Here is a 225,998-nt window from a genome sequence, read left to right as displayed (position 1 = left end):
GACGGCATCTTCACCGACAACCCCGACACCGGCGTGCTCACCCGGGAGCTGTTCCTCACCGGCGACGTCGCCGCCTGACCCCGCGGCCGGGGTGCGGTGGCGCAGGTCCCCTGCGGCTCCGCACCCCGGTCAGCGGTCGTGGCCCAGCGGTCGTGGCTCAGCGGTCGGTGGCTCAGCGGTCGGTGGCTCAGCGGTCGGTGTCGAGGTGGCGCAGCAGCGTCTCGCCGACGTCGCGCATCGCCGCGACCTGCTCGGGGCTCAGCTGGTCGAACAGGTGGGTGCGCACGCTCTCGACGTGCACCGGCGCCGCGGCCTCCAGGGCGGCGAAGCCCTCGTCGGTGAGCACCGCGAGCTGGCCGCGGCCGTCCTCGGCGCAGGTCTGCCGGCGCACCCAGCCGCGCTCCTCCAGCCGCGACACCGCGTGCGAGAGCCGGCTGCGGGAGGACAGGCAGCGGTCGGCCAGCTCGCTCATCCGCAGCGCCCGGCCCTCGGTCTCCGACAGCTGGACGAGGATCTCGTAGTAGGCGTTGGAGATGCCGGTCTGCCGGGTCAGCTCACGCTCGAGCCGCTCGGCGAGGAGCATGTGGCTGTAGAGCCACGCCCGCCAGGCGACCTGCTCCTCGGTGTCGAGCCACCTGGTCTCGACGGCCGGGCACGCGGGGAGGCCGTCCGCCGGGCGGACGTCGTCCGCCGGGACGCTGGGGGACACCTGTGCGCTCACACCCTGAGGGTACTGGCGGAATGCTCAAGCCTTCAACTACGCTGTGGGGTAACGAAGTCAAACGCTCAACCACTTGGAGACAGCATGACCACCACGCAGATCCCCGGTTACGTCGTCGGCACCTGGGACATCGACGCCAGCCACTCGACCGTGGGCTTCTCCGTCCGCCACATGATGGTCAGCAAGGTCCGCGGCTACTTCACCGAGTTCTCCGGCGAGATCGTCACCGCCGAGGACCCGGCCGCCTCGACCGTGACCGCGACCATCGACATGGACTCGATCGACACGCGCCAGGAGCAGCGTGACGCGCACATCAAGTCCGCCGACTTCTTCGACGTCGGCAACCACACCGTCATGAGCTTCCGCTCGACCGGGGTGCGCGCCAAGGGCGAGGACTGGTTCGTCGAGGGCGACCTGACCATCAAGGGCATCACCAAGCCGGTCACCCTGGAGCTGGAGCTCAACGGCTTCGGCCCGGACGCCTACGGCGGCACGCGCGCCGGCTTCTCCGGCAAGACCTCGATCTCCCGCAAGGAGTTCGGTGTCGACATCGACATGCCGATGGACGGCGGCGGCGTCGTCGTCGGCGACAAGATCGACGTCGAGCTCGAGATCGAGGGCGTGCTCCGCACCGCCTGATCCACCCGCGGCCCCGACCGGCCGCAGCAGACCACCACGGAGGCCCCGGGCAGCTGCCCGGGGCCTCCGTCGCGTCCGGGGTCAGCCGGGAGGGGCCGGCAGGCAGGGCACGCCGGTCCGGCTCCGGCCCGCCAGCAGCAGCGGGGTGAGCTCGGCGGCGGTCAGCGGGCGGGACAGGTGGAACCCCTGCGCGTGCGTGCAGCCCACCCGGCGGGCGGCCGCCAGCTGGGCCGGTGTCTCGACGCCCTCCGCCAGCACGTCCATGCCCAGCGCGGTGCCGAGCGCGGCGACCGCGCCGAGCACCGCCTGCGGCACGGTGCGGTCCTCCGGCAGGCCCGAGACCAGCGAGCGGTCCACCTTGAGCGTGTCGACCGGCAGCGCGGCCACCGTCGCCAGCGAGCTGTAGCCGGTGCCGAAGTCGTCGATGGCCACCCGGACGCCGTGCCGCCGCAGCTCGCCCAGCTGGGCCGCGGCCTGCTCCGGGTCGCTGGTCAGGCTGGTCTCGGTCAGCTCCACCACGAGCCGCCGCGGCGCCAGCCGGCCGGCGCCGAGCGCACCCAGGACGTCGTCGACCAGCGTGCCCGACGCCAGGTGCAACGCGCTGACGTTGACCCCCACGGCCAGCGGCAGCCCGGCGCGCTCCCACGCCGCGCCCTGCTCGACGGCCGTGCGCAGCAGCCACCGGGTGATCGCCTCGATCAGCCCCTTCTCCTCAGCGACCGGCACGAACTCGGCCGGGGGCACCCGCCCGCGCTCCGGGTGCTCCCAGCGCAGCAGCGCCTCGCACCCCACCACCGCGTCGGTGGCCAGGTCGACCACCGGCTGCCAGTGCAGGGTGAACTGCTCCAGCAGCACCGCCTCCCGCAGCCCGCTGGCCACCTGCCACCGCTCCTCGAGCTCGGTGCGCAGGGCCGGGGTGAACAGCAGGTGCCGGTCCGGCCCGCGCGACTTCGCCGCGTACATCGCCGTGTCGGCGTCCCGCAGCAGGTCCTCCGGCCGCGTGGTCCCGGGCCCGGAGCTCGCGATGCCGATGCTGACGGTCACCGGCAGCCGGCTGCCGGCCAGCTCGAACGGCTCGTCGAACACCGCGCGGAACCGCTCGGCCAGGTGCAGCCCGCCCGCGGCCGGGCAGTCGCGCGCCACCACCACGAACTCGTCGCCGCCGAGCCGGCCCACCACGTCCGTGGGGCGGGTGCGGTGCGCCAGCCGCGAGGCCAGCTCCCGCAGCAGCAGGTCCCCGGCCTCGTGACCGAGGGTGTCGTTGACCTGCTTGAAGCCGTCGACGTCCATGAACAGCACGGTGACCGCACCGCCGGGCTCCTCCGCGAGCGCGGCGCTGATCGCCTCGTGCAGCCCGGCCCGGTTGGGCAGCGCCGTCAGGTGGTCGTGCCGGGCCTGCCACGCCTGCCGCTGCTCGGCGGACACCCGGTCGGTGATGTCGGTGTGCGTGACGACGACGCGGGGCCCGTCGTCCACCGGGAACGCCTGCATGTGCCACCAGGTCTCCCCGCCGGACTGCCGTGCGCCGGGCCAGGCGTGGTCCAGGGAGAACGACCGGGTCCGCCCGGCGAGCAGCGCCTCGAGGCCGTCGGCCATCGCCTGCGCGCCGCGGTGGCCGGCCCGGCCGGCGGCCCGGCAGAGGGCCACGTAGTCGTCGCCCCGATCGCCGGAGACCTGGCCGGCGGGTGGGCGGCGCTCCTGCCAGGCGGTGTTGGTGGTGAGGATCGTCCCGTCGGCGTCGAGGATCGCGGTGCGGGCGGGCAGCGCGTTGAGCACCGCCCGCAGGAGGCTGGACTCGGCCGCGCGCTCGTCGTCCAGTGCCCGGCGCTCGTGCACGTCGCGGAAGAACACCGCGACGTCGTCCTCGACCGGCAGGACGCGCACCTCGAACCAGCGGTCCAGCGTCGGGGCGAACATCTCGAGGTGCTGGACGGTGCCGGTGCGCCGTGCCTCGCGGTTGGCCGTCACCGCCGCGTGCGAGCGGCCCAGCTCGGGGAACTCCGCCCACACCGCCCGGCCGACCAGCGTCCCGGCCGGGCGTTCCAGCAACCGCTCCGCGGCGCTGTTGAGCCACGTGAGCCGATCCTCGGCGTCGAGGAAGCAGATCGCCTCGCTGACCATCTCCAGCGCGTCCGTGACCCGGTCCCGCCAGGCGGGGCCGGACCCCGCGGAGGGCCCGGACGCCGGTCGCGGCCGCTCGGCAGCACCGCTCATCGCCACCTCCTCCGCCGTCCGGAAGCCCGGACCCCGGCGGAGGGGAAACGGTACCGACCGGAGCCGCTGCGTGCGCGTCCCCGCAGCGCCACGCCACGACGCCTGCCAGCGAACTCACAGGCGGCGTCCGGGAACCAGGTCCGCTGCTGGGGCGACCTTGGAGACGTGGAGCAACCGATCCGGCGCGCGGCGCCCTGGCTGGCCACCGCCGCCCGGCTGCTGCTGGGTGGGGTCTTCCTGGTCGCCGGCGCGCTCAAGCTGCCCGACCCGGCCGCCGCCGCCCGGGCCGTGCGGGCCTACCAGCTGCTGCCCGAGTCGCTGGTCGACGTCACCGCGTTCGGGCTGCCGGTCATCGAGATCGCCGTGGGCCTGGCGCTGCTCGCCGGTGTCTTCGTGCGCACCGCGGCGGTGCTCAGCGCGGTGATGCTGGCCGGTTACGTCGCGGCGATCGCCGCCGCGTGGGCCCGCGGCCTGCAGATCGACTGCGGCTGCTTCGGCGGGGGCGGCACGGTCGCCGCCGGGCAGACCGCCTACCGGGGGGAGATCGCCCGCGACGCGGCGCTGCTGCTGGTCGCGCTGGCCCTGGCCCGCTGGCCCGCCTCCCGGTTCAGCCTCGGTGGAGCCGACCCGGCTCCCGGACGAACGGAGTACCGCAGTGCCCAGTAGCGCCAAGCGCGAGGCCGCCCGGCAGCGGATCGCCGCCCAGCGGGCGGCCGAGGCCGCGGCCCGGGCGAAGGCCCAGCGCCGCCGGCGGACGGTCGTCGGCGGCGTCGTCGCCGCGGTCGTGCTCGTCGTCGCGCTGGTCGTGGTCGTCGTCGTGCAGAGCAACCGCACCTCGACGTCCGCGTCGGCCGCCGTCCCGGCCAACACCAGCGACGGCGGGTACGCCTTCACCGTCGGCGACGCCGACGCGAAGGTGACGCTGGACCTCTACGAGGACTTCCAGTGCCCCAACTGCAAGGCGCTGGAGGACAGCGCGGGGCAGACCGTCGACCAGCTCGTGCAGGCCGGCACCGCCAAGGTCCGCTACCACGGCATGGCGTTCCTCGACACGAGCAGGAACGACCAGTACTCGACCCGGGCGCTGAACGCCGCGGCCGCCGTCGCGAGCACCGCGGGCACCGAGGCCTACTCGCGCTTCCACGACCTGCTGTTCGCCCACCAGCCCGAGGAGGGTGGCACCGGGCTGACCGACGACCAGCTCGTCACCTACGCCCAGCAGGCCGGCGCCTCCGGCGCCACGGTGGAGCAGGCGATCCGGGACGGCGAGTACGAGGACTGGACGAAGAAGGCCACCGAGCAGGCCAGCAAGGACGGCGTCACCGGCACCCCCGCGGTGTTCGTCGACGGCAAGCAGCTGACCGCGGCCGACCAGCTCACCGCCGCGGGGATCTCCGCCGCCGTGCAGGCCGCCGCGGGCTGACCGTGGCCGTCGTCACGGGCGGGCGCACAGCCGCGCGGGGGAGACTCGGGGGCATGACCACCTCGACGCTGGCCCGCACGCGCACCCGCTTCCCGTCCGCCGTCCTCGCCGCGGTCGGGCTGGCGGCCGGGTTCGCGGTCGCGCAGGAGACCGGCGTCCGGGCGCTGGGCGGCCTGGTGCTCGCCGCGTGCGGCATCGGGGCCGGCGTCCTCTGGTACCGGCGGCGCGGCCTGGCCGTCGCCGTCGGGCTCGCCGTCGCCTACCTGGTGCTGTTCGCGCTGGCGCACGTGTTCGCCCTGGGCCTGGGCTGGCCGGCCTGGCTGGCGGTGGGCCTGGTCACGGTCGCCGCCGCCGCCCTCTCCTACGGGGTGGCCGACCGCGGCTGAGCGACCCGGGACACAGCGGGAGTCCTTTACCATGGGAAGGCCGCGGCCGCTCGTGCCGTTGCACCAGATGCGCGACGCCGCGTGGACGGCCGCGATCCCAGACTTTCTCTGACACCCGAGGTGCCCTTCCGCATGCCCACCCGCAACGACCTGCGCAACGTGGCGATCGTCGCCCACGTCGACCACGGCAAGACCACCCTGGTCGACGCCCTGCTCCGCCAGGCCGGCGCTCTGCACCGCGCCAAGGGCGAGGGCACCGACGCCGACACCACGCAGGACCGGGTCATGGACTCGATGGACCTCGAGCGCGAGCGCGGGATCACCATCCTGGCCAAGAACACCGCCATCCGGCTGGCCGACCCCGACGGCAACCCCGTCGTGGTCAACATCGTCGACACCCCGGGTCACGCCGACTTCGGTGGTGAGGTCGAGCGCGGCCTGTCGATGGTCGACGGCGTCGTCCTGCTCGTCGACGCCTCCGAGGGCCCGCTGCCGCAGACCCGCTTCGTCCTGCGCAAGGCGCTGAGCAAGGGGATGCCGGTCATCCTCGCGGTCAACAAGACCGACCGCTCCGACGCCCGCATCGACGAGGTCGTCGACGAGTGCTACGAGCTGTTCATGGAGCTGCTCGAGGACGCCGGCCTGGACTCCTCGGCGCTCGAGTTCCCGATCGTCTACTGCAACGGCCGGACCGGCCAGGCCTCGCTCAACCGGCCCGCCGACGGCACCGTGCCGGACAGCCCGGACCTCGCGCCGCTGGTGACGACGCTGCTGGACACCATCCCGGCACCCAGCTACGACGCCGAGGAGCCGCTGCGCGCGCAGGTCACCAACCTCGACGCCTCGCCGTTCCTCGGCCGGCTCGCGCTGCTGCGCATCCACTCCGGTGAGATGAAGCGCGGCCAGCAGGTGGCTTGGTGCAAGGTCGACGGCACCATCCAGCGGGTCAAGATCACCGAGCTGCTGATGACCGAGGGCCTGGACCGCACCCCGGCCGACAGCGCCGGCCCCGGCGACCTGGTCGCCATCGCCGGCATCGAGGACATCATGATCGGCGACACCCTCGCCGACCCGAACGACCCGCGCCCGCTGCCGCCGCTCACGGTCGACGAGCCCTCGATCTCGATCACCATCGGCATCAACACCTCGCCGATCTCGGGCAAGAGCGGCAAGAAGCTCACCGCGCGGCTGATCAAGAACCGCCTCGACCAGGAGCTGGTCGGCAACGTCTCGGTGCGCATGCTGCCCACCGAGCGCCCCGACACCTGGGAGATGCAGGGCCGCGGCGAGCTGGCCCTGGCGATCCTGGTCGAGCAGCTGCGCCGCGAGGAGTTCGAGCTCACCGTCGGCCGGCCGCAGGTCGTGACCAAGGAGATCGACGGCAAGCTGCACGAGCCGGTCGAGCGGGTCACCATCGACACCCCCGGCGAGTACGTCGGCACGCTGACCCAGGCGCTGGCCACCCGGCGCGGCCGGCTGGAGAACCTGGTGCACCACGACACCGGGTGGGCGCGGATGGAGTACATCGTCCCGTCCCGCGGCCTCATCGGGTTCCGCACCGAGTTCCTCACCGAGACCCGCGGCACCGGCGTCCTCAACCACAACCTCGAGGGCTACGAGCCGTGGCTGGGCGACATGCGCGCCCGCCCGACCGGCTCGCTGGTCGCCGACCGCTCCGGCGTGGCGACCACCTACTCGATGTTCTCGCTGCAGGAGCGCGGCCAGATGATGGTCGAGCCCGGCGCCGAGGTCTACGAGGGCATGATCGTCGGTGAGAACTCCCGTCCGGACGACATGGACGTGAACATCACCAAGGAGAAGAAGCTCACCAACATGCGCAAGTCCACCTCCGAGGAGCTGGAGCGGCTGATCCCGCCGCGGCTGCTCAACCTGGAGCAGGCGCTGGAGTTCTGCGCCGAGGACGAGTGCGTCGAGGTCACCCCGGGCGCCGTCCGGGTGCGGAAGGTCGAGCTCGACCAGACCGTCCGCGGCCGGCAGCGCAACCGCAAGCCCAAGCCGGAGTGAGCCCCACCCCGCCCGCACCGCGGGCGGGGTGACCCGGCAGCAGAGGCCCCTTCCCCGACCCGGGGGAGGGGCCTCCGCCGTCTGCGGGGTCGGGCGCGCCGCGGTGGGCGGGACGGCGTGTCCCACCGAAGCGGGTGTGACCGGTGTGGCAGGAGTCGTCGACCGATCACGATCGGTGAGGACCTGCCGGGCGGCCGCGATCCCGCGCCGGCGGACCCGAGTGGCGTCCCGGGGTGTCGCCGCGCCGCCCGTAGCTTCCGGTCGTGCGGTGGCACCGGCGGTGGGAAGACCGCCGGGGAGCCGGGGGGAACGGGACGAAGGGCGGTCCGAGAGCCGATGACCAACGTGCGCGATGCGGGCTTCCGCAACGGGATCGACGTCCGGGTGCGGCTGCGCCGGCGCGACGCGAGCACCGATGCGCCGTTCGACGGTGCCTGGTGGCCGCGCAGCCGTGACCTGTCGGTCGAGGTGCCGGAGCTGATCGCCGCGCTGGACACCATGGGCGTCCGCGTGGAGCGCTTCACCTACCCGGTGGAGCCGTGGCAGCCGGTCGACCGCAAGGTGGTGGTCTACGGCCGCACGGTGCGCACCGGCGGCTTCCGCAGCATGGACCCCCAGCTCGTCTCGCTGACCCTGGCCGAGGGCTCCCGCCGGCTGGACCTGCTCGTCGTGCCGCCGGAGGCGGACGCCCTCACCGGTGTCCGCGCCCTCCGGATGAGTGGGCTGCGGGACGAGCGCAGCTCGCCGCAGCGGGTGCTGGCGGACGCCGGTTCGCGACCCCTGCCCCAGGTCGCGCCGCTCCCGTCGGTCCGCGTCGCCGGCTGACCCCGGCGCCGGTCACCCCGGCCGTCGTCCCCCGCCCTGCCCCGCGGGAGACGGCGGTCACCCCGCGACCCCGGCCGCCCGAGGTCACACCCGGGACAGGAACAGCGGGGTCCCGCCGCGGCGCTCCTCCCTGAGTGCGTCGGGGAGCGGGAGGGGCCGGATGACCGGGCAGTTGCGGGAAGTGGCGCGGCACGTGGTCGCCGTGCGCCCGGTGCCGGCGGACCCCGGGGTCGCGCTGCGCGCCGGGATCAGCGTGCTGGTGCCGCTGCTCACCGTCCTCGCGCTCGACCACCCCGCGTGGGCGCTCTACGCCGCGTTCGGCGCGTTCACCTCGCTCTACGGCCGCACCCGGGTGCACCTGTCCCGCCTGGCGATGCAGGCGAGCGCCGGCACCGCGCTGACCGCGAGCGTCGTCGCCGGCGCGCTGGTCGGCGTCCTCGACGCCCGGGCCTGGGTCGCGGTCGGGGTGGCCGCGCTGATCGCCGCCGGCGGTTCGGCGCTGGCCACCACGCAGGACTGGCACCCGCCGGGCCCGCTGTTCCTCGTCTTCGCCTTCGGCGCCGCCTCCTCGGTGCCGCACCAGCTGTCCGACGTCCCCGTGGCCGCCGCGGTCGCCGCGGCCAGCGCCGTGTTCGCCCTGGTGGTCGGCAACACCGTCGGCCTCGTCCGGGCCGAGCCGACCCGCCCCACCGCGCCCCGCCCCGTGCCGCGCTGGCAGCCGGTGCGCGCCGCCGTCGCCGTGGTCGTGGCCGGGCTGACCGCCACCGCCGTCGGCATCGGCCACCCGTACTGGGCGATGGTCGCCGCGGTCGCGCCGCTGTCGGCCCCCGGGGTCACCCACCAGGTGGCGCGCGCCGGGCAGCGCGTCATCGGCACCCTGGCCGGGCTGCTGACCGCTGCCGTGCTGCTCGCCCCGGGCTTCTCCGCGGTCACCACCGTGCTCGTGGTGGTCGTCCTGCAGGTGGTCACCGAGCTGCTGATCGGCCGCAACTACGCGATCGCGCTGCTGTTCATCACCCCGATGGCGTTGCTCATGGGCCAGGTCGCCGCACCCCGGCCGATGGGGCCGCTGCTGTTCGACCGGGGTGTCGAGACGGTGATCGGGGCCGCGCTCGGGCTGCTGGTGATCTGGGTCGGCACCGTGCTCCGCCGCCGCGGCCAGCAGCCGGCCTGAGCCCCGCGTCCCGCGACGCCGGGCTCAGTCGCGCGGGGCGGCCGGCCGGCCGGCGGGGACGCGGTCGGCGGCGGTGGTCCCCGGGGTGTCCGCAGCAGTGGTCTCCTGGGCCTGGGCCGCCAGCGCGTCCGCCGACTCCTGCGCCCGGTCCTTGCGGTACTCGCGGAACGACCAGGCCACCGCGGCGGCCCAGACCAGGTAGACGACCGCGTAGACCGCGTACCGGGTGGCGTCGCCGGCGTCGAACCAGTCGCTCTTGAGCAGGGTGCGGGCGTTGGTCAGCACGATGATCCCGCCGACGCCGGACCCCAGCAGCCGCGGCGGCACGTGGCGCACCAGCCAGGCCGCGATCGGGGCGGCGATCAGCCCGCCGACGAGCAGCCCGATCACCCAGCTGACCTTGATGCCCTGCGAGCCGAGGGCGAACAGGAAGCCGAGGCTCGCGGCGAGGGACACCAGGAACTCGGAGGTGTCGATCGAGCCGATCACCTTGCGCGGCTCCATCCGGCCGCTGGCCAGGATCGCCGGGGTGCCGACCGGGCCCCAGCCACCGCCACCGGTGGCGTCGACGAAGCCGGCGACCAGGCCCAGCGGGCCGAGGAACCGCTTGCGCATCGGCTTGCCCAGGTGGCGCTTGTCGATGCCGCGCAGGGTGAACCGGACCAGCAGGTAGATGCCGAGCGCCAGCAGGATGAGGCACATCAGCGGCTCGGCGACCTCCGTGGAGACCGTCGACAGCACGGTCGCGCCGGCGAAGGCGCCCACCGCCCCGGGGACGCCGATCTTCCCGACGACCTTCCAGTCGACGTTGCCGAACCGCCAGTGCGACAGGCCCGACGCCAGGTTGGTGCCGATCTCGGCCAGGTGCGTCGTCGCCGACGCGGCCGCGGGGTTGGTGCCGAGCGCCAGCAGCAGGGTCGTGGAGGTGACGCCGTAGCCCATGCCGAGGCTGCCGTCCACGAGCTGGGCGCCGAGGCCGGCGAGGGCGAGCACGATGAGGGTCTTCACGAGGAGGGTCCTTCGCGGGGATCCGGCCGGGCGCGGACAGCGCGCAGCGCGGGTGCTGACAGGGCGGGCGCCAGGAGGCGCGGGAGGTCAGCGGGTGCGACAGCAGGCGGTGCTGACGCGGAGCAGGTCGACGTGCAGGCGGCTCACGAGGAGCTCGCCCGGGAGTGCCGTCGTCCCCGTCACGGCGACATTCCTACCACGTTGATGGGATTTGGCGAGAGGGGGCGCCCAGCCAGTGGGACGCGCGAGGTCAGGCGCGCAGCACGTCGTCGCGGACGGTCAGCCAGGCGACCACCCCGCCGGCGGCCATCAGCGCTGCGCACACCGCCGTCGCCGTCTCGAAGCCGGCGGTGAACACGGCCGCGGAGGGCAGCTCACCGGACGGCAGCCCCACCGCCACCGGCAGCGCCGCGACCGCCAGGAGCCCGGCCGCCCGGGCGACGGCGTTGTTCACCCCGCTGGCGACCCCGGCCAGCGCGTCGGGCGCGGCGGCCAGCACGGTGGCCGTCAGCGGCGCCACCAGCGTGGCCATACCCAGCCCGACCAGCGCCGAGCCGGGCAGCACGTCGGCCCAGTAGGACGCCCCGGCGTCGACCCGGACCATCAGCAGCATCCCGGCGCCGGCGACCAGCGGCCCGACCGCCATCGGCCGGCGCGGCCCGATCCGCTGGGCCAGCGCCCCCGCGCGGGCGGAGAGCAGGATCAGCAGCACCGTCGGCGGCAGCATGGCCGCGCCGGCCTGCAGGGCGTCGTACCCGAGCACGTTCTGCAGCTCGAGCACAAGGAAGAACGACCAGCCGCCCAGCGCGCCGTACACCGCCAGGGTGGTGAGGTTGGCGCCGGTGAACCGGCGGTCGCGGAACAGCGACGGCGGGAGCACCGGGTGGGCGGTGCGGCGCTCCCGGACGACGAAGCCGGCGGCCGCCGCGACGCCCACCGCGGCCGCCGTCCACACCTGGACGCCGCCCGGGTCGTCGCCGGCGGCGATCAGCGCGTCCGTCGTCCCGGCGAGGGCGACGACGCCGAGCAGCGCGCCCAGCACGTCGAAGCGGCCGGTGGCCCCCGGGTCGCGGGACTCCGGCAGGTGCCGGGCGGCGAGCAGCGCGACCGCGGCGATCGGCACGTTGATGCCGAACACCCAGCGCCAGCCGGCCGTGTCGACGAGGAAGCCGCCGAGGAACGGCCCGACGAGCCCGGCCACCCCGCCCAGCGCCGACCACAGCCCGATCGCCCGCGCCCGGTCGCCGGGCACGAACGACGCCTGGATCAGCGCCAGGCTGCCGGGGGTCAGCAGCGCCCCGCCGACGCCCTGCAGCACCCGCGCGCCGATCAGCTGGCCGCTGCTCTGGGCCAGCCCGCACAGCAGCGAGGCGGCGGCGAACCAGGCGACGCCGACGACGAACACCCGCCGCCGGCCGTACCGGTCGCCCAGCGCCCCACCGAGCAGGATCAGCGACGCCAGCGCCAGCGTGTAGCCGTTGACCACCCACTGCAGCCCGGCCAGCGACGCGTCGAGGTCACGGCCGATCGCCGGCAGCGCCACGTTGACCGCGCTCGAGTCGAGGAAGGCCATCGCCGAGGCGAGCACGGTGGCCAGCACCACCCACCAGCCCTGCGCCGTGCCCAGCCGGACCCGCGCCGCCCCCGTGGGCGGGGCGGTGCCCGGTGGGGGAGCGGCGGGGTCCGGCGGCAGGCCCGCCGCGGCGGGCGGGTCCGCGGTCACGCCGTCCTTCCTAGCCCACCACCGCGTGGGTGACGACGTAGGCGAGCGCGGCGACCAGACCCGCGGCCGGCAGCGTGAGCACCCAGGCGACGGCGATGTTGCCGGCCACGCCCCAGCGGACGGCCGACAGCCGCCGGGTCGCGCCCACGCCCATGATCGAGGCGGTGGTGATGTGCGTGGTCGACACCGGGACGGCGAACACCGTGGCGGTGGCGATCATGACGCCCGAGGCGACCGTCTGGGCGGCGAAGCCGCCGGCGGGGGTCAGCTGGATGACCCGGCGGCCCAGGGTGCGGATGATCCGGAAGCCACCGGAGTAGGTGCCCGCGCTGATCGCCAGGGCGGACGCGAAGATCACCCACAGCGGGACGTCGAAGGTGTCGATCTCGCCGGAGGTGACCAGGGCGAGGGTGATGATGCCCATGGTCTTCTGCGCGTCCTGGGTGCCGTGGCCGAACGCCATGGCCGCGGAGCTGGCGATCTGGGCGTAGCGGAACCCGCGCTCGGTCTTGTGCGCGTTGCGCCGCCGGAACGTCCACAGGATGGCGAGCATGAACAGGTAGCCGAGGCCGAAGCCGATGACCGGCGACAGGACCATCGGGATGATGACCTTGTCGATGATGCCGGACCACTTCACCGACTCGGCCGACGCGAGCGCAGCGCCCACCAGGCCGCCGATGAGGGCGTGCGAGGACGACGAGGGCAGCCCGAAGTACCAGGTGATCAGGTTCCAGGCGATGGCGCCGATCAGCGCGGCGAAGACCACCTGCAGCCCGTCGTCGCCCGAGGGTGGGTCGATGATCCCGCTGCCGACGGTGGCGGCCACCTCGGTGGAGATGAGCGCGCCGACCAGGTTCATGACCGCGGCGAGCGCCAGCGCGATGCGCGGCGTCAGCGCCTTGGTGGAGACCGCGACGGCGATCGCGTTGGCGGCGTCGTGGAAGCCGTTGGTGTAGTCGAACGCCAGCGCGACGACGACGATGACCAGCAGCGCGAGGAAGGCCCCGTCCATCCCTGGGTCAGGACTCCTTGACGGCGATCGTCTCGACGACGTTGGCCACGTGCTCGAAGGCGTCGGCCGCCTCCTCGAGCTGGTCGGCCACCTCCTTGAGCTTGAGGATCTCCAGCGCGTCGAACTCACCCGAGTAGAGCCGGGACAGCAGCCGCCGGTACAGCTTGTCGGCCTCGTTCTCCAGCCGGTTGACCTCGATCCAGTACTCGGCGAGGTCCTTCATCGACCGCAGCCGGGGCATCGACTCGGCCGTCGTCTGGGCGCAGCGCTGCAGCAGCGCGACCTGCTGGCCCATCTCGGCCGGCAGGGTGCCCAGCCCGGTGAGGATGACCAGGTCGGCGGCGGCCTCGACGTAGTCCATGACGTCGTCCAGGTCGCTGGCGAGGTTGTAGATGTCCTCGCGGTCGAACGGCGTCACGAAGCTGGAGTTGACCTGCCGGAAGATCGCGTGCGTCTGCTGGTCGCCGATGTGCTCCAGGTCGCGCAGCCGGACGGCGAGCTCGTCGCGGCGGGCATGCTCGTGGACGAACTCGCTGAGGACGTCGGTGGCCGTCACGAGGTTCTCCGCCGAGGCGGTGAACATGTCGTAGAAGCTCGAGTCCTTGGGCGTGAGTCGGAAGGGCACGCGGGGCTCCCTCGGAGGACAGGACGACGGGGTGGGCGTCCTCCCTGGCTGGGACGAGCGACCCGGACGAGCATAGGTGCCCCGTTCGGTCACCCTCCGTTCACCTGCCGTCGGTGTCCCGCGACACTGGGAACCCGGCGGCGCCGCGCGACGACTACCCCACCGTGCGAGAGAACGACCGGCCCGGGCAGGCCCCCGCGTGAGGAGACCGCCCACCGCTGTCCTGCTGCTGGCCGCACTGCTCGGGACGCTGCTGCTGCAGGGCGTCCTGACCGCCTCCCCGGCGGCCGCGCACGCCGGCCTCGTCGGCGCCACCCCGGCGCAGGGCGCCCGGCTGGACACCGCGCCGGACGAGGTGCGGCTGCGGTTCACCGAGGACGTCTCGATCGGTGCCGGCTACCTGCGGGTGCTCGCGCCCGGCGGCGGCCGCGTCGACACCGGCTCGCCGGAGGTCAGCGACACCACCGTGTCGGTGGGCCTGCGCAGCGGGCTGCCCGACGCGAGCTACGTCGTCACCTACCGGGTGGTCTCGGCCGACTCGCACCCGGTCTCGGGTGCCTTCTCCTTCGTGGTCGGCGACGGCGAGCTGCTGCCGGCCAGCGCGGCCGCCGGCGGGGGCGACGACGTCGACCCGGTCGTGGGCGCCGCGCTGCCGGTCACCCGCTGGGTCACCTACGCCGGCCTGGTCCTCGGGCTGGGGGTGCCGGCGTTCCTGCTCCTGCTGTGGCCCGGCGGCTGGGGGTCGCCGCTGCTGCGCCGGCTGTCCGGCGCCGGGCTCGCCGCGGTCGCCGCCGGCACGGTCGGGGCGTTGCTGCTGCAGGGCCCCTACGCCGCCGGGGAGGGGATCGGGTCGCTGCTGGACCCGCAGCTGCTGTCGACCACCGCCGGCTCCACCTACGGCCGCACGCTGCTGGTGCGGCTGGTGCTCACCCTCGTCGCCGCGCTGGTGCTGCTGCCCTGGTGGCGCGCCCGCCGCGGCCCCGGTACGGGCGGCGCCGTCGCCGTGACCGTCGCGGCGGTCGCCGTGGTGCTCACCGTCGCCGGTGTCGGCCACCCGGTGGCCGGCCGGCTCGCGGCGCTGGAGGTGCTGGTCACCGCGGTGCACGTGGCCGCGATGACCGTCTGGCTCGGTGGGCTGGTCGTGCTGTTCGCCGTGGTGCTGCGCCGGGGCACCTCGGCCACCGACCTGGTGTCGGTGCTGCCGCGCTGGTCGCAGGTGGCGTCGGTGGTGGTGGTCGCGCTGGTGCTCAGCGGGGTCGTGCAGTCGGTGCGGCAGGTCGGGTCGCCCACCGCGCTGGTGCACACCGCGTACGGCTGGGTGCTGATCAGCAAGGTCGCCGTCGTCCTGGTCGTGCTCGCGCTGGCCGCGCTCAGCCGCGACTGGGTGCAGCAGCAGCTCGGCGCCGGCCCGCGGTCGGGGCGGCGCCGGCCCCGCCGCCCGGTGGTCGCCCAGGCGTTCGCGGCCGGCCCGGCCGCCCCGGACCCCGCCGCGCTGCCCGACCCCGACGACGCCGCGGAGCCGGCCGAGCAGCCCGCGACGCTGGGCGCGCTGCGCCGCTGGGTGCTCGTCGAGGGGATCGGCGCGGTCGTCGTCCTCGCGCTGTCGGCGGTGCTGGTCGGGCTGCCGCCGGCGCAGGCGGCCGTCGCCCAGCCCGTCGAGGTCACCCTCCCGCTGCGCTCGGCGGGCGGCACCGCCGGCAACGGCACCGTGCAGGTCGAGCTGGAGCCCGCCCGCCCCGGCCCGAACACCGGGCACGTCTACCTGTTCGACGCCGACGGCGAGCTGACCCAGCCGCGGGAGATCGGCGTCACCCTCACCGAGCGCGCGCAGCAGATCGGCCCGCTGCCCGCGACGCTCGCCCCCGCCGGCCCCGGCCACTACACGTTCGACCCAGACCTGCCCACCTCCGGCAGCTGGACGCTCACCGTGACCGTCCGGCTCGACGAGTTCACCGCCGTCACCGCCAGCACCGACTTCCTGGTCCGCTGACCACCGTCCTCACCACCCACCCGACCCGCCCTGCCCGCTGTCCAGAAGGAGCTTCGTTGTCCCTGCACCTGCCCCGTCCCGTCCGCCGATCGGGCGTCGTGGTCGCCGCGCTCGCCGCCCTGGTCGTCGCCGGGGCGGGCACCGCCTCCGCGCACGTCACGGTGTCCTCGCCCGACGCCGCGCCCGGCGGGTACGGCAAGTTCACCTTCCGGGTGCCCAACGAGAGCGACTCGGCCAGCACCGTCGGGCTGCGCATCCAGCTGCCCACCGACCACCCGATCACCTCGATGCGGGCCGAGCCGGTGCCCGGCTGGACGGTCACCCTGACCACCGGCAACCTGCCCGAGCCCGTGAAGACCGACGACGGCGACGAGATCACCACCGCCGTCACCGTGGTCGAGTACCGCGCCGACGCCGGCGGCGGCATCGCGCCCGGCCAGTTCCAGGAGTTCTCGCTGTCCGGCGGGCCGGTCCCCGATGTGGACTCGCTCACCTTCAACGCCGTCCAGACCTACAGCGACGGCACCGAGTCCGCGTGGATCGAGCCGACGGTCGAGGGCCAGGGCGAGCCGGAGCACCCGGCACCGACGCTGCGGCTGACCGGTGACACCGCCGGTGGGCAGGGGACGACGACCGCCGCCGCCCCCGCCACGGACGACGACGGGGGCAACGGGACGGCGGTCGCCGCGCTGGTCGTCGGCATCGCCGGCCTGCTCGCCGGGCTGGCCGGGCTGTTCCTGGGCCTCACCGCGCGCCGACGTACCGTGAAGCCGTGACCTCGCAGACCCCCCGCCGGGCGCTGGCCGCGCTGCTGCTGTCCTCGGGCCTGCTGCTCGCCGCCTGCTCCGGGGACGACTCCGGGGACGCGGCCGCGGCCTCGTCGTCCGGGCACCAGCACGGCGCCCCGGCCGAGGCCGAGGGCGGCGGCTCCGGGCCGTACGAGGGCACCAACCTCGGCACGCCCTACCAGAAGCCGGAGTTCACCCTCACCGACGTGTCCGGTGCCGGCTACGACTTCGCCCAGCGCACCGGCAGCAACCCGACGCTGCTCTTCTTCGGGTACACCAACTGCCCCGACGTCTGCCCGACCACGATGGCCGACATCGCGGTCGCGCTGCGCCAGGTCGACCCGGCGGTCGCGCAGAAGACCAACGTCGTGTTCGTGACCACCGACCCGGCCCGGGACACCCCCCAGGCGCTGGGCACGTGGCTGGGCCGGTTCGACGGCGACCTGCCGACGAAGTTCGTCGGGCTCACCGGTGACCAGCAGCAGCTCGACCAGGCCCAGCTCGCCGCCGGCGTCCCGCTGGCCGAGGACGGCGGGCAGACGCACTCAGCGCTGGTGCTGCTCTACGGTGCCGACGGCAAGGCGCACGTGGCCTTCAACGCCGCCGACACGCCCAAGGACATGGCCCACGACCTCGAGCTGGTCGCCAAGGGCTGACCCGGTCCTGCTCCGCCTTCGGCGCCGGAAGCGGACCCGCTCCCGGCGCCGAGGGCGGGTTCAGAGCAGGTCGGAGGAGATCCGGGGGAGGACGCTCCAGCCGCTCAGCGAGGAGTTCGCGCGGGACAGGTCGGCCTCGAAGTCGACCTCCACGGCGGAGAACCGGGAGATGTCGACCGGCCGGAAGCGCAGGCCCTCCTCGGCGATCGCCGTCTCGATGCCGCGCTCGAAGTAGTCCTGGTCGGCGCAGGCGGCCAGGTGCCGGATGAGCACCGGCTTGTCGGCGGCGGACACGTAGTTGATGCCCACCGCCTCGCCCAGCCCGCCGACGACCGTCTTGGACAGCTCGGCGATGAAGCCGTCGTCGTCCAGGGTGTACTTGACCTCCTCGTCGGCGACCGCCGAGGTGTCGACGCAGACGAAGCTCTGGTCGGCGCGCACCAGCTCGGTGGTCTCGTCGAGCACCGCCGGCTCGAACACCACGTCGCCGTTCACCCAGAGCACGCCGCCGGGGCGGGTGGTGCGCAGGGCGCGCAGCAGGCTCTTGGAGGTGTTGGTCGACCGGTAGTCGGGGTTGAAGGCGAAGAGCAGGTCGGGGACCGCCGCCATGATCTTCTTCTTCTTGAACCCGACGATCGCGGTCACCGAGGTGTCCGGGCCGAAGACGGCGCGGATGCCGTCCAGCTGCTGCTGCATGATCGTCCGGCCGTCGACCAGGGGGGTCAGCGGCTTGGGGTGCGGGCGGCCCAGCCGGGTGCCCATGCCTGCGGCCAGGATGACCACCTGGACCGACGACTCGACGGACCGCAGCGAGGGCAGATCGGTCATGGGGCCGACCTCGTGGGCCCGGCCGGAGCTGAGCTGGTCAGCGGAGCGCATGCTCGTGTCCTCCCTCGGTGGTGGTGCCCTCCAGGGCAGCGGGGGTGCTGCCGGAGGAGATGACGTCGACCACCCGGTCGGTGGCGTGGCCGTCCTCGAGCGACGTGAACGTCTGCCGGAACGCGGCGTACGCGTCGGCGTGCGCGGCCGCGACGTCCTCGACGTCCCGGATCGCGGTCAGCACCTCGTCGCTGGTGGCGAGCATCGGCCCGGGGGCGACGTCCTCCAGGTCGAAGTAGAAGCCGCGCAGCGTGTTGCGGTAGTGGTCGAGATCGTAGGTGAAGAACAGCAGCGGCTTGCCGGTCACCGCGAAGTCGAACATCGTCGACGAGTAGTCGGTGACCATCAGGTCGGCCGCCAGGTACAGGTCGCTCACCTCCGGGTGCCCGGAGACGTCGACCACCGGCGCGCCCTCGGGCAGCTCCAGCCGGTCGAGCACCATCGAGTGCAGCCGCAGCAGCAGCACGTGGTCCTCGCCCAGCCGGCGGGCGAACTCCGCGACGTCCAGCGCCAGCGAGTGGTCGGGCAGGCCCTCGCCGAAGACCGTGTCGTCGCGCCAGGTCGGCGTGTAGAGCACGGCGGTGACCCCGTCGGCCACGCCCAGCTGCTCTCTGACGGCGGCCCGGCGGGCGTCCCGGTCCGGCGCGTTGAGGACGTCGTTGCGCGGGTAGCCGGTCTCGTGCACGGGGCGGTCGGTGTAGCCGAACGCCCGGCGCAGCCGCGGCGTGCTGACGGCGTTGGGGGAGAGCAGGTGGTCCCAGCGGGCGATGTCCAGCTCCAGCCGGTCCAGCCGCCCCTCCGGCGCCCACATCACGTCGCGGTGGATGCGCTTGAGCGGGGTGCCGTGCCAGGTCTGCAGGTACAGCGTGCCGGCCGGCTTCTCCCAGACCACGTCGAGGTGGTCGTTGGAGACGACCACGTCCGCGGACTCCAGCGCCGCCCGGCCCTCCGGCGTGCCGTAGCCGGCCTTCTCCACGTCAGCGGGGAAGACGCCCTCCCAGCGCGGCGCGGTGAGCCAGACGTGCTCGACGTCCGGGCGCCCGCGCAGCCGCTCGTAGACGGCCCGGGGGCTGTCGGAGAACTGGCCGCGCAGCGAGTGGTAGACGACCCTCATCGGGCGACCACCCCGGCCAGCACCGGGCGGACCAGCTCGGCCAGCTCGGTCCACGACGAGACGACGGCGACGACGCCCGCGTCGCGCAGCTGCGCCTCCCGCTCGGCCCGCTCGGCGGGCTGCACGAACCGCAGGTTGCCCACCGTGGGGCAGCCGGCGCGGACCGCGGACAGCGCACCGGGCAGCGAGTCCTCGACCGCCAGGCCCTGCTCGGGGGCGATGCCCAGCTCCGCGCAGGCGTGCAGGTAGACAGCCGGGTCGGGCTTGCTGGTGGGGGTGGGCAGCGAGTCCTCGGCGCTGAACCGCCGCTCGGCGGGCAGCAGCCCGGCGAGACCGGCGGCCCGGAAGCAGGCGTCCAGCCGGGTGAGCGCGCTGGAGCTGACCGCGGCCAGGGTCAGCTCGCGCCCCAGCTCGGTGAGGGTGCCGACGACCTCCGCGTCGGGGGTGAGCACCCGGCCGAGGTGCTCGCTGACCGCGCGCTTCTCCTCGGCCACCCACTCCTCGAGGTCGGTCACCGCGACACCGGCGTCCGCGGCCAGGTCGGTGGCCGTCGTCCGGAAGTTCTTGCCCGTGGACGTCCGGCGCAGCTCCTCGGCGGTGTACCGCCGGCCCACACCGTGCGCGGCCAGGAAGCGGTTGGTCACCTCCGCCGAGGCCTCGAAGGCGGGCTCCTCCGACGGGAACAGGTTCCCGTCGGCGTCGCAGAGGAGGGCGTGCAGGCCCGCGGGGAGCGCGGGGAGCGCAGTCATCGCTGCGTCCTCCTGTCGGGGGTCAGGACGGGTCGGGCCGGCCGCGGGCGCAGGGCGGGGGCGCGGTCGCCCGGACGGGCGGCCGTGTGCGGATGATCCCGGACGGCACCGGTCGGTTGTCCAGCCAGGGTGGGGGACAGGCGTGCGGTGACGTTCGGCGCGAGCTCCGCGGTGAGGTGCGCGGCCAGCGTCGCGGCGACGCCGTCCCGGTCGAGCTGCTCGAGGTCCTCGGTCAGCGCGGCCACGAACCCGGCGTCGTCGGCCAGGTCGCCGAACAGCCCCGGCGCGGCCAGCAGCGGGCGCGGGTCGGTGCCGCCGGCGCGAGCCAGCGCACCGAGCTCGGCGGCCCGGGCGTCCGGCAGCTGCAGCGGGCGTCCGGCCAGGTCGGTGCCGCGCAGGTAGCGCACCCAGCCGGCCACCGCGAGGGTGAGCAGCTCGCTGGGCCGGCCCGCCCGCCGCGCCGCGCGCAGCGACGGCAGGAGGTTGCCGGGGATCTTCGTCGAGCTCCGCCGGCACAGCCGGTCGAGCCCGTCGGCGATCGCCGGGTTGGCGAACCGGCCGAGCAGCACCTGCTGGTACTCGTCGAGGTCGATCCCCGGCGGTGGCGGCAGCAGCGGCCCGACCTCCTCGGCCATCAGCCGGCGGATGAACCCGCGGAACAGCTCGTCGGCCATCAGCTGGTCGATCCGCTGGTGGCCGGCCAGCACGCCCAGGTGGCCGAGCGCCGAGTGGCCGGCGTTGAGCAGCCGGGTCTTCATCAGCGCGTACGGGGCGACGTCGGGCACGAACCGGACGCCGACGCCGTCCAGCGGCGGGCGCCCGGCGCTGAACGAGTCCTCGATGAACCACTGCGTGAACGGCTCGGTGACCACCGGCCAGCGGTCGTCGACGCCGAACCGCTCGGCGATCGCGGCCCGCTCCTCGGGGCTGGTGGCGGGCGTGATCCGGTCGACCATGCTGCTGGGGAAGGCGACGGTGTCGGCGATCCAGCGGGCCAGCACCTCGTCGACCCGCTGGGCGTGGCCGACGACCGCGGCCCGGGTGACCGCGCCGTTGGCGGGCACGTTGTCGCAGGAGAGCACGGTGAACGGCGGCAGCCCCGCCGTCCGCCGCCGGGCCAGCGCCTCGACCAGGTGGCCGAACACCGAGCGGGGCTGGTGCGGGGTGGCCAGGTCGCGCAGCGCCTCGGCGTCCGGCCGGTACTCGCCGGTGCGCCGGTCGACCAGGTACGCGGCGTCGGTGATGGTCATGGTGACCAGCCGGGTGCGCGGGTCGGCGAGCACCGACAGCACCCGCTCGGGGTCGTCGGGGGCGTAGACGTAGTCGACCATCGCGCCGACCACCCGGGCCCGCTCGACCCCGGCGTCGCGCTCGACGAGCGTGTAGAGGGTGTCCTGGGGGGCCAGCGCGTCGCGCATGGTCGGGCTGTGCAGCCCGACGCCGACGACGCCCCAGCCGGTGTCACCGGACTCGGCGAGCTCGTCGAAGTAGACGAGCTGGTGGGCTCGGGAGAAGCCGCCGACGCTGAGGTGCACCACAGCAGGGGTCAGGGCGGACCGGTCGTAGCCCGGCACGTGCAGCCGTTCGGCGTGCCGGAGGAGCGTCCCCGCGTTCAGCGGGTGGACCGGTGCGACGGCGGCCGGGGTGGCCTGCTCGTCGGGACGCGCGATCCCTGCTGTCATTCGCTCACCTCGCCTCGAGGCCATCTCCCGGCTCGAGGCGAGACACGCCGAGGACGCGGCCGACAGGTCCAGGCGCGCGTGCACGCGGGTTCTACCGCGAACGCTCTGCTGGAGGACGACCAGCTCGCCCCCCGGGTTCCCCTCCCGTGGGTCGTGCGTCCCCGGGCGCGCCGTGATCCGCGGTTGCGGGGTCGCGACGGCCGGGTGGCGCCCGTGGTTGGACGCCGGTGGCTCATCTTGCCCTGGCGTGTCGTCGCTCAAACAATCCGCAGGTCAACGGCGGGGTGATGGGCGTCTCCCGGGACACGCCCGGTGAGTTCGAGTCGACACGCCGAGTAACCGGTCACGGAATGACAACGCTGTGTTTAAGTGACGCGGCGATCCGCCGTGGGGGAACGGTGGGTGCGGGCGGAAGGCAGTGGATGGCAGCGCGGCACACCGGGGCGACCGAGACGACCCGGGACGACGGTCACCGGTTCCGCCGTCGCCGTCCCGCAGCGCTGCTGGCCGCGCTGGTCACCGGTGGCCTGGCCGCCGCGCTGCTGGGCAGCCAGGCGCTGCCGCGGTCCGCCGACGGTGACCAGACCCCGGTCTCCTCGCTGCTCGCCGCGGACGCCCAGACCCAGGCCGACGAGACCGAGCTGACGCCGCAGATGGCGATCACCGAGGTCGAGGCGCAGGCCCGGCTGCAGGAGGTCGCCGCCAACCGCGCCAAGCGCGCCGCCGAGGCCGCGGCCGCCGCCGAGGCCGCCAAGCCGGACTTCGTGCTGCCGGTGCACGGCTACCGGATGACCACCTGCTTCTGCATGCGCTGGGGCGTCATGCACTGGGGCGTCGACCTGGCCGCCCCGATGCTCACCCCGGAGTACGCGGCCGGCGACGGCGTCGTGCTGCGTGCCGGTGCCGCCAGCGGCTTCGGCCTGGCCGTCTACGTGCTGCACGAGAACGGCGACGTGACCGTCTACGGCCACATGGAGAAGATCCTGGTCAAGGCCGGTCAGGTGGTCGAGGCCGGCCAGCAGATCGCGCTGCTGGGCAGCCGCGGCCAGTCGACCGGCCCGCACCTGCACTTCGAGGTGCACCAGGGCGGCATCAACGGCAAGCGCATCGACCCCGTCGCGTGGCTCGCCGCCCGCGGCGTGGACGTGTAGTCCTGCTCTCTCGCGAGAAGGCGGGTCAGGGTGTGAAGCGGTAGCCCATGCCGGGTTCGGTGTGCAGGTACCGCGGGTGGGCCGGGTTCGGCTCGAGCTTGCGGCGCAGCTGCGCCAGGTAGACCCGCAGGTAGTTGGTCTCCCGCTCGTAGGCCGGCCCCCACACCGCCTGCAGCAGCTCCCGCTGGCCGACCAGCCGGCCGGGTGCCCGCACCAGCTCCGACAGCAACGCCCACTCGGTGGGGGTGAGCCGCACCGGCGCACCGTCGACGGTCACCTGCTTCGCGGCGAGGTCGACGGTGAAGTGGTCGGTGACCACGCTGGCCTCGCCGGTCTCCCCGGGGCCGCGCCGCAGCACCGCGCGCAGCCGGGCCAGCAGCTCGGCCATGTCGAACGGCTTGGTCACGTAGTCGTCGGCGCCGGCGTCGAGCGCCTCCACCTTGTCGGTGCTGTCCGCCCGCGCCGAGAGCACCAGCACCGGGCCGGTGAACCACGGCCGCAGCCCGGCGAGCACCTCGGTGCCGTCGAGGTCGGGCAGCCCGAGGTCCAGGACGACGACGTCCGGGTGCACCTCGGCCGCGTCGCGCAGCGCGGACGTGCCGTCGGGTGCGGTGACCACCTCGTGGCCGGCCGCGCGCAGGCTGATCCGCAGCGCCCGCAGCAGGTGCGGGTCGTCGTCGACGACGAGCACCCGGCTCATGCCATCGCCGCGGGGGCCGGGGCGTCCGCGAGCGCCAGCGACAGCACCATGGTCAGCCCGCCCCCGGGGGTGTCCTCGGCGGTCAGCGTGCCGCCCATCGCCTCGGTCAGGCCGCGGGCGACCGCCAGCCCGAGCCCGACCCCCTGCCCGGCGGGCGCGTCGCCCAGCCGCTGGAAGGGCGCGAACACCCGCTCCCGGTCGGCCCGCGGCACGCCCGGCCCGCGGTCGACGACGCGCAGCTCGACCCGCCCGGCGGCGACCCCGGCGCGGACGTCGACCGGGCCGGTGGGCGCGTGCTGCGTCGCGTTGCCGACCAGGTTGGCGACCACCCGTTCCAGCAGCCCGGCGTCGGCGCGGGCGGCCGGCAGGTCGTCCGGGGCGTCGAGCGCGACCCGGGCCTGCTGGGCGTCGTCCAGCCATGACAGCGCCGCGTGCACCACCGCGGGCAGGTCGACCGGCGACACGGTGGGGCTGATGACGCCGGACTGCAGGCGGCTCATGTCCAGCAGGTTGTCGACCAGGCCGGTGAGCCGGTCGGCGGACTCGTCGACGGTGTCGACCAGCTCGGCGCGGTCGTCGTCGGTGAGGGCGAGGTCGGCCGACCGCAGCGCGGACGACGCGGCCTTGATCCCGGCCAGCGGCGTGCGCAGGTCGTGGCTGACGGCGGCCAGCAGCGCGGTGCGCATGCTGTTGCCGGCCGCCAGCCGGTCGGCCTCCGCGGCCTGGGCGGACAGCCGGCCCTGGCGCAGGGCCACGGCGGCCTGCTCGGCGAAGGCGACCAGCACCCGGCGCTCGCCGGCGTCCAGCGTCCGGCCGCACAGCCGCAGCAGCAGGGTGTCGGTGACCGGCACCTCGTCGGGGTGCGCGCCGGGGGTGCCGCCGCACTCGCCCACGATCCGCTCGCCGTCCTCGCCGTTGCGCTCGACCATGCTCACCGCGTTCAGCCCGAAGGCCTCGCGGATCTGCTCGAGCATGCTGGTGATGCCGCGGTCGCCGGCCAGCACCGAGCGCGACAGCGAGGCGAGCATCGCCGTCTCCGCCGAGGAGCGCGCGGCCTCGGTGGCCCGCCGCGCCGACCGGTCGACGACGGTGGCGACCGCGACCGCGACCACCAGGTAGCCGGCCAGCGCGACCACGTCGTCCACCCGGTTGACGGTGAACCGGTGCGTGGGCGGGGTGAAGAACCAGTTCTCGGCCAGACCGCCGATGACCGCGGCGACGATCGCCGGGCCGAGGCCGCCGACCAGCGCCACGGCGACGACCAGCAGCAGGAACACCAGCAGCACGCTGGCCAGCGACAGCACCGAACCGGCGGAGAGGCACAGCGCGGTCACCAGCGGCACACCGACCAGCGCCAGGGCCAGCGCCAGCCAGCGGCGGCGCCAGGTGACCGCGGTGGTCGGCCGGGGCAGCCGCCAGCCGCGGGACCCGGCGGCGGCGTGGGTGACCATGTGGACGTCGATCTCGCCGGAGCGGGCGATGACCTCGCCGCCGATGCCGCGCCGGACCGCGCGGGCCCAGCGGGAGCGGCGGCTGGTGCCCACCACCAGCTGGGTCGCGTCGACGCTGCGGGCGAACTCGAGCAGCGCCGAGGCCACGTCGTCACCGACCACCTGGTGGTGGGTGCCGCCGAGGCTCTCCACCAGCGCCCGCTGCCGCTCGAGGGTGTCCGGCGAGGCCCCGGCCAGCCCGTCGGCGCGCAGCACGTGGACGGCGAGCAGCACCCCGTCGCCGTTGCGGCGGGCGACCCGGGCGGCGCGGCGGATGAGCGTCTCGCCCTCGGGGCCGCCGGTGATGGCCACGACGACCCGCTCGCGGGCCTCCCACACGTGGTCGATGTCGTGCTCGGACTTGTAGCGGCGCAGGCCCTCGTCGACCCGGTCGGCCAGCCAGAGCAGCGCCAGCTCGCGCAGCGCGGTCAGGTTGCCGACCCGGAAGAAGTTGCCCATCGCCGCGTCGACCCGCTCGGCGGGGTAGACGTTGCCGTGCGCCATGCGGCGGCGCAGCGACTCCGGCGACATGTCGACCAGCTCGACCTGGTCGGCCCGCCGCACGACCTCGTCGGGCAGGGTCTCCTGCTGGGTGATGCCGGTGATCTGCTCGACGACGTCGGTGAGGCTCTCCAGGTGCTGCACGTTCACCGTGGTGATCACGCTGGTCCCGGCGGCGAGCAGCTCCTCGACGTCCTGCCAGCGCTTGGCGTTGCGCGAGCCCGGCGTGTTGGTGTGCGCGAGCTCGTCGACGACGACCACCTCGGGGGCCCGGGCGAGCACCCCGGCGACGTCCAGCTCGCGCAGCGTCACGCCGCGGTGGGTGACCTCCGCCCGGGGCAGCACCTCGAGGCCCTCGAGCTGCTCGGCGGTGCGCGGCCGGCCGTGGGTCTCGACCACCGCGACGACGACGTCCTGACCGCGCTCGGCGCGCCGGCGGGCCTCGCCGAGGGCGGCGAACGTCTTCCCGACGCCGGGCGCGGCGCCCAGGTAGATGCGCAGCGTGCCGCGGGCCATGCCGACCATGATCCGCCTCCGTCCGTGCAGGTGAGGGCGCCGACGCGTCAAGACCCCGTCAAGACACCCGGACGGGTGCCGGGCGCTGCCATGATCGGCGCCGTGAGCGCGGCGAGCGAGGACTCCAACCGGCGGATGCTCCGTGCCCGCGACGCGATGGACCGCCGCTACGCCGAGCCGCTCGACGTCCCGACCCTGGCCCGGATCGCGCACGTGTCGGAGGCGCACTTCATCCGCACCTTCCGCGCCGCGTTCGGCGAGACCCCGCACCGCTACCTCCAGCGGCGCCGGGTGGAGCGGGCGATGTGGCTGCTGCGGTGCACCGACCGCACGGTCACCGACATCTGCATGGACGTCGGGTTCAGCAGCCTGGGCACGTTCAGCCGGGTGTTCCGCGAGGTGGTGGGGGAGCCGCCGTCCGTGCACCGGCGCCGCGGGCCGCTGCCGCCGGCGCCCAGCTGCTTCGCGATGGCCTGGCTGCGGCCGGCCGGCGATGCAGCAGTTTCGGAGAAGCCGGCGGGGGCGCCGCGTCCCTAGCGTCTGGGCCATGTTGACCCGGATCGCCATCACCCAGATCTTCGTGCCCGACCAGGACGCCGCGCTGGACTTCTACGTCGGCAAGCTCGGCTTCGAGGTGCGCACCGACCAGGCCTTCGGCCCGATGCGCTTCCTGACCGTCGCGCTGCCCGACGACCCCGGCCACGAGGTGCTGCTGGAGAAGCCCGGCCCGCCCGGGTACAGCGAGGAGGTCGCCGCCCAGGTGCGGGACCTGATCAGCAAGGGCGCCGCCGGCGGCCACCTGTTCTTCGCCACCGACGACGCGCACAAGACCCACGCCGAGTTCAGGCAGCGGGGGGTGGAGATCACCGAGGAGCCGGTCGACCGCGGCTACGGCATCGACTTCGGCTTCCGCGACCCGTTCGGCAACCACGTCCGCGTCTCCCAGATGAAGCAGCCCTGACCGGCTTTCGGCGCCGAAGGTGACAGCACTTTCGGCGCCGAAAGTGGGACGGCGGGCGGCAGCGGGGTCCTTCGTCAGCCGACGTGGACGTGCGGACGGCGGCGGCGGTCGGGCTCGGCCTCGCGCAGCACCTCACGGGTGACCGGCGCGATCTCGCCGACGCCGAAGAGCAGGAACCGCAGGAAGTTGGCGGCCGGGTTGCCCTCGGTCCACTCGAAGTAGATGTGCGGCGTGACGCCGGTCGTGTCGCGGGCGGCCAGCAGCACGGCGGCCAGCGCGTTGGGCACCGAGGAGCTCTCCAGGGTGAGCACCCGGTACTGGCCGTGGCAGATCTCGCCGTGCACCCGGATCGCGCTCTCGAACTCCGAGGGGTCGCGGACGGTGACCTCGATGAAGACGACGTCCTCGTCGGGCAGGTCGTGCTCCTTGGTGATCTGCGCGAGCTTGGCCCGGTACTGCTCGGCGTCGCGCGCCTGCGGCTCGTTGGCGACCAGCCGGACGCGTCGGCGCGAGCAGTCCCGGAGGAACATCTGCGCCAGCTCGTCGAACTCGACGTCGGTGGTGCGCAGCTCGAACGACCGGGACAGCCGGGAGACGAACGAGACGAGCACGATGGTCGCGATGAAGATCAGGCCGATCTTCAGGCCGTCGGGCCGCTCGACGATGTTGGCCACGGTCGTGTACGCGAAGATCGCCGCGACCACGCCGAAGCCGAAGACCTTGCGCCGCTCGCCGGCCCGCCGGGCGGCCAGCGTCACCGCCACCGAGGCCGAGGTGATGAGCACCAGCACGCCGGTCGCGTAGGCCCCGCCCTGGGCGTCGACGTCGGCGTCGAAGACCCAGGTGATCAGGAACGCCGCGCCGGTGAGCACCAGCACCAGCGGCCGGGTGGCCCGGGCCCACCGCGGGGCCATGCCGTAGCGCGGCAGGTACCGGGGGATCAGGTTGAGCATCCCGGCCATCGCGGAGGCACCCGCGAACCACAGGATGCAGATCGTCGAGACGTCGTAGACCGAGCCGAACGCGCTGCCCAGGTACTCGTGCGCCAGGTAGGCCAGCGCCCGGCCGTTGGCCTGGCCGCCGGGTTCGAACTCGTCCTGCGGGATGAGCAGCGTGGTGGCGAAGCTGCTGGTCACCAGGAAGCAGCTCATGATCACCGCGGCGGTCAGCAGCAGCTTCTTGGTGCCCCGGACGCGGCCCGCCGGGTTCGCCTCGGTGTCGGCCGGGTCGCCGTCGACGTGGGGCATGACGGCCACGCCGGTCTCGAAGCCCGACAACCCCAGCGCCAGCTTCGGGAAGACGATCAGCGCCACCGCGATGACGGCGAGCGGGCTGGAGTGCTCGGCCCGGACCGCCGACGTCCAGTCGCCCACCAGGTCCGCGGCGGTGACGACGTGCCACAGCGCGACGGCGATGACGACGAGGTTGAGCGCCAGGTAGGCGGCGACCAGGTAGACCGCGACGCCGATCGCCTCGCCGAACCCGCGCAGGAAGACCGCGCCGAGCAGCGCCAGCAGGAACAGCGTGATGAGCACCCGGTGGTCGCCGAAGGACTCCGGGACGTGCGGGTTCTCCGCGATGTGCGCGGTGGCGTCGGCCGCCGAGAGGGTCATCGTGATGATGAAGTCGGTGGCGGCGAAGCCGAGCAGCGCGAGGACGAACAGCTTGCCCTTCCAGAAGGTGAGCAGCCGCTCGAGCATCGCGATCGACCCCTCGCCGCGCGGGCTCTCGCGGGCCACCCGCCGGTAGACGGGCAGCGCGCCGAGGAGGGTGAGCGCGACGAGCACCAGGGTGGCGATGGGGGAGATGACGCCGGCGGCGAGCGCGGCGATGCCGGGCTGGTAGCCGAGGGTGGAGAAGTAGTCGACGCCGGTGAGGCACATGACCTTCCACCACGGACGGCGCTGCTCCTCGTGCGCCGGCTCGCCGTGCGGGCCCTGGTGGCTCGCACCCTGCTGGGCCGACTCGTCGTCCAGCAGCCAGCTGCGCACCGGGTGGCGCCGGACCGGCGTCGAGGTGGCCACGTTCTCTCCCGTCGGGGCCGCCCGGACCCTCCGGTGTCCCGGGACCCGACGGTACGAGTGGTCGCGGCGACCCGCGGGCCGAAGTCGTCAAGAATCCGTCAAGGTCGCGTCAGGGACACCCGTCGGTCACCCGCGGCGGTGGTGCGGGAGCCGCCGGGCCGCCAGCACCAGCAGCAGCGCGGCCAGGACGGCGGCCGCCGCCCACTGCGCGTGGTCGACCACCCGGGGCCCCAGCGCCCGGCTGAGCGTCACGACTGTGGTGGCCCAGCCGGCGCCGGAGACGACGATGGCCGGGACGGCGACGCGAGGGGGCACCCCGGCGGCGCCGGCCAGCCGGGGGAGCAGGGTGCGCACCTCGGCGATCCAGTGCCCGGCCGGCAGGAGCAGCCACGCGCCGGGGCCGTTGTGCTCGGCCAGCCACCCGCGCGCCCGCATGGTGCTCCGCTCGACCCGCTCGCGCACCGGCCGCGGCAGCCAGCGCACCGGCGCCGGGTGGCGGCCCCGCCACAGCCCGTGCAGCGCGCCGCCCACGGTGGCCGCGGCGGCGACGGCGCAGACCAGCGCGAGCGACGTGCCGGACGCCGACGCCCAGAGCCCCAGCGCGACCAGCGTGGTGGCGCCGGGCAGCAGCAGCCCGAGCAGCGTGCCGCTCTCGGCGAGCAGCAGCGCACCGGCGGCGGCCAGCACCGCGGCGGCGGGCCAGCCGGCGACGGCGTCCAGCAGCGTCCTCAGCACGGCTCCCCCCTCACCTGCTGATCATCGCGGACGCCGCTGACACCCCTCTGACGTCAACAGCGCGTCAAGGACGCCGCTGCGGCCGTCAAGAGCCCGTCAAGACGCCGCTCGCCGCGCTCCACCGCTCCTAGCGTCGCCGCCCGTGGAGGGACGACGACGGGTCGTCCACCCGACCGACAAGAGGGTGTGTACGACGTGACCGACGTGGTCTACGTGCTGCTGACGCTGGCGCTCTTCGGGCTGCTGGTCCTGGCCGTGAAGGGCGTGGAGCGGCTGTGAGCGGTGTCGAGCAGTGGACCGGTCTGGGGGTGGCCGCGGCGCTGGTGCTCTACTTGCTGGCGGCGCTGCTGTTCCCGGAGCGGTTCTGATGAGCGCGACGGCAGCCGGCTGGCTGCAGGTGGCGCTGCTGGTCGCGGCGCTGGCCGTCGTCCACAAGCCGCTGGGTGACTGGATGGCCCGGGTGTTCACCTCCACCCGGCACGGCCGGGTGGAGCAGCTGGTCCACCGCGCGGTCGGGGTGGACGCCGACGCCGAGCAGCGGTGGCCGGTCTACCTGCGCAGCGTGCTGGCGTTCTCGGTGGTCTCGGTGCTGTTCCTCTACCTGCTCCAGCGGGTGCAGCAGTGGCTCCCGCTGGACAACGGCATGCCGGCCGTCGGGTCCGGCTCGGCGTGGAACACCGCGGTCAGCTTCGTGACCAACACGAACTGGCAGGGCTACAGCGGTGAGTCGACGATGGGCCACCTCGTGCAGATGGCCGGGCTGGCGGTGCAGAACTTCGTCTCCGCGGCGGTCGGCCTCGCGGTGGCGGTCGCGCTGGTGCGCGGGTTCGCCCGCACCCGCACCGACCGGCTGGGCAACTTCTGGGTCGACATGACCCGCGCGGTCACCCGCATCCTGCTGCCGCTGGCCGTCGTGGGCGCGGTCGTGCTGGTGCTCGGCGGCGTGGTGCAGAACCTCTCCGCCGGCACCGACGCGCACACCCTGGCCGGCGCGACGCAGTTCCTGCCCGGTGGCCCGGTCGCCTCGCAGGAGGCCATCAAGGAGCTGGGCACCAACGGCGGCGGGTTCTACAACGCCAACTCGGCGCACCCGTTCGAGGGGCCGTCGGCGTGGATCTCGCTGTTCCAGGTCTTCCTGATCCTGGTGATCCCGTTCTCGCTGCCGCGCACCTTCGGCCGGATGGTCGGCGACCGCAGGCAGGGGTACGCGGTCCTCGGCGTGATGGGCGGGCTGGCCGCGGCGTCGGTGGCGCTGACCAGCTGGGCGCAGGCCCGGGCCGGGGGTGCCGCGCTGCAGCTGGCGGGTGCGGCGGCCGAGGGCCAGGAGGTGCGCTTCGGCGGGCCGCTGTCGGCGCTGTTCGGCTCGGCGACGACGCTCACCTCGACCGGCGCGGTCAACTCGATGCACGACAGCTTCACGCCCGCCGGCGGCCTGCTGACGCTGGTGGACATGATGCTGGGCGAGGTCGCGCCCGGCGGCGTCGGCTCCGGCCTCTACGGCATGCTGGTGCTCGCCGTCATCGCGGTGTTCGTCGCCGGGCTCATGGTCGGCCGCACGCCGGAGTACCTGGGCAAGAAGCTCGGACGGCGGGAGATGACGCTGGCCTCGCTGTACGTGCTGGCCACCCCCGCGGTGGTGCTGATCGGCACCGCGGTCGCGATGTCGGTCGACGCCGGGCGCAGCTCGATGCTCAACGACGGGCCGCACGGGTTGTCCGAGGTGCTGTACGCGTTCACCTCGGCGGCCAACAACAACGGTTCCGCGTTCGCGGGGCTGAGCGCGAACACCGACTTCTACGACGTGGCCCTGGGCCTGGCGATGGCGTTCGGCCGGTTCCTGCCGATCGTCGTCGTCCTCGCCCTGGCCGGCCGGCTCGCCGCGCAGGGCCGGACGCCGGCCACCGCCGGCACCCTGCCCACCCACCAGCCGCTGTTCGTCGGCCTGCTGAGTGCGGTGGTGCTGGTCGTCGTGGGTCTCACGTACTTCCCCGTCCTGTCTCTCGGCCCCCTCGCAGAAGGACTGTCATGAACCCCGCACTGGACGACAGGGCGCTCGACCGCCCCGTCTCCACCCCTCCGGAGCGCCGGCCGCAGCAGCGGCCGACGATCGAGTGGGGGCCGGCGCTGGCCGGCGCCGTCCGCAAGCTCGACCCACGCGGCCTGGTCCGCCAGCCGGTGGTCTTCGTCGTCTGGGTCGGCTCGGTGTTCTCCACCGTGCTCGCCGTCGTCCACCCGTCGGTGTTCAGCTGGCTGATCACCGCCTGGCTGTGGCTGACCGTGCTGTTCGCCAACGTCGCCGAGGCCGTGGCCGAGGGGCGGGGCAAGGCGCAGGCCGACACGCTCCGCCGGGCGCGGCAGACCACCGTCGCGGTGCTGCTCGACGGTTCCGAGAAGGCCGCGGCCGACCTGCGCCCCGGCGACCGGGTCGTGGTCGTCGCCGGCCAGGTGGTCCCGGGGGACGGCGACGTCGTCGAGGGCATCGCCAGCGTCGACGAGTCGGCGATCACCGGGGAGTCGGCGCCGGTGATCCGGGAGTCCGGCGGCGACCGCTCGGCGGTCACCGGCGGCACGACGGTGCTCAGCGACCGGATCGTCGTGCAGATCACCAGCAAGCCGGGAGAGACGTTCGTCGACCGGATGATCGCGCTGGTCGAGGGCGCCGCACGGCAGCGGACGCCGAACGAGATCGCGCTGAACATCCTGCTCAGCTCGCTGACGATCGTGTTCCTGCTGGCGGTCGTGACGCTGCAGCCGCTGGCGGTGTACTCGGGTGCCGAGCAGTCGGTGACCGTGCTGATCGCGCTGGTCGTCTGCCTGATCCCGACCACGATCGGGGCGCTGCTGTCGGCCATCGGCATCGCCGGCATGGACCGGCTGGTGCAGCGCAACGTGCTGGCGATGAGCGGCCGCGCGGTCGAGGCCGCCGGCGACGTCAACACGCTGCTGCTGGACAAGACCGGCACGGTCACGCTCGGCAACCGGCAGGCCGCGGAGTTCATCGCCGTCGGCGGGCTGCCGGACGCCGAGGTCGCCGACGCCGCGCAGCTGGCCTCGCTGGCCGACGAGACGCCGGAGGGGCGCAGCGTCGTCGTCCTGGCCAAGGAGCGGTACGGGCTGCGCGGCCGGGAGCTCGAGTCGGCGGTGTTCGTGCCGTTCACGGCGCAGACCCGGATGAGCGGCGTCGACCTGCCCGGCGGGCGCCAGCTGCGCAAGGGCGCCGCGGGTGCGGTGCTGGCGTGGGTGCGGTCGCTGGACGGGCCGGTGCCCCCAGAGGTCGGCGACGTCGTCGACGGCATCTCCGCGTCCGGGGGAACGCCCCTGCTGCTCGCCGAGTCGGTGGGGGAGCGGGCCCGGGTGCTGGGTGTCATCCACCTCAAGGACGTCGTCAAGTCGGGCATGCGCGAGCGGTTCGAGGAGCTGCGGCGGATGGGGATCCGCACGGTGATGATCACCGGCGACAACGAGCGGACCGCCCGGGCGATCGCCGCCGAGGCCGGCATCGACGACGTGCTGGCCGAGGCGACGCCGGAGGACAAGCTGGCGCTGATCCAGCGGGAGCAGGAGGGCGGCCGGCTGGTCGCGATGACCGGGGACGGCACCAACGACGCCCCGGCGCTCGCCCAGGCCGACGTCGGCGTCGCGATGAACACCGGGACGTCGGCGGCGAAGGAGGCCGGCAACATGGTCGACCTCGACTCCGACCCGACGAAGCTGATCGAGATCGTGGAGATCGGCAAGCAGCTGCTCATCACCCGCGGGTCGCTGACGACGTTCTCCATCGCGAACGACCTGGCGAAGTACTTCGCGATCCTGCCCGCGATGTTCGCCGGGGTCTTCCCGGGTCTGGACGCGCTGAACGTGATGCGGCTGCACTCGCCGGAGTCGGCGATCCTCTCGGCCGTCGTGTTCAACGCGCTGATCATCGTGGCGCTGGTGCCGCTGGCGCTGCGCGGCGTCACGTACCGGCCGTCCTCGGCGTCGGCGATGTTGCGCCGCAACCTGCTGGTCTACGGCGTCGGCGGCGTGGTGCTGCCGTTCGTCGGGATCAAGCTCATCGACCTGCTGGTCTCCCTCCTCCCCGGGATCGCGTGATGTCCGCTCTCCGTTCCGGCCGCCAGCTGGTGGCCGCCGTCCGTGCCCTGCTCGTCGCGACCGTCGTGCTGGGTGTCGGCTACCCGTTGGCGATCACCGGTCTGGCGCAGGTCGTCGCCCCTGATCGGGCGGACGGGTCGCTGATCAGCCGGGACGGGCAGGTGGTCGGGTCGTCGCTGATCGGCCAGTCGTTCACCACCCCGGACGGCGACCCGCTGCCGCAGTGGTTCCAGTCGCGACCCTCGACGTCGTCGTACGACGGGGCGGCGTCCGGTGGCTCGAACCTGGGGCCGAACTCGCCGGAGCTGCTCGACGCGGTGCGGCAGCGGCGGCAGCAGGTGGCCGACCTCAACGGCGTGCCGCTCGCGGACGTGCCGGCCGACGCGGTGACGGCGTCGGGGTCGGGGCTGGACCCGGGGATCTCGCCGGCGTACGCGGCGCTCCAGGTGCACCGGGTGGCGGCCGAGTGGGGCCTGCCCGAGGCGGACGTCGAGCGGCTGGTGGCCGACGCGACGCACGGCCGCGACCTGGGCTTCATCGGGGCGCCGTGGGTGGACGTCGTGACGCTCAACCTGGCCCTCGACCAGCGGTTCGGCGCGGGCCGGTGACGACACGGCACCCGGTGGGGGACCCCCTCACCGGGTGCCGTCCCGGGGGATGTATTGTTCTCAACGGCTCGGACACACCAGACCGGGTCGGCACCAAGGGGCTGTGGCGCAGCTGGTAGCGCACCACACTGGCAGTGTGGGGGTCAGGGGTTCGAGTCCCCTCAGCTCCACCCCGATCGACCAGGCCGTCCTCCACCCGGAGGGCGGCCTGACTCGTTCCGAAGGGGCGGTTCAGACCGCGGCCGCCGTGAACCGCACCGTGCGGGTGGCCGGGTCGGCGACGGTCAACCGCACCCGGACCCGCTCGCCCGGGGGCAGCGCGACGTCGCAGCGCGCCTGCACGGCCAGGTCGCTGAGCACCACGGTGCACCGGTGCTCCTCCGCGTCGAGCACGACGGCGTCGAACACCTCACCGACCCGGCCGGCCAGCACGGTGGCCTCGACCAGGTCGACGACGGCGCGCTCGACGTCCCGCGTGCGCCGGTCCGACGCCGCCATCAGGCCGGGGAGGTCCGGCAGCGCGGCCCGCAGCTCCGGCGCCGGCTCCGCGCCGGCGGCGAGGGCGAGGCAGACCTCGGTGCCGAACCGGTCGACCAGCCGGCGCAGCGGCGCGGTCACGTGCGCGTACGGCGCCCCGACCCCGCCGTGCCCGGTCTCGGCGGGTGGCCGGCCGTCGAAGGCGGTGTACGCCGCGCCGCGCAGCAGCGACGCGGCTGCGTCCAGGAAGGCGGCGTGCCGGGGCTGTGCCGGGTCCAACGTGGCGATCACGTCGCCGGGGCCCGCACCGTCCGGCCAGTCCACCCCGAGGCCGGGGGCCAGCCGGCGGAGTGCGGCGACCGCGGCCGGGTCGGCCGGCGGCAGCGTGCGCAAGATCCCGACCCCACCGTCGAGCATCAGCCCGGCCGCGCACCGCCCGGTGAGCAACGAGATCTGCGCGTTCCACCCCTCGACGTCGGACTGGCCGCGGAAGACCACCGCCCACCCGCCGTCGGGCCCGGGCTCCACCTCCTGCGACGGCGTGCCCAGCTCGATCGCGCCGCGGTCACGGGCGCGGGCCTGCAGCAGCCGGCCGATCTCGGGCAGCAGCGCCAGCTCCCGCGGCACCTGCGCCCCCACCGACCCGTAGTCCAGCTGGGCGCGGCTCCGGACCCGGGCCCGGCGCAGGTCGACGGCGGTCACCTCGCCGTCGGCGTCCAGGTCGATGGTCCACAGCGCCGCCGGCCGGAGCTGGCCGGGCAGCAGGCTGGCCGCTCCCTCGGACAGCTGCGGCGGGTGCAGCGGCGTCCGCCCGTCCGGGCAGTAGACGGTCTGGCCGCGGCGGCGGGCCTCGGCGTCGATCGCGCTGCCCAGCGGCACGTAGGCGCCGACGTCGGCGATCGCGTAGGACACCTGGTAGCCGCCTGCGGTGCGCGCCAGGTGGACGGCCTGGTCCAGGTCGCGGGCGCCGGGTGGGTCGATCGTCACCAGGGGCAGGTCGGTCCGGTCCAGCTCGGGGAGCGGCGGGTCGGCGGCGACCCGGTCGGCCTCGGCGAGCACCTCCGGCGGGAACTCCTCCGGAACGCCCGCCTCCGCCCGGATCGCGGCGAAGTCGAGCGGTCCGGACACCGTCAGCACGCGAGCCACGCCGCCACCCTGGCACGACGCAGGGGGGACCGCCGGTCGGTCCGGCCCGGCCGGGCGGCTGCCGGGACGCCGTCGACACCGGCACCAGCACCGGCACCGGCACCGGCATCGGCCGCCGGACCGCTGACGCGAGCACCGCTGCGCGTGCAGTCTGGTCCGGTCCGCGCTGGCCCCCGAGATCGGAGCCGTCATGAGCTACCTGTCCGAGCAGCAGGTCACCCGCCGGCACGTCGAGGAGCTGCTGCCGCTGTTGCGCCTCACGCCGGCGCAGGAGCGGCAGCTGCTCGCGCTGCCGTTCCCGGTGCCGTTCGAGGAGGCCGCCCTGGCCTTCCAGAGGGTCGGCATCGACGTGGACCTCCTCACCGACCGCATGGGCGGCAACCCCTGATCGTGCGGGCCCCGGGCCTGGCCCGGTGCCTCAGCGGCAGTTGAGCCGGGCGGCCTGCCGGGTGAGGTGGTCGCGCTCGGCGGTGTTGGGTGCCTGGGCGGCCGCCGCGACGTAGAGCCGCGCGGCCGCGGCCAGGTCGCCGTCCTTCTCCCGCAGGTGCGCCTCGACCGCCGTGCGGCGGGGGACCGACGCGTCCACCTCCGCCAGCGCCGCCAGGCCGGCCCGCGCACCGTCGGCCTCGCCGACGGCGACCGCGCGGTTGAGCCGCACCACGGGGCTGCCGGTCAGCCGCAGCAGCTCGTCGTACCACTCGACGATCTGCACCCAGTCGGTCTCCGCGGCGGTCCGGGCGTCGGCGTGCAGCGCCGCGATCGCCGCCTGCGCCTGGAACTCGCCCAGCCGGTCGCGTGACAGCGCGCGCTGCAGGACGTCGACGCCCTCGCTGATCAGAGCGGTGTCCCACCGGGCGCGGTCCTGCTCGGCGAGCGGCACCAGGCTGCCGTCGTCCGCCGTCCGTGCCGCGCGGCGGGCGGAGTGCAGCAGCATCAGCGCCAGCAGCCCGGCCACCTCCGGGTGGTCGACGGCCGCCGCGAGCTGCCGGGTCAGCCGTACCGCCTCGGCCGCCAGGTCGACGTCGCCGGAGTACCCCTCGTTGAAGACCAGGTACAGCACCCGCAGCACGGTCGCGACGTCGCCGGGGGAGTCGAACCGGACGCCGGCGAGGGTGCGCTTGGCCCGGCTGATCCGCTGCGCCATCGTCGCCTCGGGCACCAGGTGGGCGGCCGCGATCTGCCGGGTGGTCAGCCCGCCGACCGCCCGCAGCGTGAGCGCCACCGCCGACGCCGGCGTCAACGACGGGTGCGCGCACAGGAAGTACAGGTGCAGTGTGTCGTCGGCCGACGGCGCCGGCCCGGGCGGCGGCTCCTCGTCGACCACCTCCTCGCGCCGGCGGCGGGCGGCGTCGGACCGGGTCGCGTCCAGGAACCGGCGCCACGCCACGGTCACCAGCCAGCCCTTCGGGTCCCTCGGCGGATCGGCCGGCCAGCTGCGCAGCGCCTCGACCAGGGCGTCCTGGACGGCGTCCTCGGCCGCCGCGAAGTCGGCTCCGCGGCGGACGAGGACGCCGAGCACCCCGGGCACGAGGCTGCGCACCAGGACGTCGTCCACGGGAGAGCTCACTCCGTGACGGTGGGCGGGGCGCCCATGACCTGCCGCAGCTCCAGCCACTCGCGGATCGGCCGACCGTCGGGTCCGGGCGCCGCGGACAGCTCGCCGGCCAGCTCGATCGCGCGCTCCTGGCTGTCGACGTCGACCAGCATCCAGCCGGCGATGAGGTCCTTGGTCTCGGCGAACGGACCGTCGGTGACCGGCGGCCGGCCCTCCCCGTCGAACCGGACCCACAGGCCGTCGGGGGAGAGCCCCTCGGCGCCCACGAACTCGCCGGTCCCGGTCAGCTTCGCGGCGAAGTCCTGCATGTACCGGATGTGCGCCGACACCTCCTCCGGCGTCCACTGGTCCATCGGCGCGCAGTCCAGCGACTTCTCCGTGCTGCGGTAGTGCTTGAGCATCAGGTACTTGGCCATCGTGTCGTCTCCTCGGTGGGGTGCGGCCCATCGTGGCCGCGGACACCCCAGGGACGGAACCGGCTCGCGGTTCTCGACATCGCCGGCCCGGGCCGGGCGTTCCGCCGTCCGGAATGCCGCTCGCGGCTCCCCGTCCCGGCCTCGATGATCAACGGCATGCCCGCCCGCCACGACGCAGGAGCCCGCCACATCGCGGGCCCCGTCATGGCGTGCCGGCCGGCCGCGGTACCGGTACCCGGGGCGTACGGCGCTGCCGTACGCCCGGTGGCGTCCCGCCGCTGAGTCCCCGGGTCCGCTGACGGACCCGGAGCGGAGCCCTCTCGCGGCTCCCGAGGAGCAGTGCTCCTCCCTCCCGTGCGGACCCAGGTCCGCCGTTCCCTCCCCATCGCCGGCGCGCCTGCGCCCGCGGTGCCGTCGGCACGTCCTCCCGAGGAGATCAGTCATGCGTACCCAGGTCGCGATCATCGGCGCCGGCCCCGCCGGCCTCATGCTGTCCCACCTGCTCCACCTGCGCGGCATCGACTCCGTCGTGCTCGACCTGCGCACCCGCCAGGAGATCGAGGCGACGATCAAGGCCGGCGTGCTCGAGCAGCCGACGGTCGACCTGCTCCGGCAGACCGGCCTGGGGGAACGGCTGGCCCGGGAGGGGGCGCCGCACGACCGGATCAACTTCGCGTTCGGCGGCGCGCTGCGCCAGATCGACATGGCCGAGCTCACTGGTGGCCGCACGGTGACCGTCTACGCGCAGCACGAGGTGCTCAAGGACCTCATCGCCCGACGGCTCGCCGACGGCGGGGACCTGCGCCTCGGCATCACCGGCACCACGGTCGAGGACGTCGAGAGCGACCGGCCCGTGGTCGGGTTCACCGAGGCCGGGCGCCGGGTGCGGCTGGAGTGCGACGTCGTCGTCGGCTGCGACGGCTCGCGGACGACCACCCGCTGGTGCATCCCCGAGGGCAGCGTGCGGGCCGACTACTTCCGGCAGTACCCGTTCGCCTGGTTCGGCATCCTGGCGGAGGCGCCCGCGGCGGCCGAGGGGCTGGTCTACGCGCGGTCCGAGCGCGGGTTCGCGCTCATCTCCACCCGGTCGCCGAGCGTGCAGCGGCTCTACTTCCAGTGCGACCCCACGACGTCGGTCGACGACTGGCCCGACGACCGGATCTGGGAGGAGCTGCAGGCCCGGGTCACCGAGGCGGGCATCGAGGTGCCCACCGGGCGGATCTTCCAGAAGGACGTCCTGCAGTTCCGCAGCTTCGTCTGCGAGCCGATGCAGCACGGGCGGCTGTTCCTGGCCGGGGACGCCGCGCACACCGTGCCGCCCACCGGCGCGAAGGGCCTCAACCTCGCCATGGCCGACGTCTACGTCCTCGACCGGGCGCTGGGCGCCTTCCTCATCGACCGCGACCCCCGCCTGGTCGAGTCGTACACGGCCACCGCGCTCGGGCGGGTGTGGCGGGCCCAGCACTTCTCCTGGTGGATGACCTCGATGCTGCACCGGTTCTCCGACGTCCCGGACTTCGACCTCCGCCGGCAGGCGGCCGAGCTGGAGATGGTCGTCAGCTCGCCCGCCGCGGCCCGCATGCTGGCGGAGAACTACGCAGGGCTACCGCTGGAGACGGCGTGCTGAGCCGTGGCGGCGGTTCGTCGAGTGGGCAGTTGTGGTCGCCCGTGGCGGCGCGTCTGCCCGTGTCGCCGACGGCAACTGCCCACTCGACGCTGTCTGCACGGTTTCCGCCACCACCCACTGATCGGCCTGTTGACCTGGGGATTCACCTGGTCGGGGTGGTCGTCGTCCGGTAGACTTCGCACACACGTTCGAAGCGGTCGGGAGGTGTCGTGAGCGGATTGCAGTCGGCGCTCGACGAGCTCGCGGCCGAGGACGTCGAGGCATTGACCGACGCGCAGTCCCTGGACTCGGTGGGGGAGTTGATCGCGGCGCGGAACCGGTTGGACGCGCAGATCGCCCGCCGGGTGCGCCACGCCGAGTGCATCCAGGCGCCGGAGCGGGATGGGCTGACGTCGATGCGGTCGTGGCTGGTCGGGCACCAGCGGGTGTGGGCGAACGACGCGTCGAAGGTGGTGCGGGCCGGGCGCACGCTGCCGTCCTTCCCGCTGGTCGCAGCGGGCTTTGCGGCGGGTGAGATCACGGCGGCGCAGGTGGACGTGATCGCCGAGGCGGTCGGCCCGAAGGAGATCGCCGCTGCCGCGGCGCAGGGCATCGACCTGGCCGCCTTCGACGAAGACTGGGCGCGGGTGGCTCGGGAGTCCTCCCATGACGCGCTGAAGGTCGCGGTGCAGGCGTTCGAGGCTGCGTTGGACCCGGACGGGCCGGAGCCTGATCCGACCGAGGCGCGGTCGTTGCGGATCGTCAAGCACGCCGATGGCAGCACGACCGGCCGGTGGGACCTGGACGCGGTGGCCAGCGAGAAGGTGCAGGCTGCGATCGAGTCGCAGGTGCAGGCCGACCGCCCGAAGGGTGACACCCGCACCCGCGTGCAGCAGCAGGCCGATGCGCTGGTGCAGATCGCCGACAACCAGCTCGCGTCGGGTCAGTTGCCGGTGCTGCGTGGGGAGAAGCCGCACGTCGTCGTCCAGGTGCAGTTGGAGGACCTGATCGATTCGTCGACCGGCGCCCAGACGGCGACCATGGGTTTCGGGGCGCAGGTCTCGGCAGCCCGGGCCCGCTGGCTGGCCTGCGATGCGGTGGTCTCCCGGGTGGTGATGGGCCCGGACGGCACCCCGTTGGACTACGGGCGCAAGCACCGGATCGTCCCGGCGGGCTTGCGGAGAGCCGTCGTCGCCCGGGACAAGAACTGCGTGTTCGCCGGCTGCGGGGCACCGCACTGGTGGGCCGATGTCCACCACCTCGTGCACTGGATCAACGGCGGCGAGACGTCACTGGCCAACAGCGCACTGTTGTGCGAACGGCACCACACCAAGGTCCACCACGGCTTCCGGGTCGAGCGAGATCCCGGCGGCCGATGGCACACCTACCGCCCCGACGACACCGAGATCCTCATCGGACCGCTCATCCAGTAGGTGCGCCGCCGGGCAGTGCCCGGTCGGTGGGCCCTTGCGCGAGCCATGCGTCCAGCCGCCCGTCGGCGGCAGCCATGGCCAGCCACTCCACCGCGCCGGCGTGGTCGGTGAAGGCACCGTCGTCCTGGGCGTCCAGAGCCGCGGTCATCACCGGCGCGTACTGCGGTCCGGGGGAGTGGCCGAGCGCCATGAGGTCCGTCCCGCGCAGCAGCAGCTTCCCGGGGCGCTCCGCGACCCCGACCTCCTCGGCCACCTCGGCCCAGCCGATCGTCGGGTTCGGCCCGGACCCCGCGCCCCGGCCGGCGTGGTCGCCGCCGCACACCAGCGACCACTCGCCGATCGTCGCTGGCGCCAGCCGCCGGGCGAGCCGGCGCACGACCGCGGCCCGCGGCCGCCCCTCGACCCCGGTGGCCACCATGTGCTCCCGCACGATCGGCGTGATGCGGGCGATCAGGCCCGGTGGCGCACCGATCCCGGACAGGAACTCCTCCGCCGGCGACACCCCGGCCCCGGCGTGCCCGTACGAGGTGATCCGCCCGTCCGCTCGCACCTGCGTGTGGGAGGCCTTGCCGACGTCGTGCACCAGTGCCCCGAGGACGACGACGGTGCGGTCGTCGCCGGTCATCCCTGCTGCGTCGGCGAGCCGGGCGGCGGCGTCGGCCGCCAGCCCGCTGTGGGTCAGGACGTCACCCTCGGGGTGCCAGCGCGGGTCCTGGGGAACGCCGGCCAGCCGCGCCAGCTGGGGGAAGTGGCCCAGCCACCCGGCGTCGTCCAGCGCGGCGAGCGCAGCGCCGACGTGCACCCCCTTCTCGCCGATCTTCCGCCACTCGCCCCACACCCGTTCGGTCGGGAGCTCGCGATACGCCGGCGCCAGCGACCGGCACAGCGCGGCGGTCTCCGGGGCGAACCGGAAGCCGAAGCGGGCCGCGAACTGCGCGCCGCGCAGCACCCGCAGCGGGTCCTCGGCGAACGCCGCGGTGGTGTGCCGCAGCACGCCGGCGCGCAGGTCGGCCAGCCCGCCGGAGAAGTCGAGGACCTCCTCCGCCACCGGGTCGTACATCAGCGCGTTGAGCGTGAAGTCGCGCCGCCCGGCCGCCACCCGCGGCGGCGTGGCCGGGTCGGCGACGACGGTGAAGCCGGTGTGCCCCGGCCCGCTCTTCACCTCGGTCCGCGGCAGGGAGACGTCGAAGTCCTCCCCGCCGCGACGCAGCTTGAGCACGGCGAACGCCCGGCCGACCTCGTCGACCTGACCGACCGCCGACAGCGACTCGACGAGCGGGTCGAGGGCGAGGCCGAAGACCTCGACGTCGACGTCCTTCGGCCGCCGTCCCGGGTGCAGGAGTGCGTCACGGACGCTCCCGCCGACCAGGTACGGCCGGCCACCGGCCGCCCGGACGGCGTCGAGCAGGGCGCGGGCCGTCGCGCTCAGGTCGACCAGCCCGGGCACGCGCTGCCGCACCGGGGCGCCGGTCACTCCGATGCCGCCCAGAACCGGGTGTACGACCGGTGCAGCCAGCCGTCGATCCAAGCCCGGTCCGGCTCCGGCGGCAGCGGCTCGGTGGCGGCCAGCGCCGTGAGCTGCACGTCCAGGTCGTCGTACCAGGCCAGGACGTCCGCCAGCGACCACAGCCCCTGCCGCACCTCCCGCAGCGCGGTCAGGTGCGGCTCGGGCACCGGCAGGGTGATCCGCCCGGTGGTCAGGTACTCGATGCCCTGCAGGCCCAGCCGCAGCGCGTGCATCGCGTACTTGCAGTCGTAGCCGAACTCCGCCACCAGCTCGGGGCGGTTGGTGCGCCCGCGCTCCCCGGAGATGCCCGACCGCTGCTTGGCCATGTAGCCGCGGAACCGCTGGGCGGCGTGCATCGAGGCGAACGCGGCCGCGCCGTCGCGCAGCTCCCGGCCGGCGTCGGTGACCGTCACGACCTCCGACTCCGGGACGAACAGCGGGAGCAGCACCGTCGGGTTGCCGGACGCTGCCAGCTGCGCGAACTTCCGGGCCGAGTAGACGATCACATCCAGGTCGCCGGCACCGCTGCGGTTGGCCAGGCCGCCGTCCCGCTGCCACGCGGTGTGGTACTCCCACTGCTCGAACGGCACGGTCGCGCCGCTCGCCCCGGCTGGGTTGGGTACCCGCGCGATGCCCGTGACGCACGCCGGCGGCTCCAGGCAGACGCCCATCTCGTCCCGGTCGTCGGTGCCGTTCACCGCGGTGCCGTGCACGCCGGACCCGACCTGCACGCGCAGGACCGTGCCGGCCTCGGCGATGGCCCGCGCCTGCCGCGAGGAGTGCGGGTGCGCCTCCACGTAGTCCGCGGTGGGCAGGTCGGTGGTGCTCATGTCCGGGACTCCCCAGCCAGGCGGGCACGGAGCTGCCCGGTCGTCGGGCCAGGGTGCCTGGTCGACGCTCTGCCGGCCAGCGACTTCCCGCAGGCGGTCAGCGGGCGGCGGCCAGGGGCTGCGGCCCGACACCGAGCGCGGAGTTCACCCGGCTCGGGTCGAACAGGTGCTCCAGCATGAGGTGCGCGCCACCGGTCACGCCGGCCAGCGGGCCGGTGCTCGTCACGGCGACGCGCAGGTCGTCGGTCGCCAGCGGCAGGCAGCGCTCGTACAGCACCGCGCGCAGGCTCGAGACGTAGGGCTCGGCCTGGCTCAGCCGCCCGCCCAGCACCAGCGTGTCCGGGTTGAAGAAGTTCACGACGCTGGCCAGCACCTCACCGGTGGCCCGGCCGGCGTCGCGCAGCATCCGCGCGGACACCGGCTCGGCGTCCGACGCCAGCGCCAGGACGTCGGCGGTGTCGTGCACCGGCAGCCCCGCCGCGGCCAGGTCGCGGGCCAGGGCCGAGCCGCTGGCCACGGCGTCCAGGCAACCGATGCGCCCGCACGAGCACGGCACGTCCGAGGCCCCGTGCACCGCCACGTGGCTGATGTCCCCGGCTGCGCCCCGCGCCCCGCGGTGCAGGTGGCCGTCGATCACCACCCCGCAGCCGATCCCGGAGCCCGCCTTGAGGAACACCAGGTGGCCGCCCGGGTCGGTCATCGAGGCGTGCTCGCCGACCGCCATCAGGTTCGCGTCGTTCTCCACCAGCACCGGGACGTCGGTCAGCCGGCCCAGCAGCGCCCGGACGTCGACGCCGTTCCACCCGGGCATCCGGGCCGGCGTGACCACCCGGCCGGCCTGCGCGTCGACCGGGCCGGGCACCCCCACCGTCAGCCCGCGCAGCGGCGCCGGGGACCCGAGGCCGGCGAGCATCTCCGCCAGCTGCGCGTGCACCCAGCCCAGCACCGACTCGGGCCCGTCCTGCACCCGGATCGACGCGGACCGCTCCGCGAGCAGGTGACCGCCGAGGTCGAACAGCGCGAGGGCCGCGTGCGAGGCACCCAGGTCGGCCGCGGCGACCACGCCGCCACCGGTGCGCAGCCGGATCCGGCGCGGGCGCCGGCCACCCTGCGACTCACCGTCGCCGGCCTCCTCCAGGTACCCGGAGTCCAGCAGCGCCTGCACCCGCAGCGCGGCCGTGGAGGCCGAGATGCCGGTCAGCCGTGCGATCTCCGACCGGGACGACGACTGCGCGGACCGCACCAGCTGCAGCACAGCGCCCGGTGAGTCGGGGGAGACCAGGCCGGTGAGCCCCCCGGCGGTCACGGTCGTCACAGCGCCGTTTGTACCAGCTTGGTGAACTTTCGTCGAAGATCCGTTGACATACTTCGATCCCTGGACTTACCTCTCCACTCGTCGGAGTCAGTCGACGACGAGGTCGGTCAGCAAGGGAGCTGCAGTGACGGCGATGGTCCGGGTGTCGCAGGTGAACAAGCACTACGGCGACCTGCACGTGCTGCGGGACATCGACCTGGAGATCGCGCCCCGTGAGGTCGTCGTGGTCGTCGGCCCGTCGGGCTCCGGCAAGTCCACGCTCTGCCGCTGCCTCAACCGGCTCGAGACGATCGACTCCGGCCGGATCGAGATCGACGGTCAGCCACTGCCGGAGGAGGGCAGCGAGCTCGCCCGGCTGCGGTCCGAGGTCGGCATGGTCTTCCAGTCGTTCAACCTCTTCGGCCACCGCACGGTCCTCGACAACGTGATGCTCGCGCCGGTCGCCGTCCGCAAGGTGCCCAAGCAGGCAGCCCGGTCCCGCGCCATGGAGCTGCTCGACCGGGTCGGCCTGGCCGGCAAGGCCGACGCGCTGCCGGCGCAGCTGTCCGGTGGGCAGCAGCAGCGCGCGGCGATCGCCCGCTCGCTGGCCATGGAGCCGAAGGTGATGCTCTTCGACGAGCCGACCTCCGCGCTGGACCCCGAGCTGGTCAGCGGGGTGCTCGACGTGATGGCGGGCCTGGCCGCGGACGGGATGACGATGGTCGTCGTCACCCACGAGATGGGTTTCGCCCGGCGGGTCGCCGACCGGGTGGTCTTCATGGACGCCGGCGAGATCGTCGAGCAGTCGACGCCCGCCGAGTTCTTCGACGGCGCCCGCACCGAACGGGCGCGCTCCTTCCTGTCCAAGGTCCTCGCGCACTGAACCCCGGGCGCGAGCACCTCGCGACCTCCTCCGCACCACCCCTGCACCACCGACGAGCCCGCTCCGGCGGGGAAGAAGGGACACCCATGTCGACAACCCGCTCCCGGTTGCGCCCCCGCGCACTCGTGGGTCTCACCGCCGGCGCCACCGCGCTGGCCCTGGTGCTCGCCGGGTGCGGCGGCGGCGACGACGACTCGTCGTCGTCCGCCGTGCCGGGCGGCGCCTCCAGCTCCGGCTCGGGCGCGAGCACCGACGTGCTCGCCGACGCCCCGGTCGCGGAGGCCGCGGCGATCCTCCCCGGCTCGACCATGGAGCGGATCAAGGAGCGCGGCCAGCTGGTCGTGGCCGAGGCCCTGGACGCCCCGCTGCTGTCGCAGCAGGACCCCAGCAACCCCGACCAGGTCACCGGCTTCGACGCGGAGCTCGCGAAGGCGCTCGCCACGTACATCCTCGGCAAGCCCAGCGTGAAGATCGTGCCCCCGGCGACCGAGACGCGGGAGGCGCTGCTGGCCAACGGCACCGTCGACGTCGTCTTCAACACCTACACGATCACCCCCGAGCGGGCCGAGCAGGTCGACTTCGCCGGTCCGTACTTCTCCTCCGGCCTGGCCATCGCGGTGAAGACGGGCACCAAGGACATCAAGGGCGTCGAGGACCTCGACGGCAAGAAGGTGATCGTCGGCGCCAACACCCCGGCCGTCACCGCCGTGCCGGAGAAGGCGCCGAACGCCGAGGTCATCACCTTCGGCACCGACCCGCAGGCCGTGCAGGCGCTGACCCAGGGCCGCGGCGACGCCTACGTCCAGGACATCACGCTGCTGGCCAGCGACGCGCAGAGCAACAAGGACATCACCGTCGTCGGCAACCCCTTCACCTCCGAGCCCTACGGCATCGGCCTGAAGCACGGCGACAGCCAGATGAAGCAGTTCGTCAACGACTGGCTGAAGAAGATCCAGGCCGACGGCACCTGGGCCAAGATCTGGAAGAACTCGCTGGGCACCGTCGTCCAGGGCGACGCGCCGACCCCGCCGGAGATCGGCTCGGTCCCCGGCTCCTGACCCGTCCCGGCCCCGGCCCGGTCGACCGACCGGGCCGGGGCACCGCCCTGTGCTGAGGAATCGCCCGTGGAAGCCCTGCTCGACAACCTCGGCCCGCTGCTGGACGGCCTGCTGACCACGCTGTGGATCGCCGCCGTCTCCGGCGTCGGTGCCCTCGTGCTCGGCGTGCTCGTCGCCGCAGCCCGGGTCAGCCCGGTGCCGGTGCTGCGCGGCGTCGCCTTCGGCTACGTGCAGCTGTTCCTGAACGTGCCGCTGCTGGCGCTGCTGGTGCTGTTCGTCTTCGCGCTGCCCGACGTCGGCCTGATCATGCCGCTGGCCACCACGGTCGTGGTCGTGCTGATCGTGTACGAGGCCGCCTACGTCGCCGAGGCGGTGCGCAGCGGGGTCAACACCGTGCCGCTGGGCCAGGCCGAGGCCGCCCGCGCGCTCGGCCTCACGTTCCTCCAGACCCTGCGCCTGGTCGTGCTCCCGCAGGCGCTGCGCGCCGTGGTGCAGCCGCTGGGCAACGTGCTGATCGCGCTGGTGATGAACACCGCGCTCGCCGCAGCCGTCGGCGTCGTCGAGCTCACCTCGGCGGCCAACAAGGTGAACCTCGTCGAGGCCCAGCCCATCCCGATCTTCGCCGGAGCCGGAGTCCTGTACATGCTGCTCGCCCTGGTCATCGGCCTGCTCAGCGGCGTCGTCGAGCGCCGGGTGGCGATCGTCCGATGAGCCGCCGCACCCCGACCGCGAGCGTCCTCTACGACGCCCCTGGCCCGCGCACCCGTCGCCGGATCGCGATCGCATCGGCCGTCACCGTGCTGGTCGTCGTCCTCCTGGTCGTGCTCGCGCTGCGCGAGTTCGCCTCGCACGGCCAGCTGGACGCCGACCGCTGGCGGCCGTTCACCGGCTGGCCGATCTGGCGGTACCTGCTCGTCGGCCTCCGCGGCACGCTGGAGGCGGCCGCGCTCGTCGCCGTCATCTCCGCCGTCGCCGGCGTGCTGCTGGCGCTGGGCAGGCTCAGCCGCGTCCGGCTGATCCGCTGGCCGGCCACCGCCTACATCGAGGTGGCCCGGGCGCTCCCCGTCCTGCTCCTCATCTACGTCACGCTGTTCGGCCTGCCGCGCTACGGCATCGACCTGCCGCTGCTGTGGAAGCTCGTCGTCCCGCTGAGCGTGGCCAACTCCGCCGCGTTCGCCGAGATCTTCCGGGCCGGCATCCTCAGCCTGCCCCGCGGGCAGGACGAGGCCGCCCGCAGCCTGGGCATGACCGGGATGCAGTCGATGCGCCTGGTCGTGCTGCCGCAGGCCGTCCGCCGGGTCACGCCCTCGGTGGTGACCCAGCTGGTCAGCCTGCTCAAGGACACCTCGCTGGGCTACGTCGTCGCCTTCACCGAGCTGCTCTTCCGGGCGCAGGTGCTGGCTGCCTTCAACCACCTGCTGGTGCAGACCTTCCTGGTCGTGACCCTCATCTACCTGGTCTGCAACGGCCTGCTGTCCGCGCTGGCCAGCCGCCTGCAGGACGCCAGCCGGCGCCGCACCGCGCCGGCCCCCACCGACGTGAAGCTCACCGCCGCCGAGGAGATCCATGCCTGAGTCCCCGTTCGCCGAGCTCGCCGTGCTCGAGCGCAACGGCTTCCCCGAGAGCCGCCACCTGGGCACCCTGGTCGGCCTGGCCGCCGACGGCCGGGTCGCCCTGCGCCTCGGTGACCCGGACACCGCGGTGCTGCCGCGGTCGTCGACCAAGCCGTGGCAGGCGCTCGCCGTGCGCCGGTCCGGGCTGCGGCTGCCGGTGGAGGCCACCGCGCTGTCGGCCGGCAGCCACACCGGCGAGGACCGGCACGTCGCCGTCGTCCGCGAGGTGCTCGCCGGCGCCGGGCTCGACGAGTCGGCGCTGGGCTGCCCGGTCGACTGGCCGGAGGACGAGCCGACCCGCGAGCGGCTCATCCGGGCGGGGGAGCAGCGCAGCCGGGTGCGGATGAACTGCTCCGGCAAGCACGCCGCGATGCTCGCCGCCAGCGTGCACAACGGCTGGGACGTCGAGGGCTACCTCGACCCGCAGCACCCCCTGCAGCAGCTGGTCGCCGGCACGGTGGCCGAGGCCGCCGGCGGCCCGGTCACGGCGGTCGCCGTGGACGGCTGCGGCGCCCCCCTGTTCGGCACCACGGTGGCCGGCCTGGCCCGCGCCGGCCGCAGCATGGTGACCGCGCCCGAGGGCAGCGACGCCCGGGCCGTGGCCGACGCGATGCGCGCCGCCCCGGAGTTCGTGGGTGGGGCCGGCCACGTGAACACCGAGGTCATGCGGCTGCTGCCGGGTGTGCTGGCCAAGGGCGGCGCCGAGGGCGTGCTGGTCGCCGCGGCGGCCACCGGTCAGGCGGTCGCGATGAAGGTCGTCGACGGCTCACCCCGCGCGACGACGGTGCTCGCGCTCGCGGCGCTCGCCTTCCTGGGCGTCGACACCGCGCCGGCCGCAGCGCTCACCGAGGTGCCGGTGCTGGGCGGTGGCCGCCCCGTGGGCCGGCTGCGGCTGGGGGCCGACCTCGAGGCGGCGATCGCGGACGGCGCCGCGTGACGCTGGTCGAGATCTGCGTCGACGACGTCGCCGGCGCCCGCACCGCCGAGCGCGCCGGCGCCGACCGGGTCGAGCTGTGCGCCGACCTGCTCGAGGGCGGCATCACGCCCAGCGCCGGGATGGTCGAGCGCACCCTCGCGGAGGTGCGCCGGGTGGGCGTGCAGGTGCTGGTCCGGCCGCGCGGCGGGGACTTCGTCTACGACGCGGACGAGGTCGCGGTCATGCGCGCCGACATCCGCGCCGTCCGCGCCCTCGCCGAGGGCGCCGTGGTGCCGGTCGGCTTCGTGCTCAGCGCCCTCACCGTCGAGGACCGGGTCGACCGCGAGGTGCTCGCGGCGCTGGTCGACGAGTGCCGGGGCGCGCCCACGACCTTCAGCAAGGCCTTCGACCAGGTGCCCGACCGGCGGGCGGCGCTCGCCGATCTCGCCGACCTCGGCGTGCACCGGGTGCTCACCTCCGGCGGCGCCGCCACCGCGGCCGAGGGCGCGGACGAGCTGCGGGCCCTGGCCGCCGACGGCCGGGTCGCCGTGCTCGCCGGCGGGTCGGTGCGTTCGGCCAACGTCGCCGACCTGCTGCGCCGCACCGGCGTGCCGGAGGTGCACCTGCGGGCCCCCGGCCCGGCCGGCGGTCGCCCCCGGACGTCGCCCGACGAGGTGGCCGCGGTCCTCGACGCGGTGCGCGCCCAGGACGCCGCCGCGTGAGCGGCGTCGCGGCGCTGGCCCTCGACGTCGGCGGCACGACGGTCAAGGGCGCCGTGGTCGACGGCACCGGCCGGCCGGTGCACGAGCTGACCGCCGCCACCTTCCCGGCCGACGGCGCCCCCGTCGCCGAGGTCGCCGCCCGGGTGCTCACCGGTCTGGCCGACACCGCCGGGCACGCGGGCCTGCAGGTGCTCGGCGCGGGCGTGGTCACCCCGGGCACCGTCGACGACCTCACCGGCAGGGTGGGGTTCGCGGCCAACCTGGGCTGGCGCGACTTCGACCTGCGCGGGCACCTCCAGCAGCGGCTCGACGTCCCGGTCGCGGTCGGGCACGACGTCCGCGCCGCAGGCGCCGCCGAGGCGCTGCTCGGCGCCGCCCGGGGCGCCCGGGACCTCGCCTTCGTCGCGCTGGGCACCGGCATCGCCGCGGCGCTGTTCGCGGCCGGCGCGGTCGTCCCGGGTGCGGGCTCCTCCGCCGGGGAGATCGGGCACATGCCGGTGTACCCCGGCGGGCGGCGCTGCGCCTGCGGCCAGGTCGGCTGCCTCGAGATGTACGCCTCCGGCGCCGCGGTGGCCCGGCGGTACGCCCAGCTCGGCGGCCGGCCCGGCGGCACGGCGGAGGACGTGGTCGGGGCGCTCGACAGCGACCCGGCCGCCCGCCAGGCCTGGGACGAGGCCGTGCAGGCGCTCGCGCTCGCCTGCAGCACCCTGACCATGGCCCTCGACCCGGCCTTCATCGTGTTCGGCGGCGGCCTCGGCCGGGCGGGGGAGCGGCTGCTCGCCCCGCTGCGCCGGGAGCTGGCCGGCCTGCTGGCGTGGCGGGTCCCGCCGCCGCTGGCCGTCTCCGAGCTCGGCTCGGTGGCCGGCCGCGTCGGTGCCGCGATGCTCGCCTTCCGCAGCGCCGGGCAGGGCGCACTCGTCGAGCGGTGGACCACTGCCGACGTGCTCGGCGCGCCCGCGGGGCGCGCGCCGCAGCGATGACCGGCCCGGTGCTGCGCGGCCGCCTGGTCAGCGGCGGCCGGGTGGTCGACGACGGCCTGGTCGCCGTCGCCGGCGAGCAGATCGGCTACGCCGGCCCCGCGGCCGGGTGGGACGGCGAGCTGCCGCCCGTCGCGCCGGACCGGTTGCTGCTGCCCGGTCTGGTCGACGTGCACTGCCACGGCGGCGGCGGGGCGTCGTTCCCGGACGACGACCTGGCCGGGGTGGCGACGGCGATCGCCGCGCACCGCCGCCACGGGACGACGACGCTGGTGGCGAGCCTGGTGTCCGCGCCGGTGGACGTGCTGCGCACGCGGCTGGAGCTGCTGGCCCCGCTGGTGGCGGCGCGCGAGTTGGCCGGGGTGCACCTGGAGGGACCGTTCCTGTCCCCGGACCAGCGCGGCGCGCACGACCCGGGCGCCCTGCTGCCTGCCGATCCGGACCTGCTGCGGGAGCTGCTCACCGGAGCGCCCGGCACCGTGGTGTCGATGACCCTGGCGCCGGAGCTGCCGCGGGCCGGTGAGCTGGTGGAGGTGTTGCGGGCGCACGGGGTGCTGCCCAGCTTCGGGCACACCGACGCCGACGCGGCGACGGTGACGGCGGCCGTGGCGGCGGCGGGCCGGCCGCTGTCGGCCACGCACCTGTTCAACGCGATGGCGCCGTTCGCCTCCCGCGCGCCGGGCCCGGTGGCCGCGTGCCTGGCGGCGGCGGCCCGCCGGGAGCTGGTCGTGGAGCTGATCGCCGACGGCGTGCACCTCGCGCCGGAGACCGTCGCCGCGGTCTTCGACCTGGCCGGCGCGGACCAGGTCGCGCTGGTCACCGATGCGATGGCCGCCGCGGGCATGGCCGACGGGGACTACCAGCTGGGTGCGCTGCCGGTGCGGGTCGCCGGGGGCACGGCGCGGCTGGCCGGCCCGGACGGCGGCACCGGCGCGATCGCCGGCGGGACCGCCCGGCTCGTCGACGTCGTCCGGCGGACCGTGCGGCAGGCGGGCGTGCCGCTGGCCGACGCGGTCACCGCCGCCACGCGCACCCCCGCACGCCTGCTCGGCCTGGCTCCGCAGGTGGGCGAGCTGACCCCGGCGCCCGCGCCGACGTGCTGGTGACCGACCCCGACCTGGTGCCCGTCGCCGTGCTGCGCGGCGGCGCCTGGGTCGACCGAGAGGAGAGCTGACCGTGGAGGTCGTCCTGCTGCCCACGCCCGAGGACTGCGGGCGGGTGGTCGCCGACGCCGTGCAGGCCGCGCTGGCCGACGGCCGGCGGCGCACCGGCCGGGTGAACCTCGGGCTGGCCACGGGGTCGTCCCCGTTGCTCGCCTACCGGGAGCTGATCCGGCGCCACCGGGCGGAGGCGCTGTCGTTCGCCGGCGTCCAGGCGTTCCTGCTCGACGAGTACGTCGGCCTGCCCGCCGGGCACCCGGAGAGCTACCGCGAGGTCATCCGGCGGGAGCTCACCGACGCGGTCGGCATCGACGGCGAGCTGGTGCACGGCCCGGACGGCGCGGCACCGGACCCGCTGGCCGCGGCGCTGCGGTACGAGGACCAGCTGGTGGGCGCCGGGCCCATCGCGGTGCAGCTGCTGGGCATCGGGGCCAACGGGCACGTCGGCTTCAACGAGCCCGGCTCCTCGCTGGCCAGCCGCACCCGGGTGAAGACGCTCACCGAGCAGACCCGGCGCGACAACGCCCGCTTCTTCGGCGGCGACGTCGACGCGGTCCCGCGGCACGTCCTCACCCAGGGGCTGGGCACCATCCTGCGCGCCGAGCACCTGGTCCTCGTCGCGACCGGGGAGCACAAGGCCGCCGCGGTGGCCGCTGCGGTCGAGGGGCCGGTCGCCGCCGACTGCCCGGCGTCGGTGCTGCAGCTGCACCCGCACGTGACCGTCGTCCTGGACGACGCCGCGGGCAGCCGGCTCGAACGCGCCGACCACCACCGCTACGTGCTGGCGCACAAGCTCCCCGAGCAGGGCTGGTGACCGGGCCAGGTCTCAGCGGGTGAGGTGGCGGTGCAGGAAGTCGACCAGCCACCGCTGGGCCGGGGTGCGGGAGGCCTCGGGCCGGGCGTAGAGCGCGATCTCCAGCGGTTCCAGCGGGATGGGCAGGGCGAGCAGCCGCACCGGGTGGCTGGTGGTGAACACGTGCCCGACGAACGACGGCACGACCGCCACCAGGTCCGACCCGGTGACCAGGTAGGGCAGCACCGAGAACTTCGACACCTGCAGCGCCACCCGGTCGAGCAGCTCCAGCGTCTCCAGCGCCAGCTTCGGGCCGACGTGCCCGGTCCGGCTGTCGACCAGCACGTGCCGCTCGGCCCGCAGCTCCTCGACCGAGACCTCGTCCCGGGGCAGCCGCGGGTGCCCGGCGCCGACCATCGCCACGTAGCCCTCGGCGAACAGCGGGATCCGCCGCAGCTGGGGCGAGGACATGGTCGGCGTCGCGACGAACGCGTCGAGCTGCCCCCGCACCAGCTGCTCCGGTGACAGCACCAGGTCCAGCGGGCGCACGGTCAGCGACACCGACGGCGCCTCCGCCTGCAGCGGCCCGACCAGCCGGGGGAGCAGCGACGACTCGCCCAGGTCCGACAGCGCGATGGTGAACCGGGCCGAGGCGACGGCGGGGTCGAACGCCGACCCCGGGTCGACCGCGGCCGAGATGCCGGCCAGCGCGTCGCGCAGCGGCTCGTACAGCCGGTCGGCGACCACCGTCGGCTCCAGACCGCCCCGCCCGCGCCGGAACAGCTCGTCGTCGAACCGCCGGCGCAGCTTGGCCAGGCCGTAGCTCACCGTCGGCTGGCTGACGTGCACGGCCTCGGCGGTCGCAGTGACGCTGCGCGTCTCGTAGAGCAGCACGAACACCCGCACCAGGTTCAGGTCGAAGTCGGCCACATCGACAGTGTCTATGCGGCGAGCCGAAGACCATCGATTGGACCGGTGCCGGCCGGCTCCCTAGCGTGACCGGCGACACCATCCGCGACCAAGGGGGGACCAGTGCTGATCCGCCACGTGGCCCACGAGTTCCTGCGCCGCCAGGGGCTGACGACGATCTTCGGGAACCCCGGCTCCAACGAGCTGCCGTTCCTCGCCGAGCTGCCGGAGGACTTCCGCTACGTCCTCGGCCTGCACGAGGGCGCCGTGGTCGGCATGGCCGACGGGTACGCGCAGGTCACCGGCCGGCCGGTGCTGGTCAACCTGCACGCCGCCTCCGGCTCGGGCAACGCGATGGGCGCCGTCACCAACGCCGTCTACGCGCGCACCCCGCTGGTGCTCACCGCCGGCCAGCAGGTGCGCAGCGCGATCGGCCTGGAGGCGATGCTCTCCAACGTCGACGCCCCCGCGCTGATGAAGCCGCTCGTCGGCTGGGCGGGGGAGCCGGCCACCGCCGGCGACGTCCCCCGCGCGCTCGCCCAGGCCGTCTTCGAGGCGACGCTGCGCCGCCGGCCGAGCTACCTCTCCATCCCGTACGACGACTGGACGGTCGAGGCCGACGGCAACGCCGCCGCCGGCCTCGACCGCGAGGTCCAGCGCGCCGCGTTCCCCGACCCCGCGCAGCTGGACCGGCTGGTCGCCGAGGTGCAGGCCGCCCGCAACCCCCTGCTGGTGCTCGGCGGCGACCTCGACACCGACGGCCTGTTCGACGAGGCCACCGCGCTGGCCGAGCGGCTCGGCGCCCCGGCCTGGGCCGCGCCGAGCGTCTTCCGGCTCCCGATGCCCAACCGGCACCCGCTGTTCCGGGGGGTGCTGCCCGCCGGCATCGCGCCCATCGCCAAGGCCTTCTCCGGCCACGACCTGGTGCTGGTGCTCGGCGCCCCGGTGTTCCGGTACCACCAGCACGTGCCCGGCGACTTCCTCCCGGAGGGCACCCGCGTCGTCCAGGTCACCGACGACGCCGAGGCCGCCGCCCGCGCCCCCTTCGGCCGGGCGCTGGTCACCGACCCGGGCACGGTGGTGCGCGCGCTGCTCAAGGCGCTGCCGGAGCCACCCGAGCGGACCTGGGAGTTCACCACCCCGGCCGCCCCCAAGACCGCGACGGAGCCCGGGCTGCTGCACCCGGAGCAGGTGTTCGCCGCACTCCGCGACACCCAGCCCGCCGACACCCGGTACGTCGTCGAGTCGACGTCGACCAACAGCTCCTGGTGGCGGCAGATCGACCTCCGCCACGGCGGCTCCTACCTCTTCCCGGCGTCCGGCGGGCTCGGCTACGGGCTGCCCGCCGCGGTCGGCGCGGCCCTGGGTGAGCCCGGCCGCAACGTCGTCGGCGTCATCGGCGACGGCTCGGCCAACTACGGGATCACCGGTCTCTGGACGGCGGCCCAGCACGGGCTGCCGGTCACCTTCGTGCTGCTGCGCAACGGCACCTACGGGGCGTTGCAGTGGTTCGCCGACGTGCTGGGCACCCCGGACGCGCCGGGCACCACGATCCCCGGCATGGACTTCACGAAGATCGCCGAGGGGTACGGGGTCACCGGCGTCCAGGCGACCGGCGTGGACCACCTGCGCGCGGTGCTCGCCGAGCCGGCCGACGGCCCGCGGCTGGTCCAGGTCGACACCGAGACCACCTCCCCGTCCTGACCGAGAGGAACCCCGTGCTCGAGCAACGGAGCTCGTGGCCCGCCGTCCTGTGCTGGCTCACCGTGCTGCTGGAGGGCTTCGACCTGGTGACGCTCGGCGCCACCAGCCTGGCCCTGCGCAACGCCGACACCCTGCAGATGACCCCGGAGCGGCTCACCCTGGTCGCGACGCTGTCGCTGGTCGGCGTGGCCGTCGGCGCCGCGTTCGTCGCGCCGCTGGCCGACCTGGTCGGCCGCCGCAAGGTGCTGCTCGGCTCGGTCGTCGTCTTCTCGGTGCTGACGATCGTGCAGCCGCTGTCACCCAACGTCGGGGTGTTCGCCACCCTGCGGCTGCTGGCCGGCCTCGGCCTGGGCGCGTGCATGCCGGTGGCGCTCGCGACGATGTCCGAGAGCGTGCCGGTGCAGCGGCGGGCGCGGGCGAGCACCACCACGATGACCGGCTACCACGCCGGTGCGGTCGCCGCGTCGCTGCTGGCGCTGGCGGTCGACGAGGCCTGGCACGTCCTCTACTACGTCGGCGGCGCCGCGGGCCTGGTGCTCACCGCCGTCATGTGGGCGAAGCTGCCGGAGACCTCGGACGTCGGGCGGCCCGCCCCCGCGACCGAGAAGGTCACCGTCGTCGACCTGGTCAAGCCGGGCATGCTGCGGACGACGCTCGCCGTCTGGACCAGCACGTTCATGGGCCTGCTGCTGGTGTACGGCCTCAACACGTGGCTGCCCAACCTGATGCGCGAGGCCGGCTACAGCGTCTCGACGTCGGTCACCCTGCTGCTGGTGCTCAACGCCGGCGGCATCGCCGGGATGCTGCTGGCCGGGTACATGGCCGACACCCGCGGCGTCACCCGCACCGTGCTCGCCTGGTTCGGCACGGGTGGGGTGCTGCTCGCCCTGCTGAGCATCCGGTTCGAGTCGGCGCTCCTGCTCAACGTGGTCATCTTCCTGACCGGCCTGTTCGTCTTCTCCGCGCAGGTGCTGGTCTACGCCTACGTCGCGCACACCCACCCGCAGCGGATCCGCGGCTCGGCGCTGGGCTTCACCTCCGGCGTCGGGCGGATCGGCGCGATCGTCGGCCCCACGATCACCGGGGCGTTCGTGAGCGCCGGGATCGCCCGCCCGTGGGGGTTCTGGTTCTTCGCGCTGGCCGCCTTCCTCGGCCTGGCGGCCATGGCGGTCGCGCCGCACGTCGGCCGGGTGCGCGCCGGCGACGACGCCGTCGCGACCCCGGTGGCCACCGCCCGGGGCTGAGCCAGCCGGTCCGAGAGGGCGGCTGGTCCGCGTCTGCACGGCCGTGTGCCGGGTCTGCACGACCGGCCGGCGGGGGTTTCCCGACGTGCACGCCGGCACCGAGGCTCCACCTGCCCGAACACCTCCCGAGAGGGGCAGGAGCCTCGTGACCACCACTCCCACCGTCGTCCTCGTGCACGGCGCGTTCGCCGACTCCGCCAGCTTCGCCGCCGTCGTCCCCGAGCTGCTCGACGACGGGCTGTCCGTCGTCGTCCCCGCCGTGCCCAACCGCAGCCTGGTCGGCGACGCCGCCTACATCGCGTCCGTCGTCCGGCAGATCGACGGGCCGGTCCTGCTCGTGGGCCACTCCTACGGCGGGGCGGTGATCACCGTCGCCGGCACGGAGGACAACGTCGTCGGCCTGGTCTACGTCGCCGGCTACGCGCTGGAGGAGGGGGAGAGCCTCGGCGAGCTGCAGGGCGGGTTCCCCGACTCCGACCTGGCCGCCGCCCTGGTCTACCGGCCCTTCCCGCAGCCCGGCGCCGAGGACGGCACCGACGTCTACGTCGACGTCGACAAGTTCCCGGCCGTGTTCGCCGCCGGTGTCGACCCGCAGCTGACCCGGGTGCTCGCGGTCTCCCAGCGGCCGCTCGCCGGTGCGGCGTTCGCCGAGAAGGCGCCGGCCGCAGCGTGGAGGACCAAGCCCTCGTGGGGGCTGGTCGCCGCCGCCGACCACACCATCAACCCGGACGTCGAGCGGTTCGGCTACTCCCGCGCCGGCATGACCGTGACCGAGGTCGACTCCTCCCACCTGGTGATGCTCGCCCACCCCGAGGCCGTCGCCGACCTGATCCGCGAGGCGGTGCGGGCGACCAGCTGAACCACCGGACCGGCGTCCGGCAGGCCCCGGCGGCGGGGTGACCGTGGTCGCGCCGGCTGCGGGCCCGCCGCGGGGCCGGTCGAACCGCTCCGACGTCACAGCGGGGTGAACTCGCGTGACGGACGGCGCCCGCGGTCGCCGGGCGCACCCGGTCCCGGCCCGGGCCCCCTACGCTCGGCCGCGATCTCGACCAGGGGGCCCGATGAGCGTGCTGCTCGACACCGACCTGCTGCCCGGGGCCGACCGGGCCGATGCCGTCCACGCCGCCTACGAGGGCCAGCGCCCGCGGCGCACCGTGGTGCTCGGTCCGCGGCCCGTGCGCCACCGCGTCGAACGCCTCGCCCTCGGGCCGGAGGTCCACCTGCTGCGGACCAGCGGCAACGCCCTCGACATCGTGCGCACCCCCGGGCAGGTGCGCGCGGACGCACCGGAGCACGTGGCCATCGGCTGGCACCGCCGCGGCGACGCGCTGGTGTCGACCGCCCGCGGCGACAGCGACGTCCCGGTCGGGGAGCTCACCTGCGTCGACATGACCGCGCCCTACCGGCTGAGCCACCGCACCGCCCACGACCACGACGTGCTCATCCTGAGCAACCGGCAGGTGGGGGTGCCGGTCGACGTCGTGCGCGCCGCGGTGCCCGCGCTGCGCCGCAGCCCCTTCTACGACCTGGTGCGCCGGCACCTGGCCGGACTGCACCGGGCGGTCGCCGCGTTGCCGGCCGAGCACCGGCCGCTGGCCGGGCAGGCCACCGCGGCGCTGGTGCGCGCGCTGCTCGCCACCGCGGCGGGGTCGGCGGCCGCCGTCGACGCGGTGGACGCTGCGCTCGAGGTGCGGATCACCCTGTACGTCGACGCCCACCTCGGCGACCGCGACCTCACCGTCGAGCGCATCGCCGCGGCGCACGCCGTCTCGGTGCGCCATCTCTACGACGTGTGGGCCCGTGCGGGGCACCAGCTGACGCCGGCCCAGTGGATCGCCGACCGGCGCCTGCAGCGGGCGCGGGAGCAGCTCGCCGTCGATCCGGGCGGTGTCGCCGTCGTCGCCCGCCGGTGCGGGTTCCCCGACGCGAGCCACTTCAGCCGGCGGTTCCGGCAGGCGTTCGGCGTCACCCCGACCGAGTGGCGGGCCACGGCGCCCGGTGGCTGAGCGCCGTGGCCCGGGAGGTCACCAGCCGACGGCGCCGTGCCGGTCGGTGAAGGTGCCGGTCGGGCCGTCGGCGCCGATGGTCGCCATCGCCACGATCGCGTCGGTGCCCTCGGTGAGGGTCTGCGGGCCGGAGTGGCCGTTGAAGTCGGTGGCCGTGTAGCCGGGGTCGACCGTGTTCACCCGCAGCTCGGGCAGGAACCGGGCGTACACCGACGTCAGCATGTTCACCGCCGCCTTGCTGGCCGAGTACGCGAGCGTGGGCAGCGTCGACTCGATCCGCGACTCGTCGGCGCGGACGGTGAACGAGCCCAGCCCGCTGGTGACGTTCACGACCACCGGCGCCGCCGACTCCTGCAGCAGCGGCAGGAAGGCGTGCGTCGTCCGGACGATCCCGATCGTGTTGGTGTCGAACACCGACAGCGCCGCAGGCCCGTCGAACTCCGCCACGCCGACGAACGGGCCGGAGATCCCGGCGTTGTTCACCAGCACGTCCAGGGTGCCGAACCGCTCGCGCACCTCCTCCGCCGCCGACGCCACCGACTCGTCGGACGTCACGTCGAGCTGCACCCACTCGACGCCCAGCTCCTCGGCCGCGCGCGCCCCGCGCTCCGGGTCGCGGGCGCCGATCACCACCCGGTGCCCCTGCTCCTTCAGCCGCCGGGCCGTCTCGTGGCCCAGGCTCTTGTTCCCACCGGTGATCAACGTCGTCGTCATGGCGACCACGGTGCCCCCGGCCGGGCGACGTCCGATGGGCCCCTTCGACCGTATGACCAGCAGTACCACCCAGCCGCGCCGCGGGCGCGCGATCATGGGGGCGTGACCGAGCGCGGGGAACTGGCGACGCTGCTGCGCGCATGGCGGGAGCGGCTGCCACCGGCGGCCGTCGGCTTCCCTGCGGGGCAGCGCCGCACCGCCGGTCTACGCCGCGAGGAGGTCGCCCTGCTGGCCGGCCTGTCGGTCGACTACCTGGTGCGGCTGGAGCAGGGCCGCGCGGAGCGGCCGTCGGCGCAGGTCGTCGCGTCGCTGGCCCGGGTGCTGCAGGTCGGCGAGTGCGAGCGCGACCAGCTGTTCCTCGCCGCTGGGCTGCCCGCACCCGGTCCGGGCGTGGTGCCCACGCACGTCCCGGCCAGCGTGCAGCGGCTGCTCGCCCGGCTCCCCGACGTCGCGGTCGGCGTCTGGACGGCGCACTGGACGCTGCTGTCGGTCAACGCGGCCTGGGAGGCGCTGCTCGGCCGCTTCCCGCCGGGGATGAACCTGGTGCAGGCGCAGTTCGCCGGCCGCGCCCCGCAGGTCGTCTGGACACCCCAGGAGCAGGAGCGGCACGAGCGGGCGCTGGTCTCCGACCTGCGATCGGCCGTCATCCGGTACCCCGACGACCCGTCGGTGCGGGCGCTGCTCGGGCAGCTGCAGGAGGACGAGCGGTTCGCCCGGCTGTGGGCCGAGGGCGTCGTCGCGGAGCACTCGTCGCGGCGCAAGACGTTCGACCACCCGGCCGTGGGCCCGGTGACGCTCGACTGCGACGTCTTCACCGCCTCCTGCACCGACCTGCGGATCGTCACCTACACGGCCGAGCCGGGCACCGAGGACGCGTCGCGGTTCGACCTGATCCGCACCCTCGGCGTCGGCGCGCCGGCCTGATCAGGCGGCGGCGGGCTGCTGCTCGGCCTGCCGGTCGCGGGGCATCAGCAGCACCGCGACCAGCAGCAGCACCGACACGCCCGCCGTCGCCAGGAAGACGTGGTGGACGGCGTCGGTCAGCAGGCCCGGCCCCACCCCGGCGCTCTCCAGCGACACCGCACCGAGCGTGCCGTTGACGACCGCGCCGAAGGCGGCGACGCCGACCGAGCTGCCCATCGACCGGAAGAACATGTTGGTGCCGGTGACCACGCCGCGCTGCTGCCAGCCGACCGCCGACTGGGCCGCGATCAGCGTGGGCGCGGCGGTGAGCCCCATGCCCAGGCCGATGACGAAGCAGGTCAGTCCCACCTGGACGACGCTCGAGGAGGCGTCCAGGAGCAGCAGCAGCGCGGCGCCGGCGAGCACGACGACCGCTCCGACGAGGGCGGTCGCCCGGATGCCGATGCGCAGGTACAGCCGGCCCGCCTGCGACGCGGAGACCGGCCAGCCGATGGTGAGCGCGGCGAGCGCGAACCCGGCGACCAGCGGGCCGGTGCCCAGCGCCTCCTGCACGTAGGTGGGCACGTAGGAGGTGAGCCCGAGCAGCACCGCGCCGACCGCCGCGGAGACCAGGCTGGTCGTGACGATCAGCCGGTGCCGGAAGAGGAACAGCGGGACGACCGGGTCCGCGGCCCGCCGCTCGACGAGCACGAACGCGACGAGCAGGACGACGCCGGCGGCCAGGACGGCGATGCTCTGCGGGGAGTCCCACGCCCACGCCTGGCCGCCCTCGAGCAGCCCGAGCACCAGCAGGGTCAGGCCGACGGTGAGCACCACCGCGCCGGGGTAGTCGATCCGCGGCCGGCTGCGCTCCACGCGCTCGGTGAACCGGCGGCCGATCATCGCGGCGGCGAGCAGGCAGAACGGGATGTTGACGAAGAAGATCCACCGCCAGCTGACGTACTCGCTGAACACGCCGCCCAGCGTCGGGCCGACCACCGAGCAGATGGCCCAGACGCTGGCGAGGTAGCCCTGCACGCGCGCCCGCTCGGCCAGGGAGTACAGGTCGCCGACGATCGTCATCGACATCGGCTGGACCGCGCCCGCGCCGATGCCCTGCACGGCGCGGAAGGCGATCAGCGCGCCCATGCTCCAGGCGAACCCGCAGAGCACCGAGCCGAGCAGGAACAGCCCGATGCCGAACAGCATCACCGGCTTGCGGCCGAAGACGTCGGCGAGCTTGCCGTAGACGGGCACGGTCACCGCCTGTGCGAGCAGGTAGATCGAGAACAGCCAGGGGAACTCGGCGAAGCCGCCGATGCTGTCGACGATCGAGGGCACCGCGGTGGCGATGATCGTCGAGTCGATCGCCACCAGGGCCGTGGAGAGCATGACGCCGATCAGCACCGGCCCCCGCTCGGAGCGGAAGCCGATCCCCGCTGCTGGTGTCGCCGTCGTGGTCACGCTGCTCCTCGCTCGGTGCGGCGGGGGACTGGTCCCCGCCGGGTTCGATGGTCCCCGGGCGGGCAGCGCTGTCCGACGTCGGGTGGTTCGCGCAACGAACGAGCGGGCGAGGAACTTCCCGCGCCGCTGCCGGCCCGACCGCCGCCGTTCACCGACCGTCCGCCTGCGCCGCCTTCACTCCGCGGATGACCACCACCACGACCACCGTCGGCGGCGGAGCCCCTGGCCGCGGCGGGTACCGCCGGCTGCGCCCGGGCCCGGGGGAGCCCCGGCTGGACCGGACCGACCTCGCGCCCGCGCCCCGGCACCCCGGGGAGCCGCTGCTGGGCATCGCCCACCTGTCCGACCTGCACGTGTGCGACGCCCAGTCGCCGGCCCGCGCGGAGTTCCTCGACCGCTTCGTCGACCCCGACTCCCCGGTCCGCGACCGGATCGAGGAGGTCGGCACCTACCGCGCGCAGGAACTGCTCACCGCGCAGGTGGTCGAGGCGATGGTGCGGGCGGTCAACGCGCTGGACGCCGGCCCGGTCGGCGGCCGCCCGCTCGACCTGGCGGTCGCCACCGGCGACAACACCGACAACGGCCAGGCCAACGAGCTCGCCTGGTACCTGGCGCTGCTCGACGGCGGGCCGGTGCGGCCGGACTCCGGCGACCTCACCCGGTACGAGGGCGTCGCCGACGCCACCGACGGCGACCCCCGCTACTGGCACCCCGACGCCCCCGCGGCCGACCTGCCGCGCGAGCGGTACGGCTTCCCGACGGTGCCCGGGCTGCTCGACGCCGCCCGCGCGCCGTTCGTCGCCACCGGTCTGCGGCTGCCGTGGCTCGCGGTGCACGGCAACCACGACCGGATGCTGCAGGGCACCGTGCCGGCCGCCGGGTTCCTGGCGGCGGCCGCGACCGGCGGGCGGAAGCCGGTCGGCTGGCTCGCCGAGCCGGACGACGACACGGTGGTGAAGCTCCTCGACGGGCTGGCCCGCTGCGACCCGGCCGCGATCGACGCGCTCCGCGACACCCGGCACCGCGCGGTCACCCCCGACCGCGGACGCCGGATCGTCGGCCGCGCGGAGTTCGTGGCCGCCCACCTCACCGCGGGCGCCCGGCCGCCGGGCCACGGGTTCACCCGGCCCGACCGCCCCTACCACCGGTTCGACCACCTCGCGCCGTCCGGCGCCGTCGTCACCCTGCTCACGCTCGACACCGTCGACGAGCACGGCGGCTGGCAGGGGTCGCTGGACGCACCGCAGTTCGAGTGGCTCGCCGCGGAGCTCGCGGCGGCCGACGCCAACCAGCGGCTGGTCGTGCTGGCCAGCCACCACCCGCTGCACACGCTGGTCAACGCGACGGGAGCCGACGGCGCACCCCGGCGGGTGCTGCGCGAGGAGGTGGCGGCGCTGCTCGCCCGGCACCGCTGCGTCGTCCTGTGGCTCAACGGGCACACCCACCGCAGCGCGGTCACCGCGCACGGCAGCTGGTGGGAGGTGACCGCGCCCTCGCTGATCGACTGGCCGCAGCAGGCCCGGGTCGTGGAGCTGCTCCGCGGGGACGGCGTGCTCACCATCGCCACCACGATGCTCGACCACGCCGGACCGGCCGACGCGGCCGCGGGGGAGGACCCCGTGCACCTGGCCGGGTTGTCCCGCGAGCTCGCCGCCAACGACTGGCAGGCCCGCGGCACCGCGCTCGAGAGCAACCCCCGCGCGGGCGCCGCGGCCGACCGGAACACGCTGCTGCACCTGCCCGACCCGTGGGCCTGACCAGTGCGTTGCCCTCGGAAACCGATGTGGTGCGACGTTCACCGACGCGTCGGTGCCGCGACACCGGCACGATCACTCCGCCTCGCAGGCTCTCCCCGGCCGGTCGGCGCGTGCCGCCCGGAACGACCGAAAGACGAGGTAGTGGTGCCTGATCGCACGAAGGCCCGGGCCGGCATGGCGCTGGTGGCCGGAGCCGTGCTCGCCGGCCTGGCCGCCTGTGGCGGCGGCGCGGACGCGAGCGAAGCGGCCGGCAGCGGCGGCGGCAAGGCCGTCGACTGGGCCACCGCGCAGTCGGCCGAGGCCGGCGGCGGCATGGACGCGCTCATCGCGGCCGCGAAGAAGGAGGGCACGCTCAACCTGATCGCCGTGCCCCGCACCTGGGCGAACTACGGCGAGATCATCGACGGCTTCGCGGCCAAGTACGACATCGAGATCAACAGCGAGAACCCGGACGGCTCCAGCGGCGACGAGATCAACGCGATCAAGTCGACGAAGGGCCAGTCCTCGGCGCCCGACGTGGTCGACATCGGCAACTCGTACGCGCTGTCCGGCGCCCAGGAGGGCCTGTTCGCGCCGTACAAGGTGAGCACCTGGAAGGACGTCCCCGAGGCGCAGAAGGACGCCGGCGGCCTCTGGTCCAGCGACTACGGCGGCTACGTCTCCATCGGCTGCAACATGGCGAAGGTCAGCACCTGCCCGACGACGCTCAAGGCGCTCGACGACCCGGCCTACAAGGGCATGGTGTCGCTGAACGGCGACCCGACGAGCGCGAACTCCGCGTTCAACGCCGTCTGGGCCGCAGCGCTGGCCAACGGCGGGTCGGCGAAGGACGTCCAGCCGGGCATCGACTTCTTCGGCAAGCTGAACAAGGACGGCGTCTTCAACAAGACCCAGGTGACCGACGCGACCGTGGCCTCCGGTGAGACCCCGATCGTGCTCGACTGGGACTACCTGAACGTCGGCAACGCGGCCGCGCTGAAGGCGCAGGGCGTCGACTGGAGCACCAACGTCCCGACCGACGGCCTGGTCTCCAGCTTCTACGCGCAGGCGGTCAGCACGAACGCGGCGCACCCGGCCGCGGCCCGGCTGTGGGAGGAGTACCTCTACAGCGACGAGGGGCAGAACCTCTGGCTGAAGGGCTCCGCCCGCCCGGTCCGGCTGCCGGCGATGCAGCAGGCCGGCACCGCCGACAAGGCCGCGCTCGCCGCGGTGCCGGAGGTGCAGGACGCCAAGCCGTTCAACCCCACGCAGGACCAGATCACGGCGGCCAAGGACGTCGTGACCCAGAAGTGGGCCGGCGCGGTCGCGTAGTGGTCACGGCAACCGCTCCGGGCCGGACCGCCGTCCGCCCGGTCAGCGGCGGCGCAGCCGGGGTCTCCCGGCTGCGCCGCCCGCGGCTGGGCTGGCTGGGTCTCGCGCCGTACTTCCTCTTCGTGGGCCTGTTCCTGCTGCTGCCCGTCGCGGTCATCCTGTTCAGCGCCTTCCGGCGGACGGACCGGGTGCGCGACCCGGTGACGCAGCAGTTCGTCGGCCGCACCTCGTTCACCGGTGAGAACGTCACCCGGACGTTCACCGGCATCTACCGCACGTCGCTGCTCAACAGCGTGGAGCTCTCCGCGCTCACCGCCGTGGTCGCCGGTGTGGTCGGGGTGCTGCTCGCGCACGCGGTGCTCACCAGCCGCAGCGGCGTCCTCCGGCAGGTCGTGACCGCGGCGGCCGCGGTGATGGCGAACTTCGGCGGCATCCCGCTGGCGTTCCTGTTCATCGCGACCATCGGCAACGCCGGCACGCTCACCGCGCTGCTGCAGGACCACCTCGGCGTCTCGGTGCAGGACGACCTGCACCTGCGGCTGACCACGGTCGGCGGCATCTGCGTCGTCTACCTGTACTTCCTCATCCCGCTGATGGTGCTGGTCGTGACCCCGGCGCTGGAGGGGCTGAAGCCGCAGTGGGCGGAGGCGGCCGGCAACCTGGGCGCCTCCCGCCGGCAGTACTGGCGGCTGGTCGCCGGGCCCGTGCTGCTGCCCACCTTCCTGGGCTCGCTGCTGCTGCTGTTCTGCTCGGCGTTCTCCGCCTACGCCACCGCGAACGCCCTCGTCGGCCAGTCGTTCCCGCTGGTACCGACGCAGATCGCGAACGTGCTCTCGGGCAACGTGCTCTCCGGCCAGGAGAACCTGGGCGCGGCGCTGGCGCTGGACATGGTCGTGGTCGTCGTGCCGCTGACCCTGCTGTACCTGGCGCTGCAGCGGCGGACCACGAGGTGGCTGGCGTGACCGCCGTCGTCGACGTCCCGGTGCCGGCCCCGCCGGCCGTGAACCGGTCGCGCTCGGCCCGCGGCTCGCTGCTCCGCTGGGTAGTGCTGACCGTCTGCGGCGTCTACTTCCTCGTGCCGCTCGCGTTCGCGTTCTGGTTCACCGTCCGCCGGCCCCGCGGGGGAGGGGTGAGCGGCAGCGCGTACTCGCAGCTGTTCACCACCGCGCCCAACGGGCAGTTCGGCATCGGGACGGCGCTGCTCACCTCGCTCGGCCTGGCCGCGGTGACCATCGTGATCACGCTGCTGCTGATGGTGCCCACCCAGCTGCTGCTGCACCTGCGCTACCCGCGGGTGCGGCCGGTGGTCGAGGTGCTGAGCCTGCTGCCGCTGGTGTTCCCACCGGTCGTGCTGGTCGTCGGCGTCTCCGACACCTTCACCTGGACCGGCGACCACCTGACCGGCCCGCTGGCGTCGTTGATCACCGGGCTGCGCGACCCCGGCTTCCCGGTGGTGCTCGCGCTGCTCTACGTGGTGCTCGCGCTGCCGTTCGCCTACCGGGCGCTGGACGCCGGCATCCGGTCGATCGACGCGCACACCCTGACCGAGGCCGCGCAGAACCTGGGCGCCGGCTGGCCCGCCGTCGTCTGGCGGGTGGTGCTGCCGAGCCTGCGGACCGCCGTGGTCAACGCCGCGTTCCTGTGCTTCGCCCTGGTGATGGGCGAGTACACGATCGCCTCGATCCTGCTCTACACCAAGCCGTTCCCCGTCTGGCTGGTGCAACTGCCCACCACCTCCGGTCAGGTCCAGGTGGCCGCCTCCGTGCTCAGCCTGCTGGTCGTGGAGCTGCTCCTGCTGCTGATCGGTGCACTCAACTGGCGGCGTGCCGCCCGACACGGGAGGACGTCATGACCCAGACCCTCACCCCCGCCGCCGTCGCCCCGCCCACGGCGGCGCCCGGCGCCTCGGTCGAGTTCCGCGGCGTGCACCGCCGGTTCGGCACCACCGCGGCGCTCGACGGGCTGGACCTGGCGCTGCGCCCCGGCGAGCTGCTCGCGCTGCTCGGCCCCTCGGGCTGCGGCAAGACGACGGCGCTGCGGCTGCTCGCCGGCTTCGACGAGCCGACGTCCGGGTCGATCCTGGTCGACGGCCGGGAGATGACCGGCGTGCCGGCCCGCAAGCGGGACATGGGGATGGTGTTCCAGTCCTACAGCCTGTTCCCGACGATGACCGCCGAGGACAACGTGGCGTTCGGGCTGCGGCTGCGCGGTCAGGCCGGCGGGCGGCGCCGGGCGCGGGCCCGCGAGCTGCTGGAGCTGGTCGGCCTCGCCGAGCACGTCGGCAAGTTCCCGCACCAGATGTCCGGCGGGCAGCAGCAGCGGGTCGCGCTCGCCCGGGCGCTGGCCGTCGCGCCGCGGGTGCTGCTGCTCGACGAGCCGCTGTCCGCGCTGGACGCGAAGGTCCGCGAGCAGCTGCGCGACGAGATCCGCCGCATCCAGCTGGAGCTCGGCGTCACGACGCTGTTCGTCACCCACGACCAGGAGGAGGCGCTGTCGATGGCCGACCGGGTCGGCGTGATGCGCGCCGGCCGGCTGGAGCAGTGCGCCGCGCCGGCGGTGCTCTACGACCGGCCCGCCACCCCGTTCGTCGCCGAGTTCGTGGGCACGATGAACCGGCTGCCGGGCGTCGTCGAGCTCGACGCGACGGTCCGGCTCGGGACGCAGCGGCTGCCGGTCGACCGGATCGCGGCCGTGCCACCGGCGGGGACCGCGGTGCTGGTGCTGGTGCGGCCGGAGGCGGTCGCCGCCACGGCCGACCCCGCCGGCGGGCACGAGGTCGCGGTGGCCACCTTCCGCGGGCCGACCACCCGGCTGCGGGTGCGGGCCGTCGCCGACGGCGCCGAGCTGCTCGCCGACGTCCCGTCCCACCGGGCCGCGGACCTCGCGCCCGGCACCCGGGTGGCGGTGGCGGTGCGCGAGCACGAGGTGCTGCTGGCGGAGACCACCGCCGGCTGACCCGGGTGGCCTACCTGCTGCTGGCCGGGGCGATCGCGGCGGAGGTCACCGCGACCTCGCTGCTGCCGCGCACGCACGGGTTCACCGCGCCCGGCGCCACCGCCGCCGTGGTGGCCGGGTACCTGCTGTGCCTCGCGCTGCTCGCCCAGGTGGTGCGGACCGTGCCCGTGGGGGTGGCGTACGCGATCTGGTCGGCGGTCGGCACGGTGGCCGTCGTGGTCATCGGGGCGGTGTTCCTCGGGCAGCCGCTGACCGGGTGGCAGGTCGCCGGCGTCACCCTGGTCGTGGCGGGCGTCGCGCTGCTGCACCTGGGCGGCGCGGCGCACTGAGGTTCTCGGACAGGGGGCGCGGCCGGTTCGAGTTGCGCCGGTCATCGATGCGGTCGACAGTGGCCGCGGCGCGGCTCGTGATCATGCGGGAACCGTGGGGGGACCAGCACAGACACCTGTCGTCGATGCTCGGGAAGACACCCCATGGCCGGCTACGTGCTCCGCCGCTCCGCCCTCTCGCTGTTCCTGCTCGCCGCGCTGCTGACCGCTGGTGGTGCCGTCCTGGTCGTCCTCGGCGTCCCGGTCTGGGTGCCGCTGGTGGTCTCGCTGCTGTTCCTCGCCGGGCAGTACGCGCTCGCGCCCGTCATCGTGCAGTGGCTGGTCCCGGCGACCCCGATCGCGTGGGTCGACGGTCGCTACGACACCGAGCACGAGCTCGGCGCGATCGTCGCGCGGCGCTGCGCCGAGGCCGGGGTCCGGCCGGTGCGGCTGGGCATCGTCGACGACGGGACGCCGAACGCCTTCACCTTCGGCCACCACCGGGGCGACGCCCGGATCTACGTCACCCGCGGGCTGCTGGAGCGGCTCGACGAGCGCGAGCTGGACGCCGTCGTCAGCCACGAGGTCGGCCACGTGCGGCACAACGACGTGGTCGTCATGGCGATCGCCAGCACGGTGCCCGTCGTCCTCTACTACGTCTACCTCTCGCTCCGGAGCAGCAACAACGCGAACACCGCCATCCCGGCGGTCATCGGGTACCTCGGCTACCTGCTGTCGCAGTTCGTCGTCCTCGCGCTCAGCCGGGCACGGGAGCTCGGGGCCGACCACTACAGCTGCACGGTCACCCGGGACGGCGACGCGTTGTGCTCGGCGCTGGTGTCGATCGGGTACGGCATGGGCCAGGTCGACGCCGCCCGGGTCTCGCGCGCCGCCGCTGCGGCGCAGGGCAAGGACAAGGAGGCCAAGCGGGCCGCGGCCAAGGAGGAGCGCCGCCGGCACCGGGTGCGCGCGGTCGGCGTCCTCGGCATCGCCGACCAGGCGCAGGGCGCCACCGTGCTCGCCGCCCGCGAGCGGGGGCTGGAGCCGCGCGAGGTCGTCGGCGCGCTGCGCTGGGACACCTGCAACCCGTGGGCCCGCTTCACCCAGCTGTTCAGCACCCACCCGCTGGTCGTCCGGCGGATCGCGGCGCTGGAGGGCAGCGGTCTGCCGGGCGCTCCCCGGCAGTGGAGCGCCCGCGAGGTGGCCGAGTCGTGCGCGGGCCCGGACCTCTCGCGGGCCCGACGCCGGTTCTGGCTCGAGTTGCCGGTCAACTACCTCCCGCTGGTCGCGCTGCTGGTCGGGGTGGTCGCGTGGGGCTCCCACTCCTGGCTGCTGCTCGCGCAGGCGGCGACGGTCGGTGGTGCGGCGCTCTTCGTCCGGACGTCGTTCCAGCGGCCGCTGCTGCCCAGCCGACCGCAACCGCGGGTCGCCTCGCTGCTCACCCGCCTCGACGCCAACCCGGTCACCGGCCTGCCGGTCGAGGTGCACGGGCGCGTCGTCGGCCGCGGCACCCCCGGGTACGTGCTGAGCCCGGACGTCGTGGTCCAGGACGGGTCCGGCTTCGTCCCGGTCCTCTACCGCCAGCCGTGGCCCTTCGCCCGGTCGCTGTTCGGCCTCCTCCGGGTGCCCGACCTCGTCGACCAGGACGTCGTCGTGCGCGGCTGGTACCGGCGCGGCCCGGCTCCGCTGCTGGAGCTGCGTGAGCTGGTGCCCGCGGAGGGCCGGCGCGTGCGCGGGTTCCAGTGGGTGGCGGTCTACCTGGTCTCCGCCCTGCTGGCGGTCGCTGGGGCGACGGCCTGGGTGCTGGTCGGCTTCCTCGGCTGACGTTCCGGTTCCGCGCCAGCCACCGCGGGACTGATCGGCCGGTTGACCTGGGCATTCGTCTGGTGAGGGCGGTCGTTCCCCGGTAGACTTCGTACACACGTTCGAAGTCGTCGGGAGGTGTCATGCACCCGTTGCTGGCGTTGCTCGGTGACCTCTCGCGGCAGGACCTGCACGGCTTGTCCGACGGGGAGGCCCTGGACCGGACGGCGCTGCTGGTGGCGGCGGGGAACCTGGTGGCCGCGGAGCTGACCCGCACCGCGCGGCACGCGGAGACCACGCAGGCGCCCGAGCGCGACGGGCTGAAGAGCATGCGGTCGTGGCTGGTCGGGCACCAGCGGCTGGCGAAGAAGGACGCGTCGCAGCTGCTGCGCGCCGGCCGGCTGCTGGCGCACTTCCCGCAGGTGGCGGCCGGGTTCGCTGACGGGTCGATCAGCGCGGCGCAGGTGAAGGTCATCGCTGGTGCGGTGGGCCCCAAGCAGCTCGCCCAGGCGGTGGCGCAGGACATCGACCTGACCGCGTTCGACGAGGCCTGGGCGCGGGTGGCGCGGGAGTCCTCGCACGACGCGTTGAAGATCGCTGTGGGGGCCTTCAAGGAGGCGCTGGACCCCGATGGGCCCGAGCCGGACCCGACCGAGGAACGGTCGTTGTCGATGGTCAAGCACGCCGACGGGTCGATCAGCGGCCGGTTCCACTTCGACGCCGTTGCCGGGGCGAAGGTGCAGGCCGCCCTGGAGTCCCAGGTGCAGGCCCACCGCCCCAAGGGCGACACCCGCAACCGGCGTCAGCAGCAGGGCGATGCGTTCGTGCAGATCGCGGACAACCAGCTCGCCAGCGGTCAGCTGCCGATCCTGCGGAGCGAGAAGCCGCACGTGGTCGTCCAGGTGCAGCTGGAGGACCTGATCGACCCCGCGACCGGCGCCCAGACGGCGACCATGGGGTTCGGGGCGCAGATCTCCGCCGCCCGGGCCCGGTGGCTGGCCTGCGACGCCGTCGTCTCCCGCGTGGTGATGGGTCCGGACGGGACGCCGTTGGACTACGGGCGAAGGCACCGCATCGTGCCGGCGGGCCTCCGCCGAGCAGTCGTCGCCCGGGACAGGACGTGCGTGTTCGCCGGGTGCGGGGCGCCGCACTGGTGGGCCGATGTCCACCACCTCGTGCACTGGATCAACGGCGGTGAGACCAGCCTCGAGAACTCAGCGTTGTTGTGCGAACGGCACCACACCAAGGTCCACCATGGGTTCTCAGTCGTTCGAGATCCCGGCGGCCGATGGCGCACCTACCGCCCCGACGGCACCGAGATCATCATCGGACCCCTCATCCAGTAGTGCGCTTCCGGTGTGGATCACCGGCGCGGGCAGACTGCGCCGGTGACCTCTGCTGCGCCGTCAGTGCCCCGGCCTTCCGTCTCCGCGCTGTCCCACCTGGAGTGCTCCCGCGACGGTTCGCGGCACGACGCCGACGTCGTCCAGGGCACGTCGTCGCTCGGCGCCCCGCTGCTGGCCCGCTACGACCTCGACCGCGTCGCCGGCACCGTGACCCGCGAGGAGATCGCCGGCCGCGCGCCCACGCTGTGGCGGTACGCCGAACTGCTGCCGGTGCGCGACCCGCGGCACGTGGTCAGCCTCGGCGAGGGTATGACGCCGCTGCTCGACCTGCCCACCGCGGGCGCCCGGCTCGGCGTCCCGGCCCTGCGCATGAAGGACGAGGGCCTCCTGCCGACCGGCGCGTTCAAGGCGCGCGGCGCCGCCGTCGGCGTCTCCCGAGCCCGGGAGCTCGGCGTGCAGGGCATCGCCATGCCCACCAACGGCAACGCCGGCGCGGCCTGGGCTGCGTACGCGGCCCGCGCCGGCCTCGGTGCGCTCATCGCCATGCCGGTCGACGCACCGGAGATCACCCGGCGCGAGTGCGTCGTCACCGGCGCCGAGCTGTACCTCGTCGACGGGCTGATCGGCGACGCCGGGGCGATCGTGCAGCGGGAGGTCGCAGACCGGCCCGGATGGCAGGACACCTCCACGCTGCGCGAGCCCTACCGCATCGAGGGCAAGAAGACGATGGGCTACGAGATCGCCGAGCAGCTCGGCTGGCGCTGCCCCGACGTGATCCTCTACCCGACGGGTGGCGGCGTCGGGATCATCGCGATCCACAAGGCGCTGCTCGAGCTGAAGGCCCTCGGCTGGATCATCGGTGACCTGCCGCGGCTGGTCGCCGTCCAGGCCGCCGGTTGCGCGCCGATCGTCGACGCCTTCCTGGCCGGGCGGGACGAGAGCACGGCGCCCGCCGATCCGCGCACCGTCGCCTTCGGCATCACGGTGCCCAAGCCGCTGGGTGACTTCCTGGTGCTCGACGCGGTCCGTGCCACCGGTGGCACCGCGGTCGCGGTCACCGACGACGAGCTGCTCGCCGCGCAGCACCAGCTCGCCCGCGACGAGGGCACCTGGACCTGCCCCGAGGGCGCGGCCTGCTTCGCCGCGGTCGGGCAGCTGCGCGAGGCCGGCTGGCTGGGCAGCAGCGACGAGGTCGTCGTCCTCAACACCGGCAGCGGCCTGCTCTACCCGGACACGGTGCCGGTCGACGTCCCGACGCTGGCGAGGGACGGCGTCATCCCGCGGTGACGCCCCAGTCGATGCGGTCGGCCAGCGCGCGCAGCCGGGCACCGGACACCGGGTCCACCGACGCGGCCCACGCCACCCGGCCCAGCACGTGGTCGCGGAACGTCGCCGGGTCGCGGTCGCGGACCTGCGTCGTCCACCCGTGCACGGCGCAGTTGTGCAGCAGCGCCCGCAGCGCGTCCCGCTCCGGCCGCGGGAGCGCGGGGCGCACGTTGACCACCGCCCCGAGCACCGACTGCCGCCGGGACGACGGCGCCGACCGCGTCTTCGCCGCGTTCAGCGCGAACCCCTCCTCGGTCACCACCTCACCGACCAGCCGCTCGAACCGGCCGCGGTCGAGACCGCGGTCCCCGCTGAACGTGAGGTCGTCGACGTAGCGGGTGTACGTGGCCCCGAACGACGCGGCGAGCCCGGTCAGTCGCCGGTCCAGCCGGAAGCACACCAGGTTGGCCAGCGCCGGGGACGTCGGTGCGCCCTGCGGCAGGTGCGGCACCGCGAGCCGCCGGCCCAGCCGCCGGTGCCGCTCGTCGTCCGGTGGCGCCGGGACGGCGGCCCACACCGCCCGCGGCACCACGGTGGTCACCAGCCCGGTGACCGCGTGCGCCACCGGTTCGGTCAGCCCGCCCACCGTGCGGAGCAGGCCGTGCACCCGGCCCGCCGCGACGCCCGCGAAGAACGACTCCAGGTCCAGCTGCAGCACCACCGCCGCCCCGGTGTGCGGCGCCGCCGCGGTGCGCACCGACCGACCGGGCACGCAGCCGTGCGCCGCGTCGTGCACCGGCAACGGACCCACGACGTGCCGCAGCAGCCGGCGCTGGGCCTCCTTCAGCCGTGGCTTCGGCGCGGCCAGCAACCGGACGCCGGACCGCGTCTCGCGCACCGTCCACCGGTAGTGCCGCAGCGGTTCGGCCGCCGTGCGCTCCAGCCGGTGCGCGTCGGCGAACCAGGCCAGCTCGGCGGTGTCGAGATCCAGCAGCCGGGCCACGGCGGCGAGGTCGGGCAGGTCGGCCACCCCGCGCCGGCGCGCGACCACCGCCGTCGGCGCGGGCTGCCAGCGCACCACCCGCGGTCGGGGCACCAGCACCCGGCTGCGCCGCCAGCCCTCCGTCGTCCGCACGAAGTCGGCGAGCTCCCGCGGCCGGTCGGCCGGCGGGTGCTCGTAGGCGGCCAGCACCTCGCCGACGAGCCGGCCGACCCACCGGGGCGCCCGCTCCGCTCCCAGCGCCACCGCCGTGCGGCGGACCATCTCGCGGCGCTGCCACCGGCCACCGAGCAGCGCGGTCGCGAGGCCGGCCGCGGTGACCTCGAGTCGGCGCTCGACCTTCGTCGTCACTGCCGAGGTGCGCGACGGGGAGCGCAGCCTGCCCCGGACAGGGGCGCCGGGAGGTGCGCGGAGCGCACTGGACGGCGGGTGACGCGATGCCGAGCTGGCGAGCGGCCCCCGGGGTTGCCCCGGGGAGACCGGACTGCTCCGGTCGTCCTGCTCTCCCCGTCGCGCACCGGCACACCGTAGGGGCCGTTCGCTCCCGGCGGTGCTCGTTGCGTTGCGGAACGGGATTGCGGCCGGTCGGCGGCGAGTCGCGGCGACACGCGGGCGCGCCCGTCGGGCCGGCGGCCGGCCGCGCCGATGGGCATGGCGCGGTCCGGTGCTCAGCCTTACGGTCGGGTCGGTGGCCGGGGACCGCCCCGCCACCGAGCGACCACGGCAGCGACGACGGGGACGGCGCCTTGGACTCTCCAGCGGACCCACCGACCGGACGCACTGCCCCCACGAGAGGGGCGCACCGCGCCGGGCGCACGGTCTCACCGCCCGTCCCGCCCCGCCGGATCCGCCGGTTGCGTGCCCGGGGTGTGCCGCGCGGCCCGAAGCTCGTCGCCACGGCCGGCCTCGCGGCCGCAGCCATCGCGGTCATGCCGGCGGCCAGCGCGCTGCCGGTGCTGGACGCCGCCGCCACCTCCACCCGGCCGGTCGCCCCGCTGCTCGGCCGCACCGTGCCGCTGGCCGCGGTGGGGGAGACGGTTCCGCCCGTTCCCGACACCCCGCCTCCCGGGACCGAGCCCCCGACCCGGGCCGGCGCACCGGAGCCACCGGCCGACCTCGACGTGCCCCCGCCCGACGTCGGTGTGCCGGCCCTCGACCTGGTGATCGACACCAGCGGCATCGGCTCCCGGCTGGCCGGCAACGGCATCCCCGCGACCGCGCTGGACGCCTACACCCGCGCCGCCGACCGCCGCGCCGGGTGCGGCATCAGCTGGAGCCTCGTCGCCGCCATCGGGCGGGTCGAGTCCAACCACGGCCGGTTCGCCGGCGCGGTGCTCTCGACGGCCGGGACGTCGTACCCGCGGATCATCGGTCTCCAGCTCAACGGCAGCGGGACGGCGACGATCCTCGACACCGACGGCGGGCGGCTGGACGGCGACCGCACGCACGACCGCGCCGTCGGGCCGATGCAGTTCATCCCGTCGACCTGGAGCAGGTACGCCAGCGACGGCAACGGCGACGGCACGAGCGACCCGTTCAACATCTACGACGCCGCGCTCGCCACCGCGACGTACCTCTGCGCCGCCGGCGGCGGGGACCTCGGCGGTGAGGCCGCGCAGGCCCGGGCCGTGTTCGCCTACAACCACTCCGCCGAGTACGTGGCCAGCGTGCTCGGCCTGGCAGCCACCTACGGCGGGACGCCCCCACCGGAGGTCCCGGACGACGTCGCGGCCGAGGAGCCGCTGCTGCCGCCCGCCGACCCCGCCGAGCCGCCGGCGATCAGCGTCGTCGACCCACCCGCGCCCGCGGTGCAGCCGGCCGACGCCGACCAGCCCGCCCCCGTCGCCGAGCCGCCCGTCGTCGAGGCGCCTGCCCTGCCGGTCACCGACCCGGCGGTCACGGACCCGCCCGTGCTGGCGGCGTCGGAGACCCCGCTGGTGTCCGAGACGCCGCCGGTGACCGAGACCCCGCCGTTGACCGAGACCCCGCCGGTGACCGAGACCCCGCCGGGGACCGAGACCCCGCCGGCGTCCGAGACCCCGCCGGAGCCGGGGACCGAGACGCCGGCGCCGCTGCCCGCGACGGAGGCGCCCACCCCGCCGTCGGGCTCGGAGACGCCTACGCCACTGCCTGCGTCGGAGCCGCCGGCGACGGAGACCCCGGCACCGCCCACCACGCCCAGCCCGGAACCACCGCTGAGCCCGGAGCCGTCGCCGAGCCCGGAACCGGAGCCCAGCCCGGAGCCGTCGCCGAGCCCGGAGCCGGAGCCCAGCCCGGAACCACCGCTGAGCCCGGAGCCGTCGCCGAGCCCGGAGCCGGAGCCCAGCCCGGAGCCGGCTCCGGTCCCGGAGCCCAGCCCCGAGCCGGCTCCGGTCCCGGAGCCTGACCCGGCGCCGGCCTGCCCGACCCTCACCGTCGACGTCGTCGACGGCACCGGCGACCAGGCCGCCGGCGAGGAGGTGGCCGCACACCTGCGGGGTGGCGACCTCACCGTGGGCGGCGTCGGCGCCCCGGCCGGCCCGGTGACCTCCGGCATCGAGTTCCCCGCGGACCTGCGGGCGGAGGCCGAGCAGCTCGCGGTGGCGCTCGGCGTCCCGGACCTGCTGCGGGTCGCCGACGTCCCGCACGTGACCGTCGTGCTCGGCGCCGACGACGCCGCCCCGCTGCAGCAGGCGGTCGCCGGGTTCACCGGCCTGCCCTGCGACGACGGTGCGGATGGCTGAGCCGCAGACCTTCTTCGGGTCCCGGGCCGCGGGCTGGGAGGAGCGGTTCCCCGACGACGGCCCGCGCTACGAGCAGGCGGTCGCCGAGCTCGGCGTGGGCATCGGCGACCGGGTCCTCGACGCCGGGTGCGGCACCGGCCGCGCGCTGCCGGTGCTCCGGGCGGCGGTCGGTCCGCGCGGCTCCGTGCTCGGCGTCGACGTCACGCCCGAGATGCTCGCCACCGCACGGGAGCGGGGCCGCGGCGAGCTCGCCCAGCTGGTCCGGGCCGACGTCCCGCGGCTGCCGCTCGCCGACGGACGGCTGGACGCCGTCTTCGCCGCCGGCCTGGTCTCGCACCTGGACGACCCGGTCGCCGGGCTCGCCGAGCTGGCCCGGGTCAGCCGGCCCGGCGCCCGGCTGGCGTTGTTCCACCCGGTGGGTCGCGCCGCCCTGGCCCGCCGGCACGGCCGGGAGCTCAACCCCGACGACCTGCGCGGCGAGCCCCGGATCCGCGCGGCGCTGACTGCCGCCGGGTGGACCGCGACCGCTGTCGACGACGCCGCGGACCGCTGGCTGGTGCTCGCCGTCCGCGGGTAGCCCGCGGTCAGGCGCGCCGCGCCGAGCGCACCACCAGCAGGGCGAGCCCGGCGACCGCCGCTCCGGCGGCGGCACCCAGCCCGTTGCAGACGACGTCGGCGAACGAGCTGACCCGGGTGGTCAGCGTCGCCTGCCAGCTCTCCACGGCCACCGACAGCGCCGTCGCCGCGAGCGTGGCCATGACCGGCCGGTGCAGCAGCAGCGTCAGCGCGGCGCCCAGCGGCACGAACAGCGCGACGTTCAGCGCGGCGTCCGGCGCGGAGGTCCAGGCGGCCAGGCCGGCGTCGTCGGGGCGCAGGTGGCGGGCGATGCTGTCCAGCGCGCCGGGCACGACCGACAGGTCGCCCCACCCACCGGACGGCACGACCGTCACCCCGAGCACCACTGCCAGCGTGAGCCCGGTCAGCGCGGTGGCCGCGCGGCGTCGCGGCACGACCAGCGCGGCTGCGGCGCCCAGCCCGGCGACCACCGCCATCGTCGCGAGCACCGACGGGTCGGTCGCGAAGTGCGCCACGTACCAGCCGTCGGTCACGGGAGCACCGCCGTCCGGGTGCCGGGCGCGGCCGGGGACGGCGCACCCGCGTCGGGGCGGCGGCGCCGGGAGCGCACCAGGGCCCGGTGACCGCGGTCGAGGTCGCCCTGCAGGGTGGCCGGGTCCGGCGCCGGGACCTCCAGCCAGGCGGCGGTACCGCGCAGCACCTCGTCGAGGACGGCCGCCGGCCGGGCGGGCGCCGGGGCCACCAGCAGGTCGGCCAGCTCCTCGTGCAGCCGGGCGACGCCGAGGGCGGCCTCGCGCGAGGCGGTGAGCTCCGCGCAGCCGAGCACGTCGGCGACCTGCGCGGCGGGCAGCCGCTCCACCCGGCGCAGCACGACCGCGGCGCGGGTGTGCAGCGGCAGCGTCGAGAGGGCGGTGAGCACGGCGTGCTCGAGCGGCGGCAGCACCGGGGCGGCGAGCGCCGGGAACGCGCCCCGCCGTCCGCTGCGGCGGACCGCCTCCACGAGCACCCGGACCGACTGCCCGGGCGCGCCGGTGCGGCCGGTGACCGGCCACGCCAGGTAGCCGCGGGTGAGCGCTGTGCGGACGGCGGTCTCGGCGTGCAGCGGGTCGCCGCCGCACAGCAGCGCGGCCACCCGGAGCAGCGCGGGCCGCAGGTCGGCGGCGAAGCCGAGGAAGTCGTCGTCCCGGTCCAGCCGGGTGCTCCCGAGCAGCATCAGCGTCTCCAATCGCAGGGTCGCCCCAGCGTGGACCCGCGCCCGTGTGGCCGATGTCAGGGATGTCCTTATCCCGCCTTTATGCGCAATGACCGCGGTGGCCGGAAAAAAGTTTCGACGGAATGGTCAAGGAATCCATTTCCCGCGTCGATCAACGCAGTGTCATGGAAGACGGCCCCTCGTCACCGGACCGGGTGAACCTGCACCGTTCCAGTGCCGCTGGGCCACCGAGAGACATGGAGTCTCCGATGCGCAAGTCCCGTGTTCTGCTCGCCGGTGCGGCCGTGGTGACCGCTGCTGCCGCCGCCGGCTCCGCCTTCACCGCCGGCAACGACACCAGCGCCGTCACCAACCAGGTCGCCGGTTACGGCCAGGTCCAGGTCACCGGCGTGAAGGTCACCGACATCGCCTACGTGCCGCGCACCACCGACGGCACCTACCTGGACGGCGTGGACTTCACGCTGGACGGCAACGTCACGCTCGACGACGCCGTCAACGACGCCACGCTGACCCTGAAGAGCAACGCGGACGACGTCGTCGGCTCGCCGTTCACCTGCGTGATCGTCTCCAGCTCGTCGATCACCTGCGACACGACCGCCCAGAACGTGAAGTTCGCGTCCTTCACCCACACCGGTCTCACGGTCGTCCACTGACCTGTTCCCGGACGGCCGGCCACCCGGCCGGCCGTCCGGGCCGGTGACCTCCCATGAACGCCACCCGGACGCTCCGCCGCGTCGCCGCCGCCCTGGTGCTGCTGGCCTCGGCCTGGTTCCTGCTCCCCACCACGGTCGGTGGCAGCACGACCTACCTGGCCACCCACGGCGTGAGCATGGAGCCCCGGTTCTCCACCGGGGACCTCGCCGTCCTCCGGCCGGCGGGCGAGTACCGGGTCGGCGACGTGATCGCCTACGACAGCCCCTCGCTGCACACCGTGGTCATGCACCGGATCGTGCAGACCGACGGCGGCCGCTTCGTCACCCGAGGCGATGCGAACTCCTGGCTGGATCCCGACCACCCCGCTGCCGATGAAGTCCTCGGGCGGCTGTGGTTCCGCGTCCCCTCCGGGGGTGCGGTGCTCGGCTCGCTCCGGTCACCGACCTGGATCGCCCTCGAACTCGCTGGAACGGCAGGACTCCTCATGCTCGGGACCAAGCGCCCGCGACGCGGCCGGCACCGCACCCGGCCCGCGCGCCCGGTCAGCCTGCCCGTGCAGGCCGGCGCCCGGCAGGCCGCGGCCGCGCTGGGCCTGGTCACCGTCGTCGCCGCGCTCGCCGAGGCGGGTCTGCTGCTGGCCCCGGCCACGCAGGTCGACACCAGCACGGTCCCGTTCACCCAGTCCGGCCAGTACGCCTACGCAGCGACCGCCGTCCCCGGCGCCACCTACCCGACCGGCACCATCACCACCGGCGACCCGGTCTACACCCGCCTCGCGTCCGGCCTGACCGTGACGCTCACGGAGCAGTCCGGGGCCCGCGGCCTCACCGACCTGACCGGCGACCTGTCCCTGGCGCTGTCGCTGAGCACCACCGACGGCTGGCGCGCCGACCTCGGCGCTGGCCCGGCGGTGCCGTTCACCGCTGCCGGTGAGGGCCGGACGGCGACCGCCACCGTCGGGGTCGACCCGGCCGCCGCCGCGCAGCTGATGGCCCGGCACGCCGTGGAGGTCGGCGCCGGCGGCCCCGGCGCGGCGACGATCACCGTCACCCCCGTGCTGCGCGCCACCGCCGTCGTCTCCGGCCGGCCGGTGACGCCGGCGTCCCTCGCGCCCTTCGCCTTCTCCTTCGACGGCGGCGTGCTGCGCCCCGCCGGTGCTCCGGCGGCGCTGAGCCCCACCGCCACCAGCAGCGTGGCCGTCGAGGAGACCGGCCCGCGGCAGCTCCCGCTGCCCGGCTTCCCCGTGTCGCTGCGGGTGGCCCGGCTGGTCGTCGCCCTGCTGCTGGCCGCCGCCTCCATCGGCTGGCTGGTCGCCACCCGGCTGGGCCGGGGCACCACCGGCGGCGCGGCCGGTGACGTGCTGGTCCGCTTCGCCGGCCGGCTGGTGCCGGTCAGCTCGCTGACCACCAGCGCCACCGTCGTGGACGTCGACGACGCCGACGCCCTGCACCGCATCGCCCAGCGGCTGGACTGCCTCGTGCTCCACCACGCGGGCGCAGGCGCGCACACCTTCGCCGTCCAGGACGCGGACACGACCTACCGCTACGTCGTCCCGGTCGCGGAGCAGCCGGTCCTGCAGCCGGCCTGACCCCGGGTCAGCCCTGCGGGGAGAGCACCCGGTCGGCGGCGATGCTGACGACGAGCCGCACCTGGTCCCGGCCGCCGTACCAGGGGTAGGGGCGGCCCAGGTACTTCTGCGCCAGCTGGTCGATGTGCTCGGCGCCGCCCTCGGGCGTGATGCCGACGACCCGGCCGCGCACCTCGAAGTAGCGGGACGGGTCGTCGGGATCCGCGACGTTCACCGACACCCGCGGGTCGCGCTCCATGTTCTGCACCTTCTGGAACCCGGCCACGGTGTTGACCACGACGTGCCGGCCGTCGGTGTCGACCCAGGTCTGGGTCAGCTGCGGCGAGCCGTCGGGCATCAGCGTGGCGAGGAAGCACGGGCTGGGCCGGCGCAGCAGGTCCAGCAGCGGGGGAGGGAGGTCCACGGCGCGGACGCTACGGGGAACCCGCCTGGTCCGCTCAGCGCAGCCGGACGGTGAGCCGGACGCTGACGCCCGGGTGCTCGGGGACCACGTCGACGTGGTCGCACAGCTGCCGGGCCAGCCACAGCCCCATGCCACCGCGGGAGAGGTCCTCGCCGTGCGCCGGCCCGTACCCGGCGAAGGGGTCGTCCAGCCCGTCCCCGGAGTCGGAGATCCGGCAGACGGCACGGTCACCGGTGCTCCACAGCCGCAGCGTCACCGGCGGCCCGCCGTGCCGCACGGCGTTGGAGCTCATCTCGTCGATCGCCAGCAGGAAGTCCTCGCGCAGGTCGCGGGAGCCGCCGAGGCCGGCCAGCGCGCCGGCCACCTGGTGCCGCAGCGCGACGTAGTCCTGGACGTCGTCGACGGCCAGCAGCGGGGGAGTGTCCTCCAGCGGCTCGGCCGGCACGGGCAGCCCGCGCACGTAGTCGGCCGGGGCGACGAAGTCGGGGTTGACGGTGCGGCCCGCGGCCGTGACCAGCGTCGGGTGGGTGCGCAGCCCGGACTCCAGCACCGGGTCGGGCAGCCGGTGCGGGTCGTAGACGCACAACCCCCACAGCGGCCACGCGCCCAGCGCCTCGTTGATCACCGACTCGTAGCGCTGCCACTCCAGCCAGTCGCGGGGCCCGCTGCCGAAGTCGGTCTCGCCGACGACGCGCACGTGCCGGGAGCCTGCGGCGGTGCGCTCGTCGGCCAGCTTGCGGAACGCGGTGATCGCCGACGGCGTCCGGGACCGGTAGACCCCGTGCCGCTCGATCACCACGACCCGGTCGTCGCCGCCGAGCGCGTCGGTGAGCACCGCTGCCGCCGGGGCGCTGACCGCGACGACGGCCGCGTCACCGGCGTCCAGCCCGGCCTGCAGGAAGGGGACGGCGACCTCGGCCAGCTCGTCGGGGGAGCCCGGGAAGGTGATGTCGTGCCGGTAGCGGTGATCGCCCGTGCCGAGCTGCCCCGCTCCCGATCCGTGCACCGTTGCGTTCCTCCTGCGTCCTCCGGCCGCTGCTCGGCCGGGCTCCACGGTAGGCGACGGCGGGCAAGATCGTGCTCCCCCGGCGTCCGGTGGTCCCCCGCTCACGGGACGGCCGGGTCCGGCGGCACCGAGAGCGGCACCCGGTTGGGGCCCGCCTCGCGCGGCCGCGGGCGGTCCTGCGGGTGCAGCCGCACGGCCACCAGGGCCACGTCGTCGTCCGGCTTGCCGTCGACCAGCCGCTGCAGGAGCTCGTCGCACAGCTGCTGCAGCGGCACGTCGGCGAGCTCGCCCAGGTGCCGGGTGAGCCGCTCCAGCCCGGTGTCCAGGTCGGCGTCGCGGCGCTCGATGAGCCCGTCGGTGTACAGCAGCACCGTCGTCCCCCGGTCGAGCGTGACCACCGACTCGGTGCGCTCGAACAGCGGGTCGACCCCGAGCAGCAGGTCGGCCTTCCAGTCGGCGAGCACCGTCACCGTGCCGTCCGGGTCCAGCGCCAGCGGCGGCAGGTGGCCGGCGTTCGACCAGGTCATCCGGGTCACGGCGGCCTCGCGCTCGCCGGCGGTCTGCTCGAACCGGGCGACGGTGGCGGTGGCCAGCGTGCCCACCTGCAGCACCTCCATCGAGGCGTCCAGGCCGCGCAGCACCTCGGCCGGGCCGGCGTTGCTGTAGGTGGCGATGCCGCGCAGCAGGCCGCGCAGCTGCCCCATCGCGGCGGCGGCCGCGGTGTCGTGCCCGACCACGTCGCCGATGACCAGCGTGGTCGCGCCTCCCGGTTGCAGGAACGCGTCGTACCAGTCGCCGCCCACCCGGGCCGCCTCCGCGGCGGGCAGGTAGCGCACCACGATCTCGGCGTGGTCGGGCTCGGGCGGGTCGGTGAGCAGGCTGCGCTGCAGCCCCTCGGCCAGCTGCTGCTGCTCACCGAACAGCCGCGCGTTGTCCCAGGCCAGCCCGGCGCGGTCGGCGACGTCCTGGGCGACGGAGATGTCCTCGTCGGTGGGGGAGTGGCCGGCGGAGTAGAAGAGGGTGAGCAGGCCCAGCGTGCGGCCGCGGGCGCGCAGCGGCAGCGCCACCTCCGACTCGGGGTCGAGCATGCTCAGCAGGTCGTGCGCCGGGCCGGGCAGCAGCAGGTCGAGCACCTCGGTGCCGCTGAAGCGCAGCGCCGTCCCCAGGTTGAGCGCCCGGGAGACCGGCGAGGTGATGGGCATCGACTCCAGCCGGAACTCGGCGTACCGCTCGAGCAGCGAGCGGCTGGCCGGGTCGACGTGCCAGGAGCCGACGTCCCGGGGCTGACCGTCGGGCTCGATGACCGTGAGGATGCAGTAGTCGGCCAGCGCCGGGACGACGAGCCGGGGCAGCCGCGCGGTGGCGGCGGCGACGTCCAGGGTGGTCGCCAGCTCGCTGCTGACCTGGGCGAGCAGGGCGACGCGGCGGGCGGCCCGCTCGGCGCGCTCCTGGGCCTGGCGGCGCTGGGTGACCTCCAGGAAGTAGACCGACAGCCCGTCCGGCGTCGGCCACGCGCGCAGCTCGTACCAGCCGTCCAGCGGAGCGGGGTAGTGCGCGTCGAAGGCGATCGGCTCGCCGGTCTCCAGCGCCCGCCGGAAGTTCTCGTCGAAGGCGCTGTCCAGCGCCGACGGGAAGGCCTCCCAGACGACCCGGCCGAGCAGGTCCTCGCGGCGCTGCTCGAGCAGCCGCTCGGCCTCGGCGTTGACGTGGGTGAACCGCCACTCCCGGTCCAGCGTGTAGAAGCCCGCGGGCATCGCCTCGAGGATGCGGGTCACCCGCGCCCCGGCGTCCTGCTCCGCCGTGACGTCGTAGGCCACGCCGATCACCCGGGTGGCCCGGCCGTCGCGCGGCTGCAGACCCCGGCCGCGGGCGGCGATCCAGCGGGTCTCGCCCGTGGGCAGCAGCACGCGGTAGTCGGCCTCGTAGTCGCCGGCCTCGTCGATCGCGTGCTGCAGCGCCTCGGTGACCCGCGGCAGGTCATCGGGGTGCAGCCGGGCGTTGAAGCTGTCGATGCTGCGGTCGAACGAGTCGGCGTGGTAGCCGAACATCTCGACCAGCCGCTCGTCCCAGCTGAGCACGCCGGTGGTCAGGTCCCAGTCGAAGGTGCCGATGCCGGCGGCGTCGATGGCCAGCTGAGCACGAACCCGGGTCGCGTCGTCCTGCGTCCCCCCGGGGCCGCCGACCTGCGTCGGCTCTGCCACGTACCCACCACTTCCGTCCGGGCGCGGGCCGGCTTGATCACTGCTCGTTGATGAACACGCGCCAACGAGTTATGTCACGTCGGTTGGCCGGTGGCAAGCACCGGGCCGTCCACCACCGTACGGGTCGCGGCCGGCGGGCCCGTCCGGCCGGCGAGGTGCGCCGGCCGGACGGGGGTGCTCAGTGACCGGCGGGCGCCGCGGCCCCCGGCCGGCCGGCCGGGTTGGCGCCCCAGGGCAGGACGACCAGGGTCAGCACGGCGGCGACGAGGAAGATCCCCGCCGACACCAGGAACGCCCGGGTGTCACCGGCCACCGACGCCGCGGCGATCGTGGTCGCCGAGGGCCGGCCGCCGGAGGCGTGGTCGGTCAGGTAGGACGCCGTCACGGTCGAGGCGATCGTGTTCAGCAGCGCCGTGCCCAGCGCGCCGCCGACCTGCTGGCCGGTGTTGACCAGCGCCGAGGCGACACCGGCGTCCTGGGCCTGCACGCCGGAGGTGGCCGTGTTGAAGCAGGACGCGAAGATCATGCCCATCCCGAGGCCCATGACGAACAGCGCCGGCAGGACGTGGGCGGCGTAGCTGCTGCCCAGGTGCAGCCGCCACATCACGAGCAGGCCGGCCGCGCCGAGCAGCTGACCGGTGAGGATCAGCGGCTTCGGGCCGATGCGGGGCAGCAGCCGGGTCGCGATGACCGTGGAGCTGATGATGATGCCGGCGACGAACGGCAGGAACGCGACGCCGGCCTTCAGCGGCGTGAAGCCGAGCACCTGCTGCATGTAGTAGGTGAGGAAGAGGAACACGGCGAACATGCCGATGGCGGCCAGCGCGATCGCCAGGTAGGCGCCGCCCCGACGCCGGTCGAGCACCACGCGCAGCGGCAGCAACGGGTGGCCGGTGCGGGTCTGGATCAGCACGAAGGCGACCAGCAGGACGACCGACACCGCGATGAGGCCGACCGTCCAGGGGTCGGTCCAGCCGTCGGTCTCGGCGCGGGAGAACGCGTAGACCAGGCCGGCGAGGCCCAGCACGGCGGTGACGACACCGGGGATGTCCAGCCGGACGCCGGTCGACCGCGGGACGTTGGGCAGGACGACGAACGCGCCGACCGCGGCGATGACCGCGATGGGCAGGTTCACGTAGAGGCACCAGGCCCAGCTGAGGTACTCGGTGAGCAGGCCGCCCAGCAGGAGGCCGATCGCGGCCCCGGCGCCGGCGATGGAGCCGAAGATGCCGAAGGCCTTCCCGCGCTCGACCGGGTCGGTGAAGGTGATCGTCAGCAGCGACAGCGCCGAGGGGGCCAGCAGCGCACCGAAGGCGCCCTGCAGGGCGCGGGCGATCACCAGCAGCTCGATGCCCTGCGCGGCGCCGCCGAGCGCGGAGGCGGCGGCGAAGCCGATCAGCCCGATCATCAGCGTGCGCTTGCGGCCGAACAGGTCGGCCAGCCGGCCGCCGAGCAGCAGCAGGCCACCGAAGGCCAGGGAGTAGGCGGTGACGACCCACTGCCGGTCGGCGTTGGAGAAGTCCAGCGCCTGCTGGGCGCTGGGCAGCGCGATGTTCACGATGGTCGCGTCGAGCACGACCATCAGCTGGGCCAGGCCGAGGAAGCCGAGGACGGCCCAGCGGCGGTTGTGTTGGCGGTCCTGGCCGGCGGCGGCGGTGGCCGAGCCGGACGGAGCGGCGAGGTGGGACACGGGCAGGGGCTCCCGGCTGCAGGGGGTCGGAGCGGACAGGCGCCACATCGCGCCGGGAGGCCGAACAGCGGTCCGGGCTTCCTTGTTCCCGCCAACCGGGTACGTGTGTGGGCGTGGCCCGGGCGGGGGATGTCCGGCAGGTGAACCGCGCGAGCTACGACTTCTCCGGATCCGTCGTCCTGGTCACCGGTGGGGGCTCCGGGATCGGCCGGGCGATCACCCGGGCGTTCCTCGCCGCCGGTGCCACGGTGGCCGTCGTCGGCCGCCGGATGGACCGGCTCACCGACGCGCTGGCCGGGTACCCCGACGAGCGGACCTCGGCGGTCCAGGCCGACCTGTCCGACGGCCGGCAGGTGGCGGCGGTCGTCGAGCAGGTGCGCGAGCGGTTCGGGCGGCTGGACGTCGTCGTCTCCAACGCCGCCGGCTACGAGAGCGGCCCGGTCGACCGGCTCTCCGACAGCGCGTGGGCGGTGCTGTGGGCGACCAACGTCGACGCGTTCTTCCACCTGGCCAAGACCGCGCTGCCGCACCTCGCCGAGACCCACGGCTCGCTGGTCGCGGTCTCGTCGGTGTCCGGGCTGCGCGGCGACTGGGGGCAGGCCGCCTACAACGCGACCAAGGCCGCGGTCACCAACTTCGTCCGCTCCCTGGCCCTGGACTGGGGCCCGGCCGGCGTGCGGCTCAACGCCGTGGCCCCGTCGTTCACGCTGACCGAGCTCACCGAGGGCGTCGGGCGGGACGACGAGTCGCTGGCGCCGTACGTCAACCGGGTCGCGCTCGGCCGCCCGGCCGAACCCGACGACATCGCGCCCGCCGTCCTCTTCCTGGCCAGCGACGCCGCCCGCTACGTCACCGGCGCCGTGCTCCCGGTCGACGGCGGGACGTCGGCGTCGACCGGGCAACCGCACGTGTGACCGCAGCCGCAGGCGTGGTCCCGGACGTCGGCGGTCGGTCAGTGCCGCGCAACCCTTAAGGTCGCGCGGGCTGCGACGGTCGTTCGCACCGATCGGAGGAGCAGCAGTGGCGAACACCCGGACCGCCCCGCGGGTCGACGGCACGGCCGTCGACAAGGGCCTCAAGCGGGGCGCGCTTGGCCTGTTCTCCTCCATCGTGCTCGGCGTCTCGTCGACCGCGCCGGCCTACGCGCTGGCCGCCACGCTGGGCTTCGTCGTCATCGCGGTCGGGGTCAAGGCGCCGGCGGTGATGCTGCTGGCGTTCGTGCCGATGTGGCTGGTCGCGGTGGCCTACTCGGAGCTCAACAAGCGGGAGCCCGACTGCGGCACCACCTTCACCTGGGCAGCGCGGGCGTTCGGTCCGCGCACCGGGTGGATGGGCGGCTGGGGGATCATCGCCGCCGACGTCATCGTCATGGCCAACCTGGCGCAGGTCGCCGGCGCCTACGGCTACCGGCTGGTCGGGCTGGACTCCCTGGCCGACAGCGCCCTGTGGACGACGGTCGCCGGCGTCGCGTGGATCGCGCTGATGACCTGGATCTGCTACCGGGGGATCGAACCGACCGCGCGGGTGCAGAACGTGCTGCTCGGCGTGGAGGTCGTCGTCCTGATCGCCTTCGCCGCGTACGCGCTGGTGAAGGTCTACTCCGGCGGCGCGCCCGCCGGGGCGCTGCACCCGTCGCTGTCCTGGCTCTGGCCGTCGGGGCTGTCCTGGTCCTCGCTCAACGAGGCCGTGCTGCTGGCGATCTTCATCTACTGGGGCTGGGACTCCGCGGTCGCGGTCAACGAGGAGACCGCCAACCCGACCAGGGCGCCGGGCCGGGCCGCGATCGTCTCGACGCTGCTGCTGGTGGGCATCTACACCGTGGTCTCGGTGGCGACCGTCGCGTTCGCCGGCGTCGGCGACACCGGCGTCGGGCTGGGCAACGAGGCGAACGCGGAGGACGTGTTCAACGCGCTGGGCGCCACGGTCTTCGGCGACGGCGTCTTCGGGCGGGTGTTCGAGGCGCTGCTGATCATCTCCGTGCTCACCTCGTCGGCGGCCTGCACCCAGACGACGATCCTGCCGACCGCGCGCGGCTCGCTGTCGATGGCCGCCTACCGGGCGCTGCCCGCGTCGTTCGCCCGCATCCACCCGCGCCACCTGACCCCGACGGTCTCCACCGTGTGGATGGGCATCGTCTCGGCGGCGTTCTACGTCGGTCTGACGCTGGTCAGCGAGAACGTGCTGGTCGACTCGATCACCGCCACCGGGCTGCTCATCGCCTTCTACTACGGGCTCACCGGGTTCGCCTGCGCCTGGCAGTTCCGCCGCGACCTGCACGGCCCGCGCGACCTGCTGATGCGGTTCGTGCTGCCGCTGCTCGGCGGGCTGTTCATGCTCGCCGTCTTCGTGCTGGCCTGCGTCGAGTACGCCGACCCCGAGTACGGCGAGACGGTGTTCCACGGCGTCGGCGGGGTGTTCGTCATCGGCATCGGGTCGCTGCTGCTCGGCGTCCTGCTGATGGAGGTCTACGCGCGGATCGCGCCGGCCTTCTTCCGCGGGCAGACCATGCTGCACGGCACCGGCGACCTGCTGCTGGAGGCGGACACGCCGACCGTGTCGCTGCCGGACAGCCACGAGTCGACGGTCATCGCGCCGGACCGGTCGAACCTCCCGCCCGGCCACCAGCCCTACGACCCGCGCGGCTGAGCTCAGCCCGCCCAGACCTCGCGGTCCCAGGCGTCGGTGAGGACGCCGCGGAGCACCTGCTCGATCTCGTCGAACTCCGGCTGCCCGCAGATCAGCGGCGGGGCGAGCATGACCACCGGGTCGCCGCGGTCGTCGACCCGGCAGTAGAGGCCTGCCTCGAAGAGCGCTCCGGACAGGAACCCCCGCAGCAGCCGTTCCCGCTCGGCGGCGTCGAACGTCTCCTTGCGGCCGCGGTCCTTGACCAGCTCGACGGCGTAGAAGAAGCCCTCGCCCCGGACGTCGCCGACGATCGGCAGGTCCAGCAGCTGCTCCAGGGTGCGGCGGAGGTCGTCCTCGGTCCGGCGGACGTGCCCGCCCAGGTCCTCCCGGTCGAACAGGTCGAGGTTGGCCAGCGCGACGGCGGCCGACACCGGGTGCCCGCCGAACGTGTAGCCGTGCGGGAAGGACGTCGTCCCCTGCAGGAACGGCTCCATGACCCGGTCGGAGGCGATCATCGCGCCGATGGGTGAGTAACCCGACGTCATGCCCTTGGCGCAGGTGATCAGGTCGGGCACGTAGCCGTACCGCTCGCAGCCGAACGTGGTGCCCAGCCGGCCGAACGCGCAGATCACCTCGTCGCTGACCAGCAGCACGTCGTGCCGGTCGCAGATCTCGCGCAACCGCTCGAAGTAGCCCGGCGGCGGCGGGATCGCGCCGCCGGCGTTCTGCACCGGCTCGACGAAGACCGCGGCGACGGTGTCCGCGCCCTCGAAGAGGATCGCCTGCTCGACCTGGTCGGCGGCCCAGCGGCCGAACGCCTTCGGGTCGTCGCCGAACACCGGCGCGCGGTAGAGGTTGGTGTTCGCCGCCCGGTGCGCCCCGGGCACCAGCGGCTCGAACGCCGCCTTCATCGCCGGGACGCCGGTGATCGACAGGGCTCCCTGCGTGGTGCCGTGGTAGGCGACCGCGCGGCTGACGACCTTGTGCTTCGTCGGCTTGCCGACCAGCTTGAAGTACTGCTTGGCGACCTTCCACGCGGTCTCGACCGCCTCGCTGCCGCCGGTGGTGAAGAAGACCCGGTTCAGGTCGCCGGGGGCCGCGGCGGCCAGCCGGCCGGCCAGCTCGATCGCCGCCGGGTGCGCGTAGCCCCACACCGGGAAGTAGGCGAGAGTCTCCGCCTGCCGCGCCGCGGCGGCCGCGAGCTCCTGCCGGCCGTGCCCCGCCTGGACGACGAACAGCCCGGAGAGACCGTCGAGGTAGGAGCGGCCGCGGTCGTCGACGATCCGGGCACCCTCGCCGCGCACGATCACCGGCGGCGCGGTGTCGACGTAGCTGCCCATCCGCGCGAAGTGCAGCCAGAGGTTGCGCGCTGCAGTCGGTCCGTACGGGGAGTCGGGCTCGGTGACCTGTTGCTCGGTGGCGGTCATGGCGAGCCTTTCCGTCGTCCAGGCCTGCTGCGGTGAGCCGAAGCGTAGCCCGGACGCGCCGTGGCCAACGACTTCGTCGCCGGAGTGGCCGGATACGCTGCGGCCCGTGGAGCTGGGGCTGTGGTGCGCACCGTGACCGAACGCAGTCGGACGCATGCGCTGGACGACGTGTCGCGCGCGATCATCGAGCAGCTGCGGGAGGACGGCCGCCGGTCCTACGCCCGCATCGCCAGCGCGGTGGGGCTGTCGGAGGCCGCCGTCCGCCAGCGGGTGCAGCGGCTCCTCGACGCCGGCGTCGTGCAGATCGTCGCGGTCACCGATCCGCAGCAGGTCGGGTACGCCCGGCAGGCCATGATCGGCATCAAGGCCCACGGTGACACCCGCGCCGTCGCCGACCAGCTGGCCGCGCTCGACGCGGTCACCTACGTGGTCATCTCGGCCGGCTCGCTGGACCTGCTGGCCGAGGTCGTGTGCACCGACGACGGCCAGCTGCTCGAGGTGGTCAGCCAGATGCGCGCGATCAGCGGCGTCGAGTCGACCGAGACCTTCGTGTACCTGGGGCTGCGCAAGCAGGCCCACACCTGGGGCATCCACCGCCCCGAGCCGCCCACCGGCCCGGCGGTCTGACCCCACCGGCCCGGTGGGGGCCTTCCTGTCGGGCCTGACGGGCGCCGCGCTCAGACCGCCACCGGGGTGAGCTCGTCGGGCGCGACCGGTGCGGGCTGCGGGCGGGCGGGCAGGAGGGCCAGCACCGCCAGCGTCCCGAGGGCGCAGGCCGCGGCCGCGACCCACGAGCCCGCGGCCACGCCGTCCAGGAACGACTGCTGGACGGCGGCGGTGGCCAGGTCGCCGGGCAGTCCGTCGGCGACGGCCAGGCCCGCGGTGAGCGAGTCGGCGGCGGGCCGGGCGGCGGCCGCCGGAGCGCCCGCGCCGGTGAGCGCGTCGAGCACCGCGGGGCCGTAGACGGTGCTCATCACCGAGCCGACCACGGCCACGCCCAGCGTGCCGCCGACCTCGCGCACGGTGTCGTTGACCGCGGAGCCGGCGCCGGCCTGGTCGCCGCGCAGCGCGCCCATCACCGCCTCGGTCGCAGGCCCGGTGACCAGCCCCAGCCCCGCCGCCATCAGCACCATGGCCAGCACGACCCGCCCCCAGTAGGCCGACTCCAGGGTCGACCCGGCCGCCACCGCGAACCCGGCGGCCATGGTCAGCAGCCCGGCCGCGACCACCAGCTTCGTGCCCACCGCCCGCATCGCGAGGATCGCGAGCGGGGACACCGCGCCGATCACGACCGCGAACGGCAGGGTGGCCAGCCCCGCGGTGAGGGTGTCGTAGCCGCGGACTCCCTGGAAGTACTGGGTGATCAGGAAGATGAACCCGAACAGGCTGAAGAAGGCCAGCGCGATGGCGCCGCTGCCCACCGACACCCGCCGGTCGCGGAACAGCCGGACGTCGAGCATCGGCGTCCGGGTGGTCAGCTCGCGGGCCAGGAACCCGGCCAGCGCCGCCGCCGCGCCCGCGTAGCCGGCGATCGTGGCGGGCGACGCCCAGCCGCGCCGCGGCGCCTCGATCGTCGTCCAGACCAGCAGGCCGATCGCGGCGACCGAGGCGGCGGCGCCGACCAGGTCGAACCGGCCCCGCTCCGCGCCGCGCGACTCGGTGAGCAGCAGCCGGCCGGCGACCAGTGCCAGCGCGGCCAGCGGCACGTTGACCAGGAAGACCGACCCCCACCAGAAGTGCTCGAGCAGCACCCCGCCGCTGACCGGGCCGACCGCCACCGCGAGCCCGGAGACCGCGGACCAGACGCCGATCGCGGTCGCCCGCTCGCGCCGGTCGGGGAAGGTGCTCACCAGCAGCGCCAGGGTCGCGGGGTAGATCGCCGCGGCGGCCATGCCCATCGCCACCCGGCCGGCGACCAGCTGGCCGGTCGAGCCGGCGGACGCCGCCGCGACCGAGGTGACCGCGAAGACGACCAGGCCGGCCTGCAGCACCCGGCGGCGGCCGAACCGGTCGCCGAGCGCGCCGCCGAGCAGCAGCAGCGCCGCGAACGCCAGGGTGTAGCCGTCGACGACCCACTGGAGGTCGCTGGTCGTCGCCTGCAGCTCGCGCCCCAGGGTCGGCAGCGCGACGTTGACGATCGTGTTGTCGACGCTCACCAGCAGCACCGACAGGCAGAGCACGGCGAGCACCCACCACCGGCGGGGGAGTGGATCGGACATGACGGCCTCCTTGATGGAACGTTGTGCTACAACGGTAGAACGACGTTCTACAGGGCGTCAACAGGGCAGCGCGGGAGGATGTCGGGGTGCCGACCACCGGAGCAGGGACCACGGGCGCGCGGACGCCGAGCAGGGACGTCGAGCAGGCGCTCGTGGACGCCGCCGAGCGGGTGCTCGCGCGCGACGGGCTGGCCGGGCTGACGGTGCGCGCGGTGGCGGCCGAGGCCGGCGTCGCGCCGATGGGTGTCTACAACCGCTTCGGCAGCAAGGACGGGCTGGTCGCCGCGGTGCTCGTGCGCGGGTTCGACGGCCTCCGGGCGGCCGTGCTCGAGGACGACGACCCCGACCCGCTCGCCCGGCTGGTGGCCAGCGGGCGCAACTACCGCCGGTTCGCCCTCGCCCACCCGCAGCACTACACGGCGATGTTCGGCGGGGGTGGCGGGGCCGCGGACGCGACCGCCGAGGTGGTCGAGCACGGCGCCGCGGCGTTCGGGGCGCTGGTCGGGCACGTGCGGACGGCGATGGCGGCCGGGGCGCTGCGCGAGGGGGACCCGGCGGAGACCGCGCAGCTGATCTGGAGCGCGGTGCACGGCGCGGTGAGCCTCGAGCTCGCCAACGGCCTGCTCACCCCCGACCCCGCGGCCACCTACGAGGCGCTGCTGCAGCTGATCGTCGCCGGCCTGCGGTGACCGCCGTCCTCACCCGCACGGGTGAGGTCCGGCCCGCCGCGGCGGTCGCGGGGCCGGTGACCCTTCAGCCGCCCGCCGTCCCTGCCGACGCAGAGGGGGACGGAAGGAGCCGGGACATGTTGAGCTTGGCGTGCACCGCAGTCGGACAGGCTGCACTGGTTGCCGGGACGGCGTCGATGGACGACACCGAGCCCTGGCGGTTGCTGTTCGTGTCCGGGTGGCTGACCACGGCCACCGACCTGGTCCACCAGGCGAACCTGATCGAGTCGTTCAGCGCGGAGCTCGACGTCCTGCTCTGAGCGTCACGCCGGCCCCAGGCGCGCCCGGGTGCCGCCCAGGTCGGCGGCGTCGGCCGCCTGCCGGCCGGCCGTCCAGCCGGCCGCGTCGACGGTGCGGCCGCCCCGGCGGCGCAGCTGCGGGAACAGGTCCTCGACCGCCCGGTCGACGGCCGCCTGCCGGTCGGCGAGCACCGGGGCCAGCGCGCTGCCGTACTCGGCGCGCGCCTCGGTGCGGGCCTGGTCGCGCGCCTCGGACAGCCGCTCCTCGATGCGCTGCGCGTAGGCGTAGAGGAAGCCGCGCCGGAAGGCGGTCGAGCGCGCCCGCGCCCCACCGGACCGGGTGGCCTCCCCGAGCCCCCGGCCCGCCTGCACGAGCAGCGACGTGACCAGCAGCTCCACCAGGTCGACGTCGCTGCGCATGCCGACCATCGTGACGATGCCGAACGCCGGCACCAGCACCACGCGGACGCCGTTCACCCCGGCCACCGCCTGCACCAGCGCCGCCTTCGCCTCCGAGTGCGGATCGGTGAGGTGCAGCCGCCGGGCCTCCACCTCCGCGGCCGTCCAGTCCGCGCCGCCGCCGGCGAGCATGGCCGCGTCGATGGCGTAGCGGCTCATCAGCTCCTGCGCCTTGGCGGTCAGCGACTCCGCCTCCGCCTCGAACTCCGTCGACTCGGCCTTGGCCAGCAGACCGCGGATGCGGCCCAGCGCCCGCTCGTCGGTGACCACCGCGGCGGCGTCGGCCGCCGGCCGGCTGCTCGCCGACCAGGCCGAGGGCGGGGGGAGCAACTGCTCCAGCCGCGGCAGGGTGCGCAGCACGCCGGTCACCCGCAGCACGTCCCGCCAGCCGGCCGCCGGCGCGATCCCCTCGGCCTGCCACCAGTCGCGCACGCTGCCCGGCGCGCCCCCGAGCTCGGCCAGCTGGGCGGCCCACGACGTCGGCATGCCCGCGGCCGCGGCCCGCCCACCGGTGGCGACCAGGCCGGCCGCGAGCCGGGCCGCACGCTGGGTGACCCGGCGGCCGACCACGTGCACGACGTCCGCGGGCTGCCAGCCCGCCTCCCACAGCGGGGGCAGCAGTTCCAGCAGCACGGTGTGCGCGACACCGGCGGAGTCGACGCCCGGGTCGCGCACCAGCAGCCGGTCGACGACCCGGTCCAGCTCCTGCGTCGTCACACCCGGCTGGGCCGCGAGGCGGGCGCCGGCCAGCACCAGCCGCAGCACGTCGTCGTCCACGCCAGCTCCTCCGCTCGGTCGAATGGGCCCCGCCAGGCTACGGACGCGACGGCCGTCCACAGGCGGCGCCACGTCGACCTGTGGACATGTCGACACGTCGCTACGTTGACCCCCATGACCGACCTGGCGAGCCGCGCCCGCACCCTGCTGGACCTGCACACCGCACCGGAGATCCTGGTGCTGACCAACGTGTGGGACGTGGTGTCCGCCCAGGTCGCGGCCGCCACCGAGGGCGCCCGCGCGCTGGCCACCGCCAGCCACGGGATCGCCGCCACCTTCGGCTACGAGGACGGCGAGAACATCCCGCTCGACCTGCACCTGGACATGGTCCGGCGGATCGCCGCCGCCGTGGACCTGCCGGTCAGCATGGACATGGAGGCCGGCTACGGCGACGCGGGGGAGACCGCCCGCCGGGCCATCGAGGCCGGCGTCGTCGGCGGCAACCTCGAGGACCAGATGAAGCCGCTGGACGAGGCGGTCGCCGCGGTCGAGGCCGTCGTCCGGGCCGGGCGCGACGCCGGCGTCGACTTCGTGCTCAACGCCCGCACCGACACGTTCGTCCGGGCCGCCGAGGGCGCCGACCGCGGCGAGCTGGTGGCCGAGGCGGTCCGCCGGGGGAAGGCGTACCTCGAGGCCGGTGCACCGGTGGTGTTCGTGCCGCGGCTGGTCGACCGGGAGGAGATCGCCGCCGTCGTCGAGGGGCTGGGCCGCAACCGGCTGACCCTGATCAGCGTCCCGGGCGCGTCGCTGCCCGCGCGGGAGATGCAGGAGCTCGGCGTCGCCCGGGTGTCGACCGGGCCGTTCACCCAGCGGGTCGCGCTGACCGCCTTCCAGGACGCGGCCGCCGAGATGCTGGCGGGCGGCACGCTGCCCGCCGGGACGCGCGCGCTCAACTGAGGTGACCCGGCGACCGGCCGGATGCCCGTTCGGGACCCCGACCTGACCACCCGCCAGGTGCGGGCCGCCGCCACCTCGGTGCTGCCCGGCGCCAGGGTCAGCCGGCTGGTCTCTGGCGCGACGAGCTCCTCTGGACCAAGCCGCCCACGTCGACCACCTAGCCTGCCCGGGTGCGCACCGAGCGAGGGCTGGACCGGCTGCTGACCTTCCTCGACGCGATCGTGGCCATCGCGATCACCCTGCTGGTGCTCCCGCTGGTCGACCTGCTGGCCGAGGGCCCGCACGACGACCTGGCCGGCCTGCTGGGCGACCACCTGGCCGACTTCGGCTCGTTCGCGCTGAGTTTCGTCGTCATCGCCCGGCTGTGGCTGGGGCACCACCGGATCGGGGAGTGGGTCGGCGGGTACGACACGGCGTTCCTGTGGGTGAACCTGTGGTGGGCGTTCTCCATCGTGCTGCTGCCGTTCGCCAGCGGGGTGGTGGCCGAGTACGGCACCCAGCGGCTGTCGGTGGCCCTCTACATCGGGACGATCACGGCGAGCTCGGCGGCGACGGCGACCCTGACCGTGCTGGTCCGGCGGCGCTCGGGTCTGCGCCGCGAGGAGGTGGCCGAGCCCGACGTCGACGTTGTCCCGGCGGTGGTCGCGCCCGCGCTGTTCCTGGTCGCGCTGGCGGTCGGGGTGGCGGTGCCGCAGGTCAACTTCTACGCGCTCCTGCTGCTGTTCCTGTCCGGCCCCGTCGAGCGGCTGGTCCGCCGGGCCGCCTCCCGGGGGTGAGCTGGGCCACCAGCGGTGGCCGGGGCACGGGAACCGGCGTTCCATCGGGGGAGGACGCCGACGGCGAGGTCGGCGCAGGACGGAAGGCGGACCCCTGCGATGAGCGACCTGCTCCTCGGTGACTTCTTCGGCTACCAGACCCTGCTGCCCGAGCAGGAGCAGAAGGAGCTGCTGGCCCTGCGGGAGTTCCTGGACAGCGAGGTCCGTCCGCGGGTCAACGCGGCGTGGGCCGCGGCCGAGTTCCCGATGGACCTCATCCCCAAGCTCGCCGGCGCCGACATCGTCGGCCGCTCCTACGACTGGGACGGCCGCCCCCGCGCGTCCCGGCTGTACAGCGGGTTCCAGGCGCTGGAGCTCTCCCGGGTCGACCCGTCGATCGCCACGTTCCTCGGCGTGCACAACGGCCTGGCGATGGGCTCGATCATGATCCTCGGCTCCGAGGAGCAGAAGCAGCGCTGGATCCCGGCCATGATGCGGATGGAGACGATCGGCGCGTTCGCGCTCACCGAGCCCGAGGGCGGCTCGGACGTCGCCCGCGGGCTGCGGACGACGGTGCGGCGGGACGGCGACGAGTGGGTGCTGAACGGCGCCAAGCGCTGGATCGGCAACGGCACGTTCGCCGACGTCGTCGTGGTGTTCGCCCGCGACGTCGACGACGACCAGGTGAAGACGTTCGTGGTGGAGAAGGGCACTCCCGGCTTCACCGCCACCAAGATCGAGGACAAGTTCGCGCTGCGCACCGTGCAGAACGCCGACATCACGTTCACCGACTGCCGCATCCCGGCGGACGACAAGCTCGAAGGCGGCAACAGCTTCCGCGACGTCAACAAGGTACTCAAGGAGACCCGCGGCGGCGTCGCCTGGAGTGGCGTCGGCTGCCAGGTCGGCGCGTACGAGGCGGCGGTCGCCTACGCGAAGAACCGCGAGCAGTTCGGCCGCCCGATCGGCGGGTTCCAGCTGATCCAGGACCTGCTCGCCCGCATGGTCGGCAACGTCACCGCGAGCCTCGGCATGACCGTGCGGCTGTCCCAGCTGCTCGAGGAGGGTGCGCTGCGCGACGACCAGGCGGCGCTGGCCAAGAGCTACGTCACCAGCCGCGGCCGGGAGACCGTCGCGTGGGCCCGCGAGCTGTTCGGCGGCAACGGCATCGTGCTGGACAACGACGTCGTCCGGTACTTCGCCGACGCCGAGGCGCTCTACTCCTACGAGGGCACGCGGGAGATCAACACCCTGATCGTCGGCCGTTCGATCACCGGCATGAGCGCCTTCGTCTGAGGAAGGACCCCCTCTCCCCCCACCGCTCGCAAGCTCGCGGCGGGACCCTGAGAGGGAGCCGTTCCAGCACCTCACTCTCTTGGGGGACGGCGGCCGGTGTTCGCCTCCAGCCGGCCGCCGTCCTGGACGACCACTCGATCGGACACCACAGCGGTGTCGTCAGACCGAGCGCCGAGGAGGAGTCGTGCCGGGCCAGTCCGTGCTGGTGGTCGAGGACACCGACGAGATCCGTGAGCTCGTCGTCACCGTCCTGCGCAAGGCCGGGATGGACGTGCGCGCCGTCGCCACCGGTGCCGAGTGCCTGGCCGAGGTGCGCCGCGAGGTGCCCGACGTCGTGGTGCTGGACCTGGGGCTCCCGGACGCCGACGGCACCGAGGTGTGCCGGCAGCTGCGCGCCGAGACCGACTGCTACGTCCTCATGCTCACCGCGCGCGCCGAGGAGGTCGACCTGCTGATCGGCCTGGCCGTCGGCGCCGACGGGTACATGTCCAAGCCGTTCAGCCCCCGCGAGCTGGTGGCCCGGGTGCAGACCTTCCTGCGCCGGCCGCGGGCGGTCGCCGTCCCCGCGCCGCGGGAGCCGGTCGAGGACTCCGTGCACCGGCTGGCCGAGCTCGAGGTCGACCCGGACACCCGTGAGGTGCGCGTCGACGGGAAGCCGGTCGACCTCACCCGCACCGAGTTCGACCTGCTGTCGGCGCTGGTCTCCCGGCCCGGCCGGGTGCTGCAGCGGGAGACCCTGCTGCGCGAGGTCTGGCAGACCGACTGGGAGGGCAACCTCCGGCTGGTCGAGGCCCACATGTCCAACCTGCGCCGCAAGCTGGTCGGCGCGGGCCTGCAGAACCCCGAGATCCGCACCGTCCGCGGGGTCGGCTACCGCCTCGTCGGCTGAGGCGGAGTGGACCCGTGCCGGTCACCGGCACGGATCCACTCCGCTCACGAGGACGTCAGCCGGCCGGCGACCGCGTCGACGGCGGCGACCAGGCCGCCGGTGTCCAGCCGCGCCGCGGCGGCCGCCGGCCTCCCGCGCGCCGGTTCACCCGGCCGGCGGGTCAGGTCGGTCAGCTCCGCGACCAGGTCGTGGGCCAGGACGCCGCGGCGGGCGTCGGCGGCGATCGCCTGGCACACCGTCGCGACCTCCGGGTGGCCCAGCTGACCGCTCGGGCCGGCCAGGGTGTGCGCGGCCCACGCGACCGCGACCGGGTCGCCGTCCCGCACGCTGCGGGTGATCGCCGACATCCGGTCGGGCAGCGCGTCGGCGTACATCTCCTGCAGCCGGTCCAGCAGCTCGGCGTCGAGGTCGTCGTCCAGCAGGTCCTCGACGTCCACGATCTCGGCGGGGATCCGCGCGACGACGTTCGGCTCGACCGGCTCGTCGGCGCGGCGCTCGACCAGGTCCAGCAGCAGCCGGACGTCGACCGGCTCGGCCAGGGTGGCCAGCGCGCCGGCGGCCGCGGCCTCGGCCCGCAGGGCGTCGGTCGGGTCGGCGGCGACCACCAGGAAGCGGGCGGTGCAGCCGGCGGCGCGGAACAGGCGGAGCAGCTCCGGGCCGGTGGCGCCGAGGACGGCGGAGTCGGTGACCACCAGGTCGAGGTCGTAGAGCTGGTTCTGCCAGCGGGCCTCGTCGGCGTCGGCGGCCTCGTGGACCTGCCAGCCGCCCAGCTCCAGCAGCCCGGCCACCTGCCGGCGGGCGGCGGCCTCGGTGTCGATGACGAGGGCGGTCAGCATCGGGTGGTCCTTGTCTGTGCGGACTCGGCGGGGGAGGGCGCTCACCGGGTCACCTCGGCGTCGGCGGGGGTCTCGTCGGTCTCGTCGGCCGCGGGGCGCCAGATCGACAGCAGCAGCCAGCCGGCGAGCAGGACCGGGACGCCGTAGACCAGGGTCTGGCTGACCACCGGGGCGCGCAGCCACTGGATCGCGGTGCCGACGTGCGGGACGACGCCGCGCACCTGCCATGCGGTGTCGCCGCGCAGGGTGGCCTTCCACGGGTCGGCGGACTCGTTCGCGTCGCCCTTGGTCTCGACCGTCACCGTGCCGGCGTCACCGTGCTCGACGGTGACCACGCGGTGGGTGACGAGCCGGTGGTCGTCGACGGGGATGTGGTAGCTGATGACCATGCCGGGCTGGACGTCGGCGACCGGCAGGGGCGTCACGACCGCGACGTCACCGACGTCGATCGTGCCGGTCATGCTGCCGGTGAGCATGGTCAGCGTGCGGTAGTGCAGGACGTGCGGACCGACCGCCACCAGGGCGAACAGCGCGAGCGCGCCGACGACCAGGGCCCGGACCGACCAGCGGCCCACCCAGGCGGCCACCCGCCGGCCGGAGACCGCGGGGGAGGCGGAGCTCCGGAGGCGGCGTGCGGTCGCGACGGCGTGCGGGGCCAGCAGGGCGGTGGTCATGGCGGGTCCTCCGGGTCAGCTGCGGGTGGGCGGGCGGAGCAGGGTCAGCGCGCGGTGCCGGCGGCCTGCGTGCCGCTGAAGGTCAGGCGCAGCGTGCTGCTCTTGTCCTGGAAGTTGTTGTCCGCGGAGGTCGGCAGCGAGAGGCTGAACAGCAGGTGGTCCGTGCCACCGGGCGCGAGGCTCGCGAGCTGCCCGAGCTGGGAGAAGCCGACGGCGGGGCCGGCGAAGACGGAGGCGGGCGCGGTGGAGCAGGCGTAGGTCGCGCCGGTCGCGGTCTTGGTCTCGGTCCAGGCGCTGGCGCAGGACTGCACCTTCAGCTGGAGGCCGTTGGTGCGGTCGGTGTCCAGCACGCTCGACTTCGTCGCCGCGGTGTCCAGCGTGATGCCGCTGAACGCGAGGTTGCCGGTGTTGGCGAGGTCGTAGGTGCGGCTGACCGTGTCGCCGGGGACGAAGCCGGCGGCCGACAGCGGCAGCGAGGCGGTGCTGTTGGCGGCGTTGAGGTCGATGCTCAGCGTGCCGGTGGCGACCGTGGCGTCCACCGGCGTGGTGCTGTCGGTGAAGGTGCCGAAGGTGCCCAGGCCGGCGACGGCGGCCGCGGCACCGAGGATGCCCAGCGAGCCGACGATCTTGCGGGTCGTGCGGGTCTTCGAGCCGGTCGTGGCGGTCATCGCGGATCTCCTCCTGGTCGGTGTCCGCCGGGGTGTTCCGGCGACAACGACGACTGTGGAGGTGCATCCGCAGGCCACCCGCCAGCGATCCGCAAGAAAGGCGCAAGACGCGGGCGGGCGTGCGCGGGGGAGCTACCGGGGCAGCGCGAGGGTGAACGTGGTGCCGCGGCCCTCGGCGCTGGTGACGTCCAGCGTGCCGCCGTGCGCGGTGGTGATCGCCTTGGTGATGGTCAGGCCCAGGCCCACCCCGGGGACGGCGTTGCGCCGCGCGGTCGAGGCCCGGAAGAAGCTGGTGAACAGCCGGCCCTGCTCGCCGGCCGGGATGCCGATGCCGGTGTCGGCGACCGAGAGCAGCGCGACCGGGGTGCCCGGCCCGTCGTCCTCGTGCACGGCGCCGGACTCGTCGCGCCGGCCGGGGCGCAGCCGCAGGGCGACCGAGCCGCCGTCCGGGGTGAACTTCACGGCGTTGGAGACCAGGTTGTCGCAGGCCTGGCCGAGCCGGAGCGCGTCGCCGCGCACCACGAGCCCGCCGTCGGGCACCTCGACGGCGACCGTCACGCCCCGGGCCGCGGCGGTGACGCGGGCGGTCTCCTCCGCGGCGCGCACGACGGCGGCCAGGTCGACGTCGGCGGACTGGAAGGTGAACTTCCCGGCGTCCACCTGCGCGGTGAACAGCAGGTCGCCGACCAGCCGGAGCAGCCGCTGGGCGTTGCGCTCGACGGTGGTGAGGTACTGCCGCTGCTCGTCGGTGAGCGGCTGCTCGTCGTCGTCCAGCACCAGCTCGAGGTAGCCGAGGATCGAGCTGAGCGGGGTGCGCAGCTCGTGCGAGATGAGGCTGACGAACTGGTCCTTGAGCCGTTCGGTGGCCCGCACCTCGGTCATGTCGGTGCCGACGAAGTTCCAGCCGGCCTGCTCGCCGTCGTCGTCGGTGCGCGGGGTGATCGCCACCGAGACCGTCAGCTGCCGGCCGTCGGCGGTCAGGTAGGTCCAGTCGCGGACGTCGCTGCCGTGCTCCTCGGCGTCGTGCACCAGCGTGGCGAAGCGGGCGGCGGCCGGGCCGTCGGCGGGCGGGAGCTCCTCGGGGTCGTGGAACTCGACGATGTTGCGCAGCCGGACGACGTCGGCTCGGGGGAGGCCCAGCATCCGCTCGGCACCGGGGTTCCACACCCGGACGAGCCCGTCGCGGTCGGTGCCGATGATCGACTGCTCGGTGACCGCGTCGATGACGCTGGTCATCGTCTGCGCGCGGGCGCGCATCATCCGGGTGGCGACCTCGAGCTCCTCGGCGGTCGACCGGCCCTGGGTGACCAGGTCACCGACGGTGGTCAGCTGCGCGTGCAGCCGGCGGGCCAGCTCGGCGACCGTGGCCAGCACGACGACTGCCGCGACCGCGAGCACCGGCGTCCCCGGCCGGGCGGCGAGCACGGCGACCCCGGCCAGGGCCACCCCGGCGAGCGCCGCGGGCACCGCCCGGCCGCCGGTCCGCCGTCCTGGTGCGGAGGAGAGGGGGGCGGTCACCGCTGTGCCCCGGCCAGCTCGCGCACCTGGCCGACCAGTCCGGCGACGGTGAACGGCTTGGGCAGGTAGGCGTCGGCGCCGGCGGTGAGCCCGCGGGCGACGTCGTCGGGGGAGGCCCCGGCCGAGAGCAGGAGCACCCGGCAGCCGGCGGTGGTGGGGTCGCCGCGCAGCGCGCCGCACACCTCGAGGCCGCTGAGCCCCGGCATCGAGACGTCGAGGACGACCAGGTCGGGCAGCTCGGCGCGGGCCGCGGCCAGCGCCTGCGCGCCGTCGGCCACGCTCGCGACAACGGTGCACCCGGCCTTGCGCACGGCCAGGCCGACCAGGACGCGGATGTCCTCCTCGTCGTCGGCCACCAGCACGCGGGTGGGTGCGTCCACGGCGCGGTCTCCCGTTCCTCGTCGGCGCCGTCCCGGGAGCGGGACGGAGTCCGTCGGGTCGGTCAACGGCGCGGACGCCGGTGCGCTGGAGAGGTGCGCCGTCCGCGCTCACCCGAGAAGGGGACGCGGACGCGCCGACGGCCCCGGTGCGAGGTGCACCGGGGCCGTCGGGGTCGTGCGGGGGAATCAGCTGGAGGCGTGCTCCTGGACGGTGGAGCGGGAGTCCTGGGCCTGACCCTGGACGTCCTGAGCGGCCGACTGGCCCTCCGCCTTGACCGTCTGGACACCCTCCTGCGCGGTCTCCTTGACCGACTGGACGGCGTCCTGGGCGACCGGCTTCAGGTTGTCGCCGATCTCCTGGGCGACGTTCTTCGCCTGGTCGACCAGCGGCTGCTTGTGCTCCTGGAAGGCCGACTCGGCCTGCGAGGCGAGCTGCTTCTCCTTCTCGCTGGTGGGCAGCAGGGAGGAGACGAGCCAGCCCACACCGAAGGCGATGAGGCCTGCGGCGAGCGGGTTGCCCTGGGTCTGCCGCTGGATCAGGTCCGGCGTCTGCTGGACGGCACCCGCTGCGGTGGACGCCGCCGACTGCACGCTGTCGGACGCCGAGGAGGCCGCGCCCTGGATGCTGCCGCCGGCCGAGGAGGCCATGCCGCCGACGTGCTGCCCGTGGTCGTGGGCAGAGCCGAACACCCGGTCCTTGAGCCCGGACACCCGGCTCTTCGCCGCGCCGACGCGACGGTCGACGACCCGCGTGGGGTTGACCTTCTCGTTGAGCGCGTCGACGTCGTAGCTGAGGTTGCTGCGGGTGTCCTCGATCTGCTGCCGGATCACGTCCGGGTCACTGCTGGTCATGTCGGTTCTCCGTTCCGGTCAGTTGGGCTTCAGGGCGCCGGGGACCTGCTGGAGGGTCTCCACGGTCTGCTCCGGCTTGGGGTTGACCTGCTTCAGCCGCGAGAAGTCCACGGCCTTGAGCTGCTTGCGGCCCATCACGAACAGCACCGCGGCGACGACGGCCCAGACTGCGGCCACGATCAGCGCTGCCCAGCCCGTGGGGATGGCGCTGGCCAGCGCCCACATCAGGGCCAGGCTGAGGAACAGCGCCACCATGTAGCCGCCGAACCCGGCCCCGCCGAGCATCCCGGCGCCCTTGCCGGCCTTGCCGGTCTGCGCCTTGATCTCGGTCGTCGCCTTGTTCGCCTCGGCCCGGACCTCGGCCTTGGCCAGCTCGAGCTCCTGGCGCATGAGGGTCGACAGGTCGGTGGTGACCTGGCCGATCAGCTGCCCGACCGAGGTGCCCTCGACGTCCGGGTGGCCCTCGTCGGTCATCGCGTGCTCACCCAGCGGCTCGGCCGTGTTGTGCGCGTACGCGTACTCCTCCGGCGACGGTGGCGGGGCGTAGCCGGTGCCGCCGGTCTGGGTGGTGTACCCGGCACCGGCGGAGGTCGCGCTGGTCGCCCCGCTCTGCGGGGACGTCACAGCCGGCCCTCCCCGGTGGTGCGCGCCGGGTCGTCCCAGCCGGTCGTCGTGGCCGGGGGCACCGGGGTGCCCTCGGGCGGCACGGTGCCGTACGGCGGCGGGGGCACCGTGCCGGCGGAGCCGGTCGTGGCGTAGCCCGTCGTGCCGCCGGCGTAGCCCGCGGTCGGGACCTCGGTGGCGTAGTTGGTGCCGGCGTCGTACCCGGTGGCCGGGTAGGCGGTCTCGGCGGCGTGCCGCGGGACGGCCGGGGTGGTGCCACCGCTGGAGTTGCTGTCCTTGTGCGCGGACACCACCCCACCGGTCAGCCGGCCGGCGACGACACCGGCGACGGCGGCGCCGAGCAGGAACATGCCCGGGCGGCGGCGGGCGTAGGCGCGCACCTCGTTCACCAGGTCACCGGGCTCGCGGTTCTGCAGCCAGCCGGCGACCTGCTCGACCTTGTCACCGGCCTGGCGGACCAGGTCGGCGGCCGGGCCGGACGGCGTCTGGCCGCCGCCCTCGACCATGGTGCGCAGCTGCTGGGCGATCTCGCTGAGGCCCTGGCCGGCCCTCTGCTGGCCGGTGCGCGCCTGCTCCTGGAGCTGGCTGCGGCCCTGGGCCACCAGGTCCTGGGCCTGCCGCTTGGTCTCGGTGGTGACCTGCTTGGCCTGGTCGGCGGCGGTGGAGGCCACCTGGCTCCCGGCCTGGGCGGCGGTCTGGCCGACGTTGCGGGCCTCGTCCTTCGCCACGTCGGTGGTCGACGGGGTGCCCGTGGTGCCAGCAGTGGCGCCGGAGGTCGGTGGCGACTGGGTCGGGGTGTCGATGGAGTGGGTCATCGTTTCCTCTCCTTCGTGCGTCGGGGTGTGCAGGTGCAGCTGTTCAGGGCATCCGTGCCCCAGGCGACCCCCGCCCGCACGGTGGGTACGACCCATCGCCGGCCGAGGTCGGCCGTTGGTGGAGACCGGTGTGGGGGGCGGCAGTGGGGCACGCGGTGGTGCCCAGGTCGCTCACGCTCGGGGGAGTTCCACCGGGTCTGGGTGGAACGCCGTCCGCTGGTGCAGCAACTACCCGCTGTCAGTTACGGCGTAAACGGAGAGTTCCGGATCTTCCCCGGGACGCAGGCGTAGCCTTCGCGCGAGTAAGGCAACCCTTGCCTTCGTGGAGGAGGACGCATGACCAGCGCGACGGGCGAGCGGCCGCGGCGCAAGCGGGCCCCCCGGGTCGGCGAGGTGGTGCGCACCTCGCGGGTGACGCCGCACATGATCCGGGTCGTGCTCGGTGGTGAGGGGCTGACCGGGTTCGCCGCGGGGGAGTTCACCGACCACTACGTGAAGCTGCTGTTCCCGCCGGCCGGAGCTCCGTACGCCGTCCCCTACGACGTCGAGCAGGTGCGCGAGGAGCACGGGCCCGAGCTCTGGCCGGTCACCCGGACCTACACCGTGCGGGAGTGGGACGCCGACGCCGGTGAGCTGACCGTCGACTTCGTGTACCACGGCGACGAGGGACTGGCCGGGCCGTGGGCAGCGGCCGCGCAGCCCGGCGACCGGATCCAGCTGATGGGCCCCGGCGGTGCCTACGCGCCGCACCCGGACGCCGAGTGGCACCTGCTGGTGGGCGACGAGAGCGCACTGCCGGCGATCGCGGCGTCGCTCCCGCGGCTGCCGGACGGCGTGCCCGCGCTGGTCGTCGTCGAGGTGGCCGACCGGTCGGAGGAGCAGTCCGACCTGCAGCTGCCGGCGTCCGCGGAGCTGGTGTGGGTGCACCGGAACGGCCGGCCGCCGGGCGAGGCGCTGGTCGAGGCCGTCACCGCCGCGACGCTGCCCGGTGGGCAGGGGCACCTGTTCGTGCACGGTGAGGCGGTGTTCGTGCGCGACCTGCGGCGCCACCTGCGCGCGGTGCGCGGGCTGACCCCGGAGTTCACCTCGATCTCCGGCTACTGGCGGCGTGGGGACACCGAGGACGGGTGGCAGGCCGGCAAGCGGGAGTGGAACGCGCAGATCGAGGCCGACGACGCGGCGGCGCCGGTCGGCTGAGCCGGTGCCCGGGCCGGCGAGCTGCCGGCCCGGGCCGACCGGTCACATGTCGCGGTAGCGCTTCGCCGCGGCGGTGTGGGCGCGCAGCTGCTCGGCGTCGTCCGGGGTGCCGTAGCCCGGGGTGTCGCGCTGGATCCGCCAGCCCTCGGCGAGCGGGCCGAGGTCGACCACGTCGAAGCCGATCTGGTCGATGAAGCCGGCCACCTGCGCCCGGGCGTCAGAGTCGTCCCCGGCGATCGCCAGCGCCCGCCGCTGCGGGGTGCCGGCCGGGGTGCCCTCGTCGACGATGTCCTGGGCGCCGATGTGGTTGAACGCCTTGACCACCTTGGAGGTGGGCAGGTGGCGCTGCAGGAGCTCGGCGGTGGTGGTGCTCTCGTCGTCCAGCTCGGCGATCTGGCCGTCGCGCTGCGGGTAGTAGTTGTTCGTGTCGATCACGACCTTGCCGGCGAGCGGCTCGACCGGCACCTGGTCGACCGCCTTCAGCGGGATGGTGACGACGGCGAGGTCGGCCGCCGCGGCCGCCTCCTCTGCGGTGGCCGCACGGACCGAGCCGGGTGCGCCGTCCGGACCGGCCAGCTCGGCGACCTTCTCCTGCAGGGTCTCCGGGCCGCGGCTGTTGCTGATCACCACGTCGTAGCCGGCGGTGAGCGCGGTGCGGGCGATGGCGGTGCCGATGTTGCCCGCGCCGATGAGTCCGATGGTCGTCATGGTCACGGCCAACCCGGCCGGGCCGTAACTGCTTCCCGCCCGCAACTGCCCACTCCACCCGTGGCCGCCTCAGAAATCCTCCGCCAACGACCACGGCCGACCAATTGGCCTTTGACCTGGGGATTCGCCTGGTGAGGTGTCCCGTCTTTCGTTAGACTTCGTACACACGTTCGAAGGCTTCGGGAGGTGTCGTGAGCGGATTGCAGTCGGCTCTCGACGAGCTCGTGGCTGAGGACGTCGAGGGCATGGCGGACGCCGAGACGCTGGATTCGGTGGCGGAACTGATCACGGCGCGGAACCGGTTGGACGCGCAGATCGCCCGCCGGGTCCGGCATGCCGAGTGCATCCAGGCGCCGGAGCGGGACGGGCTGAAGTCGATGCGGTCGTGGCTGATCGGGCACCAGCGGGTGTCGGCCAACGACGCGTCGAAGCTGATGCGGGCTGGTCGCACGTTGCCGCACTTCCCGCTGGTCGCAGCGGGGTTCGCGGACGGGTCGATCACCGCGGCGCAGGTGGACGTGATCGCCGACGCGGTGGGCCCGGAGGAGATCGCTGCCGCCGCCGAGCAGGGCATCGACCTGGCCGGGTTCGACGAGGCCTGGGCGCGGGTGGCGCGCGAGTCCTCGCACGACGCGATGAAGCTCGCGGTGCAGGCGTTCGCCGCGGCGCTGGACCCGGACGGGCCGGAGCCGGATCCGACCGAGGTGCGGTCATTGCGGATCGTCAAGCACGCCGATGGGTCGACCACTGGCCGGTGGGACCTCGACGCGGTGGCCAGCGAGAAGGTGCAAGCCGCGCTGGAGTCGCAGGTGCAGGCCGACCGGCCCAGGGGGGACACCCGTACCCGGGCGCAGCAGCAGGCGGATGCGTTGGTACAGATCGCCGACAACCAGCTCGCCGCCGGTCAGCTGCCGATCCTGCGCAGCGAGAAGCCGCACGTCGTGGTCCAGGTGCAGCTGGAGGACTTGATCGACCCGGCAACCGGCGCGCAGACCGCAACCATGGGGTTCGGAGCACAGATCTCCGCCGCGCGGGCCCGATGGCTGGCCTGCGATGCGGTGGTCTCCCGGGTGGTCATGGGGCCCGACGGCACCCCGTTGGACTACGGGCGCAAACACCGCATCGTCCCGGCGGGACTGCGAAGAGCAGTCGTCGCGAGAGACAAGAACTGCGTGTTCGCCGGGTGCGGGGCGCCGCACTGGTGGGCCGACGTCCACCACCTGGTCCACTGGATCAACGGCGGCGAGACATCACTCAAGAACTCAGCGTTGCTGTGCGAACGGCACCACACCAAGGTGCACCACGGATTCCGGGTCGAACGACAACCGGACGGCCGATGGCACACCTACCGGCCCGACGGCACCGAGATCCTCATCGGCCCGCTCATCAACTGACGCACGTGCCAGCCCATCCCCGGCTCGGCCGTGCCTTCGCGCCTTGGGCTCGCCGCGGTACTGAGCGCCCCCGCAGGGGCAGGCGACAGGTGTGGCATCCGCGCCCTTGCAGCCCCCGCGCTCTGCAGACCGCGGCCAGCGGGCTGTCGTTGTCCCTGATGGCGGCTTTAGGGACGCTCGCCCAACTCGTCCGCGAGCTCGGGGTCACCCACCCAGAACCAGTCTTCCGGCGGGCCGAACTCGTCCTCGAACAAGTCCTCGAAGTAAGAGGGTATCGGCCCGTCTGGCCAACGAGGATTCGGTCGTTTCGCCCGACACGCCTCGTCGGGGAGGACCAGAAAGCCGCGCTCCGTCAAGCATGAAACGACGGACGCCGGCCACCCCACCTCCTTCATCGACCCGAACCGGCTGTATCGGCGCGTGTGGGTGAGGATCACCGCCGCGTAAGGCAACACCGTCGAGATGAAGACCATCGCAGCCTCGGGGCCAGGCCCATCGACCTCGTAGATGCACGAAATGTCGCCGATGTCCTCATCAGTCGACACGGTGACTGACCCGACGTCTTCCAGGGCGCGTTGCACCGGAGCGTGGACGTTCGCCACAGCGAGGTCGTATGCCCGTCGACGGTCTTCGGCGGTGCGTAGAACCCCACCGAGGTAGTGCTCCAGCGTTGCGATCAGGCCGCTCACGTCGGTCACCCGCGGAGACGATAGGTCACCGGGCCGGTGTCCATCGCCACCGCGCCTTGACCTGTCTCATAGTGGGCCGCTCAGGGACAGGCGGGGGCGCGACGTAGGCCGCCCTCGGTGCCGTGACGCTTGCCACGTCACTGCCGGCATGTGCTGCGCTTGATCGACCACGGCCCCGTGCGCGGGAGCCTGCGCCAGCGCGTCAGCCGAGGTCGCTGGTCGCGAACGTGTCGCACTGCCGGGGGTCGCCGGTCGTGTAGCCGGTGCGGAACCACTTCTGCCGCTGCTCCGACGTGCCGTGGGTGTACGACCCCGGGTCGGCACGGCCGCTGCCCAGGTTCTCCTGGATGAAGTCGTCGCCGATCCGGCCGGCGGCGTCCAGGGCCCGGTTGATGTCGTCGTCGTTGATGTCGGCGATCAGCGGCTGCCCGGACTCGTCGGGAACGGTCTCCGCGTGGTTGGCCCAGGTGCCCGCGTAGCAGTCGGCCTGCAGCTCGAGCCGCACGCTCCCGCTGGTCGGGCCGCTGTCGCCGGGCTGCACGCGGCTGTTGGTGCCGAGCAGGTTCTGCACGTGGTGGCCGTACTCGTGCGCGAGCACGTAGGCGTCGACGAACAGGCCTCCTTCCGCACCGAACCGGTTGGTGAGCTCGTCGTAGAAGCTCAGGTCGATGTAGACCCGCTGGTCCGCCGGGCAGTAGAACGGCCCGACCCCGCTGTCGGCGGCACCGCACCCGGTCTGCACCTGGCCGGCGAAGAAGTTCGTGTCGACGCGCTGGTACCGCGAGCCCAGGACCCCGGCCCAGTAGTCCTGGATCGAGTTGATGTCGGCGACGACGGCGCACTGCACGTCGTCGTTGGCGTCGCGGCCGGTCCGGCACTGCTGCTCGAGCTGGCTGTTGTCGGCCTGCCCGCCGCTCTCGATGCCGGGGAAGCCGGCCACGTTCGACCCCGCACCCGCCCCGGAGCCGGAGCCACCCCCACCGCCGAGCACCTGGAACAGGACCAGCACGATCACGCCGACCAGGCCGAGCCCGCCGCCGCCGACGGCGATGCCCCGGCCGCCGCCGAAGCCCCCGCCGCCACTGCCGCGCAGGTCCTGCACGTCCGACGTGTCGAGATCGGCGCCCTCGTTGTACCTCACCGGACAACTCTGGCAGAGGTCGGAGATCGCGACAGCTCGACAGCTCGACGGCCGGGTTCCTCGCCGACTGCCAGGGTGGGATGGGATCGTCGTCCCCGTGGAACCGACGCGTCCGGCCGCAGGCCCCGACACCGAGCGCACCGGCACCCCGCGGCCGGCGGCGGTGCGCCGGTGACCGACCCCCGGGACCGCCCGCCCCTGCCCGGCCGGCTCGACCCGCGCGTGGGCCGCGGCTCGCCGCGCTCCGCCGGGGCGCCGCGCGACGGCGGCGAGCGGCGGACGACACGGCACCGCCGCAGCCCGGCCGTGATCGCCCGGCTCGTCGGCGGGCTGCTGAGCGTGCTGCTGCTGGCCGGCAGCGGTTGGGGCTGGTACCTGGCCCGGGTCGCGCAGGCGAGCGTCAGCCGCACCGACGCCATCCCGGCCGACGGCAACACCGACGTCAACGGCAAGGACCACGCCGGTCAGGAGATGAACCTCCTGCTCGTCGGCATGGACTCCCGCAAGGGGCTGACCGCCGAGCAGCAGGCCGAGTTCAGCACCGGTGACCCGGACGGCGTGCTCAACACCGACACGATGATCCTGGTGCACATCCCGGCCGACGGGTCCGCGGCGTCGTTCGTGTCCTTCCCGCGCGACACGTACGTCGCCATCCCCGGGCACGGCAAGGGCCGCATCAACTCCGCCTACGCCATCGGCTACAACGGCACCGACGGCAGCGACGCCCAGCGGGACGCCGCCGGCGCGCAGCTGCTCATCCGCACGGTCAGCCAGCTGTCCGGGTTGCAGATCGACCACTTCGCCGAGGTCAACCTGCTGGGCTTCATCAACCTGAGCCAGATCGTCGGCGGCGTCCAGGTGAACCTGTGCCAGGCCACGAAGGACCCGCTCTCCGGCGCCGACTTCCCGGCCGGCGTGCAGACCATCACCGGCAAGGACGCGCTGGCCTTCGTCCGGCAGCGGCACGAGCTCAAGAACGGTGACCTCGACCGCGTCGTCCGGCAGCAGGTCTACATCGCCGGGATGCTGCGCAACGTGCTGTCCTCGCACGTGCTGCTCAACCTGTCCAAGCAGAAGCAGATCGTCGAGCAGGTCGGCAGCAGCGTCACCTTCGACCGCGACCTCGACGTGTTCGACCTCGCCGCGCAGATGCAGAACGTGCAACCCGGCGACATCACCTTCCAGACCATCCCCGGGCTGACGCCGCAGCGGGTCGACGGCGCCGAGATCCTCCAGCCGCCGTCGAAGAGCGTGCTCACCTCGTTCTTCGCGGGGCTCACCGCGGACGAGAAGCCCGAGCAGCAGCCGGCGGCGCCCTCGTCGCAGGCCGCGCCGAAGACCGCCGACCCCGCCGACGTGTCGGTCCAGGTGGCCAACGGCTCGTCGATCGCCGGGGCGGCCAAGTCGGCCGCGTCCGCGCTGGCCGGGGCCGGCTTCGAGGCCGCGAGCGGCGGCAACGCGGACCGGACGGCGACGACGACGGTCCGGTACCACTCCGGCGACGAGGCCGCGGCCAACGCGGTCGCCGGGCAGGTGCCGGGTGCGGCCCTGGCCGTCGACGACTCGGTCGCCGCGGGCACCGTGCAGCTGGTGATCGGCGCCGACTACAACGGCATCGGCAAGGCGGTCACCCCGCAGGCCCCGGTTCCGGACGCCGGCGGCGGCGACCAGGCCACCCCGCGCACCGCGCAGGACACCAGCTGCATCAACTGACCGGACGCTGGTGCTCCGCTGCCTGCCGGGCAGCAGAGCACCAGCGTCAGCCCAGACCGGTCAGTGCCCGCTCGTACCGGCGCCGGTAGGCGCGCTGGGCCACCAGCAGCGCCGGGAAGGCGGGGCGCCACAGCCCGTGCCCCGGCGCGGTGAGCGAGCGGAGGGTCAGGAGCAGGTCGTCGTCCGGGGTGCGGGAGACGATGAACGCCTCCTCCCCGGACACCGGGTGGCCGGCCAGCGTGCCGTAGGCGAAGCCGGCCCGGTCCGGCCGCTCGACCACGGCGACCACCTCGACCGGCTCGCGCACGGTCACCGGACCGACGGCGGCGCGCAGCCACCAGCGGCCGCCCTGGCGCACCCGGCTGCCACCGCCGGGCGCCGGCTCGACGGTGAACCCGCTGCGGGTCTTCACGCCCCACTCCAGGACGGCCGCCGACACCGCGGCCCAGTGCGCCGGCCCCGACCCGGTGCGGACGGTGCGCTCGAACCGGCGGTACCCCGGCGCGGCGGCCGTCCAGACGGCCGCCGCGGGGGAGGTCGCCGCCGCGGCGGGGGAGGTGGGCGGCGGGTCGGCGAGCTCAGGAGGAGCGGGGCGGCGCGGGGGCACGTCGGGGATGCTGCCGCACCCGGGACCCGGCGTGGCGCCGGGCAGGCTCGTGCGCCGACGCGCGTCAGCGGCGCGGGGGCCGTCGTCCTAGGGTCGGGGCATGCCCTTGGAAGGTGAGTACGAGCCCAGTCCGGAGAAGTGGGTCCGCGACCAGGTGGAGGTGTACGAGCGCACCGGTGGTCGGGAGGCGAACACGCTGCCGAACCGGACCGAGCCGGTGGTCGTCTTCACCACCCGCGGGGCCAAGAGCGGCAAGCTGCGCAAGAACCCGTTGATGAAGGTCGAGCACGACGGCGTCTACGCCATGGTCGCCTCGGTGGGCGGCGGCCCGAAGCACCCGACCTGGTACCACAACCTCAAGGCCCACCCCGACCAGGTGACGGTCCAGGACGGCGAGACGGTCATCGACGGCGTCGCCCGCGAGATCGACGGCGACGAGTACGCGCAGTGGTGGGAGCGCGCCGTCGCCGCCTACCGCGACTACGCCGACTACCAGCAGCGCACCGAGCGGAAGATCCCGCTCTTCCTCGTCGAGCCGAAGAACTGAGCACCTCCGGCGGGCCGGTCGTCGTCGTGACCGGTGCCAGTGACGGCATCGGGGCGGCGGCCGCCCGCCGGCTGCACCGCGCCGGCGCGCAGGTGGTCGTCGTCGGCCGGTCGGCGGAGAAGACCGCCGCCGTCGCCGGCGAGCTCGGCGTGCCCGGCTGCGTCGCCGACTTCGGGCGGCTGGACGACGTCCGCCGGCTGGCCGCCGACCTGCGGGACCGGTACCCGCGCATCGACGTGCTCGCGAACAACGCCGGCGCCTCGTTCGGCGGGCCCCGCCGGCTGACCGGCGACGGGGTGGAGCGCACCTTCCAGGTCGACCACCTCGCGCCGTACCTGCTCACCCGGCTGCTCGAGGAGCCGCTGCGGGCGGTCGGCGGCCGGGTGGTGACCACCTCGTCGTTCGCGCACTGGGGCGGCGGGCCGCGTCGCGGCGGGCTCGCCGCCGCGGCCGACCCCGGGATCGCACCGGGGCTGCGCGCCTACTGCACCGCCAAGTGGGCGAACGTGCTGTTCACCCGTGAGCTTGCCCGCCGCTGGGCGCCGGACGTCACCGCCACGAGCTTCGACCCCGGCGCGGTGGCCACCTCGTTCGGCCGCTCCGGCGGGCTGATCGGGCTGGCGTTCCGCTCGCCGCTGATCGCGTTCGCCCGCACCCCGGGGCAGGCCGCCGACACCCTGGTCTGGCTCGCCACCGCGGACGACGGCTGGCGCACCGGCGGGCACCACCGGGACCGGCACCGGACCCCGGTGGCGCCCACGGCCCGGGACGACGTCCGCGCCCGGGAGCTGTGGGAGCTGTCCGCGCGGCTGGTCGGCCTGCCCGCCTGAGGTCGCGGGCAGGCCGACCGTGCTCACTGGAAGCCGACCACCCCGTGCGGCGTGTACGGCTCCTCGAGCCGGGCGATCTCCTCCGGCGTCAGGGTGAGGCCGACCGCGGCGACCGCGTCGTCCAGGTGGTGCTCCTTGGTCACCCCGACGATCGGCGCGGTGACCACCGGCTTGCTCAGCACCCAGGCCAGCGCGACCTGCGCGCGCGCCACCCCGCGCGCGTCGGCGACCTCGGCCACCCGCTCGACGATCACCCGGTCCTCGTCGTTGTAGAGCCGGCTGCCGAACTCGTCGGTCTCCGAGCGGGCGGTGGCGGTGTCCCAGTCGCGGGTCAGCCGGCCGCGGGCCAGCGGGCTCCACGGGATGACCCCGATGCCCTGGTCGGCGCAGAGCGGCAGCATCTCCCGCTCCTCCTCGCGGTTGAGCAGGTTGTAGTGGTCCTGCATCGACACGAAGCGGTGCCAGCCGTGCTCGCCGGCCAGGTGCAGCGCCTTGCTGAACTGCCAGGCCCACATGCTCGAGGCACCCAGGTAGCGCACCTTGCCCGAGCGGACGCACGCGTCCAGCGCCTCGAGGGTCTCCTCGATCGGCGTGTGCGGGTCCCAGCGGTGGATCTGGTACAGGTCGACGTAGTCGGTGCCCAGCCGGCGCAGCGACGCGTCGAGCTCGGCGACGACCGCCTTGCGGGACAGCCCGGCGCCGTTGGGGCCCGGCCGCATCCGGCCGTGCACCTTGGTGGCCAGGACGACGTTCTCGCGCTGGGCGAAGTCGGCGAGCGCGCGGCCGGTGATCTCCTCGCTGGAACCGGCCGAGTAGACGTTCGCGGTGTCGAAGAAGGTGATGCCGGACTCGAGCGCCTTCTTGATCAGGGTGCGGCTCTCCTCCTCGGGCAGCGCCCACGGGTGGCCGCCGCGCGAGGCGTCGCCGAAGCTCATCATCCCGAGGCAGATGCGTGAGACCTCGAGGCCGGTGTTTCCCAGGCGGGTGTACTCCATGGCCCGGTCCTTGCCCCCGTCAACGGCCGGGGGAACGTCAGGGGAGGGCCGCGTGCCGTGCGGTGACCGCCTCGGCGACGCCGGCGGGCAGCTCGTCGAACGGCTCGACCTCGATGGCCCGGGCCTTGGTGCGCCCGGCCCGCCAGACCGCCACGGCCTGCCCGCGGTGCACGACCGTCGCCCGGAACATGCCGTTGCCGCCGGGCACGATGCGGTCGGCGAACTCGGCCGGCACCGTGCAGCTGCGGTCGGCGTAGCCCAGCACCAGCTCGTCGAAGCCGGGCAGCAGCAGGACGTCGTCCGCCTGCTCGCGCGCCGCGGCCAGCAGCGCCGGCGTGCCCGGGTCCATCAGGTGCTCGGTGCCGTCGACGACCAGCGGCTCGAGCTGGTCGCGGACGTGCGCGAGCCCGGCCTTCACGTCGGCCACGGTGATGCCGGCCCAGCGCACCAGGTCCTTGACGGTGGCCGGGCCGTGGCCGCGGAAGTAGCGCAGCACCAGCTCGGCCAGCGCCTCCTCCCGGTCCAGCCGCCGGGGCGCGGGCACCCACTCGTCGAGCAGCACGAACAGCTGGTCGCCGTCGCGGGTGGGGCCCAGCACCAGCGTGCCGGTCTGGGAGAGCCACCAGAGCACGTGGTAGCCGCGCTGGCCGTCGGCCCGCACGCCGGCGTCGAGCAGCGTCGTCAGCAGCTCGGCGCGGGACAGCCGGCCGCCGCCGGACAGCGCCGCCACCGCCACCTCGCGGGCCTGCTCCAGGTCGGCCTCGGTCAGCCCGACGACCGCACGGCGCCTCTCCACGCCGCGCACCGCCCGCTCGGTGAGCAGGTCGAGCAGCCACGGCAGGTCCTCGGCGGCGGTGAGGTGCAGGGTGCCGCGCATCGGCCACGACCGGACGACGGTGCCGGCGTCCATCGCCGCGGTGACGTCGGCGCGGGTGCCGCCCGACCGCAGCGCCACCGACAGCAGCGCGCCGGGCAGGTCCTGCCCCTGCACGCAGGTGAGCCAGCGGACGGCGTCCACCGGCCCGGTCAGCGGGGGACCGATCAGCCGCTGGGCGGCCAGCCGCAGCAGCGGCAACTCCGACGTCATGCCGGGAGCCTGCCAGCCGGCACCGACGGAACGGGCCTGTCGCGGGCCCGGCCCCGGGCCAGTACGGTCGCCCGATGATGGACCGGGACCGTCAGCGGCTCGTCGCCGGCGTGGTCGTGCTGCTCATGGTGCTGGGCGCGGCGTCGGTGCTGCTGTCCTTCGTCTGACCGGCACCGTCCAGGGGCGGAAGTCCCTGGACGCCGGCCGGGGGGCTGGGCCACGCTGGAGCGCGATCCACCCCTCGACCAGAGGACAGCTCATGCCGCTCGCCCCGCTGACCGTGCCCGCCGACCCCGCCGTGACCTCCGCCGTGGCCCGGCTGGCGCCGGAGTACCGCCGTCGCGTCGGGACGCTCACGCTCGTGTCCGTGGTGCGCACCGCCCGCGGGCAGCTCAGCGGCGTGCCGGAGACGGCGCTGCCGGAGATGGTCGAGCGGCTGGCCCGGCACCGGCTGGACGCCGCGGGCTGACCGGAACCGGCTTGCCCCGGTCCGCGAGGATGGGCGGGTGGGTTACGTCGACGTCTCCGGGGTGCGGCACACGCTCCCCGACGGCCGGGTGCTGCTGGACGAGGTCTCCTTCCGGGTCGGTGAGGGCGCCCGCGCCGCGCTGGTCGGGGAGAACGGCGCCGGGAAGACCACCCTGCTGCGCATCATCAGCGGTGACCTGACGCCGGAGGCCGGGTCCGTGGCGCTGGTCGGCGGCCTGGGCGTCATGCGCCAGTTCATCGGCTCGGTGCGCGACGACACGACCGTCCAGCGGTTCCTCGTCGACCTCGCCCCGCCCGCCGTCCGGGCCGCCTGGGACGCCGTCGAGGCGGCCGAGCTGGCGATGATGGAGGACGACGACGAGCCCACCCAGATGGCCTACGCCACCGCGCTCGCCCAGTGGGGCGACGTCGGCGGCTACGACGTCGAGGTCACCTGGGACACCGTCACCGTCGCGGCGCTCGGCGTGCCTTATGAACGGTGCAAGTACCGGGAGCTGGACACGCTGTCGGGCGGGGAGCAGAAGCGGCTGGCGCTGGAGTGCCTGCTGCGCGGCCCGGACCAGGTGCTGCTGCTGGACGAGCCGGACAACTACCTCGACGTCCCGGGCAAGCGGTGGCTGGAGGAGCGGCTGCGGGAGACCCGCAAGACCGTGCTGTTCGTCAGCCACGACCGCGAGCTGCTGTCCCGGGTCGCCGACCGGGTGGTCACCGTCGAGGGCGGCTCGACCTGGGTGCACGGCGGGGACTGGGCCGGCTACCCCGCGGCCCGCACCGCCCGGCACGCGCGGATGGCGGAGCTGCGCAAGCGCTGGGACGAGGAGCACGAGCGGCTCGTCGAGCTGGTCCGCACCCTGCAGCAGCAGGCCAAGAACTCCCCGGCGATGACGTCGACCTACCACGCGATGCAGACCCGGCTGGCCAAGTTCGAGGCGGCCGGGGCGCCCCCCGAGCCCCCCGCGGAGCAGTCGGTGACCATGCGGCTGCGCGGCGGGCGCACCGGCGTCCGGGTGCTCGTCGCCGAGCAGCTCGAGCTCACCGGGCTGATGCAGCCGTTCGACCTCGAGGTCGACTACGGCGACCGGGTCGCGGTGCTCGGCGCGAACGGGGCCGGCAAGTCGCACTTCCTGCGGCTGCTCGCCGGCCAGGACGTCGCGCACACCGGGCAGTGGCGGCTCGGGGCGCGCGTCGTCCCCGGGTTCTTCGCCCAGACCCACGCGCACCCCGAGTGGCTCGACCGCACGCTGGTCGACCTGCTGTGGCACGGCGAGCCGGGGCGGCCGGGCGTCGACCGCGGCCGGGCGATGGCCTCGCTGCGCCGCTACGGGCTGGCCGAGCAGGGAGACCAGCTGTTCCGGTCGCTGTCCGGCGGCCAGCAGGCCCGGTTCCAGGTGCTGCTGCTGGAGCTCTCCGGCGCGACGCTGCTGCTGCTCGACGAGCCCACGGACAACCTCGACGTGCTCTCCGCCGAGTCGCTGGAGGAGGCGCTCGGGGCGTTCGACGGAACGGTGCTGGCCGTCACCCACGACCGCTGGTTCGCCCGCACCTTCGACCGGTTCGTGGTGTTCGGCGCGGACGGGCGGGTGTACGAGGCGCCCGAGCCGGTGTTCGACGAGTCCCGCGTCCAGCGCACCCGCTGACGCCTGGGCTCAGGGGCGGGTCAGCTGCAGGTAGACCATGTCCTCGGCGTCGGGCTCGGTGCTGCGCGGGGTGAAGCCCGCGGCGGCCGCGGCCCGGAGGCTCGCCAGGTTGTCCGGCTCGATGCCCAGCACGAACAGCTCGACGTCGGCGACCTCCGGCGCGCTGGTCCAGCAGCGCAGCGCCGCCCGGCCGTAGCCCTGACCCCAGCGCGCCGGGTCGACCACGTAGGCCGCGCCCATGCTGCGCCGCGGGTCCACCGCGGTCACCGTGCCCGTGGCGGCGTCCCAGGTGGTGTAGCGGTCGTAGACGTCGCCGCCGATCTGCGCGACCGGGCGGTCGTCCCCGTCGAGCACCACCCAGGTGTGCGCGCGGAGCACCCGCCGGCCGCGGAACTCCTCGTCGTCGCGGGCTGCGGCGCGCATCGCGAACTCCCGCTCCGGCCAGGCGCGGCCACCCAGCCGGCGCTGCACGTCCGGGTGGTCGAACCAGGGCAGCACCACCGGGAGCAGTGCGACGTCGAACGGCACCAGCCGGACCCTCGGCACGGCGCCACGATGCCAGTCCGGGCCCGGCCGCGTCAGCCGAAGGTGCGGGCCTCGCCGCGGTAGGTGGGCCAGGCGTCGACGACGGCGTCGCCGCTGACCACGTGCAGCTCGTCGACCCGTTCGCAGAGCTCCCCGGCCTTCGCGTGCCGGAACCACACCCGGTCACCGACGCGCAGGCCGGCCGTGCCGGGTCCGCGCAGCGGGGTCTGCACCTCACCGGCCCCCTCGCTCGGCAGCAGCCGCAGCCCCGCCGGGTGCACGGGCAGCGGCACCCGGTCGGCGCCCGGCGGACCCGAGGCGATCCAGCCGCCGCCGGCCACGGTGACCAGCCCGGGCGCGGGCCGGCGGGTCACCGGCAGCGCGAACAGCGCCGCCGGCCGGCCGCGGAAGGCGCGGTAGGCGTCGAACAGCCAGGGGGAGTACAGCCCCGACCCGGCGGCGAGCTCGGTGACGGCGCCCTCGCGGGCGGTGCGCTCCAGGCTGCCGGTGCCGCCGCCGTTGACGAACTCCAGGTCGGCGACCTCGCGCACCGCGGTCACCGCGGCGGCCCGCCGGGCGGCCAGCTCGCGGGCGGACACCCCCTGCATCCCGCGCACCGCCAGCGCCCGCAGCCGGCGGCCGGGCGGGGCGTCGCCGACCCCGGCGATCTGCGCCTCGTAGGCCATCACGCCGACCAGCGCGACGCCGGGCCGGGCGGCGACCGCGCGGGCCAGCGCGCCGGCGTCGGCCGGGTCGTGCACCGGCGAGCGGCGGACGCCGACGTGCGCGGGCCCCAGCCGCAGCGAGGCGTCGACGTCCAGGCACACCCGCACGACCGGCCGGGACGACGGCGGGGCAACCGCGTCGAGCACGTCGAGCTGCTCGGTCGAGTCGACCATCAGCGTCACCCGGGCGGCGAGCTCCTCGTCGGCGGCCAGCCGGCGCAGCGCCGCGCGGTCGACGCTCGGGTAGCCGACCACCACGTCGGTGCTCACCGGGTCGGGCCCGCCGGCCAGCCACAGCGCCTCGGGCAGCGCGTAGGCCAGCACCCCGGCGAACCCCTCGCGGGCGAGCACCCGGCGCAGCACCGCGCGGCTGCGCACCGACTTGCTGGCCACCCGGATCGGCCGGCCGGCCGCCCGGCGCGCCAGGTCGGCGGCGTTCGCGTCGAGCGCGTCGAGGTCGACCACTGCCAGCGGCGGGTCGAGGGAGGCGGTCGCGGAGTCCAGCCGCGCGCGGGCGGCGTCCTCGCCGGTCGTCATGGACCGGCAGCCTGGCCCGGCAACACGAGTGGGTCAAGTGTCCCAGTCGCTTGACCCGAGGACGTCGTCCCGGCAGGGTCGCCTCCCACCACCCGTGCGAGAGGAGCGCCGTGCCCGGCACCGACCGCTGGCGCAACTGGGCCGGCAACCAGACGGCGACCGGCGTGACCGTCGCCCACCCGGCCGGGGCCGACCAGATCGCCGCCACCCTCGCGGCCGCCGCGGCCGGGGGGCGACGGGTCCGGCCCATCGGCAGCGGCCACTCGTTCACCGGCATCGGCCGGCCCGAGGACGTGCAGCTCGTGCTGGACCGGCACACCGGCCTGCTGGACGTCGACGCCGCCGGGCTGGCCACCGTGCGGGCCGGCACCCCGCTGCACCGGCTGAACGCCGAGCTCGCCGCCCGCGGCCGCGCGCTGACCAACCTCGGCGACATCGACCGGCAGACGATCGCCGGCGCGCTGTCGACCGGCACCCACGGCACCGGGGCGGCGTTCGGCGGGCTGGCCACCCAGGTGTGCGCCCTGGAGCTGGTGCTGCCCGACGGGTCGGTGCTGCGCTGCTCGCCCGCCGAGCACCCCGACGTCTTCTCCGCCGCCCGGCTCGGCCTGGGTGCGCTCGGCGTGCTGAGCACCGTGACGCTGCAGACCGTGCCGGCGTTCGGGCTGCGCGCCGAGGAGGGCCGGGCCCGGCTGCCCGAGCTCGTCGAGGGCTTCGACGCGCTCATGACCGGCACCGACCACGTCGAGTTCTACTGGTTCCCGCACACCGACCGCTGCCTGACCAAGCGCAACACCCGGGTGCCGCTGGCCGACGGCCTCACCCCGCTGCCCCGGTGGCGGGCGCTGTGGGAGGACGAGGTGCTCAGCAACGGCGCGTTCGCCGGCGTGGTCGCGGCCGGGCGCCGGTTCCCCGGGCTGGTCCGACCGCTCGCCGGGGTGTCGGCGCGGGCGCTGGGCGAGCGGACGATGACCGACGTCGCGCACCGGGTGTTCGTCTCCCGGCGCCGGGTGCGGTTCCAGGAGATGGAGTACGCCGTCCCGCGCGCGGCGGCCCCTGCGGTGCTCACCGAGCTGCACCGGGCGGTCGAGGCGAGCGACTGGGCGGTGCCGTTCCCGGTGGAGGTGCGGGTGGCCGCCGCGGACGACGTCCCGCTGTCGACCGCGGCGGGCCGGGACACCGCCTACGTCGCGGTGCACGTGCCCGCGCGCAGCGAGCCGGGGGAGTACTTCGCCGCGTTCGAGGCGATCGCCACCGCGGCCGGCGGCCGCCCGCACTGGGGCAAGCTGCACGGCCTGGACGCCGCGGCGCTGGCCGGCCGGTACCCGCGGTACGCCGAGTTCACCGCCCTGCGCGACCGGCTCGACCCGGCGGGGGTGCTCGGCAACGCGTACCTGGACCGGGTCCTCGGGCCCGCTCCGGAACGGCGCTGACGTGCCCCGGCTGGCTGCGCGCGAGCGGCGTGCGGCGCTGGTCGAGGCGGCGCTGCGGGTGATGGTCCGGGACGGGCTGGCCGCCGGCACCACCCGGGCGATCGCCGCCGAGGCCGGGATGCCGCTGGCCAGCTTCCACTACGCCTTCGCCTCCCGCGACGAGCTGCTGGGCGAGCTGGTGCACCGGGTCGTCGGCTCGGAGCTCAGCGCCGCCGGGGCGCCGATGAGCCCGGGCACCGACCTGGCCGGCTGCCTGCGCCAGGCCGTCGCCGGTTACCTCGACCACCTGGAGCGGGAGCCGGGCCTGGAGCAGCTGATGCTCGAGCTCACCCTGCACGCGGTGCGCGACCCGGCGCTGCGCCCGGTCGCCGCCCGCCAGTACCAGGAGTACGCGGCCGCGGCCGCCCGGCTGCTGGAGGTGGCGGCGCAGCTCTCCGGCGCCCGCTGGCGGCGGCCCCCGGCCGAGCTCGCCCGGCGGCTGGTCACGCTCGTCGACGGCGCGACCACCACCTGGCTGGTCGACCGGGACACCGCGGCCACCCGCGCGGTGCTGGAGGACGCGGTCGACGAGCTGGTCGACCGGTACGCCGAGCTCGCCGCGGTGCGCACGTGAGGCCCGCCGACGCCTGGACCCACCCGGTGCCGGTCACCCCGGTCGGCCGCGGCTGGACGCTCCGGTTCGCGCTGGCCTGGCTGGGGCTGTGGGCCGCGCAGCTCGCGCCGGTCCAGCTCCTGCTGCCGGTGCAGCTCGAGGACGTCGACCCGCTGCACAAGGTGCGCGACTTCGGCCTGGTCAACGGGCTGGCCGGGGTGGCGGCGCTGATCGCCCTCCCGCTGTTCGGCGCGCTGTGCGACCGCACCCGCTCGGCGCTGGGCCGGCGCCGGGTGTGGGTGGCCGGCGGGGTGGCGGTCTACGTCGCCGGGCTGCTCGCGACCGGCGCGGCCGGCGGCTGGACGACCGTGGCGGCCGGCTGGCTGGTCGCGCAGCTCGGCATGTACGCGGCGATGGCCGGGCTGACCGCGAGCATCGCCGACCAGGTGCCGCCGGAGCAGCGGGGCACCGTCTCGGCCGCGGTCTACGGGCCGCAGGCGCTGGGCATCGTGCTCGGCCTGGGCGTGGTCACCGCCCTGGGCGCGGCCGACGACGGCGACCGCGCGCCCGGCGCGTACCTGGCGCTGGCCGTCGTGCTGGTCGCGGTGGCGCTGCCGTGGCTGGTGCGGGCCCGCGACCCGCAGCCGGCGCCGGGCGGGCGGCCGCAGTCGCTGGCGGCCGCCGTCCGGGCGACGTGGGAGGCGCCCACCCGGCACCCCGACTACGCGTGGGCGTTCGGCGGGCGGCTGCTGGTCAACCTGGGCAACGCCCTGGGCACGACCTACCTGCTGTACTTCCTCACCGACGGGCTGCGGGTGGCCGACCCGGAGGGCTCGCTGCTGGTGCTCACCGTCGTCTACCTGGTGGCCACCGTGCTCACCGCCTGGGGCGGCGGCGTGCTGTCGGACCGCACCGGGCGGCGGCGGGTCTTCGTCGCGGGCGCCGCGGTGCTGCAGGCACTGGCCTGCGCGGTGCTGGTCGCGGCGCCCAGCTGGCCGAGCGCGCTGGTCGCCGGGGTGCTGCTGGGGGCGGGGTACGGCGCGTACACCTCGGTCGACCAGGCGCTGGTCACCCAGGTGCTGCCCGACGCCCGCACGCTGGCCGGCGACCTCGGGGTGATGAACGTGGCCGCGGTCGCCCCGCAGGCGCTCGCCCCGCTGCTGGCCAGCCTGGTCATCAGCGAGCTCGGCGGCTACGGCGTGCTGTTCGGCCTGGCGGGGACGGTCACGGTGCTCGGCGCGCTGTCCGTCGCCCGCATCCGCGCCGTCCCCTGATCCCAGGCAAAGGAAGCTCTGCACCCGGTCTCGGCGCCGAAACCAGGTGCAGAGCTTCCTTTGCCTCGTGCCTCAGAGGTCGGGGTCGAGGGTGCCGTCGCCGCCGATGCGGTCCAGCTCCGCCATCTCCACCGGGCCGAGCACCCGGTAGGCGGCGGTCAGGTTCTCCTCCAGGTGCTGCACCGACTTCGTGCCGGGGATCAGCAGGATGTTGGGGGAGCGGGCCAGCAGCCAGGCCAGCGCCACCTCCATCGGCGTGGTCTCCAGGGTGCGGGCCACCGACTCGAGGGCCGCCGACTGCAGCGGCGAGAACCCGCCGAGCGGGAAGAACGGCACGTAGGCGATGCCCTCCCGCGCGGTGGCGTCGACCAGCGGGTCGTCGGCGCGGTGCACCAGGTTGTAGTGGTTCTGCACGCAGACCACCGGTGCGATCGACTGGGCCTCGGCGAGCATCTGCGGCGTCACGTTGGAGACGCCGATGTGCTTGACCAGGCCTTCCTGCTGCAGCTCGGCGAGCGCCTCCATCGGCTCGGCCAGCGAGCGCTGCACCGGCTCGGCGAACCCCGGCATGCGCAGGTTGACCACGTCCATGGCGTCGACGCCGAGGTGGTCGAGGTTGTCGTGCACCGCCTGGCGCAGCTCGTCGCGGGACAGCGCCTCGGGCCACTCGCCGTCCGGCGTCCGGCGGGCACCGATCTTGGTCACCAGGGTGAGGTGCTCCGGGTAGGGGTGCAAGGCCTCGCGGATGATCTCGTTGGTGACGTGCGGGCCGTAGTAGTCGCTGGTGTCGATGTGGTCCACGCCCAGCTCGACCGCCCGGCGCAGCACCGCGACCGCGGCCTCGCGGTCGGCCGGCGGACCCATCACGTGCGGGCCGGACAGCTGCATGGCGCCGTAGCCGAGGCGGTGGACGGTGCGGTCGCCGAGCGCGAACTGCCCGGACTTCTCAGCTGTCGGAGTCGTCATGATCGATGTCTACCCCCGGCGCGGGGGCGGTGCACACCGGTCAGCGCGGGACGACGGTGGCGAACGTCTCCTGCCAGGCGGTGACGTCCTCCGTGGCCCGGACGTCGGCAGCGGTCAGCTCCCGGTCGGTCTCGGCCCGGCCGCTGCGCAGCGCGAGCACCGCCAGGCCCGCGCCCAGCACCGCCAGCACGGCACCGACGAGCATCGGCGCCCGGTAGCCCCACCCGGCGCTGAGCGTGGCGGCGCCGAGCGCGGCGCCCAGGGCGTTGGCCAGGTTGAACGCGCCCTGGTTGGCCGCGGAGACCAGGCTGCCGCCGCGGACCCGGGCCGCGTCGATCGCCCGGTTCTGCACCGCCGGGCCGGCGGCGAAGGTGATGACGCCGAACACGACGACGAGCGCGACCGCGGCGACGGCGACCGACGCGAGCACCGCGAACAGCAGCAGCACGCCGGCGGTGACCAGCAGGCTGAGGACGACGAACCGGAAGCCGAGGCGGTCGCCGAGCCGGCCACCGAGCAGCGTGCCGATCGTTGTCCCGACGCCGAACAGCGCCAGCACCACGGTCACCCAGCTCTCCGGGATGCCGGCCAGGTCGGTGAGGATCGGGCTGACGTAGCTGTAGACGCTGAACAGCGCGCCGAAGCCGACGGTCGTCACGCCGAGGGTGAGCCAGACCTGCCGGCGGCGGAACGCGGACAGCTCGGACCGCAGGTCGGTCGGCTCGCCGGCGACCGAGGGCATCCAGGCCAGCAGGCCGGCGATGGTGACCAGGCCGATCGCGGCCGCCCCGGCGAAGACGAACCGCCAGCTCAGCTGCTGCGCGACGAACGTGCCCAGCGGCACGCCGATGACGTTCGCGAGCGTCAGCCCGACCATCATCAGCGAGATCGCCTGGGTGGCCTTGTGGGCCGGCACCAGCCGGCGGGCGGCGACCGCGCCGACGCCGAAGAACGAGCCGTGCGCCAGCGCGGTGAGCATCCGGGCGCCCATCAGGGCGGCGTAGCCGGGCGCCAGCGCCGACAGCGCGTTGCCGACGGTGAACACCACCATCAGCCCGACCAGCGTCTGACGGGGGGTGAAGCGCACGCCCAGCGCGGTCAGCGTCGGCGCGCCGATCACCACCCCGATCGCGTACCCGCTGATCAGCAGCCCGACGGCGGAGACCGACACGGAGAGGTCGTCGGCGATCTGGGGGAGCATCCCCATGATCACGAACTCGGTGGTGCCGATGCCGAAGGCACCGATCGAGAGGGCGAGCAGGGCGCGGGGCATCGGCGGTTCTCCGGAGCTGGGGGAGCAGACGGGCGGGCGGCGTCCGTCTCCCAGCCAACGTCATCCCACCCACCATCTGAACTGATTCAGACGAGAGGTTGCCCACACGCCGCGGGCCGGGCGCGGGGGAGACCCCGCACCCGGCCCGCAGGTGGTCGACCGGTCAGGGCCGGAGCAGCACCTTCACCGCGCCGTCCTGCTTCTGCCGGAACGTCTCGTAGGCCTGCGGCGCCTGCTCCAGCGGCACGTGGTGGGTGGCGAACGTGTCGACGCCCAGCGGGTCCTCGTCGGTGAGCAGCGGCAGGATGTCGGGCACCCACCGCCACACGTTCGCCTGGCCCATCCGCAGCTGGATCTGCTTGTCGAACATGCGCATCAGGGGCAGCGGGTCGGTGGCGCCGCCGTAGACGCCCGACAGCGAGATCGTGCCGCCGCGGCGCACCGCGTCGATCGCGGTGTTCAGCGCGGCCAGCCGGTCGATGCCGGCCACCTGCATGACCTTCTCCATCACCGCGTCGGGGACGATCGCGCTGGCCTTCTGCGCGAACTGGGCGACCGGCGAGCCGTGCGCCTCCATGCCGACCGCGTCGATGACCGCGTCGGCGCCGCGGCCCGCGGTCCTGTCCTGCGCCCAGGCCACGACGTCGGCCTTCTTCGTCGAGTCCAGGACGTCGATGCCGTTGGCGCGCGCCCGGGCCACCCGCTCCGGGACGTCGTCGACCGCGAGCACCTGCCCGGCACCCAGGTGCTTGGCGATCCGGGTGCACATGTCGCCGATCGGGCCCAGGCCGAGCACGAGCACCGTGCCGCCCGGGGGCACCGCGGCGTACTGCACCGCCTGCCAGGAGGTGGGCAGCACGTCGGAGAGGTAGACGAAGCGGTCGTCCGGCGGACCGTCGGGCACCGCGATCGGCAGGGTGTTGCCGAACGGCACCCGCAGGTACTGCGCCTGCCCGCCGGGCACCTGGCCGTAGAGCTTGGTGTAGCCGAACAGCGAGGCGCCGAAGCCCTGGTCGCGGTTCTGCGTGGTCTCGCACTGGCTCTGCAGGCCCTGCGAGCACATCCAGCAGGTGCCGCAGGAGATGTTGAACGGGACGACGACCCGGTCGCCGGGCTTGACCGCGGTGACCTCCGGCCCGACCTCGCGGACGACGCCCATCGGCTCGTGGCCCATGATGTCGCCGACCGTCATGAACGGCGCCATCACCTCGATCAGGTGCAGGTCCGAGCCGCAGATGCCGCTCGAGGTGACCTCCACGACGATGTCCGTGGGGTCCTTGATCGTCGGGTCGGGGACGGTGTCCACCTGGACGTCGTCCCGGCCGTGCCAGGTCACTGCGCGCATGGGGTGCTCCTCGGTCTCGGGGCGCCGGCGCGCCGCCGCGACGAGGTCTGCGGGGCGTCGGCCGGTGCGTGACGTTGATCGCCGTACCCGCGCCCGGCGTGTTCGGAACGTGACGCGCCCCCCGGGATGACGTCACCGAGGGTGGCCGGTTGGCAGGGTTTGCCGTGACCGGCGCCACGAAACCGCTTCCTCTACCCAACCCCGTAGATCACGAACCGGTCACGTCGTGTTTACATGGCTCCCGTTCTCGGAGCGCAGCGCCGCGTCTCCGGCCCCCGACGGAAGACAGGTGCATGGACCCGCGACGTCTCGCTCGCCGAACCGACAGCCGCTGGCTGGCTGATCCCGGCGACCCGGTCACGGGGTCCGCGGTGGCGCTCCTGGCGCCCGAGCCGGTCGCGGCGCTGGTCGCCGGCGACGTCGTCGGGGCGCCGCGGCTGCGGCCGGTCCGCCCGCGGGGTGCCGACGGCCGGTGGCTGTCCGACGCCGCGATCGCCGCCGGTGCGGACGCCGTCCGGCCGGGTGCCGTGTCGCCGTCCGGGAACGTCGTCGCGCTGCTGCCCCCCGAGGAGGAGGGCGCCGGGTCGGCCGCGGCCGTCGTCGCAGACATCGCGCGGGGCCGCTTCCGCCGGCTCCGCTCCGCCCGCCGGCGGCCGCTCGCCGTGGCGGCCGTGCTGGCCGGCGCCGCGGGCGTCGTGCTGACCACGACCGCGCTCGGCGGGCCGGCGTCCGGTGCCACCGACGCCGCACCGGTCAGCGTCGCCGAGGAGCTGGGGCTGGAGCAGGCGCAGCCGAGCACCGCCAGCGCCGACGAGCTCAGCTCCCGGCTCGGCCTGCTGGCGGCCGACCGCGCCGCCCGCGAGGACGCCCAGGCGCAGGCCGCCGCCGCGCAGGCCGACGCCGACGCGGCCGCCGCCGCAGCCGCGCAGGCCGCGGCCGAGGCGGCTGCCGCGAACCGCGCGGTGCTGCCCGTCGAGGGCGCCCGGCTCAGCAGCGGCTTCGGCGCCCGCTGGGGCACCCTGCACGCCGGGCTGGACTTCGCCGCCCCGCTCGGCACGCCCGAGCACGCCGCCATGGACGGCGTGGTGCTGCGCGCCGGCCCGGCCAGCGGCTTCGGCCTGGCCGTGTACGTCCAGCACGCCAACGGCGACGTCACCGTCTACGGGCACATGCAGGAGATCCTGGTCGCCGAGGGGCAGACGGTGAAGGCCGGCGACACGATCGCGCTGCTCGGCCAGCGCGGTCAGTCCACCGGGCCGCACCTGCACTTCGAGGTGCACGTGGGCGGTATCGACGGGCAGAAGATCGACCCGCTCCCGTGGCTGCGGGAGCACGGCGCCCCGCTCTGATCCCGGCGCCTCCTGGCATCCCGGCCTGACATGCGGCATCCTGCATGTGAGGCGGTGGCCTCCGCGGGAGGTCACGGCCAGGCAGGAGGACGGCGATGGGGCACGACCACGGGCACGGTCACGGGACCGTCTCCGCCGCCCACCGCGGCCGGCTGGCCGTCGTTCTCGGGCTGACCGTCACCGTGCTGGTCGTCGAGGTCGTCGGCGCGCTGCTGTCCGGGTCGCTGGCGCTGCTCGCCGACGCAGCGCACATGGCCACCGACGCGCTGGGCATCGGCCTGGCCCTCGCCGCCGTCTCGCTGGCCCAGCGGCCGGCCCGCGGGCGCCGCACCTTCGGCTGGCAGCGGGTCGAGGTGCTCGCCGCGGTCGGCAACGGGCTGCTGCTGCTCGCCGTCGGGGTCTACGTCGTCGTCGAGGCGGTGCGCCGGGTCGGGGACCCGCCGGACATCGACTCCGGGCTGATGCTCGTGGTGGCCGCGGTCGGCCTGGCGGTCAACCTCGGCTCGATGGCGGTGCTGCGCAGCGGCCAGCGCGAGTCGCTCAACACCCGCGGCGCGTACCTGGAGGTGCTCGGCGACGCGCTCGGCTCGGTCGCCGTCCTGGTCGCCGGCGTGGTCATCGCGACCACCGGCTGGACGGGGGCCGACCTGGTGGCCTCCCTGGCGATCGGCGTCCTGGTGCTGCCGCGCGCCTGGTCGCTGCTGCGCGAGGCGTTCGACGTCCTGCTGGAGGCCGCGCCCCGGGGCGTGGACCTGGCCGAGGTGCGGGCGCACGTGCTGCGCGTGCCCGACGTGCTCGAGGTGCACGACCTGCACGCCTGGACCATCACGTCCGGGCTGCCGGTGCTGTCCGCGCACGTGGTGGTCAGCGACGCCGCGCTGGCCGACGGCCACGGCGGCCGGGTGCTGGACGCGCTCACCAGCTGCCTGGGCTCCCACTTCGACCTGGCGCACTGCACGTTCCAGCTGGAGTCCCCGACGCACTCCGACCACGAGGCCCCGGTCCACGACTAGACGCGACGACGCCCGCCTCCCCGGTGGGGGAGACGGGCGTCGCGACGTGGAGCTGGATCAGCCGGCGTGCACCATCGCGGCGTCGGCGGGCAGGTCGTCCTTGGTGGCCTTGATCAGGACGGCGGCGACGACCGCGCCCACGACCAGCAGGGCGGCGGCCCAGGTGAACGCGGTCGTGTAACCGTCGACCTGGGCGGCCAGCGCCACCGACGGGTCGCCCGGGTCGGACCCGGCGGCGACCTTCGACGCGATCGCGTCGGTGATGGCGCCGACCGAGATCGTCGCCAGCAGTGCGGTGCCGATCGAGGCCCCCACCTGCTGGGTGGCGTTCAGCATCGCGCTGGCCGCACCCGCGTCGTGCTCACCGGCACCGATGAGCGCCAGGTTGGACAGCGGGACGAAGGTGAAGCCGAGCCCGAGGCCGAGCACCAGCTGGCCGGGGAAGGCCAGCGCCCAGAAGGAGCTGTCGACGTCGAGGAACGACATCAGGAACAGCCCGGCGGCGGCGAGCAGGGCGCCCAGCACCATGAGCGGCTTTGGGCCGACCTTCGGCACCAGGGTGCTGGCCGCGGCCGCCGAGACGAGCACGCCGAGCGTGGTGGGCAGCGAGGCGAACCCGGCCCGCACCGGCGCGTAGCCGAGCACCTCCTGGAAGTAGAGGCTGAGGAAGAAGAACGCCCCGATGAGCCCGGCGCCGACCAGCGTGGAGGTCAGGTAGGCGCCGCCGCGGTTGCGGTCGAGCACCAGCCGCATCGGCAGCAGCGGGTTGCGCACCTTGAGCTCGGTGACGACGAACGCCGCGATCAGCGCGAGGCCGAGGAGGATGAACGTCCAGGCGGTGCCGTTGGCCCAGGCGTTGCCGTCCGGGTCCTCCTGGGAGCCCTGCGCGACCTCGGTGAAGCCGTAGACCAGCGAGGCCAGGCCGAGCGTGATCAGCACCGCGCCGGGGATGTCGTAACGGGCGTCGCCGGGGGCCTTGCTCTCCGGGACGATCGGGATCGCGGCGACCACGGCGACGATCGCCACCGGCACGTTCACCCAGAAGCACCAGCGCCAATCGGCGTACTCGGTGAGCACCCCGCCCAGCAGCAGGCCGACGGCCGAGCCGCCGCCGGCGATCGCGCCGTAGACGGCGAAGGCCTTGGCGCGCTCCTTGGCGTCGGTGAACAGCACGGTCAGCAGCGCCAGGGACGCCGGGGCGAGCAGCGCACCGAAGGCGCCCTGCAGCGCGCGGGCGCCGAAGAGCATCGCCTCGTTCTGCGCCAGGCCACCGATGGCGGAGGCGACGGCGAAGCCGACCGCGCCGACCAGGTAGGTGCGCTTGCGGCCCCAGAAGTCGGCGATCCGCCCGCCGAGCAGCAGGAAGCCGCCGAAGGTCAGGGTGTAGGCGGTGACGATCCACTGCTGGGTTGCCGCGGTGATGTCCAGGTCGCTGGAGACCGCCGGCAGGGCGATGTTCACGATCGTCGCGTCGAGGATGACCATGAGCACGGTCACGGCGATGACGGCGAGGGCCAGCCAGCGCTTCGCGTAGGGCTCGGAGGCGGGTGTGGTCCCCACGGCGGAGGTGGGGGCGCGGTCAGTCACGGGTCGTCCTTCTCAGTCGGTCCACCGGCCGGGTCGTCGGCCGGCGAGAGGCGAAGCTATCGCCTGGGGCAGCATGGGTCGTGCCCGTTTCGCTGGTGTTCACCGCAGACACCCACGTACCGCGCCGGTCCCGTGACCTTCCCCACTCGTTGTGGTCGGCGGTCGAGTCCGCCGACCTGGTGGTCCACGCCGGCGACTGGGTGGACGTCGCCCTGCTCGACGAGCTGGAGCGGCGCGCCCGCCGGCTGGAGGGCGTGTACGGCAACAACGACCACGGCCCGCTGCGCGAGCGGCTGCCCGAGGTCGCGCGGTTCGAGGTCGAGCGGGTGCGGTTCGCCGTCGTCCACGAGACCGGCGACGCCAAGGGCCGGGAGGCGCGGTGCGCCGAGCGGTTCCCGGACGCCGACGTGCTGGTGTTCGGGCACAGCCACATCCCCTGGGACACGACGGCGGCCACCGGGCTGCGGCTGCTCAACCCGGGCTCGCCCACCGACCGCCGGCGCCAGCCGCACGCGACCTACCTGACCGCCACGGTCGACGACGGTGCGCTGCGCGACGTGACGCTGCACCGGCTGCCCACCCGCCCTGCCCGCCGGTGAACCTCCCCGCGCTCCCGCCGGCGGCGGTCGCCCTGCTGGCCTGCCCGGTCTGCGGCCGGCAGCTGGCCGACTCCGGTACCGCGCTGCGCTGCCCCGCGGGGCACTCCTACGACCGGGCCCGGCAGGGTCACGTGACGCTGCTGCCGCCGGGCGGCAGCCCGCACGCCGGTGACTCGGCGGCGATGGTGGCCGACCGCGCCGACTTCCTCGGTGCAGGCCGCTACGCCGGCATCACCGCGGCCCTGGCCGACGCGGTCGTCGCCGACGGGACGCCGGGTGCGCTGCTGGACGTCGGCGGCGGCACCGGCACCCACCTGGCCGGCGTGCTCGACCGGGCGCCGGACGCCGTCGGCGTGGTGCTGGACGTCTCCCGCTACGCCGCGCGCCGGGCCGCCCGGGTGCACCCGCGGGCAATGGCGGTGGTGGCCGACACCTGGGCCGGGTGGCCGGTGCGCGACCGCGCCGTGGACCGGGTGCTGGTCGTGTTCGCGCCCCGCAACGGCCCCGAGACCGCGCGGGTGCTGGCGCCGGACGGGCGGCTGGTGGTGGTCACCCCGGCGGCCGACCACCTGGCCGGCCTGGTCGGGGAGCTGGGGCTGCTGCACGTCGACCCGGACAAGGCCGACCGGCTGACCGTCGCGCTGGAGCCCCACCTGCGCCCCGTGCGGCGGGCCACCCACCGGGAGGTGCTGGCGCTGGACCACGCCGCGGTGCGCACGCTGGTCGGGATGGGGCCGCACGCCCGGCACCTCGCGCCCGAGGAGCTCGCCGACCGGGTCGCGCGGCTGCCGGCCCGGGTGGACGTGCCGGTCGCGGTCGACGTCAGCACCTGGGCGCCCGCCCGCTGACCCACCCGGCCCCGGACAGCACGAGGGCCCGGCCGGATCGGCCGGGCCCTCGTGGGCAGGGGTGCTGCAGGCGTCAGCGGGTGACGCGCCGCTTGTTCGTGGCGGCGACGTAGATGCCGAGCACGACGATCGCGCCGATGATCGAGCCGATGATCCCGGAGGTCCCGATCTCGAAGTCCCCGTGGAAGATCAGGCTGCCCAGCAGGTTGCCGACCAGCGAGCCGATGATCCCGAGCACGATCGTCGCCAGGATGCCCATGCTCTGCTTGCCGGGGATGACTGCCCGGGCGATGAAGCCGGCGATCAGACCGACGACGATGAGCACGATGATGTTCCAGAGCACGGTGACCTCCTCAAGCGACGGCCGAACCGTCAGCGCCGGGCCGTCCAGCGCAAGATCATCGATGCCCGGCGGATTTACGGGGTAAACCGCCGTTCGGGAACGGATCGGTCTCGGTCACCCGATCGGGTGACCCGGCTCACGGTGCGTCCGGCCGGCCGGTCGGCCAGCAGGGGATTCGCGGGGCGACCCCGGGCACGCCCGGCGCGTTGCCGCTCCCGCCGCACGGGCCGGAGCCGGGCCGGTTAAGCTCCCGACCGTGACGATCGCACCCGCCCCGATCGTGAGCCGTCCCAGCACGGCCCACGTGGCTGAGAAGGGCTCGCGGCTCCTGGGTCTGCTCCGCACCACGGACCACAAGACCATCGGCCTGATGTACCTCACGGTCTCGTTCGTGTGGTTCCTCGGCGGCGGTCTCATGGCGTTGCTGATGCGCGGCGAGCTGGCCCGGCCGGGTCTGCAGTACCTCTCGCCCGAGCAGTACAACCAGCTGGTCACGATGCACGGCACCGTCATGCTGCTGTTCTTCGCGACGCCGATGTTCTTCGCCTTCGCGAACCTGATCATGCCGCTGCAGATCGGTTCCCCCGACGTCGCCTTCCCGCGGCTGAACGCCTTCTCGTTCTGGCTGTTCTTCTTCGGTTCGGCGATCGCGGTCTCCGGGTTCCTCACTCCCGGCGGTGCGGCCGACTTCGGCTGGTACGCCTACACCCCGCTGTCGACCGCGGCGCACAGCCCGGGCGCGGGTGGCGACCTGTGGATCGCCGGCCTGGCCGTCTCCGGTCTGGGCACGATCCTCGGTGGCGTCAACTTCATCGCCACGATCATCTGCCTCCGCGCGCCGGGCATGACCATGTTCCGGATGTCGCTGTTCACCTGGGCGACGCTGGTCACCAGCATCCTGGTCCTGCTCGCCTTCCCGATCCTGACCGCGGCCCTGATGGGCCTGCTGGCGGAGCGGCACCTGGGCGCGCAGATCTACACGGCCGCCAACGGCGGGCCCATGCTGTGGCAGCACCTCTTCTGGTTCTTCGGCCATCCAGAGGTCTACATCATCGCGTTGCCGTTCTTCGGCATCATCAGCGAGGTCATCCCGGTCTTCAGCCGCAAGCCGCTGTTCGGCTACAAGGGCATGGTCTTCGCGCTGATCGCGATCACCGCGCTCTCGCTGGCGGTGTGGGCGCACCACATGTTCGCCACCGGCGCCGTGCTGCTGCCGTTCTTCAGCTTCCTGACGTACCTGATCGCCATCCCGACCGGCATCAAGTTCTTCAACTGGATCGGCACGATGTGGCGAGGGCAGTTGACGTTCGAGACGCCGATGCTGTTCTCGATCGGCTTCCTGGTCACCTTCCTCCTGGGTGGCCTGACCGGCGTGCTGCTGGCCAGCCCGCCGCTGGACTGGCACCTCAACGACAGCTACTTCGTCGTCGCCCACTTCCACTACGTGGTCTTCGGCACCGTCGTCTTCTCCGTCTACGCGGGGTTCTACTTCTGGTTCCCGAAGATGTGCGGCCGGATGATGGACGAGCGGCTGGGCAAGCTGCACTTCTGGCTGACCTTCATCGGGTTCCACGCCACGTTCCTGGTGCAGCACTGGCTGGGCAACGAGGGCATGCCCCGCCGGTACGCCGACTACCAGGTCAACGACGGCTTCACCACGCTGAACACGGTCTCGACCATCGGCTCCTTCATCCTCGGCGCCTCGGTCATCCCCTTCCTGTTCAACGTGGCCAAGAGCTGGAAGCACGGCCGGCTGGCCCTGCGCGACGACCCGTGGGGCCACGGCAACTCGCTGGAGTGGGCGACCTCGTCGCCGCCGCCGCGGCACAACTTCCTCGAGGTGCCGCGCATCCGCTCCGAGCGCCCCGCGTTCGAGCTGCACTACCCGGACATGGTCGAGCGCCTGCACCTCGAGGCGCACGCCGGCAAGGGCCACGAGCCCTACGCCAGCGAGGCGGGCCTCACCGGCGGCAGCCGGCAGGGTCCGAACGACAAGGACTTCACCTGAGCAGGTAGCAGGGAACGCCCCGTCAGCCACCGGCTGGCGGGGCGTTCGTCCGTCCGGGGCCGGTCCGGTCCGGCACCGGGCCGGTCGCGGGGGGCCGGACGGCGGCCGGGAGGCGGTCCGGCACGATGAACGCCGTGACCGACCGCGCCCCGTCGCCGCTCGACACCGCTCCGCCGACCCCGGGCGACCCGACCCCGGACCCCGCCGGGTCCGGCGCGCTGCTCACGGTCACCGGTCCGGACCGGCCCGGGGTGACCGCCGCGCTGTTCACCGCCCTCGACGCGCTGGGGGAGCCCCAGGTGCACGTCGTCGACCTGGAGCAGGTCGTGGTGCACGGGCAGCTCGTGCTCGGCGCCGTCGTGCGCGAGGAGGGCCGTGGCGGTCTGCCCGCCCGGCTGGACGGCGTGGCCGCGGAGGTCGCCGCCGCCACCGGCATGCGGGTGACCGTCGAACCGGTCAGCGGTGCGGGCGCCGCGGGCGGCCGCCGGCACCAGGTGATCGTGCTGGGCCGGCCGGTGCCGCCGGCCGCCGTCGCCGGCGCCGCCCGGGCCATCAGCGGGGTCGGCGGCAACATCGACGCGATCCGGCGGCTGTCGGACTACCCGGTGACCAGCTTCGAGCTCACCGTCTCCGGCGCCGGGTCCACCGAGCTGCGCACCGCGCTGGGCACCGTCGCGGCCGCCACCGGCACCGACATCGCCGTGGAGCAGGCCGGGCTGACCCGGCGCAGCAAGCGGCTGATCGTGCTCGACGTCGACTCCACGCTGGTCCGCGGCGAGGTGATCGACGAGCTCGCCGCCCGCGCGGGGCGGGCCGCCGAGGTCGCCCGCATCACCGCGGCGGCGATGAACGGCGAGCTGGACTTCGAGCAGTCGCTGCGCGCCCGGGTCGCGGCGCTGGCGGGGCTGCCGGCCGGCGTCCTGGACGAGGTGCGCGAGCACCTGGTGCTCACCCCCGGCGCCCGCACCCTGATCCGCACGCTGCAGCGGCTGGGGTTCCGCTGCGGCATCGTCAGCGGCGGGTTCAGCCAGATCACCGACCCGCTCGCGGAGTCCCTGGGCCTGGACTTCGCGGCGGCCAACACCCTCGAGGTCACCGACGGCCGGCTGACCGGGGGGCTGGTCGGCGAGGTGGTCGACCGGGCCGGCAAGGCGCGGGCCCTGCAGCGGTTCGCCGCCGAGCACGGCATCCCGCTGGACCAGACGGTGGCCGTCGGCGACGGCGCCAACGACCTGGACATGCTGAACGCCGCCGGCCTGGGCATCGCCTTCAACGCCAAGCCCTTCGTGCGCGAGCAGGCCGACACGGCGCTCAACCAGCCCTACCTGGACGCCGTCCTGCAGGTGCTCGGATTCACCCGCGACGAGGTGCTCGACGCCGGCTGATCACGCCGGGCTGTGCACCTGGCCCGCCAGCTCCACGCCGGCGGTGCGGAGCTGCTCGAGGGCCGCGTCGGTGGTGCCCTGCGCGACCCCGGCGGTGAGGTCGAGCAGCACCCGGGTGCGGAACCCGGCCCCCACGGCGTCCAGCGCGGTGGCGCGCACGCAGTGGTCGGTGGCGATGCCCACGACGTCGACCTCGTCGACCCCGTGGCGGGACAGCCAGTCGGCCAGGCCCACGCCGTCGCTGGTGCCCTCGAACCCGGAGTAGGCCGCGGCGTACTCGCCCTTGTCGAACACCGCCTCGATCGGGCGGCGGTCCAGGGCCGCGTGCAGCTCGACACCCGGTGTCCCGACCACGCAGTGCGCGGGCCAGGTCTCGGTGAAGTCAGGCTGCTCGGCGAAGTGCCCGTGCGGGTCGACGTGGTGGTCGCGGGTCGCGACGACGTGGTCGTAGCCCGCCTGGGCGACGTGCCGGGTGATCGCCCGGGCGACGTCGACCCCGCCGGCCACGGCGAGCGAGCCGCCCTCGACGAAGTCGTTCTGCACGTCGACGATCACCAGCGCGCGGGTCATGCCCTCATCCTGCCGCGCCCGGTGATCACGTGCAGGGCTACGCGGGGACGGTCTCCAGCACCGGCTCTCCGCGGGACAGCGACCACGCCTCGGCCGGCAGCGTCCCCCGCACCCGCTGGTGCAGGTCGGCGGCCACCTGCAGCAGCTCGGCGGGCGTGCGGTCGTCGACCACCACGCCGCCGCGCACCAGCGGCACCAGCAGGTCGCGGTCACCCGCGCCCAGCTCCAGCGGGACGGTGCTGACCACCTCGGCGGTGGCGGTGCCCTCGGCGTCGTGCCGGCGGACGGCGGACTTGCGGCCGCCCACCGAGCGCTTGTTCTCGGAGTTCTTCGCCACCGGGACGCCGTCGCGCTCGACCAGCTTGTAGACCATCCCCGCGGTCGGCGCCCCGGAACCGGTGACCAGCGACGTCCCGACCCCGTAGCCGTCGACCGGCGCGGCCGCGAGCCCGGCGATCGCGTACTCGTCGAGGTCGCTGGTGACGATCACCCTGGTCCTCGTGGCGCCCAGGGAGTCCAGCAGCTCGCGGGCGCGGGTGGCCTGCACCGCCAGGTCACCGGAGTCCAGCCGCACGCCGCCGAGCTCGGGGCCGGCCACCTCGACCGCCGTCCGGATGCCCTTCTCGGTGTCGTAGGTGTCGACCAGCAGCGTGGTGGCCGGGCCGAGGCTGTCCAGCTGCGCCCGGAAGGCGGCCGCCTCGTCGTCGTGCAGCAGCGTGAACGCGTGCGCGCTGGTGCCCGCGGTCGGGATGCCGTAGCGGGCGCCGGCCATCAGGTTCGAGGTCGTCGAGAAGCCGACCAGCGCCGCGGCGCGGGCGGCCGCGACGGCGGCCTCCTCGTGCGTGCGGCGGGAGCCCATCTCGATGCACGGCCGGCCGCAGGCCGCGCCGACCATCCGGGACGCCGCGGAGGCGATGGCGCTGTCGTGGTTGAGGACCGACAGCGCCACGGTCTCCAGCAGCACCGCCTCGGCGAACGAGGACCGCACGGTGAGGATCGGCGACCCGGGGAAGTAGAAGTCGCCCTCGGCGTAGCCGTCGACGTCCCCGGTGAAGCGGAAGCCGGCCAGCCAGCCGAGCAGCCGCTCGTCGTCGATGCCCTGGGCGCGCACCGCGGCCAGCTCCTCGGGGCCGAACCGGAAGTCGCGCAGCGCCTCCAGCAGGCGACCGGTGCCGGCGACGACGCCGTAGCGGCGACCGTGGGGCAGCCGGCGCGCGAAGACCTCGAACACGCAGTCGCGCTCGGCGGTCCCGTCGGCGAGGGCGGCGGCGAGCATGGTCAGCTCGTACCGGTCGGTGAGCAGCGCAGGGCTGAGCGGCATGCAGCGGACCCTAGATCGCGGCGGTCTGGAGCGCCCGCGGTGGTCCGTCCTACAGTGGACGGGTGGCCGGACCCCTCGCGCCCGGACTCTCCCCGGACACGACGACGGGTGAGGAGTCGGACCTCGACCGCCCCTGGGTGACCGTCGTCTGGGACGACCCGGTCAACCTGATGACCTACGTGACCTTCGTGCTGCAGGAGCTGTTCGGCTACGACGAGGCGACCGCCACCCAGCTGATGCTCCAGGTGCACCACGAGGGCAAGGCGATCGTGAGCTCCGGACCGCGCGAGCGGATGGAGCACGACACCAACCGGCTGCACGGCTACGGCCTGTGGGCGACCTACCAGAAGGACAGCTGAGTGAGCGAGCTCGCGAGCTCACCGACGGGCACAGCGGCCCGGCCGGAGGCCGCTGACGAGCGCAGCGAGGAGGTCGGATGAGGCCCTTCCGCCGCAAGGGCGACGAGTACGTCGCCCGGCTCGTGGACGCCGAGGCGAGCATCGTCGGCCTGCTGCTGGACCAGCTCGAGCAGCTGCTGGCCGCCGACGCGGCCGACACCGGCGGCGACCCGGTGCTCCGGCGGCTGCTGCCGGCCGGGCACGACGACCCGGAGGTGGCCGCGGAGTTCCGCGAGCTGACCGAGGGCGCGCTGCGCAGCGGCAAGGCCGAGGACCTCGCGACGGTCCGGGCCACCCTGCCGCCGGACGGCGGGGAGGTGCGGCTGGACCCCGAGCAGGCGCGCGCCTGGCTGCGCACCACGAACGACCTGCGGCTGGCGCTGGGCACCCGGCTGGGCGTCGACGAGGACACCGAGCCGCCGGCCGACCCCGCCGACGAGGAGGGCCAGCAGCTGGCCGTCTACTACTGGCTCACCGCGGTGCAGGGGTCGCTGGTCGACGCACTGGCCGCCGGGCGCGCGGGCCGACGGTGAGCAGCACCAGCACCCCGATGAGCAGGTCGGCGACGCAGAACACGTAGACCAGGCTCGGCACGTCGACGCCCTTGACCAGCCCGCCGATGCACGACAGCAGGGTGATCCCGGACAGGGCGAGCAGCAGGAGCAGCCCGAGCGCCCGGCCGGCGACGATCAGCCCGAACTCGGTCCGGTCGGCCCGCGTCGCGATGGGGCGACCGGTCCGGCGCAGCAGCCCGCGGGCGCCGATGACGAGGGCGGGAACGGGGACCGCGAGCACGGCGATCGTCATCAGCACCTCGAGCAGCACGGGTACTGACGTTATCGGCTGGACACCGGCGGGACACGTGGCGGCCGCCGGCGGTCACCCGATCCGGCGGCCCGGCCGGGGGTGGGGGAGCCCGCGGCGGGGCGGCGCCTAGGATGGGGGCGTGCTGCGCATCGACCGCGCGAACTACGACGCCATCGTGGCCCACGCCCGGGCAGACCACCCGGACGAGGCCTGCGGCATCGTCGCCGGCCCGTACGGCAGCGACCGCCCGGAGCGGTTCGTGCCGATGCTCAACGCCGCCCGCTCGCCGACGTTCTACGAGTTCGAGCCCACCGAGTTCATGCGGGTGACCCGGGAGATGGACGACCGCGACGAGGTCGCCGTCGTCATCTACCACTCGCACACCGCCACCGAGGCGCACCCGTCGCGGACCGACATCACCTACGCCTCCGGCCCGCTGGCCGACCCCGAGGCGCACTACGTGCTCGTCTCCACCCGCCACCACGGCGCGGAGACGGGGCTGGCCGGTGACGAGGTCGAGTTCCGCAGCTTCCGGATCGTCGACGGCCAGGCGACCGAGGAGGACGTCGAGGTCGTCGAGTCCTACCTGTTCGGCCACTCGCCGACCACCGTCGTCTACGACTGAACAAGGACCCCGCTGCCCCCACGCCCCGTGCCTCGGCGCGGGCCCCTGCAGCGGGGCCGTAGCACGGCCGACATCACAACCGTGGCCGGAATCCTCCGGCCACGCAGCGGCGTTGCCACGAGCAGCCGCAGCACCGCGCCGTCCGCGCGGTGCCTGCCCCGCACCACCCCGCCGACCCACCCCCCACGAGGAGTTCCAGAGCCATGGCCATCGAGGTCCGGATCCCGACCATCCTGCGCACCCACACCGGCGGCGCGAAGACCGTCGAGGGCAGCGGCGCCACCCTCGGCGCCCTCATCGACGACCTCGACGGCCAGCACTCGGGCCTCAAGGGCCGGCTGGTGACCGAGGAGGGCAAGCTGCACCGCTTCGTCAACGTCTACGTCAACGACGAGGACGTGCGCTTCACCGGCGCCCTGGACACCGCCGTCAAGGACGGCGACTCGGTGACGATCCTCCCCGCGGTCGCCGGCGGCTGCTGACCGGGAGCACCCGCCCCCGGCACCCGCTTCCCCCAGGAGGACCCCATGGCCCGCTTCGCCTCCCTCGTCGACTCGCTCGGCGGCACCCCGCTCGTCGGGCTGCCGCGGCTGTCGCCCACCCCGGACGTCCGGCTGTGGGCCAAGCTCGAGGACCACAACCCCACCGGCTCCATCAAGGACCGGGCCGCCATCGCGATGATCGAGGCGGCGGAGAAGGAGGGGAAGCTCAACCCGGGCGACACCATCCTGGAGCCGACCAGCGGCAACACCGGCATCTCGCTGGCCATGATCGCGCGCCAGCGCGGCTACCGGCTGATCTGCGTCATGCCGGAGAACACCTCGGTCGAGCGGCGGCAGCTGCTGGAGATGTACGGCGCGCAGATCATCAGCTCGCCGGCCGCCGGCGGCAGCAACCAGGCCGTCGCGGTGGCCAAGGGCCTGGCCGCCGAGCACGACGACTGGGTGATGCTCTACCAGTACGGCAACCCGGCCAACGCCGAGGCGCACTACACCGGCACCGCCCCGGAGATCCTCGCCGACCTGCCCTCGATCACCCACTTCGTCGCGGGCCTGGGCACCACCGGCACGCTGATGGGCTGCTCCCGCTACTTCCGCGAGCACAAGCCCGGCGTCCAGGTGATCGCCGCCGAGCCGCGCTACGGCGAGCTGGTCTACGGGCTGCGCAACATCGACGAGGGGTTCATCCCCGAGCTGTACGACCCCGAGCTGCTGGACTCCCGGTTCTCCGTCGGCCCGGACGACGCGGTGCACCGCACCCGCCAGCTGGTCGAGAAGGAGGGGATCTTCGCCGGCATCTCGACCGGCGCGATCCTGCACGCCGCGCTGGGCATCGCGGACAAGGAGGTGGCGGCCGGGCGCAAGGCCGACATCGTCTTCGTCGTCTGCGACGGCGGCTGGAAGTACCTCTCCACCGGTGCCTACGCGGGCACCCTGGAGGAGGCCACGACCTCGCTCGAGGGCCAGCTCTGGGCCTGATCGAGGACCCCGTCGCCCCCCACCGGACACCTGACGGCGGCCTGTTCCTGGAGGCGAGGGGGCTGCTGTTCGACAACGACGGCGTGCTCGTCGACTCCGAGGCGGGCGTGGTCCGCGCGTGGAGCCGCTGGGCGGTGGACGCGGGCCTCGACCCGGTCGAGGTGCTGGCGGCCGTCCCCGGCCGGCGCGCGGCCGACACCGTCGCACTGTTCCTCGAGCCCGAGGACGTCGACGCCTCCGTCGCGACCCTCACCCGCCACGAGCTGGCCGACGTCGCCGGGACGACGGCGGTGCCGGGTGCGTCCGACCTGGTCGCCCAGCTCGCCGGCGTCCCGTGGGCGCTGGTCACCTCCGGGGTGCGGGAGCTCGCGACCGCGCGGCTGGTCGCCGCCGGCGTCCGGCTGCCCCTGGTCTCCGTCACCGCGGAGGACGTCACCGCCGGCAAGCCGCACCCGGAGCCGTACGCCACCGGCGCCGCCCGGCTCGGCGTCCCGCCCGCCGACCTGCTCGTGCTCGAGGACAGCCCCAGCGGCGTCGCCGCCGGTCGCGCCGCCGGCTGCCGCGTCGTGGGCGTCGGCGCGGGCGCCCTGGGCACCCCGGCGGACGTCGTCGTCCGCGACCTGACCGGTGCCCGCTGGACCGGCGCCGGGCTGACCCTGCCCGCCGCCGCGCTGCTGCGCGGCTGAGCGTGGCGGAGGTCGCCCCCGTGGGCGGCCCGTCCCGTCGGTGCGCCCGGTTAGCCTGAGCAGGTCATGGGCGGAGCAAGCGCAGCCGACGCACCGATCGGCATCTTCGACTCGGGGGTCGGCGGCCTCACCGTCGCACGCGCCGTGCTGGACCAGCTGCCGCACGAGGCGGTCCGCTACATCGGCGACACCGCGCACGGACCCTACGGCCCGCTGCCGATCGCCGAGGTCCGCCGGCACGCGCTCGCGGTGATGGACGACCTGGTCGACGCCGGCGTGAAGATGCTGGTCATCGCCTGCAACTCGGCCAGCGCCGCCTGCCTGCACGACGCCCGCGAGCGGTACGACGTCCCCGTGGTCGAGGTCGTGCTGCCCGCCGCCCGCCGGGCCACCGCCGCCACCCGCAACGGACGGGTCGGCGTGATCGGCACCCAGGCCACGATCACCAGCGGCGCCTACGCCGACGCGTTCGCCGCCGCCCCGCAGATCTCGGTGACCAGCGCCGCCTGCCCGAGCTTCGTCGACTTCGTCGAGCGCGGGATCACCAGCGGCCGGCAGCTCGTCGGCCTGGCGCAGAGCTACCTGGACCCGCTGCTGGCCGCCGACGTCGACACCGTCGTGCTCGGCTGCACGCACTACCCGCTGCTCACCGGCGTGCTGTCGCTGGTGCTGGGCGACGAGGTGACCCTGGTGTCCAGCGCCGAGGAGACCGCCAAGGACGTCTACCGGGTGCTCACCCGGCTGGACCTGCTGCGCGACCCCGACGCCCCGCCGCCGGTGCACGCCTTCCTGGCCACCGGCGACCCCGAGCCGTTCGCCCGGCTCGGCCGGCGCTTCCTCGGCCCGGAGGTCGAGCAGGTCACCCGCGCGATGGCCGTGGGCACCCGGTGAGGCTCACCGTCGTCGGCTGCTCCGGCAGCGCCCCGGGCCCCGCGTCGCCGGCGTCCTGCTACCTGGTCGAGCACGACGGCTACTCCGTGCTGCTCGACCTCGGCAACGGCGCGTTCGGCTCGCTGCTCGCGCTGGCCGACCCGCGCTCGGTCGACGCGGTCTACCTCTCGCACCTGCACGCCGACCACTGCCTGGACGTCGCGCCGTTCATCGTGTGGCACCGGTACTCCGGGCAGTCCGACCGCCGGCCGCTGCCGCTGTACGCGCCGATGGGCGCCGACCGGCGGCTGGCGCTGGCCTACGGCGACGACGGCGACCCGATCGAGGACGTCTTCGACGCGATCCCGGTGGGCGCCGGCTCCTGGACCGTCGGCCCGTTCGAGGTGACGACCGCGCGCACCGCGCACCCGGTCGAGTGCTACGCCGTGCGGCTGTCCGCGGGCGGCCGCTCGCTGGTCTACACCGGCGACACCGGCCCCTGCGCCGCGGTCGTCGAGCTGGCCCGCGGTGCCGACGTGCTGCTCGCGGAGGCCGCGCACCCGGACGTCGAGGGGCTGCCCCCCGACCTGCACCTCACCGGCCGGCAGGCGGGCGAGGCCGCGGCCGCCGCCGGGGTGGGGCGGCTCCTGCTCACCCACATCCCCGCCTGGGTCGACGCCGAGGCGCAGCTGGCCGCCGCGCGCGCCGTGTTCGGCGGCGCCGAGCTCGCCCGGCACGCCACCGTGCACGAGGTGTAGACGCCGGGGGCTTTGATCAGGTGACCTGATCACAGCGCGTCCCCCCGTACGAACGTCGGTGCAGGAGGGCGCCCTTTGGTGCGGGACGACGGGGTTGCCGCGGTCCGCATGCCACGGCACGGTGGGCGCGTGGCAGACGTCGAGGAGCGGGACGGCGTCCGGCTGACCAGCCTGGACAGCGAGCTGGGCGACGGGCTCGGGGTGACCAAGCGCGACCTGGTCGACCACGTCGACGCGTTCGCCGACCGCCTCGTGCCGCTGCTGTCCGGGCGGCCGCTGACGGTGAAGCGGGTGCGACAGGGCTCCGCGCCGTTCATCCAGCGCGACGTGCCCAAGGGCGCCCCGGACTGGGTGCGGACGGTGCCCACCTGGAGCGACCGCGCCCGGCGCGAGGTGCACCAGGTGCTGGTCGAGGACCGGCGCACCCTGCTGTGGCTGGCCAACCAGCGGGCCGTCGAGCTGCACGTGCCGTTCTCCCGCACCGGCGACGAGCAGCCGACCGGGCTGGTGCTCGACCTCGACCCGCCGGACGGCGCGGACTTCGCCGTCGTCGTCGCGGCCGCGCGCCTCGCCCGGCGGGCGCTGGCCGACGCAGGCCTGACCGCGGCGGTGAAGACCAGCGGCTCGACCGGGCTGCACGTCGTCGTCCCGGTGCGTGGTTCCGCACCGGAGGACGTCGCTGCCGCCACCCGCGCGCTGGCCGCCCGCGCCGCCGCGCTGGACCCCGACCTCGCGACGACCGAGTACGTGGTCGCCGAGCGGGGGGACCGGGTGTTCGTCGACTCCACCCGCTCGGGCCGGGGCACCTTGGCTGTCGCCTACGGGCCGCGGGCGCGCCCCGGTCTGCCGGTCTCCACCCCCGTGGCCTGGGACGACCTGGACGACGTCCGGCCCGGCGACGTGACCGTGCGGACCGCCCGCGAGCGGATCGGCGACGGCGACCCGTGGGCGGCGGCGCTGCCCGCGCCGCAGCCGCTGCCGGCCGACCTGGTCGCCGAGGGGCACACCATCCCGGTCGCGCGGGTGCAGGCGATGCACGAGGGCAAGCGCCGGGCCCGTGCCGCCCGGGCGGATCAGCCGGGCGGCGCTGCCCCGTAGCGCTGCCGGGCGAGGTCGGCGAGGGCCCGGGCGCGGGGCGACAGGGAGACCCCGGCCGGCCAGGCGAGCACGACGGGGACGGTCGGCAGCGGCGGGTCGACCTCGCGCTCGACGATGGGCAACCCCTCGTAGCTGGACTTGTTCGTCGGCCGCTGCACCAGGATCGCGTAGGTGCGGCCGCGCGCGACGATGGAGCGGGTCAGCTCGAAGCTGTGCGTCCGGTGCCGCACGGTGGGCACCAGCCCGTGCTCCTCGAAGGCCGCCATCGCGTAGCTGGTGCTGGGCGGCTGGTCGAACAGCACCAGCGGCTCGGCGGCCAGGTCGCGCAGCGGCACCGTCGGCAGCCCGGCGAGCGGGTGGTCCGCGCCGAACAGGGCGTAGCCGCGGGCCTCGAAGAGCACCACCGAGTCCAGCTCGTCCAGGTCGCCCATGTCGTAGAGCACCGCGGCGTCGATGCGGCCGTCGAGCAACGCCTCGCGGAGCAGGTCCTGCGGGCCCTCCAGGAAGTCCAGCGCGACGCGGGGGTGCGCCTGCTCCATCGCGGTCAGCAGGCCGGGCAGCACCGTCGGCGCGAGGGTCACGAAGCAGCCGATCCCGAGCGGCCCGGTGAGCTCGGCCCCGCCGCCGCGGGCCGTGTGGCCCAGCTCTGCCGCGTCGCGGAGCAGCGTGCGCGCCCGGTCCAGCACCTGGCGGCCCAGCGGGGTCAGGGTCACCCCCTGGGCGCGCCGGCGCACGCACAGCTCGGCGCCGAGCAGGCGCTCCAGCTCGGTGATCGACCCGGACAGCGCCGAGGGGGACATGTGCAGCCGCTCGGCCGCCGCGCTGATCGTCCCGGTCTCCGCGACCGCCACGAAGTGGGTGAGCTGGCGCAGGGAGAACTCGCCGGCGTCCGCGCTGCCCATGCCGTCGTCCTCCTCGCCTGCCCGCCCGCTCGTCGGGCGCACCGCAATTCATGCACGGAAAGCCCTGATTGACCGCGCCGGTGCCGCCGTGAGCTCCTGGCTGCGCCGTCACCGCCGACGACCGCGACCCCGGAAGGACCCCCCTGTGACCTCCACGCTCAGCACCGACCGCCCCGCCGACCTGCCGCACGCGCCGGACCCGGGGCTGACCGCCGAGGACGTGCTGGCGGCCGCGGAGGAGCTGGTCCCCGTGCTGCGGGACCGCGCCGTCGAGACCGACCGCGAGCGGCGGATCGCCCCGGAGACGTACCGGTTGCTCCAGGAGGCGGGGCTGTTCCACGTGCTCAAGCCCAAGGAGCACGGCGGGCTGGAGCTCAGCGAGCACGTCCACGCGAAGCTGGTGATGACCCTCGCCCGCGGCTGCGCCTCGACCGCCTGGGTCTACTCGATCCTCAGCTCGGACAACATCGCGATCGTCGCCTACCCGGAGCAGACGCAGCAGGAGATCTGGGGCAGCAACACCTACGCGACCCTCGCCGGGGCCACCAACCTCAACAAGAAGGCCCGGGCGGAGCGGGTCAGCGGGGGGTGGCGGCTGACCGGGCAGTGGGGCTTCTGCAGCGGGTCGGACTTCTCCGAGTGGCTGATCTTCAACGCGCCCGCGGGGGAGCAGGGCGACGGCCACATGTTCCTCGTGCCGCGCGAGGACACGGTCACCATCGACGACTGGTTCCCCACCGGCCTGCGCGGGACCGGCAGCCGCACGATGGCGGTCGACGACGTGTTCGTGCCCGACCACCGGGTCCAGGCGACCCGGGACACGGTGGACAAGCTGAAGGAGCGTCGGCAGCTGCACCCGACGTTCGACGCGATGTACGCCCCGTGGCCGTCGCCCGGCAAGTTCCCCTTCGCCGCGGTCGGGGTCGGCGCGGCGCTCGGCGCGGTCGAGCACTTCGCGCAGACGGCGGCCACCGGCACCCGGGTGGCCGGCGCCCTGGGCGGCACCGTGACGCTGGCCGACCAGGAGTACGTCGCGACCGAGTTCGCCGAGGCCGCCGGGGAGGCGGAGATGGCCCGGCTCATGGTCGAGGCCGGCAGCGCCGGGTTCGCCGAGCTCGCCCGGGCCCATCGGACGCCGACCCAGCAGGAGATCGCCCGGGGCCTGCGGGACAACGCGCTGGTCACCCGGGTGGCGCTGCGCTCGGTCTCCCGGATCTTCTCTCTCGTCGGGTCCAAGGCCGGCTTCCCCGACCACCCGGTGTCGCGCGCGAAGCGGGACGTCGAGATGGTCTCCCACCACGTGACGCTGAACTGGCGGCAGAACGCGCTGCAGTACGCCGCGGCCACGATCTGAGCCGGTGCCCCGCTCAGGCGGGGGCGAGGGCCCGGGCGTCGAAGGCGACCCGGATCGCGGTGATGCGCCCGTCCGCGACGTGGGTCCAGTTCGCCGTCGGCACCGGCGGCGCGACCGAGGTGTGCAGGTCGAACCAGGTGAGCACGTCCGGGCCGTCGACGAACCGGTGGTGGACGACGACGTCGGTGACGATCTGCGACATCCCGCGCAGCCCCGCCACGCAGCTGTCCGCGTCGCTCAGCGTGGCCAGCGGCCCGTCGAAGGTCACGTCGTCGGCGAGCAGCGCGCGCAGCCCGTCGAAGTCCCGGGCCAGCCAGCAGGAGAAGTACCGCTCGGCGACCTGGGCAGGGGAGAGGGTGGTGTCGGTGTCCATGACCCCACCGTGCTGCGCCGGCGGGTCGCCGTCCAACACCGTCCGGTTCTGCCGTCCATAAGCTGCCGCGATGGAACTGCACCAGCTGCGCTACCTGGTGGCGGTGGTCGACGAGGGCAGCTTCACCGCGGCGGCCCGCCGGGAGCGCGTGGCCCAGCCGGCGGTCAGCGCCGCGGTCAAGCAGCTGGAGCGGGAGCTCGGCGTCGCGCTGCTGGAGCGCGGGCGGCACGGCGCCCGGCCGACCGGTCCCGGCGCCGCGGTCGTCGCCGAGGCCCGCGCCGCGCTGGCGGCGGTCGCCCGGGCGGAGGAGGAGGCGGCGGCGCACACCGGCCTGCTGCGCGGGCGGGCCGTGGTCGGGATGGTGGTCGGCTGCACGGCGAGCGTGCTCGCCGACGCGCTGGCCGCCTTCAGCGCGGCCCACCCGGCGGTCGAGCTCCGGCTCGTCGAGGCCGCCAGCACCGACCTGGTCGCGGGCCTGCTGAGCGGCGACCTGGACGTCGCGTGGACCGGGCGGGCCGAGCCGCCGCCGGCCGGGATCGGGACCGCGGTGCTCTACGAGGAGCAGCAGGTCGCCGTGCTGGCCGCCGGGTCACCGCTGGCCGCCGCGGGCGGTCCGCTGCCGGTGGCCGACCTCGCCGGGCACCGGCTCATCGCGCTGCCCCGCGGCACCGGCGGCCGGGCCGCGCTCGAGGCGGCGCTCGCGGCGGGTGGCCCGGTCCTGGTGGGGGCCACGCACGAGGTCAGCGGGCTGGAGATGGTGCTCCGGCTCGCCGTCCGCGGGCTGGGCGTGGGGTTCGTGCCCGCCTCCGTGGCCCAGGGGTTCGCCCGTCGGGAGGGCGGCGACAGGGTCGTCGTCCGGCCCCTCACGCCCGCCGTGACCTCCCGCATCGAGCTGGCCTGGCGGGCGGGCGGACCGTCGTCCCCGGCCGGTCGGGAGCTGCTGCGGACCGCCCGCGCGCACGTGGCGCGGGCCGCCGCGGACCTCGCGCAGCCTGGTTAGAGCGCGCGCAGCACCCCGTCGTGCCCGGGGCGGCCACGGGTGCGCAGCCAGCGGGGCAGGTCGGCCACCGGCATCGGCCGGCCGACGTACCAGCCCTGGATGAGGTCGCAGCCGGTGCCCGCGACGAGGTCCCAGGTGCTGCGCTCCTCGACGCCCTCGGCGACGACGTCCAGCCCCAGGTGCCGGCCGAGGTCGACGATGGCCCGGACGATGGCGATGTCCTCGCCGGTGTCCCGGAGCCCGGTCACGAAGCTCTGGTCGATCTTCACCTCGTGCACGGGCAGCCGCTTGAGGTAGCTCAGCGACGAGTAGCCGGTGCCGAAGTCGTCGACCGACAGCCGGCAGCCCAGGTCCCGCAGCTCGTGCAGCACCGCGATCGCCCGCGCCGGGTCGGCCATGACCGAGCCCTCGGTGATCTCCAGCGTGAGCTGCCCGGCGGGCACGCCGTGCCGGCGGAGCAGCCGGTCGACCTCGTCGACGAGGTCGGCGTCGTGCAGGCTGCGGGCGGAGAGGTTGACCGCGATCGACAGGTCGATGCCCTGCTCGTGCCAGGCGGCGACGGCGGCCAGCGACTGGTCCAGCACCGCGGTGGTGAGCGGCCCGATGAGCCCGCTGCGCTCGGCGATCGGGATGAACTCCGTCGGCGGGACGGCGCCGAGCTCGGGGTGCTGCCAGCGCACGAGCGCCTCGACCGCGACGGTCTCCCCGGTGCGGGCGCGGGTCTGCGGCTGCACGTGCACCTGCACGGTGCCTGCGGCCAGCGCCGCGCGGAGCTCGGCGACGAGGGTGAGCCGGCGGGGGTCGGCGGAGTCGAGCTCGGCGTCGTAGACCCGCAGGCCCCGGCCGGCGGCCTTGGCGTCGTACATGGCCAGGTCCGCGCGCTTGAGCAGGCCGGCGGGGTCGGTGGCGTGCTGCGGGGCGAGCGCGATGCCCAGCGAGCCGCCGACCTCCACCTCCATGCCCTGCAGCGCGACGGGCTGCTCGAGGGCGTGCAGCACGCGGCGGGCGGTGCGGACGACGGCGTCCTCGTCCGCCGTCCCGGTCAGCAGGACGGCGAACTCGTCGCCGCCGAGCCGGGCGACGAGCCCGGCCGCGCCGACCGCGGTGGTGAGGCGGGCGCCGACCTCCACGAGCAGCAGGTCGCCCTGCTCGTGGCCGAGGGTGTCGTTGACCTCCTTGAACCGGTCGAGGTCCAGCAGCAGCACCGCCGCCCCGCCCGAGGAGCCCTCGGCGACCTCGGCCAGCGCGGCGGCCGTCCGGCGCTGCAGGAACTCCCGGTTGGGCAGCCCGGTCAGGGCGTCGTGCAGGGCCTCGTGCTGGAGCTTGTCGACCAGCTCGCCGTTGCGCAGCGCGACGCTGGCGTGGTTGGCGACGGTCTCCATCAGCAGGATGTCGTCCTGGTCGAAGGTGCGGACGTCACCGAGCCGGTCGGTGACGATGAGGGCGCCCAGCACGCCGGCGCCGCCGCGCAGCGGGACCGCGACGGCCTCGCGGGCGCCGTGCCGGTCCAGCCAGGCGCGCATGTCCGGGTCGCGGGTGTTGCGGGGGAGCAGCAGCGTCCGGCCGTCCTCCACGACCTGCGCCAGCAGCCACTCGTCCTGCGGGCTCTGCGGCTTCTCGGTGCGGGTCAGCCGGTCGGTGGTGTCGAGCCGGACGGTGGCCACCGCGCCCTGCGCGGAGGCGAGGAAGGCGACCTGCGCCTGCTCGGAGTGCAGCAGCTGCTTGGCCTCGCCGAGCACGTTGCGCAGCACGCCGACGACCTCGGGGGAGCTGCTGACGGCCTGGGTGAAGCGGAAGAGCCGCTCCAGGTTCAGGTGCCGGTCGGTGAGCGCGGCGTAGGCCCGGTAGCCGAGCAGCAGGCCGGCCAGCGTGGGCACGAGCAGCCAGGCGCTCTGGGTGGAGGCGGTGAGCGCGGTGACGGCGACCAGCGCCAGGGTGATGACCACCGGGGCGGCCGGCTCGCCGCGGACCAGGTCCCGGCCGAGGTCGCGCAGGTCCAGGTCGCGCTCGTAGACCGCGATGACCAGGGCGAGCGCGACGCTGCCCACGGCGTTGGCGGCGACCGGGCCCAGGTAGGCGCCGGCCCACAGCCAGGGACCGTCGCCGGAGCCCTCGGCGACCAGCCGGAACAGCGCGACGGCGACCGCCGTCTGCAGGCTGATCAGCGCCAGGTTCCAGGTCGTCTTCAGCGGGGAGGACCGGCGGTGCAGCACGAGGATCGCGGCCGACCCGACCAGCCGGCCCAGCAGCAGGGAGGCGGGGGGAGAGAACACCAGGCCCAGCACGAGCGGCAGCTCGCTGACCGAGACGGTGCGCGCCTCCCGCTTGGTCTGCACGTGGAAGACGCAGGCCTCGGTGGCGGCGAAGCCGAGGGCCATCAGCCACCACGGCAGGGGGACCGCGGAGCTCAGCGGCCGGTCGGGGAGGAAGGGGTGCAGGACGACGGCGGCCGCGGCCGCGAGGACGGCGGCCTGCAGCAGCACGAGGCCGCTCTGCCGGTGGCGGGGCCACCAGCGCCACCGCACGCGGTGGGGGTCCTGCTCCTGCACGGTCTGCACGCCGCGTCACCTCCTCCCCTGCAGCAACGGCAGGGCGGGGTGGGCCCGAGAGCCCACCCCGCCCGCGTCTCACCCGGAGGGGGTGACCGGTCCGGTCAGCGTCCTGGTCGGCGGGGCCGCGGCATCCGGCCGCCCCAGGTCGTCGAGCGGGTCACGACCAGTCCTCGCTGCGCCACATCCGCGCCGACCAGTCGTCGCTGCGCCACATGCGGGCCGCCCAGTCCTCGTCGCGCCACATCCGGGCGCTCCACGACTCGCCGCGCCACATCCGCGCCGTCCACTGGTCGGCGGCGTAGGAGACGCCCGCCCAGTCGGGAGCGGTCCACTGCGTGGTCGGCCAGGTCCCGCCGGCCCACGTGGCGCCGGTCCAGGTGTTCCCGCGCCACTGGCCGCCCTGCCAGGCCGTCAGCGTGGTCGTCGACCACGCCCAGGACGCCCCGCGCCAGGGCTGGCCGAAGACGTCGACCTCGCCGCGCAGCTCCGACGTCCCGTCGGAGACGTGCGCCGAACCGCGCGCCGCCTCCAGCGAGCCGGTGCCGGTGCCCCAGGGGGTGAGCAGGCCCTGGACGAACGAGCCGACCGCGGACAGCCGCTGCGCCTTGCCGACGTCCACCAGCCCGGCGCCGCGCATCCTCACCGACGCCGTGCTCACGCCGCTGGCCGACCGGGTGACCAGCTGCTTGACCTGGTCGGGGGTCAGCCAGGGGTAGGCCTGCAGCAGCAGCGCCGCCTCACCGCTGACCACGGCCGCGGCCTGCGAGGTGCCCGATGCCCGGGCGAACCGGTCGCCGACCCGCGAGGTCGGGTACAGGGTGTCGGCGAGGCCGCCGGGGTCGCGCAGGCCCAGCACCGAGACGCCCGGGGCGACGACGTCGACCGCCCGCTGGTCGGTCCCGTGGGTGGACCAGGCGGGGACGGTGTCGTCGGTGCGGCTGACGGTCCCAGCGGAGTCCATGGCGCCAACGGCGATCACGTGCGGGTCGCGGGCCGGGTTCGCGAGGGTCTTGGTGGTCTCGCCGTCGTTGCCGCCGGCCGCCACGACGACGATGCCGTGCAGCCAGGCGTTCTGGACGGCGAACGCCAGCGGGTCGACCGAGCTGTCCTGGGTGGAGTCGGTGCCGTAGGAGAGGTTGATGACCCGGATGCCGAGGCCCTTGTCGTCGGCGTGCTCGACGACCCAGTCGATGGCGGCGATGACCTGGCTGACGTCGACCGAGCCGTCACCGGCGCCGACCTTGACGTTGACCAGCGTCGCGTCCGGGGCGATGCCGTTGTGGGCGGTGGCGTCGAGGTACGACCGGGGCGTCCCGGCCGTGTCACGGCCGGCGATGATGGACGCCAGGTGCGTGCCGTGCCCGAATCCGTCGACGTGCGCGCTCGCCGCGTCCTGGCTGTCGAAGGACAGGTCCGGGCCGTCGACGACGTTGCCGGTGTCGAGCCCCGGCACCTTGGTCACGCCGGTGTCGATCAGCGCGACGCCGACGCCCTTGCCGGTGATGCCGGCCGACCAGGCGGTGTGCGCGCCGACGACCTCGGCGACGTTGTAGAGCGAGCCCTTGTCGGTGAGCGCGTCGTAGCCGAGGGGAGCGGCGCTGGCTGCCGGGCCGGGCACGGGGGCGGGGGCCGGGGCCGCGTTCGCCGGGGCGGCGCCGAGGACGACGACCGCGGCGGCCGAGGAGGCCACGGCCGCGACCGCCGCGCGCCGGCCGGTGCGGCCGTGCTGTCGCCGGGTCACGGGGTGGCGCCCGCGGTCGGCACGGTGCTGGGGATCGGCACGGAGGGTCCTGTCTGCGCGCGGGGACGGCGCTGAGTCCGCTCAGCACCGGGTAGCACGTTCAGTAGTGGTCCCAGCACGCAACGTGTCAGCACACCTTGAGCCCCCTCTCACCCCGGAGGGGGAGCCGCCGCGCTGAGGACCGCCCGCCCAGGTGACCTGCCGGGACGGCACACGGGTACGTCGATCCGGGGCGCCGCCGTCCCCAGCGGGACCGCCGGCCCCAGTCCGGCGCCGGGGCGCCGCGCGCCGGGCGAGCTGGAGTGCCAGCCAGGCCCGGGCACCTGGCGGGCGTGACCGCGTGGCCCGCCCGGTTCCCCGCGGGAGCCGTCACATGCTGACCTCGCGGCCGTCCTCGCCCCACATCGTGTGGAACGCGCCTTCCCGGTCGACCCGCCGGTAGGTGTGCGCGCCGAACAGGTCGCGCAGCCCCTGGATCAGCGCGGCCGGCAGCCGTTCGGCGCGCAGCCCGTCGTAGTAGGCCAGCGCGCTGGCGAAGCCGGGCACCGGCACCCCGTGCCGGGCGGCACCGGCGACGACCTGCCGCCAGCTCTCCTGGCCCTCGCTGACCGCGCCGCGGAAGTAGTCGTTGGTCAGCAGGGTGGTGACGTCGGGCTCGTCGGTGAACACCTGCGCGATGCGGTCGAGGAAGCGCGCCCGGATGATGCAGCCGCCGCGCCAGATCCTGGCCAGCGCGGCCCGGTCGATGTCCCACCCGTACTGGTCGGCGCCCTGGGTGATCTGGTCGAAGCCCTGGGCGTACGCGACCACCTTCGACGCGTACAGCGCCCGGCGCACCGACTCGATGAAGGCGTCCCGGTCGTCGACCTGGTCGTCCCAGTCGCGGTCGGGGCCCGGCAGCACCTCCTGCGCGGCCTGCCGCTGCTCCCGGTGGCCCGACAGCGCCCGGGCGAACACCGCCTCGGCGATGCCGCTCACCGGCACGCCCAGGTCCAGCGCGGACTGGACGGTCCAGCGTCCGGTGCCCTTCTGCTCGGCCTCGTCCAGCACCACGTCGACGAACGGCCGGCCCGTCTCCGCGTCGGTGTGCCGGAGCACCTGCGCGGTGATCTCGATGAGGTAGCTCTCCAGGTCGCCCTCGTTCCAGCCGGCGAAGACGTCGCCGATCTCGGCGGGGGAGAGCCCCAGACCGTTGCGGAGCAGGTCGTAGGCCTCGGCGATCAGCTGCATGTCGGCGTACTCGATGCCGTTGTGCACCATCTTCACGAAGTGGCCCGCGCCGCCGGTGCCCACGTGCGTGCAGCAGGGCTCACCCTGGACGTGCGCGGAGATCTCCTCCAGCAGCGGGCCGACCAGGGCGTACGCCTCGTCCGAGCCGCCGGGCATGATGCTCGGCCCGTTGAGCGCCCCCTCCTCGCCGCCGCTGATCCCGGTGCCGACGAAGTGCAGCCCCTGCGCCGACAGCGCCTCGGTGCGCCGGATGGTGTCGGTGTACCGGGCGTTGCCGCCGTCCAGCACGATGTCGCCCTCGTCGAGCAGCGGCACCAGCTCGTCGATGACCGCATCGGTGGCCGCCCCGGCCTGCACCATGATGATGATCTTGCGTGGCCGCTGGAGGGCCTGGACGAACTCGGCCGTGGAGCCGGTGGGCACGAAGTCGCCCTCGCCGCCGTGCTGCTCCACCAGCGCGTCGGTGCGCGCCCTGCTCCGGTTGTGCAGCACCACCTGGTGCCCGTGCCGGGCGAAGTTGCGTGCCAGGTTCGCGCCCATCACTGCCAGTCCGGTGACGCCGATCTGATCGCTCATGCGCCCAGCCAACTCCACTCGGGGGAGCTGGAGAAGGGCTTGCCGCGGGGTGCCGTCCCGGGGGTCGGCGCCCCGCGGTCGGAGGCGCTACTCGAGACCGAGGTCTCGGCGCAGCTTCGCGACGTGGCCGGTGGCCTTCACGTTGTAGGAGGCCTTCTCCACCCGGCCCTCGGCGTCGATCACGAAGGTCGACCGGATCACCCCGACGACCTCCTTGCCGTAGAGCTTCTTCGGCCCGTAGGCGCCGTACGCGGCCAGCACGGCCTTGTCCGGGTCGGAGACCAGGGTGATGGCCAGCTGCTCCTCCTCCCGGAACCGGTGCAGCTTGGCCGGGTCGTCGGGGGAGATGCCGACGATGTCCAGCCCGGCCTCGGCGAGGTCGCCGGCCGCGGCGGTGAAGTCGACCGCCTGCGTGGTGCAGCCGGGGGTCAGCGCCGCCGGGTAGCAGTAGACGATGACCCGGCGGCCCCGGTAGGACACCAGCGAGACCGGGTTGCCGTCGGCATCGGGGAGGGTGAACTCCGGCGCCGGGTCACCGGGCGCGAGGCGGACGGGCGCTGTCTGGGTGCCGCTGTTCGTCTCGGTCATGCCCAGGATGGTGCCGTACCGGGGCGACGTTCCTCCACCGGGCCACCGTGCCCGGGGGAGCCGGGGAGCCGGTCAGCCGGGGAGGAAGCTGAACCGGACGTGCCGCGACGGGTTGTCGACGTTGGTGTCGACGAAGCAGATCCGCTGCCAGGTGCCCAGCGCGAGCCGCCCCTCCAGCACCGGCACGGTCGCGTGCGGCGGCACGAACGCCGGCAGCACGTGGTCCCGGCCGTGCCCGGAGGAGCCGTGCCGGTGCCGCCAGCGGTCGTCGCGGGGGAGCAGCACGTCGAGCTGGGCGAGCAGGTCGTCGTCGCTGCCGGCGCCGGTCTCGATGATCGCGATGCCGGCCGTGGCGTGCGGGACGAAGACCTGCAGCAGGCCGTCCCGCTCACGGCGGACGAACTCCGCGCACTCGTCGGTCAGGTCCACGACCGAGGCGACGCCCCCGGTCCGCACGGCTCGCAGCTCGGAACGCATGAGGGCAGGGTGGCACGCCGGTCACCCCGCCCCGGGCACCCGTCGCCGGTGCCCGGGGCGGCGGACGGCCCGACGGCGGCCCGGCCGCGCAACTAGGCTTCTGACACGTGACCCGCCCCGACGGCCGCAGCGCCGACCAGCTCCGCCCGGTGACCATCACCCGCAACTGGCTCGACCACGCCGAGGGCTCGGTCCTCGTCGAGTTCGGCCGCACCCGGGTGCTCTGCGCCGCCAGCGTCACCGAGGGCGTGCCCCGCTGGCGCCGTGGCTCGGGCCTGGGCTGGGTCACCGCCGAGTACTCGATGCTCCCGCGGGCCACCCACACCCGCAGCGACCGCGAGTCGGTGAAGGGCCGCATCGGCGGCCGCACCCATGAGATCAGCCGGCTGATCGGCCGCTCGCTGCGGGCCAGCATCGACCTGGCCGCGCTGGGCGAGAACAGCATCGCGATCGACTGCGACGTCCTGCAGGCCGACGGCGGCACCCGCACCGCGGCGATCACCGGCGCCTACGTGGCGCTCGCCGACGCGGTCGGCTGGCTGGGCGAGCGCAAGAAGCTGGCCAAGCCGACGGCGATCGTGGACTCGGTGGCCGCGGTCAGCGTCGGCGTCATCGACGGCGAGCCGCGGCTGGACCTCGCCTACGAGGAGGACGTGCGCGCCGGCACCGACATGAACGTCGTGTGCACCGGCGACGGCGGCTTCGTCGAGGTGCAGGGGACGGCGGAGGGGGCCGTCTTCGACCGGGCGACGCTGGACCAGCTGCTCGACCTGGCCGTCGCCGGGTGCGCCGAGCTGACCACCTTCCAGCAGCAGGCGCTGCAGGACGCGGCGGCCCGGTGAGCACCCGGCTGCTGCTGGCCACCCGCAACGCCGGCAAGCTCGTCGAGCTCCAGCGGCTGCTGACCACCGCGGTGCCGGGCGTCGAGGTGGTCGGGCTGCGCGACGTGCCCGAGTACCCCGAGGCCCCCGAGACCGGCGCCACCTTCGAGGAGAACGCGCTGCTCAAGGCGCGCGAGGCGGTCCGCTACACCGGGCTGCCGTCGGTCGCCGACGACTCCGGCCTCGCCGTCGACGCGCTGAACGGGATGCCCGGCATCCTCTCCGCCCGCTGGTCGGGCCGGCACGGCGACGACGTCGCCAACACGGCACTGCTGCTCGGGCAGCTCGCCGACGTGCCCGAGGGGCGGCGGGGCGCGGCGTTCGTGTGCGCCGCCGCGCTGGTCACCCCCGACGGCACCGAGCACGTGCTGCGCGCCGAGTGGCGCGGCCGGGTGATCGGGGAGGAGCGGGGCACCCACGGGTTCGGGTACGACCCGGTGTTCGTGCCCGACGGCCTGCAGGTCACCGCCGCCGAGCTGGAGCCCGCGGAGAAGGACACCCGCAGCCACCGCGGCCAGGCGTTCACCGCGCTGCTGCCGGTGGTCGCCGAGGTGCTCGGCGGCCGCTGACACGGCTCAGACCGCGGGCGCTCCGGCCGAGCGGGGCGCCCGCGGCGCCGGCACCGGTCCCGCGCCCGTCACCGGACCGGGAGCCGGACGCACACCGCCGGCGCCCAGCCGGAACTCCTCGGCAGCGCCCCGCGCATCGCCGAGGTCGCGCAGCAGCAGTCCCAGCGCGGAGTGGCACATGACGTCGCCGGCCGCGATGCCGCCGCGGTAGGCGGCCGCCGCCGCGACCGGGTCGTCGAAGACGTCCAGCAGCAGGTTGCCCAGGGGCAGCCAGCTCTCCCGCTCCTCCAGCGCGGTCCCGCGCTCGAGCACCCGGCGCGCCTCGTGCGTGCGCCCGGAGGCGTGCAGCAGCCGGCCCAGTGCCGCCCGGGCCGCCGGGTCGCGCTCGGCGTCGGCCCACGACCGCTCCTCGGCGGTGCGCCGGTCCGCCGCCGGCGACGGGCCGGCCGGCGGGGTGGTGGCGGCCGGCGGGGTGGTGGCCGGGGAGGTGGCGGCGGCCGCCGGCCCCTCGGTCGCCGCCCTGGTGAACGCCTCCCGTGCCTCGGCCCAGCGGCCCAGGTCCAGCAGGCAGGTGGCCAGGTCGAACAGCGCGAGCACCGATCCGCCCGCGGCCGCCCGGCGGAAGCAGGCGAGCCCCTGCTCGGGGGAGCCGTCGGCCACCAGTGCGTGCCCCTCGGCCAGCAGCGCGTCCACGGCCGAGGCGGCCACGACCTGCTGCCTGCGCTCCACCTTGGTGCTCCCGTCCGACCTCGCTCCTCCGGCGCTGCCGCCGCTCCGGCGCAGTGTGCCCCGCGGCCCCGGCCCGTCGGCCGGCGACACGGGGCGGACTTCCACAACGATCCGGTACCGACTCGGCACACAGCGTCACCGGACTGATCGTGCGGAGATCGTGCGGTTCCCTGGAGCCGGCCCTGCGTCCCGGCGGCCACGGTGGCAGGAGCCGCAGGACACCTGCGGCGCCCCGGCACACCGGGGACCGACCTCAGGGAGTGACGTGAGCGCGACGACGACCACCGCCGGCCCGGGCGGCCGCCGGACCACCGCCAGGGTCCTGGGCACCATGGCCGTGGTCGGGGCCGCCGCCGCGGTCGCCGGGCTGGGGACCTTCGGCACCTTCACCGACAGCACCACCCCGGTCGGTGCGCCGGTGCAGACCGGGGTCGTCTCGATCGGCCTGACCGCCGCGGACGGATCGGACGCCGTACCGCTGGACTTCAGCGGCATCGTCGCCGGCGGCTCGGTGACCCAGCTGGTCGACCTGGTCAACGACGGCGACACGGCGCTGTCCGACGTCGCGCTGGCGACCCGGGCGACCGCCTCCAGCCTGCTGGACACCGACCGCGTCCACGGCCTGCAGGTGACCCTGCAGTCCTGCTCCGAGGACTGGGCGGGTGGCTTCTGCCGGGGCGAGCAGCGCGAGGTGGTCGAGCTCGGGCCGGTGCTGCGCGACCTCCCGCTGACCGACCCGTTCAGCCTCGCGCCGGGCGCCACCGACCACCTCGCGGTGACCGCGGTGCTCCCCTCGTCGGCCGGTGACCAGTTCAAGGCGCAGACCAGCCGGCTCTCGCTCACCTTCACCGCCACCCAGCGGAGCGGCACCGCCCGCTGACCCCCCCGGTCGTCGTCGGCGCCCCGCCGGCCGGTGGGCCCGCGGGGGTGCCGGCGTTGCCGAACCGGCAACGATGCTTGTCGGAACGGTCAGGGTGCGCGCATCGTCGGGACACCGGTCGCCGCACGGGCGGCGACCGCCGGACGACAGGAGCCGCGATGGCACAGCGGTACGACGTGGTGGTGGTCGGCGGCGGGCCCGCCGGCCTGAGCGGTGCACTCGCCCTGGCGCGGTCGCGCCGGTCGGTGCTGGTGGTCGACGCGGGTGAACCGCGCAACGCCCCGGCGGCGCACGCCCACAACTTCCTGACCCGCGACGGGGTGCCGCCGCTGGAGCTGCTGGCCGCGGGCCGCGCCGAGGTCGCCTCCTACGGCGGCGAGCTGCGCGAGGGCCGGGCCGTGTCCGCCGAGCGCACCGACGACGGGTTCACCGTCACCCTCGCCGACGGCGGCCAGGTGTCCGCCCGCCGGCTGCTGGTGACCACCGGCCTGGTCGACGAGCTGCCCGACGTCCCGGGCCTGCGCGAGCGCTGGGGGCGCGACGTGCTGCACTGCCCGTACTGCCACGGCTGGGAGGTGCGCGACCAGGCCGTCGGCGTGCTGGCGACCAGCCCGGCGGTCGGGCACCAGGCCCAGCTGTTCCGCCAGCTCACCGCCGACGTCACGGTGTTCACCCACACCGGCCCGGAGCTGCCGGACCAGCTGTGGGAGGAGTTCGCGGCACGCGGCATCGCCGTCGTCGAGGGGGAGGTCGCCGGCCTGCAGGTCGACGGCGACGCACTCACCGGGGTGCGGCTGGCCTCCGGCCAGGTCGTCCCGGTGCAGGCGCTGGTGGTCGCGCCGCGGTTCACCGCCCGCAGCGCGCTGCTGGAGTCGCTGGGCCTGACCGCCGAGCCGGTGGAGATGGCCGGCGCCGTGATCGGCAGCGCCGTCCCGGCGGCCGAGCGCACCGGGGCGACCGCCGTCCCGGGCGTGTTCGTCGCGGGCAACGTGACCGACCTCGGCGCGCAGGTGGTCAGCTCGGCGTCCGCGGGGCTGCTCAGCGGCGCCTTCATCAACGCCGACCTCGTCGCCGAGGAGACCCGGCAGGCGGTCGCGGCGCGCGCCGTGGCGGTGGCCCGGTGACCCGGCAGGTGTTCGACCAGGAGTTCTGGGAGGAGCTCTACCGCGGGGCGCCGGAGCGCTGGTGGAGCGGGGAGCCCAACGTCGCGCTGGTCGCCGAGGTGTCCGACCTGGCGCCGGGCACCGCGCTGGACGTCGGCAGCGGCGAGGGCGGCGATGCGGTCTGGCTGGCCCGGCGGGGCTGGCGGGTCACCGGCACCGACATCTCCACCGTGGCGCTGGGCCGGGCGGCGGAGGCGGCCGCGGCAGCGGGCGTGACGGTCACCTGGCTGCACGCCGACCTCACCGCGGAGCCGGTGGGGGGCAGCTACGACCTGGTGTCCGCGCACTACCTGCACCTGCCGGAGGCGCAGCGGCGGGTCGTGCACGAGCGGCTGGCCGCGGCGGTGGCCCCCGGTGGCACGCTGCTGCTGGTCGCCCACGAGGAGCCCGCCGGGCACGAGCACGGGCACGGGCACGGCGACCCCGGCTGGGACATGACCGGCATGTTCTGGACCGCCGCCGAGGAGGCGGCCCGGCTGGACCCGGCGGAGTGGGACGTCGTCACCGCCGAGCACCGCCCGCGCACCGCCGTCCGCGACGGGCAGGAGATCGAGCGTCCGGACGTCGTCCTGCGGGCCCGCCGGCGCGGCTGACCCCTCGCCCGCCGGGCCCCGGCCCGATGGGGGACGCTGGTGGCATGGCGAACCTCATCGGGCTGGAGCGGCGGCAGGGCGACGTCCAGGACCCGGACGCCCGCCGGTGGACCGGGCCGTTGCACGCGGTCGCCCCCGGCAGCGGGGCGGCCGCCCGCGCGGCGGCGTCCCCGGTGCGCGCGCTGTGCGGGGCCGAGGTCGAGGTGGTCGACGTCCAGGACGTGCCCGACGACGCCGGTCTCTGCCGGGCCTGCCAGTACGGCGACTGACCGACCGGGCCCGGGGGGCGCGGCCGCGACCGGCAGACTGTGCGGGTGCGCATGTTCGAGTACGGGGTCATGCACCTGAGCTTCCGGCCCGAGCTCCAGCCCCACGGCTACGTCTTCGAGTGGCACTTCGGGCTGGACCGGGAGCTGGACGACGTCCCGTTCCACGTCGACCGCGACCTGCCGGTGCCGCCCGGGCAGGGCCCGCTGCGGCGGCTCGCGCACCCCGGCCTCGCGGCGGTCTACCTGGGCCGGCGCGGCTGGGAGCCGTTCCAGGTCGAGTGGGTGCAGGGGTTCCCCGGCCCGGCAGTGGAGTACCACTTCCGCCGGTCCAGCGAGGACAAGCCGGTCGGCTGACCGGGTCGGCCGGCCTCAGCCGGCGACGCTGAAGACCTGCCCGTCGTCGGCCACGGTGGTGCGGGCGAACACGGCGCGGGCGCGGTCCGCGTCGGCGTCGGTGAAGATGCCGCCCAGGTGGCTGAGCACGAGCGCGCCGACGCCCGCCTGGGCGGCGACCCGGCCGGCGCCCTCGAGGTCGGTGTGGCTGTCGGCCAGGTGCTGGACGTAGGCCTCCGGCAGGTCCTGGGCGAGGTAGTAGTCGAGGTCGATCGCCTCGTGCACCAGGACGTCGGCGTCCTGGGCCAGCCGGACCGTGTTGGGGTGCTCGGTGGTGTCCCCGGAGAGCACCACCGCGCCGTGGGCGGACTCGAACCGGAAGGCGAACGCGGGGAACACCGGGGGGTGGTCCACCAGCGTGGCCAGCACCCGGACGTGCTCGTCGCGGTACACCTCGAAGGGCTCCATCGGTGGGCACGGGTGGCGATCGGGATCGGCGTGCACGCCGCGGGGCAGGTCGATCTCGCGGGCCAGCAGCAGGTCCTCGAGCGGGGGGCGGTCCTCGTCGAAGACCCGGATGTTGACGTCGTAGGCGTAGCTGCTGAGCAGGTCGGCCACCAGCCGGCGGGTGCCGCCGGTCGCGGGCTGGACGTGGACCGCGGCGCCGCGGGGCAGCCGAGCCTGCCCGGGGCCGATGATGGGCAGCGGCTGGGTGATCCCGCTGACGGCGGGGCCCCAGTTGTAGAGCAGCAGCGCGGGCAGCTCGCTGGTGTGGTCGGAGTGCAGGTGGGTGAGGAAGATCCCGCGCAGCCGGTCCATCGTCAGGCCGGCGTTCTTGACCTGCCGGGTGACGCCGAGGCCGCAGTCGACCAGGTAGACGTCGCCGTCCACCACGACGGCGGTGGCGATCCCTGCGCGGGGGCCGCGGACAGCGGGGCCGGCGGCCGTGCCGAGCGTGACCACGTGCATCCCGGTGGCGGGGACGGTCGCCGGCCCCGCGGGGCCCGGTGCCGGCGCCGCCTGCACCGGTCCTGCGCCGGCGACCCCGGCGGCGAGGACGGCTCCGCCGGTCAGGGTGAACAGCGACCGCCGGGACAGCCGGCCATCGGTGGGCGAGGTCATGAGCGTCTCCTGGGCGTCGTTGCGTCAGGGGTGCGTGCAGAGCCTGCGGTCCTGCCAACCTAGGGGTCCGCTGTGCGGGTGGCACGCGACGCATGTCGCGGGAGAGGTCGGGGTGCTGGGTGCGGGAGGCGGGAGTCGAACCCGCACGCCCGAAGGCACCAGGACCTAAACCTGGCGTGGCTGCCGTTACACCACTCCCGCGTACGGGGGAGTCTAGGAGCGGGCTGACCTGCGCCGGTGCACCCTGGTCTGGCAGGCTGGGCGCGTGCCGCGCAGCCCCGAGCAGATCCAGCAGGAGATCGACGCCGCCCGCGAGTCGCTCGCGGCCACCTTGGACGAGCTGTCCTACCGGGGCAGCCCCAAGCGGCTGACCGAGCAGGGCAAGGCCAAGGTGCAGGAGTTCCTGCAGACCCCGGCCGGCATGGCCGTGGTCGGCGGCGTCGGTCTGCTGGTGACCTTCGTCGTCACCCGGCGGATCGTGAAGGCCGTCCGCAAGCACTGAGGTGACCGGGCTCCGCCGGGCCACCGCCCGGGACGCCGGCCCGGTCACCGCGGTCCTCCTCGCCGCGCGGGCGGTGGCCATGCCCTGGCTGCCCGACCTGCACACCGACGAGGAGACCGCCGGGTTCGTCCGCGACGTCGTCCTGCCCGGCTGCGACGTGCACGTCGCGACCGGCCCGGACGGCGCGGTGGTCGGCTTCGCCGCCCGGCGCGGCCCCGAGCTCGAGCACCTGTACGTGCACCCCGGCGCGCAGGGCCGCGGCGTCGGGTCCGCGCTGCTCCGGCAGGCGATGGCCGACAGCCCCGCCGGCCTGACCCTGTTCGTCTTCCAGGCCAACACGGCCGCCCGTGCCTTCTACGAGCGGCACGGCTTCCGGGTGCTCGACGCCGACGACACCGGCGAGCGCAACGAGGAGCACCTCCCCGACCTGCGCTACCGCTGGCCGCAGGGCGCAGACTGAGCGGCGTGCGCCACCCCGAACCCGATCCGGTCGGCCCCGGCCAGGAGTCGGTCTGGAGCTACCCCCGCCCGCCGTCGGCCACCGTGACGCCCCGCCGCGTCGAGGTGACCCTCGGCGGCCTGCTCGTCGCGGCGACCACCCGCGCGGTGCGGGTCTGCGAGACCAGCCACCCGCCGGTGTTCTACGTGCCCCGCGACGACGTGGCGGACGGCGTCCTGCAGCGCGCCGCCGGCTCGTCGTGGTGCGAGTTCAAGGGGACGGCGACCTACTGGGACGCCGTGGTCGACGGGGTGCGCCACCCCGCGGTGGCCTGGAGCTACGAGCGGCCCTCACCCGGCTACGAGCTGCTGCGCGGGGCGGTGGCGTTCTACCCGTCGAAGGTGGACGCCGCGACCGTCGACGGCGAGCGCGTGCGTCCGCAGGCCGGGGACTTCTACGGCGGCTGGATCACCGCCGAGGTGGTCGGCCCGTTCAAGGGCGAGCCCGGCACCCGGGGCTGGTGAACCGGTACCCCCTATGGGTACCGTGGGCGGCATGAACGGCTACGCCGGCAACAAGGACCAGCTGCTCGCCCGCCTCAAGCGCGTGGAGGGGCAGGTCCGCGGCATCGCACGGATGGTCGAGGACGACACCTACTGCATCGACGTCCTCACCCAGGTCTCGGCCGCCACCAAGGCGCTGCAGGCCGTCGCCCTCGGTCTGCTCGACGACCACCTGGCGCACTGCGTGCGCGAGGCCGTCGCCAGCAGCGCGGACGACGACGGCACCGCCGCCGACGCCAAGATCGCCGAGGCGTCGGCCGCGATCGCCCGCCTCGTCCGGTCCTGACCACCCTCCCGCCCGATCTCCAGGAGCACCCCGTGAGCACCCTCGACTTCACCGTCACCGGCATGACCTGCCAGCACTGCGTCGCCTCGGTCACCGAGGAGGTCACCGAGCTGCCCGGCGTCACCGAGGTGGACGTCGACCTGGCCACCGGCCGGCTGCACGTCGTCGGCGACGTGACGCCGGAGCAGGTGCAGGCCGCGGTCGCCGAGGCCGGCGACTACACCGCCCAGCCGGCATGACGGCCGGGCCGTCGGCGGCCCGGCCGGAGGCGCAGCTCCCGGACGAGGTGCGCCTCGACATCACCGGGATGACGTGCGCCAGCTGCGCCAACCGCATCGAGCGCAAGCTCAACAAGCTCGACGGCGTGCAGGCCAGCGTGAACTACGCGACCGAGGCGGCCACCGTGCGCTTCGACCCCGCGCGGGTCGGCACCGGCCGGCTGCTGGAGACCGTGGCGGCCGCCGGGTACGGCGCCACGCTGCCCGCGCCGCCGGCCGCCGACGACGCGGGGGAGCCCGCCCCGGAGCCCACCGACCCGCTGCGGCAGCGGCTGCTGGTCAGCGCTGCGCTGGCGCTGCCGGTGGTCGTGCTGTCGATGGTCCCGGCGTTGCAGTTCACCGACTGGCAGTGGCTGGCGCTCACCCTCGCCAGCCCGGTCGCGGTGTGGGGCGCCTGGCCGTTCCACCGGGCCGCCGTCGTCAACGCCCGGCACGGCGCCAGCACGATGGACACCCTGGTGTCGATCGGCATCGCCGCGGCGTACCTGTGGTCGCTGTGGGCGCTGTTCGTCGGCGACGCCGGGATGCCCGGCATGACCATGTCGTTCACCCTGCTGCCCGAGCAGGGCGGCGGCGCCGACGAGCTCTACCTCGAGGTGGCGTCCGCGGTCACCGTCTTCCTGCTGGCCGGGCGGTACGCCGAGGCCCGCGCCAAGCGCCGCTCCGGCGCCGCGCTGACCGCGCTGCTGGAGCTCGGCGCCAAGGACGCCGCGGTGCTCCGCGACGGCCGCGAGGTGCGGGTGCCCATCGCCTCGCTGGCCGTCGGTGACCGGTTCGTCGTCCGGCCGGGGGAGAAGGTGGCCACCGACGGCGTGGTCGTCTCCGGCAGCTCCGCGGTCGACCTGTCGATGCTGACCGGCGAGAGCGTGCCGGTCGAGGTGGCCGAGGGCGCCCGGGTGACCGGCGCGACCGTCAACGCGGGCGGCCGGCTGGTCGTCGAGGCCACCCGGGTCGGCAGCGACACCACCCTCGCCCAGTTGGGCCGGCTGGTCACCGCCGCGCAGAGCGGCAAGGCGCCCGTGCAGCGGCTCGCCGACCGGGTGTCGGCGGTGTTCGTGCCGGCCGTGCTGGTCGTCGCGGTCGCCACCCTGGTCACCTGGCTGCTGGTCACCGGCGATGCGACCACCGCGTTCACCGCCGCGGTCGCGGTCCTGGTCATCGCCTGCCCCTGCGCGCTGGGCCTGGCCACGCCCACGGCGCTGCTGGTGGGCACCGGCCGGGGCGCCCAGCTCGGCGTGCTGATCAAGGGCCCCGAGGTGCTCGAGGACACCCGCGCGGTCGACACGGTGCTGCTGGACAAGACCGGCACCGTCACCACCGGCCGGATGAGCGTCGTCGAGGTGCACGGCGACCCCGCGACGCTGCGGCTGGCCGCCGCCGTCGAGGCCGGGTCGGAGCACCCGATCGCCCGCGCGGTGGTCGCCGCCGCCGACGGTCCGCTGCCGCCGGTCACCGGCTTCGCCAACCGCCCCGGTCAGGGCGTGCGGGGCACGGTCGAGGGCCGCGAGGTCGTCGTGGGCGCGCACCCGGCGCTGCCGGCCGGGCTCGCCGCGGTGGTCGCCGACGCCGAGGCCGCCGGGCGCACCGCCGTCCCGGTGGGCTGGGACGGCGAGGTGCACGGCGTCGTGGTCGTCGCCGACACCGTCAAGCCGACCAGCGCCGCGGCGATCGCCCGGCTGCGCGCGCTGGGCCTGGCCCCGGTGCTGGTCACCGGGGACAACGCCGGCGCCGCCGCCGCGGTCGCCCGCCAGGTGGGCCTGGACCCCGCTGCCGGCGAGGTCGTCGCCGGGGTGCTGCCCGCGGGCAAGGTGGACGTCGTCCGCGACCTGCAGGCCCGCGGCCGGGTGGTCGCGATGATCGGCGACGGGGTCAACGACGCCCCGGCCCTGGCCCGGGCCGACCTCGGGCTGGCGATGGGCTCGGGCACCGACGTGGCGATCGAGGCCAGCGACCTGACCCTGGTGCGCGCCGACCTCGACGCCGCGGTCGACGCCATCCGGCTGTCCCGGCGCACGCTGGCGGTGATCAAGGCGAACCTGTTCTGGGCGTTCGCCTACAACGTCGCGCTGGTGCCGCTGGCCGCGCTCGGCTTCCTCAACCCGCTGCTGGCCGGGCTGGCCATGGCGGCGTCCTCGGTGCTGGTGGTCGGCAACAGCCTGCGGCTGCGCCGGTTCACCCCGTCGGCCGGCTGACCGGCCGGCGGGGTCAGTCGGTCGGGGCGGACCGGCGGATCAGCGGCAGGACGACGTCGTCGAGCACCTCGTCGGCGAACGCCTCGTCGACCGGCTGCGCGCTGAACAGCCAGCGCTGCAGGATGGGGGAGGAGGCCGAGCTGGCCACCGCCGAGCCGAGGACGTCGGGGGACACCTCGCCGCGCTCGACGGCGCGCGACCAGACCTGCGTGAAGGCCTCGCTCATCTGCCCCATCGGGCCGGAGCGGAAGGCCTCGCGCAGCTCCGGCTCGTGCGGCAGCGCCGACAGCAGCGCCAGCGTCGCCGCGCCGAGCGGGCCGTTGACGACGTGCACCAGCGCACGCAGCAGCAGCCGCAGGTCGTCCTCGAACTTGCCGGTGTCCGGGACGGCGAACTGCTGCTCGCTGAGGTCGGCGACGGCGTCGGCGACCAGGTCGGACTTGGTGCGCCAGCGCCGGTAGATCGTCGCCTTGCCCACCCCGGCGGCGGTCGCGACGGCGTCCATGGTGAGCCCGGCGTACCCGTCCTGGGCCAGGACCTCCAGGATCGCGGCCCGGATCACCTGGTCCCGGGAGGGGTCGCGGGGGCGGCCACCACGCCCGGTCCGGCTCGGCTCGGGCGCGCTCAGGTCAGGCACACCTAACACAGTACGCGTGTTGATCTTCGGCTGAGCGGGGCACCTCGCGCGCCTCCCGGAGCCGCGCCGGGCGGTCGGTCATCCTGCTCGGGTGAGCGGTCCCGACGTCGTCCGGCCCCGCTGGGAGACCCCCTACCGGGCCACCCGGCTGCTGCTGGCCAGCACCCTCGGCCACCTGCTGCCGTCGATCGCCCGCACCGCCGAGGCGCTGGACCTGCGGGTGCAGGTCGCCGGCGGGCTGCTGCACGTGGTCGACGACGGCGACGGCCGGCAGGTGTCCCTGCTGTTCCACCGGCTGGCCCACCAGCTGACCGACGCGGAGACCGAGGCCGTGCGGGTGGCCACGGACCCGCCCTCGGACGGCCCGGAGTTCGCCGCGCGGCTGCTCACCGCGCCGACGCTGGCCGTCGAGCTGGCCCGCCGCGGGGTGACCGTGGAGATCGGGCTGCTCGCCGACGCCGAGCTGTGGCCGGTCTACCAGCCGATCGTCGCACTGGACACCGGGCGGGTGGTCGCCCACGAGGCGCTGCTGCGCGGTCGCGTCGACGGCGCCGAGGTGGGCGGCGGCGACCTGTTCTTCCTCGCCGAGGCCGCCGGCTGGCTGCCGCGGCTGGACCGGGTGGCCCGCGAGGCCGCGATCGCCGGGGCGGCGGACTGGCTGGGCGCCGCGGACCTCTACGTCAACTTCTCCCCGGCCGCCGTCTTCCGGCCGGCGGTCGACCTCGCCGGGACCCAGCGGCTCGCCGACCGGGCCGGTCTCGAGCCGGGTCAGCTCGTGTTCGAGGTGGTCGCCGAGCACGCGCTGGCCGACCGGGGCCACCTGCTGTCGGTGCTGGAGCACCACCGCTCGCTGGGCTGGCGGGTCGCGCTGGACGACGTCGGCGTCGGCTGGTCGAGCCTCGCGCTGGTCAGCTCCGTGCGCCCGGACGTCGTGAAGCTCGGCCGCGAGCTGGTCACCCGGCTGGCCGAGCCGGGGCCGCAGGCGGTGGCCCGGGCGCTGACGGAGTCGGCGCACGCGCAGGGCGCCGTCGTCGTCGCCGAGGGCGTCGAGGACGAGGCGATGGCCGACCGGGCCCGGGCCCTCGGCGTCGACCTCGGGCAGGGGTGGTGGTTCGGCCGCCCGGCCCGCCCGCAGCCGGACACCGAGCCGGAGCTCAGCACCGTCTGAGGCGGCCGGGCCGGGGGTCAGGGGCAGCCGGTGTTCCAGCCGGTCAGCGCCGGCCAGTCGTGCTCGTGCCCGAGGACGCCGTAGCGCCCGGTGGCCAGCGGGAAGAGCGCGCCCTTCTCCGGCCCGAACCCCAGCCAGCGGGCGGTCAGGATGCGCAGCGAGTGCCCGTGCGCGACCAGCGCCACGTCGCCGTCGGCGAGCAGCGGGCGCACCTCGGCCAGCACCCGGTCCAGCCGCTCGGCCACCTGGGCCAGCGACTCGCCGGGGGTCTCGCCCGGGGCGGTGCCGTCCTTCCACAGCGACCACGGGTGGCCGAGGTCGCGCTGGATGTCGGGGGTGGTGCGGCCCTCGTAGGCGCCGTAGTCGACCTCGAGCAGGTCCGGCTCGATCGTCGTGGTGATGCCGCCGTCCATCAGCCCGGCGAGCTCCGCCGTCCGCCGGGCCCGCTGGAGCGGGCTGACGAAGGCGTGCGTGATGTCCCGCTCGGCGAGCACCGACCGCAGCCGGCGCGCGTCGTCCTCGCCCTCGGGGAGCAGCGGGAGGTCGGTCAGCCCGGTGTGCTGGCCGCTCTTGCTCCACTCGGTCGCCCCGTGCCGGACGACCAGGACCTCACCCACGTGCACCCCTTCCTGCCGGGACCGGTTCCGGTTCCGGGACGTCGTCGGTGGTCGCTGCCGGGCGGCCACCCGCTGATGCGGTGCCGGCCACGGCCATGACGACCACCGACCCGAGGATGACCAGGAGCGGCGCCGTCCAACCACCGGAGGCGTCGTGCACCGCACCGACCACGAGCGGCCCGGTCGCCGCGACCACGTAGCCGCCGCCCTGCACCATCGCCGACAGCCGGCGGTTCTCGGTGAGGTCGCGGGACCTGCGGACGATCGCGATGAAGACCACGGTGATGCCGCCGCCCTGCGCGGCACCGGCCAGCGCGCACCACAGCGCCCACAGCGACGGCGCGAACAGCAGGCCCAGCGGCAGGGTGGCCCAGAACGCGGTGATGGTCAGCAGCACCAGCGCCGGGCTCTTCCACCAGGCCACCAGCGCCGGGACGGAGAACGCGCCGACCACCGCCAGGACCTGGAACAGCGAGGAGCTCACCCCGGCCGCGGAGCGGGACAGCCCCTGCTCGTCGGACAGCAGCGAGGGCAGCCACGCGGTGGCGCCGTAGTAGCTGAACGCCTGCCCGGCGAAGGCGAGGGTCAGCCCCCAGGCGGCCGGCTGGCGCCAGACCGACGCGCCCGGCGGCAGCGGTGCCGGCGGGGCGTCGTCGGCGGCCTCGGCGGCGGACCCACGGGCCACCTGGCGCTTCAGCGCCGCCGTCCAGACGCCCGCGGCGACGACGACCAGCACGCCCCAGGCGGCGAGCGCGCCCCGCCAGCCCAGCGCGTCGGCCAGCGGCGCGGTGAGCGAGTTCGTCACCGCCGAGCCGACGTTCAGCGCGGCGGTGTAGGCCGCGGTGACGATGTTGGTGGCGCCGGGGAAGTCGCGGCCGATGACCACCGGGACGACGATGTTCCCGATCGTGATGCCCAGGCCGATCACCACGGTGCCGAGGACGGCGGTCGTCGCGCTGCCGGTCGAGCGCAGCAGCGTGCCGACCAGCACGCTGATCATCGACACCAGCACCGCCCGGTGCACGCCGGTGCGCGCGATGAGCAGTGAGGCGACGGGCGCGGCCAGGCCGAAGCAGAGCACCGGGATGCTGGTGAACAGGCCGACGGTGCCGGCGCTCAGGTGCAGGTCGTCGCGGACGTCGTCGACGACCGGGGCGAGGGCGACCAGCGGCCCGCGGAGGTTGAGGGCGACCAGCAGCACCCCGGCCAGCAGCAGCGCCGGCAGGGCCGCGCGGGCGCTCCGTCCGGACGTCGTTCCTCGTTGCACCTGTCCACATTGCGCCCATCGGCGTCCGGATCACGAACCGGCCCACCGGGATGTCGGGGAGGTCACACGCAGCGGGGGAACTCGTGAGCCGAGCGAACCGGTTGCCCGCAGCAGGACAGGTACCGGAGACGGCACCGCACTTCCCGAGCTCCGAGGAGAACCATGACCACCACTCCGCAGCAGACCTTCGCCCTCGGCGGCGACCTCACCGTGCACCGCCTGGGCTACGGCGCCATGCAGCTGCCCGGCGAGGGCGTCTGGGGCGAGCCGGCCGACCGGCCGGCCGCCGTCGAGGTCGTGCGCAAGGCCGTCGAGCTGGGCGTCGACTTCATCGACACCGCCGACTCCTACGGGCCGTTCGTCAGCGAGCAGATCATCGCCGACGCGCTGCACCCGTACCGCGACGGCCTCGTCGTCGCCACCAAGGCCGGGCTGACCCGGCAGGGCCCCGGCATCTGGACGCCGGTCGGCCGTCCCGCCTACCTCCGCCAGCAGGTGGAGCTGTCGCTGCGGCACCTCGAGGTGGACCGCATCGACCTCATCCAGCTGCACCGCATCGACCCGGAGGTGCCCCTGGCCGACCAGCTGGGCGTCTTCGCCGAGCTCAAGGAGGAGGGCAAGGTCCGCCACATCGGCGTCTCCGAGGTCTCCGTCGACGAGCTCAAGGCGGCGCAGGAGATCACGCCGATCGCCAGCGTGCAGAACCTCTACAACCTGACCAACCGGCAGAGCCAGGACGTGCTCGAGTACGCCACCGAGCAGGGCATCGCCTTCATCCCGTGGTTCCCGATCGCCACCGGTGACCTGGCCAAGCCGGACAGCCCGGTGGCTGCGGTGGCGAAGGAGCTCGACGCCTCGCCGTCCCAGGTGGCGCTGGCCTGGCTGCTGCACACGTCGCCGGTGATCCTGCCCATCCCGGGCACCAAGTCGATCGGCCACCTGACCGAGAACCTGGGCGCCGCCCAGCTCTCGCTCTCCGACGACGACATGGCCAAGCTGGACGCCCTCGCCTGAGCAGGATGCGGAGTGGATCCGTCGAGCTCACGACGACGGATCCACTCCGCACTCACGCGGGGGAGTGCTCCGGGCCGGTGCCGGGGTGCAGCAGCGGGCCGGTGTGGCCCTCGCCGGAGGTCAGCGCCGCGACGAACTCGCGCAGCACGTCACCGCCGCTGTGCTTGGCCCGCCACTCCAGCTGGGTGCGCGCCTTCGTGGTGTCCAGCGACGGGACACCGACGCCCAGGTCCAGCCAGCCCGCCTCGATCTGGAGCACGTGCGCAGCGAATGCGGCCTGCATCCCCGAGCGCACCACCGCCGTGGGCACCGGCACCCGGCGCACCCCCAGCGCGCGGGCCAGGCCGTCGGCGTCGAAGTTCGGCGGGGCGGCCAGGTTGAACGGCCCGTCGGCCCGTCGGTCGAGGATCCGGGCGATCGCGTCGGCGACGTCGTCGCTGTGGATGAGCGCCACGTGCAGCGAGCTCGGGATCGGCGCGGGCACCGGCAGCCTCACCGGCAGCTTCGCGACCGCGCCGGGCAGCGCGCGGGCCACCGGGAACAGGTAGGGCCCGAGGAAGTAGCGGCCGATCTCGCTGGCGGCGTCCGGCTGCAGCACCAGCGTCGGGCGGGTCACCGCGACCGTGGTGTCCGGGTGCGCCAGGTCGAACTCGGCCACCATCCGCTCGCACTCGGACTTCTGCCGGCTGTAGGTCGAGCTCGGGATGCCGGTGGTCGGCCAGTCCTCGTCCACCGGGTGCACCTGCGGGCCCGCGGCGTAGGTGCCGATCGAGGACATGTGCACCACGTGCCGCACCCCCGCCGCACCGGCTGCCGCGAGCACCCGCCGGGTGCCCTCCACGTTCACCGCCTGCAGCACGTCGGGCTGCCGGTCGGGCAGCAGCGCCCAGGCCAGGTGGACGACGGCGTCGGCGCCGGCCAGGAACTCGGCCAGCACCGGCTCGCTCGACTCCTCGCCCAGGTCGGCCTGGAACCACCGCACACCCGCGTACGGCTCGGTCTCCGGCGGCTGCCGCCGGGCGAGCCCGCGCACCTCGGTCACCCCGGCCTCGGCGAGGCGGCGCAGCAGGGCCGTCCCCACGTTGCCCGAGGCGCCGGTGACGGCGACGGTCATGCCCGGGAGGAGTCCGCTGGTCAGCTGAGCCATGCCCTGCCGCTACCCGGTGGGCTCCGGTCCTCAACCGCCGAGCTCGATCCCGCCGACCTCCGCGCCGCGGACGACGGCCAGCCGCTGCGCCTGCTCGGTCAGCGCCGCCGGGTCGAGGTCGGTCCACGGCGTGACCACCACGGTCAGCCGCCGGCCGGACTTCCGCGGCCGCCAGGTGCCGGTGACCTCGCCGTCGACGAGCACCGCACCGGGCCGGCCGAGAACCGGCCACAGCTCCTTGGCGCGGACCGGGTCGGGCACCAGCAGCGACCGGTCGCGGGTCTGCAGGAACGGGTCGAACGGGCCGAGCAGCCGGGTGGTGCGCGCCGGCCCGGCGGCCAGCCGGTCGGCGTCGGCGGCCAGCAGCCACCGGCGCTCACCGTCGACCCGCACCTCGACGGCGTCGGCGGGCCAGCGGTCCTTGACGTCGCGCACCGGGGCGTCGAGGTACGCGGCGACCTGCTGCGGCGTGGCCGGGCCGTGCAGCCGCAGGTAGCCGCGGACGACGTCCAGGGAGGCGGGCACCTCGGCGGCGGGCGCGAGGCCCGGCACCGGCCGCAGCACCGGGGGAGAGGTGTCCGGTGCCAGCTCCAGGCCGGCGCGCAGGGCGGCGAGCCGGAACGGCTGCTCGAAGACGTGCACGGCGTTGCACGGCCGGCAGGAGCGCAGGTACGGCTCGTCCAGGCGGGCGGTCAGCTGCCGGGACATCTCGCCCTTGACCGTGGGCGCGGCGACGACCTGGCGCATCTCGGCGGCGACCCGGTCCAGGGCGTCGAGCACCGGGATCCCGGCGGCCTTCAGCGGCTTGGCCGCGTCGAAGACCCGCTTGGCCGCGTCGGCCTCGGAGAACGGGGCGGTGGCCGCGGCCACGCCGGGCAGGTCGGCCCGCCGGTAGAGGTGCGGTGCCCCGCGCAGCGTCCAGACCAGCGCGAGCTCGTCCGCCGGGACGTCGGCCACGCCACGCACCGCGAGCGCCCAGCGGCCGGCGTCGGCACCGGTGTCCTGCACGCCCAGGTCGAGCACCGCGGTGCCGGCGAGCGGGCCCGACGCCCGGTCCAGCTGCTGGGCGCGCACCCGGAAGGCCAGCACGTCGTCGCGGGTCACCTGCTGCACGCGGCCACCGTAGGGCCGGGGTCCGACGTCCGGGGGCTACCGGACGCCGGGCGGCAGCCGGTTGGGGCCGGCCTCGGGCGGGCGCGGGCGGTCCTCGGGGTGGGCGCGGACGGCGACCAGCGCGACGTCGTCCGAGCGGTGGCCGGGCAGCATGCGGCGGAGCAGCTCGTCGCACAGCTGCTCCAGCGGCAGCCCGGCCAGGTCGGTCAGCGCCGCGCGCAGCCGGTCGGTGCCCTCGTCGAGGTCGCTGTCCCGCCGCTCCACCAGCCCGTCGGTGAACAGCAGCAGCGTGCTGCCGGCGGGCAGCGGCACGGTGTGGTCGGTGCGCGCGGTGCCCGGGTCGACGCCGAGCATCAGGTCGGGCCGGGTGTCGAGCACCGCGGTGCTGCCGTCGGGCGCGAGCAGGACCGGCGGCGGGTGCCCGGCGTTGGTCCAGCGCAGGGTCCGCGGCCCGGTGAGCGGGACGTCGGGCTCCCGCTCCACCCGGGCCACCACCGCGGTCGCCAGGGTCGGGACGGCGAGGCCCTGCGCGGTCCGCTCCACCCGGCGCACGGTGGCGCCCAGCGACTCGTCGTTGTCGTACACCAGCGCGCGCAGCAGCCCGCGCAGCTGGCCCATCACCGCCGCGGCCCGGCTGTCGTGCCCGACCACGTCGCCGATCACCAGCACGGTCGCGCCGTCGGGCTGGAGGAACGCGTCGTACCAGTCGCCGCCGACCTGGGCCGCGTGCGCGGCCGGCTGGTAGCGCACCGCCAGCTCCAGGTGGTCCGGCTGCGGGGGCGGTGTGAGGAGCGCCTGCTGCAGCCGGTCCGACAGCGCCCGCTCCTCGGCGGCCCGGACGGTCAGCTGCCGCAGCTGCTCGGCCTGCGCCTCGGCGGCGCGCCGCTCGGTCAGGTCGCGGAAGGAGACGACGACGCCGGTGACCACGCCGTCCTCGATCGTGGGGACGGCGCTGAGCTCGACCGGCACCGCGGTGCCGTCGGCCCGCCAGAACACCTCGTCACCGGCGACCACGGTGGTGCCGGTGCGCAGCGCCCGCCAGACCGGGCACTCCTCGACCGGGTACGCGGAGCCGTCGGGCCGGCGGGAGTGGATCAGCGCGTGCTGGTCGCGGCCGAGCTGCTCCGCGCGCGGCCGGCCGGTCACCCGGGCCGCGGCCGGGTTGATGAACTCGACCCGGCCCTCGGTGTCCAGCCCGTAGATCCCGTCGGCGGCGTTGTCGAGCACCTTCTCGGTCAGCTGCAGCGCCCGCGACAGCTCGGCCTGCACCGCCCGCAGCTCGGCGAGGGCGGCCGACTCCGCGGCCGGTCCCCCGGCAGGCTCGACCGGCGCGCCGGGACGCTCCGCCATAGGGGTGGGCCTCCTCGTGCCGTCGGTCGGTGCCGGTCCAGCGTGCCGCACGCGCGCGGCGCCGCCGCCCCCGGCCCTCAGCGCTCCGTGCGGACGTGCCCGGTGACCAGCGCGGCCACGTGGTCGGCGGCGAGCTCGGGCACCCAGTGGTTGATCGCGTCGAGCACCTCCAGCCGGTACGGGCCGGTCACGAACCGGCGGGTGGCCTCGGTGGCGGCCCGGCCCAGGAAGGCGTCGTCGGTGCCCCAGACGTGCAGCGTCGGCACGGTGACCCGCCCGACCGGGCGGCCCGGCCCCAGCGGCAGCGCCCGGTACCAGTTGAGCGCCGCGGTGAGCGCGCCCGGCTCCCGCATCCGCGCCACGTAGTGGTCGATCAGCCCCTTGGGCAGCCCGCCCTGCCGCAGCATCCGGCGCAGCACCGTGCCGTGCCCGGCCAGCAGCACCCGCTCGGGGACGGCGGGCAGCTGGAAGAAGCCGACGTAGGTCGACCGGCCGGCCTGGTCGCTGCTCACCACCGCCTGCTGCATCGCCGCAGGGTGCGGCACCGACAGCGCGGTGAGCGTGCGCACCCGCCACGGGTGCCAGGCGGCGAGCGCCCAGCCGACGATCCCGCCCCAGTCGTGCCCGACCACGTGCGCGCTCTCCAGCCCGGCGGCCTGCAGCAGCGCCAGCACGTCCTCGACGGTCTCGCGCAGCCGGTACGCGGCGCGGCCGGCGGGCCGGGCGCCGGGGGAGTAGCCGCGCTGGTCCGGGGCGATCGTGCGCAGCCCGGCGGTGTGCAGCGCGGGGGCCATCCGGTCGAACGCCGTCCGGTCCTGCGGGAAGCCGTGCAGCAGCACGACCGGTTCGCCGTCGGCCGGCCCCGAGTCGAGGACGTCGAAGACGAGGTCACCGCGGCGGAAGCTGTCCATGGGGCGTCCATGCCCCCGCGACGACCCCGGCTACCGCGGACAGCGCGCTCAGTGCGGGACGCGCACCCCCAGCCCGGCGAGGTGCGCGTGCACCAGGGTCACCGCCAGCGCCCCCTCGCCGACCGCGGACGCCACGCGCTTCACCGAGCCCGACCGCACGTCGCCGGCGGCGAACACCCCCGGGCAGCTGGTCTCCAGCAGGGCCGGCGGCCGGTCCAGCGGCCACCCCGGGCCGTCGCCGCCGTCCGCGGTCAGCGCGCTGCCGGTCAGCAGGAACCCCCACCGGTCGCGGGCCAGGCTGTCGCCCAGCCAGTCGGTGCGCGGCTCGCTGCCGATCATCACGAACAGCACGCCCTGCTCGGTGGTGGTCTCCCCGGTGTCCAGGTCGCGCAGCACCAGGCTCTCCAGGAAGTCGGTGCCACCGCCGTCGACGACCTGCACCCGGGGCCGGACCTCGACGTTGGGCAGCGCGGCCAGCTCGCGGACCAGGTAGTCCGACATCGTCTCGGCCAGCGACGCGCGGCGCACCAGCACGGTGACCCGGTCGGCGTACCGCGAGAGGTGGACCGCCGCCTGGCCGGCGGAGTTGCCGCCGCCGACGACGAACACCTGCCGGCCGTGCATCGCCGGGGCCTCGCTCACCGCTGCGCCGTAGAAGACCCCGCGGCCGGTCAGCTCCTCGAGCGCCGGCACGCCCAGCCGCCGCCAGCTCGCGCCGGTGGCCACCAGCACGGTCCGGGTGGGGACGACGCTGCCGTCGCTGAGCGCCACGTGGTGCAGGCCGTCCGCGGTGGTGAGCCCGGTGGCCCGCCGCATGAAGTGGAACGTGGTGCCGAACGCCCAGGCCTGCTGGTAGGCGTGGAAGGCCAGCCGGTTGCCGCTGATGCCGGTCGGGAAGCCGAGGTAGTTGCGGATCAGCGAGCTGGTCCCGGCCTGCCCGCCGACCGCCTCCGGCTCGACCACCAGGGTGCGCAGCCCCTCGGAGGCCGCGTACACGCCGGCGCCCAGCCCGGCCGGCCCCGCGCCGAGCACGACGACGTCGAAGGTGGTGCTGGTGTCCAGCGGCGCGAACAGCCCGAAGGCATCGGCGATCTGCAGGTCGCTGGGGTCCTGGAGCACCGGCCGGTCCGGCTGGAACCGCAGCACGACCACCGGCAGCCGGGGCTCGGGGACGCCGAGGCCGGCCAGCGCCTCCTGCCCGGCGGGGGTGTCGGTGTCGACGAAGCCCAGCGGGATCCGGTTGCGGGTGAACACGTCCCGCAGGTGCTGCGACCGGGGCGACCAGCGGGGCCCCAGCAGCCGGACCGCCTGGAACCCGCCGCCCTGCCGGGCCGACCACTCCTCGAGCACCTCGGTGACGGCGCGGTGGAACTCCTCGTCGCCGGGGACCTCGGGCGCGGTCAGCCAGCGGTCGAGCTCGCCGGTGGTCAGCGCGTCGAAGATCGGCTGCGCGGTGCTCCAGGCGCCCCAGCGCACGAGCGCGACCGACACCGCGCCCGGGTGGTCGGCGTGCAGGGCGCGCAGGTCGGCCAGCCCGTCGGGGTCCTGCTCGCCCAGCGCGGCCAGCAGCGCGGCCACCGGCAGCCCGTCGCCGGCGAGCGCCGCGACGACCTCCTCGCGGGTGCTGCACGACACCACTGCGTAGTCGGGCTCGTACCGCCGGCGCAGCTCCGCGGTCACCGGGTCGCGGACGTCGGGGTCGTGCGCGAGCACGACCAGCCCGGCGTGCGGTCCGGCGCCGGTCACCGGGGACTCCGCGTGCCGGGGGCGGCGGGGTGCCGTGCGGGCGGCCGCGGTGCGGCGCGCCACCCGGCGGCGCCGGTGACGACGACCGCGACGGCCACCGCGAGGTAGCCCCAGGTCGCCGGCCGCTCCCAGGTGACGGTGCCCGGGTAGCGGGCGACGACGACCAGCGACAGCACGCCGAAGAGGGTGTGGGCCACCGCCGCCGTGCGCAGCCGCTCCAGGTCGCCGGCCAGGGTGGCCAGCGCGGTGGCGACCCCGAAGGCCAGCAGCCAGGCGGCGGTCACCCGGGCGGTGAGCGGGGTGAGCGCCCACGGCCACAGCCCGGTGCCGGTCGAGGGCGCCACGAACAGCGCCAGCCCGACGGCGAGCAGCACGGCCGACTCCACCCCGAGCGCAGCCCGCAGCACCCCGGGCACCGGCCACCGCTGCTCCGGGTCGCTGCCGGGGGCCCGCTCCTGGGGCACCAGCACCACCGCCATCAGCACCGGCACCGCGATGTACACGGCCAGCCAGAACCAGGCGGCGGCGCGGGCCAGCAGCGGCAGCCCGGCGAACTCCGGCTGCAGGTGGAACCGGTCCAGGTGCAGCAGGGTGGCGGCCAGGGTGAGCACCGTGAACACCAGGATCGTGCAGACGGGCACCCGGCTGTGCGCCCACACCGGGTCGCGCAGCGACAGCACGACCAGCACGCAGCCGGCGGCGTACCCGCCGCCGAGGAACGCCGCGGTGAGCGGCGGGGCGATGGTCCAGGCGAACACCTCGTCGGTGCGCCCGGACAGCACGAACAGCGCGACGACCGCGAGCGCGGTCAGCACGCTGAAGGCGAGCAGCAGCGCGCGCATGGCCGGCAGCAGCTCACGGTGCCGGGCGGGCCGGTCGAGGGGGCGGGCGGCGAGCGGCGGTACGTGCTCCACGGACGTGACCTCCGGGCAGCTGGACGTCGGTGCGGCCCCCGTGCGCCGGCCATGCAAGCACCGGGGCCGCGGGGTGTCACCGGTCCTGCGCGCGCCCGGGGCGATGCCTGCCGGGCTCCGGCGCGGCCCCGCACCGTGCAGCCGGGCGACTCCGGAGCGCCAGCTCACCGGGACGCAGTGTGCCCGGCGGCCGGGACGAGGAGCCCCCGCGGGGGACGCCCCCGGGCCTACCCTTGCGCTCGGCCGAGGGCAGCGGGCAGCTCGGGAGGTGCCATGGCCGGCAGAGCCCCCACGGTCGGCGACCGGGTCCCCGACCGGCCGATCGGCACCCCCGACCGGCGGCTGCGGGTGTTCGTCTCCTCGACGCTGGAGGAGCTCGCCGCGGAGCGGGCGGCGGTCCGGGCGGCGGTCACCGCGCTGCGGCTGACCCCGGTGATGTTCGAGCTGGGTGCCCGACCGCACCCGCCGCGCGACCTCTACCGCGCCTACCTCGAGCAGAGCGACGTCTTCGTCGGCGTCTACGGGGACCGCTACGGGTGGATCGCCGAGGACATGGCGGTGTCCGGGCTGGAGGACGAGTTCGACCTGTCCGCCGGCAAGCCGCGCCTGCTGTACGTGCGGACGCCGGCGCCGGGCCGGGAACCGCGGCTGGCCGAGCTGGTGGAGCGGATGCAGCGCACCGGCGGTGCCTCGACCACCCCGTACCGCGACGCCGCCCAGCTGGCCGAGCTCGTCGCCGACGACCTGGCCGTGCTGCTCACCGAGCGGTTCACCGGGTCGGCCCCGGCCGACCGGGGGCTCGCGCCGGGCCGGCTGCCGGCCGCACCCGGGCCGCTGGTCGGCCGGCGGGCGGAGCTGGCCACGCTCACCGACCTGCTGCGCCGTCCGGAGGTGCGGCTGGTGACCCTCACCGGGCCCGGCGGCATCGGCAAGACCCGCCTGGCGCTGGCCGCGGCCGGCGCGCTCGGACCCGAGCGGGACGGCGTCTGGTTCGTCGACCTGGCCGAGCTGCGGGACGCCGCCCGGGTGCCGGAGGCGCTGGCCGCCGCGCTGGGCGTGCGCACCGAGGGCCGGCGGCCGCCGCTGGACGCCGTCGCCGACCGGCTGGGCGACCGCCGGTCGCTGCTCGTGCTGGACAACGCCGAGCAGGTGCGCGGGTCGGCGACCGCGCTGGCGGCGCTGCTGGCCCGCTGCCCGGGCCTCACCCTGCTGGTCACCAGCCGCAGCGTGCTGGGCCTGCGAGGCGAGCAGGACCTGCCGCTGCAGCCGCTGGCGACCCCGGCCCCGGGGGAGGCCACGGCCGCCGCGGTGACCGGCACCCCGGCCGGGCAGCTGTTCGAGGCGCGGGCCCGGCAGGCCGACCCGTCGTTCGCCGTCGGGCCGGCCGACGCGGCGGCGGTGGCCGAGCTGGTCCGCCGGCTGGACGGGCTGCCGCTGGCGATCGAGCTGGCGGCCGCGCGGGTGCGCACCCTGCCCCCGGCCGCCCTGCTGCGGCGGCTGGGCACCGCGCTGGACCTCGGCGGCGCGGCCGTCGACGCCCCCGACCGGCAGCGGACGCTGCGCGCGACGATCGCCTGGAGCCACGCGCTGCTGGGCCCCGACGAGCAGCTGCTGTTCGCCCGGCTGTCGGTGTGCAAGGGCTGCACGCTGGGCACCGCCGAGGAGCTCGGCGCGGTCGACGGCGACGTCGACGTGCTGGAGGCGCTGTCCGGCCTGGTCGCGCAGAGCCTGGTGTCCCCCTCCGACGCCGGCGAGGAGGAGCCCCGCTTCCGGATGCTGGGCGTGGTGCGGGAGTTCGCCGCCGAGCAGCTGCGGGCCCGCGGCGAGGAGGACGCCGCGCGGGAGCGGCTGGCCGCGCACCTGGTCCGGCTGAGCGCGGACGCCGGCGCGGGGCTGGGCGGTCCGCAGCAGCGGTTGTGGCAGGCCCGGCTGGCGGCGGAGGCCGAGGACCTGCAGGCGACGCTGGACTGGGCGGCCGCCGGCGACCGGGCCGAGCTCGTCGTCCGGCTGGCCGCGCCGCTGTACCGCTGGTGGTGGGCCCGCGGCCAGCTGGTGGCGATGGCGGAGCTGGCCGACCGCACCGCCGGGCTGCCCTCGGCGGCCCGGCTGCCGCCCCGGGACGCGGCGTCGTTGCTGTGGGCGCGGGGCAGCACCCGGATCGCGCTGGGCCGCACCGCCGAGGCCGCCCCGCTGCTGGCCGAGCTGGTCGAGGACGCCCGGGCGCTGGGCGATCCCTGGCTGCTCGGGCACGGGCTGGCCGCCTCGGCGATGACCCGCCCGCCCGGCGACCCCGACGTCCGGGCGCTGCTGGAGGAGGCGGTCGCCGGCTTCCGGTCCTGCGGCGACCTGTGGGCGGTCGCCTACGCGACCGTGCCGCTGGGCGACGTCCTGCTGCTCGGGGGCGACGCGGCCGCCGCCGCGGACCGGCACGCCGAGGGGCTGCGGCTGGCCCGGCAGGTGGGCGACGACCACCTGTCCGCGCTGCTGCTGGACCAGCTCGCCTACGACGCGCTGCTCACCGGCGACGTGCCCGGCGCCGCCGCCCGGCTCGCGGAGGCGGCCGCCCTGCACCGGGCGCTGCGCGACCTGGAAGGGCTGGCCACCTGCCTCGGCGGCTTCGCCGGGGTGGCCTTCGCCCGCGGCGACGCCCCGCGCGCCGCCCGGCTGGCCGGGGCCGCGCAGGCCGCCCGCGACCAGCTCGGCGTCGGCGTCTGGCCGCTGCTGCGCCCGCTGATCGACCAGTTCGACGCCCTCGTCGCCGGGGCGCTGCCGGCCGAGCGGGTCGCGGCGGAGCGGGCCGCGGGCGCCGCGGCCGACCCGTGGGCGGTGTTGGACGCGGAGCTCGGGGACGGACCGGCGGGGTGACGGGTGCCCGAGTGGGGGATCATGACCGCATGGCAGAAGAGCTGGTCGTCCTCGTCGCCGACGACGGGACGGCGGTCGGCACCATGCCGAAGCCGCTGGTGCACACCGGGGAGACGCCGCTGCACCGCGCGTTCTCCGCCTACCTGTTCGGCGACGACGGCCGGCTGCTGGTCACCCGGCGCGCCGACACGAAGGCCACCTTCCCCGGCATGTGGACCAACACCGTGTGCGGCCACCCCGGCCCCGGCGAGGACGACCTCGACGCGATCGCCCGCCGGGCGCGGTTCGAGCTGGGGCTGGGGGTCACCGAGCTGCGGCCCGCGCTGCCCGACTACCGCTACCGCGCGGAGTTCCGCGGCGTCGTGGAGAACGAGATCTGCCCCGTCTATCTGGGCCGGTTCACCGGCACGCCGGCGCCGGACCCCACCGAGGTCGGCGCCTGGGAGCTGGTCGAGTGGGCCGAGTTCCGCCGCCGGCAGGAGACCAGCCAGTTCGACGACTGGTCGCCGTGGTGCCGGGAGCAGGCCCGGCTGATCGAGACCGCCGGGCTCGTCGTCAACGCCTGAGCAGCCCGCTCAGGCGTTCAGGACCAGGCGCACCGTGCAGCCGGCCCCCGAGGCGTCGGCCGGGCTCGCGGTGAGGCTGTCGACCGACCGGCGGGCCAGCCACAGGCCCATCCCGCCGACGGCCATGTCGCCGTGCGCCGGTCCGTAGCCGGCCAGCGGGTCGTCGAAGCAGACGCCCCGGTCGGTGATCGCGCAGACCATCCGGTCCGGTGAGCACCACAGCTGCACGTCGACGGGCGGCACCCCGTGCTCGGTGGCGTTGGTGGTCACCTCGTCGATCGCCAGCACGAAGTCCTGGGCCGCATCGGGGTGCAGCGCGGTGCCGATGAGCGCCCGGTGCAGCGCCCGGCGCAGCGTCCGCATGTCGTCGAGGTCGACCAGCGACAGCGTCGGGACCGTCTCCTCCAGCGGGTCCGGGCCGCGGCGGCGCTGCCGCTCCCGCAGCAGCTCACCCGGCTCCCGGTAGGCGTCGTTCAGCTCCGGACCGGCGTCGGTCAGCAGCTCCGGGTGGGTGAGCCGGGCGACCTCCTCGGGACCGGGGGCGCCGGCGCCCGGGTCGGGCGGGAACAGGCACAGGTGGTCGACCGGGCGCTCCGCGAGCACGTGGTTGAGCAGCGCGTCGCTGTCCAGGCACGGCTCCCAGTCGCCGTCCGCGGGCTCGACGCAGGTGACCAGCAGCAGCCGACCGTCCGCGGGCAGCTCCCGGTCGACCAGCGCGGCGACCTCCGCGACCGTCTCCGGCGGCCGGCCCGACGGCACCGGGGCGACGGTCCGCACGTCGCCGTCCGGCAGCCCGTCGCGCAGCGCCCCGGCCAGCGGCGCCGGGCAGGCGAGCACGATCCGCTGCCCCCGCCGGGCCGCCGCGGCGACCAGGTCGCGCACCGCCCGGGGTACGGCATCGGCGTCGGGCAGCAGGTGCCCGACGTGCCGGTACTCCCTCGTCTCGCTGGTTGTCTGGCCCACCGGACCGGTCGCTCCTCAGGTCGTCTGCTCCGACGGACCCTGGGTGCCCGCCGACCGTGATCGGGACACATCCGACTCGGGGTGTCCTCGCTGACGCCCCCGGACGGGGGAGGCCGGGCATGCCGCACCCACCTCCGGTGTTGGCGCCGACGTGCACGCGGACGTCGTGGTGATCGGGGCCGGCCAGGCCGGGCTGTCGGCGGCGTACGCGCTGCGGCGGGCGGGTGCGGACTCCGCGGTGCTGGACGCCGACGCCGGGCCGGGCGGCGCGTGGCAGCACCGCTGGCCGTCGCTGCGGCTGGACAAGGCGCACCGCATCGCCCCGCTGCCCGGCCTCGACCTGCCCGACGCCGACCCGGCCACCCCGGCCAGCGAGGTCGTGTCCGGGTACTTCGCCGACTACGAGCGGCGGTTCGCGCTGCCGGTGCACCGCCCGGTCGCCGTCCGCGCGGTGCACCGCACCGACGACGGGTTCGCCCTCGACACGAGCGCGGGGGAGTGGACGGCGCGCGGGCTGGTCAACGCCACCGGCACCTGGACCCGCCCGTTCTGGCCGGCCTACCCGGGCCGGGAGCTCTTCCGCGGCCGCCAGCTGCACGCCGCCGACTACCGCGGCGCCGAGGAGTTCCGCGGCCTGCGGGTGGTCGTCGTCGGCGGCGGGACGTCGGCGGTGCAGCAGCTCGTCGAGATCAGCGAGGTCGCCGCGGCCACCACCTGGGTCACCCGCCGCGAGCCGGTCTGGCGGAGCGAGCCGTTCGACGAGGACGCCGGCCGCGCCGCGGTCGCCCTGGTCGACCAGCGGGTGCGCGCGGGGCTGCCGCCGATCAGCGTGGTGGGCGTCACCGGGCTGGTGGAGACCGACGCGGTCCGCGCGGCCCGGGCCCGCAGAGTGCTCGACCGGCTGCCGGTGTTCGACCGGCTCACCGCCGACGGCGTCGCCTGGGACTCCCCGGCCCGGTCCGTGCCCGCCGACGTGGTGCTGTGGGCCACCGGCTTCCGGGCCGCGCTGGACCACCTTGCCCCGCTGCACCTGCGCACGCCGGGCGGCGGGATCGTCATGGACGGCACCCGGGTGGTCGCCGAGCCGCGGCTGCACCTGGTCGGGTACGGGCCTTCCGCCAGCACGATCGGCGCCAACCGGGCCGGGCGCAGCGCCGTCCGGGAGCTGCTCCGCACCCTCGCCGAGGGTTCAGCAGCCGCCGGGCTCGGTACGACACCCTCATGAGCGAAGCCGACGACCTCCCCGACACCGCGATCCTCCCCGACACCGCCATGGCCACCGGCAACGACGAGGGCGACTTCGGTCCCGCTGACACCAGCCCGCTGGCCAAGGACGAGCGCCGCCTGCTGGAGAAGCTGCAGAAGCCGGGCAAGGGCGAGGCGGAGCCGGCGGTCGAGGACTCCCCGGAGGTCGCCACCGCGGTCGCCGAGGGCACCCTGCTGCCCGGCGGGACGGGCGGCGGCAACGACGACGGGCTCGACGCCCGGTTCACCGACCGCTGATCACACCTGCGGCTTGAGCCGGACGACGATGAGCGCCACGTCGTCCTCGGCGCCGCCGGGGAGCAGCCGGGACAGCAGCTGGTCGGCGATCTCGCCGACCGGCGCCCCGGCCAGCGTGCCCAGCTCGTCGCGCAGCCGGGCGATGCCCTCGTCGAACACCTGGTCGCGGCGCTCGACCAGGCCGTCGGTGTAGAGCAGCACCGTAGAGCCGCGCTGCAGCACCGCGACCCGCTCGGTCCGCCGGGCCTCCGGCTGGACGCCGAGCAGCAGCTCCGCGCGGTCGCCGGTGAGCACCTCGACGTCGCCGTCGGGGGTGAGCACCACCGGCGGCAGGTGGCCGGCGTTCGACCAGCGCAGCCGGGTGCGGCCCGCGGCCACCTCCTCGGCGGTCTGCTCCAGCCGGCCGACCAGCACGGTGGCCATGCTGCGCAGCTGCAGCCCCTCGATGGCCCGGTCCAGCCGGGAGAGCACCGCGGCCGGGCCGTCGGCGCTGTCGTAGGCGACGCCGCGGAGCAGGCCGCGCAGCTGGCCCATGCCGGCCGCGGCCTCGGTGTCGTGGCCGACGACGTCGCCGATCACCAGCATGGTCGCCCCCTCGGGCTGCTGGAAGACGTCGTACCAGTCGCCGCCGACCTGGTTGTCCCGCGCGGCCGGGGTGTACCGGACGGCGAAGTCCAGGTGGTCGGGGTCCGGCGGCTCCGACAGCAGGCTGCGCTGCAGGGTGAGGGCGGTCCGCGCGACCCGCCGGGAGCGGGCGTACAGCGCCTCGAGCAGGTTCGTGCGCAGGTCGTTGACCTCGGCGCACTCGGCGGGCCTCCACGGCTCGGAGCGGTGGCGCACCACCTCGCGCCAGCGGTCGAACGACTTGCGCGGCGACAGCCGCACGCCGTCGCCCTCGCGCAGGGCGATCGCCTTGTTGTGCGGGTCGCCGCCCCAGTCGACCGAGTGCACCTTCTCCGCGCGGGTCCACAGCACGAACTGCCCCTCGGGCAGGGGGACGGCCAGCACGCCGCAGGCGAGCTCCGCCGGGACGTCGAGCTGCGGGGCGACCAGCGGCAGCCGGTCGGTGCTGACCACGTCGCCGCCCTGCTCCACCGCCCAGCCGGCGACCGCGCTGACCACCTCGGGCGGCAGCGGCACCCCGGCCGCCCCGGTGAAGCCCTGCAGGTTGACCACGACCGAGTCCGCGGGGACGACGTCGAGTAGCCCCGGCCGGCCCAGCAGCGTCTCGCCCAGCGGGCGGTCCTCGTCCAGCGCCGCGGCGGTCAGCCAGGCCAGCGTCGACCGGACCCGCAGCGCGCGCCGGTGCTCCTCGTCCTCGGTCCGGTCGACCAGCCGCAGCGACAGCGTGGAGCCGAGGAACTCGGCGGCCGCGCGGGTGGCGTACGGCGGGGCGTGCGGGCCCGAGTAGTGGTGGCAGGCGATGAGGCCCCACAGCGCGTCGTCGCGCAGCAGCGAGATCGACATCGAGGCGCGCACGCCCATGTTGCCCAGGTACTCGCAGTGGATGGGGGAGACGCTGCGCAGCGTCGAGTAGGTGAGGTCCAGCGGCTGGCCGGTGGCCGGCAGGTCGACCGGCTCCAGCGGCGACGGCGTGTAGGCGACGTCGTTGATCAGCCGGATCCAGTTCTTCTCGTACAGCGCCCGGGCCTGCGCCGGGATGTCCGATGCGGGGTAGTGCAGGCCGAGGAACGAGTTGAGCCCGGGCACCTTGGCCTCGGCCACGACCTCGCCGTTGTAGTCCTCGTCGTAGCGGTAGACCATCACCCGGTCGAAGCCGGTGAGCGTGCGCACCGCCTCGGCGGTGATGTCGTAGAGCTGCTGCAGGCTGGTCGCCCGGTTCAGGTCGCTGATCGTGCCGCGCACCGCCTGGTAGGTGTTCGGGAAGCTGAACGGCCGCGGCCCGAAGGCCGGCTCCAGCTCGATCACCAGGGTGCTGGCCTGCGCGGGGACGGCGCCGCCGACCGACGGGCCGGGCCCGGCCGCCGCGACGTCGAAGGCGGCGTGCACGGCGCGGTGCAGGATCGCGTCGACCGGGCGGGGCGTGCCGTCGTGGTCGAGGACGAGTTCGACCGGGTTGCGCTCGCGCAGGTCGCCGAACGCGCTGGCCGAGCGGGTGATCGCCTGCGCCGCGGGGACGCCCAGCACCTCGGCCAGGGGGCGGCCCAGCGCGTCGTCCCAGGCGACGCCGACCACGTCGGCGAGGTTGCGCGACACCTGCTGCACGACCAGGTCCGGCTCGCTCACCGCGAGCAGGACGCCGCGCGGCTGGATGCTGCCGGGGACGTGGATCGGCTCCCGCTCGCAGTTGCTGAGGTCGACCGGGGTGCCCGGCGCCAGCCAGCCGGTCTGCAGCTGGTCGGTCACGCGGCTGCCCCGTCGGGTCGTGTGCCGCGGGGCCGCACCTCGCGGGCCGGTGCCGCGCCGCACCAGGCGGCGAGCGCGGTGAAGGTCTCGCGGGCGGCGCCGACCACCTCGTCGGCGTCCCCGCCGGTGGCCACCCGGTCGCGGGTGGCCTGCCGGAAGCCGTGCCACATCGCCCCGGTCCGCTCGCCGTAGGGCGAGAACGCGGCGAGGCCGCCCGCGCCGGCCAGCTGCGGCAGCGAGGCCAGGTGCCGGTCGATGAACTGCCCGCCGAGGGTCGAGCCCTCGAGCACGTAGAGCCGGCCGAGCGCGGCGTCGGTGCTCGTCACGGGCGGCAGCTGCGGGCCGTCGGACGCCGGGACGGCGCCCAGCGCCGCCAGGTCGGCGGCGTAGAGGTGGGTGCGGCGCCGGCCGGACCAGTCGACGGCGGCGGCGTCGTCCGGGTGCTCGGCGGCCCAGCCGTCCAGCCCGGCCTCGGCGGCGGCCCAGAAGCCGTGCAGCCGGGTGAGCGCGCCGACCAGCCGGTCGGGGGAGAGGTCGGGGGCGAGCAGGTCGAGGGTGTCCTCGACGGCTCGGTGCTCGGCCGCGGTCTCCGTGCGCAGCCGGCGCAGGACGTCGACGTCGTCGGCCACGCGGTTCCCGTCGTCAGAGGCGCCGGTCTCCGGGGAGGGCAGCGCGTTGCCTGGTGAGCTCATGAGCCTCCTGAGCTTAGGTCAGGATCCGGCGGTCGGGGTCCGTGGCCGGGTGAGTCGCGCGGCACGCACGCCGAGGTGCAGGAGCAGCCGGTCGGCGCCGTCGGCCGGGTCGAGGCCGGTCAGCTCGCCGATGCGGGCCAGCCGGTAGTACAGCGTCTGCCGGTGGATGCACAGCCGCGCCGCGGCGCGCTGCGGGCTGCCGGCGCAGTCCAGCCAGACGGCGGCGGTCTCGGTGAGCACCGGGTCGGCCAGCAGCGCCGCGAGCGCGGGGTCCGGGCCGGGCAGCGCGGCGACCGAGCGCCAGGCGCCGAGCTCCGTCCAGGAGGCGGCCGGCGCCAGCCGGGGGTCGACCGCGGCGACGCGGGCGGCGGTGGCCGCCTCGTGCCACTGCGCGGGCAGGTCGGCGCAGCCCCGGCGGGCGGCGGCCACCCCGGCGGTGCTGCCCGCCGGCAGCCCGGCCAGCGCGCCGGCGGCCAGCGCACCGGCCGGCCGGGCGTCGTCCGCGCCGGCCAGCGGCAGCAGCACGGCCACGGCGACGGTCCCGGGGTGCCGGTCGTCGTCCAGGACCGCCGCGACCGCGCCCGCCCCCGGCGGCCGCCAGCCCTCCGGCAGGTCGGGGGCGGCCGGGTGCAGCGCGACCAGCGTGACCGGGGTCTGCGGGCCGAGGGCGTCGGTCAGCGTGCGGGCGGCCCGCGGGGAGCCGCCGGTCAGCACGGCGCGCAGCGCGGCGGGCAGGTCCGCCGCGCCCGGCCGGCCGTCGGCCAGCAGCCGCCCGGCCTCGGCGGCCAGCGCCGTGGCCGCGGCCAGCCCGGGGGTGGCAGGGTCGCCGACGTCGGTGCGGCCGCCGTCGAGCAGCCACAGGTAGCCGTGCAGCCGGCCGTCGGCGCGCACCGGCAGGCACAGCCGGGTGAGGATGCCGGCGTCCGGGTCGGCCGGCACCCGCACCGGCCCGGTGGCGGAGGCGATGCCGTGCGCCTCGAACCAGGCCCGCACCTGCGGGGTCGAGCCCCGACCGAGGATCGACCGGGTGCGGACGGCGTCCATGGTGCTGGTGCCGCCGTCGGGGGCCTCGCTGTGCGCGCAGAAGGCGAGGAGGGTGAAGTCGCGGTCCTCCAACGTCGCCGGGGCGCCCAGCACCCGGGACACCTCGTCCACCAGGTCCTGCAGGTCGTCGCGCACGTCCACCTCCGCTGATCGTTCATACGATCGTACGAAGCGGGCGGTCGGACTCCCTACATCCGTCGCTGGTGCGGGTGGACCGGGCGTCCCTACCGTTCGGGCACGTCCACCAGGAGGTCTGCCGTGCTCGCTTCGAAGGCCCTGTCGCAGGGACTGCTCGCCGCGTCCCGCCGTCCCGCGCTGCGCCGTGTGGTCACCGGGACACCCGCCACCCGTCGCGTCGTCGACCGGTTCGTCGCCGGCGAGACGCTGCCCGACGCGCTCGAGGTGGTGCGGCAGCTGACCGGCGACGGGCTCGCCGTCACCCTCGACCACCTGGGCGAGGACGTGACCGACCGCAGCGAGGCGCAGCGCACCCGCGACGCCTACCTCCGGCTGCTCGAGGCGCTCGCGCCGCTCGGCCTGGGCCGCCGCGCCGAGGTGTCGGTGAAGCTGTCGGCGTTCGGCCAGGCGCTGCCCGTTGGCGGCGAGGACGTCGCCCGCGAGCTCGTGCGCCCCGTGGTCGAGGCCGCCACCGCGCAGGGCACCACGGTCACCCTCGACATGGAGGACTCCGCGACCGTCGACTCCACGCTGGGCGTGCTGGCCGAGCTGCGCCGCGACCACCCGGGCACCGGCGCCGTGCTGCAGGCGATGCTGCACCGCACCGAGGACGACGCCCGCGCGCTCGCCGTCCCCGGTTCGCGGGTGCGGCTGGTCAAGGGCGCCTACCGGGAGCCCGCGGCGGTGGCCCACCAGGGGAAGACCGCCGTCGACACTGCCTACGCCCGCTGCCTGGAGCTGCTGGTCCGCGGCGGCGCGTACGCCATGGCCGGCACCCACGACCCGGCGATGATCGCCCGCCTGCTCGAGCTGGTCGCCGAGGCCGGGCGGGCGGCGGACACCTACGAGGTGCAGATGCTCTACGGCATCCGGCCCACCGAGCAGGCCCGGCTGGCCGCCGACGGGCACACCGTGCGGGCCTACGTGCCCTACGGCGTCGACTGGTACGGCTACTTCATGCGCCGGCTGGCCGAGCGCCCCGCCAACCTGCAGTTCTTCCTCCGCTCCCTCGCCACTCGCGGCTGACCCGCCCGCCCGCCCGCCCCGCACCCAGGAGGAACCATGGACGCCGTCACCCAGGTCCCCGCGCCCCGCAACGAGACCGTCAAGGACTACGCGCCCGGCTCGCCCGAGCGGGCCGAGCTGCAGCAGCGGCTCACCGAGCTCGCCGCCACCCCGGTCGAGCTGACCGCCACCATCGGCGGCGAGCAGCGGATGCCGTCGGGTCAGCCCTTCGACGTCGTGCAGCCGCACCGGCACGCGCACGTGCTCGGCACCTCCGCGCACGCCACGGCGGCGGACGCCGAGGCCGCCGTCCGCGCCGCCAAGCAGGCCGCCCCGAGCTGGGCGGAGCTGTCGTTCGACGACCGCGCGGCGGTGTTCCTCAAGGCCGCCGACCTGCTCGCCGGCCCGTGGCGGCAGACGCTCAACGCCGCGACCGTGCTCGGCCAGAGCAAGACCGCCTACCAGGCCGAGATCGACGCCGCCTGCGAGCTGATCGACTTCTGGCGCTGGAACGTGCACTTCGCCCGCCAGGTGCTCGCCGAGCAGCCGGTCTCCTCGCCCGGGGTGTGGAACCGGGTCGACCACCGGCCGCTGGAGGGCGTCGTCTACGCGGTCACGCCGTTCAACTTCACCGCGATCGCCGGCAACCTGCCCACCGCGCCGGCGCTGATGGGCAACACGGTGGTCTGGAAGCCCTCGCCGACCCAGCAGCTGGCCGCGCACCTGACCATGCGGCTGCTCGAGGCGGCCGGGCTCCCGCCGGGCGTGATCAACATGCTCCCCGGCGACGGCCAGCAGGTCTCCGACGTGCTGCTCGCCGACCGCGACCTGGCCGGCATCCACTTCACCGGGTCGACCGCGGTGTTCAAGATGCTGTGGCGCCGGGTGGCCGAGAACCTCGACGGCTACCGCGGCTACCCCCGCGTCGTGGGCGAGACCGGCGGCAAGGACTTCGTCGTCGCCCACCCCTCGGCCGACCCCGACGTGCTGCGGACGGCGCTGGTCCGCGGGGCGTTCGAGTACCAGGGCCAGAAGTGCTCGGCGGCCTCCCGCGCCTACGTGCCGCGCAGCGTGTGGGCGAAGGTGCGCGACGACCTCATCGGCACCACCGAGGCGCTGCCGGTGGGCGACGTCACCGACTTCTCGAACTTCATGGGCGCGGTCATCGACCGCCGCTCGTTCGACCGGCTCGCCGGGGTGCTCGAGGCGGCCAAGGCCGACGACGCGCTGAGCATCGTGGCCGGCGGCACCGCCGACGACAGCGAGGGCTTCTTCGTCCGGCCGACGATCGTCGAGGGCACCGACCCGGGGCACGAGGTGTTCACGAAGGAGTACTTCGGCCCGGTGCTCGCGGTGCACGTCTACGACGACGGCGACTACGACACCGTGCTGACGCAGATGGAGTCGGCGGCGCCGTACGCGCTGACCGGCTCGGTGATCGCCCAGGACCGCGCGGCCATCGCGCACGCCCAGCGCTTCCTGCGCAACGCGGCCGGCAACTTCTACGTCAACGACAAGCCCACCGGCGCCGTCGTCGGGCAGCAGCCGTTCGGCGGCGGCCGCGCGTCGGGCACCAACGACAAGGCCGGCGCCGCGCAGAACCTCATGCGCTGGACGTCGACCCGGTCGGTCAAGGAGACGTTCGTCCCCGCGACCGACCACCGCTACCCGCACATGGGCTGAGTGGAGTCCCAGCGCTGCAGGAACCGAGCGCTGGGACTCCGCTCAGCGGGCGGCGGGGCGCTCGGCGCGGAGGGTGGCGAGCAGGTCGGCGACGGTGTCGGCCAGCGGGCCGTCGCCGGGGATGGCCGCGCCGGGCTCGTCGTCGCCCAGCGGCTCCAGCGTGGCGAGCTGGCTGTCCAGCAGCGTCGGCGGCATGTAGTGGCCCTGGCGGTGGGCGAGCCGGTCGGCGAGCACGTCCCGGTCGACGGTCACGTGGGCGAACCAGACCGACGGGTGCCCGTCCCCGAGCAGGTCGCGGTAGGCCCGCTTGAGCGCCGAGCAGGTGATGACCACCGACGTCCCGGCGGCCTCGTGCCCGCCGATCACCTCGGCGATCTTCCGCAGCCACGGCCAGCGGTCCTCGTCGTCCAGCGGGTGGCCGCTGGCCATCTTGTCCACGTTGGCCTTCGGGTGCAGGTCGTCGCCCTCGATGTACTCCCAGCCCAGCCGGCGGGTGAGCTCCGCGGCCACGCTGGTCTTGCCGGAGCCGGAGACGCCCATGACGACGATGGACGTGGTCGCGGGGGCAGGCGTGTCGGTCACGCCCTGACCGTAGGGGAGAGCCCGGTCAGGCGGTCGGCAGGTCCAGCAGCCGACGCCGCTCGGCGGCGTCGGGCTCGGCGAGCCGGGCCACCATCAGCACCTCGTCGCCGGCCTGCCGCAGCCACTCCCGCAGCCCGTCGACGTCGCCGCGGTTGCGGTCGCGCAGCTGGCCGAGCTGGATCTGCCGGGTGCTCGCCTGGGCGCGCATCGCCGGCGGGAGGGTGCGGCCGAGCATCCGGGCCAGCGCGGTGAAGCCGGCGCCGAGGTAGACCAGCTCGCGGGGGTCGGCCACGGCGCTGAGCAGGAACTGCGCCTCGTCGGTGCGGCCGGCCTCGGCCAGGTCCAGGTACTGCCGGGCGCGGCGGGCGCCGCGGTCGGCGGCCTCCTCGGTGGGGGTCGTCATGCCCTCCACTGTGCCCCGTCGGTCCAGGAACGCGAACAGGCCCCGCCCGGGGAGGGCGGGGCCTGTCACTGGTGCGCCATCAGGGACTCGAACCCCGAACCCGCTGATTAAGAGTCAGCTGCTCTGCCAATTGAGCTAATGGCGCGTGCCGCACCGGCTGACCGGGCAACGGAAGAGAACTGTACACGGCGCTCGGCGGTCCCTCGACGAGGGGGGTCCGTGTTGGTTCCCGCACCCGGGTCCGGAAGCGAGGACACTGGGGCCGAGTGCACGCCGTCCGGGAGGTACCCGGGCGGGAGAGGGGCAGGTCTCCGTGGGTCAGCAGGTCGTCGGTCGGCGCAGCGTGAGGGGAGCGGTGGCGGTGCTCGGCGTCGCCGCGCTCACGCTGCTCGCAGGGTGCCAGGGCTCCTCCGACGGGGGTGGCTCCGGCTCGACCCCGAAGGCCGAGTCCGCGCCGCCGGCCACCCTCCAGCTGACCCCCGCCGACGGGACGGCGGACGTCTCGCCGGCCACCGCGGTGCAGGTCGCCGTCGCCGGCGGCGACCTCGGCAAGGTGACGGTGACCGACGGCGCCGGCGCTGCCGTGCCGGGGGAGGTGGCGGCCGCGCCGGACGCGCCGGGCAGCTCGCTGTGGACGCCGACGAAGCCGCTGGCGTACGGCACCGAGTACACGCTCACCGCCACCGCCGAGAACAAGGCGGACGACGAGGCGAAGGCCACCGCCACGTTCACCACCGTCACCCCGGCCACGCTGAGCACCCCGTCGGTCGGCCCGCTGAACGACACCACCGTCGGCGTCGGCATGCCGCTGCGGGTGTTCTTCGACCAGGCGGTCGACGACGAGCACAAGCCGGCCGTCGAGCGGCAGCTGAAGGTGACCACCTCGCAGCCGACCGACGGCGTGTGGAGCTGGCTCAGCGACAAGGAGGTCCACTTCCGGCCCTCCACCTACTGGCCGGCCGACACCGACGTCACCCTGGACGCCGCGCTGTACGGGATCGACCTGGGCAACGGCGTCTGGGGCGAGAAGGACCGCAAGGTCACCTTCCACGTCGGCGCCGAGCACGTCTCGGTCGCCGACGCGGCCGCGCACACGCTGACGGTCAAGGACGGCGGCAACGTCGTCCAGACCTTCCCGATGAGCGCCGGCAGCAACGCCAACCCGACCCGCAACGGCGCGCACGTGGTGCTGCAGACCTACGACGACATCACCATGGACTCCTCGACGTTCGGCCTCGCCGTCGACGCGCCCGGCGGCTACCGGTCCGACGTGAAGTGGGCGACCCGGATCTCCAACAACGGCGAGTTCGTGCACGGTGCCCCGTGGTCGGCGGGGCAGCAGGGGCACGCGAACGTGTCGCACGGCTGCATCAACCTCACCGACGACCGCGCCGAGTGGTTCCTGCACTTCTCCCAGCCCGGCGACGTCGTCGAGGTCGTCAACTCGATCGGCCCGACGCTGTCGGCGGTCGACGGGGACATCTACGACTGGGCCGTGCCGTGGGACCAGTGGACGGCCGGCAGCGCGCTGAGCTGAGCCCTCCCGGCTGACCCCTGCTTCGATGACGGGGCCCGCACCCGCCCGGGTGCGGGCCCCGTCGCGTCCGAGGAGGTGCGCATGGCCCGCACCGGCGTGCGCGAGGTCGTCCTGCTCACCCTCGGCTGGGAGGACCTGCCGCGCAGCGTCTCGGTCGAGGGCGCCCCGCCGCACGAGCGGCTGCGGGAGCCGGTGCCCGGCGTCCTGCTGCACACCGACGGCGGCTGGGTGCTGCTGGACACCGGCTTCAACACCGCGCTGCTGCGCGACGCGGCGCTGCGGCGGCGCTTCTTCGGCGACCCGGCGTCCCGGGCGGTCCTGCCCGGGCCCGGCGAGCCGCTGGAGGAGGCGCTGGCGCACGCCGGCATCGACCTCGCCGAGGTGCACGCGGTCGGGCTGAGCCACCTGCACCTCGACCACGCCGGCGGGCTCCGCCACTTCACCGGCCGCCCGGTGCACTGCCAGCGCCGCGAGCTGGAGTTCGGGCTGTCGGCGGAGGCCGAGCAGCACGGCGTCCACCGGATCGACTTCGACGACCCGCGGCACGACTGGCGGCTGGCCGACGGCGACGTGGAGATCGCGCCCGGGGTCACCGCCGTGCTCACCGCCGGGCACACGCCCGGCCACCAGAGCTTCGTCGTCGACCTCGACGACAGCGTCGGGGGCGGCGGCTACGTGTTCGCCTTCGACGCCGCCGACCTGCGGCACGAGAACGTCGAGCAGGAGATCTCGGTGGGTGGGCGGGTGCACGCGACCCCGGAGGAGTGCGTCGAGCAGGTGCGCCGGCTCAAGGCGATCGCCGCGGAGCGCGGCTACCCGCTGCTGCCCGGGCACGACCCGGTCGTCTGGCCGGCGGCGACCCGGGAGCTGGCGGCGCGGTTCGGCCGCGCCCCGGCCCGCTGACCGGCCGGCCCGGGATGCGCAGAGGGCCCCGGTCGGTGATCCGACCGGGGCCCCGCAGGGTGAGTGACGGGACTTGAACCCGCGACATCCAGGATCACAACCTGGCGCTCTACCAGCTGAGCTACACCCACCGTCGCTCGCCGTCACCGAGGTGGCGGGCGAACCGGCACAACGATACCGGAGGGGGTCAGGCGCTCGTCGCAGGTGGGGTCGCGGCGCCCGCGGCGAGGGTCGGCGCGAAGGCCGCGACGACGTCCGCGGCCGCGGCCTGGGCCTGGTCGCCGGAGGGTCCGGGGTCGGCGACGAACAGCGTCTGCCGGTAGTAGGCGAGCTCGCGGATCGACTCGATGATGTCGGCGAGCGCCCGGTGGGCCAGGCCCTTCTGCGGCTGGGCGAAGTACACCCGGGGGAACCAGCGGCGGGCCAGCTCCTTGATCGAGGAGACGTCGATCATCCGGTAGTGCAGGTGGTCGTCGAGCTCGGGCATGTCCCGGGCCAGGAAGCCCCGGTCGGTGCCGATCGAGTTGCCGCACAGCGGCGCGGTGCGCCGCTCGGGGACGAACCGCTTCACGTAGGCCAGCACCTGCTGCTCGGCCTCGGCCAGCGTCACCGTCGAGGCGCGCACCTCGTCGGTCAGCCCCGACTTCGCGTGCATCTCGGTGACCACCTCGGCCATCCCGGCCAGCGCCGCGTCGTCCGCGTGGATGATCACGTCGAGCCCGGGGTCGAGCACGTTGAGCTGCGAGTCGGTGACGACCACGGCGACCTCGATGAGCTGGTCGCTGCCGAGGTCGAGCCCGGTCATCTCGCAGTCGATCCACACCAGGTTCTGCGCTGCACTGTCGGCCACGAGCAGCGACCCTACGCACTCCGGCACGGATCGGTCCGCCGAGCGGGGTCCGCGGCGACCACGGGCGGTCTGCCGCTGCGTCACCACGGCACCACCGGCCGTGACACGCCGGGACGCCGCTCCGTCCGGCGGCGCGCCCGTCCGGGGAACCCGGGAGGGGGGCGACGATGACGTAACGTCGGATCGGCCTGCCGCGCCGCCGGCCGCCCCTGCGCCCGCCGGCGCCCGTCCCTGGAGTGACCGTGCTGACCCTCACGCCGACGCCGCTGGAGACCGCGGCCGAGCGTGCGTTCTTCGCCGAGCTCGCCGGTTGGGACACCGGCGGGGCCGTGCGCGGCGCCGTGATGGCCTCGCTGCCCCTGGTCGAGGACGGCCCGATGCAGCGGCGGGTGGCCGATGCGGTGCTCTTCGTGCCCGAGGGCGTGGCCGTCGTCCGGGTGGTGGAGGTGGTGCGCCAGTCCGGCGTGGTCACCGCCTCGCCCGACGGCGCCTGGACCATCGGCCCCGGCGAGGGCCCGGGCGAGGTGCTGCAGCTGTCCGGTGGCGGGTCGACCCCGCTCGAGGGGCTGATGCGGGCCGGTATGGACGCGGCGATGAAGCTGCGCGGCGCCGGCCTCGCGCCGGGCCGGATCGCCCGGCTGACCGTGCTCACCGGCGCCGTCACCGGGCTGCTGCCCGGCGACGGCGACCTGGGGGAGGGCGACCAGGTCGCGCTGCTGGACCCGCGCTCGCTGCTGCTGGGCGTGGCCCGGGCCAGCCGGTACGCCGGCACCGACAACCCCCGGCTCTGGACGACGGCCGACGTCCGCGCCGCCATCGAGGCCCTGGGCGTCGCCGGCCGCAGCCCCTCGGTGGAGGAGCTGAACGTCGAGGGCTTCCCGTACTCGCCGTACGTGCTGCGCCGTCCGGACCTGCTCACCCCCGCGTCGCTGGCCGCCTCCAAGCCGGCCGTCGCGGCCGCGCCGACGTCGACGGCGGCGCCGCAGCGCACCGCCCCGGCCGGGCCGCTGGTCGACCCGGCCGCCGCGGCCCGGGTCGCCGCTGCCGCGGTCCAGGCCCAGGAGGCCGCGGAGGCGGAGGCGCAGGCGCAGCAGGACCGGGCCGTGGTCGCGGCGCCCCCCGCGCCGACCCCGCCGCCCGCCGCGCCGACCCCGCCCGCGGACGTGACCGTCCCGGCCGAGCTGCGCTCCCGCCCGCAGGACACGCTCGCGCTGCCCACCGAGGCCGCCGGTCCGCCGCGCGCCGAGGACACCGGTGGCCTGGGCGGGCTGTTCGGCGCCCCGGGCGAGGAGGGGCACCAGCCGGCGGCCCCCGTGGTCATGCCCTACCAGCTGCGGCCGGTGCGCGGCCCGCAGACGGCGCCGCACCCGGTCGCCGCGCCGGGCGCCGCCCCGGCCGGTGGTGGCCGCCGGCGGCGCACCGGGCTGGTGCTCGGCCTGGTCGCGCTGCTGGTCGTCGTGGTCGCGCTGGTCGGCGTCGTGGTGCTGCGCGGGGACGGCTCCGACGACGGCGGCCGCCCCGCCGCGTCCACGACCAGCCCCGCGGCCCCCAGCGGCCCGCGACCCGGGGACACGCAGGTGGTCGGCGGCACCACCTTCACGCTGCGGGTGACCGACACGGTCGACACCTGCCGGGGTCACGCCTACGGCGCCGTCGCCGGGTTCTTCGACAGCGCCGACTGCACCGGCCTCGGCCGGGCGCTGTGGGCCGCGGACGCCGGCGGGCAGCCGGCCGTCGTCTCCATCGCCCGGGTCACCATGCCCGACGAGAGCATCGCCACCGCGCTGCTGTCGCTGGTCAACTCCGACGGCACGGGCAACGTCAGCGACCTGCTGCGCGAGGGCCGCTCCTACCCGGGCGGCCCGTCCGAGCTGCCCGGCAACCCGCGAGAGTTCGCCAGCCGGCAGGACGGCGCGACCGTGACGATCGTCGAGACCGCCTGGGCCGGCTCGGAGAGCGGCACCGGCGCGGCGCTCGACGCACTGGCCAGCGACGCCCTCACGCTGACCCTGCCCGGGGAGTGAGGGCGGCCGCCTCGGCCATGGCGGTGAGCAGCTTTCCCATCGCCGGGCGGGGCAGCCGGCCGGCGCTGTGCGGGGTGGAGTTGATCAGACCGAACACCGCGTGCGCCCGTGCCCGGCAGGCCGCCGTCGGTGCGCCCGGGTGCAACCGGGCGAGCACCGCCACCCACTCCTCGACGTAGGCCCGCTGCAGCGACCGCACCCGGCGGGCGTCGGCCTCGGCCAGCGCGCCGAGGTCGCGGTCCTGCACGGTGATCAGCGCCGGGTTGCCGAGCGCGAAGTCGACGTGGAAGTCGATCAGCGCCCGCAGCTGGCCGGCCGGGTCGTCGCCGGCCGCGGCGATCCGCTCCCGGCCGCCGGCCAGCAGCCGCTCGCTGATCCGCACCAGCATCTCGGCGAGCATCGCGTCCTTGCTCGCGAAGTGCCGGTACAGCGCCGGGCCGCTGATGCCGACGGCGGCCCCGACGTCGTCGACGCCGACCGCCCGGGAGCCGCGCTCGGCGAACAGCTGGGCCGCCGCCCGCAGGATCTGCTCGCGGCGGGAGGGGCGCGCGGCGTCGCCGTGCAGCGCGGTGTCCGGATCCGGCGTCACACGCCCGAGGTTAACCGCTGTTCACATCCTGGCCGGTGACGTGGTTCACTCCGGTCGTGGACGCAACGGTGCTCCCCACCCGCCCGCCGGCCGACCCCGGTGCCGCGACCCGCAACGCCGGGCGGCACCGGGAGCTGGTCGGAGACCTGCACGTGCAGCTGGCCCGGGTCGCCCTCGGCGGCGGGGACCGCGCGCGCGAGCGGCACACCGCCCGCGGGAAGCTGCTGCCGCGCGAGCGGGTCGACGCGCTGCTCGACCCCGGCAGCCCCTTCCTCGAGCTGTCCCCGCTGGCCGCGCACGGCCTCTACGACGGCGAGGCGCCCGGCGCGGGCATCGTCACCGGCATCGGCCGGGTCGCCGGCCGCGAGGTCGTCGTCGTCGCCAACGACGCCACCGTCAAGGGCGGCACGTACTACCCGGTGACGGTGAAGAAGCACCTGCGGGCGCAGGAGGTGGCCCTCCAGAACCGGCTGCCGTGCGTCTACCTCGTCGACTCCGGCGGGGCGTTCCTGCCGCTGCAGGACGAGGTGTTCCCCGACCGCGAGCACTTCGGCCGGATCTTCTACAACCAGGCGACGATGTCCCGGGCCGGCATCCCGCAGATCGCCGCCGTCCTCGGGTCGTGCACCGCCGGCGGCGCGTACGTGCCGGCGATGAGCGACGAGTGCGTCATCGTCCGCGGCCAGGGCACGATCTTCCTCGGCGGCCCGCCGCTGGTGAAGGCCGCGACCGGCGAGGAGGTCACCGCCGAGGAGCTCGGCGGCGGCGAGCTGCACTCGCGGGTCAGCGGCGTCACCGACCACCTCGCCGAGGACGACGCCGACGCGCTCCGGATCGTGCGCCAGATCGTCGGCACGCTGGGCCCGCGGGAGCCGCGCCCCTGGGACGTCGAGCCGGTCGAGGAGCCGCTGCACGCGCCGGAGTCGCTGTACGACGTCGTCCCGACCGACCCGCGCACCCCCTACGACGTCCGCGAGGTGATCGCCCGCCTGGTCGACGGCAGCCGGTTCGCCGAGTTCAAGGCGCTCTACGGGCCCACGCTGGTCACCGGGTTCGCCCGGCTGCACGGCCACCCGGTGGGCATCGTGGCCAACAACGGCGTGCTGTTCGCCGAGTCCGCGCTCAAGGGCGCGCACTTCATCGAGCTGTGCGACCGGCGGAGGATCCCGCTGCTGTTCCTGCAGAACATCTCCGGCTTCATGGTCGGCCGCGACTACGAGGCCGGTGGCATCGCCAAGCACGGCGCGAAGATGGTCACCGCCGTCGCCTGCGCCCGGGTGCCCAAGCTGACCGTCGTCATCGGCGGTTCGTTCGGCGCCGGCAACTACTCGATGTGCGGCCGGGCCTACTCGCCCCGGTTCCTGTTCACCTGGCCCAACTCGCGGATCTCGGTGATGGGCGGGGAGCAGGCCGCGTCGGTGCTGGCCACCGTGCGCCGCGACCGCCTCGGCGACGCGTGGAGCGCCGCCGAGGAGGAGGCCTTCAAGGAGCCCATCCGGGCGCAGTACGAGGAGCAGGGCCACCCGTACCACGCCACGGCGCGGCTCTGGGACGACGGCGTCATCGACCCGGCCCAGACCCGCACCGTGCTCGGTCTCGCCCTGTCAGTCTGCGCCAATGCGCCGTTGGAGGAGGTCGGCTATGGCGTCTTCCGGATGTGAGACCCGCCGTGGGCCGAGGTCAGCCCGCCGCGCCGGCGACCGACGGCGCGGTCGGGTCGGCCGACTCCGGCTTCACCTCGCGCAGCACGTAGTCCTCGATCGTCTCGAGGTCGTGGGTGGACCGCTTCACGATGGCGAGCAGGTCGCTCATCTTGCTGACCTCCTCGACCTGCTCCTTGATGAACCACTGCATGAACTGGTCGGAGGCGAAGTCGTTGTGCTGCCGGGCCACCGCGGTGAGCTGGTTGATCTGCTCGGTGACCCGCTTCTCCTGCGCCAGCGCGAGCGCGACGGGGGCGACCACGTCGGCGAACTCGGTGATCGGGGCCTCGATGCCGGGGATCTTCACCGGTGCGTCGGCGTCGAGCAGGTAGCGCACCATCATCATCGCGTGGTTGCGCTCCTCGGCCGCCTGGTCGAAGAACAGCTGGGCGGTCTGCGGCATGGTCAGCTCGTCGAAGTAGATCGCGCAGGCGACGTACTGCTGGTGCGCGGCGAACTCGTGGCCGATCTGGGCGTTGAGCAGGTCGACGAAGGCGTCGGCGGCCAAGGGTCCTCCCGGGTCCGTGGGGCGTTGCGAGCACGGTATCTGCCGACACGCCGTCCGCGGTGGACCGGGGAGCAAGGCATGGCTAACCTCACCCGGTGCCCAAGGCCGAGCGCATGCCCAAGAAGAAGTGCTGCGAGGACAAGCCCCGCTGCAAGCGGTGCCCCCTCCGCGCGCTCGCGGAGGGCACCCTCCCGCCCGGGTACACGGTCAAGAAGCGCCGGCTGGTCAAGGTCGGCAAGGTCGACGCCGTCCTCGCGAAGAGCACCCGCGCCGCTGCCTGACCCCACCTCTTCCCGCCTCCTCGCGAGAAGCCGGGGGTGGTGAGGGTGTTCGACACCGTCCTCGTCGCCAACCGGGGCGAGATCGCCGTCCGGGTGGTCCGCACGCTGCGCGCGCTGGGCATCCGCTCGGTCGCCGTGTACAGCGACGCGGACGCCGGCGCGCTGCACACCCGGGTCGCAGACGTCGCCGTCCCGATCGGCCCCGCACCGGCCGGGCAGAGCTACCTGTCCATCGACCGCGTGGTCGACGCAGCGCTGCGCACCGGCGCGCAGGCGGTGCACCCCGGCTACGGCTTCCTGTCCGAGAACGTCGAGTTCGCCCGGGCCTGCGCGGAGGCGGGGATCGCCTTCATCGGCCCGCCGGTGCCGGCGATCGAGGCGATGGCCGACAAGATCCGGGCCAAGCTCACCGTCTCCGCGGCCGGCGTGCCGGTGGTGCCGGGCCGCACCGAGCCGGGCATGGACGACGACGCGGTGGCCGCCGCGGCGGTCGAGGTCGGCTTCCCGGTGCTGCTCAAGCCCAGCGCGGGCGGCGGCGGCAAGGGCATGCGGGTGGTCCGCTCGGCCGCCGAGCTGCCCGAGCAGATCGCCGGTGCCCGCCGCGAGGCCCGCGGCTCGTTCGGCGACGACACGCTGCTCGTCGAGCGGTACGTGGGCTCGGCCCGGCACATCGAGGTGCAGGTGCTCGGCGACGCGCACGGCACCGTCGTCCACCTGGGCGAGCGGGAGTGCAGCCTGCAGCGCCGGCACCAGAAGGTGGTCGAGGAGGCGCCCTCACCGCTGCTGACCCCGGTCCAGCGGGACCGGATGGGCCGGGCGGCGGTGGAGGCGGCGCGCGCGGTCGGCTACACCGGGGCGGGCACGGTCGAGTTCATCGTCGACGCCGACGACCCGGACAGCTTCTTCTTCCTGGAGATGAACACCCGGCTGCAGGTCGAGCACCCGGTCACCGAGGCGGTCACCGGCCTGGACCTGGTCGAGCTGCAGGTGCGGGTGGCGGCGGGCGAGCCGCTGCCGATCGGCCAGGACGACGTCCGGCTGACCGGGCACGCGATCGAGGCACGGCTGTACGCCGAGGACCCCGCGCGCGGCTTCCTGCCCCAGGCCGGCACCGTGCTCGGCCTGCGCGAGCCGGCCGCCCCCGGGGTGCGCACCGACTCCTCGCTGGCCGCCGGCACCGTGGTCGGCACCGACTACGACCCGATGCTGGCCAAGGTGATCGCGCACGGTCCCGACCGGGAGACCGCCCGCACCCGGCTGCTCGCGGCGCTGCGCGACACCGCGGTGCTCGGGGTGGCCACCAACGCCGGGTTCCTGCGGGCGCTGCTCGCCGACCCGGACGTCGCGGCCGGCCGGCTGGACACCGGGCTGATCGAGCGCCGGGGCGGGGCACTGCTGCCCGCCGACGTCCCCGACGCCGTGCTGGTCGCGGCCGCGCTGGCCCGCCAGCTCGCCGCCGAGCCTGCCGGGCCGGTGGTCGACCCGTGGTCGGTGCCGTCGGGCTGGCGGCTCGGGGAGCCGGCCGAGACGGTGCACCGACTGACCGCCGGCGGGCGGGCGGCCGAGGTGCGGGTGCGCGGCCGGGCCGCCGCCGCGCAGGTCCGGATCGGCGACGGCGAGCGCGCGCCGGCGGCCGTCCGCGCGGACGGTGCCGACCTGCTGCTCACCTGGAACGGCCGCACCACCCGCTACGCGGTGGCCGCCGACGGCGACGTCCTGTGGCTGGCCGGCGACGGCTGGTCCGGGCCGGTGCGCGAGCAGCCGCGGCTGGCGTCGGCCGCGGAGGCAGCGGCGGCCGACGGGGTGGTCACCGCGCCGATGCCCGGCACGGTGACGGTGGTGCACGCCGCGGTCGGCGACCAGGTGGCAGCGGGGACCCCGCTGCTGGTCGTCGAGGCGATGAAGATGGAGCACGTGCTGACCGCGCCCCTCGCGGGGACGGTCACCGAGCTCCCGGCAACGGCCGGCCGACCGGTCCGGCTCGACGAACGGCTGGCCGTGGTGACCCCACCGGCCGGAGGGGAGTGACCCGGTGCTCGACTACCGGCTCGACGAGGAGACCGAGGCGCTGCGGAAGGTGGTCCGCGAGTTCGCCGTGGAGGTGGTCGCCCCGCAGATCGGCGGGTTCTACGAACGCGACGAGTTCCCCACCGAGATCGTCCGGCAGATGGGCGAGCTCGGGCTGTTCGGCCTGCCGTTCCCCGAGGAGTACGGCGGCTCGGGCGGCGACTACTTCACCCTCTGCGTCGCGCTGGAGGAGCTGGCCCGGGTCGACTCCTCGGTCGCGATCACCCTCGAGGCCGGCGTCTCGCTCGGTGCCATGCCGGTCTACCGGTTCGGCACTCCAGAGCAGAAGCAGCAGTGGCTGCCCCGGCTGTGCGAGGGGAAGGCGCTGGCGGCGTTCGGGCTGACCGAGCCCGGTGGCGGCTCGGACGCCGGTGCCACCCGCACCACCGCGCGGCTGGAGGACGGGCACTGGGTGGTCAACGGGTCGAAGGCGTTCATCACCAACTCCGGCACCGAGCTCACCGAGCTGGTCACCGTGACGGCGGTGACCGGCACCCGCGCCGACGGGTCGAAGGAGATCTCGGCGATCGCGATCCCGTCGGGCACGCCCGGGTTCACCGTGGGCAAGCGGTACGCGAAGGTCGGCTGGAACGCCTCGGACACCCGGGAGCTGTTCTTCGACGACGTCCGGGTGCCCGAGGAGAACCTGGTGGGGGAGCGGGGGCGGGGGTACGCGCAGTTCCTGTCGATCCTCGACGAGGGCCGGATCGCCATCTCCGCGCTGGCCGTGGGCCTGGCCCAGGGGTGCGTCGACGAGAGCGTCAAGTACGCCGGTGAGCGGGAGGCGTTCGGCCAGCCGATCGGTCGCAACCAGGCCGTGCAGTTCCTCATCGCCGACATGGAGGTGCGGGCGTCGACGGCGCGGCTGGCCTACTACCGGGCTGCGGAGAAGATGCTGCGCGGCGAGCCGTTCAAGCGGGAGGCCTCGATCGCCAAGCTGTACAGCTCGGAGATGGCGATGGAGAACGCCCGCTACGCCGCCCAGGTGCACGGCGGGTACGGCTTCATGACCGAGTTCCCGGTGGGCCGGTTCTACCGGGACGCCAAGATCCTGGAGATCGGCGAGGGCACCAGCGAGGTGCAGCGCATGCTCATCGCCCGCTCGCTCGGGCTCGGCTGAGACGAGTGGAGTCCCAGCGCACCGGAAACCGAGCGCTGGGACTCCACCGCGTCAGGCGGTGACGTCGATGAGCACCTTGCCGACCGCGCCGTCCTCGACGGCGCGGTGCGCGTCCGCGGTCTGCGCCAGCGGGAAGACGTGCAGCGGCAGCCCCGCCTCCCGGCCGACCCGGACGGCGCCGTCGAGCACGGCGGCGTTCACGTCCTCGACGGCGAGGTCCTTGGCGCGGGTGGGCTCGGTGTAGACGAGCACGAACTGCCAGCGGACGTTGGGACCCATCTGCAGGCGGATCGGGATGGTCACCTCGTCGCCGCCGTTGGTGGCGTAGACCGCGACGGTGCCGTGCGGGGCGATCACCTGGACGTCGGTCTGCACGTTCTGCGCCGGCGCCACCTCGACGATCACGTCGACGCCCTGCGGGACGATCTTGCGGACCTCGTGGACGACGTCCTGCTGCTTGTAGTCGATCACGTGGTCCGCGCCGGCCGCGGCGGCGAGCTGGGCCTTGTCCGGGCCGCTGACCGTGGCGATGACGGTGGCGTCGGCCCAGCGGGCGAGCTGGATGGCGGCGTTGCCGACCGCGCCGGCGCCGCCCTGCACGAGCACGGTGCGGCCGGTGAGGGTGCCGGGGCCGATCCGGTCGGGGAGCGTCTCGCCGGCGGTCAGGCAGCGGTGCGCGGTGAGGAACGGGATGCCCAGCGCCGCGCCGAGCTCGAAGGAGGGGTCGGCGCCGAGGAGGACGGTCTGCCGGGCGGGGACGACGGTGTACTCGGCCGCGGTGCCGTTGCGCCGCTGCCAGGCCGCCTCCCAGACCCACACGCGCTCACCGACGATCGCGGGGTCGACGCCCTGGCCGACCGCGTCGACGGTGCCGGCGCCGTCCTGGCCGGGGATCTGGCCGTCCGGCCCGGGTTCGGTGCCGGTGCGGGACCGCCAGTCGGTCGGGTTGACGCCGGAGAAGGCCAGGCGCACCCGGACCTCGCCGGGGCCGGGGTCCGGGGTGGGCTCGTCGACGAGGGAGAGGACCTCGGGGCCGCCGGTCTGGGTGTAGGTGATGGCTCGCACGAGCCCTTCCTACCCCCGACCTCCCGGTCCGGGCACCCGTCGGGTGACGGTGGTCAGGAGGCGCGGCGCAGGCGGCGGCGCTCGCGCTCGGACAGCCCGCCCCAGATGCCGAAGCGCTCGTCGTTGGCGAGGGCGAACTCGAGGCACTCGGCGCGGACCTCGCAGCCGGTGCAGATCTTCTTCGCCTCGCGGGTCGAGCCGCCCTTCTCGGGGAAGAACGCCTCGGGGTCGGTCTCGGCGCAGAGGGCCTTGTCGTGCCAGCCCTGGTCCTCGCCGTCCATGCCGGGGAAGCCGGCGTCGAACACGCCGGTCATGCCGAGCACGTCCGCGTCGTAGCCGAGCGGGGCCACCTCGGTCGCGGCAGTGCGGTAGTCGCTCAGCCAGGTCACGTCAGCCATCTCGATCCGTCCCCCTGCGTCTCGTTCCGGATGCCGCACCCGCGGTCGCCGGGCTGTCACCGTTCGTGACAACGAGGGAATTACACGGGGGTGGTTCCGGGGAGTCAACGTTTCCGGCCCGTTACGCGCAGCCCCACCCGTCACAGCTGTCGACCGACACCTCGGCAGTCACGCCGGAGGTGCTGGACGCCGGGCGTGGCTCGACAGGTGTTGCCCGACCTCCGGCCGGATGTTCGGCGAGATCAAGTTCGCCGACCAGCCCCCGATCGGCCGATTCCGGGCCGCTCAGCCCGCACCCAGGCCGCGCTGGGCGGAGTGGATCCGTCGAGCCGAGCCCGACGGATCCGCTCCACCTCACATCCGGGCGAGCTCGGCGGCCAGCGGGCCGAGGCCCAGCGACCCGAGGTCGAGCGCGGCCTGGTGCCAGGCCTTGAGGTCGAAGTCGGCGCCCGCGCGCCGGCGGGCGGCGTCGCGGCAGGTCAGCCACACCCGCTCGCCGACCTTGTAGGCCGGCGCCTGGCCCGGCCAGCCGAGGTAGCGGTGCAGCTCGTCGACCCGCATCGCGTCCTCCATGTTCACGTGGGTGCGGAGGAAGTCCAGCGCCACGTCGTAGCTCCACCGGTCGCCGGCCGCCCGCCCGGCCGGGACCGGCAGGTCGAGGTGGACGCCGATGTCGAGCACCACCCGCGCCGCCCGCAGCTCCTGGGCGTCGAGCATGCCGAGCCGGTCGCCCGGGTCGTCGAGGAAGCCGAGCTCACCCATCAGCCGCTCGGAGTACAGCGCCCAGCCCTCGCCGTGGCCGGAGCACCAGGCCAGCATCCGCTGCCACCGGTTGAGCAGGGCGGCGTTGTAGACGTTCTGCCCGATCTGCAGGTGGTGGCCGGGCACCCCCTCGTGGAAGACGGTCGTCGTCTCCCGCCAGGTGGTCATGTCGGTGACGCCCTCGGGCAGCGACCACCACATCCGGCCGGGCCGGCTGAAGTCCTCGGTCGGGCCGGTGTAGTAGACGCCCTCGCCGGAGGTCGGCGTCAGCCGTCCCTCGATCCGCTTGACGGGTGCGGGGATGTCGAAGTGGACGCCGTCCAGCGCCGCCATCGCCCGGTCGGCGGTCTCCTGCAGCCAGGCCTGCAGCGCCTCCCGGCCGCGCACCTGCCGGGCCGGGTCGGCGTCCAGGGCCGCCATCGCCCCGGCGATGCCCTGCCCCGGGGCGATCTGCTCCGCGACCGCCTCCTTCTCCGCCACGATCCGGGCGAGCTCGTCCCAGCCCCAGGCGTAGGTCTCCTCGAGGTCCAGGTCCATGCCGGTGAAGAAGCGCGACTCCAGCGCGTACCGCTCCCGGCCCACGCCGTCCGCCTCCGGGGCCGACGGCAGCAGGTCCCGCTCGATGCGGTCGGCGAAGGTGCCCAGCGCGGCGTCCACGCCCGCCACGGCGCGGTCCAGGTCGGCGCGCAGCGCACCCTGGACCGGAGCCCGGCCGGCGAACCCGGCGAAGAAGCCCGGCTGCCCGGCCGCGCCCGCCCAGCGGCGGGCGATGCCCGCGGCCAGCCGCACCTGGCGGGCGGCGGAGACGCGGCCCCGGGCGGCGGCGTCGACCAGGCCGGCGGTGTAGCCCTCCAGCGCGGCGGGCAGGGCGCCGAGCCGGCGGGCGATGGTGGCCCAGTCCTGCTCGGTGGCGGTGGGCATGAGGTCGAACGTCGACCGGAAGTCCTGCAGCGGGCTGCCGATGGTGTTCAGCGACGCCGCGGTCCAGCCCGCGTCGTGCAGGGCGAGCTCCGCACCGATCCGCTCGAGCATGGCGTTGCGCGCCACCTCGTCGCGGCGGTCGACCGGCTCGGTCCGCTCCACCTCGGCCACCGTGCGCCGCAGCAGCGCGGCGCTGGCGGCGTGCCCGTCAGGGGTGAGGTCGGGCCACCGGTCGTCGTGGCCCAGCACGCCGAGGTAGGTCGCCTGGGCGGGCTGGTCGGCGGCGTACTCGTCGACGAACCGGTCGGCGAGCTGGTCGAGGGCGGACGGCGCGCGTGTGGGCTGACTCACGTCCGCCCACGCTAGCCCCGTCGCCCGTGGGGCTGCCGAGGTGCTCGGGGCGTCAGGCGGTGGCGGGAGCCGATGCGACCGCCGGCCGCGAGCGCAGCCGCAGGGCGGGCACGGTGCGGTGCATGATCGGGCCGATGGCCAGCGCGTAGAGCACCGTGCCGACCCCGACGTCGCCGCCGAGCAGCCAGCCGACCGCCAGCACGCCGACCTCGATGACGGTGCGCACGACGCGCACCGACAGCCCGCGTTCGGCGAGCCCGGTGGTCAGCCCGTCGCGCGGGCCGGGACCGAGCCCCGCCCCGATGTAGGCACCGGTGGCGATGCCGTTGAGCACCACGCCGGCGAGCAGCAACGGCACCTGGACGGCGAGAGTGTGCGCCTCCGGCAGCACGGCGAGCGTGGCGTTGATGGTCAGCCCGACCAGCAGCACGTTGCTGATCGTGCCGATCCCCGGCCGGCGGCGCAGCGGGATCCAGAGCAGCAGGACGACGACGCCCATGATGATCGACCAGGTGCCGACCTCCAGGCCGAAGGTCTCCGACAGCCCCTGGTCCAGCACGCTCCAGGGCATCAGCCCCAGGCCCGCCTGCAGCATGAGGCCGACGCTGACGCCGTAGGCGACCAGGCCGCCGGCGAGGAGGGTGAACCGGGCGGGACGGCGGTCGGCCGGCACGGGGAGCAGCACGCGCATGCCGACAGCCTGGCGGGTTTGGCCTTGTCTCGACAGGGCCAAGTCGGGGACGATGGCCCGGTGCGCACCGACCGGCTCGCCGAGCTGCTGATCCCCTGGCTGGGCGAGGGGCCCGCGTACGGCGCCGTCGCCGCCGGGGTGCGGGGTCTGGCGCTGGACGGGCGGCTGCCGGTCGGCACCCGCATCCCCGCGGAGCGGCAGCTGGCGCTCGCCCTCGGGGTCAGCCGCACCACGGTGAGCGCCGCCTACGACGTGCTGCGCGCCGAGGGCTACGTGCGCAGCGCCGCCGGGGCCGGCAGCACGATCACGCTGCCGGCCTCCGCGCCGGTGCGCCCGGACACCGACCCGGGGGAGCCGGCCGTCGTCCAGGACCTCACGGTGGCCGCGCTGCCCGCACCCCGGCAGCTGCTGGCCGCGGTCGCCGCGGCGACCGCCGACCTGCCGCCGCTGCTGGCCGGGCACGGGCTGCACCCGTACGGCCTGCCGGTCCTGCGAACGGCGATCGCCTCCTTCCTGTCCGCGCGCGGGCTGCCCACCGAGCCCGACCAGGTGCTGGTGACCAGCGGGGCGCTGTCGGGCTGGAACCTGCTGCTGCAGACGGTCACCCGGCCCGGGCAGCGGGCCCTGGTCGAGCAGCCGACCTACCCGGCGGTGCTCGACGCGGTCGCCGCCCACCACCTGCGGGCGGTGGCGCTGCCGGTGGGCGCCGACGGCTGGGAGCTGCCGCCGGCCCGGGCCGACGTCGTCCACCTGACCCCCGACGGGCAGAACCCGACCGGCCTGCTGGCCGACGCCGCGCAGCGCCGGGCGCTGCTGGCCGCGCTCGACGTCCCGGTGGTCGCGGTCGACGAGACGTTCGCCGACCTGGTGCTCGAGGGCCCCCCGCCGCCGCGGCTGGCCACCCTCGACCGGCGGGTGGTCACCCTCGGCTCGATGGGCAAGGCGTTCTGGGCCGGCCTGCGGATCGGTTGGGTGCGGGCCGAGCCGGAGCTGCTGTCCCGGATCGCGCAGGTGCGCGGCACCGTCGACCTGGGCAGCCCGGTGCTCGAGCAGCTGGTGGCCGCCCGGCTGCTCGCGCAGGCCGACGTGCTGGTCGCCGAGCGGGTGGCGATGCTGCGGGCCGGGCGGGACGCGCTGCTCGACGCGCTGGCCCGGGAGCTGCCCGGTTGGCGGGTGACCAGGCCGCGTGCGGGCGCCGCCCTGTGGGTGCACCTGCCCGTGCCCGGGTCCACCCGGCTGGCCGCGCACGCGCTCGACCTGGGGCTGCGGGTGACGCCCGGGCCGCGGTTCACCGTCGACGGCACCGCCGACCGGTGGCTGCGGCTGCCGTTCACCGCCGCCGTGGACGCCGTCGGCCCGCTGGTCGGGACGCTGCGCCTGGCCTGGGAGCGCACGGTCGCCGGCACCGAGTCCCGCCGCACGCCGTCCCGCTGGACCGCCTGACGGGACGCGGCTCGCCCGACACGCGGCATGATCACCGGGTGATCCCCGAGGGCTACGAGCTGCGCGACGTCCCGCCTCCGGCCGGCGAGTACGTCGCCCTCCGGGAACGCGCCGGGCTGTCGCCGGTGACCGCGGAGCAGGCAGCCGCGGCGCTGCCGGGCAGCTGGGCCGCGGTCTCCGTGGTCCACGAGGGGACAGCGGTCGCGATGGGCCGGGTGGTCGGCGACGGCGGCTGGTGCTTCCACGTCGTCGACATGGCGGTGCTGCCCGAGCACCAGCGGCGCGGGCTGGGTGACGCGGTGCTCACCCGGCTGCTCGAGCGCATCCGTGAGGCGGCCCCGCCGGGCGCCTACGTCAGCCTGCTGGCCGATCCGCCCGGACGGCGGCTGTACGCCCGGCACGGGTTCAGCGACACCGCACCCGGCTCGCTCGGGATGGTGCGGTGGCTCGGCTGAACGGTCAGGTCAGCCCGGGCAGGTTGACCACGATCGCCTCCTGGCTGCTGCGGGCGATCACCACCACCGCCTCCTCCGCGCCGGGGTTCTCCTCGCGGTGCGGGGTGAACGGCGGCACGAACACGTAGTCGCCGGGGGAGGTCTCCAGCCGCACCTCGACGCCGTCCTCGGCGAACACGAACACCGGGTTGCCGGAGACGACGTAGATGGCGGTCTCGGAGTCACCGTGGTGGTGGTCGCCGGACGACGTCCGCGACGCGACGTGCGTCTGGCCCATCCAGACCCGCTGCGAGCCGACCGTCCGCGCCGACACGGCCTCCCGGCGGGTCATCCCCGGTGTCTGGCCGGTGTCACCGGAGAGGTCGCCGCCGCGGACGTGCCGCAGCGGCTGGTGCCAGGAGTCCGGTGCCGGGTCGGCCATGCGCCGCACGGTACGGGCACGCGCAGGTCCCGGGGCGGGGGCCGTGCACGGATGTCCAAGTGCCCGCGGCCGCCGCTCCCTAGCGTGCCGGCATGGCGAACACCTCATCGATCGTGAAGGTCGCGGCAGTGCACGCCGCGGCACCGTTCCTGGACCTGCAGGCCGGCGTCGCGAAGGCGTGCGAGTTCATCCGCGAGGCCGGCCGGGCCGGCGCGAAGCTCGTCGCGTTCCCCGAGACGTTCCTCCCCGGGTACCCCTACTGGATCTGGTCGCACACGACCAAGTACGCGGCGCCGTTCTTCGCCGAGCTGTACGCCAACGCCGTCGAGCTGCCCAGCGACGCCTCCCGCGCGCTCGGCCAGGCGGCCCGCGACGCCGGCACCTGGGTGGTCATGGGGCTGAACGAGAAGGAGGGCGGGACGCTCTACAACACCCAGGCCTGGTTCTCGCCCACCGGCGAGCTCGTCGCCCGGCACCGCAAGCTGCACCCCACCAACGCCGAGCGGACCGTCTGGGGCCGCGGCGACGGCCGCGACGTGTTCGTCGTCGACACCGGCTTCGCCCGGGCCGGCGGGCTGATCTGCTTCGAGCACAGCATGGACCTCAACCGGTACGCGCTGGCCGCGCTGGGCGAGCAGGTCCACGTGGCCGCGTGGCCGGCGATCAGCGCCACCCACGCCGACCCGAACGCCGGCAACTTCGACCACTACTCGCAGACCCTGTCGGCCGCGCACGCCATCTGCGCGCAGACCTACGTCATCGTCGTCCAGGGCCGGATCAGCGAGGAGATCGTCGAGCGGCTCGGCGTCCCCGAGGGCCCGGACGCGCCAACCGTGGGCGGCGGCATGACCGGGTTCATCGGCCCGGACGGCCGCTGGCTCGCCGAGCCGCACCGGGACGACGAGGCGATCGTCTATGCCGAGCTGGACCTGGGCGTGATCGCGTTCGCCAAGTACTTCGCCGACGGCGCCGGCCACTACGCGCGGCCCGACGTCTTCCGCTTCGGCGTGGACCGCACCCCGCAGGAGCCGTTCACCACCCAGCGGGTGTCGGCGGTCGAGGGCGTGCTGACGGTGGAGGAGAAGCGGCAGCCCGAGGGCGACGAGCCGGCCGCGGTCGTGCTCTCGGTCGCCGGCCGGGACTGATCGCCCCGCCGTCCCGAGGCCCGGTCCCGGGCCTCAGGACGGCGGCGCCCCGCGGCGGTACGCGGCCGGCGGCACCCCGTAGGCCGCCCGGAACAGCCGGCTGAAGTGCGCCGGGTCGGGCAGCCCGCACTCGACCGCGACGTCGGCGACCGGGCGGTCCCGGGCGTCGGGCGCGGTCAGCAGGTCGCGGGCGCGCTCCAGCCGCAGCGTGCGGATGTACCGGGCGACCGGGCCGACCTCGGCGTCGAGCAGGGCGTAGAGGTAGCGGCGGGAGACGCCCAGGACGGCGGCGACCCGGTCCGGGTCGAGCTCCGGGTCGGCCAGCCGCTCGCCGATGAGCTCCTTCGCGCGGGCGCGCAGCGCGCCGGCGTCCCGCGGGCCGGTCAGCCGGACCGGCTCCGCCGCGCGGACCAGCCGGGCGACCGCCGCCAGCACCTGCTCGGTCGGCACCCCGGCGCCGCCGTCCGGCGCCGCCCGGACCAGCTGCCGGCGCACGGCGGGCAGCTCGTCGCCGGTCAGCCGGGTGGCCGCCACCCGGGCGACCGCGTCGCGGCCGGCGTCCAGCGCGTCGTGCGGGAGCAGGACGACGAGCAGCCCGAACGGCACGTCGCTGCTGACGCCGTACTCCTCGGAGGTGTCGTAGACGGTGACGTCGCCCGGGCCCAGGGCCACCCGGCGGCCGTGCTGGGTGACCGCCGACCGGCCGTGCAGCCCGACCGCCACCTTGTAGTGGCCCGCGCCGGGGCCGCCGGCCAGCGTGCTGCCGCGCACCGCGGTGTGCGGGGTCGCCGACAGCCGGCACACGCTGACGCCGCCGGTCGACCGGGCCGCGATCACGCCCACGATCGACCGGCCCGCGGCGCTGATCCGCATGGGTACCAGGAACCGGGCGGTCGCCCGCTCCCAGAGGTCCAGCCGGACCGGCGGGGCCACCCGGCGCGAGTCGAACGCAGCCGGGCCGAACGCAGCCGGCGCGGGACGGCGGTCCGGGGTCACCCCGACGACGGTAGCCAGCGGAGTGCCAAGGAGCGGGATCGGCGCCCTGGCACTCCGCTCAGACCAGCCTGAGGGTCAGGGCGCGGCGGCCCTCCTCCGATCGTGCCGTGGCCATCCGCTCGGGGGAAGGAATGCCGTAGTCGGTGGTGCGCTGGCGGGCCGGCCGGCCGATCGCGGCGGCCATCGCCTCGAGCTCGGCGATGGTCTTCAGCGACCCGTTGCCCGACCCGGCCATCCGGCTGATCGTCTCCTCCATCAGCGTGCCGCCCAGGTCGTTGGCGCCGCCGTCCAGCATCGCCTGGGTGCCGGTGTCGCCGAGCTTCACCCACGAGGTCTGGATGTTGTCGATCCGGCCGTGCAGCAGCAGCCGGGCCACGGCGTGCACCGCCCGGTTCTCCCGGTTCGTCGGGCCCGGCCGGGCCACGCCGGCCAGGTAGATCGGCGCGTTGTGGTGCACGAACGGCAGCAGCACGAACTCGCGGAAGCCGCCGGTCCGGTCCTGCAGCGCGGCGAGCGTGCGCAGGTGCGCGACCCAGTGGGCGGGGGTGTCGACGTGGCCGTACATCATCGTCGAGGTCGTCGGCAGGCCCACCTCGTGCGCCGTCCCGACGATCTCCAGCCAGGTGGCGCTGGGCAGCTTGCCCTTCGTGAGCACCCAGCGGACGTCGTCGTCGAGGATCTCCGCCGCCGTGCCGGGCAGGCTGTCGACACCGGCCTCCTTCGCCGCGGTCAGGAAGTCGCGGAAGCTGAGGCCCGTCCGGGCCGCGCCGTTGACGACCTCCATTGGCGAGAACGCGTGCAGGTGGATGTCCGGACGACGCGACTTCACCTCCTGCGCCAGGTCGAAGTACGCGGTGCCGGGCAGGTCGGGGTGGATGCCGCCCTGCATGCAGATCTCGGTCGCCCCGCCGGCCCACGCCTCGTCGACCCGGTCGCCGACCTGCTGCATCGACAGCGTGTAGGCGTCGGCGTCGGTGCGCCGCTGGGCGAACGCGCAGAACCGGCAGCCGGTGTAGCAGACGTTGGTGAAGTTGATGTTCCGGTTCACCACGTAGGTGACCGGGTCGCCGTTGACCTGCCGGCGGTAGCCGTCGGCGAGCGCCGCGAGCGCCGCCAGGTCCTCGCCGTCGGCGCCCAGCAGCGCGAGGTACTCGGCGTCGGAGAGCCCGGCCGGGTCGGCCTCGGCGTGCCGCAGCGCGGCCCGCACCTCCGGGTCGCCGGTGGCCAGCGCGGTCGACCGGCCGTCGCGGGCGCCGGTGGTCGCCTCGCGCAGCTCCGCCCAGTCGCCGTAGACGGCGTCGAAGTCGCTGCGCCGGTCGCCGGTGCGCCCGACGGTGTCGACCTCCACGTGCAGGTCGACCCGACCGGTCCCCGTCCCGCGCACGGTCCAGGCCTCGTCCGGCTCCTGCCAGGGCAGGCCGACCGGCAGGCGGCCCTCGACGGCCAGCCCGTCGTCGCCGGCAAGCGCGGACACGTGCGGGCGCACCCGCGGGTCGAGCCACGGCTCGGGCTGGGTGACGTACGGCGGCTGGGCGGCCAGCCGCTCGCGCAGGGTGAACCCGGCGTCGGCGGTGAGCTGGGCCAGCTTGTCGATGTTCGGCCAGGGCCGCTCGGGGTTGACGTGGTCGGGGGTCAGCGGGCTGACACCGCCCCAGTCGTCGACGCCGGCGCGCAGCAGCAGCCCCAGCTCGGTGGTGTCCGACAGGTTCGGCGGCGCCTGGACGCGCATCTTCGGGCCCAGCAGCAGCCGGCTCACCGCCACCGCGGCGACGTACTCCTGCAGCCCCAGGTCGTCGTGCGCGGCCATCGCCGTCCGGGGCTTGGCCCGGAAGTTCTGGACGATGACCTCCTGCACGTGCTGGTGCCGGCGCGCCGACGCCCGGATCTGCATGATCGCGTCGACCCGCTCGGCGTAGTCCTCGCCGATGCCCAGCAGCACGCCGGTGGTGAACGGGACGGCGGAGCGGCCGGCGTCCTCGAGCATCCGCAGCCGGACGGCGGGCTCCTTGTCGGGGCTGCCGAAGTGCGGGCCGCCCTTCTCCGACCAGAGCCGGGTGGCCGTCGTCTCCAGCATCATCCCCATCGAGGCGGCGACCGGCTTGAGCCGCTGGACCTCCTCCCACGACAGCACGCCGGGGTTGAGGTGCGGCAGCAGCCCGGTCTCCTCCAGCACCCGGATCGCCATCGCCCGCAGGTAGCCCAGCGTCGAGTCGAAGCCGTGCGCCTCCAGCCACTCGGCGGCGACCGGCCAGCGGTCCTCGGGGCGGTCGCCGAGGGTGAACAGCGCCTCCTTGCAGCCGAGCGCGGCGCCGGCGCGGGCGATGTCGAGCACCTCGTCCGGCGACAGGAACGGGGCCTTGCCCTCGGCGCGCAGCTGGCCGGGCGTGGTCACGAACGTGCAGTAGTGGCAGCGGTCGCGGCACAGGTGGGTGAGCGGGATGAAGACCTTGCGGCTGTAGGTGACCACCCCGGGGCGGCCCGCCGAGGCGAGGCCGGCGTCGCGGACCCGGCCGGCGGCGGTGAGCAGCCGGTCGAGGGGCTCGCCCTCGCCGAGGCCGCGGGCGTGCAGCAGCGTCTCGGCCTCGGTGGCGTCCAGGGAGACGCCGCGTTCGGCGCGGACCAGGGCGCGGTTGACGGCGGAGGCGGTCGGGGCGGGCAGGGCGGTGCTCATCGACGACGACGCTAGTCGCGCCGGATGACGACCGCGTTCCGCGCCCGGGTCGACCCGCGTCCGGCGGGGTCGAGCCGCGTGCGCACGCGGGTCGACCCTCCCCGGACCGGCTCGACCCGGACGGCGACCGGGTTGACCCGGGTGGGCCGACGTGGAGCCGCGCCGTGACACGGCTCAGCTGCAGGTGCCGAGGGTTGAGCCGGACGGCGACCGGGTCGACCCGGAGGCGCTGGCCCTCAGACGTCGCGGCGGGTGAACGACAGTGCGGCGAGCCCGCCGACCATCAACACCCACACGGCGACCCAGACCAGGTACACCGCGCTCAGCGACGTGGTGCTGAGGAACGGGAACGCCTCGCCGCCCTCGCCGATCTGGGTGAGCGCGCCGGGGTCCTGGAAGGCGTGCATCGCGCCACGCCACAGCCCGTCGGTGGGCAGCAGCATCCGCGAGACGGTGCCCACCCGGGTCACGCTCTCGTTGTCGATCGCGTCGCCGACGCCGCCCACCACGCCCGCGACCCAGGTGGCGCCGAACAGCCCGACGGCGACGATGCCCGACGCCATCGGGGAGATCACGGTCGACAGCAGCAGGCCCAGGGTGAGCAGCACGGTGGTCTGCGCGGCGAGCAGCAGCAGCCCGACGACCGGGTCGGGCGGCCAGTAGCCGACGGTCGCCCGGACGACGGCGAACTGGGCGAGCCCGGCGAGCACGACGAACACGCTGCCGAACACGACCAGCCCGAGCCACTTGCCCAGCAGCACCGTCGCGCGGCGCACCGGCCGGGCCAGCAGCGACAGCGCCATGCCCGACTCCACCTCGCCGGCGAGCGTCGGCCCGGCGAGGAACGCGGTGCCCAGCGCCGCGATCAGGCTGTAGCCGAACATCACCAGGTTGAGCACCTGGGAGGCGACCAGCTTGGCCTCCCCGCTGGTGAGGGTGCCGGCGTCGGTCTCGACCCCGGCCAGCTTCGCGAAGCCCCACGCCGACAGGCCCAGCAGCACGACGGTGAGCCCGGCCAGGGCCCGCAGCACCTTCCGCCGGCCGGCCTCGCGCAGGGTCAGCGCGGCCATGGTCAGCACCACGCCCGGCGACCGGCTGCCGGTGGCCCCGTCCGCGGCGACGGCGCTCATGCCTGGTCCTCGTGCCGCAGCACGCTCAGCAACTTCTCCTCCAGGGTGATCCGGGCGGGCTCCACGGCGTGCACCCGCACCCCGAGCGCCACCAGGTCGGCGACCAGGTCGGGCACCGACGTCCCGTCGTCCTCGGCGGGCAGGGCGACGGTCAGCCACTCGCCGTCCCGGCCGACCGCGCCGGTGGCCGCGAGCCGGCTCTCGGCGGCGGCGGTCAGCCCGCCCAGGCGCAGCCGCAGCTCGCGCCGGCCGAGCAGCTCGGCGAGCGTGCCGGCGGCGGCGACCTGGCCGCGGTCGAGCACCACCACCCGGTCGCAGACCCGCTCGACCTCACCGATCAGGTGCGAGTTGAGCAGCACGGCGACCCCGTCGGCCTTGAGCGCGAGCACGATGTCGCGGACGTCGGCCCGGCCCAGCGGGTCCAGCGCGCTGGTCGGCTCGTCCAGGACGACGAGCTCCGGCCGGGCCACCAGCGCGACCGCCAGGCCCAGCCGCTGCTGCATGCCCTTGGAGAAGCCGCCCACCCGGTCACCGGCCCGCTCGCCGAGCCCCACCAGCGCCAGCCGGTCCCGCTGCTCGGCCTCACCGACCCGCACCCCGGCCAGCCGGACGTGCAGCGCGAGCACCTCGGCGGCGGTCAGCCAGGGCTGGTACCGGAACAGCTCGGGCAGGTAGCCGACCCGCTGCCGGGAGCGGGGGTCGGTGCCCGGGCGGCCCAGCAGCATCACCTCACCGGCGTCCGGCCGGACCAGCCCGAGCAGCATCTTGATCACGCTGGTCTTGCCGGCGCCGTTGGGGCCGAGCAGGCCGACCACCTCGCCGCGACCGACGGTGAACCCGACCCCGTCGACCGCGGTCCGCTTCCCGTACCGCTTGCGCAGGCCGGAGCACCAGACCGCCGGCGACGGCGGCAGCCCGGCGAGCAGCTCCTCGGGGGTGGCGGCGGTGGTGGACACGGTCAGCGCAGGTCCCGGGCGACGGCGAGCACCTCGTCCTCGCTGAGGCTGCCGCCGACCGCGGTGACGACGCCGTCGGCGACCCACACGACGCCGGTCACGCTGCCGTCGCGGGTGGCGACGACGGTCGCGGAGTGGCCGTCGACCTCGGTGGTCGAGGTGGTCGCCAGGTCCGCGGGCACCGGCAGCGGCAGCGTGGTGCCGTCGGCGGTGAACCCGCGCAGCTGGGCGGCGAGGTCCGCGGGCAGCCCCGGCAGCGACAGCAGGTAGTCGCGGGCGGTGTCGAACGGGACGCCGTCGGAGAACGCGGTCGGCGCGGTGACCCGGGCGACGACCAGCGCGGGGGCACCGCTCGCGCCGCCGCGCCAGGTCTGGGCGACACCGGGGCCCGCGGTCAGCCGGAACGTGCTGCCGTCCAGCCCGGCCGGCACCGGCGGGGCACCCGCACCGGCCGCGGTGGCCGCCTTCGCCGCGGAGAAGGTGAACTCGGCGACGACCTGGTCGCCCACGGAGTACTCCGGGTCGCCGGTCACGCCACCGGGCAGCGCGCGGACCTGGGGCAGGTCGAGACCGGCGGCGTCCTCGGCGGCGGCCGCGGACCCGACGGTGCGGACGTCGGGCTCGCTGAGCACCCGGAGGTCGCCGTAGGCGGACAGGTCCGGCAGGGCCACCAGGTCGGCGGTCCGCACCTGCACCGGCGCGACCTGCTCGGTGCGGAAGACCGGCAGCCAGTCGGCGGCCGCCGCGACCCCGGCACCGCCGAGGACGACGGCCGCGCCGACGGCGGCCGCCAGCGGTGCGCGGACCCGGCGGCGCCGCGCCCGGGGGGCGGCGGCGGGGGCCGGGGCGGTCGAGGTGCGCAGCCGCGCCCACGCCCGGTCGACGTCGGGGGAGACGTCGGTGGCCGTGACGTCGGTGGTCAGGGCGGTGGCGACCGCGCGGGCGTCGTCCTGGGCGGCAGCGACGCCGGCCAGGCAGACCGGGCAGTCGGCGACGTGGGCCCGGTCGGCGTCGGCCACCCCGGCCGGGTCGTCGACCAGCCGGCGCAGGGTGCCCTCGGTGGGGTGGCGGTCAGTTCCGAACAGCATCGGTGCTCAGCTCCTTGCGCAGGGCGGACTCGGCGCGGCGGACGGTGGTGCCGACGCTGCCGGGGGAGAGGTCGAGGGCGGCGGCCACGTCGGCGTAGCTCAGGCCGCTGTGCCGGAGCACCAGCGCGACCGCCTGCTTGCGGGGGAGTCGGGACAGCGCCGCCCGCACGCGGCGGCGCTCCTCGCGGGTGACGACGTCGTCGGCGACGTCGGGGGTGACCGGGTCGGGATCGGTGACCGCCTGCTCCCGGGCCGTGCGGCGGCGGCCGGACCGGAGGTGGTTGAGCGCGGTGTGCGCCGCGGCCACCGACAGCCACTGCGGCGCCTCGTCGGCCGGCACGGTGGTGCGCCCGAAGGCGAGGAAGACCTCCTGGGCGACGTCCTCGGCCTCGTCGCGGGAGCCGAGCACCCGGGCGGCGACGGCGACCACCCGCGGGTAGCCGGCGCGGAACACCTGCTCGAGGTCGGGCCGGACGGCGTCCCCGCTCACCACCGCCCTCCCGCCGGCGGTGGTGCGCACTGCGGGGATCCGTACCTGCCCGACGACGTCCACACCCCTACAGCACCGCCGGCGCCGCGGATGTGACACACGGGTTCAGATCCGGCGCAGCGGTGCACCCGCCGCGTCGGTGAACCGACCGCGCAGCCGCACCAGCGGGTCGCCGTCGGCGAGCACCGGCACGTCCTCGACCTGCAGCAGCACCAGGACGTGGTCGCCGGCCTCGACCACCGCGTGCACCGTGCAGTCCAGCGCGGCCGGCGCGCCGTCGAGCAGGATCGCGCCGCTGACGGCGCCCCGCTGCCAGGGGACCGACTCCAGCAGGTGCCGCGCGCTGGGCCGGCCGGCGGAGGCGAACCGGCTGGCCAGGATCGCCTGCCCGGCGCCGAGCACCGAGATCCCGCACGAGCCGATCGCCTGGAGCACCTCGGCCGGGTAGCCGTCGGCGGCCAGGCCCACCGCCACCAGCGGCGGGTCGGCGGACACGCTCACGAACGAGGTCACCGTCGTCCCGACGTCGTCGATGTCGTCCCGCACGGTCAGCAGCACGACCCCGGCGGCGTACTGGCGCAGCGCGGCGGCGAAGGAGGCGGCATCGACGGGCACGGGGGTCAGTCGACCACAATGCGCGGCATGGCCTCTGAGGAGAAGAGCTGGGACGTCGTCGTCATCGGTGCGGGCTCGACCGGTGAGAACGTCGCCGACATCGCCGTCCGCGGCGGGCTGTCGACGGTGCTGGTCGAGAGCGCGCTGGTCGGTGGGGAGTGCTCCTACTGGGCGTGCATGCCGTCGAAGACGCTGCTGCGCGGCAGCGAGGTGCTCGGCCAGGCCCGCGCCGTGCAGGGCGCGGCGGCCGCGGTCACCGGGCAGCAGGACGTCGCCGCCACCCTCGAGCGCCGCAACGGCATGACCCACCACTGGGACGACTCCAGCCAGGTGCAGTGGGTCGACGGCGCCGGCATCGGGCTGGTCCGCGGCCGCGCCCGGCTGGCGGGGGAGAAGCGGGTCGTCGTCACCCTCCCCGACGGCAGCGAGCAGACGCTGGTCGCGCGGCACGCGGTGGCGGTCTGCACCGGCTCGCGGGCCGCCGTCCCGCCGGTCGAGGGGCTGACCGACGTCCGCCCGTGGACGCCGAAGGAGGCCACCAGCGCGCAGGCCGCACCCGGCCGGCTGCTGGTCGTCGGCGGCGGCTACGTCGGCTGCGAGCTGGCCACGGCGTGGGCGCAGCTGGGCACGACGGTCACCCTGCTGCAGCGCGGTGACCGGCTGCTGCCGGCGCTGGAGCCGGTCGCCGGCGACACGGTGCTCGCGTCGCTCAAGGAGCTCGGGGTCGACGTGCGGCTCGGGGTCGACGTGCAGGCCGCGCGCCGGGACGGCGACGAGGTGGTGCTCACCGTCGACGAGGCGGAGCTGCGCGGCGACCAGGTGCTGGTCGCGACCGGCCGGGCGGCGAACACCGAGGAGCTGGGCCTGGACACCGTCGGCCTGACCCCGGGCGAGTACCTGGACGTCGACGAGTCGATGCGGGTGCCGGGCACCGACTGGCTGTACGGCGTGGGTGACGTCAACGCCCGGCGCCAGCTCACCCACATGGGCAAGTACCAGGCGCGCCAGGCGGGCAACGCGATCGTCGCCCGGGCCCGCGGCGAGCAGGTCGACCTCGGCGACTGGTCGCCGTTCGTCGCCACCGCCGACCGGCTGGCCACGCCCAGCGTGGTGTTCACCGACCCGCCCATCGGCGCCGTCGGCATGACCGCCGCGGAGGCGGCCGAGGCCGGCCTGCCGCACCGGGTCGTGGAGTACGAGATCGGCAACGTCGCCGGCGCGGCGGTGTTCGCCGACGGCTACTCCGGGACGGCGGTCGCCGTGGTCGACACCGAGCGGGAGGTGCTGCTCGGCCTGACGTTCGTCGGCCCGGGCGTGACCGAGCTGCTGCACTCGGCGACGATCGCGATCGTCGGCGAGGTGCCGCTGAGCCGGCTGTGGCACGCCGTCCCGTCCTACCCGACGATCAGCGAGGTCTGGCTGCGGCTGCTGGAGACCTACCGCGGCTGACCCGGTGCTGACACCGTTCCCGGCCATGGCGCAGGATCCGGGTGTGGGTGCGACGACGCAGACCGGCCGGGGCTGACCGGTGCGCAACTCCAGCCGGATCGGGCTGGTCCTGCACCCCTCGCGGGACTGCTCCGGCGCGGCCGGTCAGGTCGCCGCCTGGACGTCCGCGCACGGCGTCGACCTGGTCGCGGCCGCCGAGGACGTGGCCCGGCTCGGGCTGCGCGGCGTCCGCCCGGTGGACGTCGAGGAGCTGTCCGCCGGTTCCGACGCGATCATCGCCCTGGGCGGTGACGGCACCCTGCTCGGTGCGATGCGGCTGGTCTGGCGGCAGCCGGTGCCGGTGCTCGGGGTGAACTTCGGCCGGCTCGGCTTCCTCGCCGAGGTGGAGGGGCAGGAGCTGGACTCCGCGCTCACCGCGCTCGCCGAGGGCCGCTCGACGGTCGAGCCGCGCAGCTGCCTGGTGGTCACCGGCGCGGTCGAGGAGACGGTCGCCTTCAACGACGTGGTGCTCGCCCGGGTGCCCGGCGAGGGCATGGTGGACGCCACCATGGCGGTGGCCGGGCGGCGCTACGGGCACTACCGCAGCGACGCGCTCATCGTGGCCACGCCGATGGGCTCGACGGCCTACAACTACGCGGCCGGCGGGCCGGTCATGTCACCCGGTGCGGCCGGCGTGCTCGTGACGCCGTCCGCACCGCTCAACGGCATCGACCGCACCGTGGTGCTCGGCCCGGGCGAGCCGCTGCGGCTGGAGATCCCGCCCAACGGCGGCCGGCCGGCGCTCGAGGTCGACGGGCTGGTGCGCGGGCGGCTGGGTCCCGGCGACGAGCTGCACGTCACCAGCCGCGCGGACGCCGGGCTGCTGGTCCGCCTCGACGGCTCGGTGGCCGCCGACCGCAGCCGGGTCAAGCTCTCGCTGCTCGACCTGCCGGTGCTGCCGGAGGAGCTCGTCGAGCTGGTGCCCGAGGAGCTGCGCCGCCGCTCACCCGGCGGCGCCTCCGAACCCTCCTGACCCGCTCCCGGCGCCGAAACCGGGCGCACTTTCGGCGCCGAGAGCGGGGGCAGTTTCGGCGCCGAAAGCGGGGGACGACGCTAGAAGACGCGGACGGCGACCTCGGCGGGGGCGGCGAGCAGGCGCTCCAGCTCGTCGTCCAGGCGGGTGAGGGTGAGCGAGGCGCCGGCCATGTCCAGCGACGTGCAGTACTCGCCGACGTAGCTGCGGCCCACCGTGATGCCCCGCTCGGCCAGCTGCTGGTGCGCCCGCCGGTAGAGGATGTACAGCTCGCTGATCGGCGTGCCGCCCAGGCCGTTGACCATCAGCGCGACCCGGTCGCCGGACGCGTAGGGCAGGTCGGTGACGACCGACTCGAGGAGGTCGTCGACGATCTCGTCGGCGCGGGCCAGCGCCCGCCGCTCGCGGCCGGGCTCGCCGTGGATGCCGACGCCGACCTCCATCTCGTCGGGACCCAGCTCGAACAGCGGCGACCCCTTCGCCGGCGGGGTGCAGGCGGTGAGCGCGACGCCCATCGTGCGGGTCACCTCGTTGACGTGCCGGCCGATCCGCACCAGCTCGTCGAGCTCGGCGCCCTGCTCGGCGGCCGCACCGACCGCCTTCATGACGAAGAAGTTCCCGGCCACGCCGCGGCGGCCGACCGTGTACGTGGAGTCCTTGACCGCGACGTCGTCGTCGATGGTGAGCACCTGCACCTTGATGCCCTCGGCCTCGGCCATCTCGCGGCCCATGTCGAAGGCCATCCGGTCGCCGGTGTAGTTGTTCACCAGCAGCAGCACGCCCTTGGGGGAGGCCAGCAGCTTCGCCGTCTCGTAGACGTAGTCCATCGGGGGCGCGGCGAACACGTCGCCGGGGCAGGCGCCGTCCAGCATGCCGCGGCCGACCACCATCACGTGCGCCGGCTCGTGCCCCGAGCCGGAGCCCTGGACGATCGACACCTTGTCCTCGCGCGGCGCGTCGGCGCGCATGATCAGGTTGTACTCGGGGACGTAGCGGAGCGTGTCGGGGTTCGCCAGCGCGATCCCCTCCAGCATCTCCGGCACGTAGTCCTTGGGGTCGTTGACGAACTTCTTCATGACGACGCTCCCTGTGTCTGCCAGGCCCTGCTGACCCGATCGGTGATCACGGCCACCGCCGTCGCGCCGGCGTCGACCGAGCCCCTGCTGCGCTCGCCGGTGTAGGCGGCGCGCCCCCGCTTGGCGACCAGCCCGGCCGTCGCCTCGGCGGCCTCGCGGGCCGTGCCGGCCGCCGCGGTGAGCGCCGTCCCGGCGTCCGCGCCGCCCTGCAGCTCCTGCTCCAGCCGGTCGGTGAACGGCACCAGCGCGTCCAGCAGCGTCTTGTCGCCGAGCTCCGCCTGCCCGCGGGCGGCGATGCCCTCGGCGGCGGCGCGCAGCATGGCCACCACCCGCGCGCCGTCGAGGTCGGCGGTGTCGCCGGCCGTGGCGCCGGCCCGCAGGAACGCCGTGCCCCACAGCGGGCCCGAGGTGCCGCCGATCCGCGAGCTGATCACGATGCCGGCCTTCTTGAGGAAGGTGCCGGGGTCGGTGCGGTCCAGGGCGTCCCAGCCCTCGAGCAGCTTCTCGAAGCCGCGGGCCAGCGAGTAGCCGAAGTCGCCGTCGCCGACGACGGAGTCCAGCTCGCCGAAGTACTGCTCGTTCTCGACGGCGGTCTCCGCGACCGTCCGGACGACGAGCTCCACCCGCTCCTGTGCCGCGCTCATCCGGGCCCTCCTCCAGCTGGTTCCTGCACGGGTCCGCGGTCCGGCGCCGCCAGGCACGCGCGGAGGTCGTCGAGGGTGACGAGCGGGCCGGGGTCCACGCCGCCGCGGTCGGCCAGCACCTCGATCGGCGGCCGGCCGGGGTCGCCGAGCTCGGAGACGACCAGCACCGCCTCGCCGAAGTCCTCGTCGCGGGTGTAGCCGTTGACGGTGACCAGGCAGCGCAGCCCGGCGCGGGTGGCGGCGAGCAGCCCGTTGCGGGAGTCCTCGACGACGAGCGTGTCCGCCGGGTCGAGCCCCAGCTGCTCGACGGCGAGCCGGTAGATCGCCGGGTCGGGCTTCTTCGCCGGCACCACGTCGCCGGCGAACAGCGGCACCCGGGCGGCCGTCTCCGGGCCGACCGCGTGCTCCAGCACCGCGCGCACCGACTCCTCCGCCGACGTCGAGGCGACCGCGACCGTCCAGCCGGCGTCCAGCGCACCGCCGATCACCCGGGCGATCCCCGGCCGGGTCGGGATCGCGCCGGCGGCCACCAGCTCGGTGAACCGCGCCGTCTTGTACCGGTGCCACTCGGCGAGCAGCTGGGTACGCGCGTCCGCGTCGTCGGGGACGCCGGCCGCGCGCACGACGTCCGGATCGGCGAACAGGCTGGCCATCCGCTCCTTGCCGCCACCGATCCGCAGCTTCTCCGCGTAGTCGTCCTCGCTCCAGCGCACCGGCAGCCCGACGTGCTCGAAGGTCTGGTTGAACGCCGGCAGGTGGCCGTGCCGCTCGGTGTCGGCGAGGACGCCGTCGCAGTCGAACACGAGCGCCGTCACCAGGCACGTCCCGAGCCGCCGAAGAGCCGGATGTGCTGCCGGGCCATCTCCACCACGGCCGCCCGCTGGGCGCGGAACAGGCTCGGGGGGTCCCACTTGTCCTTGGCGCGGGCCTCCTCCAGGTGCTCGAGGCCCGACTTGAGGTAGGCCTCCTTGAGCGCGGTGGAGATGTTGACCTTGGCGCAGCCGCGGGCGATGAGGTCGGTGAACTGCTCGTCGGACAGCCCCGTGCCGCCGTGCAGCGCCATCGGCACGCCGGTGGCCTCGACCAGGTCCGACACCCGCTGGGCGTCCAGCTGCGGCGCCGCCTTGTACTGGCCGTGCGCGTTGCCGATGGCCGGGGCGAAGCAGTCCACGCCGGTCTGCCGGATGAAGTCGACGGCGACGTCGAGGCTCTGCCGGGCCGAGGCCTCGTCGGAGCCGACGCCGTCCTCGACGCCCTGGATGCCCTCGATCTCGCCCTCGACGTGCGCGCCGACCCGCCGGGCCTCGGCGACCACCTCCTGGGTCTGCCGCAGGTTCTCGGCCACGTCGAGCTCGTGCGCGTCGAACAGCACCGAGTTCCAGCCGCCGGCAAGGCAGTCGCTGATCACCGACCGCTCGGGGCAGTGGTCCAGGTGCAGGGTCACCGGCACCGGCACGTCGCGCACGAGTGCGGCGAAGATGCCGAACAGCTGGTCGCGCCCGTACTGCCGGACCGTCTTCACCGAGGTCTGCAGGATGACCGGCGCCTGCTCCTCGACCGCGGCGGCGAGCACCGCCTCGATGCTGAGGTCGTTGACGACGTTGAACGCCCCGACGCCGTAGCGGTCCGCGAGCGCCCGGTCGAGCAGCTCCTTCATCGGGACGACGGGCACCCGGACCTCCTCGGTCTGCTGCCGCGGACGCCGGTGCTCCTCCGGCCTCTCCTCGGCGAGCCGGAAGGTATGACCTGGGTCACTGCGCGGGTCCGGTCACCGCCGTCCCGCCCGCTGCCCCCGGCGCTCCGGCACGAAGCGTCACCTCACCGCCACCCGCCGTCCCCCCGGTTTCTCGCGAGGAACCGGCCCGAGTTCGAGCGAGAAACCGGCCCGAGTTCGAGCGGGGGACCGGAGGAGGGGTCAGGGGAGGGGGAAGGGGGTGTCGTCAGGGGCGGGGAGGGCGCCGTCGACGGTGGCGGTGACGGTCATCGAGCTGAACTGCGCCCGGCCCCCGAACAGCGACAGGAACGCGGTGTCGGCGGCGTCCCGGCCGGAGCAGATCCGGGCCAGCGACGACGTGGGTGCCAGCCGGGTCGCGTCGACCGTCCGCCACTCGCCGTCGACGTCGGCCTCGACGACGGCGTGGAAGTCCATCGGCGAGAGCCCCGGCGCGTAGACGGCGACCAGCCGGGCCGGCACCTCCAGCGCCCGCAGCAGGGTGATCGTCAGGTGCGCGTAGTCGCGGCAGACGCCCTGCCCGAGCAGCAGGGTGTCGACGGCGGTGTCGACCGGCCGGCTCGCGCCGGCGGTGTAGACGAGCCGGTCGTGCACCCAGGCGGCCACGCCCGCGACCAGCTCGGCCCGCGGCAGCGAGCGGTCGAACTCGGTGGTCGCGTAGCCCTCCAGCTGGTCCGAGGGGCAGTACCGGCTGGGCCGGACGAACTCCGCCCAGTCCGCGGGCGTGACCGGCTGCGGCGCACCCCCGGTCGCTAGGTGCCCGCGGTACTCCACGGTGGTCTCGCCGGCGGGCAGCTGCAGCCGGTGCACCCGCGCGCCGGGGACGGCGATCTCCTCCGGCTCGACCGGCACGCCGTCGGTGCGGACGACGAGCTGCTCCCCGGCCGGGGCGGCGAGGGCGACCTGCAGCAGCGCGGTCGCCGGCACGGGGGAGGTGAGGGCCAGCGTGCTGGCGACGTCGATGCGCATGGCCGCAGATGGTGACGGGTCCGCGTTACGGGCTCGTTCCGGGCGCGGTCCGGAGATCGGTCGAGAAAGGAGTGAACCGATCCGGTCGTGCACGACGAACCCCGGTCGACAGCACATCCGCACAGCGACTGGGAGTTCCGATGAGCATCCGCACCGCCGCCGCCCGCACCACCCTCGCCGCCGCGCTGGCCGTCAGCGCCGGACTGGGCCTGGCCGCCTGCGGCAGCAGCGACGACAACGGGGTGGCCCCGGCCGCCGCGACCTCCAGCACCAGCCGCCCGGACCCGGTCGCCACCGTGCCGGCCGTCACGGGCGGCAGCACCGCGGTCGCGCTGGACGCCGGCTTCACCGACGCCCTCACCAGCCTGGGCCTCACCCCGGGCACGGTCGGCACCGCGACGCTGACCGGCGGGTCGATCAGCTTCCCGATCACCGGCGGCACGGTCACCGTGTACGACAAGGCCAGCGGCTACCGCCCCTGGGTGCAGGGCGTGCTCTTCCACGAGGGCAGCGGCCTGAGCCTGACGGCGGGCGGCACCACCGTCGAGCTGAGCGACTTCACCATCGACCCGGGCAAGCCGGCGCGGCTGTTCGGCAACGTGACCGTCAACGGTCAGCTCGCCGCGCCCAGCGCCCCGCTGTTCGACCTCAACGGCAAGGACCTGGGCGCCCCGACCCAGGACGCGAACGGCAACACCGTCCTGCAGGGCACCCAGGTGAAGATCTCGCCGGAGGCCGCTGCGCTGCTGGACTCGACGTTCAAGACCGACGCGGTCAAGGGCGGCCTGCTGGTGGGCACCTCGACGATCAGCGTCCAGACCAAGTGACCTGATCCGCCGGACACGCGAACGGCCGGTCCCCCGCGGGGGGACCGGCCGTTAGCGTAGGGGGTGGGTCAGTCCAGGTGGCCGGCGGGCGGACGGGGGGACCGGGCCGACGCCCGC

The 225,998-nt window shown here is 75.0% G+C and carries 220 protein-coding genes and 4 tRNA genes (1 of these 224 running past the window's edge); 119 read left to right on the top strand and 105 right to left on the bottom strand.

All coding sequences use genetic code 11. The features are described 5' to 3' along the window. On the top strand, positions 1–78 hold the 3' end of the coding sequence (locus tag AB0J00_RS10080; RefSeq protein WP_357743650.1) for a glycerophosphodiester phosphodiesterase. The gene continues 1,062 nt to the left of window position 1, outside the view; only the last 78 of its 1,140 coding nucleotides appear in the window; its start codon lies beyond the left edge, outside the window; it ends in the stop codon at positions 76–78. A 109-nt stretch (positions 79–187) separates the two neighbouring features. On the opposite strand, the gene AB0J00_RS10075 is transcribed toward AB0J00_RS10080, so the two are convergent. After that, positions 188–721 carry a MarR family transcriptional regulator gene (locus AB0J00_RS10075; protein WP_357743648.1) on the bottom strand — a complete coding sequence of 178 codons (534 nt, stop codon included), beginning with the start codon at positions 719–721 and terminating at the stop codon, positions 188–190. An 84-nt stretch (positions 722–805) separates the two neighbouring features. On the opposite strand from AB0J00_RS10075, the gene AB0J00_RS10070 reads away from it, so the two are divergent. Beyond that, positions 806–1,360: a YceI family protein gene (locus AB0J00_RS10070; protein WP_357743646.1), complete on the top strand. Its 555-nt coding sequence runs from the start codon at positions 806–808 to the stop codon at positions 1,358–1,360. An 81-nt stretch (positions 1,361–1,441) separates the two neighbouring features. On the opposite strand, the gene AB0J00_RS10065 is transcribed toward AB0J00_RS10070, so the two are convergent. Further along, positions 1,442–3,574 (bottom strand): EAL domain-containing protein, encoded by a 2,133-nt coding sequence (locus AB0J00_RS10065; protein ID WP_357743644.1) that lies wholly within the window; start codon positions 3,572–3,574, stop codon positions 1,442–1,444. 165 nt (positions 3,575–3,739) lie between these two features. Between AB0J00_RS10065 and AB0J00_RS10060 the strand changes: the two genes are divergently transcribed. The 6 genes from AB0J00_RS10060 to AB0J00_RS10035 all read left to right on the top strand — a co-directional run bounded on the left by AB0J00_RS10060 (position 3,740) and on the right by AB0J00_RS10035 (position 9,407). Next, complete coding sequence (locus AB0J00_RS10060; RefSeq protein ID WP_357743642.1) at positions 3,740–4,240, top strand: MauE/DoxX family redox-associated membrane protein; 501 nt, start codon at positions 3,740–3,742, stop codon at positions 4,238–4,240. Then, a complete protein-coding gene (locus AB0J00_RS10055; RefSeq protein WP_357743640.1) occupies positions 4,230–4,997 on the top strand; it encodes a thioredoxin domain-containing protein in 768 nt (255 codons plus the stop codon). Before AB0J00_RS10060 ends, AB0J00_RS10055 begins: the two co-directional genes overlap by 11 nt. Positions 4,998–5,050: 53 nt before the next feature. Continuing rightward, complete coding sequence (locus AB0J00_RS10050) at positions 5,051–5,383, top strand: hypothetical protein (RefSeq protein WP_357743639.1); 333 nt, start codon at positions 5,051–5,053, stop codon at positions 5,381–5,383. A 132-nt stretch (positions 5,384–5,515) separates the two neighbouring features. After that, positions 5,516–7,408, top strand: coding sequence for a translational GTPase TypA (typA, locus tag AB0J00_RS10045; RefSeq protein ID WP_357743637.1), 1,893 nt, complete (start codon positions 5,516–5,518; stop codon positions 7,406–7,408). Between the two features lie 336 nt (positions 7,409–7,744). Beyond that, positions 7,745–8,233 carry a DUF5994 family protein gene (locus AB0J00_RS10040; RefSeq protein WP_357743635.1) on the top strand — a complete coding sequence of 163 codons (489 nt, stop codon included), beginning with the start codon at positions 7,745–7,747 and terminating at the stop codon, positions 8,231–8,233. A 160-nt stretch (positions 8,234–8,393) separates the two neighbouring features. Beyond that, positions 8,394–9,407, top strand: coding sequence for an FUSC family protein (locus AB0J00_RS10035; RefSeq protein ID WP_357743633.1), 1,014 nt, complete (start codon positions 8,394–8,396; stop codon positions 9,405–9,407). A 24-nt stretch (positions 9,408–9,431) separates the two neighbouring features. Here the strand turns inward: AB0J00_RS10035 and AB0J00_RS10030 are convergent, their stop codons facing one another. From AB0J00_RS10030 to AB0J00_RS10010, 5 genes are all read right to left on the bottom strand, one after another. Then, a complete protein-coding gene (locus AB0J00_RS10030; protein WP_357743631.1) occupies positions 9,432–10,415 on the bottom strand; it encodes a sulfite exporter TauE/SafE family protein in 984 nt (327 codons plus the stop codon). Between the two features lie 87 nt (positions 10,416–10,502). Continuing rightward, a complete protein-coding gene (locus AB0J00_RS10025) occupies positions 10,503–10,598 on the bottom strand; it encodes a putative leader peptide (RefSeq protein ID WP_357743629.1) in 96 nt (31 codons plus the stop codon). A 67-nt stretch (positions 10,599–10,665) separates the two neighbouring features. Further along, positions 10,666–12,138 (bottom strand): MFS transporter, encoded by a 1,473-nt coding sequence (locus AB0J00_RS10020; RefSeq protein ID WP_357743627.1) that lies wholly within the window; start codon positions 12,136–12,138, stop codon positions 10,666–10,668. A gap of 10 nt (positions 12,139–12,148) precedes the next feature. Then, a complete protein-coding gene (locus AB0J00_RS10015) occupies positions 12,149–13,150 on the bottom strand; it encodes an inorganic phosphate transporter (protein WP_357743625.1) in 1,002 nt (333 codons plus the stop codon). Positions 13,151–13,157: 7 nt separating this feature from the next. Continuing rightward, positions 13,158–13,775: a DUF47 family protein gene (locus tag AB0J00_RS10010; protein ID WP_357743623.1), complete on the bottom strand. Its 618-nt coding sequence runs from the start codon at positions 13,773–13,775 to the stop codon at positions 13,158–13,160. Positions 13,776–13,974: 199 nt separating this feature from the next. Here AB0J00_RS10010 and AB0J00_RS10005 point away from each other — a divergent pair, with 199 nt between their 5' ends. The 3 genes from AB0J00_RS10005 to AB0J00_RS09995 are packed head-to-tail and all read left to right on the top strand — an operon-like array spanning position 13,975 to position 17,209. Beyond that, positions 13,975–15,765 carry a copper resistance CopC family protein gene (locus AB0J00_RS10005; protein WP_357743621.1) on the top strand — a complete coding sequence of 597 codons (1,791 nt, stop codon included), beginning with the start codon at positions 13,975–13,977 and terminating at the stop codon, positions 15,763–15,765. Between the two features lie 56 nt (positions 15,766–15,821). Beyond that, on the top strand, positions 15,822–16,541 hold the full coding sequence (locus AB0J00_RS10000; protein WP_357743619.1) for a YcnI family protein: 720 nt from the start codon (positions 15,822–15,824) through the stop codon (positions 16,539–16,541). Then, positions 16,538–17,209, top strand: coding sequence for an SCO family protein (locus tag AB0J00_RS09995; RefSeq protein ID WP_357743617.1), 672 nt, complete (start codon positions 16,538–16,540; stop codon positions 17,207–17,209). The genes AB0J00_RS10000 and AB0J00_RS09995 overlap by 4 nt, the downstream gene beginning before the upstream one ends. Before the next feature lie 60 nt (positions 17,210–17,269). On the opposite strand, the gene AB0J00_RS09990 is transcribed toward AB0J00_RS09995, so the two are convergent. The 4 genes from AB0J00_RS09990 to AB0J00_RS09975 are packed head-to-tail and all read right to left on the bottom strand — an operon-like array spanning position 17,270 to position 21,633. Further along, positions 17,270–18,037 (bottom strand): NTP transferase domain-containing protein, encoded by a 768-nt coding sequence (locus AB0J00_RS09990; RefSeq protein ID WP_357743615.1) that lies wholly within the window; start codon positions 18,035–18,037, stop codon positions 17,270–17,272. Positions 18,038–18,074: 37 nt separating this feature from the next. Next, positions 18,075–19,202 (bottom strand): CDP-glycerol glycerophosphotransferase family protein, encoded by a 1,128-nt coding sequence (locus AB0J00_RS09985; RefSeq protein WP_357743613.1) that lies wholly within the window; start codon positions 19,200–19,202, stop codon positions 18,075–18,077. Next, positions 19,199–19,951 carry an HAD family phosphatase gene (locus AB0J00_RS09980; RefSeq protein ID WP_357743611.1) on the bottom strand — a complete coding sequence of 251 codons (753 nt, stop codon included), beginning with the start codon at positions 19,949–19,951 and terminating at the stop codon, positions 19,199–19,201. Before AB0J00_RS09980 ends, AB0J00_RS09985 begins: the two co-directional genes overlap by 4 nt. Continuing rightward, complete coding sequence (locus AB0J00_RS09975; RefSeq protein ID WP_357743609.1) at positions 19,948–21,633, bottom strand: mannitol dehydrogenase family protein; 1,686 nt, start codon at positions 21,631–21,633, stop codon at positions 19,948–19,950. Before AB0J00_RS09975 ends, AB0J00_RS09980 begins: the two co-directional genes overlap by 4 nt. A gap of 422 nt (positions 21,634–22,055) precedes the next feature. Between AB0J00_RS09975 and AB0J00_RS09970 the strand changes: the two genes are divergently transcribed. After that, positions 22,056–22,784, top strand: coding sequence for a M23 family metallopeptidase (locus tag AB0J00_RS09970; protein WP_357743607.1), 729 nt, complete (start codon positions 22,056–22,058; stop codon positions 22,782–22,784). A gap of 25 nt (positions 22,785–22,809) precedes the next feature. On the opposite strand, the gene AB0J00_RS09965 is transcribed toward AB0J00_RS09970, so the two are convergent. Both AB0J00_RS09965 and AB0J00_RS09960 read right to left on the bottom strand, forming a co-directional pair. Next, positions 22,810–23,484 carry a response regulator transcription factor gene (locus AB0J00_RS09965; RefSeq protein ID WP_357743605.1) on the bottom strand — a complete coding sequence of 225 codons (675 nt, stop codon included), beginning with the start codon at positions 23,482–23,484 and terminating at the stop codon, positions 22,810–22,812. Next, positions 23,481–25,991 (bottom strand): DUF4118 domain-containing protein, encoded by a 2,511-nt coding sequence (locus AB0J00_RS09960; RefSeq protein ID WP_357743602.1) that lies wholly within the window; start codon positions 25,989–25,991, stop codon positions 23,481–23,483. The genes AB0J00_RS09965 and AB0J00_RS09960 overlap by 4 nt, the downstream gene beginning before the upstream one ends. Before the next feature lie 102 nt (positions 25,992–26,093). Between AB0J00_RS09960 and AB0J00_RS09955 the strand changes: the two genes are divergently transcribed. Together AB0J00_RS09955 and AB0J00_RS09950 are read left to right on the top strand one after the other, a co-directional pair. Next, the gene (locus AB0J00_RS09955; RefSeq protein WP_357743601.1) at positions 26,094–26,528 is read left to right on the top strand and encodes an AraC family transcriptional regulator; all 435 of its coding nucleotides are present in this window, start codon (positions 26,094–26,096) and stop codon (positions 26,526–26,528) included. A gap of 10 nt (positions 26,529–26,538) precedes the next feature. After that, positions 26,539–26,952: a VOC family protein gene (locus AB0J00_RS09950; RefSeq protein WP_357743599.1), complete on the top strand. Its 414-nt coding sequence runs from the start codon at positions 26,539–26,541 to the stop codon at positions 26,950–26,952. A 74-nt stretch (positions 26,953–27,026) separates the two neighbouring features. On the opposite strand, the gene AB0J00_RS09945 is transcribed toward AB0J00_RS09950, so the two are convergent. Together AB0J00_RS09945 and AB0J00_RS09940 are read right to left on the bottom strand one after the other, a co-directional pair. Further along, positions 27,027–28,976: an amino acid transporter gene (locus AB0J00_RS09945; protein ID WP_357743597.1), complete on the bottom strand. Its 1,950-nt coding sequence runs from the start codon at positions 28,974–28,976 to the stop codon at positions 27,027–27,029. A 126-nt stretch (positions 28,977–29,102) separates the two neighbouring features. Further along, positions 29,103–29,711 (bottom strand): hypothetical protein, encoded by a 609-nt coding sequence (locus AB0J00_RS09940; protein WP_357743595.1) that lies wholly within the window; start codon positions 29,709–29,711, stop codon positions 29,103–29,105. A 275-nt stretch (positions 29,712–29,986) separates the two neighbouring features. Between AB0J00_RS09940 and kdpF the strand changes: the two genes are divergently transcribed. The 5 genes from kdpF (at position 29,987) to AB0J00_RS09915 (ending at position 34,581) form a co-directional block, all read left to right on the top strand. Then, positions 29,987–30,079, top strand: a complete 93-nt coding sequence (gene kdpF, locus AB0J00_RS09935) for a K(+)-transporting ATPase subunit F (protein WP_357743593.1) — start codon at positions 29,987–29,989, stop codon at positions 30,077–30,079. Next, complete coding sequence (gene kdpA / locus AB0J00_RS09930; protein ID WP_357743592.1) at positions 30,079–31,740, top strand: potassium-transporting ATPase subunit KdpA; 1,662 nt, start codon at positions 30,079–30,081, stop codon at positions 31,738–31,740. The genes kdpF and kdpA overlap by 1 nt, the downstream gene beginning before the upstream one ends. After that, entirely contained in the window at positions 31,737–33,803 is a 2,067-nt protein-coding gene (gene kdpB / locus AB0J00_RS09925) for a potassium-transporting ATPase subunit KdpB (protein ID WP_357743590.1), read from the top strand. Before kdpA ends, kdpB begins: the two co-directional genes overlap by 4 nt. Then, positions 33,803–34,411 (top strand): potassium-transporting ATPase subunit KdpC, encoded by a 609-nt coding sequence (gene kdpC, locus AB0J00_RS09920; RefSeq protein WP_357743588.1) that lies wholly within the window; start codon positions 33,803–33,805, stop codon positions 34,409–34,411. Before kdpB ends, kdpC begins: the two co-directional genes overlap by 1 nt. A gap of 97 nt (positions 34,412–34,508) precedes the next feature. Then, positions 34,509–34,581: transfer RNA gene (locus AB0J00_RS09915), tRNA-Ala, on the top strand. Between the two features lie 61 nt (positions 34,582–34,642). On the opposite strand, the gene AB0J00_RS09910 is transcribed toward AB0J00_RS09915, so the two are convergent. Then, positions 34,643–36,034, bottom strand: coding sequence for an RNB domain-containing ribonuclease (locus AB0J00_RS09910; protein ID WP_357743587.1), 1,392 nt, complete (start codon positions 36,032–36,034; stop codon positions 34,643–34,645). 190 nt (positions 36,035–36,224) lie between these two features. Between AB0J00_RS09910 and AB0J00_RS09905 the strand changes: the two genes are divergently transcribed. Further along, positions 36,225–36,422, top strand: a complete 198-nt coding sequence (locus AB0J00_RS09905; protein WP_357743585.1) for a hypothetical protein — start codon at positions 36,225–36,227, stop codon at positions 36,420–36,422. Positions 36,423–36,452: 30 nt separating this feature from the next. On the opposite strand, the gene AB0J00_RS09900 is transcribed toward AB0J00_RS09905, so the two are convergent. Both AB0J00_RS09900 and AB0J00_RS09895 read right to left on the bottom strand, forming a co-directional pair. Then, complete coding sequence (locus AB0J00_RS09900) at positions 36,453–37,601, bottom strand: DUF6596 domain-containing protein (RefSeq protein ID WP_357743583.1); 1,149 nt, start codon at positions 37,599–37,601, stop codon at positions 36,453–36,455. Further along, positions 37,598–38,005 carry a YciI family protein gene (locus AB0J00_RS09895; RefSeq protein ID WP_357743581.1) on the bottom strand — a complete coding sequence of 136 codons (408 nt, stop codon included), beginning with the start codon at positions 38,003–38,005 and terminating at the stop codon, positions 37,598–37,600. The genes AB0J00_RS09900 and AB0J00_RS09895 overlap by 4 nt, the downstream gene beginning before the upstream one ends. 442 nt (positions 38,006–38,447) lie before the next feature. On the opposite strand from AB0J00_RS09895, the gene AB0J00_RS09890 reads away from it, so the two are divergent. Next, the gene (locus AB0J00_RS09890; RefSeq protein ID WP_357743579.1) at positions 38,448–39,632 is read left to right on the top strand and encodes a 4-hydroxybenzoate 3-monooxygenase; all 1,185 of its coding nucleotides are present in this window, start codon (positions 38,448–38,450) and stop codon (positions 39,630–39,632) included. A gap of 209 nt (positions 39,633–39,841) precedes the next feature. Further along, positions 39,842–41,044, top strand: coding sequence for a DUF222 domain-containing protein (locus AB0J00_RS09885; protein WP_357743577.1), 1,203 nt, complete (start codon positions 39,842–39,844; stop codon positions 41,042–41,044). Here AB0J00_RS09885 and AB0J00_RS09880 read toward each other — a convergent pair. The 3 genes from AB0J00_RS09880 to AB0J00_RS09870 form a co-directional block, all read right to left on the bottom strand. After that, a complete protein-coding gene (locus AB0J00_RS09880; protein WP_357743575.1) occupies positions 41,034–42,491 on the bottom strand; it encodes an HD domain-containing protein in 1,458 nt (485 codons plus the stop codon). The genes AB0J00_RS09885 and AB0J00_RS09880 overlap by 11 nt on opposite strands. A gap of 23 nt (positions 42,492–42,514) precedes the next feature. After that, complete coding sequence (locus AB0J00_RS09875) at positions 42,515–43,381, bottom strand: nucleotidyltransferase domain-containing protein (protein ID WP_357743573.1); 867 nt, start codon at positions 43,379–43,381, stop codon at positions 42,515–42,517. Positions 43,382–43,478: 97 nt separating this feature from the next. Further along, on the bottom strand, positions 43,479–44,696 hold the full coding sequence (locus AB0J00_RS09870) for an ROK family transcriptional regulator (RefSeq protein WP_357743571.1): 1,218 nt from the start codon (positions 44,694–44,696) through the stop codon (positions 43,479–43,481). A 133-nt stretch (positions 44,697–44,829) separates the two neighbouring features. Between AB0J00_RS09870 and AB0J00_RS09865 the strand changes: the two genes are divergently transcribed. The 9 genes from AB0J00_RS09865 (at position 44,830) to nagB (ending at position 52,818) form a co-directional block, all read left to right on the top strand. Next, a complete protein-coding gene (locus AB0J00_RS09865; protein ID WP_357743781.1) occupies positions 44,830–45,558 on the top strand; it encodes an amino acid ABC transporter ATP-binding protein in 729 nt (242 codons plus the stop codon). Between the two features lie 86 nt (positions 45,559–45,644). Continuing rightward, positions 45,645–46,616, top strand: a complete 972-nt coding sequence (locus AB0J00_RS09860) for a glutamate ABC transporter substrate-binding protein (RefSeq protein WP_357743569.1) — start codon at positions 45,645–45,647, stop codon at positions 46,614–46,616. Positions 46,617–46,682: 66 nt separating this feature from the next. Beyond that, complete coding sequence (locus AB0J00_RS09855) at positions 46,683–47,327, top strand: amino acid ABC transporter permease (RefSeq protein ID WP_357743567.1); 645 nt, start codon at positions 46,683–46,685, stop codon at positions 47,325–47,327. Further along, positions 47,324–48,190 carry an amino acid ABC transporter permease gene (locus AB0J00_RS09850; RefSeq protein WP_357743566.1) on the top strand — a complete coding sequence of 289 codons (867 nt, stop codon included), beginning with the start codon at positions 47,324–47,326 and terminating at the stop codon, positions 48,188–48,190. The genes AB0J00_RS09855 and AB0J00_RS09850 overlap by 4 nt, the downstream gene beginning before the upstream one ends. Next, positions 48,183–49,166 carry an asparaginase gene (locus AB0J00_RS09845; protein ID WP_357743564.1) on the top strand — a complete coding sequence of 328 codons (984 nt, stop codon included), beginning with the start codon at positions 48,183–48,185 and terminating at the stop codon, positions 49,164–49,166. Before AB0J00_RS09850 ends, AB0J00_RS09845 begins: the two co-directional genes overlap by 8 nt. Then, positions 49,163–49,867, top strand: a complete 705-nt coding sequence (locus AB0J00_RS09840) for a copper homeostasis protein CutC (RefSeq protein WP_357743562.1) — start codon at positions 49,163–49,165, stop codon at positions 49,865–49,867. Before AB0J00_RS09845 ends, AB0J00_RS09840 begins: the two co-directional genes overlap by 4 nt. Next, a complete protein-coding gene (locus AB0J00_RS09835) occupies positions 49,864–50,847 on the top strand; it encodes an ROK family protein (protein ID WP_357743560.1) in 984 nt (327 codons plus the stop codon). The genes AB0J00_RS09840 and AB0J00_RS09835 overlap by 4 nt, the downstream gene beginning before the upstream one ends. After that, positions 50,844–51,950 (top strand): amidohydrolase family protein, encoded by a 1,107-nt coding sequence (locus AB0J00_RS09830; RefSeq protein WP_357743558.1) that lies wholly within the window; start codon positions 50,844–50,846, stop codon positions 51,948–51,950. The genes AB0J00_RS09835 and AB0J00_RS09830 overlap by 4 nt, the downstream gene beginning before the upstream one ends. A 70-nt stretch (positions 51,951–52,020) precedes the next feature. Continuing rightward, positions 52,021–52,818 carry a glucosamine-6-phosphate deaminase gene (gene nagB, locus AB0J00_RS09825; RefSeq protein WP_357743556.1) on the top strand — a complete coding sequence of 266 codons (798 nt, stop codon included), beginning with the start codon at positions 52,021–52,023 and terminating at the stop codon, positions 52,816–52,818. 12 nt (positions 52,819–52,830) lie between these two features. On the opposite strand, the gene AB0J00_RS09820 is transcribed toward nagB, so the two are convergent. Then, positions 52,831–53,727, bottom strand: a complete 897-nt coding sequence (locus AB0J00_RS09820; protein ID WP_357743554.1) for a LysR family transcriptional regulator — start codon at positions 53,725–53,727, stop codon at positions 52,831–52,833. Positions 53,728–53,829: 102 nt separating this feature from the next. On the opposite strand from AB0J00_RS09820, the gene mdlC reads away from it, so the two are divergent. The 4 genes from mdlC to AB0J00_RS09800 all read left to right on the top strand — a co-directional run bounded on the left by mdlC (position 53,830) and on the right by AB0J00_RS09800 (position 58,660). Then, positions 53,830–55,410, top strand: coding sequence for a benzoylformate decarboxylase (mdlC, locus tag AB0J00_RS09815; protein ID WP_357743553.1), 1,581 nt, complete (start codon positions 53,830–53,832; stop codon positions 55,408–55,410). Positions 55,411–55,424: 14 nt separating this feature from the next. Further along, positions 55,425–56,654 (top strand): aromatic acid/H+ symport family MFS transporter, encoded by a 1,230-nt coding sequence (locus AB0J00_RS09810; RefSeq protein ID WP_357743551.1) that lies wholly within the window; start codon positions 55,425–55,427, stop codon positions 56,652–56,654. Positions 56,655–56,799: 145 nt separating this feature from the next. Continuing rightward, positions 56,800–57,513, top strand: coding sequence for an alpha/beta hydrolase (locus AB0J00_RS09805; RefSeq protein WP_357743549.1), 714 nt, complete (start codon positions 56,800–56,802; stop codon positions 57,511–57,513). Positions 57,514–57,715: 202 nt separating this feature from the next. Continuing rightward, positions 57,716–58,660, top strand: coding sequence for an AraC family transcriptional regulator (locus AB0J00_RS09800; protein ID WP_357743547.1), 945 nt, complete (start codon positions 57,716–57,718; stop codon positions 58,658–58,660). A gap of 18 nt (positions 58,661–58,678) precedes the next feature. On the opposite strand, the gene AB0J00_RS09795 is transcribed toward AB0J00_RS09800, so the two are convergent. Beyond that, positions 58,679–59,374 (bottom strand): SDR family NAD(P)-dependent oxidoreductase, encoded by a 696-nt coding sequence (locus AB0J00_RS09795; protein WP_357743545.1) that lies wholly within the window; start codon positions 59,372–59,374, stop codon positions 58,679–58,681. 102 nt (positions 59,375–59,476) lie between these two features. On the opposite strand from AB0J00_RS09795, the gene AB0J00_RS09790 reads away from it, so the two are divergent. Beyond that, positions 59,477–60,298, top strand: coding sequence for a helix-turn-helix transcriptional regulator (locus AB0J00_RS09790; protein ID WP_357743543.1), 822 nt, complete (start codon positions 59,477–59,479; stop codon positions 60,296–60,298). Here AB0J00_RS09790 and AB0J00_RS09785 read toward each other — a convergent pair whose 3' ends face one another. After that, entirely contained in the window at positions 60,299–61,741 is a 1,443-nt protein-coding gene (locus tag AB0J00_RS09785; RefSeq protein WP_357743542.1) for an MDR family MFS transporter, read from the bottom strand. Between the two features lie 185 nt (positions 61,742–61,926). Here AB0J00_RS09785 and AB0J00_RS09780 point away from each other — a divergent pair, with 185 nt between their 5' ends. The 9 genes from AB0J00_RS09780 (at position 61,927) to AB0J00_RS09740 (ending at position 72,508) form a co-directional block, all read left to right on the top strand. After that, on the top strand, positions 61,927–63,498 hold the full coding sequence (locus AB0J00_RS09780; RefSeq protein WP_357743540.1) for a TIGR03767 family metallophosphoesterase: 1,572 nt from the start codon (positions 61,927–61,929) through the stop codon (positions 63,496–63,498). Positions 63,499–63,642: 144 nt separating this feature from the next. Beyond that, positions 63,643–64,809 carry an ABC transporter substrate-binding protein gene (locus tag AB0J00_RS09775; RefSeq protein ID WP_357743538.1) on the top strand — a complete coding sequence of 389 codons (1,167 nt, stop codon included), beginning with the start codon at positions 63,643–63,645 and terminating at the stop codon, positions 64,807–64,809. Further along, the gene (locus tag AB0J00_RS09770) at positions 64,809–65,771 is read left to right on the top strand and encodes an ABC transporter permease subunit (RefSeq protein WP_357743536.1); all 963 of its coding nucleotides are present in this window, start codon (positions 64,809–64,811) and stop codon (positions 65,769–65,771) included. The genes AB0J00_RS09775 and AB0J00_RS09770 overlap by 1 nt, the downstream gene beginning before the upstream one ends. Then, positions 65,768–66,661: an ABC transporter permease subunit gene (locus AB0J00_RS09765; RefSeq protein ID WP_357743534.1), complete on the top strand. Its 894-nt coding sequence runs from the start codon at positions 65,768–65,770 to the stop codon at positions 66,659–66,661. The genes AB0J00_RS09770 and AB0J00_RS09765 overlap by 4 nt, the downstream gene beginning before the upstream one ends. Beyond that, on the top strand, positions 66,658–67,764 hold the full coding sequence (locus tag AB0J00_RS09760) for an ABC transporter ATP-binding protein (protein WP_357743532.1): 1,107 nt from the start codon (positions 66,658–66,660) through the stop codon (positions 67,762–67,764). The genes AB0J00_RS09765 and AB0J00_RS09760 overlap by 4 nt, the downstream gene beginning before the upstream one ends. A gap of 5 nt (positions 67,765–67,769) precedes the next feature. Next, positions 67,770–68,093, top strand: coding sequence for a multidrug efflux SMR transporter (locus tag AB0J00_RS09755; RefSeq protein WP_357743530.1), 324 nt, complete (start codon positions 67,770–67,772; stop codon positions 68,091–68,093). A gap of 144 nt (positions 68,094–68,237) precedes the next feature. Further along, positions 68,238–69,896, top strand: a complete 1,659-nt coding sequence (locus AB0J00_RS09750; protein ID WP_357743529.1) for a M48 family metalloprotease — start codon at positions 68,238–68,240, stop codon at positions 69,894–69,896. Between the two features lie 122 nt (positions 69,897–70,018). Then, the gene (locus tag AB0J00_RS09745; protein WP_357743527.1) at positions 70,019–71,221 is read left to right on the top strand and encodes a DUF222 domain-containing protein; all 1,203 of its coding nucleotides are present in this window, start codon (positions 70,019–70,021) and stop codon (positions 71,219–71,221) included. A gap of 63 nt (positions 71,222–71,284) precedes the next feature. Beyond that, positions 71,285–72,508 (top strand): threonine synthase, encoded by a 1,224-nt coding sequence (locus AB0J00_RS09740; RefSeq protein WP_357743525.1) that lies wholly within the window; start codon positions 71,285–71,287, stop codon positions 72,506–72,508. Here AB0J00_RS09740 and AB0J00_RS09735 read toward each other — a convergent pair. Then, entirely contained in the window at positions 72,495–73,838 is a 1,344-nt protein-coding gene (locus tag AB0J00_RS09735) for a reverse transcriptase family protein (protein ID WP_357743523.1), read from the bottom strand. The two genes, AB0J00_RS09740 and AB0J00_RS09735, sit on opposite strands and share 14 nt — an antisense overlap. 518 nt (positions 73,839–74,356) lie before the next feature. Here AB0J00_RS09735 and AB0J00_RS09730 point away from each other — a divergent pair. After that, positions 74,357–76,210 (top strand): lytic murein transglycosylase, encoded by a 1,854-nt coding sequence (locus AB0J00_RS09730; RefSeq protein ID WP_357743521.1) that lies wholly within the window; start codon positions 74,357–74,359, stop codon positions 76,208–76,210. Beyond that, positions 76,203–76,787 (top strand): methyltransferase domain-containing protein, encoded by a 585-nt coding sequence (locus AB0J00_RS09725; RefSeq protein WP_357743519.1) that lies wholly within the window; start codon positions 76,203–76,205, stop codon positions 76,785–76,787. The genes AB0J00_RS09730 and AB0J00_RS09725 overlap by 8 nt, the downstream gene beginning before the upstream one ends. Positions 76,788–76,794: 7 nt before the next feature. Here the strand turns inward: AB0J00_RS09725 and AB0J00_RS09720 are convergent, their stop codons facing one another. Next, on the bottom strand, positions 76,795–77,319 hold the full coding sequence (locus tag AB0J00_RS09720; RefSeq protein WP_357743517.1) for a VanZ family protein: 525 nt from the start codon (positions 77,317–77,319) through the stop codon (positions 76,795–76,797). Next, positions 77,316–77,999: a sigma factor-like helix-turn-helix DNA-binding protein gene (locus AB0J00_RS09715; RefSeq protein ID WP_357743515.1), complete on the bottom strand. Its 684-nt coding sequence runs from the start codon at positions 77,997–77,999 to the stop codon at positions 77,316–77,318. The genes AB0J00_RS09720 and AB0J00_RS09715 overlap by 4 nt, the downstream gene beginning before the upstream one ends. A 248-nt stretch (positions 78,000–78,247) precedes the next feature. Here AB0J00_RS09715 and AB0J00_RS09710 point away from each other — a divergent pair, with 248 nt between their 5' ends. Both AB0J00_RS09710 and AB0J00_RS09705 read left to right on the top strand, forming a co-directional pair. Further along, on the top strand, positions 78,248–78,652 hold the full coding sequence (locus AB0J00_RS09710) for a hypothetical protein (protein ID WP_357743513.1): 405 nt from the start codon (positions 78,248–78,250) through the stop codon (positions 78,650–78,652). Positions 78,653–78,705: 53 nt separating this feature from the next. Then, complete coding sequence (locus tag AB0J00_RS09705; RefSeq protein ID WP_357743511.1) at positions 78,706–80,241, top strand: signal peptidase I; 1,536 nt, start codon at positions 78,706–78,708, stop codon at positions 80,239–80,241. 7 nt (positions 80,242–80,248) lie between these two features. Here AB0J00_RS09705 and AB0J00_RS09700 read toward each other — a convergent pair whose 3' ends face one another. From AB0J00_RS09700 to AB0J00_RS09685, 4 genes are all read right to left on the bottom strand, one after another. Continuing rightward, the gene (locus AB0J00_RS09700; protein ID WP_357743509.1) at positions 80,249–80,644 is read right to left on the bottom strand and encodes a PPOX class F420-dependent oxidoreductase; all 396 of its coding nucleotides are present in this window, start codon (positions 80,642–80,644) and stop codon (positions 80,249–80,251) included. A gap of 34 nt (positions 80,645–80,678) precedes the next feature. Continuing rightward, positions 80,679–81,650 (bottom strand): sensor histidine kinase, encoded by a 972-nt coding sequence (locus tag AB0J00_RS09695; RefSeq protein ID WP_357743507.1) that lies wholly within the window; start codon positions 81,648–81,650, stop codon positions 80,679–80,681. A 101-nt stretch (positions 81,651–81,751) separates the two neighbouring features. Then, positions 81,752–83,851 carry a SpoIIE family protein phosphatase gene (locus AB0J00_RS09690; RefSeq protein ID WP_357743505.1) on the bottom strand — a complete coding sequence of 700 codons (2,100 nt, stop codon included), beginning with the start codon at positions 83,849–83,851 and terminating at the stop codon, positions 81,752–81,754. 178 nt (positions 83,852–84,029) lie between these two features. Further along, positions 84,030–85,541 (bottom strand): DHA2 family efflux MFS transporter permease subunit, encoded by a 1,512-nt coding sequence (locus tag AB0J00_RS09685; RefSeq protein ID WP_357743503.1) that lies wholly within the window; start codon positions 85,539–85,541, stop codon positions 84,030–84,032. 140 nt (positions 85,542–85,681) lie between these two features. Here AB0J00_RS09685 and AB0J00_RS09680 point away from each other — a divergent pair, with 140 nt between their 5' ends. Continuing rightward, positions 85,682–86,455, top strand: coding sequence for an SDR family NAD(P)-dependent oxidoreductase (locus tag AB0J00_RS09680; RefSeq protein WP_357743502.1), 774 nt, complete (start codon positions 85,682–85,684; stop codon positions 86,453–86,455). 106 nt (positions 86,456–86,561) lie between these two features. Further along, positions 86,562–88,187, top strand: coding sequence for an APC family permease (locus AB0J00_RS09675; RefSeq protein WP_357743500.1), 1,626 nt, complete (start codon positions 86,562–86,564; stop codon positions 88,185–88,187). A gap of 2 nt (positions 88,188–88,189) precedes the next feature. Here AB0J00_RS09675 and AB0J00_RS09670 read toward each other — a convergent pair whose 3' ends face one another. After that, the gene (locus AB0J00_RS09670; RefSeq protein ID WP_357743498.1) at positions 88,190–89,593 is read right to left on the bottom strand and encodes an aspartate aminotransferase family protein; all 1,404 of its coding nucleotides are present in this window, start codon (positions 89,591–89,593) and stop codon (positions 88,190–88,192) included. Positions 89,594–89,725: 132 nt separating this feature from the next. Here AB0J00_RS09670 and AB0J00_RS09665 point away from each other — a divergent pair, with 132 nt between their 5' ends. After that, positions 89,726–90,220, top strand: coding sequence for an Lrp/AsnC family transcriptional regulator (locus tag AB0J00_RS09665; RefSeq protein ID WP_357743496.1), 495 nt, complete (start codon positions 89,726–89,728; stop codon positions 90,218–90,220). Between the two features lie 50 nt (positions 90,221–90,270). Here AB0J00_RS09665 and AB0J00_RS09660 read toward each other — a convergent pair whose 3' ends face one another. Further along, the gene (locus tag AB0J00_RS09660) at positions 90,271–91,812 is read right to left on the bottom strand and encodes an MFS transporter (protein WP_357743494.1); all 1,542 of its coding nucleotides are present in this window, start codon (positions 91,810–91,812) and stop codon (positions 90,271–90,273) included. A gap of 152 nt (positions 91,813–91,964) precedes the next feature. On the opposite strand from AB0J00_RS09660, the gene AB0J00_RS09655 reads away from it, so the two are divergent. Both AB0J00_RS09655 and AB0J00_RS09650 read left to right on the top strand, forming a co-directional pair. Continuing rightward, on the top strand, positions 91,965–92,501 hold the full coding sequence (locus tag AB0J00_RS09655; RefSeq protein ID WP_357743492.1) for a TetR/AcrR family transcriptional regulator: 537 nt from the start codon (positions 91,965–91,967) through the stop codon (positions 92,499–92,501). 176 nt (positions 92,502–92,677) lie between these two features. Beyond that, positions 92,678–92,800, top strand: coding sequence for a hypothetical protein (locus tag AB0J00_RS09650; RefSeq protein WP_357743491.1), 123 nt, complete (start codon positions 92,678–92,680; stop codon positions 92,798–92,800). A 3-nt stretch (positions 92,801–92,803) separates the two neighbouring features. On the opposite strand, the gene AB0J00_RS09645 is transcribed toward AB0J00_RS09650, so the two are convergent. Further along, positions 92,804–94,015: a DUF2786 domain-containing protein gene (locus AB0J00_RS09645; protein WP_357743489.1), complete on the bottom strand. Its 1,212-nt coding sequence runs from the start codon at positions 94,013–94,015 to the stop codon at positions 92,804–92,806. A gap of 114 nt (positions 94,016–94,129) precedes the next feature. Between AB0J00_RS09645 and AB0J00_RS09640 the strand changes: the two genes are divergently transcribed. From AB0J00_RS09640 to AB0J00_RS09625, 4 genes are all read left to right on the top strand, one after another. After that, positions 94,130–94,912 carry an isocitrate lyase/phosphoenolpyruvate mutase family protein gene (locus AB0J00_RS09640; RefSeq protein ID WP_357743487.1) on the top strand — a complete coding sequence of 261 codons (783 nt, stop codon included), beginning with the start codon at positions 94,130–94,132 and terminating at the stop codon, positions 94,910–94,912. A 170-nt stretch (positions 94,913–95,082) separates the two neighbouring features. Then, entirely contained in the window at positions 95,083–95,688 is a 606-nt protein-coding gene (locus AB0J00_RS09635; protein WP_357743485.1) for a TMEM175 family protein, read from the top strand. Between the two features lie 99 nt (positions 95,689–95,787). After that, a complete protein-coding gene (locus AB0J00_RS09630) occupies positions 95,788–96,963 on the top strand; it encodes an acyl-CoA dehydrogenase family protein (RefSeq protein WP_357743483.1) in 1,176 nt (391 codons plus the stop codon). A gap of 184 nt (positions 96,964–97,147) precedes the next feature. After that, the gene (locus tag AB0J00_RS09625) at positions 97,148–97,852 is read left to right on the top strand and encodes a response regulator transcription factor (protein WP_357743481.1); all 705 of its coding nucleotides are present in this window, start codon (positions 97,148–97,150) and stop codon (positions 97,850–97,852) included. A 44-nt stretch (positions 97,853–97,896) separates the two neighbouring features. On the opposite strand, the gene AB0J00_RS09620 is transcribed toward AB0J00_RS09625, so the two are convergent. From AB0J00_RS09620 to AB0J00_RS09585, 8 genes are all read right to left on the bottom strand, one after another. Continuing rightward, a complete protein-coding gene (locus AB0J00_RS09620) occupies positions 97,897–98,688 on the bottom strand; it encodes a response regulator (RefSeq protein ID WP_357743479.1) in 792 nt (263 codons plus the stop codon). A gap of 41 nt (positions 98,689–98,729) precedes the next feature. Next, entirely contained in the window at positions 98,730–99,362 is a 633-nt protein-coding gene (locus tag AB0J00_RS09615; RefSeq protein WP_357743477.1) for a signal peptidase I, read from the bottom strand. Positions 99,363–99,406: 44 nt separating this feature from the next. Next, the gene (locus tag AB0J00_RS09610) at positions 99,407–100,030 is read right to left on the bottom strand and encodes a TasA family protein (protein ID WP_357743475.1); all 624 of its coding nucleotides are present in this window, start codon (positions 100,028–100,030) and stop codon (positions 99,407–99,409) included. A 132-nt stretch (positions 100,031–100,162) separates the two neighbouring features. Beyond that, a complete protein-coding gene (locus tag AB0J00_RS09605) occupies positions 100,163–101,548 on the bottom strand; it encodes an ATP-binding protein (RefSeq protein WP_357743474.1) in 1,386 nt (461 codons plus the stop codon). Continuing rightward, positions 101,545–101,928 (bottom strand): response regulator, encoded by a 384-nt coding sequence (locus AB0J00_RS09600; RefSeq protein WP_357743472.1) that lies wholly within the window; start codon positions 101,926–101,928, stop codon positions 101,545–101,547. Before AB0J00_RS09600 ends, AB0J00_RS09605 begins: the two co-directional genes overlap by 4 nt. Before the next feature lie 186 nt (positions 101,929–102,114). Then, positions 102,115–102,780 (bottom strand): DUF3618 domain-containing protein, encoded by a 666-nt coding sequence (locus AB0J00_RS09595; RefSeq protein ID WP_357743470.1) that lies wholly within the window; start codon positions 102,778–102,780, stop codon positions 102,115–102,117. Between the two features lie 18 nt (positions 102,781–102,798). Continuing rightward, positions 102,799–103,404 carry a phage holin family protein gene (locus AB0J00_RS09590; protein WP_357743468.1) on the bottom strand — a complete coding sequence of 202 codons (606 nt, stop codon included), beginning with the start codon at positions 103,402–103,404 and terminating at the stop codon, positions 102,799–102,801. Further along, positions 103,401–104,219, bottom strand: a complete 819-nt coding sequence (locus AB0J00_RS09585; protein ID WP_357743467.1) for a hypothetical protein — start codon at positions 104,217–104,219, stop codon at positions 103,401–103,403. Before AB0J00_RS09585 ends, AB0J00_RS09590 begins: the two co-directional genes overlap by 4 nt. Before the next feature lie 336 nt (positions 104,220–104,555). Between AB0J00_RS09585 and AB0J00_RS09580 the strand changes: the two genes are divergently transcribed. Then, positions 104,556–105,416 carry a siderophore-interacting protein gene (locus AB0J00_RS09580; RefSeq protein WP_357743465.1) on the top strand — a complete coding sequence of 287 codons (861 nt, stop codon included), beginning with the start codon at positions 104,556–104,558 and terminating at the stop codon, positions 105,414–105,416. A gap of 42 nt (positions 105,417–105,458) precedes the next feature. Here the strand turns inward: AB0J00_RS09580 and AB0J00_RS09575 are convergent, their stop codons facing one another. Then, the gene (locus AB0J00_RS09575; protein ID WP_357743463.1) at positions 105,459–106,136 is read right to left on the bottom strand and encodes an NAD(P)-binding domain-containing protein; all 678 of its coding nucleotides are present in this window, start codon (positions 106,134–106,136) and stop codon (positions 105,459–105,461) included. A 179-nt stretch (positions 106,137–106,315) separates the two neighbouring features. On the opposite strand from AB0J00_RS09575, the gene AB0J00_RS09570 reads away from it, so the two are divergent. Next, a complete protein-coding gene (locus tag AB0J00_RS09570) occupies positions 106,316–107,518 on the top strand; it encodes a DUF222 domain-containing protein (protein ID WP_357743461.1) in 1,203 nt (400 codons plus the stop codon). Between the two features lie 167 nt (positions 107,519–107,685). Here the strand turns inward: AB0J00_RS09570 and AB0J00_RS09565 are convergent, their stop codons facing one another. After that, a complete protein-coding gene (locus AB0J00_RS09565; protein ID WP_357743459.1) occupies positions 107,686–108,216 on the bottom strand; it encodes a hypothetical protein in 531 nt (176 codons plus the stop codon). Positions 108,217–108,409: 193 nt separating this feature from the next. Next, positions 108,410–109,348: a neutral zinc metallopeptidase gene (locus tag AB0J00_RS09560; protein WP_357743458.1), complete on the bottom strand. Its 939-nt coding sequence runs from the start codon at positions 109,346–109,348 to the stop codon at positions 108,410–108,412. 171 nt (positions 109,349–109,519) lie between these two features. Between AB0J00_RS09560 and AB0J00_RS09555 the strand changes: the two genes are divergently transcribed. After that, the gene (locus tag AB0J00_RS09555) at positions 109,520–111,061 is read left to right on the top strand and encodes an LCP family protein (protein ID WP_357743456.1); all 1,542 of its coding nucleotides are present in this window, start codon (positions 109,520–109,522) and stop codon (positions 111,059–111,061) included. A 46-nt stretch (positions 111,062–111,107) separates the two neighbouring features. Here the strand turns inward: AB0J00_RS09555 and AB0J00_RS09550 are convergent, their stop codons facing one another. Further along, complete coding sequence (locus AB0J00_RS09550; protein WP_357743454.1) at positions 111,108–111,668, bottom strand: DUF1990 family protein; 561 nt, start codon at positions 111,666–111,668, stop codon at positions 111,108–111,110. A 100-nt stretch (positions 111,669–111,768) separates the two neighbouring features. Between AB0J00_RS09550 and AB0J00_RS09545 the strand changes: the two genes are divergently transcribed. Both AB0J00_RS09545 and AB0J00_RS09540 read left to right on the top strand, forming a co-directional pair. Continuing rightward, positions 111,769–112,215 carry a nitroreductase family deazaflavin-dependent oxidoreductase gene (locus AB0J00_RS09545; protein WP_357743452.1) on the top strand — a complete coding sequence of 149 codons (447 nt, stop codon included), beginning with the start codon at positions 111,769–111,771 and terminating at the stop codon, positions 112,213–112,215. A gap of 26 nt (positions 112,216–112,241) precedes the next feature. Next, positions 112,242–113,045 carry an SDR family NAD(P)-dependent oxidoreductase gene (locus AB0J00_RS09540; RefSeq protein WP_357743450.1) on the top strand — a complete coding sequence of 268 codons (804 nt, stop codon included), beginning with the start codon at positions 112,242–112,244 and terminating at the stop codon, positions 113,043–113,045. Positions 113,046–113,068: 23 nt separating this feature from the next. Here the strand turns inward: AB0J00_RS09540 and AB0J00_RS09535 are convergent, their stop codons facing one another. Further along, positions 113,069–114,040 (bottom strand): aldo/keto reductase, encoded by a 972-nt coding sequence (locus AB0J00_RS09535; protein ID WP_357743449.1) that lies wholly within the window; start codon positions 114,038–114,040, stop codon positions 113,069–113,071. 37 nt (positions 114,041–114,077) lie between these two features. Further along, positions 114,078–115,127 (bottom strand): winged helix DNA-binding domain-containing protein, encoded by a 1,050-nt coding sequence (locus tag AB0J00_RS09530; RefSeq protein WP_357743447.1) that lies wholly within the window; start codon positions 115,125–115,127, stop codon positions 114,078–114,080. A 259-nt stretch (positions 115,128–115,386) separates the two neighbouring features. Between AB0J00_RS09530 and AB0J00_RS09525 the strand changes: the two genes are divergently transcribed. After that, the gene (locus tag AB0J00_RS09525; protein WP_357743445.1) at positions 115,387–115,596 is read left to right on the top strand and encodes a hypothetical protein; all 210 of its coding nucleotides are present in this window, start codon (positions 115,387–115,389) and stop codon (positions 115,594–115,596) included. 37 nt (positions 115,597–115,633) lie between these two features. Next, the gene (locus AB0J00_RS09520; protein ID WP_357743443.1) at positions 115,634–117,253 is read left to right on the top strand and encodes an ABC-F family ATP-binding cassette domain-containing protein; all 1,620 of its coding nucleotides are present in this window, start codon (positions 115,634–115,636) and stop codon (positions 117,251–117,253) included. 9 nt (positions 117,254–117,262) lie between these two features. On the opposite strand, the gene AB0J00_RS09515 is transcribed toward AB0J00_RS09520, so the two are convergent. After that, positions 117,263–117,799, bottom strand: coding sequence for a GNAT family N-acetyltransferase (locus tag AB0J00_RS09515; protein WP_357743442.1), 537 nt, complete (start codon positions 117,797–117,799; stop codon positions 117,263–117,265). 32 nt (positions 117,800–117,831) lie between these two features. Then, entirely contained in the window at positions 117,832–119,040 is a 1,209-nt protein-coding gene (locus AB0J00_RS09510; RefSeq protein ID WP_357743441.1) for an alanine racemase, read from the bottom strand. Positions 119,041–119,150: 110 nt separating this feature from the next. Between AB0J00_RS09510 and AB0J00_RS09505 the strand changes: the two genes are divergently transcribed. Genes AB0J00_RS09505 through AB0J00_RS09495 form a run of 3 tightly spaced genes read left to right on the top strand, consistent with a single transcriptional unit; the run spans position 119,151 to position 122,339 of the window. Then, entirely contained in the window at positions 119,151–120,473 is a 1,323-nt protein-coding gene (locus tag AB0J00_RS09505) for a D-arabinono-1,4-lactone oxidase (protein WP_357743439.1), read from the top strand. A gap of 1 nt (position 120,474) precedes the next feature. Then, a complete protein-coding gene (locus AB0J00_RS09500; protein ID WP_357743437.1) occupies positions 120,475–121,086 on the top strand; it encodes a TetR family transcriptional regulator C-terminal domain-containing protein in 612 nt (203 codons plus the stop codon). Beyond that, positions 121,083–122,339 carry an MFS transporter gene (locus AB0J00_RS09495; protein WP_357743435.1) on the top strand — a complete coding sequence of 419 codons (1,257 nt, stop codon included), beginning with the start codon at positions 121,083–121,085 and terminating at the stop codon, positions 122,337–122,339. The genes AB0J00_RS09500 and AB0J00_RS09495 overlap by 4 nt, the downstream gene beginning before the upstream one ends. A 72-nt stretch (positions 122,340–122,411) precedes the next feature. On the opposite strand, the gene AB0J00_RS09490 is transcribed toward AB0J00_RS09495, so the two are convergent. From AB0J00_RS09490 to AB0J00_RS09480, 3 genes are all read right to left on the bottom strand, one after another. Beyond that, positions 122,412–123,305 (bottom strand): oxidoreductase, encoded by an 894-nt coding sequence (locus AB0J00_RS09490; protein WP_357743433.1) that lies wholly within the window; start codon positions 123,303–123,305, stop codon positions 122,412–122,414. A gap of 40 nt (positions 123,306–123,345) precedes the next feature. Then, positions 123,346–124,578, bottom strand: coding sequence for an MFS transporter (locus tag AB0J00_RS09485; RefSeq protein WP_357743431.1), 1,233 nt, complete (start codon positions 124,576–124,578; stop codon positions 123,346–123,348). Between the two features lie 163 nt (positions 124,579–124,741). Then, the gene (locus tag AB0J00_RS09480; RefSeq protein WP_357743429.1) at positions 124,742–125,923 is read right to left on the bottom strand and encodes an alcohol dehydrogenase catalytic domain-containing protein; all 1,182 of its coding nucleotides are present in this window, start codon (positions 125,921–125,923) and stop codon (positions 124,742–124,744) included. A gap of 371 nt (positions 125,924–126,294) precedes the next feature. Between AB0J00_RS09480 and AB0J00_RS09475 the strand changes: the two genes are divergently transcribed. Next, positions 126,295–127,272 (top strand): M23 family metallopeptidase, encoded by a 978-nt coding sequence (locus AB0J00_RS09475; protein ID WP_357743427.1) that lies wholly within the window; start codon positions 126,295–126,297, stop codon positions 127,270–127,272. A gap of 95 nt (positions 127,273–127,367) precedes the next feature. Next, on the top strand, positions 127,368–128,285 hold the full coding sequence (locus AB0J00_RS09470) for a cation diffusion facilitator family transporter (RefSeq protein WP_357743425.1): 918 nt from the start codon (positions 127,368–127,370) through the stop codon (positions 128,283–128,285). A gap of 57 nt (positions 128,286–128,342) precedes the next feature. Here the strand turns inward: AB0J00_RS09470 and AB0J00_RS09465 are convergent, their stop codons facing one another. Beyond that, positions 128,343–129,872: an MFS transporter gene (locus AB0J00_RS09465; RefSeq protein ID WP_357743423.1), complete on the bottom strand. Its 1,530-nt coding sequence runs from the start codon at positions 129,870–129,872 to the stop codon at positions 128,343–128,345. Positions 129,873–129,952: 80 nt separating this feature from the next. On the opposite strand from AB0J00_RS09465, the gene AB0J00_RS09460 reads away from it, so the two are divergent. Further along, positions 129,953–130,471, top strand: coding sequence for a metallophosphoesterase (locus tag AB0J00_RS09460; RefSeq protein ID WP_357743421.1), 519 nt, complete (start codon positions 129,953–129,955; stop codon positions 130,469–130,471). Then, positions 130,468–131,319, top strand: coding sequence for a putative RNA methyltransferase (locus tag AB0J00_RS09455; RefSeq protein WP_357743419.1), 852 nt, complete (start codon positions 130,468–130,470; stop codon positions 131,317–131,319). The genes AB0J00_RS09460 and AB0J00_RS09455 overlap by 4 nt, the downstream gene beginning before the upstream one ends. 73 nt (positions 131,320–131,392) lie before the next feature. Here the strand turns inward: AB0J00_RS09455 and AB0J00_RS09450 are convergent, their stop codons facing one another. Further along, positions 131,393–131,662: a GlsB/YeaQ/YmgE family stress response membrane protein gene (locus tag AB0J00_RS09450; protein ID WP_357743417.1), complete on the bottom strand. Its 270-nt coding sequence runs from the start codon at positions 131,660–131,662 to the stop codon at positions 131,393–131,395. Positions 131,663–131,918: 256 nt separating this feature from the next. On the opposite strand from AB0J00_RS09450, the gene ctaD reads away from it, so the two are divergent. Both ctaD and serB read left to right on the top strand, forming a co-directional pair. After that, the gene (gene ctaD, locus AB0J00_RS09445; RefSeq protein WP_357743415.1) at positions 131,919–133,670 is read left to right on the top strand and encodes a cytochrome c oxidase subunit I; all 1,752 of its coding nucleotides are present in this window, start codon (positions 131,919–131,921) and stop codon (positions 133,668–133,670) included. Between the two features lie 134 nt (positions 133,671–133,804). Further along, positions 133,805–135,055, top strand: coding sequence for a phosphoserine phosphatase SerB (gene serB, locus AB0J00_RS09440; RefSeq protein ID WP_357743413.1), 1,251 nt, complete (start codon positions 133,805–133,807; stop codon positions 135,053–135,055). On the opposite strand, the gene AB0J00_RS09435 is transcribed toward serB, so the two are convergent. Together AB0J00_RS09435 and AB0J00_RS09430 are read right to left on the bottom strand one after the other, a co-directional pair. Continuing rightward, positions 135,056–135,625 carry a nicotinamidase gene (locus tag AB0J00_RS09435; RefSeq protein ID WP_357743411.1) on the bottom strand — a complete coding sequence of 190 codons (570 nt, stop codon included), beginning with the start codon at positions 135,623–135,625 and terminating at the stop codon, positions 135,056–135,058. Positions 135,626–135,662: 37 nt separating this feature from the next. Then, on the bottom strand, positions 135,663–136,946 hold the full coding sequence (locus AB0J00_RS09430) for a nicotinate phosphoribosyltransferase (RefSeq protein WP_357743409.1): 1,284 nt from the start codon (positions 136,944–136,946) through the stop codon (positions 135,663–135,665). Between the two features lie 62 nt (positions 136,947–137,008). On the opposite strand from AB0J00_RS09430, the gene clpS reads away from it, so the two are divergent. Both clpS and AB0J00_RS09420 read left to right on the top strand, forming a co-directional pair. After that, positions 137,009–137,305: an ATP-dependent Clp protease adapter ClpS gene (clpS, locus tag AB0J00_RS09425; protein ID WP_357743407.1), complete on the top strand. Its 297-nt coding sequence runs from the start codon at positions 137,009–137,011 to the stop codon at positions 137,303–137,305. A gap of 77 nt (positions 137,306–137,382) precedes the next feature. Next, on the top strand, positions 137,383–137,877 hold the full coding sequence (locus AB0J00_RS09420) for a DUF2017 family protein (RefSeq protein ID WP_357743406.1): 495 nt from the start codon (positions 137,383–137,385) through the stop codon (positions 137,875–137,877). On the opposite strand, the gene AB0J00_RS09415 is transcribed toward AB0J00_RS09420, so the two are convergent. Further along, positions 137,816–138,169, bottom strand: a complete 354-nt coding sequence (locus AB0J00_RS09415) for a hypothetical protein (protein ID WP_357743405.1) — start codon at positions 138,167–138,169, stop codon at positions 137,816–137,818. The genes AB0J00_RS09420 and AB0J00_RS09415 overlap by 62 nt on opposite strands. A 121-nt stretch (positions 138,170–138,290) precedes the next feature. Here AB0J00_RS09415 and AB0J00_RS09410 point away from each other — a divergent pair, with 121 nt between their 5' ends. From AB0J00_RS09410 to AB0J00_RS09380, 7 genes are all read left to right on the top strand, one after another. Then, positions 138,291–138,776 carry a M67 family metallopeptidase gene (locus tag AB0J00_RS09410; protein ID WP_357743404.1) on the top strand — a complete coding sequence of 162 codons (486 nt, stop codon included), beginning with the start codon at positions 138,291–138,293 and terminating at the stop codon, positions 138,774–138,776. A gap of 203 nt (positions 138,777–138,979) precedes the next feature. After that, positions 138,980–139,258, top strand: coding sequence for a MoaD/ThiS family protein (locus AB0J00_RS09405; protein WP_357743403.1), 279 nt, complete (start codon positions 138,980–138,982; stop codon positions 139,256–139,258). A gap of 45 nt (positions 139,259–139,303) precedes the next feature. Further along, on the top strand, positions 139,304–140,254 hold the full coding sequence (locus AB0J00_RS09400; RefSeq protein WP_357743402.1) for a cysteine synthase: 951 nt from the start codon (positions 139,304–139,306) through the stop codon (positions 140,252–140,254). Continuing rightward, positions 140,161–140,940: an HAD-IA family hydrolase gene (locus AB0J00_RS09395; protein ID WP_357743779.1), complete on the top strand. Its 780-nt coding sequence runs from the start codon at positions 140,161–140,163 to the stop codon at positions 140,938–140,940. The genes AB0J00_RS09400 and AB0J00_RS09395 overlap by 94 nt, the downstream gene beginning before the upstream one ends. A 66-nt stretch (positions 140,941–141,006) precedes the next feature. Further along, positions 141,007–141,831 carry a glutamate racemase gene (gene murI, locus AB0J00_RS09390; protein ID WP_357743401.1) on the top strand — a complete coding sequence of 275 codons (825 nt, stop codon included), beginning with the start codon at positions 141,007–141,009 and terminating at the stop codon, positions 141,829–141,831. Beyond that, positions 141,828–142,568, top strand: a complete 741-nt coding sequence (locus tag AB0J00_RS09385) for an MBL fold metallo-hydrolase (protein ID WP_357743399.1) — start codon at positions 141,828–141,830, stop codon at positions 142,566–142,568. Before murI ends, AB0J00_RS09385 begins: the two co-directional genes overlap by 4 nt. A 129-nt stretch (positions 142,569–142,697) precedes the next feature. Further along, positions 142,698–143,666, top strand: a complete 969-nt coding sequence (locus tag AB0J00_RS09380) for an ATP-dependent DNA ligase (protein WP_357743397.1) — start codon at positions 142,698–142,700, stop codon at positions 143,664–143,666. Here the strand turns inward: AB0J00_RS09380 and AB0J00_RS09375 are convergent. Then, positions 143,642–144,568 carry a LysR family transcriptional regulator gene (locus tag AB0J00_RS09375; RefSeq protein ID WP_357743396.1) on the bottom strand — a complete coding sequence of 309 codons (927 nt, stop codon included), beginning with the start codon at positions 144,566–144,568 and terminating at the stop codon, positions 143,642–143,644. The two genes, AB0J00_RS09380 and AB0J00_RS09375, sit on opposite strands and share 25 nt — an antisense overlap. Before the next feature lie 145 nt (positions 144,569–144,713). Here AB0J00_RS09375 and AB0J00_RS09370 point away from each other — a divergent pair, with 145 nt between their 5' ends. Next, the gene (locus tag AB0J00_RS09370) at positions 144,714–145,922 is read left to right on the top strand and encodes an acyl-CoA dehydrogenase family protein (protein ID WP_357743394.1); all 1,209 of its coding nucleotides are present in this window, start codon (positions 144,714–144,716) and stop codon (positions 145,920–145,922) included. A gap of 13 nt (positions 145,923–145,935) precedes the next feature. On the opposite strand, the gene AB0J00_RS09365 is transcribed toward AB0J00_RS09370, so the two are convergent. After that, the gene (locus tag AB0J00_RS09365) at positions 145,936–146,295 is read right to left on the bottom strand and encodes a nuclear transport factor 2 family protein (protein ID WP_357743392.1); all 360 of its coding nucleotides are present in this window, start codon (positions 146,293–146,295) and stop codon (positions 145,936–145,938) included. Positions 146,296–146,365: 70 nt separating this feature from the next. Between AB0J00_RS09365 and AB0J00_RS09360 the strand changes: the two genes are divergently transcribed. Next, positions 146,366–147,295, top strand: a complete 930-nt coding sequence (locus AB0J00_RS09360; RefSeq protein ID WP_357743390.1) for a LysR family transcriptional regulator — start codon at positions 146,366–146,368, stop codon at positions 147,293–147,295. On the opposite strand, the gene AB0J00_RS09355 is transcribed toward AB0J00_RS09360, so the two are convergent. The 5 genes from AB0J00_RS09355 to AB0J00_RS09335 all read right to left on the bottom strand — a co-directional run bounded on the left by AB0J00_RS09355 (position 147,292) and on the right by AB0J00_RS09335 (position 154,459). Next, on the bottom strand, positions 147,292–149,853 hold the full coding sequence (locus tag AB0J00_RS09355) for an EAL domain-containing protein (protein ID WP_357743388.1): 2,562 nt from the start codon (positions 149,851–149,853) through the stop codon (positions 147,292–147,294). The genes AB0J00_RS09360 and AB0J00_RS09355 overlap by 4 nt on opposite strands. A gap of 151 nt (positions 149,854–150,004) precedes the next feature. Further along, complete coding sequence (locus AB0J00_RS09350; RefSeq protein ID WP_357743386.1) at positions 150,005–151,537, bottom strand: S8 family serine peptidase; 1,533 nt, start codon at positions 151,535–151,537, stop codon at positions 150,005–150,007. 420 nt (positions 151,538–151,957) lie between these two features. Next, positions 151,958–153,394 carry an NADP-dependent phosphogluconate dehydrogenase gene (gene gndA, locus AB0J00_RS09345; RefSeq protein ID WP_357743384.1) on the bottom strand — a complete coding sequence of 479 codons (1,437 nt, stop codon included), beginning with the start codon at positions 153,392–153,394 and terminating at the stop codon, positions 151,958–151,960. A gap of 87 nt (positions 153,395–153,481) precedes the next feature. Next, positions 153,482–153,982 carry a thioredoxin-dependent thiol peroxidase gene (bcp, locus tag AB0J00_RS09340; protein ID WP_357743382.1) on the bottom strand — a complete coding sequence of 167 codons (501 nt, stop codon included), beginning with the start codon at positions 153,980–153,982 and terminating at the stop codon, positions 153,482–153,484. A 72-nt stretch (positions 153,983–154,054) separates the two neighbouring features. Beyond that, positions 154,055–154,459, bottom strand: coding sequence for a YjbQ family protein (locus tag AB0J00_RS09335; RefSeq protein WP_357743380.1), 405 nt, complete (start codon positions 154,457–154,459; stop codon positions 154,055–154,057). Between the two features lie 107 nt (positions 154,460–154,566). Here AB0J00_RS09335 and rph point away from each other — a divergent pair, with 107 nt between their 5' ends. Both rph and rdgB read left to right on the top strand, forming a co-directional pair. After that, positions 154,567–155,301 carry a ribonuclease PH gene (gene rph, locus AB0J00_RS09330; RefSeq protein ID WP_357743378.1) on the top strand — a complete coding sequence of 245 codons (735 nt, stop codon included), beginning with the start codon at positions 154,567–154,569 and terminating at the stop codon, positions 155,299–155,301. Continuing rightward, the gene (rdgB, locus tag AB0J00_RS09325; RefSeq protein ID WP_357743377.1) at positions 155,298–155,909 is read left to right on the top strand and encodes an RdgB/HAM1 family non-canonical purine NTP pyrophosphatase; all 612 of its coding nucleotides are present in this window, start codon (positions 155,298–155,300) and stop codon (positions 155,907–155,909) included. Before rph ends, rdgB begins: the two co-directional genes overlap by 4 nt. Before the next feature lie 6 nt (positions 155,910–155,915). On the opposite strand, the gene AB0J00_RS09320 is transcribed toward rdgB, so the two are convergent. Next, a complete protein-coding gene (locus tag AB0J00_RS09320; protein ID WP_357743375.1) occupies positions 155,916–156,617 on the bottom strand; it encodes a tetratricopeptide repeat protein in 702 nt (233 codons plus the stop codon). A gap of 286 nt (positions 156,618–156,903) precedes the next feature. Here AB0J00_RS09320 and AB0J00_RS09315 point away from each other — a divergent pair, with 286 nt between their 5' ends. From AB0J00_RS09315 to AB0J00_RS09295, 5 genes are all read left to right on the top strand, one after another. Then, a complete protein-coding gene (locus AB0J00_RS09315) occupies positions 156,904–157,518 on the top strand; it encodes a hypothetical protein (protein ID WP_357743373.1) in 615 nt (204 codons plus the stop codon). Positions 157,519–157,676: 158 nt separating this feature from the next. Next, positions 157,677–158,642 (top strand): NAD(P)/FAD-dependent oxidoreductase, encoded by a 966-nt coding sequence (locus AB0J00_RS09310; protein ID WP_357743371.1) that lies wholly within the window; start codon positions 157,677–157,679, stop codon positions 158,640–158,642. After that, entirely contained in the window at positions 158,639–159,274 is a 636-nt protein-coding gene (locus AB0J00_RS09305) for a class I SAM-dependent methyltransferase (protein WP_357743369.1), read from the top strand. The genes AB0J00_RS09310 and AB0J00_RS09305 overlap by 4 nt, the downstream gene beginning before the upstream one ends. A 44-nt stretch (positions 159,275–159,318) precedes the next feature. After that, positions 159,319–159,543 carry a hypothetical protein gene (locus AB0J00_RS09300; protein ID WP_357743367.1) on the top strand — a complete coding sequence of 75 codons (225 nt, stop codon included), beginning with the start codon at positions 159,319–159,321 and terminating at the stop codon, positions 159,541–159,543. A 45-nt stretch (positions 159,544–159,588) separates the two neighbouring features. Next, the gene (locus tag AB0J00_RS09295) at positions 159,589–159,897 is read left to right on the top strand and encodes a hypothetical protein (protein ID WP_357743365.1); all 309 of its coding nucleotides are present in this window, start codon (positions 159,589–159,591) and stop codon (positions 159,895–159,897) included. 15 nt (positions 159,898–159,912) lie between these two features. On the opposite strand, the gene AB0J00_RS09290 is transcribed toward AB0J00_RS09295, so the two are convergent. After that, positions 159,913–160,998: an MBL fold metallo-hydrolase gene (locus AB0J00_RS09290; protein WP_357743363.1), complete on the bottom strand. Its 1,086-nt coding sequence runs from the start codon at positions 160,996–160,998 to the stop codon at positions 159,913–159,915. A gap of 120 nt (positions 160,999–161,118) precedes the next feature. Beyond that, a tRNA-Leu gene (locus tag AB0J00_RS09285) sits at positions 161,119–161,199 on the bottom strand. Between the two features lie 64 nt (positions 161,200–161,263). Between AB0J00_RS09285 and AB0J00_RS09280 the strand changes: the two genes are divergently transcribed. From AB0J00_RS09280 to AB0J00_RS09255, 6 genes are read left to right on the top strand one after another with little or no spacing between them, the layout of a single operon-like run. After that, positions 161,264–161,500, top strand: coding sequence for a DUF3618 domain-containing protein (locus tag AB0J00_RS09280; protein ID WP_357743361.1), 237 nt, complete (start codon positions 161,264–161,266; stop codon positions 161,498–161,500). A gap of 1 nt (position 161,501) precedes the next feature. Next, entirely contained in the window at positions 161,502–161,960 is a 459-nt protein-coding gene (locus AB0J00_RS09275; protein WP_357743359.1) for a GNAT family N-acetyltransferase, read from the top strand. A gap of 5 nt (positions 161,961–161,965) precedes the next feature. After that, positions 161,966–162,463: a DUF427 domain-containing protein gene (locus AB0J00_RS09270; RefSeq protein WP_357743357.1), complete on the top strand. Its 498-nt coding sequence runs from the start codon at positions 161,966–161,968 to the stop codon at positions 162,461–162,463. 31 nt (positions 162,464–162,494) lie between these two features. Further along, entirely contained in the window at positions 162,495–162,788 is a 294-nt protein-coding gene (locus AB0J00_RS09265) for a metal-sensitive transcriptional regulator (protein WP_357743355.1), read from the top strand. Positions 162,789–162,820: 32 nt separating this feature from the next. Beyond that, a complete protein-coding gene (locus tag AB0J00_RS09260; RefSeq protein WP_357743353.1) occupies positions 162,821–163,027 on the top strand; it encodes a heavy metal-associated domain-containing protein in 207 nt (68 codons plus the stop codon). Next, positions 163,024–165,258, top strand: a complete 2,235-nt coding sequence (locus AB0J00_RS09255) for a heavy metal translocating P-type ATPase (RefSeq protein ID WP_357743351.1) — start codon at positions 163,024–163,026, stop codon at positions 165,256–165,258. The genes AB0J00_RS09260 and AB0J00_RS09255 overlap by 4 nt, the downstream gene beginning before the upstream one ends. 13 nt (positions 165,259–165,271) lie before the next feature. On the opposite strand, the gene AB0J00_RS09250 is transcribed toward AB0J00_RS09255, so the two are convergent. After that, positions 165,272–165,895 carry a TetR/AcrR family transcriptional regulator gene (locus AB0J00_RS09250; RefSeq protein WP_357743350.1) on the bottom strand — a complete coding sequence of 208 codons (624 nt, stop codon included), beginning with the start codon at positions 165,893–165,895 and terminating at the stop codon, positions 165,272–165,274. A gap of 91 nt (positions 165,896–165,986) precedes the next feature. Between AB0J00_RS09250 and AB0J00_RS09245 the strand changes: the two genes are divergently transcribed. Then, the gene (locus AB0J00_RS09245; RefSeq protein WP_357743348.1) at positions 165,987–167,063 is read left to right on the top strand and encodes an EAL domain-containing protein; all 1,077 of its coding nucleotides are present in this window, start codon (positions 165,987–165,989) and stop codon (positions 167,061–167,063) included. A 17-nt stretch (positions 167,064–167,080) separates the two neighbouring features. On the opposite strand, the gene AB0J00_RS09240 is transcribed toward AB0J00_RS09245, so the two are convergent. Both AB0J00_RS09240 and AB0J00_RS09235 read right to left on the bottom strand, forming a co-directional pair. Further along, positions 167,081–167,680 carry a histidine phosphatase family protein gene (locus AB0J00_RS09240; RefSeq protein WP_357743346.1) on the bottom strand — a complete coding sequence of 200 codons (600 nt, stop codon included), beginning with the start codon at positions 167,678–167,680 and terminating at the stop codon, positions 167,081–167,083. Beyond that, complete coding sequence (locus AB0J00_RS09235; RefSeq protein WP_357743345.1) at positions 167,673–168,947, bottom strand: MFS transporter; 1,275 nt, start codon at positions 168,945–168,947, stop codon at positions 167,673–167,675. The genes AB0J00_RS09240 and AB0J00_RS09235 overlap by 8 nt, the downstream gene beginning before the upstream one ends. Positions 168,948–169,109: 162 nt before the next feature. Between AB0J00_RS09235 and AB0J00_RS09230 the strand changes: the two genes are divergently transcribed. After that, complete coding sequence (locus AB0J00_RS09230; protein ID WP_357743343.1) at positions 169,110–169,961, top strand: aldo/keto reductase; 852 nt, start codon at positions 169,110–169,112, stop codon at positions 169,959–169,961. Between the two features lie 52 nt (positions 169,962–170,013). On the opposite strand, the gene AB0J00_RS09225 is transcribed toward AB0J00_RS09230, so the two are convergent. The 6 genes from AB0J00_RS09225 to AB0J00_RS09200 form a co-directional block, all read right to left on the bottom strand. Beyond that, complete coding sequence (locus tag AB0J00_RS09225) at positions 170,014–171,108, bottom strand: NAD-dependent epimerase/dehydratase family protein (RefSeq protein WP_357743341.1); 1,095 nt, start codon at positions 171,106–171,108, stop codon at positions 170,014–170,016. Positions 171,109–171,138: 30 nt separating this feature from the next. Continuing rightward, on the bottom strand, positions 171,139–172,221 hold the full coding sequence (locus AB0J00_RS09220; RefSeq protein ID WP_357743339.1) for a winged helix DNA-binding domain-containing protein: 1,083 nt from the start codon (positions 172,219–172,221) through the stop codon (positions 171,139–171,141). 36 nt (positions 172,222–172,257) lie between these two features. Beyond that, positions 172,258–173,571 (bottom strand): SpoIIE family protein phosphatase, encoded by a 1,314-nt coding sequence (locus AB0J00_RS09215; protein ID WP_357743338.1) that lies wholly within the window; start codon positions 173,569–173,571, stop codon positions 172,258–172,260. A gap of 77 nt (positions 173,572–173,648) precedes the next feature. Further along, positions 173,649–174,482 (bottom strand): alpha/beta fold hydrolase, encoded by an 834-nt coding sequence (locus tag AB0J00_RS09210; protein ID WP_357743336.1) that lies wholly within the window; start codon positions 174,480–174,482, stop codon positions 173,649–173,651. Between the two features lie 48 nt (positions 174,483–174,530). Further along, on the bottom strand, positions 174,531–176,228 hold the full coding sequence (locus AB0J00_RS09205; RefSeq protein WP_357743334.1) for an FAD-dependent oxidoreductase: 1,698 nt from the start codon (positions 176,226–176,228) through the stop codon (positions 174,531–174,533). Next, positions 176,225–177,142 (bottom strand): hypothetical protein, encoded by a 918-nt coding sequence (locus AB0J00_RS09200; protein ID WP_357743332.1) that lies wholly within the window; start codon positions 177,140–177,142, stop codon positions 176,225–176,227. Before AB0J00_RS09200 ends, AB0J00_RS09205 begins: the two co-directional genes overlap by 4 nt. A gap of 273 nt (positions 177,143–177,415) precedes the next feature. Here AB0J00_RS09200 and AB0J00_RS09195 point away from each other — a divergent pair, with 273 nt between their 5' ends. After that, a complete protein-coding gene (locus AB0J00_RS09195; protein WP_357743330.1) occupies positions 177,416–180,007 on the top strand; it encodes a DUF4062 domain-containing protein in 2,592 nt (863 codons plus the stop codon). A gap of 29 nt (positions 180,008–180,036) precedes the next feature. Beyond that, a complete protein-coding gene (idi, locus tag AB0J00_RS09190) occupies positions 180,037–180,573 on the top strand; it encodes an isopentenyl-diphosphate Delta-isomerase (protein WP_357743328.1) in 537 nt (178 codons plus the stop codon). 9 nt (positions 180,574–180,582) lie between these two features. Here idi and AB0J00_RS09185 read toward each other — a convergent pair whose 3' ends face one another. Beyond that, positions 180,583–181,536, bottom strand: coding sequence for an ATP-binding protein (locus tag AB0J00_RS09185; RefSeq protein ID WP_357743326.1), 954 nt, complete (start codon positions 181,534–181,536; stop codon positions 180,583–180,585). Positions 181,537–181,687: 151 nt separating this feature from the next. Between AB0J00_RS09185 and AB0J00_RS09180 the strand changes: the two genes are divergently transcribed. Both AB0J00_RS09180 and AB0J00_RS09175 read left to right on the top strand, forming a co-directional pair. Beyond that, complete coding sequence (locus AB0J00_RS09180; protein WP_357743324.1) at positions 181,688–182,761, top strand: FAD-dependent oxidoreductase; 1,074 nt, start codon at positions 181,688–181,690, stop codon at positions 182,759–182,761. Next, positions 182,758–183,039, top strand: a complete 282-nt coding sequence (locus tag AB0J00_RS09175; RefSeq protein WP_357743323.1) for a hypothetical protein — start codon at positions 182,758–182,760, stop codon at positions 183,037–183,039. The genes AB0J00_RS09180 and AB0J00_RS09175 overlap by 4 nt, the downstream gene beginning before the upstream one ends. On the opposite strand, the gene AB0J00_RS09170 is transcribed toward AB0J00_RS09175, so the two are convergent. Genes AB0J00_RS09170 through AB0J00_RS09160 form a run of 3 tightly spaced genes read right to left on the bottom strand, consistent with a single transcriptional unit; the run spans position 183,040 to position 187,277 of the window. Further along, entirely contained in the window at positions 183,040–185,406 is a 2,367-nt protein-coding gene (locus AB0J00_RS09170) for a SpoIIE family protein phosphatase (protein ID WP_357743321.1), read from the bottom strand. Further along, on the bottom strand, positions 185,403–186,098 hold the full coding sequence (locus AB0J00_RS09165) for a biliverdin-producing heme oxygenase (protein ID WP_357743319.1): 696 nt from the start codon (positions 186,096–186,098) through the stop codon (positions 185,403–185,405). The genes AB0J00_RS09170 and AB0J00_RS09165 overlap by 4 nt, the downstream gene beginning before the upstream one ends. Before the next feature lie 18 nt (positions 186,099–186,116). Beyond that, positions 186,117–187,277, bottom strand: coding sequence for a helix-turn-helix domain-containing protein (locus AB0J00_RS09160; protein WP_357743317.1), 1,161 nt, complete (start codon positions 187,275–187,277; stop codon positions 186,117–186,119). A gap of 123 nt (positions 187,278–187,400) precedes the next feature. On the opposite strand from AB0J00_RS09160, the gene AB0J00_RS09155 reads away from it, so the two are divergent. Both AB0J00_RS09155 and pruA read left to right on the top strand, forming a co-directional pair. Further along, the gene (locus tag AB0J00_RS09155; RefSeq protein WP_357743315.1) at positions 187,401–188,345 is read left to right on the top strand and encodes a proline dehydrogenase family protein; all 945 of its coding nucleotides are present in this window, start codon (positions 187,401–187,403) and stop codon (positions 188,343–188,345) included. A gap of 36 nt (positions 188,346–188,381) precedes the next feature. Beyond that, on the top strand, positions 188,382–190,007 hold the full coding sequence (pruA, locus tag AB0J00_RS09150; protein ID WP_357743313.1) for an L-glutamate gamma-semialdehyde dehydrogenase: 1,626 nt from the start codon (positions 188,382–188,384) through the stop codon (positions 190,005–190,007). A gap of 42 nt (positions 190,008–190,049) precedes the next feature. On the opposite strand, the gene AB0J00_RS09145 is transcribed toward pruA, so the two are convergent. From AB0J00_RS09145 to AB0J00_RS09135, 3 genes are all read right to left on the bottom strand, one after another. Further along, positions 190,050–190,589, bottom strand: coding sequence for a gluconokinase (locus AB0J00_RS09145; RefSeq protein WP_357743311.1), 540 nt, complete (start codon positions 190,587–190,589; stop codon positions 190,050–190,052). A gap of 25 nt (positions 190,590–190,614) precedes the next feature. After that, positions 190,615–190,992, bottom strand: a complete 378-nt coding sequence (locus AB0J00_RS09140; RefSeq protein WP_357743309.1) for a hypothetical protein — start codon at positions 190,990–190,992, stop codon at positions 190,615–190,617. 69 nt (positions 190,993–191,061) lie between these two features. Next, positions 191,062–191,137: transfer RNA gene (locus AB0J00_RS09135), tRNA-Lys, on the bottom strand. Between the two features lie 198 nt (positions 191,138–191,335). Between AB0J00_RS09135 and AB0J00_RS09130 the strand changes: the two genes are divergently transcribed. Both AB0J00_RS09130 and AB0J00_RS09125 read left to right on the top strand, forming a co-directional pair. Next, positions 191,336–192,529: an Ig-like domain-containing protein gene (locus tag AB0J00_RS09130; protein ID WP_357743307.1), complete on the top strand. Its 1,194-nt coding sequence runs from the start codon at positions 191,336–191,338 to the stop codon at positions 192,527–192,529. Positions 192,530–192,610: 81 nt separating this feature from the next. Next, complete coding sequence (locus AB0J00_RS09125) at positions 192,611–193,432, top strand: N-acyl homoserine lactonase family protein (protein WP_357743305.1); 822 nt, start codon at positions 192,611–192,613, stop codon at positions 193,430–193,432. 58 nt (positions 193,433–193,490) lie between these two features. Here the strand turns inward: AB0J00_RS09125 and AB0J00_RS09120 are convergent. Both AB0J00_RS09120 and orn read right to left on the bottom strand, forming a co-directional pair. Then, positions 193,491–193,563 (bottom strand) — tRNA-His (locus tag AB0J00_RS09120). 56 nt (positions 193,564–193,619) lie between these two features. Next, positions 193,620–194,282 carry an oligoribonuclease gene (orn, locus tag AB0J00_RS09115; protein WP_357743304.1) on the bottom strand — a complete coding sequence of 221 codons (663 nt, stop codon included), beginning with the start codon at positions 194,280–194,282 and terminating at the stop codon, positions 193,620–193,622. Between the two features lie 242 nt (positions 194,283–194,524). Between orn and AB0J00_RS09110 the strand changes: the two genes are divergently transcribed. Continuing rightward, positions 194,525–196,306: a hypothetical protein gene (locus AB0J00_RS09110; RefSeq protein ID WP_357743302.1), complete on the top strand. Its 1,782-nt coding sequence runs from the start codon at positions 194,525–194,527 to the stop codon at positions 196,304–196,306. Here AB0J00_RS09110 and AB0J00_RS09105 read toward each other — a convergent pair. After that, the gene (locus tag AB0J00_RS09105) at positions 196,281–196,895 is read right to left on the bottom strand and encodes a TetR/AcrR family transcriptional regulator (protein ID WP_357743300.1); all 615 of its coding nucleotides are present in this window, start codon (positions 196,893–196,895) and stop codon (positions 196,281–196,283) included. The two genes, AB0J00_RS09110 and AB0J00_RS09105, sit on opposite strands and share 26 nt — an antisense overlap. A 56-nt stretch (positions 196,896–196,951) precedes the next feature. Between AB0J00_RS09105 and AB0J00_RS09100 the strand changes: the two genes are divergently transcribed. After that, complete coding sequence (locus AB0J00_RS09100; protein WP_357743298.1) at positions 196,952–198,556, top strand: carboxyl transferase domain-containing protein; 1,605 nt, start codon at positions 196,952–196,954, stop codon at positions 198,554–198,556. A gap of 19 nt (positions 198,557–198,575) precedes the next feature. Here the strand turns inward: AB0J00_RS09100 and AB0J00_RS09095 are convergent, their stop codons facing one another. Beyond that, positions 198,576–199,106 carry a ferritin gene (locus AB0J00_RS09095; RefSeq protein ID WP_357743296.1) on the bottom strand — a complete coding sequence of 177 codons (531 nt, stop codon included), beginning with the start codon at positions 199,104–199,106 and terminating at the stop codon, positions 198,576–198,578. A gap of 95 nt (positions 199,107–199,201) precedes the next feature. On the opposite strand from AB0J00_RS09095, the gene AB0J00_RS09090 reads away from it, so the two are divergent. Genes AB0J00_RS09090 through AB0J00_RS09080 form a run of 3 tightly spaced genes read left to right on the top strand, consistent with a single transcriptional unit; the run spans position 199,202 to position 202,574 of the window. Then, the gene (locus AB0J00_RS09090) at positions 199,202–199,387 is read left to right on the top strand and encodes a hypothetical protein (protein WP_357743295.1); all 186 of its coding nucleotides are present in this window, start codon (positions 199,202–199,204) and stop codon (positions 199,385–199,387) included. A gap of 45 nt (positions 199,388–199,432) precedes the next feature. Next, positions 199,433–201,415, top strand: a complete 1,983-nt coding sequence (locus AB0J00_RS09085) for a biotin carboxylase N-terminal domain-containing protein (RefSeq protein WP_357743293.1) — start codon at positions 199,433–199,435, stop codon at positions 201,413–201,415. Between the two features lie 4 nt (positions 201,416–201,419). Next, positions 201,420–202,574 carry an acyl-CoA dehydrogenase family protein gene (locus tag AB0J00_RS09080; protein WP_357743291.1) on the top strand — a complete coding sequence of 385 codons (1,155 nt, stop codon included), beginning with the start codon at positions 201,420–201,422 and terminating at the stop codon, positions 202,572–202,574. A 51-nt stretch (positions 202,575–202,625) separates the two neighbouring features. Here AB0J00_RS09080 and AB0J00_RS09075 read toward each other — a convergent pair whose 3' ends face one another. The 4 genes from AB0J00_RS09075 to AB0J00_RS09060 all read right to left on the bottom strand — a co-directional run bounded on the left by AB0J00_RS09075 (position 202,626) and on the right by AB0J00_RS09060 (position 206,762). Then, complete coding sequence (locus tag AB0J00_RS09075) at positions 202,626–203,639, bottom strand: NADPH:quinone reductase (protein ID WP_357743289.1); 1,014 nt, start codon at positions 203,637–203,639, stop codon at positions 202,626–202,628. 53 nt (positions 203,640–203,692) lie between these two features. Beyond that, complete coding sequence (locus tag AB0J00_RS09070) at positions 203,693–203,953, bottom strand: WhiB family transcriptional regulator (RefSeq protein ID WP_357743777.1); 261 nt, start codon at positions 203,951–203,953, stop codon at positions 203,693–203,695. Positions 203,954–204,391: 438 nt separating this feature from the next. Further along, positions 204,392–206,071 (bottom strand): DUF885 domain-containing protein, encoded by a 1,680-nt coding sequence (locus AB0J00_RS09065; protein ID WP_357743287.1) that lies wholly within the window; start codon positions 206,069–206,071, stop codon positions 204,392–204,394. Positions 206,072–206,123: 52 nt separating this feature from the next. Continuing rightward, on the bottom strand, positions 206,124–206,762 hold the full coding sequence (locus AB0J00_RS09060) for a hypothetical protein (protein ID WP_357743285.1): 639 nt from the start codon (positions 206,760–206,762) through the stop codon (positions 206,124–206,126). A gap of 60 nt (positions 206,763–206,822) precedes the next feature. Between AB0J00_RS09060 and AB0J00_RS09055 the strand changes: the two genes are divergently transcribed. Together AB0J00_RS09055 and AB0J00_RS09050 are read left to right on the top strand one after the other, a co-directional pair. Further along, on the top strand, positions 206,823–208,205 hold the full coding sequence (locus AB0J00_RS09055) for a PLP-dependent aminotransferase family protein (protein WP_357743283.1): 1,383 nt from the start codon (positions 206,823–206,825) through the stop codon (positions 208,203–208,205). A 38-nt stretch (positions 208,206–208,243) separates the two neighbouring features. Further along, the gene (locus tag AB0J00_RS09050) at positions 208,244–208,660 is read left to right on the top strand and encodes a GNAT family N-acetyltransferase (protein ID WP_357743281.1); all 417 of its coding nucleotides are present in this window, start codon (positions 208,244–208,246) and stop codon (positions 208,658–208,660) included. A gap of 4 nt (positions 208,661–208,664) precedes the next feature. On the opposite strand, the gene AB0J00_RS09045 is transcribed toward AB0J00_RS09050, so the two are convergent. Then, entirely contained in the window at positions 208,665–209,081 is a 417-nt protein-coding gene (locus AB0J00_RS09045) for a cupin domain-containing protein (RefSeq protein WP_357743279.1), read from the bottom strand. Between the two features lie 92 nt (positions 209,082–209,173). On the opposite strand from AB0J00_RS09045, the gene AB0J00_RS09040 reads away from it, so the two are divergent. Further along, positions 209,174–210,226, top strand: coding sequence for a carbon-nitrogen hydrolase family protein (locus AB0J00_RS09040; protein WP_357743277.1), 1,053 nt, complete (start codon positions 209,174–209,176; stop codon positions 210,224–210,226). 33 nt (positions 210,227–210,259) lie between these two features. Here AB0J00_RS09040 and AB0J00_RS09035 read toward each other — a convergent pair whose 3' ends face one another. The 7 genes from AB0J00_RS09035 to AB0J00_RS09005 all read right to left on the bottom strand — a co-directional run bounded on the left by AB0J00_RS09035 (position 210,260) and on the right by AB0J00_RS09005 (position 218,172). After that, entirely contained in the window at positions 210,260–211,222 is a 963-nt protein-coding gene (locus AB0J00_RS09035) for a helix-turn-helix domain-containing protein (protein ID WP_357743275.1), read from the bottom strand. A 58-nt stretch (positions 211,223–211,280) separates the two neighbouring features. Next, the gene (locus tag AB0J00_RS09030) at positions 211,281–213,893 is read right to left on the bottom strand and encodes a bifunctional FO biosynthesis protein CofGH (protein WP_357743273.1); all 2,613 of its coding nucleotides are present in this window, start codon (positions 213,891–213,893) and stop codon (positions 211,281–211,283) included. 236 nt (positions 213,894–214,129) lie between these two features. Next, positions 214,130–215,023 (bottom strand): ABC transporter permease, encoded by an 894-nt coding sequence (locus tag AB0J00_RS09025; protein ID WP_357743271.1) that lies wholly within the window; start codon positions 215,021–215,023, stop codon positions 214,130–214,132. Beyond that, positions 215,020–215,979, bottom strand: a complete 960-nt coding sequence (locus tag AB0J00_RS09020; RefSeq protein ID WP_357743270.1) for an ABC transporter ATP-binding protein — start codon at positions 215,977–215,979, stop codon at positions 215,020–215,022. The genes AB0J00_RS09025 and AB0J00_RS09020 overlap by 4 nt, the downstream gene beginning before the upstream one ends. Positions 215,980–215,981: 2 nt before the next feature. After that, positions 215,982–217,067, bottom strand: coding sequence for a hypothetical protein (locus AB0J00_RS09015; RefSeq protein WP_357743268.1), 1,086 nt, complete (start codon positions 217,065–217,067; stop codon positions 215,982–215,984). Then, on the bottom strand, positions 217,051–217,557 hold the full coding sequence (locus tag AB0J00_RS09010) for a sigma-70 family RNA polymerase sigma factor (RefSeq protein WP_357743266.1): 507 nt from the start codon (positions 217,555–217,557) through the stop codon (positions 217,051–217,053). Before AB0J00_RS09010 ends, AB0J00_RS09015 begins: the two co-directional genes overlap by 17 nt. A 105-nt stretch (positions 217,558–217,662) precedes the next feature. Beyond that, positions 217,663–218,172: a flavin reductase family protein gene (locus AB0J00_RS09005; protein ID WP_357743264.1), complete on the bottom strand. Its 510-nt coding sequence runs from the start codon at positions 218,170–218,172 to the stop codon at positions 217,663–217,665. Between the two features lie 27 nt (positions 218,173–218,199). Here AB0J00_RS09005 and AB0J00_RS09000 point away from each other — a divergent pair, with 27 nt between their 5' ends. Both AB0J00_RS09000 and AB0J00_RS08995 read left to right on the top strand, forming a co-directional pair. Next, positions 218,200–219,621: an NAD(P)/FAD-dependent oxidoreductase gene (locus AB0J00_RS09000; RefSeq protein WP_357743263.1), complete on the top strand. Its 1,422-nt coding sequence runs from the start codon at positions 218,200–218,202 to the stop codon at positions 219,619–219,621. A 79-nt stretch (positions 219,622–219,700) separates the two neighbouring features. After that, positions 219,701–220,633: an NAD(+)/NADH kinase gene (locus tag AB0J00_RS08995; RefSeq protein ID WP_357743261.1), complete on the top strand. Its 933-nt coding sequence runs from the start codon at positions 219,701–219,703 to the stop codon at positions 220,631–220,633. A gap of 80 nt (positions 220,634–220,713) precedes the next feature. On the opposite strand, the gene dhaK is transcribed toward AB0J00_RS08995, so the two are convergent. From dhaK to AB0J00_RS08970, 5 genes are all read right to left on the bottom strand, one after another. Then, the gene (gene dhaK, locus AB0J00_RS08990; RefSeq protein ID WP_357743259.1) at positions 220,714–221,709 is read right to left on the bottom strand and encodes a dihydroxyacetone kinase subunit DhaK; all 996 of its coding nucleotides are present in this window, start codon (positions 221,707–221,709) and stop codon (positions 220,714–220,716) included. Further along, on the bottom strand, positions 221,706–222,353 hold the full coding sequence (gene dhaL, locus AB0J00_RS08985; RefSeq protein WP_357743257.1) for a dihydroxyacetone kinase subunit DhaL: 648 nt from the start codon (positions 222,351–222,353) through the stop codon (positions 221,706–221,708). The genes dhaK and dhaL overlap by 4 nt, the downstream gene beginning before the upstream one ends. Then, entirely contained in the window at positions 222,350–223,168 is an 819-nt protein-coding gene (locus AB0J00_RS08980) for an HAD-IA family hydrolase (RefSeq protein WP_357743255.1), read from the bottom strand. Before AB0J00_RS08980 ends, dhaL begins: the two co-directional genes overlap by 4 nt. After that, positions 223,165–224,025 carry a class II fructose-bisphosphate aldolase gene (locus tag AB0J00_RS08975; protein ID WP_357743253.1) on the bottom strand — a complete coding sequence of 287 codons (861 nt, stop codon included), beginning with the start codon at positions 224,023–224,025 and terminating at the stop codon, positions 223,165–223,167. The genes AB0J00_RS08980 and AB0J00_RS08975 overlap by 4 nt, the downstream gene beginning before the upstream one ends. Positions 224,026–224,268: 243 nt before the next feature. Continuing rightward, entirely contained in the window at positions 224,269–225,054 is a 786-nt protein-coding gene (locus AB0J00_RS08970) for a transglutaminase family protein (RefSeq protein WP_357743251.1), read from the bottom strand. A gap of 140 nt (positions 225,055–225,194) precedes the next feature. Between AB0J00_RS08970 and AB0J00_RS08965 the strand changes: the two genes are divergently transcribed. Next, positions 225,195–225,881, top strand: coding sequence for a hypothetical protein (locus tag AB0J00_RS08965; protein WP_357743249.1), 687 nt, complete (start codon positions 225,195–225,197; stop codon positions 225,879–225,881). Positions 225,882–225,998: the final 117 nt, after the last annotated feature.

Source organism: Modestobacter sp. NPDC049651, from assembly GCF_040659695.1.
Taxonomy (GTDB): Bacteria; Actinomycetota; Actinomycetes; order Mycobacteriales; family Geodermatophilaceae; genus Modestobacter.
This window is presented reverse-complemented; position numbering and strand designations above follow the sequence as displayed.

Bases quoted from the DNA above. Each gene is read 5' to 3' on its own strand.
- AB0J00_RS10070 (WP_357743646.1), top strand. From the start codon at position 806: ATGACCACCACGCAGATCCCCGGTTACGTCGTCGGCACCTGGGACATC.
- AB0J00_RS10065 (WP_357743644.1), bottom strand. From the start codon at position 3,574: ATGAGCGGTGCTGCCGAGCGGCCGCGACCGGCGTCCGGGCCCTCCGCG.
- AB0J00_RS10050 (WP_357743639.1), top strand. From the start codon at position 5,051: ATGACCACCTCGACGCTGGCCCGCACGCGCACCCGCTTCCCGTCCGCC.
- typA (WP_357743637.1), top strand. From the start codon at position 5,516: ATGCCCACCCGCAACGACCTGCGCAACGTGGCGATCGTCGCCCACGTC.
- AB0J00_RS10040 (WP_357743635.1), top strand. From the start codon at position 7,745: ATGACCAACGTGCGCGATGCGGGCTTCCGCAACGGGATCGACGTCCGG.
- AB0J00_RS10035 (WP_357743633.1), top strand. From the start codon at position 8,394: ATGACCGGGCAGTTGCGGGAAGTGGCGCGGCACGTGGTCGCCGTGCGC.
- AB0J00_RS10015 (WP_357743625.1), bottom strand. From the start codon at position 13,150: ATGGACGGGGCCTTCCTCGCGCTGCTGGTCATCGTCGTCGTCGCGCTG.
- AB0J00_RS09990 (WP_357743615.1), bottom strand. From the start codon at position 18,037: ATGACCGATCTGCCCTCGCTGCGGTCCGTCGAGTCGTCGGTCCAGGTG.
- AB0J00_RS09985 (WP_357743613.1), bottom strand. From the start codon at position 19,202: ATGAGGGTCGTCTACCACTCGCTGCGCGGCCAGTTCTCCGACAGCCCC.
- AB0J00_RS09980 (WP_357743611.1), bottom strand. From the start codon at position 19,951: ATGACTGCGCTCCCCGCGCTCCCCGCGGGCCTGCACGCCCTCCTCTGC.
- AB0J00_RS09975 (WP_357743609.1), bottom strand. From the start codon at position 21,633: ATGACAGCAGGGATCGCGCGTCCCGACGAGCAGGCCACCCCGGCCGCC.
- AB0J00_RS09970 (WP_357743607.1), top strand. From the start codon at position 22,056: ATGGCAGCGCGGCACACCGGGGCGACCGAGACGACCCGGGACGACGGT.
- AB0J00_RS09965 (WP_357743605.1), bottom strand. From the start codon at position 23,484: ATGAGCCGGGTGCTCGTCGTCGACGACGACCCGCACCTGCTGCGGGCG.
- AB0J00_RS09960 (WP_357743602.1), bottom strand. From the start codon at position 25,991: ATGGCCCGCGGCACGCTGCGCATCTACCTGGGCGCCGCGCCCGGCGTC.
- AB0J00_RS09950 (WP_357743599.1), top strand. From the start codon at position 26,539: ATGTTGACCCGGATCGCCATCACCCAGATCTTCGTGCCCGACCAGGAC.
- kdpA (WP_357743592.1), top strand. From the start codon at position 30,079: ATGAGCGCGACGGCAGCCGGCTGGCTGCAGGTGGCGCTGCTGGTCGCG.
- kdpB (WP_357743590.1), top strand. From the start codon at position 31,737: ATGAACCCCGCACTGGACGACAGGGCGCTCGACCGCCCCGTCTCCACC.
- kdpC (WP_357743588.1), top strand. From the start codon at position 33,803: ATGTCCGCTCTCCGTTCCGGCCGCCAGCTGGTGGCCGCCGTCCGTGCC.
- AB0J00_RS09905 (WP_357743585.1), top strand. From the start codon at position 36,225: ATGAGCTACCTGTCCGAGCAGCAGGTCACCCGCCGGCACGTCGAGGAG.
- AB0J00_RS09895 (WP_357743581.1), bottom strand. From the start codon at position 38,005: ATGGCCAAGTACCTGATGCTCAAGCACTACCGCAGCACGGAGAAGTCG.
- AB0J00_RS09890 (WP_357743579.1), top strand. From the start codon at position 38,448: ATGCGTACCCAGGTCGCGATCATCGGCGCCGGCCCCGCCGGCCTCATG.
- AB0J00_RS09875 (WP_357743573.1), bottom strand. From the start codon at position 43,381: ATGAGCACCACCGACCTGCCCACCGCGGACTACGTGGAGGCGCACCCG.
- AB0J00_RS09865 (WP_357743781.1), top strand. From the start codon at position 44,830: ATGGTCCGGGTGTCGCAGGTGAACAAGCACTACGGCGACCTGCACGTG.
- AB0J00_RS09860 (WP_357743569.1), top strand. From the start codon at position 45,645: ATGTCGACAACCCGCTCCCGGTTGCGCCCCCGCGCACTCGTGGGTCTC.
- AB0J00_RS09850 (WP_357743566.1), top strand. From the start codon at position 47,324: ATGAGCCGCCGCACCCCGACCGCGAGCGTCCTCTACGACGCCCCTGGC.
- AB0J00_RS09845 (WP_357743564.1), top strand. From the start codon at position 48,183: ATGCCTGAGTCCCCGTTCGCCGAGCTCGCCGTGCTCGAGCGCAACGGC.
- AB0J00_RS09830 (WP_357743558.1), top strand. From the start codon at position 50,844: ATGACCGGCCCGGTGCTGCGCGGCCGCCTGGTCAGCGGCGGCCGGGTG.
- AB0J00_RS09800 (WP_357743547.1), top strand. From the start codon at position 57,716: ATGAGCGTGCTGCTCGACACCGACCTGCTGCCCGGGGCCGACCGGGCC.
- AB0J00_RS09795 (WP_357743545.1), bottom strand. From the start codon at position 59,374: ATGACGACGACGTTGATCACCGGTGGGAACAAGAGCCTGGGCCACGAG.
- AB0J00_RS09780 (WP_357743540.1), top strand. From the start codon at position 61,927: ATGACCACCACCACGACCACCGTCGGCGGCGGAGCCCCTGGCCGCGGC.
- AB0J00_RS09760 (WP_357743532.1), top strand. From the start codon at position 66,658: ATGACCCAGACCCTCACCCCCGCCGCCGTCGCCCCGCCCACGGCGGCG.
- AB0J00_RS09750 (WP_357743529.1), top strand. From the start codon at position 68,238: ATGGCCGGCTACGTGCTCCGCCGCTCCGCCCTCTCGCTGTTCCTGCTC.
- AB0J00_RS09745 (WP_357743527.1), top strand. From the start codon at position 70,019: ATGCACCCGTTGCTGGCGTTGCTCGGTGACCTCTCGCGGCAGGACCTG.
- AB0J00_RS09725 (WP_357743519.1), top strand. From the start codon at position 76,203: ATGGCTGAGCCGCAGACCTTCTTCGGGTCCCGGGCCGCGGGCTGGGAG.
- AB0J00_RS09715 (WP_357743515.1), bottom strand. From the start codon at position 77,999: ATGCTGCTCGGGAGCACCCGGCTGGACCGGGACGACGACTTCCTCGGC.
- AB0J00_RS09710 (WP_357743513.1), top strand. From the start codon at position 78,248: ATGCGCAAGTCCCGTGTTCTGCTCGCCGGTGCGGCCGTGGTGACCGCT.
- AB0J00_RS09705 (WP_357743511.1), top strand. From the start codon at position 78,706: ATGAACGCCACCCGGACGCTCCGCCGCGTCGCCGCCGCCCTGGTGCTG.
- AB0J00_RS09670 (WP_357743498.1), bottom strand. From the start codon at position 89,593: ATGACCGCCACCGAGCAACAGGTCACCGAGCCCGACTCCCCGTACGGA.
- AB0J00_RS09660 (WP_357743494.1), bottom strand. From the start codon at position 91,812: ATGTCCGATCCACTCCCCCGCCGGTGGTGGGTGCTCGCCGTGCTCTGC.
- AB0J00_RS09650 (WP_357743491.1), top strand. From the start codon at position 92,678: ATGGACGACACCGAGCCCTGGCGGTTGCTGTTCGTGTCCGGGTGGCTG.
- AB0J00_RS09640 (WP_357743487.1), top strand. From the start codon at position 94,130: ATGACCGACCTGGCGAGCCGCGCCCGCACCCTGCTGGACCTGCACACC.
- AB0J00_RS09630 (WP_357743483.1), top strand. From the start codon at position 95,788: ATGAGCGACCTGCTCCTCGGTGACTTCTTCGGCTACCAGACCCTGCTG.
- AB0J00_RS09620 (WP_357743479.1), bottom strand. From the start codon at position 98,688: ATGCTGACCGCCCTCGTCATCGACACCGAGGCCGCCGCCCGCCGGCAG.
- AB0J00_RS09615 (WP_357743477.1), bottom strand. From the start codon at position 99,362: ATGACCACCGCCCTGCTGGCCCCGCACGCCGTCGCGACCGCACGCCGC.
- AB0J00_RS09610 (WP_357743475.1), bottom strand. From the start codon at position 100,030: ATGACCGCCACGACCGGCTCGAAGACCCGCACGACCCGCAAGATCGTC.
- AB0J00_RS09595 (WP_357743470.1), bottom strand. From the start codon at position 102,780: ATGACCAGCAGTGACCCGGACGTGATCCGGCAGCAGATCGAGGACACC.
- AB0J00_RS09585 (WP_357743467.1), bottom strand. From the start codon at position 104,219: ATGACCCACTCCATCGACACCCCGACCCAGTCGCCACCGACCTCCGGC.
- AB0J00_RS09580 (WP_357743465.1), top strand. From the start codon at position 104,556: ATGACCAGCGCGACGGGCGAGCGGCCGCGGCGCAAGCGGGCCCCCCGG.
- AB0J00_RS09545 (WP_357743452.1), top strand. From the start codon at position 111,769: ATGCCCTTGGAAGGTGAGTACGAGCCCAGTCCGGAGAAGTGGGTCCGC.
- AB0J00_RS09535 (WP_357743449.1), bottom strand. From the start codon at position 114,040: ATGGAGTACACCCGCCTGGGAAACACCGGCCTCGAGGTCTCACGCATC.
- AB0J00_RS09530 (WP_357743447.1), bottom strand. From the start codon at position 115,127: ATGACGTCGGAGTTGCCGCTGCTGCGGCTGGCCGCCCAGCGGCTGATC.
- AB0J00_RS09525 (WP_357743445.1), top strand. From the start codon at position 115,387: ATGCCGCTCGCCCCGCTGACCGTGCCCGCCGACCCCGCCGTGACCTCC.
- AB0J00_RS09510 (WP_357743441.1), bottom strand. From the start codon at position 119,040: ATGACGACCGGCGAGGACGCCGCCCGCGCGCGGCTGGACTCCGCGACC.
- AB0J00_RS09490 (WP_357743433.1), bottom strand. From the start codon at position 123,305: ATGACGACTCCGACAGCTGAGAAGTCCGGGCAGTTCGCGCTCGGCGAC.
- AB0J00_RS09485 (WP_357743431.1), bottom strand. From the start codon at position 124,578: ATGCCCCGCGCCCTGCTCGCCCTCTCGATCGGTGCCTTCGGCATCGGC.
- AB0J00_RS09480 (WP_357743429.1), bottom strand. From the start codon at position 125,923: ATGCGCGCAGTGACCTGGCACGGCCGGGACGACGTCCAGGTGGACACC.
- AB0J00_RS09470 (WP_357743425.1), top strand. From the start codon at position 127,368: ATGGGGCACGACCACGGGCACGGTCACGGGACCGTCTCCGCCGCCCAC.
- AB0J00_RS09435 (WP_357743411.1), bottom strand. From the start codon at position 135,625: ATGACCCGCGCGCTGGTGATCGTCGACGTGCAGAACGACTTCGTCGAG.
- AB0J00_RS09430 (WP_357743409.1), bottom strand. From the start codon at position 136,946: ATGCCGCTCAGCCCTGCGCTGCTCACCGACCGGTACGAGCTGACCATG.
- AB0J00_RS09420 (WP_357743406.1), top strand. From the start codon at position 137,383: ATGAGGCCCTTCCGCCGCAAGGGCGACGAGTACGTCGCCCGGCTCGTG.
- AB0J00_RS09405 (WP_357743403.1), top strand. From the start codon at position 138,980: ATGGCCATCGAGGTCCGGATCCCGACCATCCTGCGCACCCACACCGGC.
- AB0J00_RS09400 (WP_357743402.1), top strand. From the start codon at position 139,304: ATGGCCCGCTTCGCCTCCCTCGTCGACTCGCTCGGCGGCACCCCGCTC.
- murI (WP_357743401.1), top strand. From the start codon at position 141,007: ATGGGCGGAGCAAGCGCAGCCGACGCACCGATCGGCATCTTCGACTCG.
- AB0J00_RS09375 (WP_357743396.1), bottom strand. From the start codon at position 144,568: ATGGGCAGCGCGGACGCCGGCGAGTTCTCCCTGCGCCAGCTCACCCAC.
- AB0J00_RS09365 (WP_357743392.1), bottom strand. From the start codon at position 146,295: ATGGACACCGACACCACCCTCTCCCCTGCCCAGGTCGCCGAGCGGTAC.
- AB0J00_RS09360 (WP_357743390.1), top strand. From the start codon at position 146,366: ATGGAACTGCACCAGCTGCGCTACCTGGTGGCGGTGGTCGACGAGGGC.
- gndA (WP_357743384.1), bottom strand. From the start codon at position 153,394: ATGAGCGATCAGATCGGCGTCACCGGACTGGCAGTGATGGGCGCGAAC.
- bcp (WP_357743382.1), bottom strand. From the start codon at position 153,982: ATGACCGAGACGAACAGCGGCACCCAGACAGCGCCCGTCCGCCTCGCG.
- AB0J00_RS09335 (WP_357743380.1), bottom strand. From the start codon at position 154,459: ATGCGTTCCGAGCTGCGAGCCGTGCGGACCGGGGGCGTCGCCTCGGTC.
- AB0J00_RS09310 (WP_357743371.1), top strand. From the start codon at position 157,677: ATGGCACAGCGGTACGACGTGGTGGTGGTCGGCGGCGGGCCCGCCGGC.
- AB0J00_RS09300 (WP_357743367.1), top strand. From the start codon at position 159,319: ATGGCGAACCTCATCGGGCTGGAGCGGCGGCAGGGCGACGTCCAGGAC.
- AB0J00_RS09290 (WP_357743363.1), bottom strand. From the start codon at position 160,998: ATGACCTCGCCCACCGATGGCCGGCTGTCCCGGCGGTCGCTGTTCACC.
- AB0J00_RS09265 (WP_357743355.1), top strand. From the start codon at position 162,495: ATGAACGGCTACGCCGGCAACAAGGACCAGCTGCTCGCCCGCCTCAAG.
- AB0J00_RS09255 (WP_357743351.1), top strand. From the start codon at position 163,024: ATGACGGCCGGGCCGTCGGCGGCCCGGCCGGAGGCGCAGCTCCCGGAC.
- AB0J00_RS09230 (WP_357743343.1), top strand. From the start codon at position 169,110: ATGACCACCACTCCGCAGCAGACCTTCGCCCTCGGCGGCGACCTCACC.
- AB0J00_RS09225 (WP_357743341.1), bottom strand. From the start codon at position 171,108: ATGGCTCAGCTGACCAGCGGACTCCTCCCGGGCATGACCGTCGCCGTC.
- AB0J00_RS09215 (WP_357743338.1), bottom strand. From the start codon at position 173,571: ATGGCGGAGCGTCCCGGCGCGCCGGTCGAGCCTGCCGGGGGACCGGCC.
- AB0J00_RS09210 (WP_357743336.1), bottom strand. From the start codon at position 174,482: ATGGACAGCTTCCGCCGCGGTGACCTCGTCTTCGACGTCCTCGACTCG.
- AB0J00_RS09195 (WP_357743330.1), top strand. From the start codon at position 177,416: ATGGCCGGCAGAGCCCCCACGGTCGGCGACCGGGTCCCCGACCGGCCG.
- idi (WP_357743328.1), top strand. From the start codon at position 180,037: ATGGCAGAAGAGCTGGTCGTCCTCGTCGCCGACGACGGGACGGCGGTC.
- AB0J00_RS09175 (WP_357743323.1), top strand. From the start codon at position 182,758: ATGAGCGAAGCCGACGACCTCCCCGACACCGCGATCCTCCCCGACACC.
- AB0J00_RS09165 (WP_357743319.1), bottom strand. From the start codon at position 186,098: ATGAGCTCACCAGGCAACGCGCTGCCCTCCCCGGAGACCGGCGCCTCT.
- pruA (WP_357743313.1), top strand. From the start codon at position 188,382: ATGGACGCCGTCACCCAGGTCCCCGCGCCCCGCAACGAGACCGTCAAG.
- AB0J00_RS09140 (WP_357743309.1), bottom strand. From the start codon at position 190,992: ATGACGACCCCCACCGAGGAGGCCGCCGACCGCGGCGCCCGCCGCGCC.
- AB0J00_RS09125 (WP_357743305.1), top strand. From the start codon at position 192,611: ATGGCCCGCACCGGCGTGCGCGAGGTCGTCCTGCTCACCCTCGGCTGG.
- AB0J00_RS09070 (WP_357743777.1), bottom strand. From the start codon at position 203,953: ATGACCGGCGTGTTCGACGCCGGCTTCCCCGGCATGGACGGCGAGGAC.
- AB0J00_RS09060 (WP_357743285.1), bottom strand. From the start codon at position 206,762: ATGCGCGTGCTGCTCCCCGTGCCGGCCGACCGCCGTCCCGCCCGGTTC.
- AB0J00_RS09045 (WP_357743279.1), bottom strand. From the start codon at position 209,081: ATGGCCGACCCGGCACCGGACTCCTGGCACCAGCCGCTGCGGCACGTC.
- AB0J00_RS09040 (WP_357743277.1), top strand. From the start codon at position 209,174: ATGGCGAACACCTCATCGATCGTGAAGGTCGCGGCAGTGCACGCCGCG.
- AB0J00_RS09030 (WP_357743273.1), bottom strand. From the start codon at position 213,893: ATGAGCACCGCCCTGCCCGCCCCGACCGCCTCCGCCGTCAACCGCGCC.
- AB0J00_RS09025 (WP_357743271.1), bottom strand. From the start codon at position 215,023: ATGAGCGCCGTCGCCGCGGACGGGGCCACCGGCAGCCGGTCGCCGGGC.
- AB0J00_RS09015 (WP_357743268.1), bottom strand. From the start codon at position 217,067: ATGCTGTTCGGAACTGACCGCCACCCCACCGAGGGCACCCTGCGCCGG.
- AB0J00_RS09000 (WP_357743263.1), top strand. From the start codon at position 218,200: ATGGCCTCTGAGGAGAAGAGCTGGGACGTCGTCGTCATCGGTGCGGGC.
- dhaK (WP_357743259.1), bottom strand. From the start codon at position 221,709: ATGAAGAAGTTCGTCAACGACCCCAAGGACTACGTGCCGGAGATGCTG.
- dhaL (WP_357743257.1), bottom strand. From the start codon at position 222,353: ATGAGCGCGGCACAGGAGCGGGTGGAGCTCGTCGTCCGGACGGTCGCG.
- AB0J00_RS08970 (WP_357743251.1), bottom strand. From the start codon at position 225,054: ATGCGCATCGACGTCGCCAGCACGCTGGCCCTCACCTCCCCCGTGCCG.
- AB0J00_RS08965 (WP_357743249.1), top strand. From the start codon at position 225,195: ATGAGCATCCGCACCGCCGCCGCCCGCACCACCCTCGCCGCCGCGCTG.